The organism is Caballeronia sp. LZ034LL, assembly GCF_031451215.1.
GTDB lineage: Bacteria > Pseudomonadota > Gammaproteobacteria > Burkholderiales > Burkholderiaceae > Caballeronia.
On the sequence record NZ_JARUXR010000004.1, the window covers coordinates 169832 to 336494 of the forward strand.

The 166663-nt window shown below is 65.4% G+C and carries 158 protein-coding genes (1 of these 158 only partly in view); 84 read left to right on the top strand and 74 right to left on the bottom strand.

Going from position 1 to position 166663, the window contains the following annotated elements; translation table 11 throughout:
• The 4 genes from QCE83_RS28155 to QCE83_RS28170 form a co-directional block, all read right to left on the bottom strand.
• A protein-coding gene (locus QCE83_RS28155) for a pyridoxamine 5'-phosphate oxidase family protein (protein ID WP_309819062.1) crosses the window boundary here: on the bottom strand, window positions 1-388 show its start. 1700 nt of this gene lie to the left of the window's left edge; only the first 388 of its 2088 coding nucleotides appear in the window; the start codon lies at window positions 386-388; its stop codon lies off the left edge, out of view.
• A gap of 51 nt (window positions 389-439) precedes the next feature.
• Window positions 440-1060 (bottom strand): glutathione S-transferase, encoded by a 621-nt coding sequence (locus QCE83_RS28160; protein ID WP_309819063.1) that lies wholly within the window; start codon window positions 1058-1060, stop codon window positions 440-442.
• Between the two features lie 164 nt (window positions 1061-1224).
• On the bottom strand, window positions 1225-1542 hold the full coding sequence (locus QCE83_RS28165) for a hypothetical protein (protein ID WP_309819065.1): 318 nt from the start codon (window positions 1540-1542) through the stop codon (window positions 1225-1227).
• Window positions 1543-1644: 102 nt separating this feature from the next.
• The gene (locus QCE83_RS28170; protein WP_309819067.1) at window positions 1645-1830 is read right to left on the bottom strand and encodes a DUF1289 domain-containing protein; all 186 of its coding nucleotides are present in this window, start codon (window positions 1828-1830) and stop codon (window positions 1645-1647) included.
• Between the two features lie 252 nt (window positions 1831-2082).
• Here QCE83_RS28170 and QCE83_RS28175 point away from each other — a divergent pair, with 252 nt between their 5' ends.
• Window positions 2083-4101: an AI-2E family transporter gene (locus QCE83_RS28175; protein ID WP_309819070.1), complete on the top strand. Its 2019-nt coding sequence runs from the start codon at window positions 2083-2085 to the stop codon at window positions 4099-4101.
• A 9-nt stretch (window positions 4102-4110) separates the two neighbouring features.
• Here QCE83_RS28175 and QCE83_RS28180 read toward each other — a convergent pair whose 3' ends face one another.
• The 4 genes from QCE83_RS28180 to QCE83_RS28195 all read right to left on the bottom strand — a co-directional run bounded on the left by QCE83_RS28180 (window position 4111) and on the right by QCE83_RS28195 (window position 8475).
• Window positions 4111-4344, bottom strand: coding sequence for a hypothetical protein (locus QCE83_RS28180; protein WP_061120011.1), 234 nt, complete (start codon window positions 4342-4344; stop codon window positions 4111-4113).
• Window positions 4345-4444: 100 nt separating this feature from the next.
• A complete protein-coding gene (locus QCE83_RS28185; protein WP_309819073.1) occupies window positions 4445-6004 on the bottom strand; it encodes a methyl-accepting chemotaxis protein in 1560 nt (519 codons plus the stop codon).
• 165 nt (window positions 6005-6169) lie between these two features.
• Window positions 6170-6964: a 3-hydroxybutyrate dehydrogenase gene (locus QCE83_RS28190; protein WP_309819075.1), complete on the bottom strand. Its 795-nt coding sequence runs from the start codon at window positions 6962-6964 to the stop codon at window positions 6170-6172.
• 110 nt (window positions 6965-7074) lie between these two features.
• Entirely contained in the window at window positions 7075-8475 is a 1401-nt protein-coding gene (locus QCE83_RS28195) for a GntP family permease (RefSeq protein WP_309819077.1), read from the bottom strand.
• A 9-nt stretch (window positions 8476-8484) separates the two neighbouring features.
• Here QCE83_RS28195 and QCE83_RS28200 point away from each other — a divergent pair, with 9 nt between their 5' ends.
• From QCE83_RS28200 to QCE83_RS28210, 3 genes are all read left to right on the top strand, one after another.
• Window positions 8485-8721 carry a hypothetical protein gene (locus tag QCE83_RS28200; RefSeq protein ID WP_309819079.1) on the top strand — a complete coding sequence of 79 codons (237 nt, stop codon included), beginning with the start codon at window positions 8485-8487 and terminating at the stop codon, window positions 8719-8721.
• A 76-nt stretch (window positions 8722-8797) separates the two neighbouring features.
• A complete protein-coding gene (locus QCE83_RS28205; RefSeq protein WP_309821151.1) occupies window positions 8798-10252 on the top strand; it encodes a sigma 54-interacting transcriptional regulator in 1455 nt (484 codons plus the stop codon).
• 91 nt (window positions 10253-10343) lie between these two features.
• Window positions 10344-10601: a hypothetical protein gene (locus tag QCE83_RS28210; protein WP_404985754.1), complete on the top strand. Its 258-nt coding sequence runs from the start codon at window positions 10344-10346 to the stop codon at window positions 10599-10601.
• 11 nt (window positions 10602-10612) lie between these two features.
• Here QCE83_RS28210 and QCE83_RS28215 read toward each other — a convergent pair whose 3' ends face one another.
• A complete protein-coding gene (locus QCE83_RS28215; protein WP_404985756.1) occupies window positions 10613-11176 on the bottom strand; it encodes a lipocalin family protein in 564 nt (187 codons plus the stop codon).
• A 534-nt stretch (window positions 11177-11710) separates the two neighbouring features.
• Between QCE83_RS28215 and QCE83_RS28220 the strand changes: the two genes are divergently transcribed.
• Window positions 11711-12643 (top strand): AEC family transporter, encoded by a 933-nt coding sequence (locus QCE83_RS28220; protein ID WP_309819083.1) that lies wholly within the window; start codon window positions 11711-11713, stop codon window positions 12641-12643.
• Between the two features lie 123 nt (window positions 12644-12766).
• Here QCE83_RS28220 and QCE83_RS28225 read toward each other — a convergent pair whose 3' ends face one another.
• Entirely contained in the window at window positions 12767-13018 is a 252-nt protein-coding gene (locus QCE83_RS28225) for a DUF4148 domain-containing protein (protein WP_309819085.1), read from the bottom strand.
• A gap of 724 nt (window positions 13019-13742) precedes the next feature.
• On the opposite strand from QCE83_RS28225, the gene QCE83_RS28230 reads away from it, so the two are divergent.
• Window positions 13743-14297 (top strand): NADPH-dependent FMN reductase, encoded by a 555-nt coding sequence (locus QCE83_RS28230; protein ID WP_309819088.1) that lies wholly within the window; start codon window positions 13743-13745, stop codon window positions 14295-14297.
• Window positions 14298-14379: 82 nt separating this feature from the next.
• Here the strand turns inward: QCE83_RS28230 and QCE83_RS28235 are convergent, their stop codons facing one another.
• Together QCE83_RS28235 and QCE83_RS28240 are read right to left on the bottom strand one after the other, a co-directional pair.
• Complete coding sequence (locus tag QCE83_RS28235; RefSeq protein ID WP_309819091.1) at window positions 14380-15714, bottom strand: hypothetical protein; 1335 nt, start codon at window positions 15712-15714, stop codon at window positions 14380-14382.
• A gap of 178 nt (window positions 15715-15892) precedes the next feature.
• On the bottom strand, window positions 15893-18169 hold the full coding sequence (locus QCE83_RS28240; RefSeq protein ID WP_309819093.1) for a response regulator: 2277 nt from the start codon (window positions 18167-18169) through the stop codon (window positions 15893-15895).
• Window positions 18170-18974: 805 nt separating this feature from the next.
• Between QCE83_RS28240 and QCE83_RS28245 the strand changes: the two genes are divergently transcribed.
• From QCE83_RS28245 to QCE83_RS28280, 8 genes are all read left to right on the top strand, one after another.
• On the top strand, window positions 18975-19343 hold the full coding sequence (locus QCE83_RS28245) for a response regulator (protein ID WP_309819094.1): 369 nt from the start codon (window positions 18975-18977) through the stop codon (window positions 19341-19343).
• A complete protein-coding gene (locus QCE83_RS28250; RefSeq protein WP_309819096.1) occupies window positions 19336-19971 on the top strand; it encodes a chemotaxis protein CheC in 636 nt (211 codons plus the stop codon). Before QCE83_RS28245 ends, QCE83_RS28250 begins: the two co-directional genes overlap by 8 nt.
• Window positions 19972-19989: 18 nt before the next feature.
• The gene (locus QCE83_RS28255) at window positions 19990-20931 is read left to right on the top strand and encodes a diguanylate cyclase (RefSeq protein WP_309819098.1); all 942 of its coding nucleotides are present in this window, start codon (window positions 19990-19992) and stop codon (window positions 20929-20931) included.
• A gap of 237 nt (window positions 20932-21168) precedes the next feature.
• Window positions 21169-22017 (top strand): presqualene diphosphate synthase HpnD, encoded by an 849-nt coding sequence (gene hpnD / locus QCE83_RS28260; RefSeq protein WP_309819100.1) that lies wholly within the window; start codon window positions 21169-21171, stop codon window positions 22015-22017.
• Complete coding sequence (gene hpnE / locus QCE83_RS28265) at window positions 22017-23318, top strand: hydroxysqualene dehydroxylase HpnE (protein ID WP_309819103.1); 1302 nt, start codon at window positions 22017-22019, stop codon at window positions 23316-23318. The genes hpnD and hpnE overlap by 1 nt, the downstream gene beginning before the upstream one ends.
• The gene (gene shc / locus QCE83_RS28270; protein ID WP_309819105.1) at window positions 23315-25294 is read left to right on the top strand and encodes a squalene--hopene cyclase; all 1980 of its coding nucleotides are present in this window, start codon (window positions 23315-23317) and stop codon (window positions 25292-25294) included. The genes hpnE and shc overlap by 4 nt, the downstream gene beginning before the upstream one ends.
• 53 nt (window positions 25295-25347) lie before the next feature.
• Window positions 25348-26004 carry a phosphorylase gene (locus tag QCE83_RS28275; RefSeq protein WP_309821153.1) on the top strand — a complete coding sequence of 219 codons (657 nt, stop codon included), beginning with the start codon at window positions 25348-25350 and terminating at the stop codon, window positions 26002-26004.
• Window positions 26005-26132: 128 nt separating this feature from the next.
• Window positions 26133-26606 (top strand): hotdog domain-containing protein, encoded by a 474-nt coding sequence (locus tag QCE83_RS28280; protein ID WP_309819108.1) that lies wholly within the window; start codon window positions 26133-26135, stop codon window positions 26604-26606.
• Window positions 26607-26661: 55 nt separating this feature from the next.
• Here the strand turns inward: QCE83_RS28280 and QCE83_RS28285 are convergent, their stop codons facing one another.
• Window positions 26662-27639: a VacJ family lipoprotein gene (locus tag QCE83_RS28285; protein ID WP_404985762.1), complete on the bottom strand. Its 978-nt coding sequence runs from the start codon at window positions 27637-27639 to the stop codon at window positions 26662-26664.
• Window positions 27636-30302 (bottom strand): MMPL family transporter, encoded by a 2667-nt coding sequence (locus QCE83_RS28290; protein ID WP_309819110.1) that lies wholly within the window; start codon window positions 30300-30302, stop codon window positions 27636-27638. The genes QCE83_RS28285 and QCE83_RS28290 overlap by 4 nt, the downstream gene beginning before the upstream one ends.
• A gap of 261 nt (window positions 30303-30563) precedes the next feature.
• Between QCE83_RS28290 and QCE83_RS28295 the strand changes: the two genes are divergently transcribed.
• Complete coding sequence (locus tag QCE83_RS28295; RefSeq protein ID WP_309819112.1) at window positions 30564-31181, top strand: ABC transporter substrate-binding protein; 618 nt, start codon at window positions 30564-30566, stop codon at window positions 31179-31181.
• Between the two features lie 4 nt (window positions 31182-31185).
• Here QCE83_RS28295 and QCE83_RS28300 read toward each other — a convergent pair whose 3' ends face one another.
• Both QCE83_RS28300 and QCE83_RS28305 read right to left on the bottom strand, forming a co-directional pair.
• Window positions 31186-31824, bottom strand: a complete 639-nt coding sequence (locus QCE83_RS28300; protein WP_309819115.1) for a response regulator transcription factor — start codon at window positions 31822-31824, stop codon at window positions 31186-31188.
• The gene (locus tag QCE83_RS28305; protein WP_309819118.1) at window positions 31814-33220 is read right to left on the bottom strand and encodes a cache domain-containing protein; all 1407 of its coding nucleotides are present in this window, start codon (window positions 33218-33220) and stop codon (window positions 31814-31816) included. The genes QCE83_RS28300 and QCE83_RS28305 overlap by 11 nt, the downstream gene beginning before the upstream one ends.
• 162 nt (window positions 33221-33382) lie before the next feature.
• Here QCE83_RS28305 and QCE83_RS28310 point away from each other — a divergent pair, with 162 nt between their 5' ends.
• The gene (locus QCE83_RS28310) at window positions 33383-35467 is read left to right on the top strand and encodes a carbon starvation CstA family protein (protein ID WP_309819120.1); all 2085 of its coding nucleotides are present in this window, start codon (window positions 33383-33385) and stop codon (window positions 35465-35467) included.
• Window positions 35468-35477: 10 nt separating this feature from the next.
• Window positions 35478-35672 carry a YbdD/YjiX family protein gene (locus QCE83_RS28315; RefSeq protein WP_309819122.1) on the top strand — a complete coding sequence of 65 codons (195 nt, stop codon included), beginning with the start codon at window positions 35478-35480 and terminating at the stop codon, window positions 35670-35672.
• Window positions 35673-35773: 101 nt separating this feature from the next.
• On the opposite strand, the gene hpnH is transcribed toward QCE83_RS28315, so the two are convergent.
• Window positions 35774-36928 carry an adenosyl-hopene transferase HpnH gene (hpnH, locus tag QCE83_RS28320; RefSeq protein ID WP_309819124.1) on the bottom strand — a complete coding sequence of 385 codons (1155 nt, stop codon included), beginning with the start codon at window positions 36926-36928 and terminating at the stop codon, window positions 35774-35776.
• 13 nt (window positions 36929-36941) lie between these two features.
• On the bottom strand, window positions 36942-37904 hold the full coding sequence (gene ispH, locus QCE83_RS28325) for a 4-hydroxy-3-methylbut-2-enyl diphosphate reductase (RefSeq protein ID WP_309819126.1): 963 nt from the start codon (window positions 37902-37904) through the stop codon (window positions 36942-36944).
• A gap of 466 nt (window positions 37905-38370) precedes the next feature.
• Between ispH and QCE83_RS28330 the strand changes: the two genes are divergently transcribed.
• Window positions 38371-39573, top strand: a complete 1203-nt coding sequence (locus QCE83_RS28330; protein ID WP_309819128.1) for a glycosyltransferase — start codon at window positions 38371-38373, stop codon at window positions 39571-39573.
• Between the two features lie 36 nt (window positions 39574-39609).
• Here the strand turns inward: QCE83_RS28330 and QCE83_RS28335 are convergent, their stop codons facing one another.
• The 3 genes from QCE83_RS28335 to hpnA all read right to left on the bottom strand — a co-directional run bounded on the left by QCE83_RS28335 (window position 39610) and on the right by hpnA (window position 43867).
• Window positions 39610-40140 carry a hypothetical protein gene (locus QCE83_RS28335; protein WP_309819130.1) on the bottom strand — a complete coding sequence of 177 codons (531 nt, stop codon included), beginning with the start codon at window positions 40138-40140 and terminating at the stop codon, window positions 39610-39612.
• Between the two features lie 221 nt (window positions 40141-40361).
• Window positions 40362-42611 (bottom strand): NADP-dependent isocitrate dehydrogenase, encoded by a 2250-nt coding sequence (locus QCE83_RS28340; RefSeq protein ID WP_309819132.1) that lies wholly within the window; start codon window positions 42609-42611, stop codon window positions 40362-40364.
• A gap of 245 nt (window positions 42612-42856) precedes the next feature.
• Window positions 42857-43867 (bottom strand): hopanoid-associated sugar epimerase, encoded by a 1011-nt coding sequence (hpnA, locus tag QCE83_RS28345; protein ID WP_309819134.1) that lies wholly within the window; start codon window positions 43865-43867, stop codon window positions 42857-42859.
• A 172-nt stretch (window positions 43868-44039) separates the two neighbouring features.
• On the opposite strand from hpnA, the gene QCE83_RS28350 reads away from it, so the two are divergent.
• The 5 genes from QCE83_RS28350 (at window position 44040) to QCE83_RS28370 (ending at window position 50260) form a co-directional block, all read left to right on the top strand.
• Window positions 44040-47189 (top strand): response regulator, encoded by a 3150-nt coding sequence (locus QCE83_RS28350; protein WP_309819136.1) that lies wholly within the window; start codon window positions 44040-44042, stop codon window positions 47187-47189.
• Between the two features lie 17 nt (window positions 47190-47206).
• Window positions 47207-48043 (top strand): CheR family methyltransferase, encoded by an 837-nt coding sequence (locus tag QCE83_RS28355; protein WP_309819140.1) that lies wholly within the window; start codon window positions 47207-47209, stop codon window positions 48041-48043.
• A 2-nt stretch (window positions 48044-48045) separates the two neighbouring features.
• A complete protein-coding gene (locus QCE83_RS28360) occupies window positions 48046-48654 on the top strand; it encodes a chemotaxis protein CheB (RefSeq protein WP_309819142.1) in 609 nt (202 codons plus the stop codon).
• 86 nt (window positions 48655-48740) lie between these two features.
• Entirely contained in the window at window positions 48741-49880 is a 1140-nt protein-coding gene (locus QCE83_RS28365; protein WP_309819144.1) for a hybrid sensor histidine kinase/response regulator, read from the top strand.
• 83 nt (window positions 49881-49963) lie between these two features.
• Window positions 49964-50260 carry an acylphosphatase gene (locus tag QCE83_RS28370; RefSeq protein ID WP_309819147.1) on the top strand — a complete coding sequence of 99 codons (297 nt, stop codon included), beginning with the start codon at window positions 49964-49966 and terminating at the stop codon, window positions 50258-50260.
• Window positions 50261-50294: 34 nt separating this feature from the next.
• Here the strand turns inward: QCE83_RS28370 and egtD are convergent, their stop codons facing one another.
• Window positions 50295-51263, bottom strand: coding sequence for an L-histidine N(alpha)-methyltransferase (gene egtD / locus QCE83_RS28375; RefSeq protein WP_309819149.1), 969 nt, complete (start codon window positions 51261-51263; stop codon window positions 50295-50297).
• Between the two features lie 405 nt (window positions 51264-51668).
• On the opposite strand from egtD, the gene rarD reads away from it, so the two are divergent.
• On the top strand, window positions 51669-52646 hold the full coding sequence (gene rarD, locus QCE83_RS28380) for an EamA family transporter RarD (RefSeq protein ID WP_309819151.1): 978 nt from the start codon (window positions 51669-51671) through the stop codon (window positions 52644-52646).
• Here the strand turns inward: rarD and QCE83_RS28385 are convergent, their stop codons facing one another.
• Both QCE83_RS28385 and QCE83_RS28390 read right to left on the bottom strand, forming a co-directional pair.
• The gene (locus tag QCE83_RS28385) at window positions 52647-53156 is read right to left on the bottom strand and encodes an Mpo1-like protein (RefSeq protein ID WP_309821155.1); all 510 of its coding nucleotides are present in this window, start codon (window positions 53154-53156) and stop codon (window positions 52647-52649) included.
• Between the two features lie 178 nt (window positions 53157-53334).
• Window positions 53335-53808 carry a hypothetical protein gene (locus QCE83_RS28390; protein ID WP_309819154.1) on the bottom strand — a complete coding sequence of 158 codons (474 nt, stop codon included), beginning with the start codon at window positions 53806-53808 and terminating at the stop codon, window positions 53335-53337.
• A gap of 433 nt (window positions 53809-54241) precedes the next feature.
• On the opposite strand from QCE83_RS28390, the gene QCE83_RS28395 reads away from it, so the two are divergent.
• From QCE83_RS28395 to QCE83_RS28405, 3 genes are all read left to right on the top strand, one after another.
• Window positions 54242-54568: a hypothetical protein gene (locus tag QCE83_RS28395; protein WP_309819156.1), complete on the top strand. Its 327-nt coding sequence runs from the start codon at window positions 54242-54244 to the stop codon at window positions 54566-54568.
• 320 nt (window positions 54569-54888) lie between these two features.
• Entirely contained in the window at window positions 54889-55257 is a 369-nt protein-coding gene (locus QCE83_RS28400) for a hypothetical protein (RefSeq protein ID WP_309819158.1), read from the top strand.
• Window positions 55258-55361: 104 nt separating this feature from the next.
• Entirely contained in the window at window positions 55362-55775 is a 414-nt protein-coding gene (locus QCE83_RS28405) for a hypothetical protein (RefSeq protein ID WP_309819161.1), read from the top strand.
• Window positions 55776-55904: 129 nt separating this feature from the next.
• On the opposite strand, the gene QCE83_RS28410 is transcribed toward QCE83_RS28405, so the two are convergent.
• From QCE83_RS28410 to QCE83_RS28420, 3 genes are all read right to left on the bottom strand, one after another.
• Window positions 55905-56468, bottom strand: a complete 564-nt coding sequence (locus QCE83_RS28410) for a transglycosylase SLT domain-containing protein (protein ID WP_309819164.1) — start codon at window positions 56466-56468, stop codon at window positions 55905-55907.
• Between the two features lie 106 nt (window positions 56469-56574).
• Window positions 56575-57963 carry a DHA2 family efflux MFS transporter permease subunit gene (locus tag QCE83_RS28415; protein ID WP_404986140.1) on the bottom strand — a complete coding sequence of 463 codons (1389 nt, stop codon included), beginning with the start codon at window positions 57961-57963 and terminating at the stop codon, window positions 56575-56577.
• A gap of 160 nt (window positions 57964-58123) precedes the next feature.
• Entirely contained in the window at window positions 58124-58678 is a 555-nt protein-coding gene (locus QCE83_RS28420) for a phosphonate degradation HD-domain oxygenase (protein WP_309819169.1), read from the bottom strand.
• Between the two features lie 96 nt (window positions 58679-58774).
• On the opposite strand from QCE83_RS28420, the gene QCE83_RS28425 reads away from it, so the two are divergent.
• Complete coding sequence (locus QCE83_RS28425; RefSeq protein WP_309819171.1) at window positions 58775-59083, top strand: hypothetical protein; 309 nt, start codon at window positions 58775-58777, stop codon at window positions 59081-59083.
• 76 nt (window positions 59084-59159) lie between these two features.
• The gene (locus tag QCE83_RS28430; protein ID WP_309819173.1) at window positions 59160-59744 is read left to right on the top strand and encodes a J domain-containing protein; all 585 of its coding nucleotides are present in this window, start codon (window positions 59160-59162) and stop codon (window positions 59742-59744) included.
• 10 nt (window positions 59745-59754) lie between these two features.
• Here QCE83_RS28430 and QCE83_RS28435 read toward each other — a convergent pair whose 3' ends face one another.
• The 4 genes from QCE83_RS28435 to QCE83_RS28450 all read right to left on the bottom strand — a co-directional run bounded on the left by QCE83_RS28435 (window position 59755) and on the right by QCE83_RS28450 (window position 62730).
• Window positions 59755-60003: a hypothetical protein gene (locus tag QCE83_RS28435; RefSeq protein ID WP_309821156.1), complete on the bottom strand. Its 249-nt coding sequence runs from the start codon at window positions 60001-60003 to the stop codon at window positions 59755-59757.
• A 341-nt stretch (window positions 60004-60344) separates the two neighbouring features.
• Window positions 60345-60740 (bottom strand): VOC family protein, encoded by a 396-nt coding sequence (locus QCE83_RS28440; RefSeq protein ID WP_309819177.1) that lies wholly within the window; start codon window positions 60738-60740, stop codon window positions 60345-60347.
• A 10-nt stretch (window positions 60741-60750) separates the two neighbouring features.
• Window positions 60751-61074: a hypothetical protein gene (locus QCE83_RS28445; protein WP_309819179.1), complete on the bottom strand. Its 324-nt coding sequence runs from the start codon at window positions 61072-61074 to the stop codon at window positions 60751-60753.
• Window positions 61075-61161: 87 nt separating this feature from the next.
• Window positions 61162-62730 carry a hypothetical protein gene (locus QCE83_RS28450; protein ID WP_309819181.1) on the bottom strand — a complete coding sequence of 523 codons (1569 nt, stop codon included), beginning with the start codon at window positions 62728-62730 and terminating at the stop codon, window positions 61162-61164.
• 357 nt (window positions 62731-63087) lie between these two features.
• Between QCE83_RS28450 and QCE83_RS28455 the strand changes: the two genes are divergently transcribed.
• From QCE83_RS28455 to QCE83_RS28465, 3 genes are all read left to right on the top strand, one after another.
• Window positions 63088-65283 (top strand): SulP family inorganic anion transporter, encoded by a 2196-nt coding sequence (locus tag QCE83_RS28455; RefSeq protein WP_309821157.1) that lies wholly within the window; start codon window positions 63088-63090, stop codon window positions 65281-65283.
• 87 nt (window positions 65284-65370) lie between these two features.
• Window positions 65371-65898, top strand: a complete 528-nt coding sequence (locus QCE83_RS28460) for a DUF3280 domain-containing protein (protein ID WP_309819183.1) — start codon at window positions 65371-65373, stop codon at window positions 65896-65898.
• A gap of 155 nt (window positions 65899-66053) precedes the next feature.
• Window positions 66054-67118 (top strand): beta-propeller fold lactonase family protein, encoded by a 1065-nt coding sequence (locus QCE83_RS28465; RefSeq protein ID WP_309819184.1) that lies wholly within the window; start codon window positions 66054-66056, stop codon window positions 67116-67118.
• Between the two features lie 53 nt (window positions 67119-67171).
• Here the strand turns inward: QCE83_RS28465 and QCE83_RS28470 are convergent, their stop codons facing one another.
• Window positions 67172-69514 (bottom strand): TonB-dependent receptor, encoded by a 2343-nt coding sequence (locus QCE83_RS28470; protein ID WP_404985773.1) that lies wholly within the window; start codon window positions 69512-69514, stop codon window positions 67172-67174.
• 191 nt (window positions 69515-69705) lie between these two features.
• Between QCE83_RS28470 and QCE83_RS28475 the strand changes: the two genes are divergently transcribed.
• Window positions 69706-70758, top strand: a complete 1053-nt coding sequence (locus QCE83_RS28475) for a histidine kinase (RefSeq protein WP_309819188.1) — start codon at window positions 69706-69708, stop codon at window positions 70756-70758.
• On the opposite strand, the gene QCE83_RS28480 is transcribed toward QCE83_RS28475, so the two are convergent.
• The 11 genes from QCE83_RS28480 to QCE83_RS28530 all read right to left on the bottom strand — a co-directional run bounded on the left by QCE83_RS28480 (window position 70668) and on the right by QCE83_RS28530 (window position 81590).
• On the bottom strand, window positions 70668-71387 hold the full coding sequence (locus tag QCE83_RS28480; protein ID WP_309819190.1) for a response regulator transcription factor: 720 nt from the start codon (window positions 71385-71387) through the stop codon (window positions 70668-70670). The genes QCE83_RS28475 and QCE83_RS28480 overlap by 91 nt on opposite strands.
• Window positions 71384-72580: a pyrroloquinoline quinone biosynthesis protein PqqE gene (gene pqqE, locus QCE83_RS28485; RefSeq protein WP_309819192.1), complete on the bottom strand. Its 1197-nt coding sequence runs from the start codon at window positions 72578-72580 to the stop codon at window positions 71384-71386. Before pqqE ends, QCE83_RS28480 begins: the two co-directional genes overlap by 4 nt.
• Window positions 72581-72584: 4 nt before the next feature.
• Window positions 72585-72890, bottom strand: a complete 306-nt coding sequence (gene pqqD, locus QCE83_RS28490; RefSeq protein ID WP_309819195.1) for a pyrroloquinoline quinone biosynthesis peptide chaperone PqqD — start codon at window positions 72888-72890, stop codon at window positions 72585-72587.
• Window positions 72887-73621 carry a pyrroloquinoline-quinone synthase PqqC gene (pqqC, locus tag QCE83_RS28495; protein ID WP_309821158.1) on the bottom strand — a complete coding sequence of 245 codons (735 nt, stop codon included), beginning with the start codon at window positions 73619-73621 and terminating at the stop codon, window positions 72887-72889. Before pqqC ends, pqqD begins: the two co-directional genes overlap by 4 nt.
• Window positions 73622-73659: 38 nt before the next feature.
• On the bottom strand, window positions 73660-74580 hold the full coding sequence (gene pqqB / locus QCE83_RS28500) for a pyrroloquinoline quinone biosynthesis protein PqqB (protein WP_309819198.1): 921 nt from the start codon (window positions 74578-74580) through the stop codon (window positions 73660-73662).
• Window positions 74577-75146, bottom strand: a complete 570-nt coding sequence (locus QCE83_RS28505) for a cytochrome b (RefSeq protein WP_309819200.1) — start codon at window positions 75144-75146, stop codon at window positions 74577-74579. The genes pqqB and QCE83_RS28505 overlap by 4 nt, the downstream gene beginning before the upstream one ends.
• 63 nt (window positions 75147-75209) lie before the next feature.
• Window positions 75210-76043: a formylmethanofuran dehydrogenase subunit C gene (locus QCE83_RS28510; RefSeq protein WP_309819201.1), complete on the bottom strand. Its 834-nt coding sequence runs from the start codon at window positions 76041-76043 to the stop codon at window positions 75210-75212.
• On the bottom strand, window positions 76040-76981 hold the full coding sequence (fhcD, locus tag QCE83_RS28515; RefSeq protein WP_309819203.1) for a formylmethanofuran--tetrahydromethanopterin N-formyltransferase: 942 nt from the start codon (window positions 76979-76981) through the stop codon (window positions 76040-76042). Before fhcD ends, QCE83_RS28510 begins: the two co-directional genes overlap by 4 nt.
• A gap of 3 nt (window positions 76982-76984) precedes the next feature.
• Complete coding sequence (locus QCE83_RS28520) at window positions 76985-78685, bottom strand: formylmethanofuran dehydrogenase subunit A (RefSeq protein ID WP_309819205.1); 1701 nt, start codon at window positions 78683-78685, stop codon at window positions 76985-76987.
• A complete protein-coding gene (locus QCE83_RS28525; protein WP_309821159.1) occupies window positions 78682-79923 on the bottom strand; it encodes a formylmethanofuran dehydrogenase in 1242 nt (413 codons plus the stop codon). Before QCE83_RS28525 ends, QCE83_RS28520 begins: the two co-directional genes overlap by 4 nt.
• A 953-nt stretch (window positions 79924-80876) precedes the next feature.
• Window positions 80877-81590 (bottom strand): HisA/HisF-related TIM barrel protein, encoded by a 714-nt coding sequence (locus QCE83_RS28530; RefSeq protein WP_309819207.1) that lies wholly within the window; start codon window positions 81588-81590, stop codon window positions 80877-80879.
• Between the two features lie 13 nt (window positions 81591-81603).
• On the opposite strand from QCE83_RS28530, the gene QCE83_RS28535 reads away from it, so the two are divergent.
• The 3 genes from QCE83_RS28535 (at window position 81604) to QCE83_RS28545 (ending at window position 84459) form a co-directional block, all read left to right on the top strand.
• Entirely contained in the window at window positions 81604-82641 is a 1038-nt protein-coding gene (locus QCE83_RS28535; RefSeq protein ID WP_309819209.1) for an ATP-grasp domain-containing protein, read from the top strand.
• The gene (locus tag QCE83_RS28540) at window positions 82638-83786 is read left to right on the top strand and encodes a hydantoinase/oxoprolinase family protein (protein ID WP_309819211.1); all 1149 of its coding nucleotides are present in this window, start codon (window positions 82638-82640) and stop codon (window positions 83784-83786) included. The genes QCE83_RS28535 and QCE83_RS28540 overlap by 4 nt, the downstream gene beginning before the upstream one ends.
• A gap of 85 nt (window positions 83787-83871) precedes the next feature.
• The gene (locus QCE83_RS28545) at window positions 83872-84459 is read left to right on the top strand and encodes an aspartate kinase (protein WP_309819213.1); all 588 of its coding nucleotides are present in this window, start codon (window positions 83872-83874) and stop codon (window positions 84457-84459) included.
• A 21-nt stretch (window positions 84460-84480) separates the two neighbouring features.
• Here the strand turns inward: QCE83_RS28545 and QCE83_RS28550 are convergent, their stop codons facing one another.
• From QCE83_RS28550 to pqqA, 3 genes are all read right to left on the bottom strand, one after another.
• On the bottom strand, window positions 84481-85185 hold the full coding sequence (locus QCE83_RS28550; RefSeq protein ID WP_309819215.1) for a (5-formylfuran-3-yl)methyl phosphate synthase: 705 nt from the start codon (window positions 85183-85185) through the stop codon (window positions 84481-84483).
• 28 nt (window positions 85186-85213) lie between these two features.
• Window positions 85214-85780: a DUF447 domain-containing protein gene (locus tag QCE83_RS28555; RefSeq protein ID WP_309819217.1), complete on the bottom strand. Its 567-nt coding sequence runs from the start codon at window positions 85778-85780 to the stop codon at window positions 85214-85216.
• A gap of 78 nt (window positions 85781-85858) precedes the next feature.
• Complete coding sequence (gene pqqA / locus QCE83_RS28560) at window positions 85859-85933, bottom strand: pyrroloquinoline quinone precursor peptide PqqA (protein WP_008354335.1); 75 nt, start codon at window positions 85931-85933, stop codon at window positions 85859-85861.
• A 366-nt stretch (window positions 85934-86299) separates the two neighbouring features.
• Between pqqA and QCE83_RS28565 the strand changes: the two genes are divergently transcribed.
• The 7 genes from QCE83_RS28565 to fba are packed head-to-tail and all read left to right on the top strand — an operon-like array spanning window position 86300 to window position 94388.
• On the top strand, window positions 86300-87793 hold the full coding sequence (locus QCE83_RS28565) for a form I ribulose bisphosphate carboxylase large subunit (RefSeq protein ID WP_309819219.1): 1494 nt from the start codon (window positions 86300-86302) through the stop codon (window positions 87791-87793).
• A gap of 28 nt (window positions 87794-87821) precedes the next feature.
• Window positions 87822-88238, top strand: coding sequence for a ribulose bisphosphate carboxylase small subunit (locus tag QCE83_RS28570; RefSeq protein WP_309819220.1), 417 nt, complete (start codon window positions 87822-87824; stop codon window positions 88236-88238).
• 15 nt (window positions 88239-88253) lie between these two features.
• Window positions 88254-89165: a CbbX protein gene (gene cbbX, locus QCE83_RS28575; protein WP_309819222.1), complete on the top strand. Its 912-nt coding sequence runs from the start codon at window positions 88254-88256 to the stop codon at window positions 89163-89165.
• A gap of 42 nt (window positions 89166-89207) precedes the next feature.
• On the top strand, window positions 89208-90314 hold the full coding sequence (locus tag QCE83_RS28580; RefSeq protein ID WP_309819224.1) for a class 1 fructose-bisphosphatase: 1107 nt from the start codon (window positions 89208-89210) through the stop codon (window positions 90312-90314).
• Window positions 90315-90355: 41 nt separating this feature from the next.
• Window positions 90356-91228, top strand: a complete 873-nt coding sequence (locus QCE83_RS28585) for a phosphoribulokinase (RefSeq protein ID WP_309819226.1) — start codon at window positions 90356-90358, stop codon at window positions 91226-91228.
• A gap of 35 nt (window positions 91229-91263) precedes the next feature.
• The gene (gene tkt / locus QCE83_RS28590) at window positions 91264-93306 is read left to right on the top strand and encodes a transketolase (protein ID WP_309819229.1); all 2043 of its coding nucleotides are present in this window, start codon (window positions 91264-91266) and stop codon (window positions 93304-93306) included.
• A gap of 44 nt (window positions 93307-93350) precedes the next feature.
• A complete protein-coding gene (fba, locus tag QCE83_RS28595; protein WP_309819232.1) occupies window positions 93351-94388 on the top strand; it encodes a class II fructose-bisphosphate aldolase in 1038 nt (345 codons plus the stop codon).
• Between the two features lie 33 nt (window positions 94389-94421).
• Here the strand turns inward: fba and QCE83_RS28600 are convergent, their stop codons facing one another.
• Complete coding sequence (locus tag QCE83_RS28600; RefSeq protein WP_309819234.1) at window positions 94422-94802, bottom strand: type II toxin-antitoxin system VapC family toxin; 381 nt, start codon at window positions 94800-94802, stop codon at window positions 94422-94424.
• The gene (locus QCE83_RS28605) at window positions 94799-95092 is read right to left on the bottom strand and encodes a hypothetical protein (protein ID WP_309819236.1); all 294 of its coding nucleotides are present in this window, start codon (window positions 95090-95092) and stop codon (window positions 94799-94801) included. Before QCE83_RS28605 ends, QCE83_RS28600 begins: the two co-directional genes overlap by 4 nt.
• A gap of 100 nt (window positions 95093-95192) precedes the next feature.
• Between QCE83_RS28605 and QCE83_RS28610 the strand changes: the two genes are divergently transcribed.
• Window positions 95193-95741 carry a thioredoxin family protein gene (locus QCE83_RS28610; protein WP_309819238.1) on the top strand — a complete coding sequence of 183 codons (549 nt, stop codon included), beginning with the start codon at window positions 95193-95195 and terminating at the stop codon, window positions 95739-95741.
• Here QCE83_RS28610 and QCE83_RS28615 read toward each other — a convergent pair.
• From QCE83_RS28615 to QCE83_RS28625, 3 genes are read right to left on the bottom strand one after another with little or no spacing between them, the layout of a single operon-like run.
• Entirely contained in the window at window positions 95738-97138 is a 1401-nt protein-coding gene (locus QCE83_RS28615; RefSeq protein ID WP_309819240.1) for a DUF6513 domain-containing protein, read from the bottom strand. The two genes, QCE83_RS28610 and QCE83_RS28615, sit on opposite strands and share 4 nt — an antisense overlap.
• Window positions 97117-97716 (bottom strand): flavoprotein, encoded by a 600-nt coding sequence (locus tag QCE83_RS28620; RefSeq protein WP_309819242.1) that lies wholly within the window; start codon window positions 97714-97716, stop codon window positions 97117-97119. Before QCE83_RS28620 ends, QCE83_RS28615 begins: the two co-directional genes overlap by 22 nt.
• Window positions 97713-99773, bottom strand: a complete 2061-nt coding sequence (locus QCE83_RS28625; protein WP_309819244.1) for a sigma-54-dependent Fis family transcriptional regulator — start codon at window positions 99771-99773, stop codon at window positions 97713-97715. Before QCE83_RS28625 ends, QCE83_RS28620 begins: the two co-directional genes overlap by 4 nt.
• A gap of 367 nt (window positions 99774-100140) precedes the next feature.
• On the opposite strand from QCE83_RS28625, the gene QCE83_RS28630 reads away from it, so the two are divergent.
• Window positions 100141-100632, top strand: coding sequence for a dihydroneopterin aldolase (locus QCE83_RS28630; RefSeq protein WP_404985783.1), 492 nt, complete (start codon window positions 100141-100143; stop codon window positions 100630-100632).
• A gap of 10 nt (window positions 100633-100642) precedes the next feature.
• On the opposite strand, the gene QCE83_RS28635 is transcribed toward QCE83_RS28630, so the two are convergent.
• From QCE83_RS28635 to QCE83_RS28675, 9 genes are all read right to left on the bottom strand, one after another.
• A complete protein-coding gene (locus QCE83_RS28635) occupies window positions 100643-101050 on the bottom strand; it encodes a hypothetical protein (protein WP_309819246.1) in 408 nt (135 codons plus the stop codon).
• Window positions 101051-101129: 79 nt separating this feature from the next.
• Complete coding sequence (fae, locus tag QCE83_RS28640; RefSeq protein ID WP_309819248.1) at window positions 101130-101639, bottom strand: formaldehyde-activating enzyme; 510 nt, start codon at window positions 101637-101639, stop codon at window positions 101130-101132.
• A 182-nt stretch (window positions 101640-101821) separates the two neighbouring features.
• Entirely contained in the window at window positions 101822-102676 is an 855-nt protein-coding gene (locus QCE83_RS28645; RefSeq protein WP_309819250.1) for a triphosphoribosyl-dephospho-CoA synthase, read from the bottom strand.
• Window positions 102663-103601, bottom strand: coding sequence for a RimK family alpha-L-glutamate ligase (locus tag QCE83_RS28650; RefSeq protein WP_309819252.1), 939 nt, complete (start codon window positions 103599-103601; stop codon window positions 102663-102665). Before QCE83_RS28650 ends, QCE83_RS28645 begins: the two co-directional genes overlap by 14 nt.
• Window positions 103598-104602, bottom strand: a complete 1005-nt coding sequence (gene mch, locus QCE83_RS28655; RefSeq protein WP_309819254.1) for a methenyltetrahydromethanopterin cyclohydrolase — start codon at window positions 104600-104602, stop codon at window positions 103598-103600. The genes QCE83_RS28650 and mch overlap by 4 nt, the downstream gene beginning before the upstream one ends.
• Window positions 104599-105792: an ATP-grasp domain-containing protein gene (locus tag QCE83_RS28660; protein ID WP_309819256.1), complete on the bottom strand. Its 1194-nt coding sequence runs from the start codon at window positions 105790-105792 to the stop codon at window positions 104599-104601. The genes mch and QCE83_RS28660 overlap by 4 nt, the downstream gene beginning before the upstream one ends.
• Window positions 105789-106718 (bottom strand): methylenetetrahydromethanopterin dehydrogenase, encoded by a 930-nt coding sequence (locus tag QCE83_RS28665; protein ID WP_309819258.1) that lies wholly within the window; start codon window positions 106716-106718, stop codon window positions 105789-105791. Before QCE83_RS28665 ends, QCE83_RS28660 begins: the two co-directional genes overlap by 4 nt.
• A gap of 64 nt (window positions 106719-106782) precedes the next feature.
• On the bottom strand, window positions 106783-107814 hold the full coding sequence (locus tag QCE83_RS28670) for a beta-ribofuranosylaminobenzene 5'-phosphate synthase family protein (protein ID WP_309821161.1): 1032 nt from the start codon (window positions 107812-107814) through the stop codon (window positions 106783-106785).
• A 150-nt stretch (window positions 107815-107964) separates the two neighbouring features.
• Window positions 107965-108339 (bottom strand): 4a-hydroxytetrahydrobiopterin dehydratase, encoded by a 375-nt coding sequence (locus tag QCE83_RS28675; RefSeq protein ID WP_309819260.1) that lies wholly within the window; start codon window positions 108337-108339, stop codon window positions 107965-107967.
• Between the two features lie 411 nt (window positions 108340-108750).
• Between QCE83_RS28675 and QCE83_RS28680 the strand changes: the two genes are divergently transcribed.
• From QCE83_RS28680 to QCE83_RS28730, 11 genes are all read left to right on the top strand, one after another.
• Window positions 108751-110559: a methanol/ethanol family PQQ-dependent dehydrogenase gene (locus QCE83_RS28680; protein ID WP_309819262.1), complete on the top strand. Its 1809-nt coding sequence runs from the start codon at window positions 108751-108753 to the stop codon at window positions 110557-110559.
• A 96-nt stretch (window positions 110560-110655) separates the two neighbouring features.
• Window positions 110656-111078: a c-type cytochrome gene (locus tag QCE83_RS28685; protein WP_309819264.1), complete on the top strand. Its 423-nt coding sequence runs from the start codon at window positions 110656-110658 to the stop codon at window positions 111076-111078.
• Between the two features lie 64 nt (window positions 111079-111142).
• On the top strand, window positions 111143-112042 hold the full coding sequence (locus tag QCE83_RS28690; RefSeq protein WP_309819266.1) for a substrate-binding domain-containing protein: 900 nt from the start codon (window positions 111143-111145) through the stop codon (window positions 112040-112042).
• Window positions 112039-112785: a hypothetical protein gene (locus QCE83_RS28695; protein ID WP_309819268.1), complete on the top strand. Its 747-nt coding sequence runs from the start codon at window positions 112039-112041 to the stop codon at window positions 112783-112785. The genes QCE83_RS28690 and QCE83_RS28695 overlap by 4 nt, the downstream gene beginning before the upstream one ends.
• A 468-nt stretch (window positions 112786-113253) precedes the next feature.
• Entirely contained in the window at window positions 113254-116013 is a 2760-nt protein-coding gene (locus QCE83_RS28700; protein WP_309819270.1) for a GH92 family glycosyl hydrolase, read from the top strand.
• 120 nt (window positions 116014-116133) lie between these two features.
• A complete protein-coding gene (locus QCE83_RS28705; RefSeq protein ID WP_309819272.1) occupies window positions 116134-118662 on the top strand; it encodes a GH92 family glycosyl hydrolase in 2529 nt (842 codons plus the stop codon).
• Window positions 118663-118862: 200 nt separating this feature from the next.
• Window positions 118863-119834 carry a LysR substrate-binding domain-containing protein gene (locus tag QCE83_RS28710; RefSeq protein ID WP_309819274.1) on the top strand — a complete coding sequence of 324 codons (972 nt, stop codon included), beginning with the start codon at window positions 118863-118865 and terminating at the stop codon, window positions 119832-119834.
• Between the two features lie 29 nt (window positions 119835-119863).
• Window positions 119864-120775: a quinoprotein relay system zinc metallohydrolase 2 gene (locus QCE83_RS28715; protein ID WP_309819276.1), complete on the top strand. Its 912-nt coding sequence runs from the start codon at window positions 119864-119866 to the stop codon at window positions 120773-120775.
• A gap of 25 nt (window positions 120776-120800) precedes the next feature.
• A complete protein-coding gene (locus tag QCE83_RS28720; RefSeq protein ID WP_309819278.1) occupies window positions 120801-121679 on the top strand; it encodes a quinoprotein dehydrogenase-associated SoxYZ-like carrier in 879 nt (292 codons plus the stop codon).
• Window positions 121676-122623: an MBL fold metallo-hydrolase gene (locus QCE83_RS28725; protein ID WP_309819280.1), complete on the top strand. Its 948-nt coding sequence runs from the start codon at window positions 121676-121678 to the stop codon at window positions 122621-122623. Before QCE83_RS28720 ends, QCE83_RS28725 begins: the two co-directional genes overlap by 4 nt.
• Before the next feature lie 48 nt (window positions 122624-122671).
• Window positions 122672-122980 carry an EthD family reductase gene (locus tag QCE83_RS28730; protein WP_309819282.1) on the top strand — a complete coding sequence of 103 codons (309 nt, stop codon included), beginning with the start codon at window positions 122672-122674 and terminating at the stop codon, window positions 122978-122980.
• 11 nt (window positions 122981-122991) lie between these two features.
• On the opposite strand, the gene QCE83_RS28735 is transcribed toward QCE83_RS28730, so the two are convergent.
• Both QCE83_RS28735 and QCE83_RS28740 read right to left on the bottom strand, forming a co-directional pair.
• Complete coding sequence (locus QCE83_RS28735) at window positions 122992-123729, bottom strand: Pr6Pr family membrane protein (protein ID WP_404986144.1); 738 nt, start codon at window positions 123727-123729, stop codon at window positions 122992-122994.
• A gap of 50 nt (window positions 123730-123779) precedes the next feature.
• A complete protein-coding gene (locus QCE83_RS28740; protein ID WP_309819286.1) occupies window positions 123780-125177 on the bottom strand; it encodes a dihydrolipoyl dehydrogenase in 1398 nt (465 codons plus the stop codon).
• Between the two features lie 234 nt (window positions 125178-125411).
• On the opposite strand from QCE83_RS28740, the gene phnC reads away from it, so the two are divergent.
• The 4 genes from phnC (at window position 125412) to QCE83_RS28760 (ending at window position 129389) form a co-directional block, all read left to right on the top strand.
• The gene (phnC, locus tag QCE83_RS28745; protein WP_309819288.1) at window positions 125412-126284 is read left to right on the top strand and encodes a phosphonate ABC transporter ATP-binding protein; all 873 of its coding nucleotides are present in this window, start codon (window positions 125412-125414) and stop codon (window positions 126282-126284) included.
• Window positions 126285-126315: 31 nt separating this feature from the next.
• A complete protein-coding gene (gene phnD, locus QCE83_RS28750) occupies window positions 126316-127284 on the top strand; it encodes a phosphonate ABC transporter substrate-binding protein (protein WP_309819290.1) in 969 nt (322 codons plus the stop codon).
• Complete coding sequence (gene phnE / locus QCE83_RS28755; RefSeq protein WP_404985792.1) at window positions 127285-128103, top strand: phosphonate ABC transporter, permease protein PhnE; 819 nt, start codon at window positions 127285-127287, stop codon at window positions 128101-128103.
• Window positions 128104-128237: 134 nt separating this feature from the next.
• A complete protein-coding gene (locus tag QCE83_RS28760) occupies window positions 128238-129389 on the top strand; it encodes a Fic family protein (RefSeq protein WP_309819293.1) in 1152 nt (383 codons plus the stop codon).
• A 6-nt stretch (window positions 129390-129395) separates the two neighbouring features.
• Here the strand turns inward: QCE83_RS28760 and phnN are convergent, their stop codons facing one another.
• The 3 genes from phnN to phnF are packed head-to-tail and all read right to left on the bottom strand — an operon-like array spanning window position 129396 to window position 131421.
• The gene (phnN, locus tag QCE83_RS28765) at window positions 129396-129956 is read right to left on the bottom strand and encodes a phosphonate metabolism protein/1,5-bisphosphokinase (PRPP-forming) PhnN (protein WP_309819295.1); all 561 of its coding nucleotides are present in this window, start codon (window positions 129954-129956) and stop codon (window positions 129396-129398) included.
• Entirely contained in the window at window positions 129953-130657 is a 705-nt protein-coding gene (locus tag QCE83_RS28770) for a DUF1045 domain-containing protein (protein WP_309819296.1), read from the bottom strand. The genes phnN and QCE83_RS28770 overlap by 4 nt, the downstream gene beginning before the upstream one ends.
• Window positions 130654-131421 (bottom strand): phosphonate metabolism transcriptional regulator PhnF, encoded by a 768-nt coding sequence (phnF, locus tag QCE83_RS28775; protein WP_309819297.1) that lies wholly within the window; start codon window positions 131419-131421, stop codon window positions 130654-130656. The genes QCE83_RS28770 and phnF overlap by 4 nt, the downstream gene beginning before the upstream one ends.
• Before the next feature lie 161 nt (window positions 131422-131582).
• On the opposite strand from phnF, the gene phnG reads away from it, so the two are divergent.
• The 9 genes from phnG to QCE83_RS28820 all read left to right on the top strand — a co-directional run bounded on the left by phnG (window position 131583) and on the right by QCE83_RS28820 (window position 139456).
• Complete coding sequence (gene phnG / locus QCE83_RS28780) at window positions 131583-132065, top strand: phosphonate C-P lyase system protein PhnG (RefSeq protein ID WP_309819298.1); 483 nt, start codon at window positions 131583-131585, stop codon at window positions 132063-132065.
• Window positions 132062-132685, top strand: coding sequence for a phosphonate C-P lyase system protein PhnH (gene phnH / locus QCE83_RS28785; protein WP_309819299.1), 624 nt, complete (start codon window positions 132062-132064; stop codon window positions 132683-132685). The genes phnG and phnH overlap by 4 nt, the downstream gene beginning before the upstream one ends.
• A complete protein-coding gene (locus tag QCE83_RS28790; RefSeq protein ID WP_309819300.1) occupies window positions 132685-133785 on the top strand; it encodes a carbon-phosphorus lyase complex subunit PhnI in 1101 nt (366 codons plus the stop codon). Before phnH ends, QCE83_RS28790 begins: the two co-directional genes overlap by 1 nt.
• Window positions 133782-134645 (top strand): alpha-D-ribose 1-methylphosphonate 5-phosphate C-P-lyase PhnJ, encoded by an 864-nt coding sequence (locus QCE83_RS28795; RefSeq protein ID WP_309819301.1) that lies wholly within the window; start codon window positions 133782-133784, stop codon window positions 134643-134645. Before QCE83_RS28790 ends, QCE83_RS28795 begins: the two co-directional genes overlap by 4 nt.
• A complete protein-coding gene (phnK, locus tag QCE83_RS28800) occupies window positions 134642-135412 on the top strand; it encodes a phosphonate C-P lyase system protein PhnK (protein WP_309819302.1) in 771 nt (256 codons plus the stop codon). The genes QCE83_RS28795 and phnK overlap by 4 nt, the downstream gene beginning before the upstream one ends.
• A 10-nt stretch (window positions 135413-135422) precedes the next feature.
• Window positions 135423-136190 carry a phosphonate C-P lyase system protein PhnL gene (phnL, locus tag QCE83_RS28805; RefSeq protein WP_309819303.1) on the top strand — a complete coding sequence of 256 codons (768 nt, stop codon included), beginning with the start codon at window positions 135423-135425 and terminating at the stop codon, window positions 136188-136190.
• Window positions 136184-137317, top strand: coding sequence for an alpha-D-ribose 1-methylphosphonate 5-triphosphate diphosphatase (locus QCE83_RS28810; protein WP_309819305.1), 1134 nt, complete (start codon window positions 136184-136186; stop codon window positions 137315-137317). Before phnL ends, QCE83_RS28810 begins: the two co-directional genes overlap by 7 nt.
• A gap of 239 nt (window positions 137318-137556) precedes the next feature.
• Entirely contained in the window at window positions 137557-138921 is a 1365-nt protein-coding gene (locus QCE83_RS28815; RefSeq protein WP_309819306.1) for an MFS transporter, read from the top strand.
• Between the two features lie 247 nt (window positions 138922-139168).
• Complete coding sequence (locus QCE83_RS28820; protein ID WP_309819307.1) at window positions 139169-139456, top strand: hypothetical protein; 288 nt, start codon at window positions 139169-139171, stop codon at window positions 139454-139456.
• Window positions 139457-139519: 63 nt separating this feature from the next.
• Here the strand turns inward: QCE83_RS28820 and QCE83_RS28825 are convergent, their stop codons facing one another.
• Both QCE83_RS28825 and QCE83_RS28830 read right to left on the bottom strand, forming a co-directional pair.
• Window positions 139520-141082 carry a serine hydrolase gene (locus tag QCE83_RS28825; protein WP_309819309.1) on the bottom strand — a complete coding sequence of 521 codons (1563 nt, stop codon included), beginning with the start codon at window positions 141080-141082 and terminating at the stop codon, window positions 139520-139522.
• A 130-nt stretch (window positions 141083-141212) separates the two neighbouring features.
• Window positions 141213-141647, bottom strand: a complete 435-nt coding sequence (locus QCE83_RS28830; RefSeq protein WP_309819310.1) for a VOC family protein — start codon at window positions 141645-141647, stop codon at window positions 141213-141215.
• Window positions 141648-141767: 120 nt separating this feature from the next.
• Here QCE83_RS28830 and QCE83_RS28835 point away from each other — a divergent pair, with 120 nt between their 5' ends.
• Together QCE83_RS28835 and QCE83_RS28840 are read left to right on the top strand one after the other, a co-directional pair.
• The gene (locus QCE83_RS28835) at window positions 141768-142685 is read left to right on the top strand and encodes a LysR family transcriptional regulator (RefSeq protein WP_309819311.1); all 918 of its coding nucleotides are present in this window, start codon (window positions 141768-141770) and stop codon (window positions 142683-142685) included.
• A 49-nt stretch (window positions 142686-142734) separates the two neighbouring features.
• Window positions 142735-143883: an FUSC family protein gene (locus QCE83_RS28840; RefSeq protein WP_404985799.1), complete on the top strand. Its 1149-nt coding sequence runs from the start codon at window positions 142735-142737 to the stop codon at window positions 143881-143883.
• Window positions 143884-143916: 33 nt separating this feature from the next.
• Here QCE83_RS28840 and QCE83_RS28845 read toward each other — a convergent pair whose 3' ends face one another.
• Window positions 143917-145797 carry a PAS domain S-box protein gene (locus QCE83_RS28845; RefSeq protein ID WP_309821164.1) on the bottom strand — a complete coding sequence of 627 codons (1881 nt, stop codon included), beginning with the start codon at window positions 145795-145797 and terminating at the stop codon, window positions 143917-143919.
• A 545-nt stretch (window positions 145798-146342) separates the two neighbouring features.
• Here QCE83_RS28845 and QCE83_RS28850 point away from each other — a divergent pair.
• Entirely contained in the window at window positions 146343-148139 is a 1797-nt protein-coding gene (locus QCE83_RS28850; RefSeq protein ID WP_309819312.1) for an alkaline phosphatase D family protein, read from the top strand.
• A 151-nt stretch (window positions 148140-148290) separates the two neighbouring features.
• On the top strand, window positions 148291-148512 hold the full coding sequence (locus QCE83_RS28855; RefSeq protein WP_309819313.1) for a hypothetical protein: 222 nt from the start codon (window positions 148291-148293) through the stop codon (window positions 148510-148512).
• A 6-nt stretch (window positions 148513-148518) separates the two neighbouring features.
• Here the strand turns inward: QCE83_RS28855 and QCE83_RS28860 are convergent, their stop codons facing one another.
• Complete coding sequence (locus QCE83_RS28860; protein ID WP_309819314.1) at window positions 148519-149286, bottom strand: AAA family ATPase; 768 nt, start codon at window positions 149284-149286, stop codon at window positions 148519-148521.
• A 13-nt stretch (window positions 149287-149299) separates the two neighbouring features.
• A complete protein-coding gene (locus QCE83_RS28865; RefSeq protein ID WP_309819315.1) occupies window positions 149300-150847 on the bottom strand; it encodes an MDR family MFS transporter in 1548 nt (515 codons plus the stop codon).
• A 542-nt stretch (window positions 150848-151389) separates the two neighbouring features.
• On the opposite strand from QCE83_RS28865, the gene QCE83_RS28870 reads away from it, so the two are divergent.
• Entirely contained in the window at window positions 151390-152745 is a 1356-nt protein-coding gene (locus tag QCE83_RS28870) for an ATP-binding protein (protein ID WP_309819316.1), read from the top strand.
• 155 nt (window positions 152746-152900) lie between these two features.
• A complete protein-coding gene (locus tag QCE83_RS28875) occupies window positions 152901-153584 on the top strand; it encodes a response regulator transcription factor (RefSeq protein ID WP_309819317.1) in 684 nt (227 codons plus the stop codon).
• A 22-nt stretch (window positions 153585-153606) separates the two neighbouring features.
• On the opposite strand, the gene QCE83_RS28880 is transcribed toward QCE83_RS28875, so the two are convergent.
• On the bottom strand, window positions 153607-153792 hold the full coding sequence (locus tag QCE83_RS28880) for a DUF3563 family protein (protein ID WP_309819318.1): 186 nt from the start codon (window positions 153790-153792) through the stop codon (window positions 153607-153609).
• Between the two features lie 293 nt (window positions 153793-154085).
• On the opposite strand from QCE83_RS28880, the gene QCE83_RS28885 reads away from it, so the two are divergent.
• The 6 genes from QCE83_RS28885 to QCE83_RS28910 all read left to right on the top strand — a co-directional run bounded on the left by QCE83_RS28885 (window position 154086) and on the right by QCE83_RS28910 (window position 159793).
• Window positions 154086-154451, top strand: a complete 366-nt coding sequence (locus QCE83_RS28885) for a hypothetical protein (RefSeq protein WP_309819319.1) — start codon at window positions 154086-154088, stop codon at window positions 154449-154451.
• Window positions 154452-154688: 237 nt separating this feature from the next.
• On the top strand, window positions 154689-155867 hold the full coding sequence (dinB, locus tag QCE83_RS28890) for a DNA polymerase IV (RefSeq protein WP_309819320.1): 1179 nt from the start codon (window positions 154689-154691) through the stop codon (window positions 155865-155867).
• 146 nt (window positions 155868-156013) lie between these two features.
• Complete coding sequence (locus QCE83_RS28895) at window positions 156014-156910, top strand: TauD/TfdA family dioxygenase (protein WP_309821165.1); 897 nt, start codon at window positions 156014-156016, stop codon at window positions 156908-156910.
• A gap of 43 nt (window positions 156911-156953) precedes the next feature.
• Window positions 156954-157976 (top strand): ABC transporter substrate-binding protein, encoded by a 1023-nt coding sequence (locus QCE83_RS28900; RefSeq protein ID WP_309819322.1) that lies wholly within the window; start codon window positions 156954-156956, stop codon window positions 157974-157976.
• A 117-nt stretch (window positions 157977-158093) separates the two neighbouring features.
• Window positions 158094-158918: an ABC transporter ATP-binding protein gene (locus tag QCE83_RS28905; protein WP_309819323.1), complete on the top strand. Its 825-nt coding sequence runs from the start codon at window positions 158094-158096 to the stop codon at window positions 158916-158918.
• Complete coding sequence (locus QCE83_RS28910) at window positions 158915-159793, top strand: ABC transporter permease (RefSeq protein ID WP_309819324.1); 879 nt, start codon at window positions 158915-158917, stop codon at window positions 159791-159793. Before QCE83_RS28905 ends, QCE83_RS28910 begins: the two co-directional genes overlap by 4 nt.
• A gap of 7 nt (window positions 159794-159800) precedes the next feature.
• Here QCE83_RS28910 and QCE83_RS28915 read toward each other — a convergent pair whose 3' ends face one another.
• Window positions 159801-160706, bottom strand: coding sequence for a LysR family transcriptional regulator (locus QCE83_RS28915; protein ID WP_309819326.1), 906 nt, complete (start codon window positions 160704-160706; stop codon window positions 159801-159803).
• A gap of 119 nt (window positions 160707-160825) precedes the next feature.
• On the opposite strand from QCE83_RS28915, the gene QCE83_RS28920 reads away from it, so the two are divergent.
• Together QCE83_RS28920 and QCE83_RS28925 are read left to right on the top strand one after the other, a co-directional pair.
• Window positions 160826-161830 carry an aldo/keto reductase gene (locus QCE83_RS28920; RefSeq protein WP_309819327.1) on the top strand — a complete coding sequence of 335 codons (1005 nt, stop codon included), beginning with the start codon at window positions 160826-160828 and terminating at the stop codon, window positions 161828-161830.
• Between the two features lie 163 nt (window positions 161831-161993).
• Entirely contained in the window at window positions 161994-163187 is a 1194-nt protein-coding gene (locus QCE83_RS28925; RefSeq protein WP_309819328.1) for an MFS transporter, read from the top strand.
• A gap of 30 nt (window positions 163188-163217) precedes the next feature.
• Here QCE83_RS28925 and QCE83_RS28930 read toward each other — a convergent pair whose 3' ends face one another.
• Complete coding sequence (locus QCE83_RS28930; protein ID WP_309819329.1) at window positions 163218-164444, bottom strand: MFS transporter; 1227 nt, start codon at window positions 164442-164444, stop codon at window positions 163218-163220.
• Between the two features lie 135 nt (window positions 164445-164579).
• On the opposite strand from QCE83_RS28930, the gene QCE83_RS28935 reads away from it, so the two are divergent.
• A complete protein-coding gene (locus QCE83_RS28935) occupies window positions 164580-165386 on the top strand; it encodes an exodeoxyribonuclease III (protein ID WP_309819331.1) in 807 nt (268 codons plus the stop codon).
• Here QCE83_RS28935 and QCE83_RS28940 read toward each other — a convergent pair.
• Entirely contained in the window at window positions 165383-166150 is a 768-nt protein-coding gene (locus QCE83_RS28940; protein WP_309819332.1) for an alpha/beta hydrolase, read from the bottom strand. The genes QCE83_RS28935 and QCE83_RS28940 overlap by 4 nt on opposite strands.
• Between the last annotated feature and the right edge of the window lie 513 nt (window positions 166151-166663).

Here is a 166663-nt window from a genome sequence, read left to right on the forward strand (position 1 = left end):
TCATGCGGTTGCGGCGGCGCGTGTGCAGTTCGATGCCGAGCAAGCCGATGGACGCGCCGTCCGTCATGCCGGCTTCGGCGGGATCGTGCGGGTCGCGCGCGTGGCCGATGCGCAGCGTGTGTGAGTCGGGGGTCTGCATGAATCCGGGATGCCCGGCGATCAGCGTGGCCCACGGATCGCCGCGGCTGTCGACCGTGCCGACGACCATGAACGGCAGTTGCGCAAAGAACTGGCGATGCTGGTCCGGCATGTAGTCGCGCACGACGCGCCGGCCCATGCTGTCCATCCGCTCATACACGCCCGCGGCCTTCTGCAGCGCGATTTCGCCGCGATGCCAGGGTGCAGGCGCGAGTTTGGGAACAGGATTGAGAACCGCTGGGCTGGACATGATGGGTTGCCTCCACACGCCGGTGGGGCGGCGTCGCCGCCCTGGATGACTTTACGCCGCGAGTCCCGCGGCTGTCTTCTTGAAGGGAACGAAACCGGGCAGCGCCTCGACGCGGCGCAACCAGGCGTTGACGTTCGCGTAACCCGACAGATCGACGTTGCCTTCCGGCGCGCTCGCGATATAGCTGTACAGCGCGACATCGGCGATGGTCGGATGCGCGCTGTCGATATCCGCGATCCAGTCGCGCCGGGCCAGTTGGGCATCGATGACGCCGAGGATCGAATGGGCGCGCGCGATCACTTCTTCCGTGTTGAATTTCGCGCCGAAGACGGTGACGAGACGCGCGGCGGCGGGTCCGAAGGCAATCTGTCCCGCTGCAACCGACAGCCAGCGCTGCACAGCGGCTTCCTTGGCGGGATCGTGCGGCAGCCAGTTCGTATCGACCGACTTGCGGGCAAGATAAACGAGGATGGCGTTCGAATCGGCGATGACGTGCTTGCCGTCGACCAGAACAGGAACCTGGCCGAACGCGTTCAGCTTGAGGAAGTCCGGCGTCTTGTGGGCGCCTTTGGCGAGATCGACGAATTCTTCGTCATGCTCGATCGCCAGCAGGTTGAGCATGAGCTGCGCACGGTGCGCATGCCCGGACAACGGAAAGGTGTAGAGCTTCACGGCAAGATCCCCAAGTTTGATTGTCGGCCGCGTGGTGGATGCGGCCGGTGAATCAAGTATGGGTTTTTGCCTTCAGGCGGAGAATGGGACGGAAAATCAAATCACTCTTCTCGAAACGAGAATGGTGATGGCTGAAGCAGCGCCGGACTCACCGCCTCCGAATGTCAGTTCGAAGCCGGCACGTTGGCCTTGTTGCCTGCGAGCGGCGAGCCATAGCCGCCGCTGTTCGCATTGTTCGGCAGGCCATTGACGAGCTGCGCGCGGGGATCGGACGGGTTGAGATTCAGCTCGCCCGCCTGTGCGTTGCCGTGGGATGGATACTGGCTGCCAAGCGGCGCATTCGGCATGAGCTTCGTGCTGTTCTGCGGCGCGTACATGTCGGTTTCCGGGCTGGGATGCAGCTGGGCGAACGCGGCGGGCGCCGCCAAGGTTGCGGCAAGTGCGAAGGTGAGGGAAGTGCAACGCGGAATACTCACTTTCATGACAGGCTCCTAAGAGAATGGGCCATCCAGAAACCCAGTGTAGTCCTCCGGGCGCGGGCATTTCCGCATCACCCTACCGCCGACCAGTCCAGCCTTTGTTCCTTATTTCTTCTTGTGTTTCTTGAGTTTGGCCTTGCGCTGCGGTCGCTCGTCGATGATCCGCACGCGATGCTTGTCCTTCATCTTCTTCCACTGCTTGCACTCGTCTTTCGTGCGCATGCAACCGATGCAGAAGCCGGTCTTGTCATCGAACTTGCAGATGCCGATACAGGGTGATTCGACTGCCATGATGTCCTTGTTCGTCGTTTTGCAGCGTGTAAGAGGCGGCGGCGGGACCGTCGCACGTTCACTCGATGGAAGCACGGCGCGCTCCCGCATGTCCTCACCGTTGCAACGAATACAGTAAAATCCGGCTCCCGCATCGTCTCACCTCAGGCGCGCGCAGGCAGCGTCGAGCGGCACGTGACTTGCTTGATGCGAAGCAGCCGGACATCGACGTCGGCCGTGCCCCTTAGCCCTCTCCAGAAGCGAGCCGACTCCATGCCTCAAGCTCCCGGCCCGCGCCGGCCTCCCGCCAAGATCCTGCCTCCCGAGGCGCCCGGCGTGCGCGCGCTGGCCTCGCTGATTACCGGCGTCGTCGTGATCTGCGCGCTGTACTTCGGGCGCGCGGTGATGATCCCGATCATTCTCGCCATCCTCCTGAGCTTCCTGCTCGCCCCATTCGTCGATTTCTTGCGCCGCCTGCGCTTCGGCCAGGTGCCCTCGGTGATCGTCGCGGTGGTGGTCGCGCTGTCGGTGCTGACGGCCGTGGGCGCGTTGATCGGCGCGCAGGTGGCGCAACTCGCCGGCGATTTGCCGAAATACCAGGTCGCCGTCGAGCGCAAGGTCGATGCCGTCCAGCGCATCACGGTAGGCCGCGCCGACGAATTCCTCGGCCGCGCGTCGCGCGCCTTGAAGCGGATCTCTCCCGCCCGCGAGCAGGAACAGAAGAACGAGGACAACCCTGCGTCGTCGCCCATCGACCAGCCGATGCCCGTCGAAGTCCACGAGCCGACGCCGACTCCGCTCGAACTCGCGCAGCGCTTTCTGTCGCCGGTCATCAGTCCGCTGGAAACCACCGGCATCGTGCTGGTGGTCGCGGTGTTCATCCTGTTGCAGCGTGAGGATCTGCGCGACCGTCTGATCCGTCTGTTCGGCTCGCGCGACCTGCATCGCGCCACCACCGCCATGGACGAGGCCGCGCGGCGCCTGTCGCGCTATTTCCTCGCGCAGCTCGGCATCAACATGGGCGTGGGCATCGTGATTTCCATCGGGCTCGCGATCATCGGCGTGCCGGGCGCGTTGCTGTTCGGCGTGATGACCGCGCTGTTGCGCTTCGTGCCGTATGTCGGGACGTGGATCGCGGCGATCGTCGCGGTGGTCTTCGCGGCGGCCGTCGGCCCCGGCTGGGCAATGCTCGTCTGGACGATCGTGCTGTTCGGCGTGACGGACATCGTCGCGGGGCAAGTGGTCGAGCCGCTGCTCTACGGGCACAGCACCGGACTGTCGCCGTTCGCGGTGATCGTCGCGGCGATTTTCTGGAGCTGGATCTGGGGGCCGATTGGCCTCGTGCTCTCGACGCCGCTCACGCTCTGTCTCGTGATTCTCGGCCGTCACGTGGACCGGCTGGAGTTCCTCGACGTGCTGTTCGGCGACCGACCTGCGCTCACGCCCGCCGAGAACTTCTATCAGCGCCTGCTCGCGAACGATCCCGACGAAGCGCTGGTCCAGGCCGAAACGCTGCTGAAGGAGCGCTCGCTGATTGCCTACTACGACGAAGTCGCGCTCGAAGGCCTGCGCTACGCGCACAACGACGTACTGCGCGGCGTGGTGACGGCGGACCAGTTGCGGCGGATCAACGAATCGGCGCTCGACATCATCGAAGGTCTGGAAGACGCCGCCGATACAGCCGTGACCGCGATTCCGAAGGAAGACCTGCCCGCGAGCTTCGAATCCCCCGACGACAGGCCCGCGCTCCGGCCGGAAATGCCGCCCGCGCGTTTCGATCCGGAGAAGGAAGGGCACACGGCGTCGGTGCTGTGCATCGCGGGGCGCAGCGAACTCGACGACCTCGCCGCGACCATCGCCGTGCAGCTGTTCCGCAAGCACGGCCTGTACGCCGATCTTGCCGGCTACGAGCGCTTCTCGCGCGGCCGTTTCGGCGAAGTGGACCTGTCGGGCGTGACGATCATCTGCGTGGTGTCGTTCGACGCAGCCGAATCGCCGCCGTATCTGCGCAACTTGCTGCGCCGGCTGCATCAGCGCGCGCCCGTGGCGGAGCTGATTGTCGGGCTCGTGTTTCCGGATCGCGAGCTGCAGGGCGAAGTGCTGGTGCGCACGAGTTCGGCGGCGGTGTCGTTCCGTGAACTGGTGGAAGCGTGCGTGGCCGCCGCGCGCCGTCAGACCACCGATGGCGCGCCGTGGGCCGGCCTGCAGGGCGCCGATGGCGAAGCCGCGCTCAACGGCCCGCCCGCAGCCGGCGACGCCCGCGAGGATTTGCCCGAACTGCGCAACGCGTGATGCCGCAGCTCAGCGGTTGCCGTCGAAGAGATCGTTGAGCATGGTGTCGAAGGCGGCCTGCGCGTCTTCGAGTTCCTGAAGCGCGGCGTCGAAGGTTTGCAGCGCCATCTGTGACGGACGGCCGTCGCCTTCGGGCGGAAACTGGGTTTGCAGCGCCAGGAAGGCGGATTGCACCTGGCGCGTGGCGTTGACGATACGTTCCATCGCTCGCGCTTCTTCCGCGCGATTGTTCTCTGCGGTCATCGGAGACACTCCTCGTGGGTCCTGCTTCGGCAATGCTCCGATAGTACCAAGCCGTGCGGGTTTCGCGTTCCCGCCGCGGCAGCGTTCCGCTCAGACGCGCTCAGACGCGCGCGACGGTGAAGAGCCGCACGGCTTCGTCGAGCACCACGGCGCGCTCCGTAAGCCGTTGCGCCGTGGCCGCCGCCTGTTCGACGAGCGCCGCGTTCTGCTGGGTCGAATCGTCGAGATGGGCGACGGCCTGATTCACCTGCGCAATGCCGTCCGCCTGCTCGCCGCTCGCCTTCGCCACTTCCATGATGATCGTCGACACGCGGTTCACGGCCTCGTCGATGGCGCGCATCTGGCTCGTCGTGCGCGTGACGAGGCTCGTGCCTTCCGCGATCTGCGCGACGCTCGTCGCCACCACGCCCTCGATTTCCTTCGCCGACGCCGCGCAGCGCTGCGCGAGATTGCGCACCTCGGTTGCGACGACCGCGAACGAGCGGCCCGCCTCGCCCGCGCGCGCCGCCTCGACGGCTGCGTTCAACGCAAGAATATTGGTCTGGAAGGCGATGCCGTCGATCACGTCGGTGATGTCCGCGATGCGCCGCGACGCCGCCGTGATGCCTGCCATCGTCTGCTCGACCTGGCTCGCGATGCGGCCGCCGTCGTCGGCTGCCGCCTGCGCTTCGCGGACGAGTTCCAGCGCGCGCACGGTGGCGTCGGCGTTGCCCTGTACGGTCGTGGTGAGCTGGTCCATCGTTGCGGCGGTCTGTTCGAGCGACGCCGCCTGCATCTCCGTGCGGCGCGACAGATCCGTGTTGCCGCTCGAAATTTCGTTGGCGGCGTCGAGCATCCCGCCAATCTGCCCGCGCACGTCGAACACGATGGCCGCGAGATTCGCCTTCAACTGACCGAGCGCGCGCTGGACGTCGCCGAGATCGTCATGGCCGGCATCGGGCATGTCGACGGTCAGATCGCCGGCCGCCATGCGCGCGGCGAAGCCGGACATCGTGCGGACGGGCGCATCCACCTGTCGCGACAAGGCGAGCCAGCCCGCCAGGCCGACCACCGCGCCCGCACCGAGCGCGCACCAGAAGGGCAGCGGCGGCGCGCCGTGCCAGCCGGCCAGCGCGGCGAGCAGCATCGCGACGGGCATGGCCGCGAAGCCCAGCCCAAGGCGCGCGCGGACCGGCAGGTTCGCGAGCGCCGCCAGTTGTCCCGCGAAGCCCTTTCTCACGAGTGCGCCGCGCACCAGCCGGTGCGACGCATCGCCGGTCTTCAGTTGCGCGTACAGCGTGGCGGCTTCACGCACTTCGTCGCGCGTCGGCTTTACGCGCACAGATAGATAGCCGACCACCTTGCCGTGCTCCATCACCGGCGTGACGTTCGCGCGCACCCAGTAGTGATCGCCATCCTTGCGGCGGTTCTTGACCAGCGCAGTCCACGGACGGCCGGCGCGGATGGTCGCCCAGAGATCGGCGAACGCTTCGCGCGGCATGTCGAGATGGCGGATCAGATTGTGCGGCTGGCCGATCAGCTCTTCGCGCGAAAAGCCGGAGACGGAAACGAAGGCGGGATTGCAGTACTGGATGTTGCCGGAGAGATCGGTGGCGGAGACGAGCATCTCCGAGGCGGGAAATTCGAACTCTTGCTGAGTGACGGGCTGATTGTTGCGCATGATGTCCTTGCTTCGTTCTCGATGCGCGCCGTTCTATTGGAACGGCGCGCCGTGACTTACAAGGACATAACGGCTATATCCCCACATTCTTGAGGGGAATCCGAGCAAAACGCTCAAGTGCGGCGGGCTTTATGCCGATAACGCGCGCCCGCCGCCATGCGCTTTTTATTGCGCGCTCCAGCCGCCGTCGATCTGCAGCGCCGAGCCGCGCATCTCGCTGGCAGCATCGGAGCAGAGGAACACGGCCATGTCGCCGATCTGCTGCGCCGTCACGAATTGCGCCGACGGCTGCTTGTCGCCGAGCAGCTTGGTGCGGGCGGCATCGGCGGAAAGCGACTCGCGGGCGGCGAGATCGTCGATCTGTTTCTGCACCAGAGGCGTCAGTACGAAACCCGGGCAGATGGCGTTGACCGTCACGCCGCTGCGCGCGTTTTCGAGCGCGGCCACCTTGGTCAGGCCGAGAATGCCGTGCTTCGCGGCCACATAGGCCGACTTGCCCGCCGAGCCCACCAGCCCGTGCACCGACGCAATGTTGATCACGCGGCCCCAGTTGCGCGACCGCATCTGCGGCAGCGCGACGCGCATCGTGTGGAACGCCGAACTCAGGTTGATCGCGATGATGGCGTCCCAGCGGTCCACCGGAAACTCGTCGATGGTCGCCACGTGCTGGATGCCCGCGTTGTTCACGAGGATGTCGAGCCCGCCGAACGTGTCGTTCGCGAAGGCGATCATCGCTTCGATCTCGTCCGGCCTGGTCATGTCCGCCGGGTGATGCACGGCCTTCGCGCCGGCTGCCTCGATCTGCTTGAGCGCGCCTTCGACATCGCCGAAGCCGTTGAGCACGAGGTTCGCGCCCGCGCGGGCCAGCGCCGTCGCGATGCCGAGACCGATGCCGCTCGTCGAGCCGGTAACCAGCGCCGTCTTGCCGGCGAGCGAAGTGTTCGATGCGGTTTGAGTCATACGCGGTGAATTTCCTTCGGTTGAATGTGGACTTCCGCGGAAGTGTGGGGCGTCGTGCGCGCGACGTGAATTGGGGTTGCCGTGAGTAAGGCTCGCGGCAACCCGGCGCGTCAGACGAGGCCCGTCAGGTAGTAGACCGTGATGACGAAGAACACGGCGAGCGTCTTGATGATCGTCACGGCGAAGATATCGCGATACGACTCGCGGTGCGTCAGTCCGGTCACTGCCAGCAGCGTGATGACCGCGCCGTTATGCGGCAGGGTGTCCATGCCGCCGGACGCCATCGCCACTACGCGGTGCAGCACTTCGAGCGGAATGTGCGCGGCCTGCGCGCCGGCGATGAACGTATCGGACATCGCGGCCAGCGCGATGCTCATGCCGCCCGACGCGGAACCCGTGATGCCCGCGAGCGCGCTCACTGAAACCGCTGCGTTGACGAGCGGATTCGGAATGCTCTTGAGCGCATCGGATACGACCAGAAAGCCCGGCAACGCCGCGATCACGCCGCCGAAGCCGTATTCGGAAGCCGTGTTCATCGCGGCGAGCAGCGCGCCCGCGACCGCCGCGCGCGTGCCCACGGCGAAACGCTCTTTCACGCGACCGAACGCGGTCAGCAGCACGAGCACGATGCCGAGCAGCAGCGCGCCTTCCACGGCCCAGATCGCGACGACGGTCTTGACCGCCGTCGTGACGGGCGCGTGGATGCCGGGCAGCACTTCGGGCGCGACGGTGTAGCTCGCGCCGTACCACGTGGGAATCCACTTGGTCAGCGCGAAATTGGCCACGCCGACGAGGATCAGCGGCGCGATGGCCAGAATCGGATTCGGCAGCGAGGTCGACTCGACGCGTTCCGGCTCGTTCACGAGCGACGTGCCGTAGCCTTCGCCCTTGGCCATCGCCGAGCGACGGCGCCATTCGAGGAACGTCAGGCCCACCACGATGATGAACACCGAGCCAATCACGCCGAGCCAGGGCGCGGCCCAGCCGGTCGTCTTGAAGAAGGTGGTCGGGATGATGTTCTGGATCTGCGGCGTGCCGGGCAGCGAATCCATCGTGAAGGAGAAGGCGCCGAGCGCGATGGCGCCGGGCATCAGGCGCTTCGGGATATTGCTCTGGCGATACATCTCCGCCGCGAACGGATAGACCGCGAACACGACGACGAACAGCGACACGCCGCCATAGGTGAGCAGCGCGCACACGGCGACGATCACCGCATTGACGCGCGACTTGCCGATATAGCGGATCGCGGCGGCGACGATCGACTCGGAGAAGCCCGACAGCTCGATCACCTTGCCGAACACGGCGCCGAGCAGGAACACGGGGAAGTAGAGCTTCACGAAGCCGACCATCTTCTCCATGAAGATGCCGGAAAACACAGGTGCGACGGCGGCGGGATCGGTGAGCAGGACGGCCGCGAGCGCGGCGATTGGGGCGAACAGGATGACGCTGTAGCCGCGATAGGCGGCGAGCATCAGGAACGCCAGGGCGGCGAGCACGATGAGGAACGACATTGAGTCTCCGTGAATGGTTTGTTCTTGAACGTCCCGTGCGCCTTTTCTGGAAGCGCCGGAGGCCGTTTCGACGCGGGTGACGCGCCGCGCGGGCAAATGCAGCTTTCGTGCCAGATCATGCGCAGCAAGCCGGGACGGGCTTCCGGCAAGCATGCTGGCGCGATATTTCAGGACGATGTCTCCGAACCGGGACGAATCGAAAGCTGCAAGCTCTATTTCGACCCGGCCTCAGCCGCAGAAAACTAGTGTCAATGCGGATTGCGCGTCAGTCTCCGAATTGAGATAGTCAGTCTCGAAAACGAGATGAGGAGACATGCACGGCATGCGCAACGACTGGATCAACGTCCCTGCGGACTATAGCGCCGTGATGCGTCGCGCGATGGAATCGCTGTTCAAGACCTTCGAGAACCTGAGCGAAGGCACCTTCATCGTCGATGCGGATGCACGCGTCGTGTGGATCAACAAGCGCTATGCAGCGCGCTTCGGCTTCGAGGATCCGCTGGACGCCATCGGTCTCGACTGCGAAAGCGTGATTCCCAACAGCCTGATGCGCGAAGTGGTCGCGACCGGCAAGCCGATCCTGCTCGACGTGCTCGAAACCGATCGCGAGCCGCTGGTCGTCACGCGTCTGCCGCTCAAGGACGAAGCGGGTACGACCATCGGCGGGATTGGTTTCGCCCTGTTCGACGAGATGAAGGCGCTCACGCCGCTCTTCGCGCACTATGCGCGCGTGCAGCAGGAACTGATCGCCACGCGGCAGTCGCTCGCGCAGGCGCGGCGCGCGAAGTACACGTTTTCGAGCTTCGTCGGCACGAGTCCGGCGAGCCTCGAAGTGAAGCGGCAGGCGCGGCGCGCGGCACTGGTCGATTCACCTGTGTTGCTGCTCGGCGAAACCGGCACCGGCAAGGAATTGCTCGCACACGCGATTCACGGCGCCTCGACGCGCGCCGGCAAGCCGCTCGTCACGGTGAACGTCGCGGCGATTCCGGACACGCTGCTCGAAGTGGAATTCTTTGGCGCGGCGGCCGGCGCCTACACGGGCGCGGAGCGGCGCGGGCGCATCGGCAAGTTCGAACTGGCCGACGGCGGCACGCTCTTTCTCGACGAGATCGGCGACATGCCGCTGCCGCTCCAGGGCAAGCTCCTGCGCGTGCTGCAGGACAAGGAGTTCGAGCCGCTCGGCTCGAACCGCATCGTGCGGGCGGATGTGCGCATCATCGCGGCGACCTCGGCGGATTTGCCCGCGCTCGTCGCGGCGGGGCGCTTTCGCGCGGACCTGTTCTATCGTCTGAATGTATTGACCATCCACGCGCCGCCGCTGCGCGAACGGCTCGACGATATCGAGGCGCTTGCCTACGCCATTCTCGAAGACCTTTCGGCCGATACGCGTCCGGGACACGTCGGCCACTTCGTGCTGCACAAGGACGGCTTGCGGCTGCTCGAGGCGTATCCATGGCCCGGCAATGTGCGCGAACTGCGCAATACGCTCGAACGGGCGCTGATGCTCTCGGAGTCGCAGCATATCGACGCGCGCACGCTGAGCACGTTCATCGATGCCAATCGCGTGGTGCTCGCGGCGCAGTCAGAACCCGCCGTGCCGGACAATCCGGAACCGCCGCTGCTGTCCCACGCGGACGCGATGGCCGATTTCGAGCGCCGCTATCTGTCGGATGCGCTGCGCGCGAGCGGCGGACGCGTGGCGGATGCGGCGGAGCGGATCGGCATCGGGCGCGCGACGCTGTACAAGAAGATCGCGGCGCTGGGCATTGCCGTCTGAGGTTTGCCGCGCACAACTACAGGGGCGCGAAAGCTCCGCGTGGCATACTCGCGAAATCGAAAATAACGACCAAGAATCAAAGGGGTAAGGGATGAAGATCGGCACGGCAATCGGCCTTTCAGTCATGCTCGCGGGCAGTGCGTGGGCGCTCGCCGGATGCAGCAGCGCGCCGCCGCTGTTCTCCGCCGATGGACGTCCCACGCAGCAGATCCAGTGTCCCGGATACGGCGGCTGGCGCAACTGCACCGACAACGCGAAGGCGCTCTGCCCGAGCGGCTACGATGTCCTCGATCAATCCACCGACAACAATCAGAACACGCTGCTCGTCGCCTGCAAGGCGGGCCAGTAAGCCTTCAGGGTTCAGTCGTGCTGCGTCTCGCGCAGCATCGTGGTGTCGTAGCCGAGCGCCTGCGTACGCGTCATCAGCAGGCGGCGCAATTCGGCTGATGGCTTCGCGTCGCGCGTGAGAATCCATAGATAGCGTCCGCTCGGCTCGCCGACGATCGACCACGAATAGTCGTCGGCATGATCGAGGATCCAGTAGTCGCCGACATAGAACGGCCCGAAGAACGACACCTTCAGCTTGGTGCCGTTGGATCCCGGCACGACCTTCGCCCGCCCTTCGGCGGAACGATAGGGGCCGTCCAGCCCGCCTTGTCGACAGCCGTTGATGACCGACACCAGCCCGTCTTCGCGCCGCGCGTAGTTGGCCGTGACCGCTTCGCAATTGCGCTCGAAGCGGTTCTCATAGCGGGCGAACTCGTGCCAGTGACCCAGATAGCGATCGAGATCGACCGCTTTCGACGGCTCCGGCACATGCTCGTTGCCCTTCTTGCGCGCGCCGTTCGATGCGCACGCGGCTAGCGCGCCTATTCCGCCGATCAGCACAAGCGCCGCAGCGCTCCAGGCCAAGGCTTTCTTCATGGTCATGTCGAGTCAATGCGTGAAAAGTGTCCGAAAACAGGGATGCAGCAAGCTTCGTTCCGAATCATGGCGCTCCCGGAAAACCTCACCTCTCGCGCGATGCATCCCGCCTCATGCGGTCTCGTGCGCGTCCGGGACAGCCTGAATACGCCTGAATGTGCGAGGAAACGGCGGTTTCGGGGAGCTCGAACGACGACGGCGGCTCACCTTTCCCGACGTCCCGAATTCCCTCACCTCAAACGGAGTGCATCGTGCGGCGGACGTTGCATCGGCTTTTTGCCGTGTCGCGAATCGTCCCAATGAACAGCGGCGCACGAACTTCCGCGTTCGATTTAATGCGTTCTGAAACAGAGACTTGCATTGCGTACTTAAACACGCGAATCAGCTTGACCAAATATTTTGATATCCGTACGGATAATGCTGGAGTGAGTCGCCCTTGCACCGGGCCGCTCACCGTTGCCGCACTCCCGCAACGTCTCACCTTTTTGACTCGCGGTATCCTCTCGCACCTTCCCGGACACGCTCGTCACCGCCTTGCTCACGCCGCTCTTCACCATCATCCTGCCCGTCTTCGGTCTGATTTTTGCCGGCTACGCGTGTCGCAAACTCAACAAGCTAGGGCCGTCGGCGGCTTCGGAACTCAATCGCTTCGTCGTCTACCTCGCACTGCCCGCGCTGCTCTTCGACATCATGGCAAGAACGCCATGGACCTCGCTCGACCAGCCTGCCTTCATCGCCGCGTTCGGCATCGGCTCGGCGGTCGTCTTCATCGCGACACTCGTCGTCCGCCTGCTTCAGGCGCGGCCGCTCGCGGACGCGAGCATCGACGGACTCAACGCCGCGTATCCGAACAGCGGCTTCATCGGGCTGCCGCTCTGTCTGCTTGCATTCGGCGACGCGAGTCTTGCACCTGCCGTCATCGGGATGATCATGACGGTGTGCGTGCTGTTCGGCATCGCGATCGTGCTGATCGAACTGGGGCTTCAGAGCGAGAAGCATCCATGGACGACGCTCGTCAATGTCGCGAAGTCACTTGCGAAGAATCCCTTGTTGATTGCCCCGCTGGCGGGCGCGCTGGTGAGCGGTGCCGGCGTGCATGTGCCGCAGGGCGTCGAGGCATTGCTGAAGCTGCTCGGGAATGCGGCCAGTCCGTGTGCGCTCGTGGCGCTCGGCCTGTTTCTCGGCGCGAAGACCGGCGCGCACGGCAAGCGGACCATCGGCGCGCTCGTCATGCTCAAGCTGATCGCGCAGCCGTTGCTGACGTGGTGGCTGGCGTTTCATGTGTTCGATCTGCCGCCGCTGTGGGCGAAGACCGCCGTGATCCTGAGCGCGCTGCCGACCGGCACGGGGCCGTTCATGCTGGCTGAGTTCTATCGGCGGGAGGGCGGCGTGACGTCGAACACGATCCTCGTCTCGACCGTCTGCTCGCTCGTCACCGTAACCGCCTGTCTGACGATGCTGCTTTAAGCCATTGCCGCTGCGCGGGCAAAAAAACGCCCGGCGCGGGTGCGTCGGGCGAAACCACCTTCTGTTCGATGGTGGAGGAGGGAGGGCTCAGACTGGCTTCCTCTGAATGCGTGGCGCGAACGATCAGCGCGTGGTGCGGCCGTTGTCCGCATCGGCGCGCAGTTGCTGCGCATGGCGTTCCTGATACGGCCGCAGTTGCGGATAGCTCAAGGCGTTGACGGCGTCGAGATCGCCGGCGCTGCGTGCGCTCGCCAGTTCCGCTCTGACTTGAGCGCGCGTCTTGCCGCCATAGGCCGATTGCGCGAAGGCCGGAGCCGTCGCGAGCAGCGCAGCCATCAGCACACCGCCGATCAACGTAGTTTTGGCGTTCTTCATGTCGACTCTCCTGAATCCGTTTCTGCGCCGGGTGACGCTTGAGGAAAAGTCTAGAAGGAAACCTATTGGACAAAAATACCGATTGAGCCAACACATTGTTGTCGAATGCGATCGAATCGCTGCGAGCCAATTGTTGCGACAACGGTAATGATCAGCCCATCTCTTGCGCTTTTGTATGCGGAAGCTTCACAGATCCGGTCAAATGCGCGATCGATGCGCAACCTGTCGCAAAATTGATTCGACCTATCAAATGCTTTCGGTTTTTGTCACATTGATTGCTTCGCTTGTGTTCTTTGCAGCAGCAGACGCCGCGTGGGCAGCGCGCTCACGGTGCTGGCAAAGCGGCAGCCGGACCCGCTTTGCACGGCCCTCTCCGGCCCGCGAGCGGCCTGAATCGTGCAATCGAATCCGCAGTTGATTCGTTTGCGCGAGGCTCTTTGTTTCGTTTGCGTATCAAAACTAAACGCGCCGTAGGCTTGTGTTCAACTTATCCACAGTTTCTGTGGATAAAGATGGGGATAGAGGGGCGCGAACCGCGTCGCAGTGCGGTCCGGACTGGATTGCTCAATTCTTCGCAAAAATAGGCGCACGACGAAACCCAGGCGTTTTCAGCTTTCACGCGATCCGCCTATCATTGGGCACGCGCGCGTCGCCCTCGACCGCGCACGCGGACCGCCGCATCGTCCGTGTCACCCACCTTTGCATCCTTTGACGGGGAGATCTCATGGCCTTGAAGATCGCGGTGATCGTAGGAAGCCTGCGGCGCGAGTCGTTCAACAAACAGCTCGCGCACGCACTCGTTTCACTGGCGCCGGACGATTTCTCGTTTGAGTTTCTCGATATCGGCAGCCTGCCGCTGTACAGCCAGGACTACGACCACGACTATCCCGAGCCGGCGCTCGCCTTCAAGCAGAAGATCGTCGAAGCCGACGGACTGTTGATCGTCACGCCCGAGTACAACCGCTCGATGCCCGGCGTGCTCAAGAATGCGCTCGACTGGGGTTCGCGGCCGTGGGGCCACAGCGTGTGGGGCGGCAAGCCGGGCGCGATCATCGGGACCTCGGTGGGCGCGATCGGCACGGCGATCGCGCAGTCGCATCTGCGCGGCGTGTGCGCCTACCTCGACATCGCGCTGATGAACCAGCCGGAGATGTACATCAAGCACGATGACAAGCGCATCGACGCCAGCGGGAAGATTCTCGCGGACGACACGCGCAAGTATCTGCAAACCTTCGTGGACAAATACGTCGCGTGGGTGCGCGAGCGCGCGGCGGCTTGATGGCGGTCGTTCGCCGACCGTTCGGCGACTGAAAAAAATCGGCCCGCTTGCGCGGGCCGATTGTCTTTCGCAGGAACGGGATTCAAGCGTGATGATGTCCCGTCACACGATCCCAGCCATGACGCACGGCGGCCTTGAACCGCTCCCACGTATGGCCTTCGGGATGACGGCTTTCCCAGTCACGCTGCATCTCGTATTCCATCTGATCGTCCCACGCGCGGCTGCGGAAACGGTCGTCGTTGCCGAGCATCGCGCCATAGCGATACGCGCCCTGATAGTTCTCGTACGGCTCGCCGGTTGCCATATATTTCGCGTCGTAGTCCGCGCGGAAATCCTCTTCATATTCCATGTACTCGTTCGGCACGCTTGCAGGCGCTGCCGATCCGCCCGGACCCACGGGGCCGGCGGCCTGCGTTCCGGCCGAGGCAATGACCGGATCCGGCGACGATCCCGCCGCACGCGCCGCGCCGGCTTGATACGGCGTGGCCGGTTCATCGAGCGGGCTCAACGGCTCGACCGAGCGCCATTCGGATCCCGTGTCGGTACGCACGCCAGGCAACGGCTCGCGCGAAGTTTCCGGCGGAACGGCGCCGGTCGTGCTCAGCGGATCGCGGCCGGCGAGGGCATCGCGTTCGGACAGCGATTCGCTTGCCAGTCCGCCTGTCGTCCCGGTCAGCGGATCGGACGTGCTGCGCATCGACTGGCTTTGCGTTTGCGACGGCACCTGACGTCCGAGCAGCGGATCGTCGGCGGGATCACTGACGTAATCGCGCGGCGCCACTGCGGCGGCGTCGCGACGCGTCAGCGGGTCGCCCAGGGGATCGGCGAGCGGATCCAGCAGCGGTTCCGCGGCCTGGTCCGAAGCATCCGTGCGCGGATAGGCGCGTGCACCCGACCACGTCATGCTCGGATCATTTACCGGCTCACGGCCCGGCACGGCGCTGCCGCGTCCCAGGCCGAGTTCATCGAGCACCGAGTGATCGCGCTCGTCGTCAGCACGAATCGGCGCATCCGCCGCGCCGTGTTCGAGCGTAGTCCAGCTTGCGGCGCGTTCGTCGATGTCGATGGCACCCTGGTCCGTCAGCGTTGCGCGCGCGATATCGGCCTGCTCGACGCTGGGTGTATCCACCGCCACCAGCACCGCGCCACGCCGCACGGCCTCCGAGTAATGCGCTACCTCGGGCGGCTGGTCGCGGCCGCCGAACAGCATGCTGAAAAAGCGCTCGATGCTTGCCAGCATGCCAGGCTGCTGATGGGTTTCGGCGTCGGGCATGTCGGAGGGCGCGGCGGCATCGTCGCGTTTCGGATTGGCCTGGAGCTCGATGTCGGCGCGCGCGAAGCCGGCGGTCATGAGGGCCGAGCGTGCATCCTCGGCCTGCGCGTAGGTGTCGAAAACTCCGATAACGGTGTGTCGCATGTGCGCCTCCTGAGGATGGGCGAAAGGTCGTACCGGCGGAAGAGTGCCGCCGCACATGGACGAGATCACGCAACTCGCGTGCCGGATGTCTGCGCGTTGAGAACCGCCCGGCGAATGCCTGGCAGCGGGCGCGGCTTTTACAACGTCGTGTGCAAAAAGTCGACTGGGGAGACGTGCTTCAACGGTCGACGGACCGCACGTCCCGCTCGCCGGCAGAGGAAAGATCCACGCCCTGCGTGCGTGCGCGGATCGCACGCAGCAGCGAGTCCAGCAAGGCGATGTCAAAGGGCTTCGACAGCACGCGCGCGCCCACCTGCCGCGCGCGGTCCAGTTCCTCGGCGTAGCCGGTGACGAGAATCACCGGAAGCTGCGGCTCGAAGCGCTGCAGCCTCTCCGCCAGGTCGATGCCATTCAGTTGTCCGGGCATGTGGATGTCGGACAGCACGACGTCGAAGGGAAAATCTGCGGGCGTCTGCGTGCGCGCGGCGTCGAGCACCGTCACGGCGGTATCGGCGTTGAAGACGTAGGTGACCTGGTGGCCCATCATCGTCAGGAGCGCCTCGGTGCCGGCCGCGACCTCCTCGTTGTCCTCGACCAGCAGCACGCGCAAGCCCTCGGCTTCCCCGGCGACCGTCGCCTGTCCGGCAACCGGCGCGCCGTGCGCGGCCGGCGCGGCGCGCGGCAGGAACAGGCGCACCGACGTACCCGCGCCGATCGCACTGTCGATCGTCGCCAAGCCGCCCGCGCGTTCGCAGAACGCAAAGACCTGCGGCAGTCCGAGCCCCGTGCCCATGCCTTTCGGCTTGGTGGTGAAGAGCGGCTCGAACGCACGCCCAAGCACCTCGGCGCTCATGCCGACGCCGGTGTCGTCCAGCGCGAGCCGCGTGAAGTCGCCGGTGATCGGCAAGCCGTCTTCGTGGCGGAACTGCACGTTGTCGGCGCGCACGGTGAAGGTGCCGCCGTTCGGCATGGCATCGCGCGCATTCACCGCGACGTTGATCAGCGCCAGTTCCAGCTCGGCCGGATCGACGCGGACAGGCCAGACGTCCGGCGCGACATCGACGTTCAACGCCACCTTCGCGCCGAGCGAGGCGCGCAGCAGCTCGCGAACCGACGGCACCCATTTGCCGAGCGCGATCGTCTCGCTGCGCAACGGCTGCTTGCGCGCAACGCCGAGCAACTGACGCGTCAGCGACTGGCCGCTCTTCAGCGCCCGTTCCATGGCCGTGAGCTCGCGGTCGAGCCCGGGTGCGCCGCGCCGCCGCGCGATCTGCACATTGGTCGAGACGATCATCAGCAGATTATTGAAGTCGTGCGCCACGCTGCCGACGAGATTGCCTAGCGCTTCCATCTTGCGCGCCTGACGGTAGGCGGATTCGATCGAGCGGCGCATCGACGCTTCCGCCTGCCAGCGTTCCCACGCTTCCTCTTCGATGGCGAGGCGCCGCAGCGATTGCGCGATCACGCCCCACAGGACGATGCACGGCGCGAAGATCGACAGCGCGAGCACGCTGAGATGGCTGTACCAGTCGGACCAGATCGTCGCGACGGGAAAGCCGCTCGACACATACAGCGGATAGTTGCCGACCCGGCGGAACGCGACGATCTTCACTTGGTTGTCGAGTCCCGACACCATCCGCACGACGCCGCTGCGGAGTCCGGCGCGATAGGCGTCGCGCAGCGGCGAGGCGGGCGCGAGCGACATGCGGTCGGGCGGGCGCGGCGGATACCACGCGAGCACTTCGCCGTCCGTGCGCGCGAGGCCGAGCGACACGCTCGGATTCTCGCCGATCAGCTCGCGATAGAAGTCCGAGAAGTAGGCGGGGCGCAGCGCGATCGACACCATGCCGTCGAACTTGCCCGCTGACGTGGTGCGCGCGACAGCCGTATTGAAGACCTGTTCGCCCGCGACGCGTCCCGTCATCACGCGCGAAATCTGCGCGAGCTGCTGCCCGGCGCGCAGGCCGGTGAAGTCGTCGCGGGTCGCGACGGAGATGTCGGGCGTGGGAAAGGCGCGGCTCGTTGCCAGCAGGGCGCCATCGGCCCCGAACACCGACGCCGCGGCCACTTGCGGATAAGCCCCGGCGATCCCTTTCAGGCGCTGATGCAGGACGGCGCCATCGCGGCGGATGGCGCCGGCGTCGAGGTCGTCGAGCAGATCGACGATGCGCGCGTTGAGCGTGACATTGAGGTCGAAGACCTTGAGCGCGTGCTCTTCGGCGACGCGGGCGGTGCGGGCAACGAGTTCTGAAGCGTTGGCGACGCGCTCGTGGTAGCTCGTCCACGCGATGACCGCCACATAGACACACGGCAGCACGATCGCCGCGATCAGCAACGCGTAAAGCGTCATGCGCTGCGCGGCGAAGTTGCGCTCCGGAACCGCCGGCAGCGGCGATTCGTCCTGCCGCATGTCGGCGGCAGGTCCGGCGTCGGACTCGTCACGTTGCAGCGTCATTTTTGGCAGCGAGTTGGAAACTTTACCCGGGCAGAAGGCTCCCGGGCGTCGTGCAAGCGGGCAGAACGGCCGTCACACCGTCGTTTCGACGGTGCAACCACACGGAGCATGCACGAAACATGCCGCGAGCACCCCGCACCGACACAAGGCAGAAGTCGAGGGCCACGCACCGGCAGACAACTTAGCGAGATTATGGGCAGCGCAAACGTACACAAAAGAGACAACTTCACGCGGTTCGCAGCGCATGAGATAAATCATCTCATAAAAATATAACGCGTACCGATATAATCCTCGCCGCGGTGTTCAACGAGTTGCTTTGACATTCTGATAGTCAGACAATGCAATCCTCCGATGTATTCGCCGTCAGAGCGTTTCGGAGAACAAGCAGCCTCGCGGCGCGTACGGGGGAAGCAACGGGCTCGGCAAGACGAAAGTCGCCGGGCCACGCGACCAGACGAGGGACAAAAGGCCACGGTCCGTCCACCAGCCGGATCATGCAGGGGGCAGGCAACATGACGCCGTTCGAGACCCACACCGCCGCGCGCCCCATGCACATGGCCGCTGCGCCGCGCACGCCCGCCGGCTGGCGCGCTTACGCCCATATGCGGCGCGCCTGGCTCATCGCCGACGATCTCTCCCGCCGACAGCGTTCCTCCGGCCGCCGCGCCAGGGCCTGCGCATCTGTCAATCCATGAAGTGCCTTCTTAAAGATCGCTCGCTGGATGCCGTAATGAAATGCGAGTGCATGCCGTGTCGGACGACATGAATGTCCTCAGCCCGAAACCGCCTAACCACGCCGCCGCCCATGCCGTTGCCGATTGTCATTGCCGATGATTCCCTGCTCGCGCGCAAGGTGCTGACGCGCGCGCTGCCGCCGGACTGGGACGTCGAGATTTCCTACGCCACCAATGGGCGGGAGGCGCTCGAGCACTATCGGGCGGGCCGCGCATCGGTGATGTTCCTGGACCTGACGATGCCCGACATGACCGGCTATCAGGTGCTCGACGCCTTGCAGCACGAGGATCTGAATACCTTCGTGATCGTCGTCTCCGCTGATGTGCAGCCGCTCGCCCAGGAGCGGGTTCGCGCGCTCGGCGCGATTGCCTTCCTGCCGAAGCCGGTGACGCCCGAGGCGCTGCGTCCCGTTTTGAAGGAGTACGGTATCCATGGTTGACACCGCACCGAACGAAGCCCTGAACGAAGATCAGCGCGACGCGCTGCAGGAAGTCGCCAACATGGCGATGGGCCAGGCCGCGACGCGTCTCTCGAAGCTGCTCGGCACGTTCATCGAGCTCTCCGTGCCGCGCGTGCGCGTGGTGAGCGTGGCCGATGCGTCCGCCGCGCTGAGCGAGATGACCGGCATCACGGATACGGTCACGGCGGTGCGCCAGGGCTTCCGTTCCGACATCAAGGGCGAGGCCATCGTGCTCTGCAAGAGCGCCAGCGTCGAACAGTTGTGCGCGCTCGTCGACGATCCCTACACGCAGTCCACCTACGAAGCGACCACCCGCACCGAGCTGGTCTTCGACGTGGCGACCGTGCTGATGGGCGCCTGCGTGTCGTGCATTCTCGACCAACTGGGGCGTTCGCCCATCTTTTCGCCGCCGGGAATGCTCGGCGAAGACATCGGGCTCGACGAAGTCTTCCAGCCCGCGATGCTCGCTTGGAAAACCGCGCTGCTGCTCGAAGTGAATTTCGCGCTGGAAGATCACAGCTTCCGCGCTCACCTCGTGATGCTGATGGCCGAAGACGCCATCGCGCACATGAACGAAGCGCTCGACGCGCTTCTTTCCAGTCTCTGAACGAGCCAGGATCCGGGCATGAACGAACTGAGACACGTGCTGAGTGAACTGGTGATCGAGCGCGTGGGTTTCGGCATCTTCGTGCTGGATCGCGATCTCAACGTGCTGATGTGGAACCGCTTCATGGCGGATCACAGCGGCAAGACCGCCGAGCAGGTGATCGGCAAGTCCATCTTCCTGAGCTTTCCCGAGCTGCCGCGCGTGTGGTTCACGCGCAAGGTGGAAAGCGTGTTCCAGCTGGGCAGTTTCACGTTCAGTTCGTGGGAGCAGCGGCCCTATCTCTTCAAGTTCGATCACGACCGGCCCATCACGGGCGGCGTCGACTACATGCAGCAGGACTGCACCTTTATGCCGCTCACACACGAGCGGGAGGTGCGCGCGGTCTGCGTGACGATTTCCGATGCCACGCACGCGAGCATGATGCAGCGCGCCCGCGACGAAGCCGTGGCCAAGCTGCAGGAATTCGCCGACCGCGACGGCCTCACGGGCATCGCGAACCGTCGCTATTTCGAACTGCGCCTGGGCGATGAATTCCAGCGCTGGCAACGTTACGGCGGCGAGCTGTCGATGCTGCTGTTCGACCTCGATCACTTCAAGCGCATCAACGACGACCTGGGCCATCTGGTCGGCGATACCGTGCTGCGCGTGATGGCGGAGCGCGTCGCCCGGAGCGTGCGCGTGCAGGACGTGTTCGGGCGTTTCGGCGGCGAGGAATTCGCGCTGCTGCTGCCGTGCACGAACTTCGAAGACGCGATGATCGTCGCGGAGAAAGTCCGCCGGGCGATCGGCGAAACGCCCGTGGACGTGCAGGGCGCGTGCGTGCCGGTCACGGCGAGCGTCGGGGCGGCGCGTGCCCGCGCGGGCGTGACGTCGTCCTACGAAGCGCTGATCAACGAGGCCGACGCGGCGCTCTACACGGCCAAACGGGAAGGGCGCAATCGCGCGGTCGGGTTCGCCTGACGCTATGCCACGAGCGGCGCGCCGGCCGCCCGGCGCGGCCCGGGCGCAACCGTCGAAACTATTGATATACTCTGAGCCGCTTTCCGGCGCAGTCGCAGCCGGTTCGCGCCGGCCTTCCTTTTCGATCAGCCCCCGGTATCACACAAGCGCCAGGTCGTTCCGCGCGCATCGGGCTGTTTCCGAAGCCGGCGCCCTATCCCTAAATTTGCCCGTGGGGGCGCCACAGCGGAGTCCGTCTTGGCCGTTTCCAACATCGTCGCTGAAGAACCCGCGCCCGACGCCGCCAAGGCATCGTCGGGCAGCTCGTTCTATCTGGCGATGCGCATCCTTCCCGCCCGTCAGCGGGACGCGATGTACCAGATCTACGCCTTCTGCCGCGCGGTCGACGACATTGCCGACGAAGGCACCCTGCCGCGCCGCGAGCGCGCGATTGCGCTCGACCGCTGGCGCGAAGACATCGACGCCTGCTATGCGGGCGCGCCGAAACAATCGCTGCAGGCGCTCACGCAGCACATCCAGGCTTTCCAGCTGTCCCGCGACGACTTCCAGGCCGTCATCGACGGCATGGCGATGGACGCCGCCGGCGACATCGTCGCGCCCGACGAAGCTACGCTCGACCTCTATTGCGACCGCGTCGCGAGCGCCGTGGGGCGCCTGTCGGTGAGGATCTTCGGGATGCACGAGGACGCCGGCCGGCGCCTCGCGCACCATCTCGGGCGGGCGCTGCAACTGACCAACATCCTGCGCGACATCGACGAAGACGCGGACATCGGCCGCGTGTACCTGCCGCGCGAACTGCTCGCGCGCGAAGGCATTTCCACGAGCGACGCGGCGAGCATCGTCGCCGACGCCCGCCTGCCGCGCGTCTGCGCCGTCCTCGCCGAGCGCGCCAAGAGCCACTACGCCCAGTCCGACGCGATCATGGCCGCCTCGCCGCGCGCCCAGGTGCGCGCGCCGCGCATCATGTCGGCCGCGTATCGTACGGTGCTCGACGCCAACCTGAAACGCGGCTTCGACCTGCCGCGCAATCGCGTGCGCACGCCGCGTTCGCGCCTGCTGTGGATCGTGGCGCGCAATCTGATCTGATGTCCCGGCGGGTCCACGTCATCGGTGCAGGCGTGGCCGGTCTCGCGGCGGCGGTCCAGGCGCAGCGGCGCGGCGCACGCGTCGTGCTGCACGAGGCCGAACCGTTTGCCGGCGGCCGTTGCCGCTCGTTCTTCGACGCCAAACTCGGCGCAACGCTCGATAACGGCAATCATCTTCTGCTATCCGGCAATCAATCGACGATGGCGTATCTGCGGGCGATCGGCGCGACGGATGCGCTGACCGGGCCGGCGCGCGCGGACTATCCGTTCCGCGATACCGCCAGCGGCGACGCCTGGGCCATCCGCATGTCGCCGGGGCGGCTGCCGCGCTGGATCTTCGACGCCCACGCGCGCGTGCCCGGCACCCAGCCCGCCGATTATCTGTCGCTGCTGCCGCTGTTCTTCCTGCGTCCGGGGCGCACCGTCGAGGATGCGCTGCGCAGGAAGGATCGCGCGTGGGATCTGCTGGCGCGGCCGCTGCTGCGCGCCATGCTGAATGCCGATCCCGCCGAGGCCAGCGCCGAAACGGCAGCCGGCCTGTTGCGCGAGACCGTCGCGGCCGGTGGCCACGCGTGCCGCCCGCTGCTGGCGAAGAACGGCTTGTCGCACGCGTTCGTCGACCCGGCGCTGCGGCTCCTGCAGTATGGCGGCGCCGAGATCCGGCTGGGCGTGCGGATGGCGGACATCGGGGTAGCGGGCACGGATTCGAATGAGCGTGTAAGCTCGCTGGCTTTCGAGCGTGCGCCGGGAAGTCCCGGCGGCGCAGCGGAGCCGCTGGCGCTCGCGCCGGAAGACGGCGTCGTGCTCGCCGTGCCGCCCGCCGCGGCGCGCCGGCTGGTGCCGGGCCTGAGCGCGCCGGACGCGTCGCGGGCCATCGTCACCGTGCATTTCGCGACCGATGCGCCACACGGATTCGAGCCGCTGACGTGTCTGGTCAACGGCCAGTCGGACTGGCTGTTCGTCGCCGATGGCCGCGTGACAGTGACGTTCGCGAGCGCGGACCGCTGGCTCGCGACGCCGCACGAGGAACTGGCGCGGACCGCGTGGCAGGAAGCCGCCCGGGCGATGCGCCTGCCGGCCGCGCCCATGCCGCCCTGGCAGATCGTCGCGGAGGCGCACGCGACCTTTGCCGCGGTGCCCGCGCAGGAAGGCTTGCGGGCCGCGACGCGCACACGCTGGCCCAATTTCACACTCGCGGGCGACTGGACGGCGACCGGCCTGCCCGCGACGATTGAAGGCGCAATCCGCTCTGGCCAGAAGGCCGCGGATGCGCTGCTGAACCCATCGATGGAACGCAGATGAACGACTTGTCCCTGTCGGCCGTGGGCGCGCAGGTTTCGAAATCCACACTCGATACCGCGATCAACCAGGCCACCGACGCGCTGCTCGCGGGGCAGCATCCTGACGGCTACTGGCTCTACGAACTCGAAGCGGACGCGACGATTCCCGCCGAATACGTGCTGCTCGTGCATTACCTCGGCGAGACCGCGGACCTGACGCTCGAAGCGAAGATCGGCCGTTATCTGCGCCGCATCCAGCGTGAAGACGGCGGCTGGCCGCTGTTCGACGGCGGCAGGATGGACGTCTCCGCCACGGTGAAGGCGTACTTCGCGCTGAAGATGATCGGCGACTCGCCGGACGCCGATCACATGCAGCGCGCCCGCGGCGCGATCCTCGCCGCCGGCGGCGCCGAGAAGGTCAACGTGTTCACGCGCATCCTGCTGGCGCTGTTCGGCGTGGTGTCCTGGCGCGCGGTGCCGATGATGCCCGTCGAGATCATGCGCCTGCCGATGTGGTTTCCGTTCCATCTGTCGAAGGTGTCCTACTGGGCGCGCACGGTGATCGTGCCGATGCTGGTGCTCAACGCCAAGCGTCCGCGGGCGCGCAATCCGCGCGGCGTGCGCATCGACGAGGTGTTCACCCATCCGCCCGTCAACACCGGCATGCCGGCGCGCGCGGGGCATCAGAAGCGCGGCTGGTTTGCGTTCTTCCGCGTGGTGGATTCGGTGCTGCGCGTCGCCGATCCGCTGCTGCCGAAGGGCGGGCGCGAGCGCGCCATCGATGAAGCGGTGCGTTTCGTCGATGAACGGCTGAACGGCGAGGACGGTCTCGGCGCGATTTTCCCGGCGATGGCCAACTCGGTGATGATGTACGACGTGCTCGGCTATCCGCCCGAGCATCCGAACCGCGCGATTGCCCGCCAGTCGCTGGACAAGCTGCTGATCGTCGATCCTGCCGACGACGGCGAAGCCTATTGCCAGCCGTGCCTGTCGCCGGTGTGGGATACGTCGCTGGCGGCGCACGCGCTGCTTGAAACCGGCATGCCGAAGGCGCGCGCCGCCGTGAAGCGCGGGCTCGACTGGCTGGTGCCGCTGCAGATCCTCGACGTGCGCGGCGACTGGATTTCGCGCCGCGCCCATGTGCGGCCGGGCGGCTGGGCGTTCCAGTTCGCCAATCCGCACTATCCGGATGTCGACGATACGGCGGTCGTCGCGATGGCGATGGAGCGCGCCGATCGCGAGAACGGCACGGCCATGTACGGCGAGGCGATTGCCCGGGCGCGCGAATGGGTCGTCGGCATGCAGAGCAGCGACGGCGGCTGGGGCGCGTTCGAGCCGGAGAACACCCAGTTCTACCTGAACAACATCCCGTTCTCGGACCACGGCGCGCTGCTGGATCCGCCGACCGTCGATGTTTCGGCGCGCTGTCTGTCGATGCTCGCGCAGCTCGGCGAAACCGCGCTGAACAGCGAGCCCGCGCGCCGTGCGTTCGAGTACATCGTCAACGACCAGGAACGCGACGGCAGCTGGTACGGACGCTGGGGCATGAATTACATCTACGGCACCTGGTCGGCGATGTGCGCGCTCAACGCCGCCGGCGTCGCGCCGACCGACCCGCGCATGAAGCGCGCGGCGGACTGGCTGATCGGCATCCAGAACGCGGATGGCGGCTGGGGCGAGGACGGCGAGAGCTACAAGCTCGACTATCACGCCTATGAGCCGGCGATCAGCACCGCGTCGCAGACGGCCTGGGCGCTGCTCGGGCTGATGGCGGCGGGGCTGGTGGAGCATCCGGCGGTCGCGCGCGGCGTCGACTATCTGATGCGTACGCAACAGGCGCACGGCCTGTGGGACGAGACGCGCTTTACCGCAACGGGCTTTCCGCGCGTGTTTTATTTGCGCTACCACGGCTATCGCAAGTTCTTTCCGCTGTGGGCGCTGGCGCGCTACCGCAATCTGACGCGCGAAGGTCTCACGCGCGTCGTGGCGGCGATGTGAGCGCAGACGCGGGTCGTACGTTTTCCGGCAAGCCTGTCGTGGCCGTGACCGGCATGGCGTTCGAGGCGAAGATCGTGCGCGGGCAGGGCGTGGACGTCGTGTTCGCGGCGCGCAGCGACTGGCTCGAACGCGCACTGTCCGAGGCCATCGCGCGCGGCTGTTCCGGCATCATCAGCTTCGGCACCGCGGGCGGTCTGGCGCCGGATCTCGCGCCGGGCGCGTTGATCATTGCGGATAGCGTCTGCGGGCCGCTCGGTGAAGTGCCGACCGATTCCGCCTGGTCCGCGCGCATCGTCGCCGCGCTGGCGGGAACATCCGTGGAGCGGCTGACGCGGCGCGGCCGGATGGCCGGCGTTGCCGCGCCGGTGACGGGCGAAGCCGAAAAACAGGCGCTGCATCGCGCGACAGGCGCACTGGCCGTCGATATGGAATCGCACGTGGCCGGCAGCATGGCCCAGGCGCGGGGCCTGCCGTTCGCCGTGTGCCGCGCGATCGTCGATCCGGCATGGCGCAGCCTGCCGCCCGCCGCCACGGCCGGCTTGCAGGATGACGGAACCACGGCCATCGGTCCGATCCTGCGTGAATTACTGCGCCAGCCGTCGCAACTGGGCGACCTGCTGCGCCTCGCCGGCGACGCCCGCGATGCCCGCAACACCCTCGTTCAAGCTCGCCGTGCGTTCGAAACGGCGCGGGCGCTCGCCTTCAACTGAAGCTTCACTTATTTCTTGCTTTCTGCGAGTTAACCCCTATCTCGATATAATCAGGGAAAACCCTAATCATCCGCGCTCGCCGGTCTCGGTCGAGATCGCGGCGCAAGCAGCAGAAAGTGAGGTATCAGATGAATTTTCATACTCGCAAGTGGGTCAAGCCGGAAGACCTGAACCCCAATGGCACGTTGTTCGGCGGCAGCTTGCTGCGCTGGATCGACGAAGAAGCCGCCATCTACGCCATTTCGCAGCTGAACAATCAGCGTGTCGTGACCAAGTTCATGTCGGAGATCAACTTCGTCAGCTCGGCGCGGCAGGGCGACATCATCGAACTGGGCATCGCGGCGACGCATTTCGGCCGCACGTCGATCACGCTGCGCGCGGAAGTGCGTAACAAGATCACCCGCAAGAGCATCCTGACGGTCGAGAAGATGGTGTTCGTGAACCTGAACCAGCAGGGCGAACCCGCGCCGCATGGCCGCACGAAAATCCGCTATGCCGATGAACTGTTCGAAGCCTATCGGCGCGATCAGGGCCCGGTCGAAGCGCCTGCCATGTCGGGAGATGATCTGTTCGAAGCGCAGGCCGAGGAAGCGGCACACTAAGTGAAAAGGGCGTCGTTCTACGGCGCCCTTTTCGTGTGTGAAAGTGTGAAGCGGCTTACTTGGCGGGCTGCGCCGCCGGATCGTCGTAAGTCGGCAGGCCTTGCGCCTTGCTCGAACTTGGCGAGGGCGCGCCCTGCGGCGCCTCTTCCGCAGGCGCAGGCGACTTGCCGCCAACCCCGCCCGCCGGCGCCGCTGCCGCGCCCGGATCGTCATACGTCGGCAAGCCTTGCTCCTGGCTGCTGCCGCCGCTCTGTCCCGGCGGCGCACTGGCGCCTTCCGGCGCGCTCGCGCCTTCGTCACCGTAATCGGGCAGCGTGGATGCGCCGCCTCCGGTCAGCAGATACTGGCGGCGCTGCGTGTAGGCATCGCGGACGAACGCGTATTTGTCGAGTGCGGCCGCCGAGAGCAGGTCGGTCGCGCCGATCAGATCGGCCCGCGCGCTGACGAAATTCACGCCGTACAGCGGCCAGCGGATATCGGCGTCGGTATAGCTGATCGGATTCACGCGCCAGTCGACCAACCAGGTGGTCGAGTCGCGGAACGAACTCGGGCCGAGCAGCGGCAGCACGAGATACGGACCCGACGGCACGCCGTAGTGCCCGAGCGTCAGGCCGAAATCCTGGTGATGCTTCGGCAGGCCCGCCGGCGACGCAATATCGATCAGACCGCCGATCCCGAACACCGAGTTCATCGCGATGCGCATCAGATCTTCCGTGGCATCGGTGATCTTCAGCTGCAGCAGGTTATTGGCGAAGTTGGAGAAGTCGCCGAGATTCGAGAAGAAATTGCTGACGGCGGTGCGGAACGGGCTCGGCGTGTAATCCACGTAGAACTGCGCGACGGGCTTCGCCACGTAAGTGTCGAGCGTGTCGTTGAACGTGAAGATCTTGCGGTTCATCGGCTCGAGCGGATCGCGCGGATTGCGGTCCGGGCCGGTTGCGCAGCCGCTGGTGGCGAGCATGCCCGCGATCGCCAGTCCCATTCCCAGGTTGCGCACTGCGCGAGGGGTCAACGCCGTCGATCCCGACTTCATTCTTCAATTCCTCTTAGGTTGTCATGCCGTTGAGCCGCGCGCAGCCTGGCCCGGTCCGCGGCGCGTACGCGGCGCGGTTTGCCCATCAGGACGGGCTGGAAGACCACGGCGCCGACCAGCGTGCAAAACAGCGACAGCGCCAGCAGCCGCCCCATGCTGGAGGTGCCCGGATGATGCGAGAACCACAGGCTGCCGAATGCGGTTGCGGTGGTGGCCGCGCTGAACATCACGGCGTGCGTGAGGCTCGATTGCAGCAGGCGCGTCTGGCCGGAGCGCCACGCCATCACGAAGTAGATCTTGAACGCGACGCCCACGCCCAGCATGAGCGGCAGCGCGATGATGTTCGCAAAGTTGAGCGGCATCCTGAAGACAACGCACAGCTCCAGCGTCACGATCGCGGAAACGAGCAACGGTACCAAAGTTCTCAGAACGTCGCCAAAACGGCGAAGTGCGATCCACAGCAGCACCGTGATCGCGGCCAGCGAGTACAGCGCCGCCTGCTGGAACGACTTGATGATGGTCTCCGCCGAATGGCGCACCGAAATCGGCCCGCCGATCGCGTCCGGCTCGGCCTTCTGGACGGCATCGGCGAAGCGGGCGAGCAGCGCGTCGTCGTTCGGATCGGCGCCGGGAGGAATCTTCGGCGAGACATCGACCAGCGCCTGGCCCTGCGGCGTCACCCAGGTCTCGACCATCTGCGGTGGCAGGCTCGCCCGAGTGATTTCGCTGGGCGTCAGCAGCGAACGCAGTTGCGCAAGCGCGATGCGCAACGGGTCGGCCAGTGCGTGGTCGGCGCGGTCGCGGGTGGCGGCATCGGCCTGGGCAAGCTTCGCGAGTGTCTGCGACAGCTGCTTCGCTTCCTTGTCGCCGGGGCCGGGATGTTCGTCAGCAGCAAGCGACAGCTGGCTCGACACGCGCTTCAACGCCGCAACCCTGATCTCGTCCGTCGCCGGCGCGGCCGTGGGCTGATCGAGCGCAGGCAACAGCTGATCGGCGGCAGCCTTGATGAGCGCGAGCTTCTGCGGCTGGTCGCCCGGAATCAGCGACGACAGCGTGGTCGCGCGTCCGACTTCCGGCAGCTTGTCGAGTTTCGCCGCGATGCGGTCCGCGTCGGCAAGCGACGGCGCCAGCACCGCGACATCGTTGACCGCGCCTTCGGGCGAATCCTTGAGCGAAAGCAGCGTTGCCATCGACTCGGTGTGCGAATCCTTCAGATGCAGCGGATTGAAGTCGAAGCGCAGGTTGAACAGCAGAGGCAGCGCGCCGATCACCACGACCAGCGTGCCGATCAGCACCGGCTTGCGATGCTTGTCGAGGAATTCATCGACGGGTGCGAGCACCGGAAAGCCCGGCGAATGCGCCTCGCCCGGCGGCGCGAACACCTTGATCAGCGCGGGCAGCAGCGTCATGTTGGTGAGGTACGCGACGAACATGCCGACGCCCGCGATCAAGCCCAGTTCCGACACGCCGCGATACGCAGTCGGCAGGAACGAGAAGAAGCTTGCGGCGGTCGCGGTGGCGGCAAGCGTCAGCGGCACGGCCACATGGCGCGCGGTTTCCGCGAGCGAGACGTCGAGCCGCTTGTGCTTGTAGCGCTCCTCGCGGTATTTCACGCCGAACTGGATGCCGAAATCCACGCCCAGCCCGACGAACAGCACCATGAACGCCACCGAGATCATGTTCAGCGCGTGAACCATCATGAGGCCGAGCGCGGCCGTGATCGCCAGGCCGACGAACAGCGTGATGAACACCGCGAGAATCATGCGCTTCGAGCGCAGCGCGACCCACAGGATCATCAGCACGACCAGAAAGGTCAGCACGCCGTTGAGCGCGGCGCCGTCCTGCACAGAGGCGAATTCCTCGTCGGCGAGCGGCTGCGCGCCGGTCAGATGAAGGCTGGCGCCATACTTTTTGTCGAGGCCGAGTTCGGCGGCTTTCGCGCGGATCTCGTCCGATGTGCCCGCCGCCGCCTTCAGCGCATTGAAGTCCAGGTCGGGCAGGACGGTGATGAAGGCGCGTCCCGGCGCATCCTTGTTCGACGAACCCGAATCCGCCAGCTGGCGCCACGAGAACGCGGCCGGCTGATTGGCCAGCACGTGTGTCAGCACGGTGTTGGCATGGCCGAGCAGGCCGGCCATCTGGCCGAGATTGACCTGGCCGAGCGTCAGCGGCAGGTTCAGCGTGGTGTTGAGCGTCTGCGCGAGGCCGGTGAGCGTCGGGTCGTGGGCGAGCGTGTTGATGAGCGGACGCGCTGAGACGAGCTGCTTCGTCACTTGCTCGACCTTGTCGACGGGCAGATAGAGCAGGCCTTCGTGCTCGAAGAACGGGCCGCCTGAAGGCTGCGACACCGACTTGAAGCGCTCCGGCTCCTTGGCGAGCGCGGCGGCGAGCTGGTTCGCGGCGGCATCGGCGAACTCCTGCGCGGGCGCCTCGACCACGATGAGCAGGGTGGCGCCGCGCTGCGGAAAGGCCTGGTCGATGGCCTTGCTGCGCGCCGCCCACTCGGGTTCGGTCTCGATCAGCTGGCTGACGTCGGTGCTGATCTTGAAATGATGAACGACGTAGATCGTGCTCAGCACGCCGAGCAGGAGCGAAATGGCGATAATCCAGGCCGGGCGGCGGATGGCGAGGGTGACGAAACGAGTAATGTTGGACGTCAGCATGAAGACGCTACCTGTGTGTCCTGTTATTTTTGCGCAATGCTACGCGCGAAGTGCATGATGCCGATCGCCGGAAAGCGCATCGCCGCGATCAAACGACGCGGTGTGCCGCGCAAGTATAGCGGGCGCATCAGCACTGTCCGCGCTTGAACTGTTGCGGCGCTGTGGTGTCGATATACTTGCTGCACCAACCGGCGGCAGCCTTGTGCAACGTCCCAGGGCCGTAGAGCCCGCGCCAACAAACCAGATCAGAGAACGGGTGCCATGAAACGCTATCTGTCCATTTGCTTCGCTTTCGTCCTTGCCTCGGTGGCCTTCACGGGCGAGGCAGCCGCACAAACGAGTCCCGATGCCGTTGTCAAGAACGCGGTGGAGGGCACGGTCGACGCAATGAAGGCCGACCCGCAGGCGCGCGGCGGCGACATGGCGAAGATCACACAGCTCGTCCAGACCCGCTTCCTTCCCGCCACCGACTTCCAGCGCACGACGCGCATCGCGGTGGGCAAGGCCTGGGCCAGCGCCACGCCCGAGCAGCAGAAGCAGCTTTACGACCAGTTCCAGACGCTGCTGGTCCACACCTACGCGGCGTCCCTGTCGCAACTGCGCGACCAGGACGTGAAATTCAAGTTCGACTCGCCCAACATCGATGCCAACACCAAGGACACGGTGGTCGAATCGCACGTCATCTCCACGGGCGGCGACAACCCGGTGCGCTACCGTCTGCAGAAGACCCCGCAGGGCTGGAAAATCTACGACATCGACATGATGGGCGCGTGGCTCATCCAGGTCTATCAGCAACAATTCGCGGGGCAGTTGCAGAAGGGCGGCGTCGATGCCCTGATCAAGTTCCTCGCCGAGCACAACGCCCGTTCGGCGGGCTGATGCGCTAGCGTCGGCGGTGCTCCACCGCGAACTTGATCAGCTCGGCCTGTCCGTCTATATCCAGTTTGCGCTTCAAATTCAGCCGGTGCGTTTCTACCGTGCGCACCGACAGCCCGTGCTGTTGCGCGATCTGCTTGCTGGAGAGGCCTTGCGCCAGCGCGTCGAGAATCTCGAGTTCGCGCGGCGTCAGGCGTTCGAGCGGAGTTTGCATCGAACGTGCCTGGATCATGCGCGCCGCCACGCCGGCGCTGAAGAAGGTCCGGCCGGCGAGCACCGCGTCGATGGCCTGGATGATTTCCGTCGCCGGCGAATCCTTCAGCACATAGCCGCTCGCGCCCGCACGCACCGCCTGCATGACGTACTCCACGTTGTCGTGCATCGACAACATCAGCACGCGAATGTCCGGAAAGCGCTCGTGGAAGCGCGCCGCCAGCTCGATCCCGCTCATGCCCGCCATGCCCACGTCCATCAGCACGAGATCGGGCGGATTCGCCTCGTCGGCGGCGAGGGCCAGCGCATCCGGGCCATTGCCCGCTTCGCCGATGACCCGCAGATGCGGCACGGAATCGAGGCGCGCGCGCAGGCCGTCGCGCACCAGCGGATGATCATCGACGAGAATCAGGCGGGCGGGTTCAGCGCTCATCGGCGTGTCCTTGGAGATTGGGTGCGGCGAGCGGCAGCGGCACGCTCGCGACGATGACCGTGCGGCCCAGTTGCGAGTCGATGCGCAGCGCACCGCCCAGCGTATCGAGCCGCTCGCGCATGTTGCGCAGGCCGAGGCCGCGCATGGGATCGGACAGCACGGCGGGCACGTCGAAGCCGACGCCGTTGTCCGTGATGTCGAGCGTCACCGCGTGCTTCGCGACGGCAAGCGTCAGTTGCGCGCGCGATGCTTTGGCGTGCCGCGTGATGTTGTTGAGCGCTTCTTGTGCGATGCGGAACAGCACGGTGTTGACGGTGTCCGGCAGGCTTTCGCCCGGGCCGGTCGAGTCGAAAAGCACTTCAATGCCGTCCTGCCCGTTCGATTCGCGCGCGAGTTGTTCGAGCGCGGCGGCGAGGCCGAGATCGTCGAGCATCGCGGGGCGCAGCGCGTGCGAGATGCGCCGCACTTCGCGCAGCGTGCCGGCGAGGCGCCCGAGACCGGTCGAGAGCGCGGCTTCGGCGGTGGGTTCGCGCGCCGCGCTGCGTTCGAAGCGCGCCAGCGCCGATTCGAGCAGCAGCTTCACCGAAACCAGCATCTGGCTGATGCCGTCGTGCAGCTCGCGCGAGAGGCGCGCGCGTTCCTGTTCCTGCGATTCCACCACTTGCCGCGCGAGGCGCCTGAGCTTGGCATCGGCGCTGCGATGCTCGCTGATGTTGAGCACGGCGGCGCAGATCGCGATGACGGCGAGCGCGGCCAGCGCAATGACGCCGATCCACGTCAGCGTGCGCGCGATGTTCGAGGCGGCGCGGTCGTCGATGCGTGCGAGCGTCGTTTCCACGTCTTCGAGATAGATGCCGGTGCCGATCATCCAGCCCCAGCGTTCGAGCGGCACGACATAGCCGAGCTTGGGCGCGAGCAATCCAGTGGATGGCCTGCGCCACAGGTAGCGCACATAGCCGCCACCTTGCGAGGCCTGGCGGACGAGTTCCTGGATGGTCAGCGCGCCGTTGGGATCGCGCATCAGCCATAGATCGCGGCCGACGAGATCGGGCTGGCGCGGATGCATCAGCGACAGGCCGTGCATCGTGTAGACGAAGAAGTAGCCGTCCTGGCCGAAGTCGAGCCGTTGCAGCGCGTCGAGCGCGAGGCGGCGGCGTTCTTCGTCGCTGCGCGTGTCGCCTGCGGGCGGGTCATAGAACGGCGCGATCGTGCTCTTCGCGATCTCGACGTAATGCCGCAGCTCGATTTCCTTGCTCGAGACGTACGCGGCCTGCGTGGTCGCGTGCTGAACCTGCGCGAGCGACTGCGCCTGCTGCCGCACGCCGTAGGTGATGCCGCCGATCGCGAGTGCGAACGGCACGATGGCGAGCAGGAAGATTTTGACCTTGAGATTCATTGCAACAGGGTTTTCCGCTACGTGAAGGCACGCAGCGCGCGTACGTAGTCATGCGCTTGTAAGCGTTCCGGCGAAAGCGAATACTACCGCCCAATGCGTCATCGTGGCGCATGCCACGACTACGGAGCCTGGCTCCCAAGGTCAACCAAACAAGGAGACACCATGAATCGGGCTTCAGGATTCCTGGTCTGGATTGCGCTCGCGCTGCTGGGCGCGTTCGCATTCGGCACCATCGCGCTCGCGCACGGCGAACGCATCAGCGCACTGTGGATCGTCATCGCGGCGGTCTGTGTCTATCTCATCGCTTACCGGCTGTATTCACGTTTCATCGCGGGCAAGGTGCTGCAACTCGACGGCCTGCGCATGACGCCGGCCGTTCGTCATAACGACGGCCTCGACTACGTTCCCACCAACAAATACGTGCTGTTCGGACATCACTTCGCGGCCATCGCGGGTGCGGGTCCGCTGGTCGGTCCGGTGCTGGCCGCGCAGATGGGCTATACGCCCGGCATGCTGTGGATCCTGGCCGGCGTCGTGTTCGCGGGCGCGGTGCAGGACTTCGTGATCCTGTTCATCTCGACGCGCCGCGACGGACGCTCGCTCGGCGATCTCATCAAGATGGAACTCGGCACCGTGCCCGGCGTGATCGCGCTGTTCGGCACGTTCCTCATCATGGTGATCATTCTCGCGGTGCTCGCGCTGATCGTCGTGAAGGCGCTGACGAATTCCCCGTGGGGCACCTTCACGGTCGCCGCGACGATTCCCATCGCGATCTTCATGGGCCTGTACACGCGCTATATCCGTCCGGGACGAATCGGCGAAGTGTCCATCGTCGGCTTCGTGCTGCTGATGCTCGCGATCACGTTCGGCGGGCACGTCGCGGCATCGCCGGCCATCGCGCCGTGGTTCACGTTCACCGGCACGCAGCTCGTGTGGATCCTGATCGGTTATGGCTTCGTCGCTTCCGTCCTGCCGGTGTGGCTGCTGCTCGCCCCGCGCGACTACCTCTCTACCTTCCTCAAGATCGGCACCATCGTAGGCCTCGCGATCGGCATCCTGATCGTCGCGCCCGAACTGAAGATGCCGGCGTTCACGAAGTTCGTCGACGGCAGCGGTCCGGTGTGGTCGGGCAATCTGTTCCCGTTCCTCTTCATCACGATTGCATGCGGCGCCGTATCGGGCTTTCATGCGCTGATCTCGTCGGGCACGACGCCCAAGATGATCGACAACGAAATCAACATGCGCTTCATCGGCTATGGCGCGATGCTGATGGAATCGTTCGTCGCGATCATGGCGCTGGTCGCCGCGTGCGTGATCGAGCCGGGCATCTACTTCGCGATGAACAGCCCGGCCGCGCTGCTCGGCAGCACGCCGGAAGCGGTCGCGCAGACGGTATCGGGATGGGGCTTCATGCTGACGCCGGACATGCTGACCTCGACGGCGAAGGCGGTGGGCGAGACCACCATCGTCGCGCGGGCCGGCGGCGCGCCGACGCTCGCGGTCGGCATGGCGCACATTCTTCACCAGGTGATCGGCGGCGAGACGATGATGGCGTTCTGGTATCACTTCGCCATCCTGTTCGAGGCGCTCTTCATCCTGACGGCCGTCGATGCGGGCACGCGCGCCGGCCGCTTCATGCTGCAAGACCTGCTCGGCACGTTCCATCCGGCGCTGCGCCGCACGGAATCGCTGCCGGCCAACCTGATCGCGACGGCGCTGTGCGTGGTCGCCTGGGGTTACTTCCTGTATCAGGGCGTGGTCGATCCGTTCGGCGGCATCAATACGTTGTGGCCGTTGTTCGGCATCTCGAACCAGATGCTCGCGGGTATTGCGTTGATCCTCGGCACTGTCGTGCTGTTCAAGATGAAGCGCGAGCGCTATGCATGGGTGACGCTCGTGCCGGCCGCGTGGCTGCTGATCTGCACGCTGACCGCGGGCTGGCAGAAGATCTTCGATGCCAATCCGAAGATCGGCTTCCTCGCGCACGCCGGCAAGCTGCGCGACGCCTACGACGCGGGCAAGGTCATGGCGCCGGCCAAGTCGCTGCCGGAGATGCAACGCATCATCTTCAATGACTATGTCGATGCGGCGCTTGCGGGCCTGTTCATCTTCGTGGTGTTGAGCATCGCGGTGTACGGCGTGATGGCGGTGCTGCGTGCGCATCGCGAAGCCCGTCCGACGGTGCGCGAAACGCCGTTCGAGCCGATGCCTTCGAATGCGGGCGCGGCCGTGCGCGCGGGTCATTGAGGAAGCGGCGATGTTCGACGATCTTCGACAAGCGGGACGGTATCTCGGCCAGGCGATGCGCCTGATGGTCGGGATGCCGGACTACGATGCCTACGTCACGCACATGCAGACGACGCATCCTGACACGACGGTGATGTCGTATGCGGAGTTCTTTCGCGAGCGGCAGGAAGCGAGGTATGGGACGGGGGCGGGGAAGTGTTGTTGAGGTGAGGGGGCTTCACAGCAGGGGATGAAAGGTAACTCAAAACGAAAAGGGCGGATGACCTTTGATCATCCGCCCTTTATATTCACCCGACAACCGCCGCCTTAATTCGCCACAGCCGCCGTTTTCGCACCCTTGTTCTTCTGCATGCGTCCGATCTCTTCCAGCTTGATCTCCACATGCTTCGAGAACACGTATTCAGCCGGGCGCTGCTTGTCGAACGGCAGGTCCTTCGCGAACGCGCCCGTCGTGCGCGGACCCCGCAGCGCAATTTTCGCCGCCTTGAGCGGATGCGCCACCGTGTCCATCACGGCCGTCGCTTCGAAGCCGCAGTGGACCATGCAGTCCGCGCACTTCTCGTACTTGCCCGTGCCGTACTTGTCCCAGTCGGTGGTTTCCATCAGTTCCTTGAAGGTCTTCACGTAACCTTCGCCGACCAGATAGCACGGCTTCTGCCAGCCGAACACCGTGCGCGCCGGGTTGCCCCACGGTGTGCATTCATACGTCTGATTGCCTGCAAGGAAGTCGAGGAACAGCGTCGACTGGCTGAACGACCAATTCTTGCCGTTGTTGCCGCGCTTGAAGATTTCGCGGAACAGCGTCTTGGTCTTGTCGCGGTTCAGGAAGTGCTGCTGATCCGGCGCGCGCTCGTACGCGTAGCCCGGCGACACCGTGATCCCGTCCACGCCGATCGGGCCCAGCGTGTCGAAGAACTTCGCCACGCGTTCCGGCTCGGCGTCGTTGAACAGCGTGCAGTTGATGTTCACGCGGAAGCCACGGCGCTTCGCTTCCTTGATGGCCGCGACCGCCTTGTCGTACGTGCCCGGCTGCGACACCGAGTGATCGTGCGCTTCACGGTCGCCGTCCAGGTGGACGGACCAGACGAAGTACGGGCTCGGCTCGTAGTCGTCCATCTTCTTTTCCATCAGCAGCGCGTTCGTGCAGAGATACACGAACTTCTTGCGCGCCATGATGCCCTTGACGATCTGCGGCATTTCCTTGTGCAGCAGCGGCTCGCCGCCTGCGATGGAAACGACCGGCGCGCCGCATTCGTCGACCGCGCCGAGACACTCTTCCAGCGACAGGCGCTGGTTCAGGATCGGATCCGGATAGTCGATCTTGCCGCAGCCGTTACAGGCGAGATTGCAGCGGAACAGCGGTTCGAGCATCAGCGCGAGCGGATAGCGCTTGTTGCGGCTCAAGTGCTGCTTGAAGATGTAGGCGCCGACACGCGCCTTCTGAAGCATCGGAATAGACAATTGCCTGCTCTCCTTATTCTTCGCGAATGGCCGTGGCCGCGACGGCGGCGAGCGGCTGCATGAGCTTCGCGGGGAGTTTGAATTCGACCTTTTCCTCGCGGCCGTTCATCGTCGTGACTTCGACGGGTCCGAACGCGCGCAGGGCATCGATCACATGTTTGACCATTTCTTCAGGCGCCGATGCGCCCGCGGTGATGCCGACCGTCTGCACGTCGGCGAACCATTCCGGCCTGATCTCCGAACCGTCCGCCACGAGATAGCTCGGCACGCCGCTTTCGGCGCCGATTTCCCGCAGACGGTTCGAATTGGAACTATTGGTGGCGCCCACGACGAGCAACACGTCCACCTGGTCCGACAGCTCGCGCACCGCGGCCTGCCGGTTCTGCGTTGCGTAGCAGATATCGCGCGTGTCCGGCCCGACGATATCCGTAAAACGGCGCTGCAAAGCATCGATGATGCCGCGCGTGTCGTCCACTGACAGCGTGGTCTGCGTGACGTACGCCACCGGGGTATCGATGTCGAGCGCCAGCTTCTCGACTTCCGCCTCGCTCTGCACCAGCACCACCTTGCCCGGAATCTGGCCGATGGTGCCTTCCACTTCCGGATGTCCCGCGTGGCCGATCAGGATCAGGGTGCGGCCCTGCGAAACATATTGCCGCCCCTGCACGTGCACCTTGGTGACGAGCGGGCAGGTGGCGTCGAGCACATCGAGACCGCGTGCGTCGGCATCTTTCTCGACGCTGCGCGCCACGCCATGCGCGCTGAAGATGGCCACTGCGCCATGAGGCACTTCGTCCAGTTCTTCGACGAAGCGTGCACCCTTGCTGCGCAAATTGTCGACCACATGACGATTGTGAACGATCTCATGACGCACATAGACGGGTGCGCCATGCCGTTCGAGGGCCCGATCGACGATCTCGATCGCACGGACCACGCCCGCACAAAAGCCGCGGGGTTGAGCAAGGATGATACGCATATTCGAACGAACTCCGACTGACGCGGGTTTCGGGGTTGGCCGGCGGCGAGCTCGCATGATTCCGGCGCGCTTTTCCAGCAATTCAGGCTGCATGACGACTGTATAACCCGACACTTAACAAACGGCGACGAAACCAAAACAGCAGACCGGAAAAAAAGACATGTTGGGGAAGGATCTGCGCGCCTAAGTTGACCGCGTATTCTAACGCGTTCCCTTTTCGGGTGCTCACTGCCTGCCATGGCCGCCGGTGCGCCGCGGCGCATGCAATACGGCGCTTTTCAGAACCCAGTAGACTGTCGGTCGTTTTCGGTCAGGCGCGGCCGTGCCGGGTGGCGTTTGAAAGCGCATCCACGCGCCGGCCTGCCCCTCGTGCCGGTCGGGCAACGCCCGCGTCGTCACGTCAGGAGCCGGTTAAAACCGCTCCGCCAAGCTCTTCCCGTTCTTACCCCAGCTAAACACCTGAAACATGCTACTGATTGCCTGGCTGTCCCTCCTGATCTGGCTCGTGCTGCTGTTCGCGCGCGGCGGATTCTGGCGCGCCGAGCCCGCGCCGGCACTGTCCGGCACGACCATTCACGCCGTCGGCAGCGCGGAAATCGCGCGGCGCGGCGCGTGGCCGGCGCTCGTCGCGGTGGTGCCGGCGCGCAACGAAGCCGATGTCATCGGCCGCGCGGTCGGCTCGCTGCTCAAGCAGGACTATGCGGGTGCGTTCCACGTGATCGTCGTCGATGACCACAGCACCGACGACACCGCCGGCGTCGCACTCGCCGCCGCCCGCGATCTCGGGCTCGAAGACCGTCTGACCGTGCTGACCGCGCAGCCGCTGCCGCCGGGCTGGTCGGGCAAGGTGTGGGCGCAGTCGCAGGGCATCGGCGCGATCGATTCGCTCGGGCTGCCCGCCGAACACCTGCTCCTCACCGACGCCGACATCCACCATCCCGCCGATGCCGCCACGCAACTCGTCGCGCGCACGATTCTCGAGGACCGCGACCTGGTGTCGCTGATGGTCCGCCTGCGCTGCGATTCGCTGTGGGAAAAGGCGCTGATTCCGGCCTTCGTGTTCTTCTTCGCGAAGCTGTATCCGTTTGCCTGGGTGAACGACGTGCGCAAGGCCACTTCCGGCGCTGCGGGCGGCTGCATGCTGGTGCGGCGGTCGGCACTGGCGGAGGCGGGCGGAATTGAATCGATCCGTCAGGAACTGATCGACGATTGCAGTCTCGCCGAGCGCATAAAGCATCGCTTCGGCCGCAACGCCGCGCGTCCGATCCGTCTCGATCTCGCCCAGACCAGCGAATCGCTGCGTCCCTACGACAGCTGGCGCGACGTCTGGAACATGATCGCGCGCACGGCGTTCACGCAGTTGCGTTACTCGCCGTTGCTGCTGATCGGCACGGTGATCGGCATGGTGGTCATCTATCTGGCGCCGCCGCTGCTGTCCCTGGCGATGGGCGCGCGTGCGTGGCCCGCATGCGTGGCCTGGGCGCTGATGTGCATCGCCTACGGGCCGATGCTGCGCTACTACCGCAGGTCGCTGCTGTGGGCGCCGCTGCTGCCGCTGGTCGCGTTGTTCTACGTCAGCGCGACGATCGGCTCGGCCGTGCGTTACTGGAGCGGGAAGGGCGGGCAGTGGAAGGCGCGGGTGCAGGCGCCGACGCAGGAAGGTTCGTAAAACCCGTGTACCGGGCGGCTTCGCGACGAAGCCGCCTTACTTCTTCGTCAGCATGGCGTACAGCTCGACGACCATGTTCGGCGAAAACGTGAACGGCACCCAGCCGTGTCCGCCGTGACGCAGGACCAGCAGGCGGTCGCCGTTGGCGTATTTTTGCGTCGCCATGACCGGGTTCTTGGTCGCGGCGAAGCGCCAGCCCGGCGCAATCCCGGCGGGCTGTTCCGGCGACATCGAGGCGCGCACGTTCGAGAGCTCTTCGATCAGTTCCGATACCCCTTCCGGCCCCAGCTTGACCGTTTTGCCCGCAATCGTCATTTCGATGGCGTCGCGATCCGGCCGCGACACGACGAGCCTCGGCGCTTCGTTCAGCGCGGGCGGTTCAGCGGGTGCGGAGGCGTCGCGGTTCAGCGCGGGCGGTTCGGCGGGAGCGCTGTCGGCGGCTTCGCGGGGTTCGACGGCGGAAGCGGAAACTGAGGCAGAAGCCGGGGCAGAAGCAGGAGCGGAGGCGGTCTGAAGGAGCGTGTCGAGGCTCGACTCCAGCGCGCCGAGCTGGTCGTGTAGGTTCATGCGAATGGTGTCTTTGACGGGCGAGCTTGCGGCGAGGCACCGATTCTACCCGCTCGTCTTTGGCGAGGCCGATGCAGGTTGTAACCAATTGCTCCGAACGTGCGGATAACGCGACACTTTCCGCCGCCACAAAAAACAGGACCGGCGACCCTTTCGGGAGGCCGGTCCAGCGGAGGCGCATCCACATGACGCGGATACGCCGGTACTGCCGGGGTACTGCCTTACTGTGCGCTGGCCGCCTGCTCAAGCGCGGCGTTGAGCGTCTTGCTCGGACGCATGACGGCCGCGAGCTTCTGCTCGTCCGGCTGGTAGTAGCCGCCGATATCCGCTTCCTTGCCCTGCACCGCGTTCAGTTCGTCGACGATCTTCTGCTCGTTCTCAGCAAGCGTCTTCGCGAGCGGCGCGAAGCGTTGAGCCAGTTCGCGGTCTTCCGACTGCGATGCCAGTTCCTGCGCCCAGTACATCGCGAGATAGAACTGGCTGCCGCGGTTATCGAGCTGGCCGGTTTTCGGCGACGGGCTCTTGTTGTTGTCGAGCAGCTTGCCGGTGGCGGCATCCAGCGCCTTCGCGACGAGCTTCGCACGCGCGTTGTCGTTCTTGATGCCGAGTTCTTCGAGCGACACCGCCAGTGCCAGGAATTCGCCCAGCGAGTCCCAGCGCAGGTGGTTTTCCTGCACGAGCTGCTGGACGTGCTTCGGCGCCGAGCCGCCTGCGCCCGTTTCATACAGGCCGCCGCCGGCCATCAGCGGGACGATGGACAGCATCTTCGCGCTGGTGCCGAGTTCCATGATCGGGAACAGGTCGGTGAGGTAGTCGCGCAGGATGTTGCCGGTGACCGAGATGGTGTCCATGCCGCGGATCACGCGTTCGAGCGAGTAACGCATCGCACGCACTTGCGACATGATGTGGATCTCGAGGCCCGTCAGGTCATAGTCCTTGAGGTAGGTCTCGACCTTCTTGATGAGTTCGTTTTCGTGCGGACGATACGGGTCGAGCCAGAACACGGCCGGCATGCCCGAGTTCTTCGCGCGCGTGACGGCGAGCTTGATCCAGTCGCGGATCGGTGCGTCCTTCACGAGGCACATGCGCCAGATGTCGCCCTGTTCCACTTGCTGCGTGAGCGCTTCGATGACTTCGTTCGTCGCGTTGTCGACGATGCGCGCCGTGCCGTCCTGCGGAATCTCGAAGGTCTTGTCGTGCGAGCCGTACTCTTCGGCCTTCTGCGCCATCAGGCCGACGTTCGGCACCGTGCCCATGGTCTTCGGGTCGAACGCGCCGTTGGTCTTGCAGAAGTTGATGATTTCCTGATAGATGCGCGCAAACGTGCTTTCCGGAATCAGGCACTTCGTGTCTTGCGGACGGCCGTCGGCGCCCCACATCTTGCCGCCGGCGCGGATCATCGCGGGCATCGATGCGTCGACGATCACGTCGTTCGGCGCGTGCAGGTTCGAGATGCCCTTGGCCGAATCCACCATGGCCAGCGCCGGACGATGCTCGTGGCACGCGTGCATGTCGCGGATGACTTCGTCGCGTTGCGATTCCGGCAGCGTCTCGATCTTCGAATACAGATCCACGAGGCCGTTGTTGACGTTGATGCCGAGTTCCTCGAACAGCTTGGCGTGCTTGGCGAACGCGTCCTTGTAGAAGACCTTCACGGCGTGACCGAAGACGATCGGGTGCGACACCTTCATCATGGTCGCCTTCACGTGCAGCGACAGCATCACGCCGGTCTTGCGCGCGTCTTCCATCTGGTCTTCATAGAACTCGACCAGCGCCTTCTTGCTCATGAACATGCTGTCGACGATCTCGCCGTCCTGCAGCTTGACCTTCGGCTTGAGGACGATGGTTTCGCCGCCCTTCGTCACCAGCTCCATGCGGACTTCGCGAGCCTTGTCGTTCGTGATCGACTTTTCACCGTGATAGAAGTCGCCATGCTTCATGTGCGCGACGTGCGTGCGCGAGGCCATGCTCCACTCGCCCATGCTGTGCGGATGCTTCTTCGCGTAGTTCTTGACGGCGAGCGGCGCGCGGCGGTCCGAATTGCCTTCGCGCAGCACCGGGTTCACCGCCGAGCCGAGACACTTGGAATAGCGCTGGCGAATGGCCTTTTCCTCGTCGTTCTTCGGCTCTTCCGGGAAATTGGGCAGCTTGTAGCCCTTCGACTGGAGTTCCTTGATCGCGCTCGTCAACTGATGCTGCGAGGCGCTGATGTTCGGCAGCTTGATGATGTTGGTGTCGTCGAGCTGGGTCAGGCGGCCGAGCTCGGCGAGGTTGTCGGGGACTTTCTGCTCGTCGGTCAGGAATTCGGGGAATTCGCCGAGAATGCGGGCCGCGACCGAAATGTCGCTGGTCTCGACATTGACGCCGGCCGGCGCCACGAAAGTACGGATGATCGGCAGAAAGGCGCTGGTTGCGAGCAGCGGAGCTTCGTCGGTCAGGGTGTAGATGATGGTGGGTTGCTGATTACTCATCGCTTGTCTCGACATCCGAAAACGGGTTGGAAAAAACCGCCGGCCTGAATGACCCCTCCGGCAACAAACCGCTATTCTGCCTGAAATTGCGTGGCTCGCGTGTGAAAGCAGCCCCGTGAAAACCGCAAAAACAGGCGTTTTTCTTGCTTTATCAAGAACTTAACATTTTTCAAGTCTTATAGAAGACCTGTAATGTCTGCCGCCAGTGCCGCGTGCCCGGCCGTTTCACGAAATGATTCGATGCTTCACACCGTGAGATATCCGTTCGTGCGGAACCAGTCGAGCGCGTCCTTCAGTCCTTCGCGGTACGGCCGCGCGCGATAGCCGAGTTCGCTTTCGGCGCGCGCCGAGGTGAAGTACATCTTGTTCTTCGACATACGTAGGGCGTCGACGGTCACCATCGGTTCCTTGCCGCTGAACTTGGCGAACAGTTCCGCGCCGATCGCGACGGGATACAGCGGCCCGCGCGGCAGTTTGATGGTTGGCGGCTTGCGGCCGACGAAGCCCGCGATATCCGTGAGCATCTGCTGCAAGGGCAGGTTTTCGCCGCCCAATATGTAGCGCTCGCCGATCCGCCCGCGTTCCAGCGCCAGGAAATGGCCGTTGGCGACGTCATCGACGTGGACGAGATTGAGGCCCGTGTCGACGAAAGCCGGAATCTTGCCCGTCGCCGCTTCCACGATGATGCGCCCGGTCGGCGTGGGACGCACGTCGCGCGGTCCGATCGGCGTGGACGGATTGACGATCACGGCGGGCAGCGCGTTCTGCGCGACCATGCGTTCGACCGCGCGTTCCGCCAGCACCTTGCTGCGCTTGTAGGCGCCGATGGTGCTCTGCGGGTTCGAAGGCATGGTTTCGTCCGCGATGGCGCCCGAACTCGTCACCTTGAGCGTCGCGACGCTGCTCGTATACACGATGCGCTCGACGCCTTCCGCCAGTGCGGCGCGCATCGTGGCCTCGGTGCCTTCGAGATTGGCGCGTTCGATCTCGCTCGGGTCCGGCGCCCAGATGCGGTAATCGGCCGCGACGTGGAACAGGAAGCGCACGCCCTTGAGCGCGGCGCGCATCGAGGCTTCGTCGCGCATGTCGCCGATCACGATTTCCGCGTTCAGCGACTCGACGTTCTTGCGCGGGCTGGTCTTGCGCACGAGCACGCGCACGTCGAAGCCGCGTTCGATGGCGAGCCGCGCGACCGCGGACCCGACGAATCCCGAAGCACCGGTGACGAGCACGCGGGAGCCGGAAAAATCAGTCATTCTTACCTCGTTGAAAAAGCGCCTGCGGAGCGGTTTTGTAACATCTGCCGCGCGGAAAAGCGTGCCCGGCGGACCGCGGAGCCCAATGTGACAAGGCCTTGCGCGGCATGCTATGGTCCGTGCCTGCTACCGGCGCGAGCTTCGCGCAAAACTCGAACATAACCGGTGAACGATGCCTCAAGCCACTCGGAACCTCTCTTCCTGGATCTATTTCGCGATCGGGATCACGCTCGCCGTGGTATTCGCCATCGACGTGCTGACGCCGATGCGCGTCGCGATCTGGGTGTTCTACATGCTGCCGGTCGTGATGTGCGTCTGGGTGGACCGGCCATCGGTGCCGATCGTCACCGCGGTGGCTTCTTCGGCGCTGATGATCGCGGGATACGCACTTTCCGTCGCCGATCCGAGCGCCAGCCACGACGTGCTGCAACTCAACCGCGCGATGGGCATTCTCGTGCTGCTCGTGCTTGCGGCGGTGGCGCACCTGTATATCAAATCGCGGCTCGCCGTACAACGCACCGCCTGGCTGCAACAGGGCATCGTGCAGCTCGGCCTGCAATTGCGCGGCGAGCAGTCTCCCGCTGCGATCGGCGTGAGCATCCTGCGTTCGATCGTGCCGTATGTGGATGCGAAGGTCGGCGTGGTCTATGCGCTCGACGGCGACGCGCTGGTGCGGGTCGCGGGCTGGGCGCTGCCGGAGGACGACAGCGCGCCGCGCCGCATCGCGCGCGGCGAGGGCTTGGTCGGCCAGGCGATCATCGAAGGGCGTCCGCTCGAATTGCGCGACGCGTCGTCCCATTATCTGAAGACTGGCTCGGCGCTGGGCTCGGCGGCGGCGACGCGTGTCGTGATCGCGCCGCTGTTCGCCGACGGCGAGGCGACCGGCGCGCTGGAGCTCGGTTTCGTCGGCAGTGAAGGACGTTTCGACGATGCCCGCGCGCTCCTCGACATGGCGTCGGAGCCGATCGGCATGGCGCTGCGCTCGTCGCGCTATCGTGCGCGCCTGGTCGAGCTGCTGGAGGAAACGCAGCGCCAGAGCGAGGAATTGCAGGTGCAGCAGGAAGAACTGCGCGTATCAAACGAGGAGCTGGAAGAACGCGGCCGTGCGTTGCAGGACTCGCAGGCGCGGCTCGAACAGCAGCAGGCCGAGCTCGAACAGACCAACGTGCAGCTGGAAGAACACACGCAGCATCTGGAGCGGCAGAAGGCGGAACTGTTGCAGGCCCAGCAGGAACTGACGGCCAGCGCGCTGGAAATGGAACGCGCGAGCCAGTACAAGTCGGAATTCCTGGCCAACATGTCGCACGAATTGCGCACGCCGCTCAATAGCTCGCTGATCCTCGCGAAGCTGCTGCAGGACAACAAGCAGGGCAATCTGTCGGACGAACAGGTGCGCTACGCGGCGACCATCCACTCGTCGAACAGCGACCTGCTCGCGTTGATCAACGACATTCTGGATTTGTCGAAGGTCGAAGCCGGGCAGATGGACGTGCAGTTCGCACCCGCCGCCGTCGATTCCATCCTGGATGCGCTCAAACAATCCTTCGCGCCGGTCGCCGGCAGCAAGGGACTGGAGTTTCTCACCGAACGCGGCGCGGGCGTGCCGGATTATTTCGTCACCGACAGCCAGCGGCTGTTGCAGGTCTTGCGCAATCTGCTGTCGAACGCGTTCAAGTTCACCGAGCGCGGCAGCGTCACGGTCGCGGTGCAGCGTTCGGGCGACAACGCGCTGCGCTTCGAGGTGCGCGACACCGGCATCGGCATTGCGCGCGACAAGCAGGACCTGATCTTCCAGGCGTTCCAGCAGGCCGACGGCACCACGAGCCGCCGATATGGCGGCAGCGGCCTGGGGTTGTCGATCTCGCGGGAGTTCTCGCGTTTGCTGGGGGGGGCGGTGGCGGTATCGAGCGAACTGGGCCGCGGCAGCGTGTTCTCCGTCACCCTGCCGATGAGCGCGCGCGAAGGCACCGTCACGGCGAAGCTGGAAACGGCCGGTCCGCTGGGCGAGCCGGAACCGGCGCTGAATGCGCCGGTGGTCCCCGCGCCCATGCCGGCGTCCATGCCTGCGCCCATTCCGGTGCAACCCGTCGCCACGTTCCCGGAAGCCGTGGGCATCGCCGACGACCGCGCGCAGCGGCGTCATCCGGACCGCGTGATCCTGGTCATCGAAGACGATCAGCCTTTCGCGCACATCCTCTACGACCTCGCGCACGAGCTCGAATTCGACTGCGTGCATGCCGCCACCGCGACGCAAGGCGTCGAACTCGCGCGTTCGCTGCAGCCGAACGGCATCCTGCTCGACATCGGCTTGCCGGACCAGTCTGGCCTGACAGTGCTCGAATGGCTCAAGCACGATCCGCTCACGCGCCATATCCCGATTCACATCGTGTCCGCGACGGATCACGCCGATGTCGCGCTGCATCTCGGCGCCATCGGCTACACGCTCAAGCCGAGCGCACGCGACGATCTCGCCAACGCGATCCGCAAGCTGGAGGCGCGTTCGTCGCAGGGCGTGCGCCGCGTGCTGGTGATCGAGGACGATCCGGCGCTGCGCCAGAGCATCCACGCGCTGCTCAAGAGCGAAACGGTGGCGATCGTCGAAGCGGGCTCGATTGCCGAGGCGCTCGATGAAATGCAGCGCGGCGTGTTCGACTGCATCGTCATGGATCTCGCGCTGCCCGACGGCTCCGGTTACGAACTGCTCGAACGCGTGTCCACGACAGGCGGGTCCGTCGCGCCGCCGGTGATCGTCTACACGGGGCGGCTGCTGTCGCAGGAGGAGGAACAACGCCTGCGCCGCTATTCGAAATCGATCATCATCAAGGGCGCGAAGTCGCCGGAGCGTCTGCTCGACGAAGTCACGCTGTTCCTGCACAGTGTCGAGAGCGCGCTGCCGCCCGAGCAGCAACGCATGTTGCGCGCGGCGCGCCAGCGCGACGACGTGTTCGAAGGCCGCACGATCCTTCTGGCGGAAGACGACGTGCGCAACATCTTCGCGCTGTCGCGTGTGATCGAACCGCTGGGCGCGACGCTCGAAATTGCCCGCAACGGCCGCGAGGCGCTCGAGGCGCTGGCGCGCCGCAATGACATCGACCTCGTGCTGATGGACATCATGATGCCGGAGATGGACGGCCTCACCGCGATGACCGAGATCCGCAAGCGCTCGGAGCACGCGCGCCTGCCGATCATCGCGCTGACCGCGAAGGCCATGCAGAGCGATCGCCAGAAATGTCTCGAGGCGGGTGCGGACGACTACATATCGAAGCCCATCGACGTGGATAAGCTCGTGTCGTTGTGCCGCGTGTGGCTGCGCCAGCGATGAGCGGATCAACCTCTGCAATGAACGACGCCAGGAACGAGGAAGAAGCGACGTTCGACATCGAACTGAAGCTAATTCTGGAAGCGATCTACTTGCGCTATCAGCACGACTTCCGGCATTACTCGGTAAGTTCGCTGAGGCGCCGGCTCGCGCAGGCCGTGCATGATTTCAACGTGCCGACGCTGTCGCATCTGCAGGAGCGCATCCTGCGCGATCCGGCGCTGTTCGCGCGGCTGTTCCAGTACCTGACGGTGCAGGTGAGCGAGATGTTCCGCGACCCGCAATACTTCCGCGCGATCCGCGAACAGGTCGTGCCGATCTTGCAGACGTATCCGTCCATCAAGGTCTGGGTGGCGGGGTGCAGCAGCGGCGAGGAACTGTGGTCGCTGGCGGTGCTGTTCGCGGAAGAGAAGATCGCCGAGCGCACCGTGTTCTACGCCACCGACATCAACGCCGAGGCGCTGCGCCAGGCGGAAAGCGGCATCTATCCGCTGGAGCGCATGGCGGGCTTCAGCCAGAACTATCTGGCGGCGGGCGGCAAGCGGTCGCTCTCCGACTACTATCACGCGGCTTACGGCGCGGCGAAGTTCTCGCAGACGCTCAAGTCGCGCGTGGTGTTCGCGGATCACAGTCTCGCCACCGACAGCGTGTTCCTCGAAGCGCATCTGGTGTCGTGCCGCAATGTGCTGATCTACTTCGATCGCGCGCTGCAGGACCGCGCGCTCGGCCTGTTCAGCGACTCGCTCGTGCGGCGCGGGTTTCTCGGTCTCGGCAGCAAGGAGAGCCTGCGCTTTTCGACCCATGCCGATCGTTTCGCGGACTTCAATCCGCGCGAACGGCTCTACCAGAAGGTGTGACGATGTTCGACGCGCAGCGTATCGAAGCGGTCGTGATCGGCGCCTCGGCGGGCGGCGTCGAGGCCTTGAGCCAGTTGTTGCCCGCCTTGCCGGAGACGTTCGCGGCGCCGGTGCTGGTGGTCGTGCATGTGCGCCAGGGACAGCCGAGCCTGTTGCCGGGACTGTTCACGTCGCGCTGCGCGCTCGAGATCGCGGAGCCGTTCGACAAGGACGAGATCGCACCGGGCCGCGTGTATTTCGCGCCGCCGGGCTATCACATGCTGGTGGAGGCGGAAGGCGGGGCGGCGCCGTCGATCGCCTTGTCGGTGGATCCGCCGGTGCGCTTTTCGCGGCCGTCCGTGGACGTGCTGTTCGAGTCGGCCGCGCATGCCTGGCGCGAGCGGCTGCTCGGCATCGTGCTCTCGGGCGCGAACGACGACGGCGCACGCGGCGCGCGCGCGATCCGCGCGGCGGGCGGCGTGTGCTGGGCGCAGGACCCGGCGACGGCCACCGCCCCGGCCATGCCGCAGGCGGCGATCGCCGAGGGCGAAGTCAGCGACGTGCTGACGCTGGACCAGATGGCGCAGCGGCTCGCGCAGTGCACCGGCAAGGCGACGGGAGCACGTCAATGAGCACGCTGACGGATACGCGAATGGATACGTGCATGGATACGCGAATGAGCGCAGCAACCGACACAGGCAAGGCAAGGAGTCACCCGATGACGCAACCCATCCACGTGCTGATCGTCGACGACATCCGCAACAACATCACGGCGCTCGAAGCCTCGCTGGCGCGGCCGGATCTTTCGGTGCTGAAGGCCGAGTCGGGGCCGGCGGCGCTCGAACTGTTGCTGAAGCACGAAGTCGCGCTCGCGATCCTCGACGTCAACATGCCCGGCATGGACGGCTTCGAGCTGGCCGAACTGATGCGCGGCAGCCCGCGCACCGCGCACGTGCCGATCATCTTCCTCACGGCCACGGCGCAGGAAGCGAACCGCACGTTCCGCGGCTACGAAGCGGGTGCGGTGGACTTCCTCTACAAGCCGTTCGACTCGCGCATCCTGAATTCGAAGGTGGATGTGTTCATCCAGATGGAACGGCAGAAGCAGCAGCTGGCGACGCAACTCGCCACCGTGCAGCAACTGCTCGACGCCAACGAGATGCTGATGGCCGTGCTCGGCCATGACTTGCGCACGCCGCTGTCGGCGGTGATTGCATCGGCGGAATATCTCGCGCGCTTCGTGCAGGACGAAAATGTCGCCAATATCGGCACGCGCATCAAGTCGAGCGGCATGCGCATGGTGCGCATGGTCGATCAGTTGCTGAACCTCGCGCGTCTGCGCGGCGGACGCGTGACCTTGCAGCCGCGCGCGGTCGAACTCAACACGCTGGCGAAGAACATCGTCGACGAATATGAGGCGCGCGTGGGCAAGGGGCGCATCTTCGTGCTGCGCCAGGGCGACACGCTGCTGCAGGGCGACGGCGATCTGCTTTCGCAAGTGTTCTCGAACCTGATCGGCAATGCGCTCCAGCATGGTCTCGAAGGCTCGGCCATCCAGGTGCGCCTGGACGGCCATGCCGACGACGTCAGCATCACCGTGCAGAACGCCGGTGCCATTCCCGCCGACGTCCTGCCGACGATCTTCGCGCCGTACCGCTCGGGCCGGCGGCAGAGTGAATCGAGCGGGCTGGGACTCGGCCTCTACATCACGCGCGAGATTGCGGAGATGCATGGCGGGGAGGTGCGCGTGCGCTCGACCAATGACACCGGCACCGTGTTCGAAGTGACGTTGCCGCGCGTGCCGCGTCCGCGCACCGGCGAGAGCCCTGATGTCGCGCAGCCGTTCCGCCTGAGCTGAGCGCCGCTGGTCGACCGGCCGCGACGCGCGCCGCCGCGCGTGTCTACAATGCGGCCTATGACCAGCAAACAAGGGAGAGCGCGATGACCGTTCCAGACCTGGATACGAGAATCGAAACCTATTACGTGCATGTGCGAGGCGTCGTGCAGGGTGTCGGCTTTCGTCATCACACGGTGCGCCGCGCGCATGCGCTCGGCGTGCGCGGCTGGGTCGCCAATCTGGAGGACGGCTCGGTGGAGGCAGTGGTGCAGGGCGCGGCCAATCAGGTCGACCTGATGCTCGAATGGCTGCGGCGCGGACCGCCGCATGCCCGCGTCACCGAATTCCACAGCGAAGAGCGTCACGTCGAGAAGCGTTACGAGCGCTTCGAACAGCACTGAACGCCGCGTTTTCACGCCTCTCGACTGACGTCCCTCAACGCGCCACCAGCAGACTTTCCGCGAACTGCCATTCCTCGTCGAGCCACTGATGCGTGCATTCGAAGCCCGCGTCGGCGGCGATCGGCGCGACTTCGTCGGCCGCGTACTTGTGGCTGCTTTCCGTCCAGATCGTCTCGCCTTCACGGAATCCGACGTGCAGATCCGCGCCGCGCACCTGCACGGTGAGCGCGCGCTTGGCGCGCAGATGCATCTCGATGCTGCGCGCGTCCGGATTGAAACGCGCGACGTGCTCGAAGGCATCGATCGGGAAATCGCCGCCCAGCTCGCGATTGATGCGCGCCAGCATGTTCAGGTTGAACGCGGCGGTGACGCCGATGGGGTCGTCGTACGCGGAGATCAGCACCGGCAGCGGCTTGATGAGATCGGTGCCGAGCAGGAGCGCGTCGCCGGGCTGGAGCATGCCGCGGATCGAGCACAGGAAGCGCGTCGCCGCGAGCCGCGCAAAATTGCCGATCGTGCTGCCGAGAAACAGCACAAGCAGGCGCTCGCCGTCCTTGCGTTTCGCGCTGACTTCGGAGAGCCCGGCGAGGTAATCGCGCTCGTGTCCGACGATCGACACCCGTTCGATGTCGCCCAGTTCGCGCCGGCACAACTGCAAGGCGGTGCGCGAAATTTCAATCGGATGGTAAGCGGTGGGCTGTTTCTTACACAGCGCTTCGAGGATGCGGCGCGTCTTGCGGCCGCTGCCGCTGCCCAGTTCCGCGACCTGGATGTCGCCGGGCATGGCCGCGACGATGTCGGTGGCATGGTCCTTCAGCACGCGTTCCTCGGCGCGCGTCACGCCGTATTCGGGCAAGGCGGTGATGACTTCGAAGAGCGCCGAGCCCACTTCGTCATACAGATACATCGACGGCAATTCTTTCTGCGGCTGCTTGCTGAGACCGGTGTGGACCGCCTCGGCGAAGGCATTGGGAAAACGGGGCGACAGGGCGGGTTGAGTCATGACGTCTCCATTCATGCTGCGTTTTCGTGAGCGCCGTCGCGGGCATCGGCGACGGTGGCGCGGCGTGGGAGTGCGGACGATGCCGCGGATGCTGTGACGTGAACGGGAACGAGCCGGCAGCCTGCCGATTCGCCAAGGATGACCGGTCGTCGTGACCGGCCGAAGACACATCGGACCGTCGTGAACCGACAGAGACACGGCTCGCGCGGCGAGGTTCAAGCCAATTCGTGACGCCCTGGGCGTGCGGGACGAGCAACACGCGAAGCAAGAAGCGGGCACGCTGCCGCGCTTTTTTCGACCTGGCGTTGCCCGGGGAGCAAGCCGCCGGGCCGTTTAGAATGCGCCTTTCCCGTCATTTCGGCAGCAATGGCGGGCTTACCCCTTCGGCGCACGGCTTTTCTCTCGATGAATCAGCATGACCTGGGGCGCGGCATCGCGCTCTCCGTAAGCGCTTCGGCGTTGTTCGCGCTCATGTCCGGCTACACCAAGTGGCTTACTCCGCTCGACGGACTCGATATCTTCGCCTGGCGCATCGTCTGGACGCTGCCGGGTGCGTTGGCGCTCGTGGTCCTGCGCCGGCGCTGGCCGCAGTTTCGCGCGCTTGCCGCGAAGCTCGTGCGCACGCCGCATTTGCTGGGCGCTTTCGGGATCGCCGCCGCCCTGCTCGGCGTGCAGCTGTGGATCTTTCTCTGGGCGCCGCTGCACGGGCGCGCGCTCGAAGTATCGCTCGGCTACTTCCTCCTGCCCCTCGCAATGGTGCTGCTCGGCCGCTTCCATTACGGCGAGCGGCTCGACGCGTTCCAGTGGGCGGGCGTGGCGGCGGCAGCGGCTGGCGTGGCGCACGAGCTTGCCATGACGCATGCTTTCGCCTGGCCGACGCTCGTCGTCATGCTGGGCTATCCGCCTTACTTCATGATCCGGCGCCGGCTGGACGTCGACCCGCTCGTCTCGTTCGCCATGGAGATTCTGTTCATTGCGCCCGTCGCGGTCGTCATGCTGTGCGTGCGCGGCTCGTTCGGCGTGGTGGCGGGCGCGCCGCACCTGTGGCTGCTGCTGCTTCCCGGACTCGGCGCGCTAAGCACGCTGGCGCTGGCCTCGTACCTGCGCGCGAGCCGGCATTTGCCATTGGCGCTGTTCGGCATTCTTGGCTACGTGGAGCCGGTGCTGCTGGTGGGCGTCGCGGTGCTGTTGCTCGGCGAGCCGTTTTCGGCGGGGCAACTCGGCACTTATATTCCGATCTGGCTCGCGGTCGTGCTGACGGGTATCCACAGCGCGCGACTGCTGATGCGCGAGCGCACGATGCGGCGGATGCTGCCGGTGAGCGAACACCATGCGGGCGTCGAACACGAGACGGTGGCGGAGGAGATCGAGCGCACGGATTGATCAGCGCGTAACGGTATTCGGCGTATGAATGGCGATGTGCAGATCGCGCCGCAGTCCCAGTGCCGACAGCAATTCGACCAGAATGAACAGCGGTCCAATCAGAAGGCCGACGACGTCATCGACGAAAGCGGGCTTGCGATGTTCGAAGCGCAGATGCCCGACGAACTGGAAGGCCCAGCCCGTCACGAACATGCCGACGCCGATTGCCAGCCGGAGCGTTGTGCTTTGCATTGCGACGCGGTATCCGAACCACGCGCTCGCCGCCGACACCATGCCCATGCCGAAGCCGAGCGGCAGATCGAGCCTGAGATAAAAGAGGGTGGCAAGCGTGAAGAGGATGACGGCGGGCGTCAAGGGAAAGGCGCCGGAGAAGACGGGCCATGCGGGCCGGCTCAACAACGCGGCGATAGCCAGAACGATGAGCGGAATGCCGATGACATGCGTCGCGACATTGCGCGTGTCGCGATGATAGGACGCGTACTGTGACAGATGCTCGGTCAGTGTGCGTATGACGGTCGTCTCCCGGTGCGGTGAGTTGCCATCATGATAGGCCGCTAAAGCGCAATGCTTTGAACCTGCGGATGCATCAAGCAAAAAAGCGAGCCCGCGGGCTCGCTTGAATCGAACGCACCGGATGTCTTCTCAAGCAGTGCTCCGGTGCGCGATGCGCTGATGACGCGGACCTCCCTTACTTCTTTGCCGCGTCGATCTTTGCATCGGCGGCCGCCTTGTTTGCGTCGCTTTGCGCCTCGACTTTTTGCTTGTCGGCCTTTGCCTGAGCTACATCGGCATCCTTGGCGGCGTCCTGTTTCTTCTTGTCTGCCTTGGACTGTGCGGAATGCTTCTTCTTGTTCGCCTTGGCTTGCGCCTTGGCGGCGTTGCCGCGCGCACCGGATGCCTGCTCCGGCGTGGTCGCCTGCGCTACCTTCGCGGCTTCCTTGTTGGCATCGGCCTGTGCCGATGCCTTGTCTTCATTCGCGGATGCCTGGGCCTTTGCGGCATCGTGCTGTGCGTCCGCCTTCTTCTGGTTGGCCGTTGCCTGAGCTTCGGCTTTTTGCTGATTTGCCTTGAGTTGTGCCTTGCCTGCGTCGGTCGTGGGCGTCTGAGCGAAGACGGTAGTCACGAGCATGGCGGATGCGAGAGCAGCGACGAGTTTCTTCATGGTTTGACACTCCCTGATTCTTTTATGGTGAGTGCGTGGCGTAGTACGCCGCGCTGACGGACATAACGCTGGCTCATTCGACGGAGTTGACGCGTTTCTGGTGACAAACCGTAACCAGTGGATAGCAAGTGAAACGGCGCAGGTAAGAGCGATGACTCGGTTTTCTTTAGTCGCATTCGGCTTTACCGGGCCAGCGGCTGAACTGTTATCCAAGCGGCAAATTCAATTCCATTTGTAACTTGGATAGCTCGTTTGGGGATCCATAGAGAGTCGAATTCGCCAAGCAATCTTCCAAGCGAATTTGCTAAAGAAATGCTTGCCAGCCAACTTGTAATTTTTGAAATGCGCGGTTACCAACTGCATCAGTTATTTCTTAGCTGACTGCTTAAGATGACTTCCATGAACCCGGCTAAACGGGGAAATGGAGAAGCTCATGAAACGCGCAGCACTTGTGTTCCTGATGATCGGCAGTCTCACGATGGCGGGCCAGGCCTCGGCACATGGACGCGGTGGCTATGGCGGTCATCACGGCGGCGGCGGAAATGGCGGCGCGATCGTCGGTGCGTTGATTGGCGGCGCGGTGCTGGGTGCACTGGTGTCGTCGGTGGCGAACGCGCAGCCGGCCTATGCGCAACCGGTCTATCAACAGCCCGCGTATGCACAACCGGCGTATGCGCAACCCGTGTACGCGCAACCGGCGCAGCCCGCTGGCTACTGCTATGACAACTATCGCGGCGGCTATGTGCCGTGCGGTTACTGAGGCAAGCGCCGGCGCGTCGCTCGCGGTAACCGGGAAGCACGAATCGCTTGAGGGGAAATTCGCGTTTTCTTTTTCCGAACGATGGAGGACTGCTATCCGCCCGGCGAATTGCGCTCTTCTTGTCATGGCGCCAGCGCTGACGGGGGTTTGGAGGCAATCGGGCTAGCTGGCGGAGTCGGCGGGGAAGTCCGGTTCGCAAGCGCGCGGCGGCCAGTTTCTCATCGTTGAAATGCTCGGTTACCAACTGCAGCATCTATTTCTCAGACGACTCCATAAGATGTCTTCCATCAACCCGGCGAAACGGGAAATGGGAGAAGGGCATGAAACGCGCAGCACTTGTGTTCCTGATGACCGGCAGTCTGATGGTGGCGGGCGAGGCCTCGGCACATGACTTTGGCCACTTTGGCGGCGGTTGGCATCACGGCGGTGGCGATTGGCATCATGGCGGCGACTGGCATCACGGCGGCGGACATGGCGCGGCAATAGCCGGCGCGTTGATCGGCGGTGCGGTGCTCGGAGCGTTGGCGTCTACGGCAGTGCATTCAGCGCCGGTCTACGCCGCACCGGTCTACGCGCCGCCCGTGTATGCGCCACCACCTGTCTATGCGCAACCGGCTCCGCCCCCGCCTCCGCCTCCGGGCTACTGCTTCAACAGCTATAGCGGCGCCTACGTGCCGTGCGGTTACTAAGACGGATCACCAGAGATGCGCGGCACGTCGCTTGCGCTAATGCGAATACGGCTGCAGAGGCAAGAACATCGCAGCAGCCGACACGCAAACTCTGGAGATCCGAAATGAATGCGACTGCGAAGAAGCTGGTGATATCGGCGTTGGTGCTGGGCCTGTCGGGCGGTGTCTATGCTCAGGGAGGCGGAGGTGGCGGCGGTGCGGGTGGCGGTGCAGGCGGAGGGGCGGGTGGCGGCGCTGCTGCGGGCGGCTCGGCGGGTGCGGGCGGCAACGGCTCGGCGGGCGCCGGATCGGGCGCAGCTGGCAAGGGCGGCGGCGTGGGCATGGGCGGCACCGGCATGGGCGGTTCGTCCGACGGCACGACTGGCACAGGCACTGGTGCCAAGAGCGGCATGGGCAACGGCGTGAATAACGGCATGGGCCAGGATCAAGGCACCATGCAGCGCAGCGCCCCGAACAACGGCAACATGAATTCGGGCGGCATGAAGTCGAACGGCAGCGGCACGCAGAAGGCCTATTGATGGACCGATGAACACGCCCCGATGGGTGCGATCGCCGCGACGTCGACAGGACGTACTTGCGGCATCCGCCTGGCGGCGTTGCTTGAAGCAGGAAGATTGAAGAAAGTAAAGCGCCAATGCGGCGCTTTTTTATTTTCCGGCAGCGGATGCCGGTTCGGCCGCTGCCGCCGGTTCGAACGTCCTGGCGCGCAGGCTGACCTTTTCGGCATAGGCGCGCGACCCGCCGTAACTCTTCAGCGCGGCATCGACATCGCCCTGTGCGGAAGTCATGTAGCCGTGCAGGATCGCCGAGCCTGCCTCGATGTTGTCTTCCGGATCGGTCAGGTCGATGTTGCGCACCAGCGACTTGTGGGCCGAGGGCACCACTTGCATGAGCCCGGTCGCGTGGTTCGGTCCCCGGGCGGTTTCCTTGAAACGCGATTCGATGGAAATGATCGCGAGCAACAGGGCGGGCGGAAGCGAATACTTCGATGCCGATGTCATCACCGCCGAGGCGATGGTCTGCGCCTTCTCACGCGCCACGCCGAACTTCTGTGTCAGATATTCCGAAATCTTGTGACTTGTCTGCTCTGCCTTCGGGTCCTGCTGAACGGAGGAATCGCCGCTTGCCGGGACGGCCTGCTGCGCGAATGCGGCTGACGCGCAACTCAGCGCGATGGCGAGGGCGGCGGAGAGGACAAGGTTTCGACGCATCGGATGGGGAAGATCATGGCGGAGCCGCATTATAGCCACTTAAAAAAACCTTGTGGATCATGGACTTGTCTTTAATCTGAAGTTTCGTTGCGGGAATCGGAACGATTTACGTCGGTCCGGCGCGCTTGGCGGCTGGAGACGAGATGCCCTCGCCGGCGTCGGTCGAGAGCCGCAGGAACATCGGCAGAGACGCGAGCACCACCAGCGCGATCACGACAAAACCGCACGCCAGTTGCCAGCGTTCGGTCTGGGCGCTGCCGGAAGCCAGCATGGTCGCCTGGATCGTGCCGGACGCCACCGTGACGCCGAGCGCCTTCATCAACTGCTGCGCAGTCCCTTGGAACGACGTGGCGGCGGCGAGGCGCGGCTTGGGCACGTCGGCGAAGGCGAGCGCGCCCATCGTCGCGAAACTGAGCGAGCGGCCGAGGCCGCCGAGCAGCAGCAGCAGGAAGATCGCGGCAGCGGGCCAGGCCTGCGACATCGTCGAGCAGGCGAGCAGCACGGCCGCGAAACACACGCTGCCCGCGCACAGCACCGTGCGCACCGAAAAATGCCGCAGCGCGAGCGCGGTCATCGGGCGCATGCAGAACGAGCCGAGCGCGCTCGCGAAAGTCACGAGGCCGCTGGCCGTGGCGCTGTAGCCAAAGCCGGTCTGCAGGGTCAGCGGGACGAGAAACGGCAGCGCGCCGGCGCCCGCACGGAACAGGCTGCCGGCGACCGTTGCGGCGTGGAAGGTGGGAATGGACAGCAGCGAGAAGTCGATGGCCGGATTTTCCGCCCGGCGGCAATGCAGCACCGTCACGCGGAACAGCAGCAGACCCGCTGCCATGCAGATCCAGGGCACGCCGTCCGGCAAGACGCCGCGTCCGGCGCTTTCGATCCCGATCATGAACAGACTCAGCGATGCCCCCGACAGCAGCATGCCGCGCAGGTCGGGCGGCGTGCGGCTTTCGGGCGGCGATGGCGGCAGCAGCTTCCACGTCAGCACCATCCCGGCGATGCCCACCGGCACGTTCACCCAGAAGATGCTGCGCCAGTTGAGGGCATCGGTGAGAAAGCCGCCGAGCGGCGGGCCGAGCAGCGGGCCGACGAGCGCGGGCATCGTGAGCCAGGTGGTGGCCTGGAGCAGTTCCTCACGCTTGACGCCGCGAAACAAGATCAGCCGCCCGACCGGCACCATCATCGCGCCGCCGAGTCCCTGTATGACGCGGGCGGCTAGCAGTTGCGGCAGGTTCATCGCGGCCGCGCAGGCTATCGATGCCAGTGTGAACGTCGCGATGGCCCACATGAACACGCGCCGCGCGCCGAAGCGGTCGGCGACCCAGCCGCTGGCGGGAATGAACACCGTCAGCGCGACGAGATAGGCGGTGATGGCGCTGCTGAGATGGACGGGATCGACATGAAGGTCGCGGGCCATGGTCGGCAGCGCCGTCGCGACGATGGTGCCGTCCATGTTCTGCATGAACAGCGCGCTCGCGACCACGGCGGCGGTCATGCGGAAGTTGCGCTCGTTCACGATGCCGCGCCCGGAAGAGTGCTAAAGGCTTGCTGCAAGGGTCTATGCCGGACGCCTGTCGGGCGTGGTGAGGAAAAGGGTCGCATGCCGCACAGTCTAGCGCGATAAGCGCACGGCCGTTTCCGGCCGCCGGGCGGCCTTAACCCGCGATACGCGCCACGCCGGCCACCATCTCCATGAAATGCGGCAAGCCGGGGGTGACGCGGGAGGCGTCCTTCGCTTCGTCGTCCCAGCGGCGCAGTGCGAGCGCATCCTGCGCATAGGGCCGGGCGAGGAAGGCGTGCGCGGCTTCGTCGTCGAACACGCCGCCCTGCAATTGCAGGCTGCGTACCGAATCGGCGGAGAGCCGCGCGTGATACGACGCGTCGATGGCGCAGAGGCAGCGCTTCGCATCGACGTGCAGCCGGATCGGTTCGAGCACGGCGTCCGGAAACAGCGGCCGCAGGAAAGGCAGCGCGTAATACTGATGCAGATCGTCGATGCCGCGTTCTGTCGGCGTCTCGCCCTGCTGATTGAGCAAATGGCCAAGGTCATGCAGCAAGGCGGCCACGATCAGTTCGCGGCTCGCGCCGGCCTGTTCGGCGAGCGTCGCGCTTTGCAGGGCGTGCTGCAATTGCGTGACCGGTTCGCCGCTATAGGCCATGGAGCCGTGCGTGTCGAAGAGATGCTGGATGTCGTCGAGCGTAAGAGCCATGGTTGAGCTGAGCGTTGCCGGATCAAACCCGACATCATCGCGTTGCTTCATGACACGCCGATGGCGCGTGCTGCAACGCGACAAGGAGTCCGTCCGATGCCTTTCTTTTTGCGCCGCCGTCCTGAACTCGCCGGCCTCGACTTGCGTTCGCGGCGCGAGGTGCGGCGCATCGCGTGGCACTTCGCGCAACAGCACTGGACACTGCATGCGCCTGCCTTCGCGTGGATCCTCTTCGTGCTGATGCACGTGCGCTATCACCTGGTGCCGGAGCGCCGCGACTACGTGGCGATCACGCTCGTGCTCTTCGTCGTGGCGGTGGTGAACATCCGCTGGCACATCGCGCACTATCTAAAGGCTGCGCGCGCTGTTTTCGACCGGATCGGCAGCGCTTTTCCTGTGAAATAAAGCAGCGTGCTGCGCTGCCGCATCGATGGCGAGCCCGTGTTAGGATGCTCGGCGACCCGTACTCACCGAACGCACTATGGCCACGCTATACGAAACGCTCGGCGTGAACGAGCACGCCACCGACGAAGAGATCAAACGCGCGTATCGCAAGGCCGCGATGCGCTGTCATCCGGATCGCAACGTGGGCAACGAAGCCCAAGCCCACGCGCAGTTTCACGAGATCAAGGAAGCCTACGCAATCCTCTCCGATCGCGCCCAGCGCGAGGTGTACGACCGTACGTTCGCGGAAGAGATGCGTCGCTGGGAAGAGCGGGTGCGCCAGGAAGAAGCGGAGCGCGCGGCACGCGAAGCCAAGGAACGCGAGGCGCGGGAAGCGCTGTATGCGGAGCGCGTGTCGCTGGCGATGCGCTTTGCATCGCTTGGACATAATCGCGATGTGGTGTTCGGCGTCCTGCTCGGCGCGCAATGCGATGAACCGGCGGCGCGGCAGATCGCGGACAGTGCGATTGCCCTGCATGAGTCACGTCAGCAGGGCAAGGCGGAAGTAGTCGAAGAAGACGAAGCAGCCGAGAAGAACGAAGAGAAAGAGGCGAGTGCCGCTAGCCCGGTGAATCCGCTCGGCGCGATGTGGTTTCAGTTCCTGAACAACATGCGGCTTTGAGAGGGATCGTTCACGCCGCCAGCATTTCGCCTCGCATGTTGTGTTGCCGCGGTGCGGCGGGATACACGCACCAGTGTCCGTCGTCGTGACGGAAGAAAAACAGCGCTCTCGACGCCTTTCCGTTCAACGCTTCCACACACACATAACGCCGGCCGTCGGAACGGGTGCGGCTGAACTGCCTGACTCGCACCGGCATGCTTCCGGGCGCCAGCCACTTGTCTACCTGGTAACGAAGGGACTGCTCGTTCGCGCATTTCATTTCAGTCTCCAGCACGCGGCCTTCATGATCCGGATTACGGCGTGACCTACGCCGGTCTGAACCACTCGAAAACCCTTGCCGCAACGCATCACGTTCCTCACAAAGCGCTTTAACTCTACGCCCCTCGCCCTTGAGCGGAGCCGTTTTTGCGAAATAGCAACAGAGAGCTTCAAGCGCTTCGCCCCGTTCGAGCACAAGCATCCTTACCGCCGATGAACCTATGCTCATGCAACGCGATGCCCGGATATGTACGCGAACGGTCATATGAAATGGCCGATGCGTACGCTAGCCGTCACAGGAGATACAGCGAACCGCATGCCCGAGCCAGGCGTTATCCGCCATCAAAGCGGACGCGCAAAGCTCAGTTCGTGACCGTCGGGATCGGTGAGATGGAAGTAGCGTTCGTGCCAGGGCGCATCGCGCGGTTCGAACTGCGGTTCGATGCCGTTAGCCTTGGCCCGCCGATAGAACGCGTCCACGTCGGACACATGGATGATCACGCGGCCCCAGAAGCGGATGGGCGCGTGGGTTTCGCTGGTGAGGTTGAGGTACGAGCTGCCGAGCGCGAACGAGCTGAACGTCGCGTCGCCACCGCCGTACAGCAGGCGCAGGCCGAGCGCTTCATAGAAGCGCACGGCGCGCGCCATGTCGCCGGTGGCGAGCGTGATCGCGCTCAGGCTTTCGACGCATGCATCGTCGTCTTGATGCCGGGGTGTCGGCGAGTGCGAGTCAGTCATGCGTAATGATTCATCCCGAGTGTGGATGGTGCGAGACCAGCGGCAGCACCGAAAGATCCGGATGCGTGCCGTCGATGATGCTCTTGCCGATGTGCCGCGCTTCATCGACGGCATCGGGCGCGCTCCGGTAGGCATCGTCGCCGTCGGCATGGAAATGGACCGCTTCTCCAGGCACCTCGGCATGCGCGCCGGGCCGGCACACATGGCCAATATAAACGAAGCGGTCCGCAGCGAGAGGCGGCGCATGTTCGGGCGTCGGCTTCCGTTGAGCCAGCACGTGGATCTCGAAGCCCTCGTACTGGAACACCTGCCATTGAGCGGGATCGTCAGGCATGATCGCCTCCTTGGTGTGGTTCGCTCGTCGATTCACGTTACTCCTGTTGTCGCGGCGAATCCATCAGGCATTGCCATCGCGAAAGCGTCAGCCGCCTCGCGTGTTTCTCAGCGGGATGCGGATCGGCCCGCCGATGCTGTTGAACAGCAGGTCGCCATCGGGAAGATATTCGACCACGCCATACGCGCCGTTACCGAGGTTGCCTTGCCCGAGCGAGACGCGATGCACCGTCTCACCCGTCTTCCAGTCCAGGCCGGTGATCTCCCAGCCGCTCTGCGGGTAATAGCCGTTCACGAAGACCATGCCGGATCCCGTGCTGATGCTCGGCACCATGCTGACCGACACCACGTCGCCACGCGCCCACACCGTGCGCCAGCGATGCATCCGCGGATCCCACTCGAAGCGTTCGACGCCCGACGCCGGCGGCAGCACCGGACCGAGCGCGAGCACGTCGACGAGCCTGTCCTTGTCGCGCTTCCGTGCGGCATTGTTCGCCACGAACGCGCCGTATCCGCTCACCGCCACGGATCGTCTTGACTGGATGACATCGGGAAGCTTCGCGAGTCCCGCCGTGACCGGAATCTGCCCGGCAATGCGCGCGGACGGCGCGCCGGGGATTTGCTTCCATCCGGCAGGAAGCGCGTCGCGCCAGAAGGCGACGAGATTCATGCGCGCGGCGCCGTCGGTGATGACGACCAGCTTGTCCGCATCCTGGCCGTTGCCCATCAGGGTGGGCGTCGAGCCGGTTCCCTGGCCGTGTTCGTAGGGCGCTTTCCAGGCGCCGTCGGCTTCGTCGTCGGAGAGCCGGGTGCCGGTCCAGACGAGCTTGTGCAGCATGCGGCTGGAGGCAACGTAGATGCCGCCGTGCGCGTCGATGCAGAACGAATTGCTCACCACTTCGTCCGGCGCGAAGCGCACGGTGTACGCCTGGCCTTCGAGCGAACGGTCCAGCACGCTGAGCGTGTTGGTCGACGCCACGACGAACTTGCCGTCGTACGTCATGCCCATGCCGACCAGGAACGACCGGCCGATGATCGGCGTCATGTCGATGGTCTTGAGCAGCCTGATGCCTGCTTCGGCATGCTTGTCGTCGAGCAGCCCGAACTTGCTGATCTTGCCGTTCGTGCTGTTGAAGTAGACGTGGTTGTCGCGATCGACGAGCGAGTATGCGCCGTTCACCGCACGCGTCCAGTCGACGCCATAGGCCTCGGACACCGCCTTGCGAATTTGTTCGACCGAAGTGAACGGTTGGTCGAGCACTTTGGCGTGCGTGGCTGCGGAGATGAGCCGGGTGTGCTGCGCCGGCATGCGCGCCACTTCACGCAGGCGTCCGCCGGAGATGTCGATATAGCTCACGCCTTCGCTCGATACGCCCCACATATATCCCGGCGATGTCGAGGCGAGCGTCATGACGTTCACCGGACCCGCCACGACGCGCGGGAACTTGCGCGGATCGACGGTGAACAAGCCGCGCCTGACCGGCCAGGGAAATGCGTCGCTCTGGGCGGAATCGAAATGCGTGATCGCGAGGCGGGGCGCCGCGAGATACGGATTGACGGGCGGCTGCCCCGCGGACTGGGCGGCGGCGAACCCGGCGACGCACAGCAGCGACGCCGCCAGCGCGCGGCTGGACTTGCTGAACAGGATTGACTTCATCGTTGGAAGGGAAGGCGGCGCGCGGGCCGTGACTGAGGGTGGTGCGATGCGAAACCTGCGTGACTGTCCGCTGCTCGGTCGTGGAAAACAATCGGCCGGTTCCTATAAAGCAGGTGTTCCCGTTAAAGAAGCTGAAGCAGGCGCGCCAGCCGCCAAATTGACAGTGCGCGCGTGCCTGACGGATACTTTTTTCGCTTCGCGTCTGCACGATTTTTCACTGTCGTCCGAAGCAGGCCGAGGCGCCTCGGTCGCAGGAAGCACCGCATCCGTTCCCTATTCGTCAGCCGTTTCGTTGCCCATCCTCGGGAGGGCGCCTTGAAGCCAGGCACGACCGAATCCAACGTACGCATGCACGCCATGCCGCGCCTCACCGCCCTCGCCGGCGACGTGACGGCGGGCACGGTCTCCACGCTCGTCATGCTGTGCTATGCGATGAGTCTCGGCACGCTGATCTTCAGCGCCGATCTCGCGCGCTACGCCGAACTCGGCGTCCCCACCGCGCTCGTCAGCTGCATCGTCACGGCCTTCGTCATCGCGCTCACCAGTTCGATGCGCATGAACATCGGCGGGCCGGACAGCAATGCCACCGCGTTTCTCGTCGGCGTGGCGGCGGGCGTCGCGAGCAGCGTGCGCGCGAACGGCGGCTCGCCCACGGTCATCCTGCTGACCGTGCTGGTCGCCATCGCGCTGTGTTCGCTCGTCACGGGCCTGATCCTCTTCGCCATCGGCTCCTCCAAGAAAAGCCGCTCGCTGCAATTCCTGCCCTATCCGGTGATGGGCGGCTTTCTCGCCGGCACCGGTTATCTGCTGATCGCGGGCGCGTTTCGCGTGCTGACCGGACTCACGCTCGACTGGCATACGCTGCCCATGCTCGCCCGCCTGTCGTGGCTCGCGTGGGTGCCGGCGCTGTTCGTCGGCGCGCTCGCCACGCTGCTCGCGCGCCGCTGGCGCCATGCGGCCGCGATGCCGATCACGCTCGCCATCGGCATTGCGCTTTTCTACGGGCTGCTGCACGCCGCGGGCATCTCGCCCGAGGAGGCGCGCGGCATGGGCCTGCTGCTCCAGCACGTGCCGGTGCATGCGCTGCACATACCGGAGCTGCATCTGCCGTCGACGCTCGCACACGGCGAGATCGACTGGCACGCGATCGTCGCGCATCTGCCGGAGACGCTCATCGTCACGTCGGTATCGGCGATCACGATCATCATGAATTCCACCGCGATGGGCGCGGCGACCGGACAGGACATCGACCTGAATCGCGAGATGCGCGCCGCCGGACTCGCGAACATCGCGAGCGGTCTGTTCGGCGGCATGGTGGGCTACCAGTCGTATAACCGTTCCATGCTCAACGCGCGCGCCGGCGCGACGAGCCGCGTCGCCGGCGTGTTCGCGGCGCTCGCCTGCCTGTTCGTGCTGATTGCATCGCCGGATCTCGTGTCGCTGTTTCCGGTGCCGGTGCTCGTCGGCATGCAGCTGTACATGGGCCTGCGCCTGATGATGGACTGGCTCGTCGGCGCGTATCGCAGACTCACCTGGCACGAGTATCTGCTCGTGCCGCTGATCCTCGGCGTGATCGCCTTCTATGGCGTGATTGCGGGCGTCGTCGCGGGCGTGGTGGTCGCGTGCGTGACCTTCGCGCTGCTCTATGGGCGGGCCGGCTGCGTGCGCATGGAGTTCGACGGCCGCACGCGGACGTCGAACGTCGAACGCAGCATCGAGGAAACGCGGCTGCTGATGGATCGCGGCGACGAAATCTGCGGTGTCTGCCTGCAAGGCTTCCTTTTCTTCGGCTCGGCGCATTCGATGTTGCAGCGCATCCGCGAGCGCATTCGCGGACATAAGCCGCGACCGGTCCGCTATGTCGTGCTCGACTTCGCGTGGACCAACGGCATGGATGCCTCGGTATCGCTGGCGTTCGTGAAGCTGCGCCAGGCGTGTGTCGCGATCGGCGCCGACCTCGTGCTCACGGCGTTGCCGGACGGCTCGCGCGCGCTGCTGGCGCGCACCGGGGCGCTGGCGCTCGGCATCCGCGAATTCGCGTCGCTCGACGCGGGGCTCGAATGGATCGAGGCGCAACAGCTCGCCGCCTCGACGCAGCGCGCGGCGGCCTGCGCGGCATCGTCCGACTTCCGCACGCTGCTCGCGCCGCACTTCACCGGGCGCGCGCTGGCGCAACTGGCCGAGAGGCTGGACCTGCGCGAGATCGGCGCGGGCGAGGCGCTGTTCCGGCGCGGCGATGCGGGCGATGCGCTCTATATCGTCGAGGCGGGACGGGTGACGGTGTTGCTGCCGCTGGCGGGCGGACGTTCGGTGCGGCTGCGCTCGTTCGGGCCGGGGACCATCATCGGCGAGATGGCGGTGTACACGCATGCGCCGCGCAGCGCGGACGTGGTCGCCGACGAACCCGCCCGCTTGAGGCGCATGACGCTCGCGGCGCTGAGTGCGCTGGAGCAGGACGATGCGCTGACGGCACAGGAGTGGCATCGCTTCGTCGTGAAGATGATGGCGCTGCGGCTGGCAGTGGCGGACGAGGCGCTGCGGGCGGCATCGTGAATGTGCGGCGGGCTTGATCGGCGCGCTTGCTCGACCGGCGGATGACCGGTATGTTGAACGCGGCCGCTCACCCTCGAGACCTTGACCATGATCCGCAGATTCCGCGCGCCGCTGGTGCTGCTGCTGGCGCTCTCCGCTACGGGGCTGCATGCGCAGACGGCGCGGCAGACCATCGCGATTCCCGACTGCACGCTGATCGATGACAACGCCGCCTACAACGATGCCGCCACCAATCGCGATCAGGCCGCGCGCCTCGCGATGGTCAGCGGCGCATTGCGCGACGACCTGAATCAGCGCGGCCTGTTTCAAGTCGCCGACAACGCCGGCGCGCGCGACCTGATTGCGTCGCTGCAAGGTGCGCAGGACATGAGCGCCTGCAATGGCTGCGAACTGCGCGTGGCGAAGCAGCTCGGCACCACGCGCGCGGGCGTGTGCTGGGTGCAGAAGATCAGCAATCTGATCCTCAACATCAACTTGCGTGTTGAAGACGCCGCCAGCGGCAAGACGGTGTTCCAGCGCTCGGTAGACATGCGCGGCAACACGGACCGTTCATGGCAACGCGCAGCAAGGGCGCTCGCCGATCTCGTCGCAGCCGATCCCGCCGCCACGCGCTGACGCCGCACCCGACGCCTTAATACCGCCGGGCGTGCGGAATTCGGGAGTTTCTCCCGGCCCCGGGCGTTGCCAGTGCCGCGTCGATTGGGCTAAGTTGGCCTGAGAAGGCCAAACGCACATCGTGCCGGCCAGAATTGCAACCGCTGGAGACAAACATGCAAGTCAGAATCAAGGCGGCGCGCCTTGCCTGCGCGTCGGTGCTCGCGCCATCGCTGGCCCTTGTGGCCGGCCTCGCGCAGGCCGCCGCGCCGACCGCCTACGTGACGACCGAAAACGCCGGTGTAGGCGTCATCGATCTGGACAAGCTTTCGCTCGACAAGACCTGGGACGTGGGCAAGGACGGCCCGCGCGGCCTGTCGCTGAACAAGGACGGCACGCGTCTCTATGTGGCCAACAAGGCGACCAGCGATCTCTCGGAAATCGATACTTCGACCGGCAAGGTCGTGCGCCGCGTGAAGATTGGCAAGAATCCGGAGTTCGTGCGCGTGTTCGGCGGCCATGCCTACGTGACCTACGAGCCCGGGGAAAGCGGCGGCCCGCCGAAGCCCGGCCAGCCCGAGAAAGACGATGACGACGCCAACTCGCCGCCGGCCGAGATCGCCATCGTCGATCTGAAGAGCATGAAGGTCACGCATTCGGTGAAGAGCGGCCATGAGACCGAAGGCGTCGAGTTCTCGCCGGACGGCAAGCTGATCCTCGTCACCAACGAAGGCGACGATACGGTGTCGGTGTATCGCGTCGGCACGGGCAAGCCGGTGCGCACCGTCAAGCTTCCGAAAGGCTCGCGCCCGCGCGGCATCAAGGGGACCCCGGACCACAAGGGCTATGTCGTCACGCTGGAGAACGCGAACAAGTTCGTCGTGCTCGACGGCGGCAGCCTGAAGGTCATGAAGACCGTCGATACGAAGACGGGCCCGTACGGCGTGTCGTTCGATCCGTCGGGCAAGCGCTTGCTGGTCGCCGCGTCGCGCGACAAGACCTTGCAGGTGTTCGACGGCGCCACCTACGAGCACGTGCAGGACGTGCCGGTCGGCCAGCGCTGCTGGCATTTCAGCTTCACGCCGGACGGCTCGAAGCTGCTGCTCGCCTGCGGACGTTCGAACGCGGTCTATGTGCTCGACGGCGCCGACTACAAGGAGATCAAGCAGATCGGCGACTTGCCGCTGGCATGGGGCATCGTCACGTATCCGCCGAGCGCGGGATCGATCGTCGGACGCTGAACGCTTCGTACGCAAGCAAGACGGAAACGGCCGCCCTCGAGCGGCCGTGACCATTATTTCCACGCGTAGCGCATCCCCACCCACACGCCGCGCGGCGCACCGACGCCCAGGAACTGTTCGTTCACCGTGTCGCCGCCGTTGAAGGTGTGATTCGGGCCGTTGAAGAAGTTCTCGCCGAGAATCGCAAAGTTCGCATAACGCTTGTTGAGCAGGTTCTTCACGGTGGCATACACCTGCAACTGCTTGGTGACGTTGTAGGTGGTGTCGAGATCGATCAGGAAATAGCCCGCCACGCTGCCGTTCGTATCCTGGTTGTTCTCGTCGCCGCGCGCGAAGATGTTGCTGCGGTACGTGAGATTCGTGCCGATGTTCCAGCGCGCGAACGGGTTGTAGTCGACCCGCATCTTCACCGTGTTGGCGGGAATGCCCGGGATGCGGTCGCCGGAATGCACGGTGATGTTGCCGTCGTCGTCGGCGCTCGAATTGGACGCGCTGCTTTCCGTCCAGGTCGAGCGATAGGTCGCGTTCACATAGGCATAGCTCGCCGCCACGCCCACCGGTCCCCATTGCGTGCGGCCCGCGAGTTCGAAGCCCTGGCGGCGCGTCTTGCCGACGTTCTGGAAGTAGCCGAGCGTGCTGGCCGCGCCCTGGCTGCTGACGAACTGGATGTCGTCGGACAGCGTCGTGCTGTAGGCCGCCGCGCTCCACGTCGTATGGTTGCCGAGCCGGCCGCGCGCGCCGATCTCGAAGGTGCGCGAGATGACCGGCTTCAAATCCGGGTCGGCGATGAAGTCATTGGGCAGCGAGCAGGGCGCGGCAGGATCCGCGCACGCGAGTTCGATGGCGGTCGGCGAGCGCATGCCTTCGTTGTACGTGGCATAGGCGGTGAAGGCCGGCGTCGGATTCCAGTTGAAGCCCACGGCCGGGTTGAAGCGCGAGAACGTGTGGCGGCCGTCGAGCAGCGGCTGCACACCGCTTTCATCGCCGATGGTCGCCTTCGACCAGTTATAGCGGCCCGCGAGCGTCATCGACCATTGCTCGGTGAAGGAGAAGGTGTTCTCGAAGTAGATGCCCCAGTTCTCGTTGCGCGTCTTGGCGTCGGTGGTCGGCACGAAGGGGCCGGTACCGATGGTCGCGCGGTTGTCGGTGAACTCGGCCGCCTGCTCGGCCTGCGAGAAGTGCGAATTGGCGAAGTCGCCCGCCGCGCCGAGAATCAGCTGGTTGTCATGGCCGAACAGCTTGTTGAGCAGCGTGAGCTGCAGGCTGGCGCCATAGCTGTCCGTCACGATCACGGACTGGTCGTTGAAGGCCTGGGTGAGGTCGTCGGCATCGTCGCCGTCCGGGTCGAAGTCGTCGTTGACGGTCGAGCTCACGTTCTTGTTGCGATAGTGCCGGTAGTACACGTTGCCGCTGATCTGGATATTCGGCGTGATGTAGTGCTCGGCGTTGATCGTGATATAGCCGACCTGGTTCTCGTTCGTGTCCGGGAACGTGTAGGCCTGGCGGAAGTTGTCCATGAACGAACGCGGGATGGTCTGCGAGCCGTTCAGCGTGTTGTCGGCGCCGCCCATCGATACGGAGATGGTCGTATCCGCGTCCGTATAGCGGATCTTGCCGAACGCCTGGCGCAGCTTGCTCGAATTGTGATCGGCCCAGCCGTTGTCGTTCGTGATGTTGGCGGTGAAGTAGTAGTCGAGATGATCGCCGATCACGCCGCCCTGCTCGATCTGCGCATACTTGCGCCCGAACGAGCCGAAGCCGACATCCACGTTGCCGCCCGGATTGCTGCGGCCGTTCTTGGTCTGCACCGCAATGGCGCCGCCCAGCGTGTTCAGGCCGAAGGTCGGGTTCGAACCGGGGATGATCTGCATCGTCTGGATGGCGGCCTGCGGAATCAGGTCCCAGTTGACGACATCGCCGAAGGGTTCGTTGATGCGCACGCCGTCCATGAAGACGGACAACCCTTGCGGCGTCCCGAGCAATGGCGAAGCGGTGAAGCCGCGATAGTTGATGTCGGACTGCGAGGGATTGCCTTGCGCGTCGTTGATATCGACGCTCACGACGTTCTTCTGCAGATAGTCCGTGGTGGTTTGCGAGTGCTGCGCTTCGATTTCCGAGCCGCGGATGGTCTGCACGTTCGCGGGCACTTTTTCGAGCGGCGTGCCGACGCCGACGAGCGGCGTCGTGCCCACCACCACCACGTTAGGCAACTGCACGGTCGGCGGCGCGCTTGCCGCCTCGACGGGCGCTTCGGCTGTGTCGGGGGCGGGCGGCGTCTGCGCCCATGCGGCCACCGTGATGCTGGCGAATGCGCTGCCGAACACGAGCCGCAGTCCTGCTCGGGGTTTGAACGGATGCGCGGGCGCGCGGCTGCGCGGCATGCTCTTCATCGTCATCTCCACTTGTCGTTATCGGATCCACGCGAAACCACGCGATGTCATGCGAAAGGAAGCTTCCCTTAATGAAAGCGTCGCATAAGAACCCGCGCGTGGACCGGGAGCTTTTCCCGATCGAGCAGGGAAGGGTTCCCAATCGCGTCGCGCAGGACACGACCCACTCGGCCGCCGTGCGTAGAATGGATTCCGTGATGCCGACCGAATCCCTTCCTTCGCAAACACAGGACGCCGACGGCCAGCGCGCGCTGCCTGCGTCGCGCTCTTCCGTGCGGCGCGATCTCGCGCTGGTGCTCGCGCTGACCTTCGTGGCCGGCGCGCTGTTCGCCCACTTCGACTTCAGCGAATACGCCTACCGCCTGACGCGCGGCGCCGAGCGCTTCCAGCTCGACGAACTGCCGCCGACGCTCGTCGTGCTGGCCATCGGGTGTGCGTGGTTTGCGTGGCGGCGTTATCGCGAGGCGCAGTCGGAAGTGCGGCTGCGGCGCGCGCTGGAGGAGGAGGCGGAACATCTGCTGGCCGAGAACCGCCGGCTGGCGAATCAGGCGCTCGCCGCGCAGGAAACCGAGCGTCGCCACCTCGCGCGCGAACTGCACGACGAGCTGGGCCAGTACCTCAATGCCATGTCGCTCGATGCAGGGCGTATCCGCGATCTGTCGGCCGGACGTGAAATGGAGATACACCGGCTGGCGCAGTCGCTGATGCAAAACGCGACGCACGTGTACCGCGAGATCGGCGGGATGATTCGCAAGCTGCGGCCGAGCGGACTCGACGAATTCGGCCTGCCCACGGCGCTCGAACATTGCGTCGACGGCTGGCGCGAGCGTCTGCCGGATGCACGTTTCACGCTGGCCGTGGACGGCGACTTCGACAACCTGAGCGATGCGCTCAACATCACGCTGTACCGGCTGGTGCAGGAAGGCTTGACGAACGTGTCGAAGTTCGCGCGCGGCGCGCGGGTGGAGATCTACCTGGCGCGCGCGCCGGAAGAGATCGTCGTGACGATGGCCGACGACGGCCCCGGCGTCGATCTCGCGAAGCCGCGCAAGGGGCTGGGCCTGATCGGCATGCGCGAGCGCGTCGAGGCGCTCGGCGGTGCGTTACAGATTGCGAGCGAGCCCGGCTCAGGCTTTCTGTTCTGCGCGCGCGTGCCGGCTCAGGCGGGGCTGCCGTTGCCCGTGACCGGTGCGAACGATGCGAGCGAAGCCAGCGACGCTTCCGCCGACGAAGCGAAATCGGCGAAGTGAAGCCCCAGCCGGTTGGCGATCTGCGCGAGCTGCACGCCGTTGTCCACGCCGAACTTCTGGCGGATCACCGACTGATGATTTGCCACTGTCTTCTGGCTCAGCCCGAGCTTCTCCGCGATGCTCGTGAGCGTATAGCCCTGTACGAGCAGACGCAGCACTTCGAACTCGCGCGCTGATAACTGACGTCCCGGCGGCCCTTCCTGGATCGTGGCGCGCAAGGCCAGCGCCTGTGAGATATCCGGGCTCAGATAGCACACGCGCCGCGCCACCGAACGCACCGCTTCGACGAGTACGTCGGGCGCGCTGGCCTTGGTCACGTAGCCGCGCGCGCCGGCATCGAGTGCGCGGCGCACGAAGATCGCTTCTTCATGCACGCTGAAGATCAGCACATGCGCGTGCGGCTCGCGCGCCAGCATGCGGCGCATCGCCTCGATGCCGCTCGCGCCGGGCAGCGCGAGATCCATCACGACGACATCCGGCTGCAACGCACAGAACTTCTGATAAGCCTCGGCGGCGTTCGCGGCCTCGCCCGCGACGTTCACATCGGGGCTCAGTTCGAGCAGACGCTTGTAACCTTCGCGGACGACAGCATGGTCGTCCACCAGCAGCACGGAGATATCGGCAGTCATGGCGTGTCTTCTCCTTCTTCTGAACCACTTGCGCGGGCTTGCGCCGCGATGCGCCGGGAATTCGCATCGTTGCGGAAGACGATGGGTTGCTCCTGCGGTTCCTGCCTGATTGATGCTGCGCGCACGACTTCGATGACGCGCTCGTGATGCGGAGACTTGTCGCAGACCGGGTCCGCATTCGCGGGGTCTTGAGTGAGCAGATAGGCCTGACAGCGGCAGCCGCCCATGTCGATGGACTTCTCGTCGCAACTGCGGCACGGCTCCTTCATCCAGCCGAAGCCGCGAAAGCGGTTGAAGGCGTCGCTCTCGTACCAGATGTCCTTGAGCGGCGTCTCGGTCACGTTCGGGAACATGAGGCCCGGCAGCGAGCGCGCCGTGTGGCACGGCAGCGCTGCGCCGTCGGGCGCGATGCCGAGGAACACCGAGCCCCAGCCGTTCATGCAGCGTTTGGGGCGGCGCTCGTAGTAATCGGGCACGACGAAGAAGATCTTGCAGCGATCGCCGATCTCCTGCCGATAACGCTCCACCACCGCTTCGGCTTCGTCGAGCTGTTCCTTGGTCGGCATGAGCTGCGCGCGGTTCGCGTGCGCCCAGCCGTAGTACTGCGTGTTCGCGAGTTCGAGATATTCGGCGCCCATGGCAAGCGCCATGTCGATGATGCGGCCGATGTGCGGCAGGTTATAGCGATGCAGCACGCAGTTCAGCACCATCGGAAAGCCATGCGCCTTGATGAGGGTCGCGACGCGCTTCTTGTAGTCGAAGGTCTTGGTGCTCGAGAGAAAGTCGTTGAGCTCCTGCGATGAGTCCTGGAACGACAGCTGGATGTGGTCGAGCCCGGCCTCCTGCAACGCGCCGATGCGCTTCTCCGTCAGCCCGATGCCCGACGTGATGAGGTTCGTATAGAACCCCAGCTTGCGCGCTTCGGCGACGAGTGTTTCGAGATCGTCGCGCAGCAGCGGCTCGCCGCCGGAGAAGCCGAGTTGCGCCGCGCCCAGCGCGCGCGCCTGGCGCAGCACGTCGAGCCATTGGGCGGTGTCGAGTTCGCGCGTGTGGTCGGCGTAGTTCACCGGGTTGTAGCAGAACACGCAGTGCAGCGGACAGCGATAGGTCAGCTCGGCGAGCAGCCACAAGGGCGGCGCGATGGGCGTGCCTTCGTGCTCGGGCCGAGCGATCGGTTCGGACAGGTCGGTCATGACGCTACTCCAGCCAGCCTCGCGCACGCGCGCCGGCGATGAACGCACGCACGTCGTCGCCGAGGTTGCTGGCGTTGAACGCCGCCTCCAGGTCCGCGACGAGCGCGGGAATGTCGCGCGTGCCGTCGCAGCGCAGAAGGATCTGCGCGGCGCTTTGATTGAGCTTCACCATGCCTTCGGGATAAAGCAGCACGTGCGCGTCCTGCGCCGGTTCCCACTGCAGACGGAACAGGCGTTTTAGTTGCGGACGCAACGAATCGTCCGGCGCTTCGACGGCTTCCTGCCTGCGTTGCGTTGGGCTGTCGCTCATTGCGGAAAGGCCTTTTCGATGGAATCGAGCATGGTCCAGAGGATGTCGAGCTTGAACTGCAGGATGTCGAGCGCGCGCTGCTGTTCGCGGCGCGTCGTGAAATGCGTGAGCGTCACTTCGAGCCCGTGCTCGACATCGCGCTGCGCCAGCGACACGCGCGAACGGAAGTACGCGAGCCCGTCAGGCTCGATCCAGGTGTAATGCGCGGGCCAGGTCGCGAGGCGGTCCTTGTGGATCTGCGGCGCGAACATCTCGGTCAGCGACGAGCACACGGATTCCTGCCACGGCGCACGCCGCGCGAAGTTCACGTACGCATCGACGGCGAAGCGCACGCCCGGCGTCACGAGTTTGAGCGACCATAAATCGTCGCGCGAGAGGCCGACTGCATCGCCGAGCCGCGCCCAGGCCTCGATGCCGCCGGGCTGGTCTTCATAACCGTCGTGATCGAGAATGCGCAGCACCCAGCGGCGCCGCGTGTCGCGGTCGGGGCAGTTCGACATGACCGCCGCATCCTTCAGCGGAATGTTGATCTGATAGTAGAAGCGGTTCGCGACCCAGCCGCGGATCTGTTCCTTCGAACAGCCGCCGCCGTTCATCTTCACGTTGAACGGATGATGGATGTGATACGCCGTGCCCTTCGCGCGCAGTTGCGCCTCGAACTCCTCGCGCGTCCACGCGGGTCCGTCTTCGGTCACTTTAGTGAAGACGGGGCCGGTGGTCGGGTTCAGCATCGGATCGAACATCAAACGGTCTCCAGTGCGTGCAGAGGTCATAACTCGAAGCTCATGCCGTCGTGCGCGACTTCGATGCCGTGCTCTGACAACATGCGCCGTTCAGGCCCGTCCTCGATGAGAATCGGGTTCGTGTTGTTGATGTGGATCAGCACCTTGCGCACGCCGGGGCGGTCGATCGAATCGAGCACCTCGATCATGCCGCCCGCGTCGCTCTGCGACAGATGGCCCATGTCGCGGCCGGTCTTCTTCGTGAGGCCGAGACGGATCATTTCGTCGTCGGTCCAGACGGTGCCGTCCACGAGCAGCAGGTCGGCCGTGCGCATCGCATCGAGCACGTGCGGCTCCAGCGCGCCCAGTCCCGGTGCATAGAAAGCGCGCTTGCCGGTGGCGTTGTTCGTGAACATCAGGCCGATGTTGTCGCCCGTTTCAGGCGCATCGCGATGCGGCGAATAGGGCGGCGCCTTGCTGGAAAGCGGCAAGGCGTCGATGCTCACGCGCGGCAGTTCGGGCACCGCGAGCGCAGCGCCGTCGAGCGCAATACGCCGATGCTCCACGCCGCAGTAATGCGAGAGGATCGCAGTCACCGGAAAGCCCGTCGACAAGTCTTGCCAGACGGCGTCAGTGGTATAGAGCGGCAGCGGCGTGCCGCGTTCGCGCAGCATCAGCAGCCCGGTGACGTGATCGATCTGCGCGTCCATCGTGATGACGGCCGCGATGCCCGTATCTCGCACGCGCCGCGCCGGTTGCAATTCCGGATTCGCGGCGATTTGCGCCAGGATGTCCGGAGAAGCGTTGACGAGCAGCCAGTCCTCGCCGTTGTCGGTCACGGCGATGGAGGACTGGGTGCGCGCGCGGGCGGCGATCGTGCCGCGCCGGACGCCGTCGCAATTGCGGCAATTGCAGTTCCATTGCGGGAACCCGCCTCCCGCCGATGAGCCGAGTACGCGAATCTTCACGGCCACATCCTCCGCAGGAGACCGTCGCGGTCAATCAACTGATGTTTCATCGCGCCGAGAAAATGCAGGATGACCAGTGCGGCCATGATCCACGCGAGATAGCCATGAATGCCGAAGAAGATCTCGCGCATGTGTTTGTCGTCGGAACCCCACTGCGGCAGGGCGAGACCCCAGAACTTCGTGCCGAACTTGTTGAACGACGAGCCGAGGTAACCGGAGAGCGGCATCGCCACCATGCCCACATATAAAAGAGCCTGCGTAATGCTCGCGGCGGCGCGTTGCCACGTTCGCATCGGCGGCAGAGGCGGCCGGCCATAGGCCAGGCGTACCAGGATGCGGATCAGCACCAGCAGGAAAACCGTGATTCCGAGCGATTTGTGGAAGTTGACGAGGTCCGACTTGAACGGCAGCCCGCGCGGCAGGCCCACCATATAGAAGCCGATGCAAAGCATGGCGATGATCGCGATGGCGATCAGCCAGTGCAGCGCGATGATCGGGCGTGCGTAACGCTCTCTGGCTGCGTCGAGGCGGCCGTTGCGCGTTGCGGAGGTCCGCGCGGTGCTCATGAAGTTTCTCCCGTGAAATTGGATTTCGTTCTACAGGATACAAGTTTCATTTTTTCCCGCTGGCTAAGAATTGGCGATCAGCAATTCCCCCCGGCCATCCACGGCAAGGTCGCCCGCGTAGCGTCGCGGCAACACGTGACTCGAATGTGTCGGAAAGGGTGCCTTTTCGAGAGTCCATTCTCGCGCGAGCATGCGCGTGAAGAGTCGCCAGAAGACCTCGAAGCCGTGGCCGCCTTCGGTAAAGGTCGGCGGAATGGCAGTAGGCGCGTGCGCGAGAAGCACCGTGCCGCGCCGCATGCCGTAGCACGGATGCGCGCCGACCTTCCCGCCGATGCATACCGTCCCCGCGATCAGCCGCGAGGCGGCGAAGTCGCCCGCATCGCCGCTGACGAGCACCGTGCCGCGCCGCATGCGGTCCGCGAGGCGCGCGCCTGCCTTGCCGTGGATCACGAGCGCGCCGCCCGTCATGCCTTCCATGTCGCCGGGCAGCGCGGCGGCGGCGCAATCGCCGGTGTTGCCCTGCACGGTCACGCGTCCGCCCTGCATTTCGCACGCGGTAAAGAGGCCGGCATCCCCGGCGATGTGCAACGTGCCGCCCGACATCTTCAGGCCCGCGTAATCGCCGGCATGGCCGTGTATCGTCAGCGCGCCTTCGCTCATGTTTGCGCCGAGACGGTCCAGCCAAGGCGCGTCGCCTTCTATCAGCAACGAAGGCAGGTCGGCATGCTCGTGCCGGATGTCGAACAGATCGCCGAGCGCGCAGCGTTCGCCCGCGCCCTGTAACACGATGCGGGGCAAGTCAGCGGGTGCGATGGCGGCGAGCGTCGAGGGCAGTAAATTCGACGCGTCCACGCGAAAGCCCGGCGCAGTTTTGACGCGCAGCGTGATGGCGCTCATGCCCGGCTCCCGTCGATGCCGCGTGAGAGTTCGTGCAACTTGAAGTGATACGGCCCGAGCTTGCCGCCGTAGTTGCCGGCGGAGACGCGCAGCACGCCGCCCGCGCGGCCGATGCGCGTCGCGGCCGCGATGCCCGCGGTCATGGCGGCGCCGACGTCGGCATCGGTGAGGCCGTCGATCACGATCTCCAGCACGCAGCCGACATCGGGCGTCAGTTCGCTCTTGTGCGAGAGGCCGACGAGCGTCGGACAAAAGGCGTCGTTCGTGGACGCCGTGGCGCCCGCATATTTCGATCCGATCTTCGAACCCGAGCGCACGACGCCGCCCGGAAACGGCGTGATGATGTTCGGCAGCGCGTGCATGGCGGCGACGGCGGCTTCCGCGGCATGCAGCGCGCTGTCCATGTCGCGGGCGAGAAACAGCAGATTGCCGCCGCCGACCGCCTTCACGGTCGCGGTGAATTCCTCGCAGACGAATTCGCCGTCCATCACCGGCACGCGCCAGTAACGCGTGCCGTCGAGCACCTTGGAGATCTGCCAGCCGTCGCCGAAGAAGCGCAGCGCGGCGCCGAGCGGCGCGTTGTCGGAGAGCGGCGCGCGGCTCGTTGCGGGATCGATGCCGCCATACACCGCGGTGGTCGGACACGTCAGCACGCATTGGCCGACGCGCCGCGCAATCTGCTTCGCCAGTTCCTTCGACGAGATCGCGAAGATCAGCACGGCCACGCCGGGCCGGCCGTCGGGGGTTTCGTCGCCTGACAGATCACGCTCGATGCCCGCCTCGCAGCCGCAGTCAATCACGGAGGTCGCGAAGCCCGTCAGCGAGTTCGCCGCGTGGCGGGCCCAGACGGGCGTATGGGCGGTGATGACGAGGCGCGTGGCCTTCATCGGGAAGGCTTCGGCGAAGGTGTCGTCGATTTGCGTGTCGTTGATCTGCATGCGCTAGCCTCCGCCCGCCGAGAGACACGCGACCGGCAGCAGCCGGCCGCCGTTGCAGCATGCGCAGATTTCGTCGTCGCCGATGGCGATGTTCTCGAAGCGCGTCGCGAGATGCGCCTGCGCATAGTCGCGCACGCGCTTTTCGATCGAGCGGTCGTAGTCCGGGCTGACGAAGTGAATGCCGCCGGTGGGTGTCGCGAGCAGCGTGCCGTCGCGCGCGATCAGTTCGCCGTCCTTGAACACGTACGCGGGCGAGGTGAACATGCGCTCGCGGTCGGCGTCGTCGCGATACACGGCGATGTCCGCCGCCGCGCCCGCGCCGAGATGCCCGCGATCCGTCAGTCCGAGCAGCTTCGCGGGGCCTGCGCGCGTGATGATCGCGATGTCGTACAGCGAGAACTCGCGCGTGATCTCGGCGAGTGCGCTGGCTGTTCTGGCATCGGCGTGCAGGGTGTCGAGCTGGGCATCGCGGAAGGACTTGTCCATCAGCAGGCGAATCAGGTGCGGATAGCTCGTGAACGGGCCGCCGTTCGGATGATCGGTGGTCATCGACACGCGCCAGGGATCGTCCACGAGCAGGAAGATTTCCAGTCCGATGATCCATTGCAGTGCGTTCACGAAGCTTTGCTCGCGATACTTGAACGGCACGATGCCGCAGCCCGCATCGCATTCGATATCGCCGAGGATCCATTTGCGCGGCCGGGCCATCGGCGTGTTCCTGAACTGCATCATCGTGTCGCCGGACGCGGTGACGGTCTGGCCGAAGATGACCTGACCGACGTCGATGGTCACGTTGGGTCGTGCATTGACGGCTTCGGCAATGGCCCGCGCGCCCGACGAGAACTTGCGCGGCCCTTCGGCGCCGTAGCTGTGGAACTGGATATGGGTCAGGTGAATGGGCAGGCCTTCGGCGGCGTCCATCGTCTTGATGGTCGATTCCACGTTGCCGGGCACGCCGAGATTGCTCGTGTGGACATGCAGCGGATGCGGCACGCGCAGCTCGGTGAGCGCGCGGGTCAGCGTGCGCAGCACGTCGCGGGGCGTGATGCCGTAGTGCACGTGCTTTTCGTCGACATCGAGTGAGCGCTGATTGAACTTGAACGCCGAGATGCCGCCCGGATTGACGACTTTCACGCCGAGCGCCTTGCTCGAATGCAGCGTCCAGCCGACGTAATCGCGCAGGTGTTCGAAGTCGTCTTGCGCGGCGAGCATCTGGAGGAAGAGTTCGTCATTGCCCATCATCACGTAGGCGCCGTGATCGATGATGGGGGTGTCGCCCATTTCCAGATGCGCGTGGCGAGCGTTCGACGCGATCATGGCTGGCTCGAAGGCGGCGGTGTAGCCCATTTCCGCATAGCGATAGCCGGTGGCGAGCGTGCCGGGCGTGCAGGTGCCGCATGAGGGCAGGCGCAGATAGCGGCCTTCGTCGGGACGTTCGGGGACGGCGCGCGGGTCGTCGCGATGATCTTCGGGCAGGAGCAGACGTGAGAGATTGGTCTTGCCGCCGCCGATATGCGAGTGCAGGTCGATGCCGCCGGCCATGACGACCATGCCGCGCGCGTCGAAGTCGCGTTCCGGTGCGATGGTTTCCCCGTTTGCTTCGCTGACGATGCGGCCGTCGCGGATCAGAATGTCGCGTGTCTGGCCGTCGATGCCGTTGACGGGATCGTAGAGCGTGCCGCCGCGGAGTCGCGTGAGGCTCATGGGTGGGTCCTCGCCTGCGTGAGGCGTGCGGCGATGGTGGCGACGCTGGGCAGCTCGCTATCGCGTGCGGCGGTGAGACGGGCGACCACGGAGGTATCGATGCGAAACAGATGTCCGCCGCTGTCGATGCCTGGCGTCGCGATGGGGATGAACACCGTTGTGCCTTTGCGTGGCGGCAGCTGGGTCGCGGGATGACCGAGCACGATGACGGGCAGGGTGTCGTCGAGGGCGTCGGGGAGTGGTTCGGGCGTGAAGCTGGAGACCCAGAGCAAGGCGTCGATTTCGCCGCGGCTCAGCAGAGTGTGTGTGCGATAGCGGTATGGATCGTGATCGAGCGGCATGCCGTAGGCGACGCGGGTGCGCAGCGGGAAGCCCGAGAGCCAGGTGGTGGTTTGATTGACGGAGAGGGCGCCGTCGTCGCCCGTCAGGGCGAGTGCGCCGGCGCGGGTGGTGCGGTTGAAGGCCTTGACGATGCGTTGCAGTGCTTCGATGGCGAGCGCGGCGTGCGGTGCGGGCAGCGCGGCAGGTTCGAAGATGAAGGCTGTGTAGTGCGCGGCGTGGATGCGTTCGGTCAGCGTGGCGAGTTCGGCGTGTGGGATGGGCCGATTGGATTCGAGATGCGCGGACCAGAGTGCGAGGAGATCGAAGGGATCGTGGCCTGGGAGGATCGATTCGGTGTGGGCGGCTTGATCGGCGTTGCATCCGATAAATACGATGGGGACGTCGCGATTGGGCTCGGCGATGCGTTCGTAGAAGCGTGGATAGCGGTGCGATGGCTGGCAGGCGAACACGATGATCAGATCGGCGCGCGAGCGTATTTCGGAGAGCGTGGTGAAGAAGGCGCCGCGATCCTGGAGTGCGCGGGTGGTGTCGGCGAGGGTATCGCCGTGAAGATGATCGAGGATGGCGCCGCAGTGGGCGGCTAGTTCATAGAGGGCGCGGGTGCCGGCGATATCGGTTGCTAGTCCGCCGAAGAGCGGACGATGGGCTTTCGAGAGGATATCGGTGGCTTGTTGAAGCGCTGCTTCTTGATCGGTGGGGTGACCGTTGATTTCTGCGGAGCGAGTTGTGGCCTGTGGGTTTATATGGGCGAGAGATTGCGTCAGTCGCCGGCAACGGGCGGTGAGAGTGGCCAGCGTGAGATCGTCGCATAGCAATGGGCAGAACGGACACGTCCAGGGGAGGTCTTCGCCGATGGCCTCGGCGGGTCGGCTTTCAGGTTCTGGTGTTGGAGGCATGGTCGAGGCTTCGAGCAAACTCCATGCCGGTTTGCGGGTTTGGTCTTGCTCTTGTGCTCCTATGGACTTCCTGTTTTCGCGTCGGTCTATTTGCACTGCCCCTCCCCGGGGCGGGGGTAACTTTCTTTGCTGCTGCAAAGAAAGTCACCAAAGAAAGCAGCTTTTTTTCCCGCCCAGCGCCATCACAAGGGCGCAGCACAGAATGATGTTTCTGGCCCGGCAGTAGAGAGTGCCCTCATAGGCCCCACCGCGCTTGGATCGCGGACCCACTGTGAAATCGCACCGCAGAACAAACTGGTGCAGCGCCTGCATGCTCCGGCGCAGCGCTACGCGCCGCCGTCCGGTCAATCGGGTCTGCCTGTGCCGGCTTGCTGACGCATCCATCTCACTGCATCAGCCCAACGTTGGTTTCCTTTGCATACCCTTCGGCAGCGCGTAGCGCTGGGCCGGCGCTTTCAGGTGCTGCACCAGTTTGTTGAACGGCAGTTTGTCTCAGTGGGTCCGCGATCCAAGCCCGGTGGGGCCTATGAGGGCACTCTCTACTGCCGGGCCAGCGAGGCAGTTCTGTGTCGTGCCGCTGGGTGACGCTGGGCGGGAAAAAAAGCTGCTTTCTTTGGTGACTTTCTTTGCAGCAGCAAAGAAAGTTACCCCTGCCCCGGGGAGGGGCAGTGCTAATAGACCGACGCGAAGGCGGGAAGTCCATAGAAGCGCAGGCCAACAAAAACCCCGGCCTACGCGCCCCAAAATCCTACGGGTAATCCATAAGAGCACAGGCGAACGCCACAAACAGCGAAACGAAAAAACCTTACTCCAGGAAGCAACACACTGTCACGTACAAGACCAGCGCTGGGACAGCGCTTTCCAAACGATTACATTGAAACCAAAGCCCACCATCGACTGGCACAAAAATTGAGACACGACTCCGACCAAGCCCTCCGACCCATATCGATCCGCTAAAACGAAAGCGACCCATCATGGAGCGAAGACGCCACGAGCCACCCTGAAGCCCCGCATTGCGCGGCGAGCGCAAGATCGTCCTGATGGCGGACCCCGCCCGCACCGATCAACTCGCGCTCACCAGCGAGCGCACGCACGGCGCTGAACGTGTCGAGATCCACCCCGGCCTCCGCGCCCACGTGATCGAGCGTCATCACGATCACCCGCCGCGGCCACCACGTGCTCTCGCCATCCCCAGCACCGAGCGCCCCAAGCGCTCGCCCACCGCGATAGTCGAGCGACAGGACCGGCTCGAACCCGCACGCCGACGCTTCAGCGATCGCGCCCACGTCGAGCAGCGTCTCCGTGCCGAACACCGGCACGATCGCCGCCCGCGAGGACGCCCGCGAAAGCCTCGTGATCCGCTCGACGCTCGCACGCATCGGCGCACACGCCGTGAAGCCGGCATCGAGCCAGATCTCGACTTCGCCGCCCAGCGCGTCGCAAAGTGCGGCCAGCACCGCTTCATGCGCGCCGCGCTGCATGATCGCGCCGAGATCGGCGACATACAGCGTCGCCGCGCCCGTCACCGCTAGCAACGCACGAGCAATCGCCACCGGTTCGCTCGTCGCGCACAAGGAGGACCGAATCGGCCGGTAACGCGAACGCTCGCCGCGCACCGCACGCACCACCTGACCGTCGAGCAGATCAAGAACGGGTATCACCTGCATGGATGGCTTTCCTTTGATCAAGATCTTCGTATTCGAGTATCTCACCGGCGGCGGCATCGATCCGGACGCGGCAGGCGCCGCCAGCCTCGCCGATCTCTCCGCACTCATCGTCGAAGGCCGCGTCATGCGCGATGCCCTCGCCGCCGATCTCCACGCGCTCCCCGGCATCGCGGTGACCGTCGCAGGCTCACGCTTCGAATCCGGCGCCGACGCCGCCCGCCACGTCCGCGCCCAACCCGGCGAGCCGCTCACGCGCTTCGTCGCCCGCATGGCCCGCGAGCACGACTATGCCTGCATCGTCGCGCCCGAATGCGATGGCCTGCTGCTCAAGCTCCATGACGCAGTCGGACAGGCCCGCTGGCTCGGCTGCGCCAAGGAAGCCATCCGCACCGCCTCCAGCAAGAGCGCCACCGCCGCCTGGCTCGCCGCGCGCGGCATCCCCGTCACGCCCGCGCTCGAACCCGACGCCGCCCATGCCGTCTCCGGACGCCGCTGGGTCGTCAAGCCCGACGACGGCGCCGGCGGTCTCGACACCCGCGTCTACGACGATCTCGCCGCCGCCCGCGCCGAATACGAAGCCCGCGCCGCGGCAGGGCGCAATCCGGTGTTGCAGGAATGGATCGACGGCGAACCGCTCAGCCTCTCCATGATCTGCCGCGACCGGCTCGCGCGGCTCGTCAGCATCAACCGGCAACGCATCGGCCTGTCCGAACCGGCAAGCCCCGAACGGCGCGAACGCATCGTGCAGTTCGACGGCGTCGATGTCGATCGCATCGACCGCCACGGTCCCCAGGGACGCGCGCTCGAACGGCTCGCGCTGCGCGTAGCCGAAGCGCTTCCCGGCCTGCGCGGCTTCGTCGGCATCGACGTGGTGTGGCATCCGGAACGCGGGCCGGTCGTTATCGAGGTCAATCCGCGGCCGACCGTCGCCTACGCGGAACTGAGCCGGCGCGGCGGCAGGAATCTCGCGGCGGAACTGCTGGCCGCGCATCGCGTGCCCGGCTTCGACGGCGAAGCGCATGCCCTGCGCGCAGTCGGAGGCGCGTCATGAGGGCATCGGCTTCCGGCGACGCGCCCGTTTTCGGCTGGGACGTGGGCGGCGCGCACGTCAAGGTGTCGCTGGCCAACCGCAAGGGCGAACTCGTCGATGTCGCGCAATGGGCCTGCCCGCTGTGGCAGGGCCTCGCGCATCTGGAACGGGTCATCGACGGCGTGTTCGAACGCTGGCCCGCCGCCGGCGATGCCTCCGCGCGCCACGCCGTCACGATGACCGGCGAAATGGTCGATCTGTTCGCCGACCGCGCCGAAGGCGTGCGCACGCTCAGCCGCACCCTGGCGCAACGGCTCGGACCGCGCACGCTGTTCTTCGCGGGCGGCGGCGCGCACGACGGCTGGCTCGCGCGGTCGGCCTGCGCGGAAGGCTGGCGCAAGGTGGCATCGGCGAACTGGCTCGCGACCGCGCGCTGGGCCGCTACCCGCATGCGCGATGCGGTGCTGATCGATATCGGCAGCACGACCACCGACATCATTCCGATCATCAGCGGCGAAGTGCGGGCGCGCGGCGCGACCGACCCGGCGCGCCTCGTCAGCGGCGAGTTGGTCTATCAGGGCGTCGTTCGCACGCCCTTGAGCGGGGTGGCGCAGCGCATCGCGTTTCGCGGCGAGACGAGCGGTGTGATGAACGAATGGTTCGCGACGACCGCCGACGTCTATCGCCTCACCGGCGAACTCTGGGCCGCGCACGACCAGCATCCAAGCGCCGACAACGGACCGAAGACCGAGGCGGCGAGCCGCGTGCGCATCGCACGGATGATCGGCCGCGATGCCTCGGAAGCATCCGATGCCGAATGGAAGCGCTTCGCGCAGACCTGGCGGCAGGAGCAGTTGCGCACGCTCGCCGCCGGTCTCGCGCAGGTCGTGGCGCGCGATGCAGCATTGGCGACGGCGCCCGTCATCGGCGCGGGTTGCGGGCGCTTTCTGGCGGCGGCGCTGGCGCGCCAGGAAGCACGCGGCTATGTGGATTTTGCGCGGCTCGCGGGCGTCGACGATGACGACGCGACGCGCGCCGAATGGGTGGCGACCTGCGCGCCGAGCGTGGCGGTGGCGTTGCTCGCCGCGCTGGCGACGAGGCCCGAGGAAGGCGCGCGGGACCACGAAACACAGCGGTCGCGCGATGCGTCGTCGCGCGCGGCGTGATAGTTTGCGAAACATAGCCGGTTGAAGACGCGGTATTCAACCGGGTGCGTGGCCCGGCGGCATCATCGAACGAGGACAGGAACCTATGTGGGTGGTGAAGATCGGGGGAAGCCTCAGTCACGACCCGGCGCTGCGCGAATGGCTGACGCGGCTATGGGAAGTAGGCGGCGGGCGCGTCGTGATCGTGCCGGGCGGCGGCGATTTCGCGGACGCGGTGCGGCAATATCAGAGCGAATGGCAGTTCGACGATCTCGCCGCCCACAACATGTGCCTGCTGGCGATGGCGCAGTATGCGATCCTGATGCAAGGGGTCGTGCCTGAACTCGTGCTGGCGTCGAATGAAAACCGCATCCGGCGCGCGCTGCGCGATGGACGCGTGGCCGTCTGGGTGCCCACCGACCTGATGCGCACGACGCCCGACAAGATGACCAACTGGGACGTGACGTCCGACAGTCTCGCCGCGTGGCTCTCCACCTCGTTGAACGCGGAGCGCCTGATGATCGTCAAGTCGTGCGAGGTGGAGGCGAATGCATCGCTGGAGGCGCTCGCCGCCGATGGCGTCGTGGACCGGCGCTTTCCCGCTTATGTGCGCGATGCGAATTATGTGGTCGAGGTCATGGGAAAAGACGATCTCGCCGTCATGCGCGACCGCTTGCTGAACGTGACGGTGTGAGAAGCGGGCGCTGAAGCGTTGTCAAACGGGAGCGGCCACGGTCTCGCCGTGCAGCGCGCGCGCCCAGCGCTCGACCCTGCGCGGATCGAGTTTGCCGGACCGTCCGTCGCGCTCGTCGCACAGCGCGCCGCGAAAGCCCGCGATATCCGGCGCAAGCACGCGAATGGTGTGCAGGTCGCGCCAGCCGAGCGAACCCGCCACCGCGCTCATCGTGCCGCGCGCGCGGGCATCGGCGATACAGGCGGCAAGCGTCTGCACATCGACGCAATCGAACAGCGTGCGGCCATCCTTGCCCGCCGTGTCGAAGACGATGCCGACAAACCCCAGCTGCGCCGCGAGCGCCGCCAGTGCGCGATCCACCCCTTCATCCGACAACAGCACCGGCACCACCGCCGCCGGCAGACTCGCGAGATGCCGCAGGCAGCGCTCCGCGCCCGCGCCAGGGGAGATGCCCACCTTCACGTAATCGACGCCTGCCGCAGCGACCTCGAGCACGCGTCCGGTAATGTCGTCGAGCGCGTGATTGGGCCAGTCGCCGATGGTCGCGCTGATCGGCCGCACCGGATACCGCGCCCGCAAGGCAATGACGATTCGCGCGATATCGCCCGTCGCTACGCCGCCCAGCGCGCCCGCACGCGGTTCCTTCAGGTCGATCAGTTCGGCGCCGGCCTGCGCGGCATCGAAGGCTTCATCCGCCGAGCGGACGCTCGCGAGCAATGCGGTCATCGTTTGAACACTCCAGTGGGAAGACAGATCAATCCGGCGTCTTCGCGCGATGCGCATCGACGCCGAGCAACAGCCAATGCCATGCTTCGCGCTCGGCGTCGCCCGCCGTCTTGTCGATGGCAATGCGCAGATATGCAAGCTCGCTGTTCACCTTGTCAGCCGGCAGCATGAACAGCCGGCTCACCAGTATCGCGCCCTCGACGACCGCAGCCTGCGCGCGGTTGAAGCCCGGAAACGGTGCATGCATCACGCGATGCACGCAGGCCATGCGCAGCGTCGGACGCGTGTCGTCGTCATCGATCGCGGCGAGGCGCAACTCGGTGTGGGCAAGCGTCGTCGCGAGCCGTACGCTCGGCACCGTGTCCGCGGGCACCGTCGGCCAGTCGCGCTTGCGGCCGGTCACGCAGCCGGCGAACACGCGCACGTCGTTCGTCAGGTTGAGCACTGCGCTCTGCGTCGCGATGACGTTGTCGAGCGTCGTCGAAGGACGGAACGGCGCGAGGATCGCAAAGCCGTCTTCGAAGCGCACGCCCATCGGCGCAATGTGGGGCCGGCCATCGCGGTCTGCGGTCGTGACGACGGTTTCGTAAATCATGACGGGCGGCGCGGAGATTCGGGACCGCACGAAGGAACCGCATCGTTTCGACGCGGCCTCGTGCGGGTGCTTCCACCTTTAGCGGGTGGCGATGTACATCGTGATCTCAAAGCCAAAACGCATATCGGTGAAGCTGGGCGTAGTCCATTGCATGAGCGTTCCTCCAGATGGGTGGGTGAATGCCTCGGATACCGCTTCAATGAAGTGCCAGTGCGGACGAATCCGCCCGACGGCCGGGAGGTGGCCGGCCTTGAGGCGTTGCAAGCGTCATGCCAGTGAGTCGACGCGGGCGCACGGTCGATCCATTCGGTGCACGCGCACATCGACTGTGACAGAACCAGAACAAAGTGTTCCATCGCCCGTTCAGGACCGCATCAGGGCAAACACCCAATAAGGCATCGCTTAAGGTCCGGCAAGCAAATCGTGAATTCCTTTCGCTGCGGCCAATGCTTACTCTGCAGTCACAGCAGGGCAGTCATCAGGCGCACGTCCCTCTCATCTCACTGTCGAGGAAACGGAATGAACGACTTCAGCAAGGCCGCCGTCGAGGCGGCGCGCAATCCGTCCGATCCGCGCTCGCGCTATGCGGCCGGCGTCATGAAGTATCGCGAGATGGGCTACTGGCAGCCCGACTACACGCCGAAGGACACCGACGTGATCGCGCTGTTCCGCATCACGCCGCAAGCGGGCGTCGAACCGGAGGAAGCCGCGGCAGCAGTGGCGGGGGAATCGTCGACGGCAACCTGGACCGTCGTCTGGACCGACCGCCTCACCGCGTGCGACATGTACCGCGCCAAGGCCTATCGCGTCGAGCCCGTGCCCAGCATGCGCGCCGATGAACCGCAGTACTTCGCGTACATCGCCTATGACCTCGATCTGTTCGAGGAAGGCTCGGTGGCGAACCTGACCGCATCGATCATCGGCAACGTGTTCGGCTTCAAGCCGCTCAAGGCGCTGCGTCTCGAAGACATGCGCATCCCGGTGGCGTATCTGAAGACCTTCCAGGGTCCGCCGACCGGCATTGTCGTGGAGCGCGAACGGCTCGACAAATATGGCCGCCCGCTGCTCGGCGCGACCGTCAAGCCGAAGCTCGGGCTGTCGGGCAAGAACTATGGTCGTGTCGTCTATGAAGGGCTGAAAGGCGGTCTCGATTTTCTGAAGGACGACGAGAACATCAACTCGCAAGCATTCATGCACTGGCGCGACCGCTATCTGTTCGCAATGGAAGCCGTGAACCGCGCGCAGGCCGAAACCGGCGAGATGAAAGGCCATTATCTGAACGTCACGGCCGGCACGATGGAAGACATGTACGAGCGCGCCGAATTCGCGAAGGAACTGGGCTCGTGCATCGTGATGATCGATCTCGTGATCGGCTGGACTGCCATCCAGTCGATGTCGAAATGGGCGCGCCGCAACGACATGATCCTGCATCTGCATCGCGCCGGACATGGCACTTATACGCGGCAGCGCAATCACGGCATCTCGTTCCGCGTGATCGCGAAATGGCTGCGCATGGCGGGCGTGGATCACGCGCATGCGGGCACGGCGGTCGGCAAGCTCGAAGGCGATCCCTTGTCCGTGCAGGGCTACTACAACGTGTGCCGCGATGCGCGCAACGAGCCGGACCTCGCGCGCGGCGTGTTCTTCGACCAACCCTGGGCAGGCTTGCGCAAGGTGATGCCGGTGGCGTCGGGCGGCATTCACGCCGGACAGATGCATCAGTTGCTCGACCTGTTCGGCGACGACTGCATCCTGCAGTTCGGCGGCGGCACGATCGGGCATCCGCAAGGCATCCAGGCCGGCGCGACAGCGAATCGCGTTGCGCTCGAAGCGATGGTCAAGGCCCGCAACGAAGGACGCGACATCGCAAACGAAGGGCCGGACATTCTCGAAGCTGCCGCGCGGTCCTGCACGCCGCTTCAGCAAGCGCTCGATACCTGGCGCGACGTGACCTTCAACTATGCATCGACGGATACGCCGGACTTCGCCGTGACGGCGACCGCCGCGGCCTGAGCCTGCCCACACGCATGGAGGAACCGACATGAAGATCACACAAGGCACGTTTTCATTCCTGCCGCCGCTGACCGACGAGGAAATCGTCGCGCAGATCGGCTATGCGCTGGATCAGGGCTGGGCCTGCTCGGTGGAGTACACCGACGACCCGCATCCGCGCAACACCTACTGGGAAATGTGGGGCCTGCCGATGTTCGACCTGCACGATGCCGCCGGCGTGCTGATGGAAGTGAACGAATGCCGCAAGACGTATCCGCGTCACTACATCAAGGTGAATGCGTTCGATTCGGTGCGCGGCTTCGAGACGATGCGGCTTTCGTTCATGGTGAATCGTCCTGAAGAAGAGCATGGTTTCCGCCTGGAACGTCAGGACGACAGGAGCCGCGTGCAGCGCTACGCGATCCGCACCTACGCCACCGACCGCCCCGCCGGCGAACGTTACTGATGAGGAGGCGACACCATGAGCGCCGAAGCCACGCTCGACGAAACCCAGGCGACGCATGCCGACCTGATGGCGCTGTACCGCGAGTCGCGCATCGGCGAAGTGCTGGCGGAACTGGACCGCGACCTGATCGGGCTGGCGCCGGTCAAGACGCGCATCCGCGAGATCGCCGCGCACCTGCTGGTGGAACGCGCGCGCGCGACGCTCGGCATTGCGTCGGGTGCGCCCACGCTGCACATGTGCTTCTCCGGCAATCCCGGTACCGGCAAGACCACGGTTGCGCTGCGCATGGCGCAGGTGCTGCACCGGCTCGGCTATATCCGGCGCAATCATCTCGTGTCGGTGACGCGCGACGATCTGGTTGGTCAGTACATCGGGCATACCGCGCCCAAAACGCGCGAAGTGCTCAAGCGTGCGATGGGCGGCGTGCTGTTCATCGACGAGGCCTACTACCTGTACCGGCCGGAGAACGAACGCGACTACGGGCAGGAGGCCATTGAGATCCTGCTCCAGACGATGGAGAACCAGCGCGACGACCTCGTCGTGATCCTCGCCGGATACGAAGCGCGCATGGAAACCTTCTTCCACAGCAATCCTGGGTTTCGATCGCGTATCGCGCATCACCTCGTGTTCCCCGACTACGCGCCGGGCGAGTTGCTGCAGATTGCGGAGCACATGCTCGCCGACATGCACTACCGCTTCGACGACGACGCGCGCCACGCCTTCGACGACTATCTCGCGCGCCGCATTCGCCAGCCGAACTTCGCCAATGCGCGTTCGGTGCGCAATGCACTGGACCGCGCGCGGCTGCGCCAGGCGAACCGTCTGTTCGCGGCGGCCGAGCGAGGCGCGTGCCACGCCGATGCCAGCGCGCTGATGCAGCTCGACGCCAGCGACATTCGCGCGAGCCGCGTGTTTGCTGATTCGTGACCCTGCTTGTGATCCGATTCATAACCTCATGGAGGTTGCGCGATGCTCGATGGACGCACCACCTTATCGAAGTTCCTGATCGACACGTTGGATCGCCGGCCGGGTCCGGACGCGGCGAGCGGTCTGTCGGCGTTGCTGATCGACGTCGCGGCCTCGATCAAGACCATCGCTGCGGCGCTGACACGCGGTGCGCTGGGCGGGCAGCACGGCTCGGCGCAGTCGGTCAACACGCACGGCGAGGAACAGAAGAAGCTCGACCTCGTGACCAACGAGATCTTCCTGCAGCATTGCGAATGGGATGGCCTGCTGGCCGGCATGGTGTCCGAGGAAATGGACGAGGTGTACGCCATTCCGGAAACGTATCCGCGCGGCGATTATCTGCTGGCCTTCGATCCGCTCGATGGCTCGTCGAACATCGACATCAACGGCGTGGTCGGGTCCATCTTTTCGGTGCTGCGGCGCGATGGTGACCGTGAAGGCGACGCGCGCGGCGCCGCCGATGCAGCCGCGTTCATGCGCCCGGGCCGCGAACAGGTTGCGGCAGGCTATGCGATCTACGGGCCATCGACGATGCTGGTGCTGTCCGTGGGCAATGGCACGCATGGCTTCACACTGGAACGCGACGTCGGCAACTTCGTGCTCACGCATTCCGACATCCGCATTCCGGAAGACTCGTGCGAGTTCGCGATCAACGCGTCGAACGAGCGCTTCTGGGAGCCGCCCGTGCGCCGCTACGTGCAGGAATGCAAGGACGGTCGCACCGGCTGTCGCGCACAGGACTTCAACATGCGCTGGATTGCGTCGATGGTCGCGGAAGTGCATCGCATCCTGATGCGCGGCGGCGTGTTCATGTATCCGCGCGACTTCAGGACGCCGGAGATGGAAGGCCGCCTGCGTCTGCTGTACGAGGCCAGCCCGATGAGCTTCCTGGTCGAGCAGGCGGGCGGTCTGTCGATCACCGGACGCGAGCGCATTCTCGACGTTCAGCCCGGCGCGTTGCATCAGCGCGTGCCGGTGATCCTCGGGTCGCGCCATGAAGTGGAGCGGATCCAGCGGTATCACGGCGAATACGATCGCGGCGAGGACAAGCCGTTCACTTCGCCGCTGTTCAACGAACGCTCGCTGTTCCTGCCGGAGACGGAAGCCTGAAGCAGCGCCCGATACGACATCAACAGCCAGGGAGGCAGCGCATGTCAGTCAAGCATCCGATCGTCGCGGTGACGGGCTCGAGCGGCGCCGGCACGACCACCGTCATGAAGAGTTTCACGCACATCTTCCGGCGCGAAAAAATCAACGCGCAGATTGTGGAAGGCGACGCGTTTCATCGCTATGACCGTCTCGGCATGCGCGAGGCCATGAAGCAGAGCGAACGCGACGGGCAACTCAACTTCAGCCACTTCGGGCCGGAAGCGAATCTGCTGCGGGAACTCGAAAGCCTGTTCGAAACCTACGGCAAGAGCGGCGGCGGCCAGTTCCGCCATTACGTGCACGACGAGGCCGAGGCCGCGCGCTTCAAGCAGGATGCGGGCACGTTCACGCCGTGGGAAGACGTCACGCCCGATACCGACCTGATGTTCTACGAAGGCCTGCACGGCGCGGCGGTCACCGACGAAGTGGACATCGCGCGTCATGCGGATTTGCTGGTCGGCGTGGTGCCCATCATCAATCTCGAATGGATCCAGAAGCTGCATCGCGACCAGACGATGCGCGGCTATTCGCACGAAGCCGTGGTCGATACCATCCTGCGCCGCATGCCCGATTACGTGAACACCATCTGCCCGCAGTTCTCGCACACGCATGTGAACTTCCAGCGCGTGCCGACGGTGGACACATCGAATCCGTTCACCGCGCGCGAGATTCCGCAGCCCGACGAGAGCTTTGTCGTGATCCGCTTCGCGAAGCCGCGCGGCATCGACTTTCCTTATCTGCTGACCATGCTGCACGACTCGTTCATGTCGCGGCCGAATGTGATCGTCGTGCCGGGCGGCAAGATGGGACTCGCGATGCAGCTGATCTTCACGCCGATGATCCTGCAGTTGCGCGACCGCCGCGCGCGCGCCTGAGCAGCCCGTTTTCCCATTGCATCAAGGAGGCATCCATGAATGCCGTTGCTGAAGCTTTGCCTGTTCGCCAGCGCTCGTCAGAGATCCGCCAGATGGCCAACGCGCTGCGCATGCTCGCCGTCGATGCGGTACAGCAGGCGAACTCGGGTCATCCCGGCATGCCGATGGGCATGGCCGAGATCGCGGTCGCGCTGTGGACGCGTCACCTCAAACACAATCCGCTGGACCCTGACTGGCCCGACCGCGACCGCTTCGTGCTCTCGAACGGACACGGCTCGATGCTGCTCTACGGGCTGCTGCATCTGAGCGGCTATGACGTGTCCATCGACGACATCCGGCGCTTCCGGCAACTGGGCAGCAAGACGCCCGGCCATCCGGAAACGGGCGTGACGCCCGGCGTGGAGACGACGACCGGGCCGCTCGGGCAGGGACTGGCGAATGCGGTCGGCATGGCGCTCGCCGAAACCTTGCTCGCGCGCGAGTTCAACCGGCCGGGGCATGAGATCGTCGATCATCGTACTTATGTGTTCGTCGGCGATGGCTGTCTGATGGAAGGCGTGTCGCACGAGGCGGCCTCGCTGGCGGGCACGCTGCGGCTGGCGAAGCTCACTGTGCTGTACGACGACAACGGCATTTCCATCGACGGGCATGTGGAAGGCTGGTTCGCCGACGACACGCCGAAGCGCTTCGAGGCGTATGGCTGGAACGTCGTCAAGCGTGTGGACGGGCACGATGCCGACGCGGTCGCGCAGGCGTTGCAGGACGCGCGCGACTCGGACCGGCCGACGCTGATCTGCTGCAAGACCGTGATCGGCCAAGGCGCGCCGACGATGGCGGGCACGCATGAGGTACATGGCGCGCCGCTCGGCGCGGAAGAGGCCGAAGCCACGCGCCGCGCGCTCGGCTGGGGGCATGGGCCGTTCGAGATTCCGTCGCCGGTGCGCGCGCTGTGGGACGCGCGCGAGGCGGGCGCGGCGGCGCAGGAGGACTGGAAGCGGCGCTTCGAGGCTTATCGCCGGGCGTTTCCGGACGAAGCCGCGGAGTTCGAGCGGCGGGCGCGCGGCGCGCTGCCCTCGAACTGGCGCGATACGGCGCATGCGCTGGTGCGCGAGGCGGACCGTGCGCGCCAGACGGTGGCGACCCGCAAGGCATCGCAGCTGGCGATCGACGGCTTGGCGCGCGCCTTGCCGGAGCTGCTCGGCGGCTCGGCCGACCTGACCGGCTCGAATCTCACGCGCTGGAAGGGGGCGGTCGACATGACGCCGGCGTCCGGCCAGGCCAACTACATTCACTTCGGCGTGCGCGAGTTCGGCATGAGCGCGGTGTTGAACGGCGTGGCGTTACATCGCGGACACCTGCCGTTCGGCGGTACGTTCCTGACGTTTTCGGACTACGCGCGCAACGCGCTGCGCATGGCCGCGCTGATGAAGACGCGCACGGTGTTCGTCTTCACGCACGATTCGATCGGGCTTGGCGAGGATGGTCCGACCCATCAGCCGGTGGAGCATGCGGCGACGCTGCGCATGATTCCAGGACTCGACGTGTGGCGTCCGTGCGATACCGTCGAGACGATGCAGGCGTGGATCAGCGCGGTCGAGCGCGACCGGCCGTCATGTCTGCTGCTGTCGCGGCAGAACCTGCCGTTCGTGCCGCGCGACGAGGCGCAGATAGACGGCATCGAACGCGGCGGCTACGTGCTGGCCGACTGGCCGGCGACGAGTGAGCGCGATGCGCGCCGCGTCGTGCTGATCGCGACCGGCTCCGAAGTGGCGCTGGCGCTGGAGGCGGTCGAGCCGCTCAGGAAAGAGGGCGTTCTCGCGCGCGTCGTGTCGATGCCTTCGACCACCGTCTTCGACCGCCAGTGCAACGCGTGGCGCGAGCGCGTGTTGCCGGAAGGCGTGCCGCGGGTCGCGATCGAGGCCGGGGTGACTGCGTTCTGGCGCCAGTACGTGGGATTGAATGGCGGTGTGGTCGGCATCGACCGGTTCGGGGAATCCGCGCCGGCAAGCGAACTGTTCGCGCACTTCGGCGTGACCACGGAGGCGGTCGTCGAGGAGGCGCGCCGCGTGGCGGCGTGACGGGTCAACGGGTCATCACCACGATCATCGAGAGGGAGTTCGACATGGCCTTCATTGCATTGAGACAGTTGCTGGATCACGCGGCGGAGCACGATTACGGCGTGCCCGCGTTCAACGTCAACAACATGGAGCAGGTGCAGGCGATCATGGCAGCCGCCGATGCGACCGGAAGCCCGGTGATCCTGCAGGCGTCGGCGGGGGCGCGCAAGTATGCGGGGGAGCCGTATCTGCGGCATCTGGTGCTCGCGGCCGTCGAGGCGCATCCGGACATTCCGGTGGTGCTGCATCAGGATCATGGCGCGAGTCCCTCGGTGTGCCAGCAGGCGATCCGCTCCGGTTTCACGTCGGTGATGATGGACGGTTCGCTGATGCCGGACCAGAAAACGCCGGCGGAGTATGGCTATAACGTCGAGGTGAGCCGGCGCGTCGTGGAGGCCGCGCATTCGGTAGGCGTCTCGGTGGAGGGCGAGCTCGGCTGTCTCGGCTCGCTGGAGACGGGGCTCGCGGGCGAGGAAGATGGCGTGGGCGCAGAAGGTGCGTTGAGCCGCGATCGTCTGCTGACCGATCCGGATGAGGCACGGGCGTTCGTCGAGGCAACCGGCATCGATGCGCTGGCGATTGCCATCGGCACATCGCACGGCGCGTACAAGTTCACCCGCCAGCCCACCGGCGACATTCTCGCGATCGACCGTATCGCCGAAATCCATGCGCGCATTCCCGATACGCATCTCGTGATGCATGGTTCGTCATCGGTGCCGCAGGAATGGCTCGCGATCATTCGCGAACACGGCGGCGAGATGCCCGCGACCTTTGGCGTCCCGGTCGAGGAGATCCGGCGCGGCATTGCGAACGGCGTGCGCAAGGTGAACATCGACACCGACATCCGGCTCGCGATGACCGGCGCCATGCGTCGGGCCATGGCGGCGGCGAAGTCGGAGTTCGATCCGAGGCATGCGCTGAAGGCCGCGACGGCGGCGGCGCGGGATTTGTGCATCGAACGCTTCGAGGCGTTCGGGTGCGCGGGGCATGGGCAGAGGATCAGGCCGGTTGGGCTGGAGGTCATGGCGAGGAAGTATCACTGAAGCGAGTCAACGCGCCGACTCGCTGACTCAGGGTCAGGCGGGAAGCGCTTCGTTGAGGTAGCTGGAGAGTTCGCTGTCTACAGTCAAAAATTTGAGTACTTCGGTCCGTGCCTGGGCGATGAGCACGCGATCGAAGGGATCGCGATGAAGGTCGGGCATGTCGCGGACCGCTTTGGCATGCTTCAGCAATACCGGAAGCACGATGAACGGCTGTGCTTCCAGCAGATCGATGGTTCGGTTGGCCGCGGGATCCAGTTTTCCTCGCGCGGCCTTGATTGACAGTTCCCAGATGGTCGCGGTACTGACGAAAACTTTATCCGCCTTCGCGATCATTTCCCGGAAATCACTCGGCATCTGGCGATCCCGCAAGACGCTCCAGATGTAGATGTGGGTATCGAGTAGCAGTCGCATCATCGGTGCTCGGCAACAGGGGTGGTGTCGTAAATCCTCGGCTTGTAGAACTCGGCGACGATGTCGTCAGGCAAGGGCTTGACGATTTCATCTTCGAGCACGCTGTCGTCCACGTGTCCGATGATGATGGAACCGCAGGATTCCGGGTCATCGTGCGAGAGATTTCCGACTGCCTTCACTCGAAGCAGCAACGCTGGACGTGCGCCGCCAATAGCGACATCTTTTCCCTGGGCAACCATATCAAGGATGCGTGGGAGATCATTTTGTGCTTCTTCGACGCTGAAAATGTACATGAATGCTCCAGATGACTGATTGAAAATCCCATGCTATCCGAGCGCTTTCAACCCGCCAATACACCATTCGGCCAACCGATATCAAATAGGAGCTATCTCAATGCCCACCGAATCCTCGGCTATCGATCCCGGCGCACAGGCAGCGGCTTTCACCTTGCCGGCAACCGACGGCAGCACCTGCACGCTCGATTCGCTCAAAGGCGCGAACGGCCTCGTGATCGTCTTCATGTGCAACCACTGCCCCTACGTCAAAGCCGTGCTGCCGAACCTGATACGCGACGCGCACGAACTGCAATCGCACGGCGTGAACCTCGCAGGTATCAATGCGAACGATGCAAGCGTCTACACCGACGACGCCTTCGACCGCATGATCGCGTTGACGCACGAATGGCGGCTGCCGTTTCCCTATCTGCACGATGAAACCCAGCAGGTCGCGCGCGACTATGGCGCGGTGTGCACGCCGGAAGCGTTCGGCTTCGACCGGGAACTCAGGTTGAGATATCGCGGACGTATCGATGCGTCGCGCAAGGAAGCATTGCCTCTGGCACGGCGTGACCTCTTCGAGGCCATGCTCGCCGTCGCGCACGATGCGGAACCTGACGATCCGCAATACCCCGCACTGGGTTGCTCGATCAAATGGAAACGCTAGCCTTTGCGGCGCGTGCTTCCCGGCGCATGCCACGCGCTTAGATCCTCTTCCGGCCGATCCACTTCGCATCCCCAGTCGAGCGGCTGGTCCTGATCGAAACGCTTGCCCAGTTGCCAGGCAATCTCCGCGCGCGCCAGTTGCACGCCGAGATAGAACGCATGGCCGCCGTCGCTTTCCACCTTGAGTTCGGGATAGAGCGCGAACGGATCGACGGCCACATGATGACCGTCGCGGTTATAGACATGAATGCCCTGCGACGACACCTGCACGCGAAAATTCGGATCGCGCACGGCGGCGGCGATCACGTCGATCTCGCCGGCGTCATACGGAAACGGCCGCTTTGCATGCAGCGCTGAGAGGTCGCTGGAAATGCCCTTGGGCAAAGTCTGCGTTTCGCGCGCGGCATGCATGACACGGCGCGCGACGTCGGCTTCGCGCACGGCCCGCCGGGCATGCAGGCTGACCGAGGTCGTCAGCACGGCCGCCACGCGCAGCTCCGCCGCCATGCCGAACAGCACCGCATTGATGCCACTCGTGTCCGCTTCGGTCAGCTCGGTGACATTGCCGACGCCCATCATGATCGGCACATCGGGATAGCGCTCGCGCAAGGCCACATAGCGCGCGATGGACGCCGCCAGGCCAAAGGGAATCGGGTCGAGAATCGGATCGGCGAGAAAGGCGCGGCCGCGCTTCGTCATGGCGTCGATGGCGCGGTCCAGCGAAGCGACATCCGCAGGTTCGCGCGGCACCAGAACCGGCGTGGAGGCAATCTCGTCGGCAATCCACGCCGTATCCTCGTTCAGACTCATCACATAGTCCGCGCCCGCACGTCCGCCGCGCAGGAGTTCGTCTTCGCGCATCGAATCGACGCTCACACGAAAGCCCTGCTCCTTCAGCATCGCAACCGCCTCTTCGAGATGCGGAAACGGCGTCTCGGGCAGGCAGCCGATGTCGATCACATCCGCCCCCTGCGGCCGGTATTCGTGTGCGCGGGCCGCGATGCCGTCGAGATCGAGGCGCGGCGCATCGACGATCTCCGCGAAGATCTCGGTCTCGTAACGGGACAGGTCCACGTGCCGCGCCTCGCGTCCGAAGAACTGCGGCAGATCCTTGACCTCTTCCGGCCCGCGTTCCACCTTGACGCCATAGTGCGCGGCGAGCGCATCGAGATCGCCGCGGCAGCGGCCCGGCACGATCATGCGCTTCGTCCCTTCGGTCAACGGCACGGCGACGCGTCGTCGAATCATGTCGGCGGTCATCAGCCCCGCGACCTGCAGCCCGATCTCCCGCACTTCCCAGGTGAAAGGCGTGCGCTGCGCCGCCGGGGCGATGCTTTCGAGCACCTGCTGAAGGCTGAGTTGCGCGAGCCGGCCGGTCAGGAAGACGATGTGTTCCATGCAAGCTTCAGGGCCGACAGGCGTTGATCGAGCGCGGCTTCGAGTTCGTCGAGCGAGCGCGGCACGGTGGTATGCGCGAAACGGGCGAGCCGCTCGACATTCTCGAACTCGATCGCGCGCGGCCGCACTTCGACCCATTCCTTCGGCGCCTGGGTGATGACGGAGGCCTCGGTGTCGCAGGCGAACACGATGCCCGGCACGCATTGCTTGCCGGCCTGCGCGTAGAGATTGGTGGGCAGCGTGTCGGAGATGCCGAACGCGCACTTCGCGACGGTGTTGCTGGTCGCCGGCGCGATCACTACCGTGTGATAGTCGCCGTTATAGAGCATCCCGACAGGCACGCTGCTGGCGCTGTTGTCGCGGAACACCTTGAAGCGTTCGCGCAGCTTCGCGATGGGCCAGCCATACAGCGGCAACACTTCCTCTCCCGCCGACGACAGGAACAGATCGACGCCCGGCAGGCGCAGCGCGAGCGCGATCGACTCCTCGATCATGTGTCCGGAACCGGTCACGCACCACGCGAAACGCGCGTCGGGCTTGAACTCGTCGAGCCGGCGGGCGGGCGTGGGTGGCGTCATGCGTCGGCGGCGGCGTTGTCGGCGGGCGAATCGTGCGAAAGGCGAATATGCAGCCGATGCATCTTCCGATACAGCGTGTTGCGGCTGATGCCGAGCACCTTCGCGACATTGCTCACGTTCCACCGATGCTCGTCGAGCAGTTGCAGCACGGTCTCGCGCTCCTTCGCCTGGATGGCGTTGAGCGACGAGACATCCGCGTCCTCCGCGAGATGCGCGGGTGGCGCGCTCGCCGCTGGAACTGGAGCACGCACGGAGACGGCCGGGCTCGCGCCATTGGCGATCTCGGCGGGCAGATGCGCGCACAGGATCTCGGGACCGTCGCACAAGGCGATCGCCATTTGCAGCACATGGCGCAATTGGCGGATGTTGCCGGGCCAGGGGTATTTCAGCAGCGCGTGGCGCGCTTCCGCCGAGAGCCTGGGCGGATCGTCGGATTCGGTTTCGAGAATGTGGCCGATCAACGCGAGCGCATCGGCGCGTTCGCGCAACGGCGGCAGGTTGATCTCGATGCCGTTCAACCGGTAATACAAATCCTCGCGGAACAGGCCGTTCTGCACCAGTTCGATCAGGTTGCGATGGCTCGCGCTGATCAGCTGGAAATCCACCTTGACCGTGGTCTCCGCGCCGAGCGGCGTGACTTCGTGTTCTTCGAGCACGCGCAGCAAACGCGCTTGCAGCGCGAGCGGCATGTCGCCGATCTCGTCGAGAAACAGCGTGCCACCGTTCGCCTGCACGATCTTGCCGCGCCGCCCTTCGCGCTGCGCGCCGGTGAAGGCGCCCGCGCGATAACCGAACAACTCGCTCTCGATCAGGTTCTCCGGCAACGACGCGCAGTTCACCGCGACGAACGGACCCGTGCCGTTCGGACTGATGCTGTGCAGCGCATTGGCGAACACTTCCTTGCCGGTGCCGGTCTGGCCGCGCAGGATGATCGGGATCTTGCGCTGGATCACGCGTGCCGCAAGCTGGATCTGCGAAGCCATGCGCGGATCGCCGAATTCCAGGTGCGAGAGCTTGTCGAGCCGGCCCGCGACCGCCGGTTCGCGGCCGGCATCCTTCTTCTGCGGACGGGCGCGCGCCGGCGTTGCAGCGGGCTCGCTCATCAGGATGCGGGTGCTGCCGGCGGCGCCGTCGCGCGGCGTCTGCGCTGTCAGGAAAAAGCGCGTGTTGGTCTTCGCGCTGTAGACCGTCACCGGATGGAACGAGCCGCGGATGCTGCGCGCGATCATGTCCTCCAGCGTCGCGTTGAACGCTTCCTCGATGCGCTTGCCGCACAGTTCGCCGGGCGAACGCAAATCGAGCTGGAACAGCGCGCTGCGGCTTGCCGCGAGCACGACGCCGTCGCCGCTCACGGCGAGCTTGCCCGCGTGCAGCGTGCCGACGAATTCCGGCCGGCTATGAAAGTGGATCAGGTTGGCGTGCTGGTAGCGGGCATCGATCAGACGATTCTCAATCATCTGCCGCGACATGCCGACCAGCACTAGCGAATGCTGTTGCAGCAGCTTGGAGCGGCTCGTCACGTCGAGCACGCCGGCGATCTCGCCGCGTTCGTCGAAGATCGGCGCGGCGGAGCAGGTGAGCGACGTATAGCGCGGATAGAAATGCTCGTGCTGACACACGGCGATGCAATCGCGTTCTATCAGGCAAGTGCCCATGCCGTTGGTGCCGGCTTCGCGCTCGCTCCACAAAGCGCCGACGCGCAGTCCGTCGGCCGCGACGGCCTCGCCGAACGGCACCGACGAGACCTGATGCACGATGACGCCATCGGCATCGACGAGCACGACGGCCAGTTCCGGATCGGCGAGCTGCTGATACAGCGTGGTCATTTCGAGCTTCGACGACGCGATCAGGTCGCTTGCGGCTTCGCGGCGGTCGTTGAGCTCGCGCTGCGTGAGCACGGGCGGCATGACGAAGCGGCCGGGATCGAGCTGGAACTCGGTGAGGCAGCGCAGCCACGACTGCGCGACGGAATCGCTGGCGCGGCGGGCAGCCAGCGGGTTATGGACGATGTTCAGTACTTCCCGGACATGCGTGTCTACGTCAGCAAGCGACGACATGGGGGCAAGTCTCCGTTACGCCGGTTTCCGGTGCGTGCCATGCACGCGGTCCGTCCGGCGCCGAATCTGTTGTGTACTCGGCTGGCGCTGCGGCGCTCTCAATTGCGCTGATTCGTTATTGCTCTGCTTCTTGTGCTTCGGCATGCCGCACGCAGACGCGCCTCGTGGCCGGGCTGGAGAGCTTTGCTGCTGTTCGGCAAGCCGTCCCGCCCGGTTCGCAAAAACTTTACCTCCGATGACGTATTGATTCAATAAGTAGTCGCATCGAAGGGGACAAACGCGCCCGCTTTTTGCTTGTACGTTACCTATACTTCCGGCGGTGGGCGCCGGAAGCGCTCGATCAAGGTGCATGCGCGGCGAGGACTCCATGGGACGAAGCGAACCGATCAGCGAACCGAATTTCGTGGCGCCCCACGCGGCGGGCGAGTCGCGCGACGTGATGGACATCGTCTACATCGAAGGATTGACGGGGCAGACGGTGATCGGCATCGATTCGAGCGAGCTGCATGAGCCGCAGACGGTGCGCATGAGTCTCGCCATCGGCGTGCCTTGCGTACGGGCCTGCCAGACGGATCGCATCGAGGATACGGTGAACTACGCGGCGGTGCGCGAAGCGATCCACGGACTGCTCGCTTCGCATGGCGTGCAGTTGCTCGAAGCGCTGGCGGAACGCATCGCGCAGATGGTCATCCGGGATTTCGGCGCGCACTGGGTGCGCATCTCGCTGGCCAAACCCGCCAAGTTCGACGATGTCGAAGCCGTGGGCGTCGTCATCGAACGCAAGCGCACCACCGCGCCGCGCCAGGGCGGCGCGGCAGTTTCGCTGGCATGGATCGGACGGGGCTACGTGCCGCAGTGACGCCCCAAGCTTATTTCGCCGCGGCTGCCTGTTTCCCGATCCCGCACGCCTTGAACGCGTCCTTCTGGAGATCGCGGAATTTCTTGGTCTGCGCCTTGGCGCGGTCCACGCGGAATTCCGCGCCGCCTTCGCCGCCCAAGGTGGCGTACTTCGAGAACGTGGACTGCTCGACGTAGTCGTCGTAGGTGAGCACCTTGGCGATCCTGTCGATGGCGCAGGAACACTTGTACACGTTGACGAAGTCGTGGCCGTTTTCATCCATGCAGCCGAGCACGTATTCCACGCGCCCTTCGGTCGGATAGTTGTGACTCTTCACGGGCGCCGCCGCGTCGCCGCCTGAGGCGCTTGCGGCGAATGACAGCGGTGAGATCAGCGAGAGGCAGGCGAACACCGTCAGCGCGCAGCAACGTGGGGTCATGCGAAGAGCCTCGTAGTCGTCGTGATGGGCATTCGGCCGGTGCGCGCCGGAGCGCTGCCCGCACCAGCCGAAGATCGGATCAGCTCGGCGAGAACGGATGCGACATCGTTCCCTTCTTCGATACTACCTCCTTCGCCGACGGCTCGCCCGCCACCGCACGCGCAAGCGCTTCCTTGGTCGCCTGATAGTTGAAGTCGTGGATCTTCTGGTCGTTGTCGGCTTCCCAGTGGATGAAGACGCCGACGCAGATGAACAGGTCGTCGGCTTCGTCGGCGGGAATCACGCCGCCTTCCACGCTGTCGGCGACCGCCATGGCCACCGCACGCTGCGCCGGGCCGAACATCTGTACGGCCTGCTTCGCACCCTTGATCGTCACCTTGTTGAAGAGAATCGTGTTCGGCTTGGTCAGCAGATTCGGCGCGACCACGGCGAGCAGCGACGTGAAGCCATCCTTGTTGTTCGTGAGCGCGTTGCAGAACGCGGTCTCGGCAGCGGAGCCTCGCGGTCCGATGATCAAGTCGATGTGTGCGACCTCGTTGCCATCGCCGACGAGCGATTCGCCTACCATGACGCGGTTGATCTTGGCCATGCTGTTCCTCCAGTGAGTGTGGTTCTTCGGACTAGCGACATGCACTCGACTCGCGACGGCGTTTCCCAGCCGTCCGAGGCTCGCGGTTCGACCGGACTTGCGACGCGACCGCACAACCGGGAGTCTCCTAACAGGTTCCGTGCCAATTTTTTGTCCCGCGCTGCGGCTGCTTGCGAGCGGGCTCACGACGCGGACTGGATCGTCAGCGCGACGAACAGCGTCGCCACCGCGAGGTCCGCGCTCGTGCCCGGATTGATGGCGCGCGACTTCAGTTCGGCATCCCAGACATCGAGTGCGGCGGATTGCACGGGGCATCCCGCGTCGCGCCAGCGGGCGCGCTGCAAAGCGGCATCGCGGGTGACACTTTGCGCCGGCGCCGCGCCGTGCTTGCGCACAATGTGCGAATCGGGCCAGCGCGAAAGAAACATCAGGAACGCGTCGAGCATCGCGCGTTGCTGTGTCTCCGGCGTCACCGCTGCTGCTGCATCGGTACTGGCGGCGAAGACATCCGCGAAGGCTTCTGCGTATTGACGGGCGATGCTGTCGCGATCGGCGGCGAGCGCCATGGCCGCGCGCAGCGTGACCGTGGGCGGCGCGTGCACCGATTGTTCAGACGCTTCGCCCAGCCCGCCCGGATTCGCGAGCGCGATAGCCTGATAGGCGAGGCGCGCATCGTCGATGTCCAGCGCGTCGAGCACGCGTCCGGTGGCGTCGTGCCAGCGCGCGGCGGTCACCGGTTCGTTGCGCGGCAGAAGCTCCAGCGCGGTGCAGAGCGGCGCCGCGAGCAGCACGATGCCGAGATTGGTATTGCAGCCGACGCTATCGACGCTGCGTTGCACGGCTTCGAGAATGCGCGCGCCCACGGACGCGCGCGCGATGAACAGTCCCGCGGCCGCGGCCTGCGCGCTCTCGACGAACTGCGTCGCGGTCATCCCGTGCCCGGCGCTGGCGACGCTCACATTGCCGGGCTTGCGCGTCTCGACATCGAGATGACACGCGCGCATGAACGCGGCGCGCGGCGGCTCAACGCGGTCCATCGCCGCTGGCGAGCAGGAGTGCGCCGCGCGACTCGGGCAGCTTGCGCGCGAGGAGATCGTCGACGAGCAGTGCGGCGATATCCACCGGCGTCACGCTCTGCAAGCCGCGCCACGCCGCCACGCCATTCACTTCGAGCACCACCGGGGATCCGTCCCGCGACGGCATCAGATCGACGCCCGCGTAATCCAGCCCGAGCGCCTGGGTGGCGCGCACGGCGATCCGCGCGAGCGGCGACGTCAGTTCGGCGGGCTCGCAGTGCGCGCCGCGCGCGAAGTTATGGATCCACCCCGCGCCGCCGACGCGTTTCATCGCCGCGACAGCCTGCTTGCCGATCACCAGCACGCGCCAGTCGAAGCCCGGCTCGCCTGCATCGACAAAGCGCTGCAGATAGGCGACCTGGCTGAACGGCCTGAGCGACGGCAGCCGCACGCCGGGCTTCTTCAGTCCCTTGCCCTGCGATCCGAACAGCGGCTTCATGACCACTTGCCGCCCCGCCGCCGTCTCGCGCATCAGCACGCGCTGCGCGTGCACGGCCGATTCGCCGGCCCAGGTCGCGGGCGTCGGCACGCCATAGCGATGCAGCAGGAAGCTCGTCATCGACTTGTCGACGCTGCGTTCGATCGCGCGCGCGTCGTTATAGACCGGCACGCCGCTTTCCCGCAGCGCGTGCAGGATGCCGAGCCGCAAGGTCACCTGCTCGAAGGTGCCGCCCGCGATGCCGCGCACGAACACGGCATCGGGCAGCGTGCGGCCGAAGCCGGGAATCGCCAGACCGTGCGGCGTCCAGGTCGTATCGATGCGGCACTCGGCGAGATCCACGCAGCGCGCCTCCACGCCGCGCGCGCGGAACGCCTTCTTGAGCCGGCCGGTGTGCCAGCCGGTTTCGTCGGTCATGATGGCTACGCGCGGCGTCGCCGGATTCATGTCGCGTCTCCGAGCCATTGGGCGTCGAGCAGCGCCTTGTCCACCTTGCCGCCGTGCCAGGTCTTGCCGCTTTCGAGGCTCGACACCCACACTTCGGCGGGAGCGAACAGCGCGGCATCGATCTGATAGAAGTCGTAGTTGAAGGCCGTGAAGATGTCCGCGAACGGCCGGCCATAATCGCGCGCGTTCGACGACGGCAATTCGGCGGCCAGCCGCTTCGCCGCCGCATCGCTTTTCACGGTCAAATGCACGCGGCCGCCATAAAGAATGGCGTCGTTGGTGCGGCCCATCGCCTGGATGCCGTCGGGCGCGGGCGGCGGCAACGGCGCGCTGCCGCTGCCTTCCACGATCTCGCCGAGATCCACGCCCAGCACGTGCGTCTTGTGCAGCGCAACTTCCACGACCCGCGCGACGACCTGCACCGTGCCCGCGACGGATTGTGTCGGCGTCACGGCGATCACCAGCGCTTCCGGGGCAAGCCCGCAATCGCCGAGCACCTTGTCGATGACGACCTGCGGCGGCACGCGGTCCACTTCCATCACCAGCGCGCCGCGCGCGTGCCGGTCGCGATAGCCGAGCTCGTCGAACAGCGCTTCCTTGCCGGCGAGCGCGCGCGCCGGTCCCGAGCCCAGCGAGAAAAATTTCTTGCCGCCGGTCTGCTCCTTCGTCGCGGAAAGGCTCCAGCCCGCGTACTGGCTCGCGAGGCAGGCGAGCACCGGCTGGCTCGTATGCACTTCGATGAAGGCTGGCCAGAGCGGTGCGCCATCGAACGCGGCGCGGCGCGCGACCTGCCCGAGGCCGCCCATGCAGATGCGCGCGATCAGCAGGCCCGCTTCCGCGCTGCCCGGCGCGGCGACGCCCGCATCGACGATGACGGTGCCGCCGTCCGTGCGCGCGACGTGGACGCCGAGGCGCGCGGCGTCATCGACGAGTTGCGCGACGAGCCGCTCGCTTGATGCATTGACGCTCAGTGCGGGAGGCGTGAAGGAAGATGAGCTCATGAACGGGAGAGAGTGTCGATACGTTGCAGAAGGCGCGCGTGTTCGCGCTCCATCTCGTCGCGCAGCGCGGCGAATGCGGGCGCGGTGAAGGTCATCGTGCAGACCGGCATGCCCGCTTCGATGCGGGCGCCGGCCAACGGCACGTCGTGGCAGGCGGGATCGGCGAAACAGGCGTCGCTGAATTCGCGCGACACCGTGAAGCCCTCAGGCGCGAACACCACGCGTTGCCCGGCGAACAGTGGCGGCGGCAGCGTCACCGCTGCGCAGCCGTGCGCGACCGGCGGCAACTCGCCGTGCAGGCAGGCATCCAGATGCGCGCCGATCAGGCCACGCGGCCAGGCGTCGGGCCAGACGGTTTCGTAGAGCGCCATCGTCGATGACGGCCGCGCGTTGATTTCGAGCACGCTGAAGTCGTCGCCGTCGAGCAGGAAGTCGATGCTGTTCAGCCCCGTCAGGTCCGTCTTCCAGACGATCGCCTCGATCGCTGCGATGACGCGCGCCGCTGTATCGGCGGGCAGCTGCGCGGTTCCGAGCGAACCCGCATGCACGAACGGCAGCCGTCCCGCCGCGACCGTCAACTGCTCGGCAAAGCCGATCACCACGGCTTCGCGATGCGCGGCGACGAACAGCGCGGACATCGGGCGACCCTGCGCGAGCCGCTGGAAATAGGCGCGCGGCACGGTGCGATCGACGTCGCCCGCCCATTCGACATGCGTGCCGCCGCAGCCGTCCGGGCGCTTGACGAGCCAGCCTTCGGGCGCGGCGGGCGTCGCGAAGCTGACATCGGGATGCGGGATGCCGGCTTCGTCGAGCAGGGCGAAGAAGCGCCGCGGGTCGCGCACCGCCAGCGCCTGCGCCCCGTTGCCGATGAAACGCGGCACGCCCGGCGCGCGGCTCAGCTCGTTGGCGAGCGGCTCCAGCCCGCTCGTCACGATGAGCCCGAGCATGCGCGGCAGGCGCGCGGCATGTTCGAGGGCATCGTAGAGCCGCGCACGGTCGATCGACAAGCCGTTGCCATCCGGCTTGCCGATATCGAACCACAGGCCCGCATGTTCGCGCGTGTCGCGGTCGCCGAAGATGTCGAGCGCCACGACATTGAGCCCGGCCCGCGCGGCCGATTGCGCGAGCAGCCGCGCCGACAGGCCGGCGACGGCCACACGCGGCGCGCGGGCGCTTTCGTGCGGCATCATGAACCTTGTCCGCCGACGATCGCGCGGGCTTCGTCGAACGCTTCGGGAAAGCCGAGATAGACCGGCTTGCCGCCGGTGCGCATGCGCAGGAAAAGCCGGTGCTCGGCCTGATATTTGACGTTGCCGATCGCCAGCGCGCCGATGCCCACCGCGTCCTGACGCGCCGCGCCCGCAAGCGGCTTGCCGTCGTCCATGACGTTGACACCTGCGATGCCTTCGGGCGGCACCGCGTTGACGTCGGCGGCGATCAGCAGGTTCTTCGCGTGCGCGAGATCAGCGGCGGTCATCACCTGCACGCCCGCGACGGCCGTCGCGAACACCACTTCGGCGCGCGCCAGCTCGCGGTGCAGCTGCTCCGGCGAGCCGGTCGCGACGCCCGTCGTGGCGATATCGAAACGCCGGTTGACTTCGTCGCTGACCTGCGTGGCGCGCGACTGGCTCGAATGGCTCGCGACAACGACATCGGCGCCAAGCGAGGCCGCCATCGCCGCCGCCACGCGTCCGACCGCGCCGGTACCGCCGAGAATGAGCACGCGCTTGCCGCCGAGATCGACGGAATGCGCGGCCTTCAGGTGCTTCTCGGCGAGCGCGACCAGTGCGGCGGCCGTCGTGTAGGCGCCGCTCGGGTCCGCGAAGACGGAGACCTCGAAGGGCGGCACCATCGCGTGGCGGGCTTTTTCGAGCATGTCGGCGGCCAGCATGACGTCGCGTCCGCCGATGAAGATGCCGGTGCGCGACACGCCTTTCGGACCGCGCGAAAAGATCGCGTCCTGCGTGAGCTGCACGACGCTGCCCTCGTCCACGTTGCAGTACGGCACGAGGATCTGATAACCGGCGTCGGCGGCCATGTTCACGTCGAACGGGCTCATTTGCGGCGTGCTCGTGAACATGTGCAGCACGTAAGGTCGTTCGGTGGCTTCGGGCATGGCGATGGACTCGTGTGGGTGTGGCTTCAAATCGATCGAACTGGCCGCTGCAGCGACGTGCCCTTCAGGCCGCGTCCGCGCCGCGCTGTCCCGGCGCCGCCGCGCGCCACGTCGCGCCGCGGTTGCGCGCGGCGGCGATGGTGTAGTTCAGCGATGCGCCCGGCGCGGCGCGTCGGGCGGCGGCGAGCGCGCGCTCCGCGTCCTGCGCGCTCTCGACGAACGCGAAGCCCACCGGTCCCCACGAGGTCTGACCGATGCCGGCCTTCTGTTCGGCCGCGACGGCCTCGATTGCGCGCGCGACAGCCGGGCTCGCGAAGACGCCGCCCTGCACCGGCGCGAAGTATTCGCCGATGGTCTGTTGCAGGTCGCACAGCGCGTCCGCGAAGGGCGCGAAATCGCGCTCGGCGACGGCGGGCAGGATCCGCATCAGCACCAGATGACTGAGGTGTGCGGCGAGGTGCGCCGGGAACGGCGCAAGCGAGGCGAGACCGCGCTTCTCGTCATCGCCGTGGAGTCCTTCGCGCGAGGTGTCGTCGATGAGCAGCACGCGCCACGCTTCGGGAAAATCCTGACGCGCGATCAGTGGCGGCAGGAGCGTGCCGGCGGCGCGGCCGCCATCGACAATCAGGCCGCCGTGATCGAAACCATGAATGCCGATACCCGAACGCAGGCCGCGCGAGAGCACCCGGGCGATGTCGGCGGAGCTCGCGTCGAGGCCGCGCACGCGGGCGAATGCCGTGCCCAGCGCGAGCGCCAGTTGGGTGCCGGAACCCAGGCCGGTGTGGGCGCGCGGCGTGTCATGCAGTTCGATGTCGAGCGCCGGACCGGCGCCGAAGGCCGCTTGCAGCGCCGCGAGATGCCGCTCGATGCGCTCGCGCTGCGCGACGCTCGCTGCGCCGTCGATTCGTCCATGATGCATCGCCGCCGGAGCTTGCCGGACGGTGAGGCAGGTGCTGTGAGCATCGATGGCCAGGCCCACGCTGCCGAACGCGCGTCCGAGCGAAGCGTTCGGATCGATGAAGCCGAGATGCAGGCGCGCGGGGGATTCGACTGTGATCGCCGAGGGAGGGGATAACCGTCCGGGAGAAGTGGGCATCACGGTCTGTGGTCGTGGCCAGGGGAACCGCGAACATGCAAGTGCTGTACCAGAATGAGGAATGGCGCGGGGCGCATTCGCGGCTGGCGTACGAGGGGGGTGACGCGAAGCGAGGACCTCCTAAACACCGCCCTCGCTTCGCCTTCGACGCTAGTCGTACTTGATGTAGCGGAAGCGCTGATCGTCGGATGGCGTGCCATCGAGCGGGCCGTCTTCCTTGCCGGGTTGCCAGTGCACGACGTCTTCGATCTTCGCGGCGAGCGTCAGGTCCTTGTCCGTGATGCCCTTCGCCGAATGCGTCTTGAGCTTCACGATGACGAACGCATAGGAAACCGTCAGGTCGGGATGGTGCCAGGCCGCTTCCGCAAGATGGCCCACCGTATTGACCACCATCAGCGTCCCTTTCCAGCCCTCGGTCTTGTACTTGCGCCGCAGCCACCCGTCTTCGAGATACCAGTGTGCGAGCGGACCCGTGAGCCGTTGCTTCACTTCCTCGTCGGAATACACCTTTTCGCTCTGAGCCATGGCAAGGCCTCCATGAGATGAACATGCTGGTCAAGTATGCGCCGCGGCTGGCGCGCCCATCATTGCATCCTATAGAAAACCCTCGAGGCGGGCGCGATGCACGCTTGCTGCGCAGCGTCATGTCACGCACGCGTCCGCCATGTCCCGTCACGCCTGATGTTTCGCGTATTTGACACAGTATGTGTCGCCATCCGACATCAATCTCACCGCACGCGACAGCAAGCTGCGCCAAATTCCCGATTTAGAGCGCTCGTTTAAAACCGGCATGGAATATGCAATTCGCCTCTCTACGCAAACGTCCGGCAATGAACCGGGCGACGCGCAACCCGTTACCTGCATTTGAAGGCGCGCACGATGCAACCCGGTAGCGTGTTCATCCTGGGTCGGAAGCATCACCATTCTGGAGGAGACATGAACTTACGCACCCTGGTTCTTGGACTGGCGGTGGTCGCGACGGCAGGCCTGAATTCCTATGTCGCTCAGGCCGACTCGCAACTGGACAGCCTGATCAAGAATCCCTCGAACTGGGCGGCGCAGGCGGGCGATTATTCGAATCACCGCTATAGCACGCTCAAGCAGATCAACGAAAACAACGTCGGCAAGCTACAGGTGGCCTGGACCATGTCGACCGGTGTGCTGCGCGGCCACGAAGGATCGCCGCTCGTCATCGGCGACACGATGTACATCCACTCGCCGTTCCCCAACAAGGTCATTGCCATCAACCTGAAGGACCAGACCTTCATCTGGCAATACCAGCCCAAGCAGGACAATCAGGTCATTTCGGTGATGTGCTGCGATACGGTCAACCGTGGTCTCGCGTATGGCGACGGCAAGATCTTCCTCCAGCAAGCCGATACCAAACTCGTCGCGCTCGACGCCAAGACCGGCGACGTCGTCTGGACCGCGCAGAACGGCGATCCGAAGAAGGGCGAGACCAATACCAATGCGCCGCACGTCTTCGGCGACAAGGTGCTGACCGGCATCTCCGGCGGCGAATTCGGCGTGCGCGGACGGCTCGTCGCGTACAACATCAAGGACGGCAAGGAAGTCTGGAAGGCCTACAGCGTCGGCCCCGACAACGAGATGCTGATGGACCCGCAGTCCACGATGACCTGGACCGACGGCAAGATGGTGCCGGTGGGCGCGGACTCGTCGCTCAAGAGCTGGCAGGGCGATCAGTGGAAGTACGGCGGCGGAACCACATGGGGCTGGTATGCATGGGATCCGAAGCTGAACCTGATCTACTACGGCTCGGGCAATCCGGGCACGTGGAACCCGACGCAGCGTCCCGGCGACAACAAGTGGTCGATGACCATCTTCGCCCGCGACCTCAACACGGGACAGGCCAAGTGGGTCTATCAGATGACGCCGCATGACGAGTGGGACTACGACGGCGTCAACGAGATGATCCTCTCCGACCTGAACATGGGCGGCAAGAAGGTGCCGGCCATCGTCCACTTCGACCGCAACGGCTTCGGCTACACGCTGAACCGTGAAACGGGCGAACTGCTGGTTGCGCAGAAGTACGACCCGGCGGTCAACTGGGCCGACAGCGTCGACCTGAAGAGCGGCCTGCCGATCCGCAACGCAAGCTACTCGACGCAGAAGGCCGGTCCCGATCACAACGTGAAGAACATCTGCCCCGCGGCGCTCGGCTCGAAGGACCAGCAGCCGGCCGCATTCGATCCGGGTTCGAGCCTGTTCCTCGTGCCGACCAATCACGTCTGCATGGACTACGAGCCGTTCCAGGTCGACTACGTGTCGGGTCAGCCGTTCGTCGGCGCCACCTTGTCGATGTTCCCGGGCCCGAACGAGAAGGGCGCGATGGGCAACTTCATCGCGTGGGACGCGGCCAAGGGCAAGATCGTGTGGTCGAAGCCGGAGAAGTTCTCGGTGTGGTCCGGCGCGCTCGCCACGGCCGGCGGCGTCGTCTTCTACGGCACGCTCGAAGGCTACATCAAGGCGGTGCGCATCAAGGACGGCAAGGAGCTGTGGAAGTTCAAGACGCCGTCCGGGATCATCGGCAACGTCTTCACGTATCAGTATCAGGGCAAGCAGTTCATCGGCGTGTATTCGGGTATCGGCGGCTGGGCCGGCATCGGCATGGCGGCGGGTCTCGAGAAGTCGACGGAAGGCCTGGGCGCGGTCGGCGGCTACAAGGACCTCGCGAAGTACACGGCCCTCGGCGGCACGCTGTTCATCTTCGCCATCCCGAGCTGATGCGCGCTCTCTGACCGCAGCAAGGGCGCGGCGGCTGCAACGGCCGCCGCGCCGCGCTTCCCCTCATGACAAAGACATGTACAAGGAGTCAGACGTATGAAAGGCCGATCACTCTTGATGCTGGCGATGACGCTTGCTGCGTCTTCCGCTTCGTTCGCGCAGACGCCTCCTCCGATGCCTGCGCAAGTGAAGCCGGTCGCGTACAAGGTCGTCGAAGGCAACAAGGTCGATAGCGATACGCTGCAAGGCTGGAAGACCTGGCGCGCACTTGCATGCGAACGCTGTCACGGGGCAAAACAGGAAGGCATGGTCGGCCCTTCGTTGATCGACGCTTTCAAGACGCTGGACAAGACCGAATTCCATCGCACCGTGTTCGGCGGACGCGTGGACAAGGGCATGCCGGACTTCAGCACCAGCCAGATGATGCAGAAGAACTGGGAAAACCTGTACGCGTATCTGAAGGGACGCTCCGACGGCAAGATCAATCCGGGCGACTTGCAGGCGATCGATGCAAAATAAGGACGCGCGCCGCACGCGAATGCGGCCGACGTCCGATGATTGCTTTCAACCCGGAGGTGCTTCGATGTCCAGTCGTCACGCTTCGTTTCGATTCCTCGCCGTGCTCTGCGCGGTGTGCGCGACGTTCCCGGCGCAATCCGCTTTTGCGCAGGGCGCGGGCGGGCCGCCGCCCAATCTGCCGGACAACGACGGCGCGGACGGCGTGCTGCGCGTGTGCGCCGATCCCAACAACATGCCGCTCTCGAACAAGAAGGGCGAAGGCTATGAGAACAAGATCGCGAGCCAGATGGCGAGCGACTTCGGCTACAAGCTCGAATACACCTATTGGCCGCAGCGCATGGGCTTCGTGCGCAATACGCTGCGCGAGAAGGTGCCGCAGAGCGAGCGTTTCAAGTGCGACCTGATCATCGGCGTGCCGAAGGGGTATGAACTCACGGCAACCACCCGGCCGTGGCTGCATTCCACCTATGCGATGGTGTTCCCGAACAAGCCCGAATACGCGAGCATCAAGTCGCCGACGGACCTCATGAACCTGCCGCCGGACCAGTTGAAGAAGATGAAGCTCGGCATCTTCGTGAAGAGCCCCGCGACCGACTGGCTCCTGAGCCACAACCTGCTCAACCAGGCGGTGTCGTATCAAGGACAGAGCGGCGATCCCGAAGCCTTTCCGGGCGAGATGATCGAACGCGATCTGGCCAAGGGCGACGTCGATGCAGCGTTCGTCTGGGGGCCGATCGCGGGTTATTTCGTCAACCGTTCGGACAACAAGGTGCGGCTCGTAGCGTTCCCCGCCGGCCAGCCGATCCGTTTCGACTACGAGATCTCGATGGGCGTGCGCTATGGCGAAAAAGCGTGGCGCGACAAGGTGGACAACTGGATCGCGTCGAATCAGCCGAAGATCAACGAGATCCTGACCAGCTATCAGGTGCCCTTGCTGCCGTTGCAACCGGCCTCCACGCAATGAAGCGGGCACTGGGCGTTTGTGTTCTCGCGTGCGCCGCGCACATGCTGACCACGGCGAGGGCAGCGGATGCGCCCGCTGCGTCGGCGCCGGCCGTGCAGATCGCGCCGGCGGAGCGCTTGCTCTTCATGCAGCCGCATCTGAGCGGCGTCGAGCCGCAGACAGAACTGGACTATGCGGTGGATTACTCCGGGCCGCCCGCGAAGGTGAACGACACCGTGCGCGTGCTAGTCATGAGTCCCGGCAACAGCCACAACGACGCGCGCGTGACCGACCGCACGGGCAACGTCAACGTGCCGGGCGGGCTGCCTTGCAATCCGATGATCATCTACTTTCTCGAACATGACATCGCCGAGATGGAACAGCTGACGGGCGGACAGCGGCGTTACTTCCAGCAGCGCGTGCGGATGGCGCTGGCGGCGGGTCCAGCCATCACGCCGGTGTCGAGCGAGTCGCTCGGGCTCGGCAAGCACGCGAAGGCACAGCAGATCGTCATCCAGCCTTACCTGAACGATCCCAACGCGGACCGCTTCAAGAAGTATCTCGCCAAGCGCTACACGTTCGTGATGGCCGATGACGTGCCCGGACATCTGCTGATGATCCGCACGGAAATTCCCGGCGACGGCGGCGACTTCGCGCATCCGCTCGCGAAGGAAACACTCGCGTATCAAGGCTCGCTCAAGAACATGACTACGCCGGGCGGAGGACCGGTCAAGCCGTCCAACGCGCCTCGCGCCAGCAATTGAGTTGAACGGCTGAGCGAGCAGTCCCGCACCAGCGCCAGGCGGATCACGATCCGCCTGGCAACACCCCTCTTCAGACCTTCCGCCGTCATCTCAGGCCCGACTGAACCGGCTGTCATCGGCGTGCCATATGCCGATTCCCCGCAGCAAACCCGGCGCGCGCTAAGCAACGGCAATAAGCCGGTTACCACGGCGCCCGCGTTACCTTCATCCCGTGGCATTCGTCGATGACCTGCCGGGCGCCCGGCTGCGCAGGGTCATCGATGGACGCCCATTCGTATAGCTGAACAAACGCGTGAAGCGGGGCGATCGGACGATCAACGTTCGGTCCCATGGACGTTCGTGTTCCCGACTTTCGAACGAACGCCCATCGCGCACGATGGCGGCAACGTCAAACCATTCCGCTGTCTTGCCCGTCCCGCTTCGACGAGTGCGTCGAGACCTGATCAAACCAAAAGAACAGCGGAAATCATGAACAAATTTTTCAAGCTGGCCATTGCCCTGGCTGGCGTCGTCGCGCTTGGCGGCTGCGGCGGAGGCAGTTCCGATCCCAACCCGCCAGCAGGCGCCCTTTCCGGTACGGCGACGCTGGCCCCGGCGGCCCCTGCGGCGCCGGCAGCGCCAGTTCGAAGCACCCCGACCAGCACGCCGGGCGCCGTCGCAAGCACGCCGGCCAGCAGCCCGGCCAATGTCGTGAGGAGTCCGCTCAGCGCGCCGCCGGCCGCTGCCGTTGCGGCCAAACCCGTTGCGAGCACGGCCTCCGCGACTCCGGCCGTTTCACGCGTCGACATGACGGGCCTGACGCGATTCGTCAACCCATTCATTGGGACCGCCCCGACGGACACGGGACTCATCGGGGTTGCCGGCAATCTCAACCCCGGCGCGCAGGCGCCCTTCGGCATGGTGAACTTCGGGCCGGATACGCCCGGCAACAGTGCGCCGACCAGCCCGGGTTCGGGAGGTTATCTATATTCCGATTCGACCATCGACTTCTTCAGCCTCACGCATCTGAACGGTGTCGGCTGCCGTGGCCAGGGCGCGGTGGCGATGATACCGGGCACCACGGCGCCCTCGTTTTCGCATGCGAACGAGTCTGCGCAGCCGGGCTATTACAGCGTCAAGGACGACAACGGAATTCTCACTGAGCTCACGGCAACGACGCGCACCGGCATGGCCCGGCTGACGTTTCCGGCGGGCACGGCCCCGACGTTGGTCGTGGACGCGCTCGTCAGCGGCGCAATGAAGAGCCCCGTGCCGGCCGCGCAGGTGAATTTCTCGGTGGACACGCAGACAGGCGTGGTGTCCGGCCAGACCGTGGTCGGCACCTTCTGCAACGGCACATGGTACAAGCCGGTGTCGTTCTATATCGTCTTCGATACGCCGATCGATGCAGCCGCCACCAAGATCTACAACGGCGCCGCGGTGATCGCGTTCAAGACGAGCGCGACGAACGGCCCCACGGTGGTCCAGCTGAAGGCCGGCATCTCGTCGGTCAGCGCGGACAACGCGAAGCTCAATCTGGCGACCGAGAACGCCGACTGGTCGTTCGACGCGGTGCGCAGGAACCAGGATGCGATCTGGAATCGCCGGCTCAACGCGGTGCAGCTGGATATCGCCGGACCGGGCGCCATGAGCGCACTCAGCGGAACCCAGCTCCAGTTGGCGACCGACTATGTCACCCAGTTCTATACGGCGCTCTATCGCACGATGATGGGGCCGACGGTCTACAGCGACGTCAACGGCGATTACCGCAGCATGCAGCAGACGGATCTGACCGCGCAGGCCAACACGGCGCCGGCGCGCAAGACCGTGAACGTCGGGCAGTTTGCGGTGCCCGGCGCCCCGACGGCGTACAAGACGCACTACTCGGGCTTCGCGCTGTGGGATACCTATCGATCGCTGACGCAGTTCCAGGCGTTGCTGTTCCCATCCGAGGTCAGCGACATGATGCAGTCGCTCGTTGCGGATGCCGTGCAGTGCGGTGCATTCCCGCACTGGGTGGACGGCAGTGACGATACCGTGGGGATGGAGGGCGACCCTGCGCCGAATGCGATCGCCGGCGCATACACCTTCGGTGCGCGCAGCTTCGATACCTCGACGGCCCGCAAGTACATGCTGCAGTCCGCGTTCGGCACGGCGCCGGGCGGCGCGTTCACCGCGGGGCGATGCAATAACGTCACCAGCATTCTGGAGGGCAGCGGCACCTCCTATGCGCAGGACGCGGGCCTTTTCTATTCGCAGAACGGCTACGTCCCGACAGACCTGGTTCCCACATCGCCCGCGGGATCGTTGACCCTGGAGTTCCAGACGACCGACGAGTCCGTCGGCAACTTTCTCGCCCTGCTGGGGAACCAGCAGGATTCAGCCAGCATCGCGACACTGCACAGCCGCGCGAGCAACTGGCTCAACCTCCTCAACGCCAGCATTCCGGCCAGTCAGCAGTACTTCGGCGAGACCGTGGGGCTGGTGCCCAAGGATTCGAAGGGTCAGTGGGACTTTTCCGGAACGAACAACGGCGGCTTTCTGCAAGCCACGGAGCCGAACTACCTCTGGACCGCCCAGCACGACTACACCACCCTGATCGCGCAGATCGGCGGCAATGCGCTGGCCATCCAGCGGCTCGATACGCTGTTCGGCCTCAACCCTCAAGATCCCTTCAACAGCCCGACGCCCAGTGCGCTGACGCTCAACAGCGGCGCGAGCGGCAGCACGTTCTACATAGGCGGCAAGCCCTCGATGCAGACGCCCTGGGCCTACAACTGGGCCACCTATCCGACGGTCGCCCAGTGGGTGATCCCGATGATCATGAAGCAGACCTTCCGCAATGATCCGGGCGGGCTGCCGGGCACTGACGGCATGGGGGCGCTGTCGGGATGGTACGTGTGGGCATCGCTCGGACTGTATCCCGTGATTCCGTCCGCACCGGGTCTGGCGATGTCGACGCCGCAGTTCGGCGGTGCAACGATCTGGCTGGGCGACGGCACGAAGAAGCTGCGTATCGAAACCGACGACAACGCGCTGCTCAACAACAAGCCGTTCATTTCGTCCGTCAAGTTGAACGGCCAGGAATGGAAGGGCTCGTGGCTGCCGCTCGCGGCGATCGCCAATGGCGGCACGCTGAGCTACACGCTTTCATCCACCTACACGCCATGGGCAAGCGGGTCCGCGCTGACTCCGCCGTCCGGGCCGGCCGCGGACTACACGCAGCCGTTCGCACAAAGAACGCAGTGAGGGCACTCCCGTGGCGCCCGGTGGGCGGGCGCTCTCGGGGGCCTCGAAATGCCCGGCTCCGACGCGGTGCGCGCAAGCGTCTCGCGGCGGAAGCCGGGCGAAGTCCACCTGGAGACGACCTTGAAGAGACTAAGCGAATGGCTTGTGGTGCTGGCCGTGGCGGGCCTGTTGAGCGGCTGTGGAGGTGATTCGAGTTCGAGCGGCGGCGCCGCGCATGCTGCTGCACCGGCGACAGCGGGCGGTCCCGCCGCGGCTCCGCCGGCGCCTGCTCCCTCGACGGGCGGCGATGGCACATCGGCCACGGCGCCGGTCGCTAACTCGCCGGCCGTGAGCAATACGATGCAAGGCAGCGGCAGTGGCACGCCGATTCTGCCGGTCACGCCGACCACACCGATTGCTCCGGTCACGCCAGGCACGACGGCGAAGCCGGCCGCGTCGGCGCCGGCCCCCGTCGTCATGCACCTGACGCCGAACGTGAACGAACGGATCGGCACGGACAACGGCGGCGCGACGTCGCTGCTCGCCGGGCTGCCGTTCGGGATGGTGCAGTGGGGACCGGACACGCCGAATCCCGGCGGCATCAACACCTGGACCACGACCGGTTATTTCAACGGCGCCACGACCATCCAGGACTTCAGCCTGACGCACCTGAGCGGCACGGGTTGCGGCGACGGCGGCGGCGGCCTGCCGGTGATGCCCGGCACGTCCGGCGCGTTCTCTCCCACGAACGAGACGACCAAGCCCGGCTACTACAGCGTCAAGCTGAACGACGGCATCCAGGTGGAACTCACCGCCACGCAGCGCACCGGCCTTGGCCGTTTCACCTTTCCCGCCGGGCAAGCGGCGCAATTGACGATGACCGCCGATTCGCATGACCATCCGTGGGGCGGAAACATCGTGCCGGGCGGCAGCAGCGCGCCTCAGACGGTGCAGGGCGTGTGGCTGGGCGGCAATTTCTGCAGCGACAACCAGTCCTATCCCGTCTACTTCTACGTCACGTTCGATCAACCCTTCACGTCCAGCGTGATGAACTCGACGGCCACGCTGAACTTCACGCCTTCCAAGACGGCGCCGCTGGTCGTGACCATGCGGGTGGGTCTTTCCTACGTCAGCGTCGCGAATGCGCAGGCCAACTTGCAGCAGGAACAGGCCGGCGCGGGCAATACGCTCGTCACCTTCAATACCGCCAGCGCGAACGCGGACACCGCCTGGAACACGCGTCTGAACACGATCCAGGTGAGCGGCGGCAGCGCGAGCGACACGACGGACTTCTATACGGCGCTGTATCACGCGTCGCTTGCGCCTTCGTTGATCAGTGACGCCAACGGCGACTATCCGGTCTTCAACTCGCAGCCGAAGTACGACAGCAACTTCATCCCGCTGTCGACGCCCAGCGCCAACGCGGGCACCAACAGCGCGGGCCAGACGCGTGCGCAATACACCACGTTTTCGAGCTGGGACACCTATCGCTCGCTGATGCCGCTGATGGCGCTGACCGCGCCGCAGCAGACCAGCGACATGATGCAGTCGCTGGTCAACGACGGCCTTGCGTGCGGCAACGCGTTTCCCCAGTGGATCGAAGGCACGAACAACAGCAACGTGATGCCCGCCGACACGGTGTCCACCATCGTCGCCGAAAGCTACCTGTACGGCGCGACCGACTTCGACACGGCGTCCGCCCTGAAGATCATGCTCAACGACGAGACCGATGCGTCGGCGAGCTGCGTTGGACACACGGTGCTGCCTGGACTAAGCAAGTACATTGCGCTTGGCTACCTGCCGGACGATGCGGGAATCGTCATTGATTCCAGCCATAGCAACGGCACGTCTTCGACGACCCTGGAATATGCCAGCACCGACTTCGCCGTCTCGCAGTTCGTTCAGGCCATGGGTGATTCGGTGAACGCGACGAAGCTGCTCGCGCGCTCGCACAACTGGGCCAACGTCATGCGGTACAACGCGACCAAGCTGAACGGCGTATCGGTCACGCAGCTCCAGCCGCGCAACCAGAACGGCACGTGGCCGGCCTACACGACGACCGATCCCGTCGAAGGCACCGCCGAGGAGTACACGTGGATGGTGCCGCACGACATCGGCGGATTGTTCGGGCTGCTCGGTGGCGATCAGGCGGTGATCGCCCGGCTCACGGCCTTCGAGCCGCAACTGATCATGACCAACGAGCCGATGTTCGCGACGCCCTGGCTGTTCAACTGGACGAGCCGGCCGGATCTCACCCAGGCGGCGGTCGCCAACATCGCCGAGACCCAGTACCTCGCGACGCCATCGGGCCTGCCGGGCAACGATGACGAAGGCGCCACCTCGGGCTGGTTCGTGTGGGCCGCGCTGGGACTGTATCCGCTCATTCCCGGCGAGCCGGGCCTGACGGTCGCCAGTCCGCGTTTCACCAGCGCCGTGATCCATCTCGGCAACGGCCAGGCGCTGACCCTTACGGCCAACTCGGTGCAGACCTATATCCAGTCGATGAAGGTCAATGGCGCGGCCTACAACAGCACGTGGCTGCCGCTCGCCACACTGAAGAACGGCGGGACGATCGATTTCACGCTGGGGTCGAGCGCGCCGTCGCCGGCCTGGGGTGCGTATTCGTCCGCGACGCCGCAGCCGCCTTCGCCCGGGGGGAGCGTGTTCTGAGGTCTGCCGTGCGCGGGTAAGAGCAGGACCGTGCTTGTACCGGTTTTTCGGGCCGATTCGCTGGAGTAGAATCGGCCCGGCAGGAACCGACCTCAGCAACGGACCTCGGCACGGAGAAGCACGATGGCGAAGTCGATCACCATGCGCAAGGCTTCCCCGATCACGACGCCACTGGCGCTCCGGCCAGAGGGCGCTCGTTCGTGAACTTCATCCGCTCTCTCACGCTTCGGCAGTTGCAGATCTTCGTCATCGCGGCGCGTTGCCCGAGCTTCGCGCGCGCGGCCGAGGAACTGCACCTGACGCAGCCCGCCGTATCGATGCAGATTCGCCAGCTCGAAGACGCCATCGGCCTGCCGCTCTTCGAACGCGTGGCGCGGCGCCTTGCGCTGACCGAAGCCGGTGAGCGCCTGTCGCATCATGCGAGCCGCATCCTCGGTGAAATCAAGGACGCCGAAGACGCGATGATGTCGCTCACGCAGGCGGACAGCGGCTCGATTGCGGTGAGCATCGTCAGTTCCGCCACCTACTTCGCGCCCAAGCTGCTGGCGCTGTATTCGCAGCAGTATCCGAAGGTCGATGTGCACTTTTCGGTCGGCAATCGTGAAACGCTGCTGCGTCTGCTGCAGGACAACGCCACCGATCTCGCCATCATGGGCCGTCCGCCGCCCGAGCTCGGCACCACCGCCGAACCGCTTGCCTATCATCCGCACGTGATCGTCGCGCCGCTGTCGCATCCTTTGCGGCACGCACGCGGTTTCGACCTGCAGGAACTCGCGCACGACACCTTCCTGCTGCGCGAGCCCGGTTCGGGCACGCGCGCGGTTGCGGAGCATGTGTTTCGACAGAACCTCTTCGTGCCCGCGCGCAGCGTCACGCTGGGCAGCAACGAAACCATCAAGCAGGCCGTGATGGCCGGCATGGGCGTGAGCCTCATCTCCTTGCACACGCTGTCGCTCGAACTGCGCACCGGCGAAATCTGCATACTCGACGTGAACGGCACGCCGGTCGAGCGCACCTGGCAACTCGTGCATTCGCGTTCGAAGCAGCTTTCGCCGACCTGTCTCGCGTTTCGCCGCTTCCTGCTCGAACACGCCGAGCCGTTCCTCGAACAGGAATACGCGCCGTTCGGCGTGCGCCGCCCGAAGCGCCTCGCGCAAGCGGGCGGCGCGTGATGGGGACGGCATCGCGCGGCGCGTTGCTCATGTCGCTCATGTTGCTCGGGTTGCTTGCATGCGCAAGCATCGCGCGCGCACAGACGCCCTTGCCGGTCACGCAGATTGCACCAGGCAACTACGCGCATCGCGGCCATGACGCGCTCGCGACGTCTGCGAACGGCGGCGACATCGCGAACGTGGGCTTTGTCGTCGGGACGCGTTGTGTCGCCGTGATCGACACCGGCGGCACGCTCGCGGAAGGCCGCGCGTTGCGCGCCGCCATCCGCCAGGTCACGCCGCTGCCGGTCTGCTATGTGATCAACACGCACATGCATCCGGATCACATCTTCGGCAATGCGGCGTTCAAGGACGATCATCCGCAGTTCGTCGGCAACGCGAGCCTGGCGCAGGCCGAAGCCGCACGCGCCGACAACTATCTGCGCGCGCTGCATCGCGAACTCGGCGCGGCGGCGGAGGGCAGCGAGATCGTCCCGCCGACGCAGAGCATCCACGGCGAAGGCACGCTCGATCTGGGCGGCCGCACGTTGACCTTGCGCACCTGGAAAACCGCGCATACCAACAACGACTTGACGGTATACGATGAGAAGAGCGGCACGCTGTGGACCGGCGACCTGCTGTTCGCCGGATGCATTCCGGTAGTGGACGGCAGCGTGATGGGCTGGCTGGACGACATCGCGCGCATTCGGCAGATGAAACCGCGTCATGTCGTGCCCGGTCATGGTCCGCTGGATCCGCCCTGGCCGCAGGCGCTGGATGCCGAAGCAGACTATCTCGCCAAGCTGGCGCGCGATGTGCGTGCAGCCATCAAGAAGGGCGAGACGTTGCAGCAGGCGGTGGACAGTGTCGGTGTGGATGAACGCGGCAAGTGGCTCCTGTACGACGAATACCATCGCCGCAATGTGACAGCCGCTTATGCGGAACTGGAGTGGGAACAGTAGCGCCGCGGCGCACTGGAGGGACATCATGAAGACCGCAGGGTTTGGCGCTCGCTTCGTAACGGCTGCGAGCTTCGCTTCCGCCGTGCTTGTTCCATTGCTTGTTTCAATATCGACACAGGCTGCGCAGCCCGACGACAATCCCGACCAGAACGCGCGCTGGCAGGACTTCAGGCAAGGCACCTTCAAGGACCGGACGATCGACCGTCACGGCGACGCGGTCATCAAGCTCGATGCCCCCGCGCGCGCCGCCGACGCTTCCGTCGTGCCCATCGCGATCAATGCGCAGTTTCCGCAGACGCCGACGCATTACATCAAGGCGGTGTACCTGTTCATCGACGAGAATCCGGAGCCATATGCGGGTTCGTTCGAATTCACGCCGGAATCGGGCATCGCGACCATCGAAACGCGCGTGCGGGTCGAGGACTATACGTTCATGCGTGTCGTCGCCGAGACCAACGACGGCAAGCTCTACAGCGCGGTGCGTTTCGTGAAGGCTTCGGGCGGCTGTTCCGCACCCGCCGACAAGGATGACGACGCCGCCGAGCGCGCCGCCGGCGAGGTCAGGCTGCGTACCGAAGGCGCGCCGGTGAGCGGCAAGCCCGAACTCGCGCAGGTGATGGTGCGTCATCCGAACCGCACCGGCATGGCGATGAACCAGATCACGCGCAACTACGCGTCGGCGTATTTCGTTCGCAAGGTGGCCGTCACGTATGCCGGCAAGCCCGTGATGACCGCCAACGTCAACTTCTCGATCAGCGAGAACCCCAACTTCCGCTTCTACTTCGTGCCGAGCGGCACGGGCGAGTTGCAGGCGCATATCGAAGACACGAAGAGCAAGTCGTGGGATGGCGCCGTGGCGGTCAATGCCCAGCCCGGCAGCGCACAGACCTCGGCGATGAAATGACGCGGCGCGGCTGGCATGCGCGTTTTCGTGCGTGGTTCGTCGGGCACTGGCTGCTCGCGGCGAGCGCGCTCGCGCAGGCGGCGCTGAGCGGCATGCCCGCGCCGGTTGCCATCGCGCCGGGCGTGTATGCGTTCATCGGCGACAACGGCGCGGTCGCGCCCGCGAATCACGGCATCGTCGCGAACAATGGCTTCGTTGTCGGGACGGATGGCGTGACGGTGATCGACACCGGACCGTCCTACCGCTATGGCCGCGCGATGCTCGAGGCGATCCGCAAGGTCACGCCGCTGCCGGTCACGCGCGTCATCATCACGCACCAGGCGCCGGAATTCGTGTTCGGCGCGGCAGCATTTCGCGACCAGGGCGTGCCGATTCTCGCGCATGCCCGCGCGGCGCAGCTGATTCGCGAGCGCTGTTCGATCTGTCTGGCGAACCTGCGCAAGACGCTCGGCGAAGACGAGATGGCTGGTTCGCGCGTGACCGTGCCCGATGAAACCGTCAACGGCACAACGGAGCTCGAAAGCGGCGGTCGGAAGCTGCAACTGCTGCATTTCGGTCCCGCGAGCACCCCTGGCGACCTCGCGGTGCTCGATACCCAGACCGGCGTGCTCTTCGCGGGCGCGCTTGTGTCGAATGGACGCATTCCCGAGTTGCGCAACGAGCAGATTCCCGGCTGGCTCGCGGCACTCGAAAACCTGCATGCGCTCGATCTGCATACCGTCGTTCCCGGCTTCGGGCCGCCCATGCCCGACGACGACATCCTGCAGACCGGCGTTTATCTGCGCGAACTCGATGCGGCGGTGAGGCAGGCCTACAAGAACGGCGTCGGGCTGACCGAGGCGATGCACACGGTGCAGGTCCCGGCGTTCCGCACCTACAAGCTCTACGCGATCGCCCAGCCGCAGAACGTGCAGCGCATCTATCTGCAACTCGAAAAGCAGTAGCCCCTTCCGCCTGCTTTCCCGGCGGTAACAACCACAGGAGACATCACGATGGCCCAGCTCGTAGCGCTCTACAAGAAACCGTCCGACACGAAGGCATTCGACGATTACTACGTTTCGACCCACGCGCCGCTCGCGAAGACGCTACCGGGCCTGCGCAAGTATGAGGTGAGCACGGGGCCGGTGGCGGTGGCGTCGGGGGATTCGCCGTATCACCTCGTGGCGCTGCTGGAATTCGATTCGCTCGAAGCGATTCAAGGTGCGCTGGGTTCGGAGCAAGGCCAAAAGACGGCCGGCGATCTCGCCAACTTCGCGCAGGCGGGCGTCGATCTGCTGATGTTCGACACGAAGCCCGCCTGAGCTTGCCTAAGCTAATCGATGCGGCCGGAGGACGAATCGCCCGATTCGTCCTCCGGGTCCGCGACGCTCAGATCCTCGCGACGATGATTGATCGCCAGGAACACGCCCATCAGAACGAGAAAGGCAGCGACCAGCATCGTCGCGTTGACGAGCACGCGTTCGTAGCCCAGTTCCGAGACGTTGATGAACGGGTACGGATAGAAGTCGGAGAGACTGCCGCGCCACAGCGTGATGACGAGATAGCTGAGCGGATAGACGAGCCACAGCAAACAACGCCTGAGCGACAGGTGAAAGCGCGGCACGAACAGGAACCAGTACAACGCGGCGAGCGCGGGCACCACGGTATGCAGCGACTCGTTGACGAGCGCGCGATAACCCGACGGCGTCCACAGATAGCGCAGCAGCGCGTTATACGCGATCCCCACGAAGACGATGTATACGACGACCGCTGTCACGACAGTTGGCCGTCGAAAGAAGCGCGCGACCGGAAAACGCGCGCGCGTGGCGACGCAGGTGAAGCAGAACGCCGTCAGCAGCACGGTCAGGTTCGTCAGATAGCTGCTCATGCGCGCGACGCCATCCAGGACGGAGAAGCCGCGCCCGGCGAACCGCGCGATGGTGATGTCCGTCTGTGCTGCGAAGGCGAGCCACGCGATCATCGCGATGGTCGCGGCCACCGCGAGCGAGGCCGTGCTGGGCGTGTGGAGCGGCAGATCGGGCTGGCGGGACTGAGGGGTGTCGGGAGGCATCGGCATGAAGTCATTCTACGTGCGTGCCGATGCCCTCGCAGCCGCGACCCTCACGCCAGCTTGAGCGCGGCGTCGCGCAGCGCGGTGCGCAGACCTTCCTCGACCACCGGATGGTAGAACGGCATGCGCAGCATGTCGTCGACGGTGAGCTTCATCTGCAGCGCCCACGCCAGCAGATGCGCGATATGCTCCGCATCCGGCCCGATCCATTCCGCGCCGATGAACCGGCCGGTCGCACGCTCGGCATAGAGATGCATGAGCCCGCAATTCCTCAGCATGACGCGGCTGCGACCCTGATCCTCGAAGCTCACTTCGCCGGTCACGAACGATCCGGGCGCAAGGTCGGCATGACGTGCCCCGACCATCGCGATGCCCGGGTCGGTGAAGGCGATCGCCAGCGGCGCGCGCCGTTCGAGCGGCTCGGCCTGCTCGCCCCGTGCGACACGCGCGGCGTTGGCACCCGCGGCGCGGCCTTCGTCGGCGGCTTCGTGCAGCAAGGGCAGCACGCCGTTGGCATCGCCGGCGACGAACACCGGATGCGTACCGGCCTGCAAGGTCCGCGCATCGTAGACGGGCATGCCCTCGGCATCGAGTTCCAGCGATGTATCGCGAAGTCCGAGTCCGCCGATGTTCGGCTTGCGGCCCGCCGCCACCAGCACGTATTCGAACGTGTCTTCGCGCACTTCGCCCGTGTCCGCAACGTAGCGCAGCCGCACTTCATCGCCTTCGCGCACGGCTGCCTGCACATTCGCGCGCGGCTCGAAGCGGAAGGCCTCGCTGAAGGTCCGTTCTGCATAGGCGCGGATGGCGGGATCGGTCAGCGGACCCACACGTCCGCGCGCGCCGAGCACCGTCACCCGCACGCCGAGCCGTGCCAACGCTTGCCCGAGTTCCAGCCCGATGACGCCCGCGCCGACCACGGCAACGCGCTTCGGCAGGTCGTCCCAGGAGAACACGTCGTCGTTGATGACGGCACGGTCGCCGAGCGCGCGAACCATCGCCGGCATGACCGGGCTCGATCCCGTCGCGATCACGACAGCCTTCGCGTGAACCTTCGTATGCTCGCCGACCATCAGCCAGCGGTCGTCGATGAAGCGCGCGTAGCCGGTCAGCTTGTCTGCGGCGGGCAGGGCATTGACACCCTCGACAACGAAGCCGACGAAGCGATCCCGTTCACACTTCACGCGCGCCATCACCGCATGGCCATCGATGCGCACCGCGCCGTCCACATGCACGCCGAACGCGTCGCCGTGACGCGCATGATGCGCGGCATCCGCGGCTGCGATCAGCAGCTTCGACGGCATACAGCCGACGCGCGCACAGGTCGTCCCGTGCGCGCCGCCTTCGATGAGAAGCGCCGTTGCACCCGCCGCCTTCGCCGCGCGGTACGCGGAAAGTCCCGCGCTGCCCGCGCCGATGATGGCGACATCCGTATGGATTGTGTTCATGATGGTGTCCCGAGTAATGTGTCCTGCATCTGTGGGGTCCATCATGGCGCGCACGCGCTGAAAGGTGAATGCTCGTTCGGATCGCATATCTACTCGATCGTCTCAAGACGATGTCCGTCCAAGTGATGTATTCATCTAGACGTCTCATGCGCGTCACCGGGACGTCACATCGGCTTCCTAGAATCTCCCGAACGTTTCAGCGCGCCCGTCCGGCGCACGCCATCGAGGGAAACTATGGACGCAATTCGCATCGAGCGTCTCACCAAGACGTTCAGGAGTGGCCGCAAGGCGCTGGATTCCGTGGATCTGCGCGTGCAGGAGGGCGAGATGGTCGCGCTGATCGGCGCGTCGGGATCGGGAAAATCCACGTTGCTGCGGCATATCGCCGGCTTCACGGCATCCGACCCCGCGCCGTCGCACGTCACCTTGCTCGGCCGGCCGATCCAGCAGAACGGCAAGATCGTGCGCGAAGTGCGTTCGATTCGCCGCGACGTCGCTTTCGTATTCCAGCAGTTCAATCTGGTCGGACGTCTCACGGTGCTGACCAACGTGCTGATCGGCGCGCTGTCCCGCGTGTCGCTGTGGCGCCGTCTGACGGGCCGCTTTCCGCGCGGCGAGCGCAGCTTTGCACTGGAATCGCTGACCGCGATGGGCATCGGCGAGCACGCGCTGGAACGCGCCAGCAATCTCTCCGGCGGCCAGCAGCAGCGTGCCGCGCTGGCCCGCGCGCTGGTGCAGCGTGCGCGCATCGTGCTCGCGGACGAGCCGATCGCGTCGCTCGATCCCGAATCGGCGCGCCGCGTCATGGACCTGATGCAGTCGCTCAATCGCGAGCATGGCCTGACGGTCGTGGTGTCGCTGCATCAGATCGATGTCGCGATGAAGTACTGTCCGCGCACCATCGCGTTGCGCGACGGCCGCGTCGTGTTCGACGGCGCCTCCGAGCGCCTGACGCCGCCGGTGCTGCGCGAGCTGTACGGCGCGTCGGCGGATGAACTGCTGACGACGCAGCGCGCCGCGCAGGATCGCACGGACACACAGCCGTCGGAAGCCACCGATCAACGCGCGCATGCCTCGCCGGTGTTCGCATCGGCGGCCGGCTCCTGAATTTCGAACCAACCCCTCTCTGGATCGCACCATGAAAGCAGCCCGTTTCATCCTGGCTGGCGCCGCGCTTGCCTGTCTCCTGACGCAGCCCGTTCTGGCCGATACGATCAACTTCGGCATCATCTCGACGGACTCTTCCGCCGCGCTCAAGCAACGCTGGCAGCCGCTCATCGACGATCTCAACAAGCAGACCGGCCTCGACGTGAAGGCCTACTTCGCGACCGACTACGCCGGCATCATCGAAGCCATGCGCTTCAACAAGGTGCAGATCGGCTTCTTCGGCAATGCTTCGGCGATCGAGGCCGTGGACCGTTCGAACGGCGAGGTCTTCGCGAAGGTGAAGTACAAGAACGGCGAGGCAGGCTACTACTCGCTGCTCATCACGAACACCAACAGCAAGTGGAAGTCGCTCGACCAGGTGCTGAAGAACACGAAGGACATCAACCTCGGTTTCGGCGATCCGAACTCGACGTCGGGCACACTGGTGCCGTCGTACTATCTGTTCGCGAAGAACGGCATCAACGCGAAGACGGCCTTCAAGAGCGTGCTGCCGTCGAGCCATGAAGCGAACATGCTCGCGGTGGTCAACGACAAGGTGGACGTCGCGACCAACAACACCGACATGCTCGATACCATCAAGACCCAGCATCCCGAGCTGTATCCGAAGGTGCGGGTGCTGTGGAAGTCGCCGCTGATTCCGTCGGACCCGCTGGTGTGGCGCCGTGACCTTCCGCAAGCCACGAAGGACAAGCTGCGCACCTTCTTCGATCACTACGCGCAGAAGGATCCGCACGAGCAGCAGGTGATCAACGCAATCTCCGGCTATTCGGGCTTCGCGGATTCCTCGGACGCGCAGCTCGTGCCGATTCGCCAGATGGCGCTGTTCCAGAAGCAGCAGCAGATCCAGAACAATGCCAATCTCGACGACGCCGACAAGAAGGCCCAGGTCGCCGCGCTCGACCAGAAGATCGCCGCGCTCGACAACCCGGCGGCGAAGTAAATGAAGCCGCTCGACGTCACCACGTTCGAGGCCGGCATCGCGCGTCCCGCGCATGCGGCGGCCGGAAAGCGCAGCTGGATGTCGATGTTCGGCTGGATCGCCGTCGTGGCCGTGCTCGGCCTGTCCTGGCATAGCGCGGACATGCGTCCGCTGGATCTGCTCGGTGCATCGGGCAACATGAGCCAGTTCGCGCGCGACTTCTTCCCGCCCGACTTCACCGAATGGCGCACGTATGTGCAGGAGATGATCGTGACGCTCGCGGTCGCGGTGTGGGGCACGGCGCTCGCGCTGGTCTGCGCCGTGCCGTGCGGGCTGCTGTCGGCGCAGAACATTGCACCCGTCTGGATCTCGCAACCCGTGCGCCGCCTGATGGACGCGTGCCGCGCGATCAACGAGATGGTCTTCGCGATGCTGTTCATCGTCGCCGTGGGGCTCGGGCCGTTCGCGGGCGTGCTCGCGCTGTGGGTGCACACGACGGGTGTGCTCGCCAAGCTGTTTGCGGAAGCGGTCGAAGCCGTCGATGCACGCCCCGCCGAAGGCGTGCGCGCCACCGGTGCGAGCAGTCTCGATGAAATCATCTACGGCGTGCTGCCGCAGGTCCTGCCGTTGTGGATCTCGTTCGCGCTGTATCGCTTCGAGTCGAACGTGCGCTCGGCGATGGTCGTCGGCATGGTCGGCGCAGGCGGGATCGGCGTCGTGCTGTACGAGGCGATCCGCTCGTTCAACTATGCGCAGACGGCGGCGGTGATGCTGATCGTGATCGTCATCGTGTCGCTGATCGATCTCGTGTCAGGCTGGGTGCGGGAGCGGGTGATCTGAGGCGTTTTTGCTGGACGCTTAATCGACTCATGATTTGAGTCGATTAAGCGTCCAATCGCCTCATGGGCTATACTGATTCGACTCAAAATGCGAGTCGAATAGTGAGCTAATCGCCTCAAGGCCCATCCAGCGCCATGTCATCGCCTCCATCGCTCATCTGGCAAGCCCCCACGTGGCCCGGCATGCATTACGACGCCGTTCGCGTTGGCGGCGAGCTGGCTCGCGCGCACCGGATTCAGGGGATCGTTGAAGGCAAGCTGGCGGGTCTGCGCTTCGACCAGCGCCTCGAACTCGCCGCCGAGGCCTGGAGCCAGGATGCTGTCGCGACGGCAGCGATCGAGGGCGAGCGCATCGATCTCGCCGCCGTGCGCTCGTCCGTGGCACGGCGACTGGGCGTCGGCAATCAGGATGGTCCCAACGCGCCTCGGAACGTCGAAGGCCTGCTCGACATCATGGATGATGCCGTGCTGCAAAGAAACGCTCCGCTTACGCATGACCGTTTATGTGCGTGGCAGGCGGCTCTTTTCCCGACCGGTTACTCGGGCATGGTCAAGATTCTGGTTGGGGCATACCGCGAGCATGCCGAGCCGATGCAGATCGTCAGCGGGCAAGTCGGGCGCGAACGGGTCCATTACGAAGCACCCTCATCGGCCCGCGTCCCGGCGGAAATGCAAATGTTCCTGGAGTGGTTCAACGCAAAGACCGAGCACGACACGCTGGTCAAGGCTGCGCTCGCTCACCTGTGGTTCGAAACGATCCATCCCTTCGAGGATGGGAACGGTCGCATTGGTCGAGTGCTCATCGACCTGGTGCTGGCGCGCGACAGCGGCGAGGTCAGCCGCCTGATCCGGACCTCGCAGCGCTTGCTCGACAAGCGACGCGACTACTACGAGCAACTCGAACGCGCCCAGCACGGCGATCTCGATGTCACCGAATGGGTCCTGTGGTTCGTGGAACAAGTGCGGGTGTCCTGCGAGGAAGCGTCCAGTGCCGTGGACGCCGCGCTCCAGAAAGCCATTTTCTGGATGAATCATCAGGACAAGGCACTCACGCCCCGGCAGCGCAAAGTCGTCAACCTGCTGTTCGACGCCGGTCCCGAGGGTTTCGAGGGAGGCATGAGCACCAGGAAGTACGAGAGCATCGGCGGCACCTCGCGGGCGACGGCCTCGCGTGAACTCATCGAACTCGAGGACATGGCGCTACTGCGCAGGGTGGGCGCAGGTCGTTCGACGCGCTATTACCTGAACATTCCAGGGTGGGGTCCGGAAGACACGGCCGTCGCATAGACGCCCTCAAACGTGACTGCCAAACGTCAGCACGTCGAGAAACTGCGTGCCGGCATCCGCGAGCATGCCTGAGTTGTCGATATGCACGAGGTTCGCCTGCGGCGGCAACGCGAACGCAGGACGCCGCGCAAGACGCGCCTCGATCTGCCGTGCATCTTCACGGCCGCGCCGCGCGAGGCGGGCGGCCAGCACGGCGGGCGTTGCATCGATATGCACGAACTGCGCGTGCGGATAGCGGTCAAGGGCGAGCCCGGCGTGCTGACGCGAACCGTTCACCACTACCGGCATGCCGCGCGCGAGCCATGCATCGAGTTCGATGCCGATGCCGTAGCGCAGCCCGAGGCTCTCCCAATGCATCGCGAACAGGCCATACGAAAGCCGCGAGGCGAATTCATCGTGCGTGAGCGCGATGTGATTCTCGCCGTCCGCGACGGCGCGCGTGATGTAGCGATGCGCGAACATCACCCGCGTCCCGACGCGTTCGCGCGCAAACCCGAGCAGCGAGTCCTTGCCCGCACCCGACGGTCCCATCACATAGATCAGTTTCGTGCTGTCCACTCCGCTCATGCTCCATCCTGTACGTTGTTGAACGGCAGGCGCTGCCACAGCATGAAGGGCGCGCCCGGCTCCGGTTCGACGAAGAGCGCCGCGCCGTGGACCGGCAACGCGCCCAGCATATCGACGCGCCGCGTCCAGTCCGACACGACCGCGTCACGCTGGCCGGCATCGTCGAGTGAATCGGAGAGTGTCATGTGAAAGCGATATTCGTCGAACACGTACGGGTAGCCCCATTCACGCAGCAGTTCGATCTGCCGGGCGCTCATGCCTTCCGTGATGCGCCGCTCGATGCTCTCGTGCGAAGGCCGCTTGCGCAGCGGCGCCAGCGCGATGAGCGCGTCGCCGGCGAGTGCGCGCAGCGTGGCGTCGTCCTGCGCGGCAGCGGGACGCAATGCGGCGAAGCGGCCGAGCGCCTCCGCCCGCATCGCGATCTCGAAGCGCGGCACCGTGCCGGCCCAGGCCCGCGCCGACGCGAGCACATCCGCGAGTTCGACGCCGGGCGCCATGTGAAAGGGCGCGACGAGCGTGGCGTGCCAGCCGTAGCGGCGCGGCGCTTGCGTGACGTCGTGCGCGGGAGTCGTGCTCTCGCGGCCGCTTTCGGGATCGCGACCGAGCCATTCGCAGCCTTCGCGCCACCATGCGGACGAGGCGGGCGGCGCGTAATACAGCGCCACGCGGGGGTGGCGGGCATGCACCTGCGCGACGATCATGAGCCGTGCTCGACCATCAGTTGCACACGGTCCGCTGCGAAGTGCGTGAAGCCGTACTTGATCGGCACGCCTTCCTCGTCGACATCGACGTTCTCGACCCACAGCACCGGCTGCTGGCGGTTGATCTGCAAACGCCGCGCCACTTCCGACGAAGGCAGCACGCTGCCGATACGGCTCCACTTGCGCATGTAATCCTTCACGCCGAACTGTTCGAGCGCGGCGCTCACGCCGCCCGCGGCATCGATGGCGTCCGGCAAGCCGTTGAAGCGCGCCGCCGGATACCAGTTGCGCGCGTAGGTCATCGGGATGCCGTCGGAATCGTGGCGCGTTTCGATCTGATAGACCAGCGTGCCGGCGCGCACGCAGAGCGCCTTGGCGACGGTCGGATCCGCCTTCACGCGGTCTGAAGTGAGCACGACGCCGGCAGAGGTGTGCTTCTGGCTGCGCAGGTTTTCGGTGAAGCGCGTGCGCCGGCCAATCTGGTAGTCGATGGCGCCCGGTTGCACGAAGGTGCCGCGCCCCTGTTCGACGCTGACCAGACCAGTGGCCGCCAGCCTCAGCATGGCGCGGCGCACGGTATGACGATTCACGTCGAAACGCCGGGCGAGTTCGGCTTCGCTCGGCAGGCGGCCTTCCTCGCCGAAACTCTTGGCCGCGATCTCCGCGGCGAGGATCTGCTCGATCTGCCGCCACACCGAGACCCCCGCGCCGCGTTCGACCGCATGCCCGGGAGCGTTGCTGTCGTGGATTGCGTTCGATGTCATGTCGCTGTCATTCCGGTACGTTTGAATATCGTTCTCTGGATTGTAGTGCGCAACTCGTGATGGAAATGTGAAACCCCCTCCACACGACCAAACGTCTAGACGACTAGATCAGACAACGAGTAGCATGCGACGGCCGAATCCTTCCTGACATGAGGAACGCAATGAGTACTTCAATGGAGCCGCACGACGCCGGCAACCGCCGCGCCTGGATGGCGGTGCTGGCGCGCACGCCGCGCGATGCGCTGAAACAGGCGCTGGATGCGGCGCTCGACGGTGCGCCGCTGCCCGACTATGAATGGCTGCGCGCGCCGGACATCGGCCTGGCGATGGTGCGCGGGCGCATCGGCGGCACGGGCGACGCCTTCAATCTCGGCGAAGCCACCGTGACGCGCGCCACGCTGCGCCTGTGCACCGCAGACGGCCATGCGCCGGTGGGCGTCGCAGTCCACATGGGCCGCGACAAGGAGCGGGCGACCCTCGCCGCGCTCGCCGATGCGCTGTTGCAGACACCGGCCCACGGGGCGCGCCTGCAGACGCGTTTGATCGAGCCACTGGCCGCGCGTATCGCCGACGAACGGCGTCGCAAGGAAGCGGAAGCGGCGGCGACCAAGGTCGAATTCTTCACGATGGTGAGAGGCGAATGATGCAGATCGACATGACCACGCTCGTGCCCGGCTTCAACGATCCCGTACACGATGCGCAACGCGTGTTCCGCGCGTTGCTGGATGCACTGTCGCGTCCCGGCAGTGTGCTCGCGATCGATGCCGCGCTGCCCGACAATCACGCGATGCGCGACGCGCTTGCCGGACGCGTGCCGCTCGCGGCGTTCGCCGCGTTGCTGGCGCTGGCGGATTATTCGACGCCGGTGTTCGTCGAGCGCGAAGATTCCGTGCTCGGCGACGCGCTGCGCTTCCATGCGAGCGCGCCGCTCACACGCGACCGTCGCGCCGCCGCGTTCGCCTATATCGACGACGCGCGCAACATGCCTTCCCTCGATGCGTTCTCGCACGGCGACCCCGAGACGCCCGAAACGTCGGCGACGCTGTTCATCCGCGTGCCGTCGCTGACGGAAGGCGAGCCGCTCGTATGGAGCGGTCCGGGCATCGCGCAGACGCGTACGGTCGGCATCGCGGGTCTGCCGCCCGGGTTCTGGCGCGAACGTGCGGCGCTCGCCGCACTGTTTCCCTGCGGCATCGACTGCTGTTTTGTCGCGGGAGGCTCGCTGATCGGCCTACCGCGCACGACTCACGTGGAGGTGAACTGATGTACGTCGCGGTCAAGGGTGGCGAACGCGCCATCGAACGTTCATGGGACGTACTCGCGAAGCAGCGCCGCGGCGATCTCGCCGTGCCCGAGTTGTCCGTCGCGCAGATACGCGAGCAGATGCGGCTGGCCGTGGCGCGCGTGATGACCGAAGGCTCGGTCTACGACGAAGACCTCGCGGCGCTCGCCATCAAGCAGGCCGCCGGCGATCTGGTCGAGGCCATCTTCCTGCTGCGTGCCTATCGCACGACGCTGCCGCGCTTCGGCTACACGCTGCCGGTGAATACTGAGGCGATGTGCGTCGAGCGCCGCATCTCGGCGGCGTTCAAGGATATTCCGGGCGGCCAGATGCTGGGCGGCACCTACGATTACACGCAGCGTCTGCTCGACTTCACCTTGCTCGCCGAAGGCGAACCAATTAGCGATGCAACTATTCCGGCGAAGGCGGCGTCCGCGGACGCGATGCCGCGCGTGCTGTCGATGCTCGACAAGGAAGGGCTGATCGAGCAGGAACGCGTGCGGGAAAACGCACCGGAACCGGGCGACTTGTCGCGCGAGCCGCTGTCGTTTCCCGCCGATCGCCCGACGCGCCTGCAGAATCTCGCCCGCGGCGACGAAGGCTTCCTGCTGGCGGTCGGCTATGCGACCCAGCGCGGCTACGCGCACAGCCATCCGTTTGCCGGCGAGATCCGCCATGGCGAAGTCGCGGTGGAAATGCAGATCGACGAACTGGGCTTCGCGGTGGAGATCGGCGACATCGACATCACCGAGTGCCAGATGATCAACCAGTTCGCGGGCAGTGGCGAAGTGCCGCCGGCCTTCACGCAAGGCTATGGACTCGCGTTCGGCCACTCGGAGCGCAAGGCGATGGCCATGGCGCTGGTGGACCGCGCCCTGCGCGCGCAGGAGCTGGGGGAAACGGTCGGCTCGCCGACCCAGGATCCCGAGTTCGTGCTGTATCACAGCGACAACGTCGAGGCGTCCGGCTTCGTGCAGCATCTGAAGCTGCCCCATTACGTCGACTTCCAGTCCGAGCTCGAACTGCTGCGCCGCCTGCGCGCGGCACACGGCAAGGACGACCATCAGGAGCATGCGGCATGAACGCGCTGACCGAAGGCTATAACTTCGCCTATCTCGACGAGCAGACCAAGCGCATGATCCGCCGCGCGCTGCTCAAGGCCGTGGCGGTGCCGGGCTACCAGGTGCCGTTCGCGTCGCGCGAGATGCCGCTGCCGTACGGCTGGGGCACGGGCGGACTGCAGGTGACCTCGGCGATCATCGGCGCGCGCGATACGCTCAAGGTGATCGACCAGGGTTCCGACGAAACCACCAACGCCGTGAACATCCGCCGATTCTTCGCGCGCACGGCCGGCGTGGCGACCACGACGCGCACCGCCGACGCCAGCATCGTGCAGACGCGTCACCGCATTCCCGAGACGCCGCTGACGGAGCAGCAGATCCTCGTCTATCAGGTGCCGATGCCCGAGCCGCTGTACCGGCTGGAGCCGCGTGTGACCGAGTGCAGGAAGCTGCACGCGCTCGCGGACTACGGCCTCATCAACGTGAAATACTACGAGGACATCGTGCAGCATGGCAGCATCGCGACGACCTACGACTATCCGGTGATGGTGAACGACCGCTATCTCACGTCGCCCTCGCCGATCCCGAAGTTCGACAACCCGAAGATGCACATGAACCCCGCGCTGCAACTGTTCGGCGCGGGCCGCGAGCGGCGCATCTACGCCATTCCGCCTTATACGAAGGTGAAGAGCCTCGACTTCGAAGACCATCCGTTCAGCGTGCAGAAGTGGGAGCATGCCTGCGCATTGTGCGGTTCGCGCGAAAGCTTCCTCGACGAGATGATCGTCGACGATCAGGGCGCGCGCATGTTCGTCTGTTCCGACAGTGACTTCTGCCACAGCCGGCGCGACGCGTCGGACAACGAGGAGGCGGCACAGTGAACGCATTGCTGAAAGCCACGCGCCTCACAAAGCGCTATGACGGACGCGGCGGCTGCGTCGACGTCGATCTCGAAGTCCGTGCGGGCGAAGTGCTGTGCATCGTCGGCGAGTCGGGCTCGGGCAAGTCCACCTTGCTGAACGCGCTCGCGTTGCGCAGCGGCATCGACGGCGGCGCGCTCGCCTACACCACGCGCGAAGGCGAAACGCTCGACCTGCTGACGCTCGCCGAACCGCGCCGCCGCCTGCTGTCGCGCACCGAATGGGGCTTCGTGCACCAGAACGCACGCGACGGACTGCGCCGCAACGTGTCGGCGGGGGCGAATATCGGCGAGCCGCTGATGGCCATCGGCGCACGGCATTACGGGCGCCTGCGCGAGACCTCGGCGGACTGGATGCAGCGCGTCGAACTCGATGCCGCGCGCATCGACGAACTGCCCTCGGCGTTTTCCGGCGGGATGCAGCAACGCCTGCAGATCGCGCGTAATCTGGTGACGGGCCCGCGTCTCGTGTTCATGGACGAACCCACCGCCGGCCTCGACGTCTCCGTGCAGGCGCGCCTGCTCGACCTGCTGCGCACGCTCACCAGCAAGCTGCATCTGGCAGCGGTGATCGTCACGCATGATATCGGCGTGGCACGGCTGCTCGCGCATCGCCTGATGGTGATGAAGGACGGGCGCGTGGTGGAGAGCGGCCTGACCGACCAGGTGCTCGACGATCCGCAACATCCCTATACGCAGACGCTCGTTGCGTCCGTGCTGCCCGTTTGAGGTACGACAGATGACCACGAATGACTTCGTCACTCACGACCGGCTGATGCTCCGGGCACGCGGCATCGAGAAGACTTTCACGCTGCATCAACAGGGCGGCGCGCGCATCGCCGCGCTGGCGGGCGTGTCGCTGGATGTGGCGCGCGGCGAGTGCGTCGTGCTCGCGGGTGCTTCCGGCGCGGGCAAGAGCACCTTCCTGCGCTGCATGTATGGCAACTATCTCGCGACGCGCGGCACCATCGCCATTCGCGACGACAGCCAGCCCGCGCGTCACGTCATGCTCACGAGCGCCGAGCCGCACGAGATCCTGCGTCTGCGCAACACCACCATGGGGTATGTGAGCCAGTTCCTGCGCGCAATCCCGCGTGTCAGCGCGCTCGATCTCGTCGCGGAGCCGCTGGTGTCGCGCGGCATCGAGGAAGAAGCGGCGCGGGTGCGTGCGCGCGGCCTGCTCGAACGGCTCAACGTGCCGCGCCGGCTGTGGAACCTCGCGCCCGCGACGTTTTCGGGCGGCGAGCAGCAGCGCGTGAACATCGCGCGCGGCTTGATCGCGGCGCATCCGCTGCTGTTGCTCGACGAACCCACCGCGTCGCTCGATGCCGAAAACCGCGACGTGGTCGCGGACCTGATCGTCGAGGCGCGCGAGCAGGGCGCCGCGATCGTCGGCATCTTTCATGACGAGGACACGCGTGCGCGCGTCGCGACCCGCATCGTGCGGCTCGAAAGCGCGGCCGCCGCATCCGTTCAAACCGATTCCGGAGTGTTGCAGACATGCTGATCAAGAATGCGCGCATCGTGACGCGCGACGAGGACTTCACGGGCACCGTGCGGATCGAGGACGGGCTGATCGCGGAGATCGCGCCGGGCAACACGGCCGCGCGCGACGCCGAGGACTGGGACGGCGACTATCTGCTGCCGGGTTTCGTCGAACTGCACACGGACAACATCGAGAAGCATCTCGCGCCGCGTCCGGGCGTGCTGTGGAATCCCGAAGCCGCGATCATCGTGCATGACGCGCAAGTGGCCTCGGCGGGCATCACCACCGTGTTCGACGCGCTGGGCGTCGGCTCGCGTCCGGAAGACGGCGTGCGCGGCCGCGAATTGCAGGTGCAGTGCGCGCAGTCGATCGGCAAGTTCGTCGAGCGCGGCGTGCTGCGCGCCGATCACTTCCTGCATCTGCGCTGCGAAGTGGGCACGACGGATGTGGTTGAGGTATTCGATTCGCTGAGCGCGCATCCGCTCTTCCGGCTCGCCTCGGTCATGGATCACACGCCCGGGCAGCGGCAATGGCAGGACCACGAGAAGTGGCGCAAGTATCAGGAGCGCCACGGCAAGTGGAGCGACGAGCACGCGAACAAGATCCTCGCCGAGCTGGCCGAGCATCAGGCGCGCTATGCGGCGAAGCATCGCGGGGAAATTGTCGAGCGCTGCAAGACGCTCGGCATCTCGCTCGCGAGCCATGATGACACGCTCGTGGAGCATGTCGAGGAAGCCGCTCGCGACGGCATCGCGCTCGCTGAATTCCCGACCACGCTGGACGCCGCGCGCGCGGCCCGCGAGCACGGCATCGCGACGATCATGGGCGCGCCGAACGTGGTGCGCGGCGGCTCGCATTCGGGCAATGTCTCCGCGCTCGATCTGGCGCGCGAGGGGCTGCTGGACATTTTGTCGTCGGACTATGTGCCGTCGAGCCTGCTGATCGCCGTGTTCGATCTGGTCGCGAAGGCGGGCTGGTCGCTGCCGCGCGCGGTCGCGACAGTCTCATGGACGCCCGCGCATGCCGCGGGTCTCACGGACCGCGGCGCCATCGCCCTCGGGGCGCGCGCCGATTTCGTGCGCGTGGCCTCGGTGGACAGCGTGCAGGTGCCGCGTGAAACGTGGCGCGCCGGTCGACGCGTGGCCTGAGCCCGGCGCTTCGTTCCCGGCAGGCCCGACAGCCTCACGTCAGCACGCCGTCATACGCGGGTAAGCCCGCGTTGACGGCGTGCGCGCTTCTTCAGTACCCTCGCTGGCGAGTTCGCTGTGAGAATCGGTGTTCGCGTAACGAACATTTCGTATGTCTCTCACAGCAAAGACGCAATCGGTGCCGGGCCATGAGTCGCAAGTCGTGAGTTGCCCGCGCCCAACCTGACAAAGGGAATGAAGTGAGCAGAAGCCCTGCCGTGAACGTCCAGACGTTCATCAACGACCATCCGTTCTCGCCGTTTCAGTGGCTCATCTTCGGGATGTGCTTCGTGATCGTGCTGCTGGACGGTTTCGACACCGCGGCGATCGGTTTCATTGCGCCTTCGCTGGTGGCCGAATGGCATATCAGCCGTCCGGCGCTGGCGCCGGTCCTGAGCGCGGCGCTGTTCGGCCTCGCGGCGGGCGCGCTCCTGTCGGGGCCGCTCTCCGACAAGCTGGGCCGTCGCGCGATGCTGCTCTCGTCCGTGCTGATCTTCGGCGTCGCGTGCCTGGCTTCGTCGTTCGCGGCGGACCTGACGCAACTCACGGCCTTGCGTTTCGTCACCGGCCTGGGCCTCGGTGCGGCGATGCCGAACGCCGTCACGATGATGAGCGAGTTCTGCCCCGACAACCGTCGCGCCACGCTGATCAACCTGATGTTCTGCGGCTTTCCGCTGGGTGCGGCGTTCGGCGGCTTTCTCGCGGCCTGGATGATTCCGCACTTCGGCTGGCGCAGCGTGCTGCTGCTCGGCGGCATCGCGCCGCTGGCGCTCTCGGTGCTGCTGATCGCGACGCTGCCGGAGTCGGTGCGCTACATGGTGGCGAAGGCGCGGCCCGTCGAAAAGATTCGCGCCACGCTCGCACGCATTTCGGCGGACGCCATGCAAGCCGGTTCGTTCTTCATGACCGAGAAGGCGCCCGCCGCCGCCGGACAAAGCGGCATGAGCGTGGTGCTGTCGCGCTCGTACATCGTCGGCTCGGTGATGCTGTGGGTCACGTATTTCATGGGCCTCGTGATCTTCTACGCGTCCATCAACTGGATGCCGATCCTGCTCAAGGAATCGGGCCTCGCGCCGCAAACCGCGACGCTGATCTCCGCGCTGTTCCCGCTCGGCGGCGTCGGCGCGGTGCTGTGCGGCGTGCTGATGGACAAGTTCAACGCGAATCGCATCATCGCCGTGTGTTACGTGCTGACGGCCGTGAGCGTGTATCTGATCGGTCAGGCAGTGGGCAACGTGGGACTGCTCGTGCTGGTCGTGTTCGTTGCGGGCGTGCTGATGAACACCGCGCAATCGTCGATGCCCGCGCTTGCCGCCGCCTTCTATCCCACTCAGGGACGCGGCACCGGCGTCGCATGGATGCTGGGCATCGGGCGCTTTGGCGGCATCGCGGGGTCATTCCTCGTCGCCGAGCTGACGCGCCTGCATTTCAGCTTCGGCGGCATTTTCGCGACCATCGCCGTGGCGGGACTGATCTCCGCTGTCGCGCTGTTCATCAAGCAGGCCGCGCATCCGCAGACGGCCATGGCGAATGAACTGGACGCCACGGAGCCCGCCGGACATTGACCGGATGGGGGTTGTGCATGAGAGAACGCCCCGCGTGATGCGAGTCACGCGGGGCGTTGTGTTTTGGGCAGCGCGCGTTGCAATCCGCCTTCTGTGTGCCGCTGCCGTGTGCGAAACGTCAGACCGTGGCATAGCGTGTGCTGGCTCCTGAGATGCGACCGGCCGTCGCGTGCAGCGTTCCGACGGCCAGCAGGCATGACACGCCGCAAGAATCGCATTCCGACAATCGTCATCAGGAGCTTTCGATATGAAACGTTTTGCCCTTACCACTGCTGCCGGTGCCTTCGCTCTCGTGTGCGCATCCGCTTTCGCGCAGGACAATCCGCCGAGTTCGAGCACGGGCCTGCAAGCCGGCGACAACGCGCAGACGACCACGCAGCCGGGTCATTCGATGTCGCATTCGCACAAGTCGTCATCGCATTCGAAAAAGACGCAGAAGAGCCCGATGGCAGCGGGCCCGTCCACCGAGCCGGGCGGCACCGCCACGCCGAGCGGTCCGGGCGCGCCGGTGACGGCCAGCGGCTCCGGCAAGTAATTCGCGCCCAAAGCACAACGGGACGCCGCGCGGCGTCCCGTTGCGTTTTATGGCGTCCGACACTCAGCGGATGAACGTGCCCAGTCCGTCCGCATCGTAGTACTCGAGCGTCACGCGATCGCTCGAAAACGAAGCCTTCGAGATCGAACCCGGATTGGCGTTTTCGTTGACGAGCGTGAACGTGAAGACATCGCCGTCCCAGTGCGACAGCGTGAGCGTCAGCGGACGCGGCCCGATGACAATGACAAGCGCGCCATTCTGCTCGCTGACCTGGATCGGCCCGAAGTAGTCGTTCTGGTACGTGCCGGTGTAGGTGGACAGCGCGCGCGCCGGCAGCGGCGCAGCTGGCGGCGTCACGCCCACGAGCGAGCCGCTCGGCTTGGCGAGGGACGCCAGTGCATCGTTGTAAAGCTTGAACCAGTCGCGCTGGATCGAGCCGGTCTGCACGATGTCGAAGAACTGCTGGTTGAGCGCTTCCGCCACGCCGATCGGAAACGCATTCGTCAACGTGACGATGGCCAGATTCGTCGATGGCACCACCATGAAATTGGTCGCCGCCCCCAGCGCAAACGCGCCCGAATGACTGTACGACGGCCGCCCCGCGCTTGTCGTTCCTACATTGAAGCCATAACCGTAGTAGCCGGCCGGATCGCCGCCGCCGGGCGGAGAACTTTGTACTTGCGCGGTGGTGGCGGCGGCGAGAGCGACGGCATCGACGATGCGCTTGCCGTTGAAGACGCCCGCGCCGAGCATCATCGCGAGCCACTTCGCCATGTCGTTGACCGACGAACTCACGCCGCCCGCCGGCGATTGCGCATCGGGCATCGTGCCCGTGCCCTGCACCCACGCGTTGCCCACCTTGACGTGCCCGAGCGCGCGGTTCGGACGCGCGACGAAATCGGCGTAACGGGAACTGGTGCTGCTCATGCCGAGCGGTTGATACAGCACGTTGTCGGAGAGCGTTTCCCAGTCGATGCCCGCCGCCGTTGCAACGGCCTGCGCCCCCGCCGTGAGCCCGAAGTTGGTATAGAAGTATGAATGACGGAACGGATGCAGCGGCAGATAGCGCAGCCGTTGCAGCACGTCCATGCGCCCGTAGCCCATGTCCTCGAGCGTGTCGCCCGCGTGATCGGGCAGGCCGGACTGGTGCGAGTAAAGATCGCCAATGGTCACGGCCGCGCTGACCTCTTCGTCTGACAACGTGAACCACGGCAGTTGCGCGCGCACCGGCGTATTCCATGCAATCGAGCCGGTGCCGACCTGACGCGCGACCACTGCCGCGCCCACCGACTTCGACACCGACGCGAGCTGGAACACGGTGTCCGCATCGACCGCCTGGCCCGAGCCTACGAGCCGCGTGCCGTAGCCCTTCGCATAGACCGTCTGCGTGCCGCGCACGACCGCGACCGCCATGCCGGGAATGCCGGTGGCGGTCATCAGGTTATTGGCGAGGGTATCGAGTTGGGAGAGCGCGGCGTTGACCTGCGCATCCGGCACGGGGCCGGTCGGGTTACTGCCGGAAGAAGTGGCTGCGCCGGAATCGTCGGAATCCGAACCGCCGCATGCCGCGATCGTGCTGCACAGCGCCGCGCCGAGAAAGCGTCGGCGTCCTTGCAAAGGTTCCATACACGCGTCTCCTCGTTATCGTTACCACTGTCGCGCACAGTGCGCTCGGCGGATTCTATATTGGAAACAATCCGTCAGACACACGAAGCATGTTTGAAAGCGGGAAGACGCGGCGCCCGATCGGGAAGCCTTACTTCGCGAACAGCGAGGACATGTCGGCGAAGGCCTTGATCTCGACCGCATTGCCCGACGGATCGAGGAAGAACATCGTCGCCTGCTCGCCGACCTCGCCCTTGAAGCGCACGTGCGGCTCGATGATGAAGCGCGTCTGCGCGGCGCGCAGCTTCTCCGCAAGCTCTTCCCATTGGGGAATCGAGAGCACGACGCCGAAGTGGCGCACCGGCACGGCGTCGCCGTCGACGGCGCTGGTCGATCGATGGCCGATCTCCTCCGGCGCCAGATGCGCGACGATCTGATGGCCGTAGAAATCGAAGTCGACCCAGGCTTCGGAACTGCGTCCTTCGGGGCAGCCGAGCAAGTCGCCGTAGAAGGCGCGGGCGGCGGCGAGGCTATGAACCGGGAAGGCCAGATGGAACGGCGGCATGGCGTGCTGGGTGGTGCTCATGATGAAGATTCCTTTTCTATACGGGTACGGCGGGGACGAGCCGACAGTGTATTCATGAATATTTCTGTTTGAAAACGATATATTGCTGGACTGAGCCCCACAAATTTCGATGAATCGAACATGTTGCGCGAACTCCAGACCTTTATCGCCGTGGCGCGTCACGGCACTTTCGCGGGCGCGGGCGCGCGCATCGGGCTCACGCAGTCGGCTGTCAGCGCGCAGATGCAGCGGCTTGAAGCGCATCTGGGCTTCGCGCTGTTCGACCGCACCGGCCGCTCGGCGACGCTCAACAAGGCGGGCAAGCGTACCCTCGAACTCGCCGACGAACTCATCGCGCTCTATGCGCGTCTCGCGGAACCCGAAGGCGAGGGCGGGCGGGGCGGATCGCTGTCGGTGGGCGCGATCGCTTCGGCGCATGCGGCGCTGCTGCCGGATGCCATCGCCGCATTCGGGCGGACGCTGCCGGCCTGGCGCATCCGTCTGGTGCCGGGCGTGTCGCTGAATCTGCTCGCCCAGGTCGATGCCGGGGAAATGGACATGGCCGTCATCATCCGTCCGCCGTTCTCGCTGCCGGCGGAACTGCAATGGCGCACGTTGAATGCGGAGCCGTACGTGTTGCTGGCGTCCGGCGCGCGGCGTGGGGCGCATTGGCGTGACCTGCTCGAAACCGAGCCGTTCATCCGTTATGACCGGCGCTCGTTCGGCGGGCGGCAGGTGGATCTGTTCCTGCGCGAGCGACGCATCGCGGTGCGCGAATCGATCGAGGCGGACGAACTGCCGGGCATCGTCGAACTCGTCGCGCGCGGGCTCGGCGTGGCGCTGCTGCCGGATTCGCGCGCGCTGCGGCCATGGCCGCGCGGCGTCACTGCGCTTTCACTGGGCGAGGATACGTTTCATCGCGATATTGGTCTCGTCGAACGGGCGCGGCGCGCGCGTTCCGCCGAGCCCGACGCGGCCGCGCGGCTGGCGGACTGCATCGTGACGGCAGCACAGGCTACGAAGCGCGTTTCCATGCGCAAGCACGGCGGCGTCGCCTAGAATGCGTGGCAGGCGCGGCTGCCGGCCGTGTCATTTCGCGGGGTTTCCAATGGACGACGAACAGCCTGCCGCCGGTCCGGACACATCGAACGCATCAAGCACGCGTCCCGTCGATACCGCGCGCTCCGTCATGCGCTACGCAACGCTACGCGCCCAGGCGGCGCTCGACTGGCTGGACCGCGTCGACCCCGGCACGCACCGGCGCATCAAGGGCTTGCGACTCGTGACCGCCTACGGCATCGCGGCGGCGCTCGGCGCGCTGCAGGACGTCACGCAAGGCGTGCCGGGCGGCACGCTGGTGGGAGCGCTCGCCGGAGGCTTCGCGCTGTGGGCGAGCGTCTCCGAAGCCCGCACGACGCGTTGGGAATCGAGCCGCGATCTCGTCATCCTGTGTCTGGCCGCCGCATTCGGCGCGCTGCTGTTCGCGTGGTTCGAGCCGCTGTTCCGTCATCTCGGGCGGGGCGGCGCGGAACTGATTCTCGTGAGCGGCGCGTTCTTCGCGGGCTATCTGAAGCGCTTCGGGACCACCGGCGCGGGCATGGGCTCGCAGTTGTACATCGGCCAGGTGCTCGCGTATGGACTGAATCTCACCCCCGGCGACACCGGCGCGATCCTGCTTGCGCTCATGATCGGCATGCTGGCGGCGCTCGTGCCGCGCGTGCTGTCAGGGCCGGCGGAACATCCCGTCGTGCTGCCGGCGCTGCGCTCGGAACCGGCCTACGGACGCGAGGCCGTTTCGCCCGCGCTGGCGATGGGCTTGCAGGCCGCCTGCGCGTCGCTGGTCGTGGTGCTGCTCAATCGCGCGTTCTCGCTGCGGGAATCGGCCTGGGCGATCACGGCCTGCGTCTATGTGGTCGCGACGTCCGCGGTGGGCACGACGGAGCGCGTGCGCCGGCGCATCTATGGAACGCTCGTCGGCGTGCCGCTCGGCATCGTATGCCTGCCGCTTGCCGAGCACTGGCCGGTGGTGATCTGGGCGCTGGCCGCGCTGGCGATGATCGCGTATGCGATGTCCCTGCCGGAACGCTACGACATTGCCTGCGGCGCATTCGGCTTCGTGCTGATCGTCACGCTTGCCGTCAACGGCATTCATTCGATTCCACTGCTCGCCGCCCGCGCCTGGGAGACGCTGCTGGGCGGTGCGCTCGGATGGGCGGCGTCGCGGCTGATCTTTCCGTTACGGCTGCTGCGCAATTGACGGCCAACGGTCCGACGGCCACGGCGCCGCGCCTCAGTGGCGCTGCGCCAGCGCGTCCAGTAGCGTATTGAGCTCCGCGAAATTGACCGGCTTGACGAGATGTCCCTCGAAGCCCGCCTGTGCGGAGCGTTCCTTGTCGCTCTCCTGTCCGAAGCCCGTCATCGCGACCACCATCGCGCCGCTGAGCAGCCGCAACGAGCGCAGCGAACGCAGGACCGCGAAGCCGTCGATGTCCGGCAGCGCGAGATCGAGCAGGATCAGGTCGGGCGGGAAATGCCGCACCACGTCGATGCCTTCCTTGCCGTGATACGCGATGCGCACGTCGTGCCCTTTCAGTTGCAGCAGCATGGCGAGGCTGTCGGCGGAATCGCGGTTGTCGTCGATGACCACCACGCGCAGGCCGGTGCCGCTCGTCGCGTCCTGCGCGAGCACGCGATGCGGGCGCGGCGCGTCGTCGACGGATGCGTAGGGCAGACGCACCGTGAACGTGCTGCCCTGATGCGCGCCGGGGCTTGCCGCGCTGATGGAGCCGCCGTGCAGCTCGACGATCGAGCGGCACAGCGTGAGGCCGATGCCCAGCCCCGCCTCGCCCGGATCGAGGTAATGATCTTCCTGCACGAACAGGTCGAAGATGGCGGTGAGGCCCTTCTGCGAGATGCCGCGCCCGGTGTCGATCACGCGGATCAGCATGGCGCTGGGCTCGCACTCGACCGCCACGGTGATGGTGCTGCCGTGCGGCGAGAATTTCGAGGCGTTGTTGAGCAGGTTCTGCACGACCTGCACGAGCCGGGTGCTGTCGCCCATCAGGAGGACGGGCTGGTCCGGCAGCCGGGTGGCGATCTGCTGCGTGCGTTCGTCGGTGAACGGCCGCACCAGCTCGATGCCGCGCGCGACGATGTCGCTGATGTCGGCGCGCGCGAGCCGCAGGTCGATCTTGCCGGTGGTGATGCGGCCCATGTCGAGCAGGTCGTCGACGAGCCGCCCGAGATGCGAGGTCTGCCGGTCGATGATGTCGCGGCACGCGGCCACGCGCGGGTTGAGCTCCGCTTCCATCTGCATCACGCCGACGGCATTGCGAACCGGCGCGAGCGGATTGCGCAGTTCGTGCGCGAGCGTCGCGAGAAATTCGCTGATGCGCCGCGATGACGCTTCGAGCTGCTCCAGGCGCTTGCGTTCACTCATGTCGCGTGTGACCTTGGCGAAGCCGCGCAGGACGCGATGTTCGTCGTACACCGCGGTGATCACCACGTTGGCCCAGAACAGCGAGCCGTCCTTGCGCACGCGCCAGCCTTCGGTTTCGACGCGTCCGGTACGGATGGCCGTCTGCAACTGGGTTTCGGGGACGTTCGCGGCGAGGTCCTCGGGGCAATAGAACGCGGAGAAATGCTTGCCGAGGATCTCCTGCGGCCGATACCCCTTGATGCGCATCGCGCCCGTGTTCCAGCTCGCGATGCAGCCGTCGGGGTCGAGCATGAAGATGGCGTAGTCGCTGACGCTTTCCACGAGCAGCCGGAAGCGTTCTTCCGACAGGCGCAGCTTTTCTTCCTCGGCGCGCTTGGCGGTGAGATCGCGCGTGTACTTGGCGTAGCCGATGATTTCGCCGCGCGTGTTGCGCGCCGCCGTGATGACGACGTTGGCCCAGAACAGCGAGCCGTCCTTGCGCACGCGCCAGCCTTCGTCTTCGAAACGGCCGGTGGCATAGGCCTGTTTCAACTCGTATTCGGGCCAGCCGCGCGCTACGGATTCCGCGGTATAGAAGCGCGACAGATGTTCGCCGATGATCTCGTGCGCCTCATAGCCCTTGATCTTGCGCGCGCCGGTGTTCCAGCTCGTGATGCGGCCGTTCAGGTCGAGCATGAAGATCGCGCAATCCTCGATGGCGTTGACGAGCGCGTGATAGTGCGCGTCGCTCATCGCGTGGCCGGGGAGGGCGAGTTCCGGGGCGGGGTGGGGGACGGCGGCTGCTTTCGATCGGGTCATGATTCTGTGTTTCAGTACGGCGATAGCCTGTCAAACATAGTCGAACGGTCGTTTTAAAGGCACGGACGTTCGGTGGACAGGGTCTATTGATAACACAGTTTAATCGGTTGCCATGGCGCAGCCGGAGAAGCTCTGGATCTCAACGCCCTGGTGAACACCAGTTTTCATCGACCGTCACCTGGCTCATGTCCAGTGCGGGGAACCTGGATTGCAGACGGGCAGCAAGCGTCGGGCCATGCACGACGAGTCCGTCGATACAGCCGACCGGACCAGCTTCGCATGTGAACTTCTGCTTCTGGATCGGTGGGCTGGTGGGGCAGCTCCCCGTCTCGCAAACGCCGCTTGACACTCCCCACCACCCTTCATAGCGTGTAAGGGTTCGGTTTCGAAAACGCGCCGCGCTCATCCGTCGGCAGGCCCGACGCATCCAGCGACCTCCCGCTTCTTCATCGCCCTGAAGTCCGCTCACGGAGGCTCTCATGGACCGTCGACGTTTTCTCTCCCTGTCCGCGTTCTACACGGTGGCGGCCGCGTCCGGCACGCTCGCCGCCTGTCACTCCGGTCACGACGACGACAGCAGTCCCGGCGGCGGCGCCGCCCCGCCGCCCGCAGCCGGCGCCTTCGCTTTTCCGCAGGGCGTCGCGAGCGGCGACCCGCGCGATGTATCAACGGTGTTCTGGACGCGCTGCATAGCGAACGGGAGTGCTTCACAAACGCCGGTCGCGCTGACCTTGCAGGTCTCCACGCAACAGGACTTCGCGCAGCTCGTCGCCAGCGTGCCCTTGAGCGCGGTGCCCGACTACGATTTCACCGTCCGCGCAAAAGTCACCGGGCTGGCGGCGCAGACCACGTATTACTACCGCTTCATCGCGGGCAGCGATGCCAGCGCGACAGGCACGACCCGCACCGCCGCCGCCGCAACCGATGCCGTTCCGCAAGTGCGCTTCGCGTGGTTCGTGTGCCAGAACTGGAGCGCGAATCACTGGCAAGCCCTCAATCTGCTGGCCGCCGAAACCGGTCTCGATTTCGTCGTGCACCTGGGCGACTACATCTACGAAGCCAATTTCGTCGCACCGTCCGGCACGGTGGAGCCGGCGCATCCGACGATCACCCTGCCAAGCGGCGGCGCGTATGCCAACACGCTCGACGACTACCGCACGCTGTACCGCACCTACCGTGGCGACGCGCGCTTGCAGAACGTGCATGCGCGTTTCCCGGTCATCGCGATCTGGGACGATCACGAGTTCTCCGACGACTGCTGGCAGGACCACCAGACCTATACCAACGCCAACGTGCAGCAGACCGCACGGCGCCGCAACGCGAACCAGGCATGGGCAGAATACCTTCCGGTCGACTGGGGCGACGTGTCGTTCGATCTGAACAATCCGGCCTACGACAACATCCGCATTTATCGCGACTTCCACTTCGGCTCGCTGATCCATCTCGTCATGACGGACGAGCGGCTCTATCGCGACGATCACGTGGTGCCCGAAGCGGCGATCGCGCAGGCGCTCGGCCACGATCCGGTGAACGGCAACGACCTCGTCGGCTCGCGCTACTTCGTGCAGCAGCAGGTGCTCACGCAGTTCGAGGCAGCCGACACGCAGCGCCTCGGACGCGTGCCGTCCATTCTCAGTCCCACGCAGACGCAATGGTGGAAGGACACGCTGAAGGCGTCGACGGCGATCTGGAAGGTCTGGGGCAACGAAGTGATGATGAACCGCCTGTGGCTCGACCTGAGCGCGCTCGCGCCGGCGCCCGACAACGTCGTGTTCGTGCTCGACTGCGACGCGTGGGACGGCTATCCGTCGCACAAGGCGGATTTGCTGTCGTTCGTGAAGGCGCAGGGCATCAGCAATCTCGTCGCCATCACCGGCGACCTGCATGCGTTCCAGGCGGGCATCGTGCGCGACGTGCCGGACCCCGCGAACGGCACGCCGGTCATGATCGACCTGATGTCGGCGGGCATCAGCAGCCAGCCGTTCTTCGAGGACGTGAAGACCTATTCGGCGGGCATGCCGCTGGCGTCGCTGATCAGCGCGCCCGCGTTGTTCGATGCGTTCATCCGTCAGAGCAATCCGGACATGCAGTACGCCGATCACGACGGCATCGGCTATGCAACCGCGACCGTTACGCCGACGCAGTTCATCGCGATCTTCAACAAGATGAAGTTCCTGAACGCCGATGGCAGCGCGCCCGCCGCGCCGCTGCAAAAGCGCACGCAACTGACGATCAACGCAGGCGCGGTGGCCGTAACGGTTCAGGACAACGTGTGACGGGTGCCACCGCTTCGGAGTCATGCTTCCGGGGGGATTTCATGGCGCGGGTGCAAACGTACACTGCGTGCACATTTCGGGAGATCGAGCCTGTGGCAGGCAGTGCGACGAGGCCCATGAAGTGAACCTTGAAACCCTCGGGAGCACGATCATGATCGGAAAACTCATCGGCGTTGTCCTGGCCGTGGCGCTGGCGGCCGGCTGCTATGCCCTCATCCGCGGCCACGATCCGCAGAACCTGTACATGGACGACAACGCGCTGCTGTCGCGTTATCTCTCCGATTCGCGCGCGCTGGCCGCCGACAGCGAACCCGCCAGCACGAGCCTCGCCACCGTCAAGCACGCCAGTCCGCTGCTGGAGTCGCAAGACTAAGGGCGTTCAGTCTGCGCCGTCGGTGTTGTCGAACAGCGTGCGCAGCATGCGTTCCGGATTGGCCAGAAACGCGCGCGTCACCTTGAAGTGCTCGGTGTCTTCGTACGCGACCCGTTCGATGCCGTCCGCCGTGAACTGGTAGATCCACGCTTCGGGGTAAGCCATCAGGATCGGCGAATGCGTGGCGATGATGAACTGCGAGGCGTCGGCGGTCAGGTCGTGGATGCGCGCCAGCGCGGCAAGCTGGCGCTGCGGGGACAGCGCCGCCTCGGGTTCGTCGAGCAGATAGAGTCCTTGCCCGCCGAAACGCTCCATCAGCAGCGTCAGGAACGACTCGCCGTGCGACTGCTCGTGCAATGACCGGCCGCCGTACGACGAGATCACCGGCGCGCCGAGGCCCGGTTCGGCGTCGAGTTCCTCGATCTGTGTGGCCACGTTGAAGAAACTCTCGGCGCGCAAAAAGAAACCGTCGCGCGGCCGCTTCACGCCCTTTGCGATGCGCAGGTATTCATGCAGCGGCGAGTGCGAAGCCCGTGTGCCGAAGCGAAAGTTCTTCGAGCCGCCTTCGGGATTGAAACCCATCGCAACGGCAATGGCTTCCAGCAGGGTGGACTTGCCCGAGCCGTTCTCGCCGACCAGGAACGTGACCTTCGGGTGCGGCTCCAGCGTGTCCAGCCCGCGCACCGCGGGCAGCGAGAACGGATATTCATCGAACGACGGCGCCTTGTCGCGCAGCAGCGTGATGCGGCTGATGAAGCGGGTCGAGATGACCATCGGTGGCGGCGCGTCAGTGGAACGCCTGGTTCGCCGCGTTCTTGGCCGCGTTCGTCGCATCCGTCACATCCGTCGCATCGGTCGCGCCCACGGCCCCGACCGACTCGCGCTTCCGGCTCAAATCGATCTTCGGCATGAACAGCATCGACACCACGGCGCCCAGCGCGATCACGAACATCGCCGTGAAGGTCAGGTGCAGCGAATGATGCAGCACGAGGCGAATGTCCTCGTTGGCCGCGAAGTCGCCGGTGACGGAGGTCAGCAGCGCCTTGAGTTGATCGGCATGGACGGCAGGCAGGCCATCCGTGTGCGTGAGCCCGAAGTTCTGCACCGCGCCGAACACGGCCGCGCCAAGCGTGTTGCCGAGATTGCGCGAGAACAGGTTCGACGCAGTCGCGCTGCCGCGTTCGAGCGGCTGCACGATCTCCTGGATCAGGATCAGGCACGACACGCTCGTAATGCCCATGCCGAAGCCGACGATCGCCGAGCCCACGCCCGCCCACACCGGGCTCGACTCGGGCCCCAGCAGCACGAACGGCACCGAGCCGAGCGGAATGAACACCGGTCCGATCATCAGCAGACGGCGCAGCCCGATGCGCGTGAAGGTGCGCGACGTGAAGGTCGCGCCGCTCGGCCAGCCGATCATCATCATCGTGAGCGCCAGCCCCGCTTCGACCGGCGTGCGGTGCATCACGCCCTGCACGTACATCGGCAGGAAGGTGGTGAGGCCCATCATCGCCATGCCGGCGAGCAGGGTCGCCGCGTTGCTGGCCGCGATCGGACGGTGCGACCACAGGCTGAATGAGATCATCGGGTCGGCGGCGCGGCGTTCCTGCCAGACAAACAGCACGCAACTGAGCAGCAGCACGGCCAGTTCCACGCCGACGCGCACATTGCTCGCATGGCCCGCGTCGGTGAGCGCCATCATCAGCGACGCGACGGCGGCGGTGAACAGGAACGCGCCGCCCAGGTCGATCGCCGGACGGTCATGGCGCTTTTCCTCGTGCAGGAAGAACACGAACAGCGCAGCCGCCAGAATGCCGATTGGCACGTTGATCCAGAAGATCCACGCCCACGAGAACTGGCGGATCAGCAGGCCGCCGACCATCGGCCCGAGCACCGCCGACACCGCCCACACGCTCGCCAGATAGCCCTGCACCTTGCCGCGTTCGCGCGCCGGATAGAGATCGCCGACCACGGTCAGCGCCACCGGCAGGATCGCGCCCGCACCGACGCCCTGGATCAGCCGGAACACGATCATCGCGGGCATCGACCATGCAAAGCCCGCCAGCACCGAGCCGATCAGAAAGATAACGATCCCCGTGAGCACGGCCGGCTTGCGGCCGAAGATGTCGGAGAGCTTGCCGAACACCACGGTGAGCGCGGTCTGCGTGAGCAGGAACGACGAGAACACCCAGCTGTAGAGATTGAGGCCGCCGAGCTGCGTGGCGATCTGCGGCATGGCGGTCGAGACGATGGTGGCCTCGATCGCGACCATGGCCATCGAAGCCATAACGGCGGCAATGACGAGAGGACGAACGGTTTGACGGGACTGTGACATGCGGTGGTCGAAAGACGCGCCGCCCGCCGCGCAACCGCTTCCGCTGCGCACTTGCGGGTCCTGCACGTAAATGGAAGAGACAGCGGCGATGCTCCGGCCTGTAATTATTCTTGCAATTGGCTTTCGTTCGGAGCGGCATCGCCGGTGAATTGGCGACCCGTGCAATGTTATCCCGTGCCGGCCAATGCTGCTTGCGCCGGCCGCGAGGGTCGAACGCGCGGTTCGACCAGGTTCGACCAAGTTCGACTCTGTAAGACCGAAGCCGCGCTCCTCATTAATCGCTAATTCTTCGCCGCTACGCTGGATTACGTGGATGGACGGTGCTTCCCCCAAGTACTTCCCCAGTCCGTTCACATCTCGTATCTCCTCAGCCTTGGCGCCGGCCCCGACGGGCTGGCGCACTTTTTACCGCGGCGCCTGGCGCCCTAGTGTTCTACATGTTGCCTTCCCTACCGGAATCCCCGCGAATGTCGCCTAAAATCGAACCGGCAGAACCCGCGCCCGCAGGCGCGCCCCGTTCCTTCCGGAGACGGCAGACTCGCATGATCAAATCGCTGAAAAACCAGCTGGTGATTGCGCTCGGCATTCTCGTGACCGTGATCGGCGTGATCCAGGGCGTGAGTTCCTACAAGCTGAGCCAGGCCGGGACGAACGCGCTGCTCGACACGCGCCTCGTGCAGGTGGCGACGCGCATGCGCGACGGTTTCGCCGAAGGCATTCCCGCCAATCCGTCGCGCGGCAGTCAGGACGACCGCGACGTGGTCGTGGTCGTGTGGAAGCCGGGCGAGGCGGTGCCGTTCCGCACCACCGAGCCTTCGCTGCGCTTTCCGCGCGATGCAACCCCCGGCTTCTCCAACGTGGTCGCGAACAGCGAGCATTGGCGCATCTACACGCGCCGCGAGCCGACCATGACGATCCAGGTCGCCCAGCGCGCGTCGGTGCGCCACGACCTGACCGAAGAAACCGCCACCCTCGCGCTGTGGCCCACGGTCGTGCTGCTGCCGCTGGTGTGGATCCTGGTCGCGCTGGTCGTGCGCCGCTCGCTGCGGCAACTGAACGAGCTGGGCCGCGAGGTGCAGGGCATCGACACGAGCCATCTCCAGCCGCTGTCGCTGGTCGGCGTGCCGACCGAGATCAAGCCCTTCATCGAGTCGATCAACACGATGATCGAACGTCTTGCGGGCGCCATCGACAAGGAGCGCAAGTTCATCGCCGACGCCGCCCACGAGCTGCGCACGCCGCTCACCGCGCTGCAGTTGCAGGCGGACAATCTGGCGCCGCATATCGCTCCAGGCAATCAGGAGCGCTTCCAGGAACTGCGCAAGGGCATCGCGCGCAGCGGCAAGCTGATCGCGCAATTGCTGCGTCTGGCGCGCGCCGATGCGCCCGTGAACGGCGCCGCGCCGCTCGCACGCGTGGACCTGTCGGAAGTCGTGACGGGCGCGGTCGCCGATGTCCTGCCGATCGCCATCGCCCGTGGCCTCGATATCGGCGCCGAGGAGATGGTGAGCGCGCACGTCCGCGCCATCGAGACGGACCTCGGCATGGCGGTGAAGAACCTGGTGTCGAATGCGGTGCGCTATACGCCCGATGGCGGCACCATCGACCTGCGCATGCGGCGCGACGGCGAACGGGTGTGGATCGACGTGATCGATACCGGGCCGGGCATCGACGAGGCCTTGCTGCCGCGCGTCTTCGACCGCTTCTTTCGGGCCTGTCCGGATATCGAGGGCAGCGGGCTGGGGCTGTCGATCGTCAAGGCGATTGCCGCGCGCTACGGCGGCGATGTCACGCTGCGCAACCGCGATGACGGGCAATCGGGCATCGTCGCGTCGATTGGCTTCGTGACCGAGGCCGTCACCGAAAGCGTAGCCGCGCCCGATTCCGTCTGTGCCTGAACGAGACGGCGCAATTTGCGCCGATTACAATGCATTCGCTGCGGGACACGCGGGGTTTGATCGTCCCGTTGCGATGCCGGCGCGCGAGGCGCGTCATTCCTGTCCGCATGGCGGCGCCGTGCGGTCCGTTGGGTTTCACGGGGGCGGGGCAGAGCATGCGCATTCTTCTCATCGAAGACGACATCCAGATCGGCACGAGCCTCATGCGGGCCTTGAAGGACGCGGACTATGCCGTCGACTGGGTGCGTGACGGCCAGGCCGGCCGCGAGGCGCTGGGCGCCGCCGACTACACCGTGGTGCTGCTCGATCTCGGCCTGCCGGGCATGGGCGGTATCGAACTGCTGCGGCAGGCGCGCTCGGCCGGCAACGCGACGCCGGTGCTGATCCTCACCGCGCGCGACGATCTCGATACGCGCGTCCAGGGCCTCGATCTCGGCGCCGACGACTACCTGCTCAAACCCTTCGACATGCCGGAACTGCTCGCGCGCATCCGCGCGGTGCTGCGCCGCAAGGCGGGCTACGCGGTGTCCCGTCTCGGCGACGATTCCATCAACCTCAATCTCGACCAGCGCACGCTCACCTGCGGCGAGACGTCGGGCGTGCTGTCGGCGCGGGAATTCGCGCTGATGCATGCGCTGCTCGAACGCCCCGGCACCATCTTTTCGCGCGACCAGCTGGAAGACCGGCTGTACGGCTGGGGCAAGGAAGTGGAGAGCAACGCCGTGGACGTGCTCATCCATTCCGTGCGCAAGAAGTTCGGCGCGAGCGTGATTCGCAACGTGCGCGGGCTCGGCTGGACCGTGATGCTCGGACAGGCCGGCCACGAGGACACCAAGTAACGCACGGTGGCACGCGCAGGTTTCAGCGCCCGTCGCCGTGATGCCCGATCTCGCCGCAAAAGTGCATGCTGTACGAATGATCCTGTTCCTCGACCTGGCGCATGCGGCGTTCGAGATCGGCGAGATCGGTGGATGAGGACAGATAGTCTTCCTGCGCGTCGTGGCTGGAAAAAAAGCTGCCGAGTGACTTCGAGAAACGTTCGAACATGATGGACTCCCGTCGTGATTAACGGCCTGTACCGCGGGCCGACAAGAGCAGAGTAGGCCGCGTCCATTAGCGAAGAATGAGCGCGCGCGGGCACGCGCAATGCGCTTTCCATGGCATGCCTGATTGACATGGATGAGCGTTCGCCAGCGCACTGTCGGCGGGGCTGTGCAGCGTGAACGCACTGCCGCGCCGCACCATCCCGTGATATCGTCTTTCATACGGTTTCAAAGCGGGTTTTAAATCGGCATGCCGCGCGCTTTGCGTGTCAGTCGATCGTCTTCGTGAAGGCCGCCATGAACGATGTGCCCCGTACCCTCAGTGCCCGCGACCGCATCGAGTTGCTCTGCTGGCTCACGTGCGGCAGTCTCGGCGCGTTCTACCTCAACGGCGTCTGGCCGGCCGCCACCTTCCACGTGCAGGCGGCGCACAAGTGGCTGGACCGGCATCAGCGTCTGGCCGACTGGCTGACCATCGCCAAACTCGCGGCCATCGCGCGCGACATCGCCACGCAGCATTGCGCGCTGCTCGAAGCGGACTGGGCGCGGGATGCCGTCGAAGAAATCCTCGACAGCGAAGACCTCAACTTTCAGTCGGATGTCGTGCGGCAGGTGTTCGACGATTGCCGCCGGGCGCTCGCGGAGAAGCGCACGCCGGAGTGAGTCACGCTCCTGGCCCGAGCGCTCAACGGGGAGGTTTGTCTTCCTTCGGATGGTGTGTAACGGGCATTTCCAGTGGGCGAACCCGCTGCCGTTTGACAGCCTCCCTAGCGCAAATCACTGTATGAATGTACAGTAACGCCATCCCTCGTTTTTGCAGCGCCGCGCAACGCGCACTCCCATGTTCCCTGCGTTGAAACCTGTCGTTTGCGCATCGGACGCGGCGTACCGGCCGCGCCGATGAACCCGCAAGCTCCGCATCCGGCGCCGCGCCGCATCGCGCATCTCGACATGGATGCGTTCTTCGCATCGGTGGAGCTGTTGCGCTATCCCGAGCTGCGCGGCATGGCGGTGGTCGTGGGCGGCGGGCGCAGCGCCACGCCGGAAACGCTGCCCGACGGCACGCGCCGTTTTCGGCGGCTGCGCGACTATGCGGGGCGGGGCGTCGTGACCACATCAACTTACGAAGCGCGCAAGTTCGGCGTGTTTTCCGCGATGGGCATGATGAAGGCCGCGCAACTCGCGCCCGACGCCATCCTGCTGCCCACCGATTTCGAGTCGTACCGCCATTACTCGCGGCTCTTCAAGGCGGCCGTCGCCACCTTTACGTCGCAGATCGAGAATCGCGGCATCGATGAAATCTATATCGATGTCGGCGACCTGGCCGGCGAGCCCGCCGAGATCGGCCGCCGCATGAAGGATGCCGTGCACGAGGCCACCGGGCTGACGTGTTCCATCTGCATCGCGCCGAACAAGCTGCTCGCGAAGATCGGCTCCGAGCTCGACAAGCCCGACGGCCTCACCATCCTGACGATGGACGACCTGCCTACCCGCATCTGGCCGCTCGCGGCGCGCAAGGTGAACGGCATCGGGCCGAAGGCGAACGAGCGGCTGGCGGCGCTCGGCATCCATACGGTGGGCGACATCGCCGCCGCCGATCCCGGCTTGCTGCAGACGCACTTCGGCCGCACCTATGCGGCGTGGCTCGCCCGCATTGCGCAAGGCGAGGACGACCGGCCCGTGGTCACCAGCTCCACGCCGAAGTCGATGAGCCGCGAAACCACCTTCGAACGCGATTTCCATCCGAAACAGGACCGCGCGACGTTGTCCGCCGAGTTCACCGCGCTCTGCACGCGCGTGGCCGACGATCTCCAGCGCAAGGGTTATGTCGGCCGCACGGTGGGCATCAAGCTGCGTTTCGACGACTTCCGCACCGTCACGCGCGACCTGACCGTGCCGGTCGCGACGGCCGATCCCGTCGAGATTCGCCGCGCCGCGACCGAATGCCTGAAGCGCATCGTGCTCGAACGGCGCATTCGTCTGCTCGGCGTGCGTGTCAGCGCGCTGGCGGGCCACGACGAGAGCGCGCCCGTCGAACCCATGCAGGTGGAGCTGCCGTTCGACGACGCGGGTGAATGAGGCGGCGTTTCCGGCTGATGACGCGGGCTTATGACGCGGGCAGATAAGCACATCGCAGATGCTTCGTTGTAGGGCGTCGTGCCGCGCGCTAGATTATTCGCTTCCCCGAAGTGAACGATGAAGTGACCGACTCGACCGTGAAGACCCTGACCACTTCTCAAGACGCCGACATTCAGGCATCCGCCGCCGATCAACCCATCGAGATCCGTCCATTCGATGCCCCGCTCGGCGCCGAAGTGCTCGGGCTCGATCTGTCGCGGCCATTGTCGGCAGCCGATTTCGCGCGCATCCATCGCGCGCACCTGGACTACCACGTGCTCGTGTTCCGCGACCAGCGCATCACGCCGGACGAGCAGGTGGCGTTCAGCAAGCGCTTCGGGCCGCTGCAGATCCACGTGCTGCATCAGTTCGGCCTGGCGGGCCATCCGGAAGTGCTGATCGTTTCGAACATCACCGAAAACGGCAAGCCGATCGGCCTGGGCGATGCCGGCCATTTCTGGCATTCGGACCTGTCGTACAAGGACAAGCCGAGCCTCGGCTCGCTGCTGCATGCGCAGGAGCTGCCGGCGGTCGGCGGCGACACGCTGTTCGCCAACCAGCATCTCGCGTGGGACAGCTTGCCGGCGCATCTGCAAAAAGCGGTGGAAGGGCGCGTGGCCGAGCATACCTATCTGGCCAAGTACGCCGAATTGCAGAAACGCAGCCCGTGGCGGCCGAATCTCTCGGCGGAACAGATTGCCCAGGTCAAGCCGGTGACGCATCCCGTCGTGCGGACGCATCCGGAAACGCAGCGCCGCGCGCTGTTCGTGAGCGAGCACTTCACCACGCGCGTGATCGGCTTGCCTGAAGACGAAAGCCAGTCCTTGCTCGCCGAACTCTTCGCGCACAGCACGCGGCCGGAGTTCATCTATCGCCATCAATGGCAGGCGCGCGACATGGTGTTCTGGGACAACCGCTCGGTGATGCATCTTGCGGCCGGCACGCCCGACGATCAGCGCCGCAAGCTGTATCGCACGACCATCGAAGGCGACGCGCCTTTCTGATCGGTCCGCTGCACACCAACCATTCAATTACGGGGTTTCATCGATGCAGTCTCGCAAAGGGAAGGGCGCGGCGCGCGCACTCGGCGCCGCGCTCGCGGTCCTGTTGGGCGTGACGTCTGCGGGCGCGCAGGCCGAGGGCACGCTGCGGGTCGCCGAGCAATTCGGCGTCGTCTATCTGCTGCTCAACGTCGCGCGCGACCAGAAGTTCATCGAGCAGGAAGGCAAGAAGGAAGGGCTCGATATCAAGGTCGAATGGGCGAAGCTCTCGGGCGGCGCGAGCGTCAACGACGCGCTGCTGTCTGGTTCCGTCGATATCGCGGCGGCCGGCGTCGGTCCGCTGCTGACCATCTGGGACCGCACGCATGGGCGTCAGAACGTGAAGGGCGTGGCGTCGCTGGGCAATTTTCCGTACTACCTCGTGTCGAACGATCCGCGCGTGAAGACCATCGCCGACTTCACCGACAAGGACCGCATCGCGGTGCCGGCGGTGGGCGTGTCGGTGCAATCGCGTGTGCTGCAATATGCCGCCGCGAAAACCTGGGGCGACAAGGCCTACGACCGTCTCGACAAGTACACGCAAGCCGTGCCGCACCCCGATGCCACCGCCGCAGTCATCGCGGGCGGCACGGAGATCAATGCGCACTTCGGCAATCCGCCGTTCCAGCAGCAGGAACTCGCGGGCAATCCGAAGGCGCACATCGTGCTCAATTCCTACGATGTGCTCGGCGGCCCGAGTTCCGCAACCGTGCTCTACGCCACCGAGAAGTTCCGCAACGACAACCCGAAGACGTATCGCGCGTTCGTTGCCGGTCTTGCCGATGCGGCGAACTTCATCACGCAGCATCCCGAACAGGCCGCCGATATTTATCTGCGCGTGAATCAGGCCCGGCTCGACCGCGACTTGCTGATCAAGGTCATCAAGGATCCGGCGGTGCAGTTCAAGGTGGCGCCGCAGAACACCTTTGGGCTTGCGCAGTTCATGCATCGGGTCGGCGTCATCAAGAACGAGCCGAAGTCGTGGCAGGACTACTTCTTCACCGATCCGGCGACGAAAAACGGCAGCTGAGACGGGCCGCGCGTTTATCGGCGGAGGTGGATTGGTTATGCGCAAAGATTGGTTCGTGTGCGGCGCGCGCGCCGCTATCGTAAGCGTTTGCCTCTTCAGCCTCACCGCACAATCCCCATGGCCGCCAATCCTCAAGCGTTGTATTCGCCGCCACCCGAAGCGCAGGCTTCGACGAGCGGCAAGCTGCTCAGCGTGGAGCACGTCTCGCTCGAATACCGCACGCGCGAACGGATCGTGCGAGCTACGCACGATGTCAGTTTCGATGTCTACGGCGCAGACCGCCTGGTGCTGCTCGGCCCGTCGGGCTGCGGCAAGTCGACCTTGCTGAAGGCGGTCGCGGGCTTCATCGAGCCGGTGGCGGGACGGATCGAAATTGGCGGGGAACGCGTGCGCGGGCCGGGTGCGGATCGCATTGTCGTGTTCCAGGAATTCGACCAGTTGCCGCCGTGGAAGACCGTCGTGCAGAACGTGGCCTTTCCGCTGCGCGCCGCGCGCAAGCTGGGCCGCGCCGAAGCGCGTGAACGCGCGCTGCACTATCTCGACAAGGTCGGTCTCGCCTCTTTCGCCGACGCTTATCCGCATACGCTTTCGGGCGGCATGAAGCAGCGTGTCGCCATCGCGCGGGCGCTCGCGATGCAGCCGCGCGTGCTGCTGATGGACGAGCCGTTCGCCGCGCTCGATGCCCTCACGCGCCGCCGCATGCAGGAAGAACTGCTGCGCCTGTGGAGCGACGAGCGCTTCACCTTGCTGTTCGTCACGCATTCGATCGAGGAGGCGCTGATCGTCGGCAATCGCATCGTGTTGTTGAGCCCGCATCCCGGACGCGTGCGCGCCGAACTGAACAGTCATCAATACACCCAGGAAAGCATGGGCCGCGGCGAGTTCCAGCAGAGCGTCGCCCGCATTCATCGTTTGCTGTTCGAAGAGGAGGCCGCGCAATGAGCACGCCGCATCTGATCGTGCCGCCGGTGCGGCCGGAGTATGAAGTCGAACTGGCCGCGCCGGAAGGCATCGGCCACGAAGCGCCGCTGCTGCTCTCGAAGCGTCTGCTGGATCAGGCCTGGCTGCGCAAGACGTTCATCGCGCTGGTGTTGATCGGACTCTGGGAGATCGCGGCGCGCAGCGTCGACAACGACTTGCTGCTGCCCACCTTCAGCGCGACCTTCATCGCGTTCGTGCAGGGCATTGCGTCGGGTGAACTGATCGAGAAGATCGGCATCTCCATGTCGGTGCTGCTGCGCGGCTATGCGCTCGGCGCGCTGCTCGCGTTCGTGCTGACCTCGCTGGCCGTGTCGACGCGCATCGGCCGCGACATCCTCTCGATGCTCACCGCGATGTTCAACCCGCTTCCGTCCATCGCGCTATTGCCGCTCGCGCTGTTGTGGTTCGGACTCGGCACCGGCAGCCTGTTGTTCGTGCTGGTGCATTCGGTGCTGTGGCCGCTCGCGCTCAACACGTATGCGGGATTCCAGGCGGTGCCCGCGACCCTGCGCATGACGGGCCGCAACTACGGCCTGACGGGTCTGCGTCACGTGCTGCTGATTCTCGTGCCGGCCGCGCTGCCGTCCATCCTGGCGGGCCTGCGCGTGGGCTGGGCGTTCGCGTGGCGCACGCTGATTGCCGCGGAACTCGTGTTCGGCGCGAGTTCGGGCAAGGGCGGGCTAGGCTGGTACATCTTCCAGAACCGCAACGAGCTTTATACGGACCGCGTGTTCGCGGGACTGGCGGCGGTCATCGTGATCGGTCTGGCGGTCGAGCATCTCGTCTTCGATACCATCGAACGCGTCACGGTGCGCCGCTGGGGCGTGCAGCAGTAAGCAATGTTCAGGACGTCGCGCCGTCTTCGGCGCGAATGAAGTCGATGAACGCGCGCAACGGCCCCGGCATGTGCGCGCGGCTCGGATAGTAGAGGCGCGGGCCGGTGAAACTTTGCCACCACGGCTTGAGCACCGGCACGAGCGCGCCGCTTTCGATGCCGCCGCGCACGAATTCATCGAAGGTATAGACGAGCCCCAAGCCCGCCGTGACCGCAGCGCGCGCCACTTCCACCGACGACGTCACGAGCGGCCCTTGCGGCGCGATCCGTATCGTTTCCTTGCCGCGCACGAATTCCCATGCGGCGAGGACTCCGCTGTCGAACCGATGCCCGATGCACGCGTGATTCAGCAGATCACGCGGATGCTTCGGCTCGCCGTGCGCGGCGAGATACACAGGTGCGGCCACCGCGACGAAGCGCTGGATGCGCGGCCCGATGGGCACCGCGATCATGTCGCGCTCGATGCTTTCGTCATAGCGGATGCCGGCGTCGAAGCCGGCGGCGAGCACGTCGATGAAGCGGTCCGTCGCGCTGATCTCAAGCTTGATGCCCGGATGCGCGGTCAGAAAGCGCGCGACGATGGGCGGCAGGATCTCGCGCGAGACGATGCGCGGCACGTTCAGACGCAGCGTGCCGGTGGGACTGTCGCGAAAGCCGTTCACGGCATCCAGCGCGCCGGCGATCTCCGTGAACGCGGGCGCGAGCCGTTCGATCAGCCGCTCGCCGGCTTCGGTCGGCGTGACGCTGCGCGTGGTGCGATTGAGCAGCCGCACGCCGAGCCGCGCTTCCAGCCGGCGCACCGCCTCGCTCAGCGAAGACGCCGATACGCCCCGTAACAACGCCGCCTGCCTGAAGCCGCGCGAGCGCGCGACCGCCAGGAACGCGTGGAGATCGGACAGATCGGGTTCGTTCATTGTTCGCCTCTGCGCACAGCCCATTCGGATTAGGGTGGATTATCGCACGCGATCTTTGCTCCCATAATGGTCTCCATCGCCGCCGTTCGTGCGGCGCCAGTCCACAGGAGAGAACCAGCATGGAATCACGCAAACTTGGCGGGACCGGACCGCAAACCGGCGCCATCGGGCTCGGATGCATGGGCATGTCGGGGGTGTACGGACCGTCGGATCGCGCGGCGGGCATTGCCACGATCCACGCCGCGCTCGAAGCCGGCGTCACGCTGATCGACACCGGCGACTTCTACGGCATGGGTCATAACGAACTGCTGATCAGTGAGGCGCTCAAAAGCGCGCCGCCTTCGCGCCGGGATGCGGCCATCCTGAGCGTGAAGTTCGGCGGCATGCGCGATCCGGCGGGCAACTTCATCGCGTTCGATGGCCGTCCCGTCGCAGTGAAGAACTCGCTCGCCTATACGCTGCAGCGGCTGGGCGTCGAAACGATCGATATCTATCGCCCGGCGCGGCTGGATGCGAACGTGCCGATCGAGGATACGGTCGGCGCAATCGGCGACATGATCCAGGCGGGCTACGTGCGTCATGTCGGGCTTTCGGAAGTCGGCGCGCAGACCATCCGCCGCGCGGCGGCCGTGCATCCGGTGGTGGACGTGCAGATCGAGTATTCGCTGATCTCGCGCGGCATGGAGGAAGCGATCCTGCCCGCGTGCCGCGAACTCGGCATCGGCATCACGGCGTATGGGGTGCTGTCGCGCGGACTCATCAGCGGGCACTGGGGCGCGGCGGCGCCGCAAGCCAACGACTGGCGCGCGCACAGTCCGCGGTTCCAGCAGGGCAACGTCGAACGCAATCTGGCGCTGGTCGACGCCTTGCGCAAGATTGCGGAGGTCAAGGGCGTGAGCGTGGCGCAGCTGGCCATCGCCTGGGTGCTGGCGCAGGGCAAGGACATCGTGCCGGTGATCGGCGCGCGGCGTCCGGAACGGCTGACGGAATCGCTCGGCGCGCTCGATGTGACGCTCACGCCGGATGAGCTTGCCGCCATTGAAGCAGCAGTGCCGAAGGGCGCAGCGGCCGGCGATCGTTACGAAGCCGTGCAGATGGCGCATCTCGACAGCGAGAAGGGTTGAGGGTCGAGTGCCTGGTTCTGAACGTTGCGATGAACCGGGCAGGTCTCTATACTCACGCCCAGACAAGTGGCACACGTCACTTGCGTAGGCGTTAACGTGAACCAACGCACAACATCACGCGCAACCCGCCCAGGGTTCGCGCGTGTGCGAAAGGTTCACGTCCATGAAGCCTGCATCACTTTTGGCGTCGTCGCGCCGTTCTGCTTTCCTTGTTCCCTTTGGCATCGTCCTGATCGGCGCCAATCTGCGCGCGCCGATTACCAGCGTCGGTCCCGTGCTCGCCGATATTCAGGCCGATCTCGCGTTGAGCGATAGCGCCGCTGGTCTTCTCAACTCGCTTCCCCTCTTTGTTTTTGCTTTGCTGTCGCTCGTTGCGCCGCTGATCGGCCGCAAGCTGGGCGCCGGGCGTGGACTGGGCGCGGCACTCGCCGTCATCCTGCTCGGGATGTGCGTGCGCTGCGTGCATGGCGCGTCCGGGCTCTGGATCGGCACCTTGTTGCTGAGCAGCGGTATTGCCGTGGGCAACGTGCTCCTGCCGGGCTTGGTGAAGCGCGAGTATCCACAACGCGCGGGCAGTCTCATCGCGATCTATGCGGCAACGATGGCGGCTTTCGCGGGCATCGGCGCGGGTCTGGCGGCGCCTGTTGCCCATTTGCCGGGCGCGGACTGGCGCGCGGCGCTGACCCTTCCCGCCGTGCTGACCGTCATGGCGCTCGTCGTCTGGCTTCCGGCGATGCGGGACCAGCATCCTGCCGCGGCACGGCAAGCGAGACCGACGGCGAAGACAAGATCGCCCTGGAAGCAGGCCATCGGATGGCACGTATCGGCGTTCTTCGCGTTCCAGTCGCTGGTGTTTTATGCGCTTGTCAGCTGGTACGCGACGATCTCGGTATCGCGCGGACAGTCGGCTTCGGACGCGGGGTTCGCGTTGCTGCTCTATCAGGTGGTCGCCATCGCGACGAACCTCGGCGCTGCACCGATGATCAAGCGCATGAAGGACCAGCGCGCGCTGGGCGTGCTGTGCGGCGCGCTGCTTCTCGTCGGTACGACCGGGATGGCTTCATCCGTGGGGCCCGCTACGCTATGGCTGACGATAGCGGGCCTGGGCGCGGGCTTCTCGATGACGACCAGTTTGTCCCTCTTCGCGTTGCGCGCGGCCAGTCACGAACAGGCCGGCGAACTGTCAGGCATGGCGCAATGTGTCGGCTATGCCGGCGCGGCTGTGGGGCCGGCATTGTTCGGGTTCATTCATCAGGCCACGGACGACTGGACGTTTTCGCTCGACTTGCTGGTCGCCGCGAGCGTGGCCGTCATGGTGTTTGCCTTTCTCGCGGGACGTGCACGGACGATGATTTGATGGACGCAGCGTGAGCGTATCGATGTGTGCTCAGGGCGTGCGTGGTTTGCGCAAAAACACCCACGCATTGAACGCTGCGCCGGCGAACATCAGCACGCTGGTCATGACAAAAACGGAGCGCATGCCCGCGTGCGCGGCGATGAAGCCGCCCGCGAGCGGTCCCGTGACCTGGCCGATGTACTGCGCGGACGTCGCGTAGCCGAGGATATAGCCGACCGTGTGATCCGGCACGTTGTGACGCACGACGCTCGTGATGGCGGGCAGGAGGCCGCCGAGCGCGAGTCCCATCAGGAAGCGCAGCACGACGAGCTGGGTGCCGTTGGTGACGAAGGTCTGCGGGATCAGCAGCACGCCGCACAGCGCGAGACAGCAGACGATGACCTTGGTTGCGCCGATGCGATCCGCGAGCCGCCCGATGCGCGGCGCGGCGAGTACGCTGCCGAGGGCGGCGGCTGACATCACGATGCCGGCGACCAGCGTGATCTGCTTCGGGTCCTGGACGAGCTGGGACACGTAGATGGTGATGATCGGCTCGATCGACATGTTCGCGAACATCAGCAGCATGGCGCTTGCGAGCATGGCGAAGACGGGCGTGAGCAGCGGAATGTCGCGCCAGCCGCCGCCGCGCCGGGATTTCGAGGAATCCGGTGCGCGCCGCTCTTCTTTCACGAAGAGTGTCGTCATGATGAACGAGCAGAAGATCAGGCCGCCTGCGAGAAAGAAGGTCGAGCGGATGCCGATCAGACCCGGCAACAGCCCGCCGATCAGCGGTCCGACGAGGTTGCCTGCCATCATGCCGGCGGCGTGCGTGCCGAGCGCCCAGGCGGTGCGATGCTTGGGCGTCTGGGTGGCGATCATGACGATGGCGCCGCTCGCGTAACCGCCGACGAGCCCGGCGAGGAAGCGTATCGCCACCAGTTGCCAGACTGTCTGTACGACGCCGAGGAGGGACATCGTGATGGCCATGCCGAGGCTGGCGCGGATCAGGATGGGTTTGCGGCCGTAGCGATCGGCGAGCCGGCCCCAGAGCGGCGCGACGAGCCCTGCGCCGAGAAAGGTTGCGCCGAATGCGACGCCGGACCACTGCACCGCCGCCGCCTCCGACGACGCTCCCAGCTGCTGCACGTAGAGCGGCAGGAAGGGGAGCAGGAGGGTCATCGCGACGACGGTGGTGAACGAGCCGAAGAGGCAGATGTAGAGATTGCGTTGCCAGTGAGCGGAGACGGCGGAAGGTGGCTGGGACGGCGGGGCGGACATGGAAAAAAGGGGGGAGTGGAGCGGTTTTGCCGTGACTGTGGCAGATTTTTAATTGTTCTGCTGGCCGCCGAAAAGCCGGCGCCTTCATGAGGCACGCAAACTGCGTGCGCCTGACGGCCCGATTCCGATCGTTCGATGGAGAGATTCCGAGTGAAGATCGCGACATTCAATATCAATGGCATTCGTCCGCGGCTCGCTGCCCTGCTGAGCTGGCTCGAACGCGAAGCGCCCGACATCGTTTGCCTGCAGGAACTGAAGGCCACGGATGCGCAATTTCCTGCGGAGGCCATCGCGCAGGCGGGGTATGGCGCGGTGTGGCATGGGCAGCCGTCGTGGAACGGCGTGGCGATTCTTGCGAAGGACGCGGAGCCGGTGCTGAGCCGCAAGGGCGTGCCGGGCTTCGAGGACGATACGCATAGCCGTTATATCGAGGCGGCGGTGGGCGGATTGCTGATCGGCTGCCTGTATCTGCCGAACGGTAATCCGCAGCCGGGTCCGAAGTTTGACTACAAGCTTGCGTGGTTCGAGCGGTTCAACGCGCATGCGCGGGCGTTGCTGGACAGTGGCCACCCGGTGGTGCTTGCGGGCGACTACAACGTCGTGCCGACTGACGAGGACATCTACAACACGCGTTCGTGGAAGAAGGATGCGTTGCTGCAACCGGAGAGCCGCGCGGCCTATGCGGATCTGCTCGCGCAGGGCTGGACGGATGCGTTGCGCAAGACGTTTCCCGACGAGCGGATTTATACCTTCTGGGATTACTTCCGCAATCACTGGCAGACCAATTCGGGTTTGCGCATCGATCATCTTCTGCTCAGCAAGGATCTTGCGAAGAAGCTGACGGGCGCGGGCGTCGATACCTGGGTGCGGGGCGAGCCGCATGCCAGCGATCATGCGCCGACGTGGATCACGCTCAAGACCTCGCGTAAGCGTGGTGGCTAGACGCGCTCGGCGCGCGTGGCGGGCAGCGACGCGAGGAATTGCATGACGTGCTCTCGGCCGCCCTGGGTCCAGACGTTGAGGTGATCGGCGCCTTCTATGAGCGCGATCCGCTTCTCGCCGCGCGCTGCGTTGTAGAGGCGCTGGAACTGATCGGGCGGGATGACGCCGTCGGCCGTGCCGCCGTAGATCAGGAGCGGTGCATGGACGGAGGCGATCTTCGCGAGACTGTCGTAGCGGTCGCGGGCGAGGGTGCGGACGGGGAAGAGCGGAAAGCGTCGGGCGGCGACGTCGACAATACTGGTGAAGGGCGCTTCCAGGATCAGCGCGGTTATGGGGTGTGTTGGTTCGCTGGCGAGTTGGACTGCTACGCCGGAGCCTAGTGAGTAGCCATGGAGTACGACGTTCTCGGAGCGTTCGGATACGAAGGCATACGCGGCGCGGGCATCGGCGTAGAGGCCGGGTTCGGTCGGTTTGCCAGGGTTGCCGCCGTAGCCGCGGTATTCGGCCAGCAATATGCCGTAGCCGGCGTTGATCAGCTCTAGCGCGATGTGGCCTCGCTGGAAGAGGTCTTCGCCGTTACCGTGGAAGAGGATGATGGTGGGGGTGGTTTTGTCGGGGGCTGGACGGTAACGCACCGTCAGGGTTAGGCCATCGTCGGTTTTTATGCTGACGGGGGTTGTTTGATCTTCCAGATACTGGTTTTTTAAGGTTGCGATCTGTTCGAGCGGATAGACCAGGCGGCCTTGCAGCCAGTACAGCCCCATTAAGGCTATGGCGTAGATTATCGCTATCGCTGTTGGGATAAGCCAAAGGGCTAAGGGCATTGGAGGGTTTTGCCTTTGCGGCTTTTTGGGTTCGGTTGCTCTTATGGTAATTGGGTTTTGAGTCAGGGTCGGTGGGTTTGCTCGCGCTTGTTGTCGTTCACTTGTGCTTCTATGGACTTCCTGTATCCGCGTCGGTCTATTAGCACTGCCCCTCCCCGGGGCGGGGGTAACTTTCTTTGCTGCTGCAAAGAAAGTTACCAAAGAAAGCAGCGGCGGATTCAACCGGTCGATGCAACACCTCTGATCTAATGAATGGATTACCAAGGTGAGGCACTGATGAGGCGAGCAAGGAAGCCGTGGTTGAGCTTGGCAGAGCGTCAGGAAATTTGGGCGCTTTGGCGTAAAGGGGAAAGCGTAAGTCAGTATGACTTTCCGTGAGGCGGAGGCTGGCCTGACGTGGGAGTTTAACGCGGGTTAGCATCTCTGCCAGAGCCGCATGGGTGGGCATGGGCC

Bases quoted from the DNA above. Each gene is read 5' to 3' on its own strand.
- QCE83_RS28165 (WP_309819065.1), bottom strand. From the start codon at position 1,542: ATGAAAGTGAGTATTCCGCGTTGCACTTCCCTCACCTTCGCACTTGCC.
- QCE83_RS28170 (WP_309819067.1), bottom strand. From the start codon at position 1,830: ATGGCAGTCGAATCACCCTGTATCGGCATCTGCAAGTTCGATGACAAG.
- QCE83_RS28175 (WP_309819070.1), top strand. From the start codon at position 2,083: ATGCCTCAAGCTCCCGGCCCGCGCCGGCCTCCCGCCAAGATCCTGCCT.
- QCE83_RS28180 (WP_061120011.1), bottom strand. From the start codon at position 4,344: ATGACCGCAGAGAACAATCGCGCGGAAGAAGCGCGAGCGATGGAACGT.
- QCE83_RS28185 (WP_309819073.1), bottom strand. From the start codon at position 6,004: ATGCGCAACAATCAGCCCGTCACTCAGCAAGAGTTCGAATTTCCCGCC.
- QCE83_RS28190 (WP_309819075.1), bottom strand. From the start codon at position 6,964: ATGACTCAAACCGCATCGAACACTTCGCTCGCCGGCAAGACGGCGCTG.
- QCE83_RS28195 (WP_309819077.1), bottom strand. From the start codon at position 8,475: ATGTCGTTCCTCATCGTGCTCGCCGCCCTGGCGTTCCTGATGCTCGCC.
- QCE83_RS28205 (WP_309821151.1), top strand. From the start codon at position 8,798: ATGCGCAACGACTGGATCAACGTCCCTGCGGACTATAGCGCCGTGATG.
- QCE83_RS28210 (WP_404985754.1), top strand. From the start codon at position 10,344: ATGAAGATCGGCACGGCAATCGGCCTTTCAGTCATGCTCGCGGGCAGT.
- QCE83_RS28215 (WP_404985756.1), bottom strand. From the start codon at position 11,176: ATGAAGAAAGCCTTGGCCTGGAGCGCTGCGGCGCTTGTGCTGATCGGC.
- QCE83_RS28225 (WP_309819085.1), bottom strand. From the start codon at position 13,018: ATGAAGAACGCCAAAACTACGTTGATCGGCGGTGTGCTGATGGCTGCG.
- QCE83_RS28230 (WP_309819088.1), top strand. From the start codon at position 13,743: ATGGCCTTGAAGATCGCGGTGATCGTAGGAAGCCTGCGGCGCGAGTCG.
- QCE83_RS28235 (WP_309819091.1), bottom strand. From the start codon at position 15,714: ATGCGACACACCGTTATCGGAGTTTTCGACACCTACGCGCAGGCCGAG.
- QCE83_RS28240 (WP_309819093.1), bottom strand. From the start codon at position 18,169: ATGACGCTGCAACGTGACGAGTCCGACGCCGGACCTGCCGCCGACATG.
- QCE83_RS28245 (WP_309819094.1), top strand. From the start codon at position 18,975: ATGCCGTTGCCGATTGTCATTGCCGATGATTCCCTGCTCGCGCGCAAG.
- QCE83_RS28250 (WP_309819096.1), top strand. From the start codon at position 19,336: ATGGTTGACACCGCACCGAACGAAGCCCTGAACGAAGATCAGCGCGAC.
- QCE83_RS28255 (WP_309819098.1), top strand. From the start codon at position 19,990: ATGAACGAACTGAGACACGTGCTGAGTGAACTGGTGATCGAGCGCGTG.
- hpnE (WP_309819103.1), top strand. From the start codon at position 22,017: ATGTCCCGGCGGGTCCACGTCATCGGTGCAGGCGTGGCCGGTCTCGCG.
- shc (WP_309819105.1), top strand. From the start codon at position 23,315: ATGAACGACTTGTCCCTGTCGGCCGTGGGCGCGCAGGTTTCGAAATCC.
- QCE83_RS28275 (WP_309821153.1), top strand. From the start codon at position 25,348: ATGGCGTTCGAGGCGAAGATCGTGCGCGGGCAGGGCGTGGACGTCGTG.
- QCE83_RS28280 (WP_309819108.1), top strand. From the start codon at position 26,133: ATGAATTTTCATACTCGCAAGTGGGTCAAGCCGGAAGACCTGAACCCC.
- QCE83_RS28285 (WP_404985762.1), bottom strand. From the start codon at position 27,639: ATGAAGTCGGGATCGACGGCGTTGACCCCTCGCGCAGTGCGCAACCTG.
- QCE83_RS28290 (WP_309819110.1), bottom strand. From the start codon at position 30,302: ATGCTGACGTCCAACATTACTCGTTTCGTCACCCTCGCCATCCGCCGC.
- QCE83_RS28295 (WP_309819112.1), top strand. From the start codon at position 30,564: ATGAAACGCTATCTGTCCATTTGCTTCGCTTTCGTCCTTGCCTCGGTG.
- QCE83_RS28300 (WP_309819115.1), bottom strand. From the start codon at position 31,824: ATGAGCGCTGAACCCGCCCGCCTGATTCTCGTCGATGATCATCCGCTG.
- QCE83_RS28305 (WP_309819118.1), bottom strand. From the start codon at position 33,220: ATGAATCTCAAGGTCAAAATCTTCCTGCTCGCCATCGTGCCGTTCGCA.
- QCE83_RS28310 (WP_309819120.1), top strand. From the start codon at position 33,383: ATGAATCGGGCTTCAGGATTCCTGGTCTGGATTGCGCTCGCGCTGCTG.
- QCE83_RS28315 (WP_309819122.1), top strand. From the start codon at position 35,478: ATGTTCGACGATCTTCGACAAGCGGGACGGTATCTCGGCCAGGCGATG.
- ispH (WP_309819126.1), bottom strand. From the start codon at position 37,904: ATGCGTATCATCCTTGCTCAACCCCGCGGCTTTTGTGCGGGCGTGGTC.
- QCE83_RS28330 (WP_309819128.1), top strand. From the start codon at position 38,371: ATGCTACTGATTGCCTGGCTGTCCCTCCTGATCTGGCTCGTGCTGCTG.
- QCE83_RS28335 (WP_309819130.1), bottom strand. From the start codon at position 40,140: ATGAACCTACACGACCAGCTCGGCGCGCTGGAGTCGAGCCTCGACACG.
- QCE83_RS28340 (WP_309819132.1), bottom strand. From the start codon at position 42,611: ATGAGTAATCAGCAACCCACCATCATCTACACCCTGACCGACGAAGCT.
- hpnA (WP_309819134.1), bottom strand. From the start codon at position 43,867: ATGACTGATTTTTCCGGCTCCCGCGTGCTCGTCACCGGTGCTTCGGGA.
- QCE83_RS28350 (WP_309819136.1), top strand. From the start codon at position 44,040: ATGCCTCAAGCCACTCGGAACCTCTCTTCCTGGATCTATTTCGCGATC.
- QCE83_RS28355 (WP_309819140.1), top strand. From the start codon at position 47,207: ATGAACGACGCCAGGAACGAGGAAGAAGCGACGTTCGACATCGAACTG.
- QCE83_RS28360 (WP_309819142.1), top strand. From the start codon at position 48,046: ATGTTCGACGCGCAGCGTATCGAAGCGGTCGTGATCGGCGCCTCGGCG.
- QCE83_RS28365 (WP_309819144.1), top strand. From the start codon at position 48,741: ATGACGCAACCCATCCACGTGCTGATCGTCGACGACATCCGCAACAAC.
- QCE83_RS28370 (WP_309819147.1), top strand. From the start codon at position 49,964: ATGACCGTTCCAGACCTGGATACGAGAATCGAAACCTATTACGTGCAT.
- egtD (WP_309819149.1), bottom strand. From the start codon at position 51,263: ATGACTCAACCCGCCCTGTCGCCCCGTTTTCCCAATGCCTTCGCCGAG.
- rarD (WP_309819151.1), top strand. From the start codon at position 51,669: ATGAATCAGCATGACCTGGGGCGCGGCATCGCGCTCTCCGTAAGCGCT.
- QCE83_RS28390 (WP_309819154.1), bottom strand. From the start codon at position 53,808: ATGAAGAAACTCGTCGCTGCTCTCGCATCCGCCATGCTCGTGACTACC.
- QCE83_RS28395 (WP_309819156.1), top strand. From the start codon at position 54,242: ATGAAACGCGCAGCACTTGTGTTCCTGATGATCGGCAGTCTCACGATG.
- QCE83_RS28400 (WP_309819158.1), top strand. From the start codon at position 54,889: ATGAAACGCGCAGCACTTGTGTTCCTGATGACCGGCAGTCTGATGGTG.
- QCE83_RS28405 (WP_309819161.1), top strand. From the start codon at position 55,362: ATGAATGCGACTGCGAAGAAGCTGGTGATATCGGCGTTGGTGCTGGGC.
- QCE83_RS28410 (WP_309819164.1), bottom strand. From the start codon at position 56,468: ATGCGTCGAAACCTTGTCCTCTCCGCCGCCCTCGCCATCGCGCTGAGT.
- QCE83_RS28415 (WP_404986140.1), bottom strand. From the start codon at position 57,963: ATGACCGCCGCCGTGGTCGCGAGCGCGCTGTTCATGCAGAACATGGAC.
- QCE83_RS28420 (WP_309819169.1), bottom strand. From the start codon at position 58,678: ATGGCTCTTACGCTCGACGACATCCAGCATCTCTTCGACACGCACGGC.
- QCE83_RS28425 (WP_309819171.1), top strand. From the start codon at position 58,775: ATGCCTTTCTTTTTGCGCCGCCGTCCTGAACTCGCCGGCCTCGACTTG.
- QCE83_RS28430 (WP_309819173.1), top strand. From the start codon at position 59,160: ATGGCCACGCTATACGAAACGCTCGGCGTGAACGAGCACGCCACCGAC.
- QCE83_RS28435 (WP_309821156.1), bottom strand. From the start codon at position 60,003: ATGAAATGCGCGAACGAGCAGTCCCTTCGTTACCAGGTAGACAAGTGG.
- QCE83_RS28440 (WP_309819177.1), bottom strand. From the start codon at position 60,740: ATGACTGACTCGCACTCGCCGACACCCCGGCATCAAGACGACGATGCA.
- QCE83_RS28445 (WP_309819179.1), bottom strand. From the start codon at position 61,074: ATGCCTGACGATCCCGCTCAATGGCAGGTGTTCCAGTACGAGGGCTTC.
- QCE83_RS28450 (WP_309819181.1), bottom strand. From the start codon at position 62,730: ATGAAGTCAATCCTGTTCAGCAAGTCCAGCCGCGCGCTGGCGGCGTCG.
- QCE83_RS28455 (WP_309821157.1), top strand. From the start codon at position 63,088: ATGCCGCGCCTCACCGCCCTCGCCGGCGACGTGACGGCGGGCACGGTC.
- QCE83_RS28460 (WP_309819183.1), top strand. From the start codon at position 65,371: ATGATCCGCAGATTCCGCGCGCCGCTGGTGCTGCTGCTGGCGCTCTCC.
- QCE83_RS28465 (WP_309819184.1), top strand. From the start codon at position 66,054: ATGCAAGTCAGAATCAAGGCGGCGCGCCTTGCCTGCGCGTCGGTGCTC.
- QCE83_RS28470 (WP_404985773.1), bottom strand. From the start codon at position 69,514: ATGACGATGAAGAGCATGCCGCGCAGCCGCGCGCCCGCGCATCCGTTC.
- QCE83_RS28475 (WP_309819188.1), top strand. From the start codon at position 69,706: ATGCCGACCGAATCCCTTCCTTCGCAAACACAGGACGCCGACGGCCAG.
- QCE83_RS28480 (WP_309819190.1), bottom strand. From the start codon at position 71,387: ATGACTGCCGATATCTCCGTGCTGCTGGTGGACGACCATGCTGTCGTC.
- pqqE (WP_309819192.1), bottom strand. From the start codon at position 72,580: ATGACCGACCTGTCCGAACCGATCGCTCGGCCCGAGCACGAAGGCACG.
- pqqD (WP_309819195.1), bottom strand. From the start codon at position 72,890: ATGAGCGACAGCCCAACGCAACGCAGGCAGGAAGCCGTCGAAGCGCCG.
- pqqC (WP_309821158.1), bottom strand. From the start codon at position 73,621: ATGCTGAACCCGACCACCGGCCCCGTCTTCACTAAAGTGACCGAAGAC.
- QCE83_RS28505 (WP_309819200.1), bottom strand. From the start codon at position 75,146: ATGAGCACCGCGCGGACCTCCGCAACGCGCAACGGCCGCCTCGACGCA.
- QCE83_RS28510 (WP_309819201.1), bottom strand. From the start codon at position 76,043: ATGAGCGCCATCACGCTGCGCGTCAAAACTGCGCCGGGCTTTCGCGTG.
- fhcD (WP_309819203.1), bottom strand. From the start codon at position 76,981: ATGCAGATCAACGACACGCAAATCGACGACACCTTCGCCGAAGCCTTC.
- QCE83_RS28520 (WP_309819205.1), bottom strand. From the start codon at position 78,685: ATGAGCCTCACGCGACTCCGCGGCGGCACGCTCTACGATCCCGTCAAC.
- QCE83_RS28525 (WP_309821159.1), bottom strand. From the start codon at position 79,923: ATGCCTCCAACACCAGAACCTGAAAGCCGACCCGCCGAGGCCATCGGC.
- QCE83_RS28530 (WP_309819207.1), bottom strand. From the start codon at position 81,590: ATGCAGGTGATACCCGTTCTTGATCTGCTCGACGGTCAGGTGGTGCGT.
- QCE83_RS28540 (WP_309819211.1), top strand. From the start codon at position 82,638: ATGAGGGCATCGGCTTCCGGCGACGCGCCCGTTTTCGGCTGGGACGTG.
- QCE83_RS28545 (WP_309819213.1), top strand. From the start codon at position 83,872: ATGTGGGTGGTGAAGATCGGGGGAAGCCTCAGTCACGACCCGGCGCTG.
- QCE83_RS28550 (WP_309819215.1), bottom strand. From the start codon at position 85,185: ATGACCGCATTGCTCGCGAGCGTCCGCTCGGCGGATGAAGCCTTCGAT.
- QCE83_RS28555 (WP_309819217.1), bottom strand. From the start codon at position 85,780: ATGATTTACGAAACCGTCGTCACGACCGCAGACCGCGATGGCCGGCCC.
- QCE83_RS28565 (WP_309819219.1), top strand. From the start codon at position 86,300: ATGAACGACTTCAGCAAGGCCGCCGTCGAGGCGGCGCGCAATCCGTCC.
- QCE83_RS28570 (WP_309819220.1), top strand. From the start codon at position 87,822: ATGAAGATCACACAAGGCACGTTTTCATTCCTGCCGCCGCTGACCGAC.
- cbbX (WP_309819222.1), top strand. From the start codon at position 88,254: ATGAGCGCCGAAGCCACGCTCGACGAAACCCAGGCGACGCATGCCGAC.
- QCE83_RS28580 (WP_309819224.1), top strand. From the start codon at position 89,208: ATGCTCGATGGACGCACCACCTTATCGAAGTTCCTGATCGACACGTTG.
- QCE83_RS28585 (WP_309819226.1), top strand. From the start codon at position 90,356: ATGTCAGTCAAGCATCCGATCGTCGCGGTGACGGGCTCGAGCGGCGCC.
- tkt (WP_309819229.1), top strand. From the start codon at position 91,264: ATGAATGCCGTTGCTGAAGCTTTGCCTGTTCGCCAGCGCTCGTCAGAG.
- fba (WP_309819232.1), top strand. From the start codon at position 93,351: ATGGCCTTCATTGCATTGAGACAGTTGCTGGATCACGCGGCGGAGCAC.
- QCE83_RS28600 (WP_309819234.1), bottom strand. From the start codon at position 94,802: ATGATGCGACTGCTACTCGATACCCACATCTACATCTGGAGCGTCTTG.
- QCE83_RS28605 (WP_309819236.1), bottom strand. From the start codon at position 95,092: ATGTACATTTTCAGCGTCGAAGAAGCACAAAATGATCTCCCACGCATC.
- QCE83_RS28610 (WP_309819238.1), top strand. From the start codon at position 95,193: ATGCCCACCGAATCCTCGGCTATCGATCCCGGCGCACAGGCAGCGGCT.
- QCE83_RS28615 (WP_309819240.1), bottom strand. From the start codon at position 97,138: ATGGAACACATCGTCTTCCTGACCGGCCGGCTCGCGCAACTCAGCCTT.
- QCE83_RS28620 (WP_309819242.1), bottom strand. From the start codon at position 97,716: ATGACGCCACCCACGCCCGCCCGCCGGCTCGACGAGTTCAAGCCCGAC.
- QCE83_RS28625 (WP_309819244.1), bottom strand. From the start codon at position 99,773: ATGTCGTCGCTTGCTGACGTAGACACGCATGTCCGGGAAGTACTGAAC.
- QCE83_RS28630 (WP_404985783.1), top strand. From the start codon at position 100,141: ATGGGACGAAGCGAACCGATCAGCGAACCGAATTTCGTGGCGCCCCAC.
- QCE83_RS28635 (WP_309819246.1), bottom strand. From the start codon at position 101,050: ATGACCCCACGTTGCTGCGCGCTGACGGTGTTCGCCTGCCTCTCGCTG.
- fae (WP_309819248.1), bottom strand. From the start codon at position 101,639: ATGGCCAAGATCAACCGCGTCATGGTAGGCGAATCGCTCGTCGGCGAT.
- QCE83_RS28645 (WP_309819250.1), bottom strand. From the start codon at position 102,676: ATGGACCGCGTTGAGCCGCCGCGCGCCGCGTTCATGCGCGCGTGTCAT.
- QCE83_RS28650 (WP_309819252.1), bottom strand. From the start codon at position 103,601: ATGAATCCGGCGACGCCGCGCGTAGCCATCATGACCGACGAAACCGGC.
- mch (WP_309819254.1), bottom strand. From the start codon at position 104,602: ATGAGCTCATCTTCCTTCACGCCTCCCGCACTGAGCGTCAATGCATCA.
- QCE83_RS28660 (WP_309819256.1), bottom strand. From the start codon at position 105,792: ATGATGCCGCACGAAAGCGCCCGCGCGCCGCGTGTGGCCGTCGCCGGC.
- QCE83_RS28665 (WP_309819258.1), bottom strand. From the start codon at position 106,718: ATGCCCGAAGCCACCGAACGACCTTACGTGCTGCACATGTTCACGAGC.
- QCE83_RS28670 (WP_309821161.1), bottom strand. From the start codon at position 107,814: ATGCCCACTTCTCCCGGACGGTTATCCCCTCCCTCGGCGATCACAGTC.
- QCE83_RS28675 (WP_309819260.1), bottom strand. From the start codon at position 108,339: ATGGCTCAGAGCGAAAAGGTGTATTCCGACGAGGAAGTGAAGCAACGG.
- QCE83_RS28680 (WP_309819262.1), top strand. From the start codon at position 108,751: ATGAACTTACGCACCCTGGTTCTTGGACTGGCGGTGGTCGCGACGGCA.
- QCE83_RS28685 (WP_309819264.1), top strand. From the start codon at position 110,656: ATGAAAGGCCGATCACTCTTGATGCTGGCGATGACGCTTGCTGCGTCT.
- QCE83_RS28690 (WP_309819266.1), top strand. From the start codon at position 111,143: ATGTCCAGTCGTCACGCTTCGTTTCGATTCCTCGCCGTGCTCTGCGCG.
- QCE83_RS28695 (WP_309819268.1), top strand. From the start codon at position 112,039: ATGAAGCGGGCACTGGGCGTTTGTGTTCTCGCGTGCGCCGCGCACATG.
- QCE83_RS28700 (WP_309819270.1), top strand. From the start codon at position 113,254: ATGAACAAATTTTTCAAGCTGGCCATTGCCCTGGCTGGCGTCGTCGCG.
- QCE83_RS28715 (WP_309819276.1), top strand. From the start codon at position 119,864: ATGTCGCTCATGTTGCTCGGGTTGCTTGCATGCGCAAGCATCGCGCGC.
- QCE83_RS28720 (WP_309819278.1), top strand. From the start codon at position 120,801: ATGAAGACCGCAGGGTTTGGCGCTCGCTTCGTAACGGCTGCGAGCTTC.
- QCE83_RS28725 (WP_309819280.1), top strand. From the start codon at position 121,676: ATGACGCGGCGCGGCTGGCATGCGCGTTTTCGTGCGTGGTTCGTCGGG.
- QCE83_RS28730 (WP_309819282.1), top strand. From the start codon at position 122,672: ATGGCCCAGCTCGTAGCGCTCTACAAGAAACCGTCCGACACGAAGGCA.
- QCE83_RS28735 (WP_404986144.1), bottom strand. From the start codon at position 123,729: ATGCCTCCCGACACCCCTCAGTCCCGCCAGCCCGATCTGCCGCTCCAC.
- QCE83_RS28740 (WP_309819286.1), bottom strand. From the start codon at position 125,177: ATGAACACAATCCATACGGATGTCGCCATCATCGGCGCGGGCAGCGCG.
- phnC (WP_309819288.1), top strand. From the start codon at position 125,412: ATGGACGCAATTCGCATCGAGCGTCTCACCAAGACGTTCAGGAGTGGC.
- phnD (WP_309819290.1), top strand. From the start codon at position 126,316: ATGAAAGCAGCCCGTTTCATCCTGGCTGGCGCCGCGCTTGCCTGTCTC.
- phnE (WP_404985792.1), top strand. From the start codon at position 127,285: ATGAAGCCGCTCGACGTCACCACGTTCGAGGCCGGCATCGCGCGTCCC.
- QCE83_RS28760 (WP_309819293.1), top strand. From the start codon at position 128,238: ATGTCATCGCCTCCATCGCTCATCTGGCAAGCCCCCACGTGGCCCGGC.
- phnN (WP_309819295.1), bottom strand. From the start codon at position 129,956: ATGAGCGGAGTGGACAGCACGAAACTGATCTATGTGATGGGACCGTCG.
- QCE83_RS28770 (WP_309819296.1), bottom strand. From the start codon at position 130,657: ATGATCGTCGCGCAGGTGCATGCCCGCCACCCCCGCGTGGCGCTGTAT.
- phnF (WP_309819297.1), bottom strand. From the start codon at position 131,421: ATGACATCGAACGCAATCCACGACAGCAACGCTCCCGGGCATGCGGTC.
- phnG (WP_309819298.1), top strand. From the start codon at position 131,583: ATGAGTACTTCAATGGAGCCGCACGACGCCGGCAACCGCCGCGCCTGG.
- phnH (WP_309819299.1), top strand. From the start codon at position 132,062: ATGATGCAGATCGACATGACCACGCTCGTGCCCGGCTTCAACGATCCC.
- QCE83_RS28790 (WP_309819300.1), top strand. From the start codon at position 132,685: ATGTACGTCGCGGTCAAGGGTGGCGAACGCGCCATCGAACGTTCATGG.
- QCE83_RS28795 (WP_309819301.1), top strand. From the start codon at position 133,782: ATGAACGCGCTGACCGAAGGCTATAACTTCGCCTATCTCGACGAGCAG.
- phnL (WP_309819303.1), top strand. From the start codon at position 135,423: ATGACCACGAATGACTTCGTCACTCACGACCGGCTGATGCTCCGGGCA.
- QCE83_RS28810 (WP_309819305.1), top strand. From the start codon at position 136,184: ATGCTGATCAAGAATGCGCGCATCGTGACGCGCGACGAGGACTTCACG.
- QCE83_RS28820 (WP_309819307.1), top strand. From the start codon at position 139,169: ATGAAACGTTTTGCCCTTACCACTGCTGCCGGTGCCTTCGCTCTCGTG.
- QCE83_RS28825 (WP_309819309.1), bottom strand. From the start codon at position 141,082: ATGGAACCTTTGCAAGGACGCCGACGCTTTCTCGGCGCGGCGCTGTGC.
- QCE83_RS28830 (WP_309819310.1), bottom strand. From the start codon at position 141,647: ATGAGCACCACCCAGCACGCCATGCCGCCGTTCCATCTGGCCTTCCCG.
- QCE83_RS28835 (WP_309819311.1), top strand. From the start codon at position 141,768: ATGTTGCGCGAACTCCAGACCTTTATCGCCGTGGCGCGTCACGGCACT.
- QCE83_RS28840 (WP_404985799.1), top strand. From the start codon at position 142,735: ATGGACGACGAACAGCCTGCCGCCGGTCCGGACACATCGAACGCATCA.
- QCE83_RS28845 (WP_309821164.1), bottom strand. From the start codon at position 145,797: ATGAGCGACGCGCACTATCACGCGCTCGTCAACGCCATCGAGGATTGC.
- QCE83_RS28850 (WP_309819312.1), top strand. From the start codon at position 146,343: ATGGACCGTCGACGTTTTCTCTCCCTGTCCGCGTTCTACACGGTGGCG.
- QCE83_RS28855 (WP_309819313.1), top strand. From the start codon at position 148,291: ATGATCGGAAAACTCATCGGCGTTGTCCTGGCCGTGGCGCTGGCGGCC.
- QCE83_RS28860 (WP_309819314.1), bottom strand. From the start codon at position 149,286: ATGGTCATCTCGACCCGCTTCATCAGCCGCATCACGCTGCTGCGCGAC.
- QCE83_RS28865 (WP_309819315.1), bottom strand. From the start codon at position 150,847: ATGTCACAGTCCCGTCAAACCGTTCGTCCTCTCGTCATTGCCGCCGTT.
- QCE83_RS28870 (WP_309819316.1), top strand. From the start codon at position 151,390: ATGATCAAATCGCTGAAAAACCAGCTGGTGATTGCGCTCGGCATTCTC.
- QCE83_RS28875 (WP_309819317.1), top strand. From the start codon at position 152,901: ATGCGCATTCTTCTCATCGAAGACGACATCCAGATCGGCACGAGCCTC.
- QCE83_RS28880 (WP_309819318.1), bottom strand. From the start codon at position 153,792: ATGTTCGAACGTTTCTCGAAGTCACTCGGCAGCTTTTTTTCCAGCCAC.
- QCE83_RS28885 (WP_309819319.1), top strand. From the start codon at position 154,086: ATGAACGATGTGCCCCGTACCCTCAGTGCCCGCGACCGCATCGAGTTG.
- dinB (WP_309819320.1), top strand. From the start codon at position 154,689: ATGAACCCGCAAGCTCCGCATCCGGCGCCGCGCCGCATCGCGCATCTC.
- QCE83_RS28900 (WP_309819322.1), top strand. From the start codon at position 156,954: ATGCAGTCTCGCAAAGGGAAGGGCGCGGCGCGCGCACTCGGCGCCGCG.
- QCE83_RS28905 (WP_309819323.1), top strand. From the start codon at position 158,094: ATGGCCGCCAATCCTCAAGCGTTGTATTCGCCGCCACCCGAAGCGCAG.
- QCE83_RS28910 (WP_309819324.1), top strand. From the start codon at position 158,915: ATGAGCACGCCGCATCTGATCGTGCCGCCGGTGCGGCCGGAGTATGAA.
- QCE83_RS28915 (WP_309819326.1), bottom strand. From the start codon at position 160,706: ATGAACGAACCCGATCTGTCCGATCTCCACGCGTTCCTGGCGGTCGCG.
- QCE83_RS28920 (WP_309819327.1), top strand. From the start codon at position 160,826: ATGGAATCACGCAAACTTGGCGGGACCGGACCGCAAACCGGCGCCATC.
- QCE83_RS28925 (WP_309819328.1), top strand. From the start codon at position 161,994: ATGAAGCCTGCATCACTTTTGGCGTCGTCGCGCCGTTCTGCTTTCCTT.
- QCE83_RS28930 (WP_309819329.1), bottom strand. From the start codon at position 164,444: ATGTCCGCCCCGCCGTCCCAGCCACCTTCCGCCGTCTCCGCTCACTGG.
- QCE83_RS28935 (WP_309819331.1), top strand. From the start codon at position 164,580: ATGGAGAGATTCCGAGTGAAGATCGCGACATTCAATATCAATGGCATT.
- QCE83_RS28940 (WP_309819332.1), bottom strand. From the start codon at position 166,150: ATGGGGCTGTACTGGCTGCAAGGCCGCCTGGTCTATCCGCTCGAACAG.